Annotated in this window: 191 protein-coding genes, 2 tRNA genes, 3 pseudogenes and 2 riboswitches (2 of these 198 only partly in view); of the genes and pseudogenes, 85 read left to right on the forward strand and 111 right to left on the reverse strand. The window is 74.0% G+C overall.

Features of this window, described 5'->3' with window-relative positions; genetic code table 11:
* Positions 1-266, forward strand: the end of a protein-coding gene (locus ACIQUR_RS02915; RefSeq protein WP_403657197.1) for a B12-binding domain-containing radical SAM protein. Its footprint begins 1981 nt before the window's first position; the window shows 266 of its 2247 coding nt (coding positions 1982-2247); its start codon lies beyond the left edge, outside the window; it ends in the stop codon at positions 264-266.
* 15 nt (positions 267-281) lie between these two features.
* Here the strand turns inward: ACIQUR_RS02915 and ACIQUR_RS02920 are convergent, their stop codons facing one another.
* Complete coding sequence (locus ACIQUR_RS02920; protein ID WP_403657995.1) at positions 282-1226, reverse strand: sigma-70 family RNA polymerase sigma factor; 945 nt, start codon at positions 1224-1226, stop codon at positions 282-284.
* A gap of 41 nt (positions 1227-1267) precedes the next feature.
* A complete protein-coding gene (locus ACIQUR_RS02925) occupies positions 1268-2488 on the reverse strand; it encodes an NAD(P)/FAD-dependent oxidoreductase (protein ID WP_403657200.1) in 1221 nt (406 codons plus the stop codon).
* 408 nt (positions 2489-2896) lie between these two features.
* On the opposite strand from ACIQUR_RS02925, the pseudogene ACIQUR_RS02930 reads away from it, so the two are divergent.
* A pseudogene (locus ACIQUR_RS02930) lies at positions 2897-3652 on the forward strand (collagenase); the annotation flags it as partial.
* Positions 3653-3793: 141 nt separating this feature from the next.
* Complete coding sequence (locus tag ACIQUR_RS02935) at positions 3794-6340, forward strand: discoidin domain-containing protein (protein WP_403657203.1); 2547 nt, start codon at positions 3794-3796, stop codon at positions 6338-6340.
* Positions 6341-6485: 145 nt separating this feature from the next.
* Here ACIQUR_RS02935 and ACIQUR_RS02940 read toward each other — a convergent pair whose 3' ends face one another.
* Complete coding sequence (locus ACIQUR_RS02940) at positions 6486-6947, reverse strand: hypothetical protein (RefSeq protein ID WP_403657206.1); 462 nt, start codon at positions 6945-6947, stop codon at positions 6486-6488.
* A gap of 351 nt (positions 6948-7298) precedes the next feature.
* Positions 7299-7375, reverse strand: a tRNA-Pro gene (locus tag ACIQUR_RS02945).
* 167 nt (positions 7376-7542) lie between these two features.
* On the opposite strand from ACIQUR_RS02945, the gene ACIQUR_RS02950 reads away from it, so the two are divergent.
* Both ACIQUR_RS02950 and ACIQUR_RS02955 read left to right on the forward strand, forming a co-directional pair.
* Positions 7543-8244 (forward strand): transketolase, encoded by a 702-nt coding sequence (locus ACIQUR_RS02950; RefSeq protein WP_403657209.1) that lies wholly within the window; start codon positions 7543-7545, stop codon positions 8242-8244.
* A gap of 29 nt (positions 8245-8273) precedes the next feature.
* Positions 8274-9191 (forward strand): transketolase family protein, encoded by a 918-nt coding sequence (locus tag ACIQUR_RS02955; RefSeq protein ID WP_403657212.1) that lies wholly within the window; start codon positions 8274-8276, stop codon positions 9189-9191.
* Here ACIQUR_RS02955 and ACIQUR_RS02960 read toward each other — a convergent pair.
* The 5 genes from ACIQUR_RS02960 to ACIQUR_RS02980 form a co-directional block, all read right to left on the reverse strand.
* Positions 9188-9865, reverse strand: coding sequence for a GAF domain-containing protein (locus ACIQUR_RS02960; RefSeq protein WP_403657215.1), 678 nt, complete (start codon positions 9863-9865; stop codon positions 9188-9190). The two genes, ACIQUR_RS02955 and ACIQUR_RS02960, sit on opposite strands and share 4 nt — an antisense overlap.
* A complete protein-coding gene (locus tag ACIQUR_RS02965) occupies positions 9862-10464 on the reverse strand; it encodes a GTP-binding protein (RefSeq protein WP_403657218.1) in 603 nt (200 codons plus the stop codon). Before ACIQUR_RS02965 ends, ACIQUR_RS02960 begins: the two co-directional genes overlap by 4 nt.
* Positions 10442-10810: a DUF742 domain-containing protein gene (locus ACIQUR_RS02970; RefSeq protein WP_403657998.1), complete on the reverse strand. Its 369-nt coding sequence runs from the start codon at positions 10808-10810 to the stop codon at positions 10442-10444. Before ACIQUR_RS02970 ends, ACIQUR_RS02965 begins: the two co-directional genes overlap by 23 nt.
* A 32-nt stretch (positions 10811-10842) precedes the next feature.
* Entirely contained in the window at positions 10843-11283 is a 441-nt protein-coding gene (locus tag ACIQUR_RS02975) for a roadblock/LC7 domain-containing protein (RefSeq protein ID WP_403657221.1), read from the reverse strand.
* 85 nt (positions 11284-11368) lie between these two features.
* Entirely contained in the window at positions 11369-14362 is a 2994-nt protein-coding gene (locus ACIQUR_RS02980; protein WP_403657224.1) for an ATP-binding protein, read from the reverse strand.
* 488 nt (positions 14363-14850) lie between these two features.
* On the opposite strand from ACIQUR_RS02980, the gene ACIQUR_RS02985 reads away from it, so the two are divergent.
* The 6 genes from ACIQUR_RS02985 to ACIQUR_RS03010 all read left to right on the forward strand — a co-directional run bounded on the left by ACIQUR_RS02985 (position 14851) and on the right by ACIQUR_RS03010 (position 20064).
* Entirely contained in the window at positions 14851-16020 is a 1170-nt protein-coding gene (locus ACIQUR_RS02985) for an ATP-binding protein (RefSeq protein WP_403657227.1), read from the forward strand.
* On the forward strand, positions 16017-16418 hold the full coding sequence (locus tag ACIQUR_RS02990) for a roadblock/LC7 domain-containing protein (RefSeq protein ID WP_399941395.1): 402 nt from the start codon (positions 16017-16019) through the stop codon (positions 16416-16418). The genes ACIQUR_RS02985 and ACIQUR_RS02990 overlap by 4 nt, the downstream gene beginning before the upstream one ends.
* Positions 16415-16792 carry a DUF742 domain-containing protein gene (locus ACIQUR_RS02995; RefSeq protein WP_399941392.1) on the forward strand — a complete coding sequence of 126 codons (378 nt, stop codon included), beginning with the start codon at positions 16415-16417 and terminating at the stop codon, positions 16790-16792. The genes ACIQUR_RS02990 and ACIQUR_RS02995 overlap by 4 nt, the downstream gene beginning before the upstream one ends.
* Positions 16767-17369, forward strand: coding sequence for a GTP-binding protein (locus ACIQUR_RS03000; RefSeq protein WP_399941390.1), 603 nt, complete (start codon positions 16767-16769; stop codon positions 17367-17369). Before ACIQUR_RS02995 ends, ACIQUR_RS03000 begins: the two co-directional genes overlap by 26 nt.
* 7 nt (positions 17370-17376) lie before the next feature.
* Positions 17377-18723 carry a cytochrome P450 gene (locus ACIQUR_RS03005; RefSeq protein ID WP_403657232.1) on the forward strand — a complete coding sequence of 449 codons (1347 nt, stop codon included), beginning with the start codon at positions 17377-17379 and terminating at the stop codon, positions 18721-18723.
* Positions 18724-18828: 105 nt separating this feature from the next.
* Positions 18829-20064: a tryptophan dimethylallyltransferase family protein gene (locus tag ACIQUR_RS03010; RefSeq protein ID WP_403657235.1), complete on the forward strand. Its 1236-nt coding sequence runs from the start codon at positions 18829-18831 to the stop codon at positions 20062-20064.
* A 318-nt stretch (positions 20065-20382) separates the two neighbouring features.
* Here the strand turns inward: ACIQUR_RS03010 and ACIQUR_RS03015 are convergent, their stop codons facing one another.
* From ACIQUR_RS03015 to ACIQUR_RS03025, 3 genes are all read right to left on the reverse strand, one after another.
* On the reverse strand, positions 20383-20949 hold the full coding sequence (locus ACIQUR_RS03015) for a DUF4291 domain-containing protein (RefSeq protein WP_403657238.1): 567 nt from the start codon (positions 20947-20949) through the stop codon (positions 20383-20385).
* A gap of 135 nt (positions 20950-21084) precedes the next feature.
* Entirely contained in the window at positions 21085-22383 is a 1299-nt protein-coding gene (locus ACIQUR_RS03020; RefSeq protein WP_403658001.1) for a flavin-containing monooxygenase, read from the reverse strand.
* A 121-nt stretch (positions 22384-22504) separates the two neighbouring features.
* Positions 22505-24268, reverse strand: coding sequence for an ABC-F family ATP-binding cassette domain-containing protein (locus tag ACIQUR_RS03025; RefSeq protein WP_403657241.1), 1764 nt, complete (start codon positions 24266-24268; stop codon positions 22505-22507).
* 365 nt (positions 24269-24633) lie between these two features.
* Here ACIQUR_RS03025 and ACIQUR_RS03030 point away from each other — a divergent pair, with 365 nt between their 5' ends.
* The 3 genes from ACIQUR_RS03030 (at position 24634) to ACIQUR_RS03040 (ending at position 26849) form a co-directional block, all read left to right on the forward strand.
* Positions 24634-25068 (forward strand): YciI family protein, encoded by a 435-nt coding sequence (locus ACIQUR_RS03030; protein WP_403657244.1) that lies wholly within the window; start codon positions 24634-24636, stop codon positions 25066-25068.
* A complete protein-coding gene (locus ACIQUR_RS03035; protein ID WP_403657247.1) occupies positions 25065-26303 on the forward strand; it encodes an RNA polymerase sigma factor in 1239 nt (412 codons plus the stop codon). Before ACIQUR_RS03030 ends, ACIQUR_RS03035 begins: the two co-directional genes overlap by 4 nt.
* Positions 26304-26429: 126 nt before the next feature.
* Positions 26430-26849 (forward strand): VOC family protein, encoded by a 420-nt coding sequence (locus ACIQUR_RS03040; RefSeq protein WP_403657250.1) that lies wholly within the window; start codon positions 26430-26432, stop codon positions 26847-26849.
* Between the two features lie 57 nt (positions 26850-26906).
* Here ACIQUR_RS03040 and ACIQUR_RS03045 read toward each other — a convergent pair whose 3' ends face one another.
* The 3 genes from ACIQUR_RS03045 to ACIQUR_RS03055 form a co-directional block, all read right to left on the reverse strand.
* Positions 26907-28118 carry an MBL fold metallo-hydrolase gene (locus ACIQUR_RS03045; protein WP_403657253.1) on the reverse strand — a complete coding sequence of 404 codons (1212 nt, stop codon included), beginning with the start codon at positions 28116-28118 and terminating at the stop codon, positions 26907-26909.
* Positions 28119-28317: 199 nt separating this feature from the next.
* On the reverse strand, positions 28318-29127 hold the full coding sequence (locus tag ACIQUR_RS03050; RefSeq protein ID WP_403657256.1) for an SGNH/GDSL hydrolase family protein: 810 nt from the start codon (positions 29125-29127) through the stop codon (positions 28318-28320).
* A 186-nt stretch (positions 29128-29313) separates the two neighbouring features.
* On the reverse strand, positions 29314-30297 hold the full coding sequence (locus ACIQUR_RS03055; protein ID WP_403657259.1) for a peptidoglycan DD-metalloendopeptidase family protein: 984 nt from the start codon (positions 30295-30297) through the stop codon (positions 29314-29316).
* A 4-nt stretch (positions 30298-30301) separates the two neighbouring features.
* Positions 30302-30491: riboswitch (cyclic di-AMP (ydaO/yuaA leader) on the reverse strand.
* Positions 30492-30771: 280 nt separating this feature from the next.
* Between ACIQUR_RS03055 and ACIQUR_RS03060 the strand changes: the two genes are divergently transcribed.
* A complete protein-coding gene (locus ACIQUR_RS03060; RefSeq protein WP_403657262.1) occupies positions 30772-31578 on the forward strand; it encodes a tyrosine-protein phosphatase in 807 nt (268 codons plus the stop codon).
* A 59-nt stretch (positions 31579-31637) separates the two neighbouring features.
* Here ACIQUR_RS03060 and ACIQUR_RS03065 read toward each other — a convergent pair whose 3' ends face one another.
* The 16 genes and pseudogenes from ACIQUR_RS03065 to ACIQUR_RS03140 all read right to left on the reverse strand — a co-directional run bounded on the left by ACIQUR_RS03065 (position 31638) and on the right by ACIQUR_RS03140 (position 51118).
* The gene (locus tag ACIQUR_RS03065) at positions 31638-33044 is read right to left on the reverse strand and encodes an aspartate aminotransferase family protein (protein WP_403657265.1); all 1407 of its coding nucleotides are present in this window, start codon (positions 33042-33044) and stop codon (positions 31638-31640) included.
* Positions 33041-34978: a 1-deoxy-D-xylulose-5-phosphate synthase gene (dxs, locus tag ACIQUR_RS03070; protein ID WP_403657269.1), complete on the reverse strand. Its 1938-nt coding sequence runs from the start codon at positions 34976-34978 to the stop codon at positions 33041-33043. The genes ACIQUR_RS03065 and dxs overlap by 4 nt, the downstream gene beginning before the upstream one ends.
* A 31-nt stretch (positions 34979-35009) precedes the next feature.
* On the reverse strand, positions 35010-36032 hold the full coding sequence (gene hpnH, locus ACIQUR_RS03075) for an adenosyl-hopene transferase HpnH (RefSeq protein WP_403657272.1): 1023 nt from the start codon (positions 36030-36032) through the stop codon (positions 35010-35012).
* 5 nt (positions 36033-36037) lie between these two features.
* Positions 36038-36769 (reverse strand): 1-hydroxy-2-methyl-2-butenyl 4-diphosphate reductase, encoded by a 732-nt coding sequence (locus ACIQUR_RS03080; protein ID WP_403657275.1) that lies wholly within the window; start codon positions 36767-36769, stop codon positions 36038-36040.
* Positions 36769-39024: a squalene--hopene cyclase gene (shc, locus tag ACIQUR_RS03085; protein WP_403657278.1), complete on the reverse strand. Its 2256-nt coding sequence runs from the start codon at positions 39022-39024 to the stop codon at positions 36769-36771. The genes ACIQUR_RS03080 and shc overlap by 1 nt, the downstream gene beginning before the upstream one ends.
* A 112-nt stretch (positions 39025-39136) precedes the next feature.
* On the reverse strand, positions 39137-40219 hold the full coding sequence (locus tag ACIQUR_RS03090) for a polyprenyl synthetase family protein (RefSeq protein WP_403657281.1): 1083 nt from the start codon (positions 40217-40219) through the stop codon (positions 39137-39139).
* Positions 40220-40266: 47 nt separating this feature from the next.
* Positions 40267-41748, reverse strand: a pseudogene (hpnE, locus tag ACIQUR_RS03095) (hydroxysqualene dehydroxylase HpnE); the annotation flags it as partial.
* A 148-nt stretch (positions 41749-41896) separates the two neighbouring features.
* On the reverse strand, positions 41897-42847 hold the full coding sequence (gene hpnD / locus ACIQUR_RS03100) for a presqualene diphosphate synthase HpnD (protein WP_403657284.1): 951 nt from the start codon (positions 42845-42847) through the stop codon (positions 41897-41899).
* Positions 42844-43764, reverse strand: coding sequence for a squalene synthase HpnC (gene hpnC / locus ACIQUR_RS03105; protein ID WP_403657287.1), 921 nt, complete (start codon positions 43762-43764; stop codon positions 42844-42846). Before hpnC ends, hpnD begins: the two co-directional genes overlap by 4 nt.
* 338 nt (positions 43765-44102) lie before the next feature.
* The gene (locus ACIQUR_RS03110) at positions 44103-44888 is read right to left on the reverse strand and encodes an ABC transporter ATP-binding protein (protein WP_403657290.1); all 786 of its coding nucleotides are present in this window, start codon (positions 44886-44888) and stop codon (positions 44103-44105) included.
* On the reverse strand, positions 44881-45810 hold the full coding sequence (locus ACIQUR_RS03115; protein WP_403657294.1) for an ABC transporter permease: 930 nt from the start codon (positions 45808-45810) through the stop codon (positions 44881-44883). Before ACIQUR_RS03115 ends, ACIQUR_RS03110 begins: the two co-directional genes overlap by 8 nt.
* Before the next feature lie 99 nt (positions 45811-45909).
* Positions 45910-46758, reverse strand: a complete 849-nt coding sequence (locus ACIQUR_RS03120) for a glycosyltransferase family 2 protein (protein ID WP_403658004.1) — start codon at positions 46756-46758, stop codon at positions 45910-45912.
* Between the two features lie 35 nt (positions 46759-46793).
* Positions 46794-47573, reverse strand: a complete 780-nt coding sequence (locus ACIQUR_RS03125; protein ID WP_403657297.1) for a CDP-alcohol phosphatidyltransferase family protein — start codon at positions 47571-47573, stop codon at positions 46794-46796.
* Positions 47551-48612, reverse strand: a complete 1062-nt coding sequence (locus tag ACIQUR_RS03130; protein WP_403657300.1) for an iron-containing alcohol dehydrogenase family protein — start codon at positions 48610-48612, stop codon at positions 47551-47553. The genes ACIQUR_RS03125 and ACIQUR_RS03130 overlap by 23 nt, the downstream gene beginning before the upstream one ends.
* A complete protein-coding gene (locus ACIQUR_RS03135; protein ID WP_399941298.1) occupies positions 48600-49352 on the reverse strand; it encodes a sugar phosphate nucleotidyltransferase in 753 nt (250 codons plus the stop codon). The genes ACIQUR_RS03130 and ACIQUR_RS03135 overlap by 13 nt, the downstream gene beginning before the upstream one ends.
* Positions 49349-51118 (reverse strand): DUF5941 domain-containing protein, encoded by a 1770-nt coding sequence (locus ACIQUR_RS03140; RefSeq protein ID WP_403658007.1) that lies wholly within the window; start codon positions 51116-51118, stop codon positions 49349-49351. Before ACIQUR_RS03140 ends, ACIQUR_RS03135 begins: the two co-directional genes overlap by 4 nt.
* A gap of 513 nt (positions 51119-51631) precedes the next feature.
* On the opposite strand from ACIQUR_RS03140, the gene ACIQUR_RS03145 reads away from it, so the two are divergent.
* Both ACIQUR_RS03145 and idi read left to right on the forward strand, forming a co-directional pair.
* Positions 51632-52840 carry a methyltransferase domain-containing protein gene (locus ACIQUR_RS03145; protein ID WP_403658010.1) on the forward strand — a complete coding sequence of 403 codons (1209 nt, stop codon included), beginning with the start codon at positions 51632-51634 and terminating at the stop codon, positions 52838-52840.
* Between the two features lie 185 nt (positions 52841-53025).
* A complete protein-coding gene (gene idi / locus ACIQUR_RS03150) occupies positions 53026-53622 on the forward strand; it encodes an isopentenyl-diphosphate Delta-isomerase (RefSeq protein ID WP_403657304.1) in 597 nt (198 codons plus the stop codon).
* Positions 53623-53723: 101 nt separating this feature from the next.
* Here idi and ACIQUR_RS03155 read toward each other — a convergent pair whose 3' ends face one another.
* Both ACIQUR_RS03155 and ACIQUR_RS03160 read right to left on the reverse strand, forming a co-directional pair.
* On the reverse strand, positions 53724-54173 hold the full coding sequence (locus tag ACIQUR_RS03155; RefSeq protein ID WP_403658013.1) for an ATP-binding protein: 450 nt from the start codon (positions 54171-54173) through the stop codon (positions 53724-53726).
* 130 nt (positions 54174-54303) lie between these two features.
* Entirely contained in the window at positions 54304-55032 is a 729-nt protein-coding gene (locus tag ACIQUR_RS03160) for an HdeD family acid-resistance protein (RefSeq protein ID WP_403657307.1), read from the reverse strand.
* 75 nt (positions 55033-55107) lie between these two features.
* On the opposite strand from ACIQUR_RS03160, the gene ACIQUR_RS03165 reads away from it, so the two are divergent.
* Positions 55108-55902: an enoyl-CoA hydratase/isomerase family protein gene (locus ACIQUR_RS03165; protein ID WP_403657310.1), complete on the forward strand. Its 795-nt coding sequence runs from the start codon at positions 55108-55110 to the stop codon at positions 55900-55902.
* A gap of 106 nt (positions 55903-56008) precedes the next feature.
* Here ACIQUR_RS03165 and ACIQUR_RS03170 read toward each other — a convergent pair whose 3' ends face one another.
* From ACIQUR_RS03170 to ACIQUR_RS03185, 4 genes are all read right to left on the reverse strand, one after another.
* Positions 56009-56644: a DJ-1/PfpI family protein gene (locus tag ACIQUR_RS03170; protein WP_403657313.1), complete on the reverse strand. Its 636-nt coding sequence runs from the start codon at positions 56642-56644 to the stop codon at positions 56009-56011.
* Positions 56645-56679: 35 nt separating this feature from the next.
* Positions 56680-57639: a GlxA family transcriptional regulator gene (locus ACIQUR_RS03175; protein ID WP_403657316.1), complete on the reverse strand. Its 960-nt coding sequence runs from the start codon at positions 57637-57639 to the stop codon at positions 56680-56682.
* 544 nt (positions 57640-58183) lie between these two features.
* Complete coding sequence (locus ACIQUR_RS03180; RefSeq protein WP_403657319.1) at positions 58184-58774, reverse strand: DinB family protein; 591 nt, start codon at positions 58772-58774, stop codon at positions 58184-58186.
* 87 nt (positions 58775-58861) lie between these two features.
* The gene (locus ACIQUR_RS03185; RefSeq protein ID WP_403657322.1) at positions 58862-60013 is read right to left on the reverse strand and encodes a HEAT repeat domain-containing protein; all 1152 of its coding nucleotides are present in this window, start codon (positions 60011-60013) and stop codon (positions 58862-58864) included.
* 705 nt (positions 60014-60718) lie between these two features.
* Here ACIQUR_RS03185 and ACIQUR_RS03190 point away from each other — a divergent pair.
* From ACIQUR_RS03190 to ACIQUR_RS03210, 5 genes are all read left to right on the forward strand, one after another.
* A complete protein-coding gene (locus ACIQUR_RS03190; RefSeq protein WP_403657324.1) occupies positions 60719-61606 on the forward strand; it encodes a hypothetical protein in 888 nt (295 codons plus the stop codon).
* Positions 61607-61751: 145 nt separating this feature from the next.
* The gene (locus tag ACIQUR_RS03195; protein WP_403657327.1) at positions 61752-64217 is read left to right on the forward strand and encodes a Tex family protein; all 2466 of its coding nucleotides are present in this window, start codon (positions 61752-61754) and stop codon (positions 64215-64217) included.
* 576 nt (positions 64218-64793) lie between these two features.
* A complete protein-coding gene (locus ACIQUR_RS03200) occupies positions 64794-65324 on the forward strand; it encodes a hypothetical protein (RefSeq protein ID WP_403657329.1) in 531 nt (176 codons plus the stop codon).
* Positions 65314-66483, forward strand: coding sequence for an MAB_1171c family putative transporter (locus tag ACIQUR_RS03205; RefSeq protein ID WP_403657332.1), 1170 nt, complete (start codon positions 65314-65316; stop codon positions 66481-66483). Before ACIQUR_RS03200 ends, ACIQUR_RS03205 begins: the two co-directional genes overlap by 11 nt.
* A complete protein-coding gene (locus ACIQUR_RS03210) occupies positions 66480-67253 on the forward strand; it encodes an SDR family NAD(P)-dependent oxidoreductase (protein ID WP_403657335.1) in 774 nt (257 codons plus the stop codon). Before ACIQUR_RS03205 ends, ACIQUR_RS03210 begins: the two co-directional genes overlap by 4 nt.
* Positions 67254-67369: 116 nt before the next feature.
* On the opposite strand, the gene ACIQUR_RS03215 is transcribed toward ACIQUR_RS03210, so the two are convergent.
* Positions 67370-69007 carry an ABC-F family ATP-binding cassette domain-containing protein gene (locus ACIQUR_RS03215; RefSeq protein ID WP_403657338.1) on the reverse strand — a complete coding sequence of 546 codons (1638 nt, stop codon included), beginning with the start codon at positions 69005-69007 and terminating at the stop codon, positions 67370-67372.
* A 252-nt stretch (positions 69008-69259) separates the two neighbouring features.
* Between ACIQUR_RS03215 and ACIQUR_RS03220 the strand changes: the two genes are divergently transcribed.
* On the forward strand, positions 69260-70798 hold the full coding sequence (locus tag ACIQUR_RS03220; protein WP_403657341.1) for a M1 family metallopeptidase: 1539 nt from the start codon (positions 69260-69262) through the stop codon (positions 70796-70798).
* Between the two features lie 39 nt (positions 70799-70837).
* Here ACIQUR_RS03220 and ACIQUR_RS03225 read toward each other — a convergent pair whose 3' ends face one another.
* Positions 70838-71695, reverse strand: coding sequence for an oxygenase MpaB family protein (locus ACIQUR_RS03225; protein ID WP_403657344.1), 858 nt, complete (start codon positions 71693-71695; stop codon positions 70838-70840).
* Between the two features lie 130 nt (positions 71696-71825).
* On the opposite strand from ACIQUR_RS03225, the gene sph reads away from it, so the two are divergent.
* Positions 71826-72821 carry a sphingomyelin phosphodiesterase gene (gene sph / locus ACIQUR_RS03230; RefSeq protein ID WP_403657347.1) on the forward strand — a complete coding sequence of 332 codons (996 nt, stop codon included), beginning with the start codon at positions 71826-71828 and terminating at the stop codon, positions 72819-72821.
* Positions 72822-72897: 76 nt separating this feature from the next.
* On the opposite strand, the gene ACIQUR_RS03235 is transcribed toward sph, so the two are convergent.
* A complete protein-coding gene (locus ACIQUR_RS03235; protein ID WP_403657350.1) occupies positions 72898-74715 on the reverse strand; it encodes an AMP-dependent synthetase/ligase in 1818 nt (605 codons plus the stop codon).
* A gap of 84 nt (positions 74716-74799) precedes the next feature.
* Here ACIQUR_RS03235 and ACIQUR_RS03240 point away from each other — a divergent pair, with 84 nt between their 5' ends.
* The gene (locus ACIQUR_RS03240) at positions 74800-75534 is read left to right on the forward strand and encodes a MerR family transcriptional regulator (RefSeq protein ID WP_399941261.1); all 735 of its coding nucleotides are present in this window, start codon (positions 74800-74802) and stop codon (positions 75532-75534) included.
* Between the two features lie 21 nt (positions 75535-75555).
* On the opposite strand, the gene ACIQUR_RS03245 is transcribed toward ACIQUR_RS03240, so the two are convergent.
* The 6 genes from ACIQUR_RS03245 to ACIQUR_RS03270 all read right to left on the reverse strand — a co-directional run bounded on the left by ACIQUR_RS03245 (position 75556) and on the right by ACIQUR_RS03270 (position 82982).
* Positions 75556-77724 carry a 3-hydroxyacyl-CoA dehydrogenase NAD-binding domain-containing protein gene (locus tag ACIQUR_RS03245; RefSeq protein ID WP_403657353.1) on the reverse strand — a complete coding sequence of 723 codons (2169 nt, stop codon included), beginning with the start codon at positions 77722-77724 and terminating at the stop codon, positions 75556-75558.
* Positions 77725-77775: 51 nt separating this feature from the next.
* Complete coding sequence (locus ACIQUR_RS03250; protein ID WP_403657356.1) at positions 77776-78990, reverse strand: acetyl-CoA C-acetyltransferase; 1215 nt, start codon at positions 78988-78990, stop codon at positions 77776-77778.
* 118 nt (positions 78991-79108) lie between these two features.
* Entirely contained in the window at positions 79109-80251 is a 1143-nt protein-coding gene (locus ACIQUR_RS03255; protein WP_403657359.1) for an acyl-CoA dehydrogenase family protein, read from the reverse strand.
* A 9-nt stretch (positions 80252-80260) separates the two neighbouring features.
* A complete protein-coding gene (locus ACIQUR_RS03260; RefSeq protein WP_403657362.1) occupies positions 80261-81286 on the reverse strand; it encodes an LLM class F420-dependent oxidoreductase in 1026 nt (341 codons plus the stop codon).
* A 3-nt stretch (positions 81287-81289) separates the two neighbouring features.
* On the reverse strand, positions 81290-82450 hold the full coding sequence (locus ACIQUR_RS03265) for a CaiB/BaiF CoA transferase family protein (RefSeq protein ID WP_403657364.1): 1161 nt from the start codon (positions 82448-82450) through the stop codon (positions 81290-81292).
* A gap of 151 nt (positions 82451-82601) precedes the next feature.
* Positions 82602-82982 carry an MmcQ/YjbR family DNA-binding protein gene (locus ACIQUR_RS03270; RefSeq protein WP_403657367.1) on the reverse strand — a complete coding sequence of 127 codons (381 nt, stop codon included), beginning with the start codon at positions 82980-82982 and terminating at the stop codon, positions 82602-82604.
* A 78-nt stretch (positions 82983-83060) separates the two neighbouring features.
* On the opposite strand from ACIQUR_RS03270, the gene ACIQUR_RS03275 reads away from it, so the two are divergent.
* The gene (locus ACIQUR_RS03275) at positions 83061-84260 is read left to right on the forward strand and encodes a saccharopine dehydrogenase family protein (RefSeq protein ID WP_403657369.1); all 1200 of its coding nucleotides are present in this window, start codon (positions 83061-83063) and stop codon (positions 84258-84260) included.
* A gap of 54 nt (positions 84261-84314) precedes the next feature.
* Here the strand turns inward: ACIQUR_RS03275 and mmpA are convergent, their stop codons facing one another.
* Together mmpA and ACIQUR_RS03285 are read right to left on the reverse strand one after the other, a co-directional pair.
* Complete coding sequence (gene mmpA, locus ACIQUR_RS03280; protein ID WP_403657372.1) at positions 84315-84461, reverse strand: morphogenic membrane protein MmpA; 147 nt, start codon at positions 84459-84461, stop codon at positions 84315-84317.
* A 97-nt stretch (positions 84462-84558) separates the two neighbouring features.
* Positions 84559-85245 (reverse strand): endonuclease V, encoded by a 687-nt coding sequence (locus ACIQUR_RS03285; protein ID WP_403657375.1) that lies wholly within the window; start codon positions 85243-85245, stop codon positions 84559-84561.
* 25 nt (positions 85246-85270) lie between these two features.
* On the opposite strand from ACIQUR_RS03285, the gene ACIQUR_RS03290 reads away from it, so the two are divergent.
* Entirely contained in the window at positions 85271-85570 is a 300-nt protein-coding gene (locus ACIQUR_RS03290; RefSeq protein WP_403657378.1) for a YciI family protein, read from the forward strand.
* Positions 85571-85678: 108 nt separating this feature from the next.
* Here ACIQUR_RS03290 and ACIQUR_RS03295 read toward each other — a convergent pair whose 3' ends face one another.
* The gene (locus ACIQUR_RS03295) at positions 85679-86767 is read right to left on the reverse strand and encodes a WD40/YVTN/BNR-like repeat-containing protein (RefSeq protein ID WP_403657381.1); all 1089 of its coding nucleotides are present in this window, start codon (positions 86765-86767) and stop codon (positions 85679-85681) included.
* Between the two features lie 225 nt (positions 86768-86992).
* Here ACIQUR_RS03295 and ACIQUR_RS03300 point away from each other — a divergent pair, with 225 nt between their 5' ends.
* Positions 86993-87409 carry an SsgA family sporulation/cell division regulator gene (locus ACIQUR_RS03300; RefSeq protein WP_403657384.1) on the forward strand — a complete coding sequence of 139 codons (417 nt, stop codon included), beginning with the start codon at positions 86993-86995 and terminating at the stop codon, positions 87407-87409.
* A 47-nt stretch (positions 87410-87456) separates the two neighbouring features.
* On the opposite strand, the gene ACIQUR_RS03305 is transcribed toward ACIQUR_RS03300, so the two are convergent.
* Positions 87457-87927, reverse strand: coding sequence for an ATP-binding protein (locus ACIQUR_RS03305; protein WP_403657387.1), 471 nt, complete (start codon positions 87925-87927; stop codon positions 87457-87459).
* A 327-nt stretch (positions 87928-88254) separates the two neighbouring features.
* Between ACIQUR_RS03305 and ddaH the strand changes: the two genes are divergently transcribed.
* Positions 88255-89031, forward strand: coding sequence for a dimethylargininase (gene ddaH, locus ACIQUR_RS03310; RefSeq protein ID WP_403657390.1), 777 nt, complete (start codon positions 88255-88257; stop codon positions 89029-89031).
* Positions 89032-89147: 116 nt separating this feature from the next.
* A complete protein-coding gene (locus ACIQUR_RS03315; protein WP_403657393.1) occupies positions 89148-90122 on the forward strand; it encodes an acyl-ACP desaturase in 975 nt (324 codons plus the stop codon).
* A 45-nt stretch (positions 90123-90167) separates the two neighbouring features.
* Here the strand turns inward: ACIQUR_RS03315 and ACIQUR_RS03320 are convergent, their stop codons facing one another.
* Positions 90168-90416, reverse strand: a complete 249-nt coding sequence (locus ACIQUR_RS03320) for a WhiB family transcriptional regulator (RefSeq protein WP_403657395.1) — start codon at positions 90414-90416, stop codon at positions 90168-90170.
* A 250-nt stretch (positions 90417-90666) separates the two neighbouring features.
* On the opposite strand from ACIQUR_RS03320, the gene ACIQUR_RS03325 reads away from it, so the two are divergent.
* Positions 90667-91317, forward strand: a complete 651-nt coding sequence (locus ACIQUR_RS03325; RefSeq protein ID WP_403657398.1) for a TetR/AcrR family transcriptional regulator — start codon at positions 90667-90669, stop codon at positions 91315-91317.
* Positions 91318-91355: 38 nt separating this feature from the next.
* On the opposite strand, the gene ACIQUR_RS03330 is transcribed toward ACIQUR_RS03325, so the two are convergent.
* On the reverse strand, positions 91356-92228 hold the full coding sequence (locus tag ACIQUR_RS03330) for an alpha/beta hydrolase (RefSeq protein ID WP_403657401.1): 873 nt from the start codon (positions 92226-92228) through the stop codon (positions 91356-91358).
* 157 nt (positions 92229-92385) lie between these two features.
* On the opposite strand from ACIQUR_RS03330, the gene ACIQUR_RS03335 reads away from it, so the two are divergent.
* Positions 92386-92772: a DUF6193 family natural product biosynthesis protein gene (locus ACIQUR_RS03335; protein ID WP_403657404.1), complete on the forward strand. Its 387-nt coding sequence runs from the start codon at positions 92386-92388 to the stop codon at positions 92770-92772.
* On the opposite strand, the gene ligD is transcribed toward ACIQUR_RS03335, so the two are convergent.
* Positions 92767-93795 (reverse strand): non-homologous end-joining DNA ligase, encoded by a 1029-nt coding sequence (gene ligD, locus ACIQUR_RS03340; RefSeq protein ID WP_403657406.1) that lies wholly within the window; start codon positions 93793-93795, stop codon positions 92767-92769. The two genes, ACIQUR_RS03335 and ligD, sit on opposite strands and share 6 nt — an antisense overlap.
* 74 nt (positions 93796-93869) lie before the next feature.
* Between ligD and ACIQUR_RS03345 the strand changes: the two genes are divergently transcribed.
* Positions 93870-94934: an ATP-dependent DNA ligase gene (locus ACIQUR_RS03345; RefSeq protein WP_403657409.1), complete on the forward strand. Its 1065-nt coding sequence runs from the start codon at positions 93870-93872 to the stop codon at positions 94932-94934.
* A 41-nt stretch (positions 94935-94975) separates the two neighbouring features.
* Here ACIQUR_RS03345 and ACIQUR_RS03350 read toward each other — a convergent pair whose 3' ends face one another.
* Entirely contained in the window at positions 94976-96373 is a 1398-nt protein-coding gene (locus ACIQUR_RS03350; protein ID WP_403657412.1) for an FAD-dependent oxidoreductase, read from the reverse strand.
* A 281-nt stretch (positions 96374-96654) separates the two neighbouring features.
* Here ACIQUR_RS03350 and ACIQUR_RS03355 point away from each other — a divergent pair, with 281 nt between their 5' ends.
* Positions 96655-97140 carry an NUDIX hydrolase gene (locus ACIQUR_RS03355; RefSeq protein WP_403657415.1) on the forward strand — a complete coding sequence of 162 codons (486 nt, stop codon included), beginning with the start codon at positions 96655-96657 and terminating at the stop codon, positions 97138-97140.
* A 422-nt stretch (positions 97141-97562) separates the two neighbouring features.
* Here the strand turns inward: ACIQUR_RS03355 and ACIQUR_RS03360 are convergent, their stop codons facing one another.
* From ACIQUR_RS03360 to ACIQUR_RS03370, 3 genes are all read right to left on the reverse strand, one after another.
* Positions 97563-99668 carry an MDR family MFS transporter gene (locus tag ACIQUR_RS03360; protein WP_403657418.1) on the reverse strand — a complete coding sequence of 702 codons (2106 nt, stop codon included), beginning with the start codon at positions 99666-99668 and terminating at the stop codon, positions 97563-97565.
* Positions 99669-99727: 59 nt separating this feature from the next.
* Entirely contained in the window at positions 99728-101080 is a 1353-nt protein-coding gene (locus tag ACIQUR_RS03365) for a 6-phospho-beta-glucosidase (protein ID WP_403657421.1), read from the reverse strand.
* Between the two features lie 153 nt (positions 101081-101233).
* Complete coding sequence (locus ACIQUR_RS03370; protein WP_403657424.1) at positions 101234-102256, reverse strand: helix-turn-helix domain-containing protein; 1023 nt, start codon at positions 102254-102256, stop codon at positions 101234-101236.
* Between the two features lie 183 nt (positions 102257-102439).
* On the opposite strand from ACIQUR_RS03370, the gene ACIQUR_RS03375 reads away from it, so the two are divergent.
* From ACIQUR_RS03375 to ACIQUR_RS03385, 3 genes are read left to right on the forward strand one after another with little or no spacing between them, the layout of a single operon-like run.
* Positions 102440-103108, forward strand: a complete 669-nt coding sequence (locus tag ACIQUR_RS03375; RefSeq protein WP_403657427.1) for a helix-turn-helix domain-containing protein — start codon at positions 102440-102442, stop codon at positions 103106-103108.
* 35 nt (positions 103109-103143) lie between these two features.
* Positions 103144-103698 (forward strand): toxin-antitoxin system, toxin component, encoded by a 555-nt coding sequence (locus ACIQUR_RS03380; RefSeq protein WP_399941184.1) that lies wholly within the window; start codon positions 103144-103146, stop codon positions 103696-103698.
* Between the two features lie 3 nt (positions 103699-103701).
* On the forward strand, positions 103702-104946 hold the full coding sequence (locus ACIQUR_RS03385; RefSeq protein WP_403657430.1) for an MAB_1171c family putative transporter: 1245 nt from the start codon (positions 103702-103704) through the stop codon (positions 104944-104946).
* Positions 104947-105060: 114 nt separating this feature from the next.
* On the opposite strand, the gene ACIQUR_RS03390 is transcribed toward ACIQUR_RS03385, so the two are convergent.
* Both ACIQUR_RS03390 and ACIQUR_RS03395 read right to left on the reverse strand, forming a co-directional pair.
* Complete coding sequence (locus ACIQUR_RS03390) at positions 105061-105837, reverse strand: hypothetical protein (protein ID WP_403657433.1); 777 nt, start codon at positions 105835-105837, stop codon at positions 105061-105063.
* 88 nt (positions 105838-105925) lie between these two features.
* Positions 105926-106561, reverse strand: a complete 636-nt coding sequence (locus ACIQUR_RS03395) for a hypothetical protein (RefSeq protein ID WP_403657436.1) — start codon at positions 106559-106561, stop codon at positions 105926-105928.
* Between the two features lie 317 nt (positions 106562-106878).
* Here ACIQUR_RS03395 and ACIQUR_RS03400 point away from each other — a divergent pair, with 317 nt between their 5' ends.
* From ACIQUR_RS03400 to narI, 6 genes are all read left to right on the forward strand, one after another.
* Positions 106879-107088, forward strand: a complete 210-nt coding sequence (locus ACIQUR_RS03400; RefSeq protein ID WP_403657439.1) for a hypothetical protein — start codon at positions 106879-106881, stop codon at positions 107086-107088.
* Positions 107085-108620, forward strand: coding sequence for a YfcC family protein (locus ACIQUR_RS03405; RefSeq protein ID WP_403657442.1), 1536 nt, complete (start codon positions 107085-107087; stop codon positions 108618-108620). Before ACIQUR_RS03400 ends, ACIQUR_RS03405 begins: the two co-directional genes overlap by 4 nt.
* Positions 108621-108710: 90 nt before the next feature.
* Entirely contained in the window at positions 108711-112430 is a 3720-nt protein-coding gene (locus ACIQUR_RS03410; RefSeq protein WP_403657445.1) for a nitrate reductase subunit alpha, read from the forward strand.
* 1 nt (position 112431) lies between these two features.
* Positions 112432-114066 carry a nitrate reductase subunit beta gene (narH, locus tag ACIQUR_RS03415; protein WP_403657449.1) on the forward strand — a complete coding sequence of 545 codons (1635 nt, stop codon included), beginning with the start codon at positions 112432-112434 and terminating at the stop codon, positions 114064-114066.
* Positions 114063-114701 (forward strand): nitrate reductase molybdenum cofactor assembly chaperone, encoded by a 639-nt coding sequence (narJ, locus tag ACIQUR_RS03420; RefSeq protein WP_403657452.1) that lies wholly within the window; start codon positions 114063-114065, stop codon positions 114699-114701. Before narH ends, narJ begins: the two co-directional genes overlap by 4 nt.
* The gene (narI, locus tag ACIQUR_RS03425) at positions 114701-115426 is read left to right on the forward strand and encodes a respiratory nitrate reductase subunit gamma (RefSeq protein WP_403657455.1); all 726 of its coding nucleotides are present in this window, start codon (positions 114701-114703) and stop codon (positions 115424-115426) included. The genes narJ and narI overlap by 1 nt, the downstream gene beginning before the upstream one ends.
* Positions 115427-115451: 25 nt before the next feature.
* Here the strand turns inward: narI and ACIQUR_RS03430 are convergent, their stop codons facing one another.
* Together ACIQUR_RS03430 and ACIQUR_RS03435 are read right to left on the reverse strand one after the other, a co-directional pair.
* Positions 115452-116249 (reverse strand): trypsin-like serine peptidase, encoded by a 798-nt coding sequence (locus ACIQUR_RS03430; RefSeq protein ID WP_403657458.1) that lies wholly within the window; start codon positions 116247-116249, stop codon positions 115452-115454.
* Positions 116250-116475: 226 nt separating this feature from the next.
* Entirely contained in the window at positions 116476-117345 is an 870-nt protein-coding gene (locus ACIQUR_RS03435) for a LysR substrate-binding domain-containing protein (protein ID WP_403658016.1), read from the reverse strand.
* A 290-nt stretch (positions 117346-117635) separates the two neighbouring features.
* On the opposite strand from ACIQUR_RS03435, the gene ACIQUR_RS03440 reads away from it, so the two are divergent.
* Both ACIQUR_RS03440 and ACIQUR_RS03445 read left to right on the forward strand, forming a co-directional pair.
* Positions 117636-118694, forward strand: coding sequence for a bile acid:sodium symporter family protein (locus tag ACIQUR_RS03440; RefSeq protein WP_403657462.1), 1059 nt, complete (start codon positions 117636-117638; stop codon positions 118692-118694).
* Positions 118695-118728: 34 nt separating this feature from the next.
* Entirely contained in the window at positions 118729-119190 is a 462-nt protein-coding gene (locus tag ACIQUR_RS03445) for a (2Fe-2S) ferredoxin domain-containing protein (protein WP_403658019.1), read from the forward strand.
* 24 nt (positions 119191-119214) lie between these two features.
* Here ACIQUR_RS03445 and fdhD read toward each other — a convergent pair whose 3' ends face one another.
* Complete coding sequence (gene fdhD / locus ACIQUR_RS03450) at positions 119215-120054, reverse strand: formate dehydrogenase accessory sulfurtransferase FdhD (protein WP_403657465.1); 840 nt, start codon at positions 120052-120054, stop codon at positions 119215-119217.
* 224 nt (positions 120055-120278) lie between these two features.
* Here fdhD and ACIQUR_RS03455 point away from each other — a divergent pair, with 224 nt between their 5' ends.
* From ACIQUR_RS03455 to ACIQUR_RS03465, 3 genes are all read left to right on the forward strand, one after another.
* Complete coding sequence (locus ACIQUR_RS03455) at positions 120279-121226, forward strand: beta-ketoacyl-ACP synthase III (RefSeq protein WP_403657468.1); 948 nt, start codon at positions 120279-120281, stop codon at positions 121224-121226.
* A gap of 110 nt (positions 121227-121336) precedes the next feature.
* A complete protein-coding gene (locus tag ACIQUR_RS03460; RefSeq protein WP_403657471.1) occupies positions 121337-121801 on the forward strand; it encodes a hypothetical protein in 465 nt (154 codons plus the stop codon).
* A gap of 82 nt (positions 121802-121883) precedes the next feature.
* Positions 121884-121968: transfer RNA gene (locus tag ACIQUR_RS03465), tRNA-Leu, on the forward strand.
* A gap of 69 nt (positions 121969-122037) precedes the next feature.
* Here the strand turns inward: ACIQUR_RS03465 and ACIQUR_RS03470 are convergent.
* A complete protein-coding gene (locus ACIQUR_RS03470) occupies positions 122038-122718 on the reverse strand; it encodes a DUF4352 domain-containing protein (RefSeq protein ID WP_403657474.1) in 681 nt (226 codons plus the stop codon).
* Positions 122719-123074: 356 nt separating this feature from the next.
* On the opposite strand from ACIQUR_RS03470, the gene ACIQUR_RS03475 reads away from it, so the two are divergent.
* From ACIQUR_RS03475 to ACIQUR_RS03495, 5 genes are all read left to right on the forward strand, one after another.
* Positions 123075-124898 carry an AMP-dependent synthetase/ligase gene (locus tag ACIQUR_RS03475; protein WP_403657477.1) on the forward strand — a complete coding sequence of 608 codons (1824 nt, stop codon included), beginning with the start codon at positions 123075-123077 and terminating at the stop codon, positions 124896-124898.
* 133 nt (positions 124899-125031) lie between these two features.
* On the forward strand, positions 125032-126300 hold the full coding sequence (locus tag ACIQUR_RS03480) for an ABC transporter substrate-binding protein (protein WP_403657480.1): 1269 nt from the start codon (positions 125032-125034) through the stop codon (positions 126298-126300).
* Positions 126301-126310: 10 nt separating this feature from the next.
* The gene (locus ACIQUR_RS03485; protein WP_403657483.1) at positions 126311-129493 is read left to right on the forward strand and encodes an ATP-binding cassette domain-containing protein; all 3183 of its coding nucleotides are present in this window, start codon (positions 126311-126313) and stop codon (positions 129491-129493) included.
* Entirely contained in the window at positions 129490-130221 is a 732-nt protein-coding gene (locus ACIQUR_RS03490; RefSeq protein ID WP_403657486.1) for an ABC transporter ATP-binding protein, read from the forward strand. The genes ACIQUR_RS03485 and ACIQUR_RS03490 overlap by 4 nt, the downstream gene beginning before the upstream one ends.
* A gap of 163 nt (positions 130222-130384) precedes the next feature.
* On the forward strand, positions 130385-131224 hold the full coding sequence (locus tag ACIQUR_RS03495) for an aldo/keto reductase (RefSeq protein WP_403657489.1): 840 nt from the start codon (positions 130385-130387) through the stop codon (positions 131222-131224).
* 125 nt (positions 131225-131349) lie between these two features.
* Here ACIQUR_RS03495 and ACIQUR_RS03500 read toward each other — a convergent pair whose 3' ends face one another.
* The 3 genes from ACIQUR_RS03500 to ACIQUR_RS03510 all read right to left on the reverse strand — a co-directional run bounded on the left by ACIQUR_RS03500 (position 131350) and on the right by ACIQUR_RS03510 (position 132903).
* Entirely contained in the window at positions 131350-131733 is a 384-nt protein-coding gene (locus tag ACIQUR_RS03500) for a VOC family protein (protein ID WP_403657492.1), read from the reverse strand.
* A gap of 94 nt (positions 131734-131827) precedes the next feature.
* Positions 131828-132598: a class I SAM-dependent methyltransferase gene (locus ACIQUR_RS03505; protein WP_403657495.1), complete on the reverse strand. Its 771-nt coding sequence runs from the start codon at positions 132596-132598 to the stop codon at positions 131828-131830.
* The gene (locus ACIQUR_RS03510) at positions 132598-132903 is read right to left on the reverse strand and encodes a 4a-hydroxytetrahydrobiopterin dehydratase (RefSeq protein ID WP_403657498.1); all 306 of its coding nucleotides are present in this window, start codon (positions 132901-132903) and stop codon (positions 132598-132600) included. Before ACIQUR_RS03510 ends, ACIQUR_RS03505 begins: the two co-directional genes overlap by 1 nt.
* A gap of 213 nt (positions 132904-133116) precedes the next feature.
* Here ACIQUR_RS03510 and ACIQUR_RS03515 point away from each other — a divergent pair, with 213 nt between their 5' ends.
* Both ACIQUR_RS03515 and ACIQUR_RS03520 read left to right on the forward strand, forming a co-directional pair.
* The gene (locus tag ACIQUR_RS03515; protein WP_403657501.1) at positions 133117-134961 is read left to right on the forward strand and encodes an FAD-dependent oxidoreductase; all 1845 of its coding nucleotides are present in this window, start codon (positions 133117-133119) and stop codon (positions 134959-134961) included.
* Between the two features lie 24 nt (positions 134962-134985).
* On the forward strand, positions 134986-135792 hold the full coding sequence (locus ACIQUR_RS03520; protein WP_403657503.1) for a helix-turn-helix domain-containing protein: 807 nt from the start codon (positions 134986-134988) through the stop codon (positions 135790-135792).
* On the opposite strand, the gene ACIQUR_RS03525 is transcribed toward ACIQUR_RS03520, so the two are convergent.
* The 3 genes from ACIQUR_RS03525 to ACIQUR_RS03535 form a co-directional block, all read right to left on the reverse strand.
* Positions 135778-136194, reverse strand: coding sequence for a hypothetical protein (locus ACIQUR_RS03525; protein ID WP_403657506.1), 417 nt, complete (start codon positions 136192-136194; stop codon positions 135778-135780). The genes ACIQUR_RS03520 and ACIQUR_RS03525 overlap by 15 nt on opposite strands.
* Positions 136195-136387: 193 nt before the next feature.
* Positions 136388-137905 (reverse strand): peptide MFS transporter, encoded by a 1518-nt coding sequence (locus ACIQUR_RS03530; protein ID WP_403657509.1) that lies wholly within the window; start codon positions 137903-137905, stop codon positions 136388-136390.
* A gap of 131 nt (positions 137906-138036) precedes the next feature.
* Positions 138037-138903 (reverse strand): bifunctional 5,10-methylenetetrahydrofolate dehydrogenase/5,10-methenyltetrahydrofolate cyclohydrolase, encoded by an 867-nt coding sequence (locus ACIQUR_RS03535; RefSeq protein ID WP_403657512.1) that lies wholly within the window; start codon positions 138901-138903, stop codon positions 138037-138039.
* A gap of 27 nt (positions 138904-138930) precedes the next feature.
* A riboswitch (ZMP/ZTP riboswitch) is annotated at positions 138931-139034 on the reverse strand.
* A 104-nt stretch (positions 139035-139138) separates the two neighbouring features.
* Between ACIQUR_RS03535 and ACIQUR_RS03540 the strand changes: the two genes are divergently transcribed.
* The gene (locus ACIQUR_RS03540) at positions 139139-139900 is read left to right on the forward strand and encodes a class I SAM-dependent methyltransferase (RefSeq protein ID WP_403657515.1); all 762 of its coding nucleotides are present in this window, start codon (positions 139139-139141) and stop codon (positions 139898-139900) included.
* A 203-nt stretch (positions 139901-140103) separates the two neighbouring features.
* Complete coding sequence (locus tag ACIQUR_RS03545; RefSeq protein WP_403657518.1) at positions 140104-141687, forward strand: RNA polymerase sigma factor; 1584 nt, start codon at positions 140104-140106, stop codon at positions 141685-141687.
* Between the two features lie 94 nt (positions 141688-141781).
* Here ACIQUR_RS03545 and ACIQUR_RS03550 read toward each other — a convergent pair whose 3' ends face one another.
* The 5 genes from ACIQUR_RS03550 to ACIQUR_RS03570 all read right to left on the reverse strand — a co-directional run bounded on the left by ACIQUR_RS03550 (position 141782) and on the right by ACIQUR_RS03570 (position 149323).
* A complete protein-coding gene (locus ACIQUR_RS03550; RefSeq protein WP_403657521.1) occupies positions 141782-143590 on the reverse strand; it encodes a hypothetical protein in 1809 nt (602 codons plus the stop codon).
* Complete coding sequence (locus ACIQUR_RS03555; protein WP_403657524.1) at positions 143587-144648, reverse strand: ATP-binding protein; 1062 nt, start codon at positions 144646-144648, stop codon at positions 143587-143589. The genes ACIQUR_RS03550 and ACIQUR_RS03555 overlap by 4 nt, the downstream gene beginning before the upstream one ends.
* A 93-nt stretch (positions 144649-144741) precedes the next feature.
* Positions 144742-146235, reverse strand: coding sequence for an amino acid permease (locus tag ACIQUR_RS03560; protein WP_403657527.1), 1494 nt, complete (start codon positions 146233-146235; stop codon positions 144742-144744).
* A 77-nt stretch (positions 146236-146312) separates the two neighbouring features.
* Positions 146313-148475, reverse strand: a complete 2163-nt coding sequence (locus ACIQUR_RS03565; RefSeq protein WP_403657530.1) for a phage holin family protein — start codon at positions 148473-148475, stop codon at positions 146313-146315.
* Between the two features lie 443 nt (positions 148476-148918).
* On the reverse strand, positions 148919-149323 hold the full coding sequence (locus ACIQUR_RS03570; RefSeq protein ID WP_403657533.1) for a hypothetical protein: 405 nt from the start codon (positions 149321-149323) through the stop codon (positions 148919-148921).
* Between the two features lie 153 nt (positions 149324-149476).
* On the opposite strand from ACIQUR_RS03570, the gene ACIQUR_RS03575 reads away from it, so the two are divergent.
* From ACIQUR_RS03575 to ACIQUR_RS03585, 3 genes are all read left to right on the forward strand, one after another.
* A complete protein-coding gene (locus ACIQUR_RS03575; RefSeq protein WP_403657537.1) occupies positions 149477-151102 on the forward strand; it encodes a glycosyltransferase in 1626 nt (541 codons plus the stop codon).
* 85 nt (positions 151103-151187) lie between these two features.
* Positions 151188-151961 (forward strand): MBL fold metallo-hydrolase, encoded by a 774-nt coding sequence (locus ACIQUR_RS03580; protein WP_403657540.1) that lies wholly within the window; start codon positions 151188-151190, stop codon positions 151959-151961.
* Positions 151961-152581 carry a DedA family protein gene (locus ACIQUR_RS03585; RefSeq protein WP_403658021.1) on the forward strand — a complete coding sequence of 207 codons (621 nt, stop codon included), beginning with the start codon at positions 151961-151963 and terminating at the stop codon, positions 152579-152581. The genes ACIQUR_RS03580 and ACIQUR_RS03585 overlap by 1 nt, the downstream gene beginning before the upstream one ends.
* A gap of 169 nt (positions 152582-152750) precedes the next feature.
* Here ACIQUR_RS03585 and ACIQUR_RS03590 read toward each other — a convergent pair whose 3' ends face one another.
* Positions 152751-154301, reverse strand: coding sequence for an alpha/beta hydrolase (locus ACIQUR_RS03590; protein WP_403657543.1), 1551 nt, complete (start codon positions 154299-154301; stop codon positions 152751-152753).
* 104 nt (positions 154302-154405) lie between these two features.
* Between ACIQUR_RS03590 and ACIQUR_RS03595 the strand changes: the two genes are divergently transcribed.
* Positions 154406-155458 (forward strand): MerR family transcriptional regulator, encoded by a 1053-nt coding sequence (locus ACIQUR_RS03595; protein WP_403657546.1) that lies wholly within the window; start codon positions 154406-154408, stop codon positions 155456-155458.
* Between the two features lie 128 nt (positions 155459-155586).
* On the opposite strand, the gene ACIQUR_RS03600 is transcribed toward ACIQUR_RS03595, so the two are convergent.
* The 3 genes from ACIQUR_RS03600 to ACIQUR_RS03610 form a co-directional block, all read right to left on the reverse strand.
* Entirely contained in the window at positions 155587-156624 is a 1038-nt protein-coding gene (locus ACIQUR_RS03600; RefSeq protein ID WP_403657549.1) for an MBL fold metallo-hydrolase, read from the reverse strand.
* A 66-nt stretch (positions 156625-156690) separates the two neighbouring features.
* Positions 156691-157908: an aminotransferase class I/II-fold pyridoxal phosphate-dependent enzyme gene (locus tag ACIQUR_RS03605; protein WP_403658024.1), complete on the reverse strand. Its 1218-nt coding sequence runs from the start codon at positions 157906-157908 to the stop codon at positions 156691-156693.
* Between the two features lie 177 nt (positions 157909-158085).
* Positions 158086-158658 (reverse strand): TIGR03086 family metal-binding protein, encoded by a 573-nt coding sequence (locus ACIQUR_RS03610; protein WP_403657552.1) that lies wholly within the window; start codon positions 158656-158658, stop codon positions 158086-158088.
* Between the two features lie 351 nt (positions 158659-159009).
* Between ACIQUR_RS03610 and ACIQUR_RS03615 the strand changes: the two genes are divergently transcribed.
* Positions 159010-159780, forward strand: a complete 771-nt coding sequence (locus tag ACIQUR_RS03615; RefSeq protein WP_403657555.1) for a methyltransferase domain-containing protein — start codon at positions 159010-159012, stop codon at positions 159778-159780.
* 48 nt (positions 159781-159828) lie between these two features.
* On the opposite strand, the gene ACIQUR_RS03620 is transcribed toward ACIQUR_RS03615, so the two are convergent.
* From ACIQUR_RS03620 to ACIQUR_RS03645, 6 genes are all read right to left on the reverse strand, one after another.
* Complete coding sequence (locus ACIQUR_RS03620; protein WP_403657558.1) at positions 159829-161799, reverse strand: DUF5107 domain-containing protein; 1971 nt, start codon at positions 161797-161799, stop codon at positions 159829-159831.
* A gap of 213 nt (positions 161800-162012) precedes the next feature.
* Positions 162013-162654, reverse strand: coding sequence for a GNAT family N-acetyltransferase (locus ACIQUR_RS03625; protein ID WP_403657561.1), 642 nt, complete (start codon positions 162652-162654; stop codon positions 162013-162015).
* The gene (locus ACIQUR_RS03630; RefSeq protein ID WP_403657564.1) at positions 162651-164663 is read right to left on the reverse strand and encodes a prolyl oligopeptidase family serine peptidase; all 2013 of its coding nucleotides are present in this window, start codon (positions 164661-164663) and stop codon (positions 162651-162653) included. The genes ACIQUR_RS03625 and ACIQUR_RS03630 overlap by 4 nt, the downstream gene beginning before the upstream one ends.
* Before the next feature lie 32 nt (positions 164664-164695).
* Positions 164696-166060 (reverse strand): M20/M25/M40 family metallo-hydrolase, encoded by a 1365-nt coding sequence (locus ACIQUR_RS03635; RefSeq protein WP_403658027.1) that lies wholly within the window; start codon positions 166058-166060, stop codon positions 164696-164698.
* A 1-nt stretch (position 166061) separates the two neighbouring features.
* Positions 166062-166895: a M55 family metallopeptidase gene (locus tag ACIQUR_RS03640; protein WP_403657567.1), complete on the reverse strand. Its 834-nt coding sequence runs from the start codon at positions 166893-166895 to the stop codon at positions 166062-166064.
* Between the two features lie 285 nt (positions 166896-167180).
* Complete coding sequence (locus ACIQUR_RS03645; protein WP_403657570.1) at positions 167181-167627, reverse strand: SRPBCC family protein; 447 nt, start codon at positions 167625-167627, stop codon at positions 167181-167183.
* 236 nt (positions 167628-167863) lie between these two features.
* On the opposite strand from ACIQUR_RS03645, the gene ACIQUR_RS03650 reads away from it, so the two are divergent.
* The 4 genes from ACIQUR_RS03650 to ACIQUR_RS03665 all read left to right on the forward strand — a co-directional run bounded on the left by ACIQUR_RS03650 (position 167864) and on the right by ACIQUR_RS03665 (position 173829).
* Positions 167864-169135, forward strand: a complete 1272-nt coding sequence (locus tag ACIQUR_RS03650; RefSeq protein WP_403657573.1) for an Rv2578c family radical SAM protein — start codon at positions 167864-167866, stop codon at positions 169133-169135.
* Positions 169136-169271: 136 nt separating this feature from the next.
* Positions 169272-170891, forward strand: a complete 1620-nt coding sequence (locus tag ACIQUR_RS03655; RefSeq protein ID WP_403657576.1) for an alpha/beta hydrolase — start codon at positions 169272-169274, stop codon at positions 170889-170891.
* 75 nt (positions 170892-170966) lie between these two features.
* Positions 170967-171401, forward strand: coding sequence for a RidA family protein (locus tag ACIQUR_RS03660; RefSeq protein WP_403657579.1), 435 nt, complete (start codon positions 170967-170969; stop codon positions 171399-171401).
* A 385-nt stretch (positions 171402-171786) separates the two neighbouring features.
* Positions 171787-173829: an IPT/TIG domain-containing protein gene (locus tag ACIQUR_RS03665; protein ID WP_403657582.1), complete on the forward strand. Its 2043-nt coding sequence runs from the start codon at positions 171787-171789 to the stop codon at positions 173827-173829.
* Between the two features lie 63 nt (positions 173830-173892).
* Here the strand turns inward: ACIQUR_RS03665 and ACIQUR_RS03670 are convergent, their stop codons facing one another.
* Positions 173893-174417 (reverse strand): HEAT repeat domain-containing protein, encoded by a 525-nt coding sequence (locus tag ACIQUR_RS03670; protein WP_403658030.1) that lies wholly within the window; start codon positions 174415-174417, stop codon positions 173893-173895.
* Positions 174418-175145: 728 nt separating this feature from the next.
* On the opposite strand from ACIQUR_RS03670, the gene ACIQUR_RS03675 reads away from it, so the two are divergent.
* The 9 genes from ACIQUR_RS03675 (at position 175146) to pssA (ending at position 186137) form a co-directional block, all read left to right on the forward strand.
* Positions 175146-176972, forward strand: coding sequence for a 3-hydroxyacyl-CoA dehydrogenase family protein (locus tag ACIQUR_RS03675; RefSeq protein ID WP_403657585.1), 1827 nt, complete (start codon positions 175146-175148; stop codon positions 176970-176972).
* Between the two features lie 121 nt (positions 176973-177093).
* Positions 177094-177909 carry a TetR family transcriptional regulator gene (locus ACIQUR_RS03680; protein ID WP_403657588.1) on the forward strand — a complete coding sequence of 272 codons (816 nt, stop codon included), beginning with the start codon at positions 177094-177096 and terminating at the stop codon, positions 177907-177909.
* Between the two features lie 406 nt (positions 177910-178315).
* On the forward strand, positions 178316-179653 hold the full coding sequence (gene ccrA, locus ACIQUR_RS03685; protein WP_403657591.1) for a crotonyl-CoA carboxylase/reductase: 1338 nt from the start codon (positions 178316-178318) through the stop codon (positions 179651-179653).
* A 30-nt stretch (positions 179654-179683) separates the two neighbouring features.
* Positions 179684-181744, forward strand: a complete 2061-nt coding sequence (locus ACIQUR_RS03690; protein WP_403657594.1) for a protein meaA — start codon at positions 179684-179686, stop codon at positions 181742-181744.
* Positions 181741-182715 carry an HpcH/HpaI aldolase/citrate lyase family protein gene (locus tag ACIQUR_RS03695; RefSeq protein WP_399941055.1) on the forward strand — a complete coding sequence of 325 codons (975 nt, stop codon included), beginning with the start codon at positions 181741-181743 and terminating at the stop codon, positions 182713-182715. Before ACIQUR_RS03690 ends, ACIQUR_RS03695 begins: the two co-directional genes overlap by 4 nt.
* Before the next feature lie 3 nt (positions 182716-182718).
* Positions 182719-183231, forward strand: coding sequence for a MaoC family dehydratase (locus ACIQUR_RS03700; protein WP_226738650.1), 513 nt, complete (start codon positions 182719-182721; stop codon positions 183229-183231).
* A gap of 2 nt (positions 183232-183233) precedes the next feature.
* On the forward strand, positions 183234-184439 hold the full coding sequence (locus ACIQUR_RS03705; protein ID WP_399941052.1) for an acyl-CoA dehydrogenase family protein: 1206 nt from the start codon (positions 183234-183236) through the stop codon (positions 184437-184439).
* 176 nt (positions 184440-184615) lie between these two features.
* Positions 184616-185272: a phosphatidylserine decarboxylase gene (locus ACIQUR_RS03710; RefSeq protein WP_399941050.1), complete on the forward strand. Its 657-nt coding sequence runs from the start codon at positions 184616-184618 to the stop codon at positions 185270-185272.
* 55 nt (positions 185273-185327) lie between these two features.
* A complete protein-coding gene (pssA, locus tag ACIQUR_RS03715; protein ID WP_399942128.1) occupies positions 185328-186137 on the forward strand; it encodes a CDP-diacylglycerol--serine O-phosphatidyltransferase in 810 nt (269 codons plus the stop codon).
* A gap of 416 nt (positions 186138-186553) precedes the next feature.
* Here pssA and ACIQUR_RS03720 read toward each other — a convergent pair whose 3' ends face one another.
* Positions 186554-187702: a glycerate kinase gene (locus tag ACIQUR_RS03720; protein ID WP_403657600.1), complete on the reverse strand. Its 1149-nt coding sequence runs from the start codon at positions 187700-187702 to the stop codon at positions 186554-186556.
* 142 nt (positions 187703-187844) lie between these two features.
* Between ACIQUR_RS03720 and ACIQUR_RS03725 the strand changes: the two genes are divergently transcribed.
* On the forward strand, positions 187845-189533 hold the full coding sequence (locus ACIQUR_RS03725) for a BCCT family transporter (RefSeq protein WP_403657603.1): 1689 nt from the start codon (positions 187845-187847) through the stop codon (positions 189531-189533).
* A gap of 191 nt (positions 189534-189724) precedes the next feature.
* Here the strand turns inward: ACIQUR_RS03725 and ACIQUR_RS03730 are convergent, their stop codons facing one another.
* Positions 189725-190585 (reverse strand): haloalkane dehalogenase, encoded by an 861-nt coding sequence (locus ACIQUR_RS03730; protein WP_403657606.1) that lies wholly within the window; start codon positions 190583-190585, stop codon positions 189725-189727.
* 120 nt (positions 190586-190705) lie between these two features.
* Between ACIQUR_RS03730 and ACIQUR_RS03735 the strand changes: the two genes are divergently transcribed.
* Entirely contained in the window at positions 190706-191164 is a 459-nt protein-coding gene (locus tag ACIQUR_RS03735) for a MarR family winged helix-turn-helix transcriptional regulator (RefSeq protein WP_403657609.1), read from the forward strand.
* Positions 191165-191276: 112 nt separating this feature from the next.
* Positions 191277-191768 (forward strand): NUDIX domain-containing protein, encoded by a 492-nt coding sequence (locus ACIQUR_RS03740; RefSeq protein WP_403657612.1) that lies wholly within the window; start codon positions 191277-191279, stop codon positions 191766-191768.
* 112 nt (positions 191769-191880) lie between these two features.
* Here the strand turns inward: ACIQUR_RS03740 and ACIQUR_RS03745 are convergent, their stop codons facing one another.
* The 7 genes and pseudogenes from ACIQUR_RS03745 to ACIQUR_RS03775 all read right to left on the reverse strand — a co-directional run bounded on the left by ACIQUR_RS03745 (position 191881) and on the right by ACIQUR_RS03775 (position 200591).
* A complete protein-coding gene (locus ACIQUR_RS03745; protein WP_403657616.1) occupies positions 191881-192381 on the reverse strand; it encodes a methylated-DNA--[protein]-cysteine S-methyltransferase in 501 nt (166 codons plus the stop codon).
* A 64-nt stretch (positions 192382-192445) separates the two neighbouring features.
* The gene (locus ACIQUR_RS03750; protein WP_403657619.1) at positions 192446-193939 is read right to left on the reverse strand and encodes an AlkA N-terminal domain-containing protein; all 1494 of its coding nucleotides are present in this window, start codon (positions 193937-193939) and stop codon (positions 192446-192448) included.
* A 1206-nt stretch (positions 193940-195145) separates the two neighbouring features.
* The gene (locus ACIQUR_RS03755; protein ID WP_403657622.1) at positions 195146-196534 is read right to left on the reverse strand and encodes a rhodanese-like domain-containing protein; all 1389 of its coding nucleotides are present in this window, start codon (positions 196532-196534) and stop codon (positions 195146-195148) included.
* A 15-nt stretch (positions 196535-196549) separates the two neighbouring features.
* On the reverse strand, positions 196550-197644 hold the full coding sequence (locus ACIQUR_RS03760) for a sulfite oxidase (protein WP_403657625.1): 1095 nt from the start codon (positions 197642-197644) through the stop codon (positions 196550-196552).
* 519 nt (positions 197645-198163) lie between these two features.
* Positions 198164-198301, reverse strand: a pseudogene (locus tag ACIQUR_RS03765) (TetR family transcriptional regulator); the annotation flags it as partial.
* A gap of 18 nt (positions 198302-198319) precedes the next feature.
* The gene (locus ACIQUR_RS03770) at positions 198320-199501 is read right to left on the reverse strand and encodes an aromatic amino acid transaminase (RefSeq protein WP_403657628.1); all 1182 of its coding nucleotides are present in this window, start codon (positions 199499-199501) and stop codon (positions 198320-198322) included.
* Positions 199494-200591: a DMT family transporter gene (locus ACIQUR_RS03775; RefSeq protein WP_403657631.1), complete on the reverse strand. Its 1098-nt coding sequence runs from the start codon at positions 200589-200591 to the stop codon at positions 199494-199496. The genes ACIQUR_RS03770 and ACIQUR_RS03775 overlap by 8 nt, the downstream gene beginning before the upstream one ends.
* 246 nt (positions 200592-200837) lie before the next feature.
* On the opposite strand from ACIQUR_RS03775, the gene ACIQUR_RS03780 reads away from it, so the two are divergent.
* The 4 genes from ACIQUR_RS03780 to ACIQUR_RS03795 all read left to right on the forward strand — a co-directional run bounded on the left by ACIQUR_RS03780 (position 200838) and on the right by ACIQUR_RS03795 (position 203007).
* Positions 200838-201323 (forward strand): Lrp/AsnC family transcriptional regulator, encoded by a 486-nt coding sequence (locus ACIQUR_RS03780; RefSeq protein WP_403657634.1) that lies wholly within the window; start codon positions 200838-200840, stop codon positions 201321-201323.
* An 84-nt stretch (positions 201324-201407) separates the two neighbouring features.
* The gene (locus tag ACIQUR_RS03785; RefSeq protein WP_403657638.1) at positions 201408-202022 is read left to right on the forward strand and encodes a hypothetical protein; all 615 of its coding nucleotides are present in this window, start codon (positions 201408-201410) and stop codon (positions 202020-202022) included.
* Positions 202019-202285 (forward strand): BON domain-containing protein, encoded by a 267-nt coding sequence (locus ACIQUR_RS03790; RefSeq protein WP_403657641.1) that lies wholly within the window; start codon positions 202019-202021, stop codon positions 202283-202285. The genes ACIQUR_RS03785 and ACIQUR_RS03790 overlap by 4 nt, the downstream gene beginning before the upstream one ends.
* On the forward strand, positions 202282-203007 hold the full coding sequence (locus ACIQUR_RS03795; RefSeq protein ID WP_403657644.1) for a metallophosphoesterase: 726 nt from the start codon (positions 202282-202284) through the stop codon (positions 203005-203007). The genes ACIQUR_RS03790 and ACIQUR_RS03795 overlap by 4 nt, the downstream gene beginning before the upstream one ends.
* A 139-nt stretch (positions 203008-203146) precedes the next feature.
* Here ACIQUR_RS03795 and ACIQUR_RS03800 read toward each other — a convergent pair whose 3' ends face one another.
* From ACIQUR_RS03800 to ggt, 11 genes are all read right to left on the reverse strand, one after another.
* Positions 203147-203341, reverse strand: a complete 195-nt coding sequence (locus ACIQUR_RS03800) for a CsbD family protein (protein WP_403657647.1) — start codon at positions 203339-203341, stop codon at positions 203147-203149.
* An 87-nt stretch (positions 203342-203428) separates the two neighbouring features.
* Positions 203429-204847 (reverse strand): phytoene desaturase family protein, encoded by a 1419-nt coding sequence (locus ACIQUR_RS03805; protein WP_403657650.1) that lies wholly within the window; start codon positions 204845-204847, stop codon positions 203429-203431.
* Positions 204848-204912: 65 nt separating this feature from the next.
* A complete protein-coding gene (locus ACIQUR_RS03810; protein ID WP_403657653.1) occupies positions 204913-205740 on the reverse strand; it encodes an inositol monophosphatase family protein in 828 nt (275 codons plus the stop codon).
* 101 nt (positions 205741-205841) lie between these two features.
* Positions 205842-207386, reverse strand: a complete 1545-nt coding sequence (locus tag ACIQUR_RS03815) for an NCS1 family nucleobase:cation symporter-1 (RefSeq protein WP_403657656.1) — start codon at positions 207384-207386, stop codon at positions 205842-205844.
* Positions 207387-207418: 32 nt separating this feature from the next.
* Positions 207419-208435 carry a TIGR03842 family LLM class F420-dependent oxidoreductase gene (locus ACIQUR_RS03820; RefSeq protein WP_403657659.1) on the reverse strand — a complete coding sequence of 339 codons (1017 nt, stop codon included), beginning with the start codon at positions 208433-208435 and terminating at the stop codon, positions 207419-207421.
* A gap of 61 nt (positions 208436-208496) precedes the next feature.
* The gene (hydA, locus tag ACIQUR_RS03825; protein WP_403657662.1) at positions 208497-209897 is read right to left on the reverse strand and encodes a dihydropyrimidinase; all 1401 of its coding nucleotides are present in this window, start codon (positions 209895-209897) and stop codon (positions 208497-208499) included.
* Between the two features lie 88 nt (positions 209898-209985).
* Positions 209986-211236 (reverse strand): aspartate aminotransferase family protein, encoded by a 1251-nt coding sequence (locus ACIQUR_RS03830; protein ID WP_403658034.1) that lies wholly within the window; start codon positions 211234-211236, stop codon positions 209986-209988.
* 38 nt (positions 211237-211274) lie between these two features.
* On the reverse strand, positions 211275-212117 hold the full coding sequence (locus ACIQUR_RS03835) for a nitrilase-related carbon-nitrogen hydrolase (RefSeq protein WP_403657665.1): 843 nt from the start codon (positions 212115-212117) through the stop codon (positions 211275-211277).
* Positions 212118-212331: 214 nt separating this feature from the next.
* Positions 212332-213792: a hypothetical protein gene (locus ACIQUR_RS03840; RefSeq protein ID WP_403657668.1), complete on the reverse strand. Its 1461-nt coding sequence runs from the start codon at positions 213790-213792 to the stop codon at positions 212332-212334.
* A gap of 171 nt (positions 213793-213963) precedes the next feature.
* Positions 213964-215226, reverse strand: a complete 1263-nt coding sequence (locus tag ACIQUR_RS03845; protein ID WP_403657671.1) for an alginate lyase family protein — start codon at positions 215224-215226, stop codon at positions 213964-213966.
* 153 nt (positions 215227-215379) lie between these two features.
* Positions 215380-217272 carry a gamma-glutamyltransferase gene (gene ggt / locus ACIQUR_RS03850; protein ID WP_403657674.1) on the reverse strand — a complete coding sequence of 631 codons (1893 nt, stop codon included), beginning with the start codon at positions 217270-217272 and terminating at the stop codon, positions 215380-215382.
* 111 nt (positions 217273-217383) lie between these two features.
* On the opposite strand from ggt, the gene ACIQUR_RS03855 reads away from it, so the two are divergent.
* The gene (locus ACIQUR_RS03855; RefSeq protein ID WP_403657677.1) at positions 217384-218109 is read left to right on the forward strand and encodes a hypothetical protein; all 726 of its coding nucleotides are present in this window, start codon (positions 217384-217386) and stop codon (positions 218107-218109) included.
* Here ACIQUR_RS03855 and ACIQUR_RS03860 read toward each other — a convergent pair.
* The 6 genes from ACIQUR_RS03860 to ACIQUR_RS03885 form a co-directional block, all read right to left on the reverse strand.
* A complete protein-coding gene (locus ACIQUR_RS03860) occupies positions 218069-219334 on the reverse strand; it encodes a cytochrome P450 (RefSeq protein ID WP_403657680.1) in 1266 nt (421 codons plus the stop codon). The two genes, ACIQUR_RS03855 and ACIQUR_RS03860, sit on opposite strands and share 41 nt — an antisense overlap.
* 94 nt (positions 219335-219428) lie before the next feature.
* Entirely contained in the window at positions 219429-219986 is a 558-nt protein-coding gene (locus ACIQUR_RS03865) for a hypothetical protein (protein WP_403657683.1), read from the reverse strand.
* A 77-nt stretch (positions 219987-220063) separates the two neighbouring features.
* Positions 220064-221512, reverse strand: a complete 1449-nt coding sequence (locus ACIQUR_RS03870) for an ATP-binding protein (protein ID WP_403657686.1) — start codon at positions 221510-221512, stop codon at positions 220064-220066.
* Positions 221509-222189 carry a response regulator gene (locus ACIQUR_RS03875; protein WP_399940932.1) on the reverse strand — a complete coding sequence of 227 codons (681 nt, stop codon included), beginning with the start codon at positions 222187-222189 and terminating at the stop codon, positions 221509-221511. Before ACIQUR_RS03875 ends, ACIQUR_RS03870 begins: the two co-directional genes overlap by 4 nt.
* 39 nt (positions 222190-222228) lie before the next feature.
* Positions 222229-223875, reverse strand: a complete 1647-nt coding sequence (murJ, locus tag ACIQUR_RS03880; RefSeq protein WP_403657689.1) for a murein biosynthesis integral membrane protein MurJ — start codon at positions 223873-223875, stop codon at positions 222229-222231.
* Positions 223872-225038, reverse strand: a complete 1167-nt coding sequence (locus ACIQUR_RS03885; protein WP_403657692.1) for a lipid II:glycine glycyltransferase FemX — start codon at positions 225036-225038, stop codon at positions 223872-223874. The genes murJ and ACIQUR_RS03885 overlap by 4 nt, the downstream gene beginning before the upstream one ends.
* A gap of 213 nt (positions 225039-225251) precedes the next feature.
* On the opposite strand from ACIQUR_RS03885, the gene ACIQUR_RS03890 reads away from it, so the two are divergent.
* On the forward strand, positions 225252-225721 hold the 5' portion of the coding sequence (locus tag ACIQUR_RS03890) for an Ig-like domain-containing protein (protein WP_403657695.1). It continues 754 nt past the right edge of the window; the window shows 470 of its 1224 coding nt (coding positions 1-470); the start codon lies at positions 225252-225254; its stop codon lies beyond the right edge, outside the window.

The raw sequence follows: 225721 nt of genomic DNA on the forward strand, positions 1-225721 counted from the left end.
TGCCGTTCGACTCGGTGGAGGCGCTCACGGGGGTCGGCGACCTGATGGCCGAGGTGGGGCGCCGGAGCCGGGCGCACCTGGACACGACGTCCGGCGCGTACGGCGACTGGCTGGCCGGCCCCGGCACCGGCCGCCCGGGTTCCTGCGGCGTCCTGGTGCTGGCGCACGGCGAACTGGTCGAGGTCCCGGCCGGCGTGGACTTCACCGAGGACACCCCCCTGACCCGCGCCCTCCGCCTGATGCTGTCGACCCAGGCCCGCACCTGACCGGCGACGGCCGGATCACCACTCCGGGATCAGCGGCGTCCCCCGCCCCGGGCCGTGCCGCCGCCAGGCATCGGCGAGGCGGACCAGGCGGGCCGGGGCCGCGATGCCGCGGACCGTCGCGATCCGGCCGTCGGCGATGTCGAACGTGACGGCCCCGACGACCCGGTCACCGACCACGAAGAGGGCGGCGGGCGCGCCGTTGACCAGCGCGTAGTGGACGGCGGGGGTGCCGCCGGCCAGCCGACGCTTCGCGGGCGTGGGCCTGAAGCCCGCCCGCGCGACGGCGGCGACGCCCTGCGCGGTGTCGAACCGGAGCAGCTTCCGGCTCAGGCCCGCACCGTCGGAGACGGCGGTGGCGTCGTCGGTGAGCAGCGCCACCAGCCGGTCGGTGCGGCCCGAGGCGGCCGCGGCGAGGAACTCCGCCACGATCCTGCGGGCGGCCGCCCGGTCGGCCCCGGCGCCGCGCGTGCGCCCGGCGGCGATCCGGGTCCGGGCCCGGTGCAGGTGCTGCTGGCTGGCGGACTCGCTGATGCCCAGGATCTCCGCGGTCTCGGCATGGCTGTAGGAGAACGCCTCGCGCAGGACGTAGACGCCCCGCTCGACGGGCGACAGGCTCTCCATCAGCGTCAGCACGGCCAGGGACACCGATTCGCGCTGCTCGGCGGTGTCGGCGGGGCCGAGCATCGGGTCGCCGTCGAGGAGCGGTTCGGGGAGCCAGGCGCCCGCGGCGCGTTCGCGGCGGACGCGTGCCGAGCGCAGCCGGTCGAGGCACAGGTTGGTGACGACCTTCGTCAGCCAGGCCTCGGGCACCTCGATCCGCCGCCGGTCGGCGGCCTGCCAGTGCAGGAACGCGTCCTGTACGGCGTCCTCCGCGTCGGCGGCGGAGCCGAGCAGCCGGTACGCCAGCGAGGCCAGCCGGGCACGGCCGGCCTCGAAGCGCGCGGTGTCGGATCCGTCCATGGGGGCCCTGTCCACGGCGGCCACCCTAACGCCGTCTGCCGTCACGTGAGTTCGGGGCGGGCGGTGCCGGCCTCGCGGGCCGGCGGCCCGGCCGGGGCGGCGGCCAGGCGGTGCGTGCGCCGGGGCAGGCCGAAGGTGGGGTGGGCGTTGGCCCACAGGGACATCGCGACGATCCCGGACTTGATCCGTGCGGCCTTCCTGCCGCCCGTGTACCGCGGCTTCGCCCGCCCGTCGGCGTCGACCATCTGCAGGATGCCGTCACGCCGTCCGAGGCTGATGTGGTTGCCCACGTACTCCAGCTTCCGGTCCGGGACCGTGCCCCCGGTCAGGCGGGCCACGATGGCTGCCGCGGCCTGGGCGCCGGTGTAGCCGGCCGAGGCGCAGGACATCGGCAGGGGGCGGCCGTTGTCGCCGACGGCGTGGGCGCAGTCGCCGGCGGCGTACACGTCCGGGTGCGAGACGGACCGCATGGTGCGGTCGACGACGACCCGGCCGTCGCCGGTGACCGCGAGCCCCGCGGCGGCGGCGACCGGGCCGACGGCGAAGCCGGCGGTCCAGACGGTCGCGTCCGAGGCCAGGACGGTGCCGTCCGCGCACCGCACCCGGGCCGCCTCGACCGTCCGGACGGTGGTGTGCTCCAGGACGGTGACGCCGAGCCGTTCGCAGGCCCGGCGGAGGTGGCCGCGGGCTCCGGCGGAGAGCGGGGCGGCCAGTTCGCCGCGGGCGGCCAGCGTCACCGAGAGGCCGGGCCGGGACTCGGCGATCTCGGTGGCGGTCTCGATGCCGGTGAGGCCGTCGCCGACGACCAGCACCGTCCCGCCTCCGGGGCGTGCCTCCAGGCCGTCCAGGCGGTCGCGCAGGCGCAGTGCGGAGGGGCGTCCGGCGACGTCGAAGGCGTGCTCGGTCACGCCGGGGACGCCGTGGTCGGCGGCGTTGCTGCCGAGGGCGAGGAGCAGGGTGTCGTAGCCGAGTTCGGCCGGGCCGTCGGCGCCGGTCACGGCGACGGTGTGGCGGTCGGGGTCGACCGCCGTGACCCGGGCCAGGCACAGCCGGATGCCCGTGCCCGCGAACACCTCGGTGAGCGGCGGTGCCCCGATCTCCTGGCCGGCCGCGAGCTGGTGCAGCCGCAGCCGCTGGACGAAGTCCGGTTCGGCGTTGACGACGGTGATCGCGACGTCCGCCGGGGACAGCCGGCGGGCCAGGGTCCCGGCGACGTGGTTCCCGGCGTAGCCGGCGCCGAGGACGACGATGCGGTGCTTCATGTGACGCTCCTGTCGGTGGGCTGGCTCTCGCCACCTGAGCGGAACAGCCCTCCGGTTCCTGACAGGAACGGCATGTGAGCCGCGCCACAGCCGGCCGGCTTTCCGCGTCCTTGTCAGAAGCATTGAAAAGCCATGTGACATGTGCAATTTTACAGCGCAACCCGTCAGTCGACGGGGTCCCTCCTCCTTCCCCAGAGGTGACCTTTGCGCGCCATGGCCGTCGCCACAGCCCTGCTCGCAGCCGCGTTCGCGGCCTCCCCCACCCAGTCCGCCGCCCACGCCGCCGCCCCGGCCGCCCCGGCCGCCCCGGCCGGACCCAAGCCGGACCACGCCTTCGCCGACCCGGCACAGCGCCCGGCCCACGGCACCGCGAAGGGCGCCCCCGGCGCCGTCGCGGCCGGCGGCGGGAAGCTGGAGGCCCGCATCCTGCCGATCGTCCACACCTGCAGCCCCACGCTGCGCATCCGCGCCCAGGAGATGACCGCCGCCCAGCTGGCGGCGACCTGCACGAGCCTGGCCAACCAGGACGCGTTCTTCCACAACGTGGTCAAGGACCCCGGCCCGGTCGCCGGTGACCTCAACACCACCCTGGAGGTCGACGTCTTCAACTCCAGCGCCGACTACAAGGCCTACGCGGGCCGGATCTACGGCATCGACACCAACAACGGCGGCATGTACCTGGAGGGGGACCCGTCCCGGACGGGCAACCAGCCGCGGTTCATCTGCTACGAGCGGACCGACGTCAGCCCGGGCTGGCAGATATGGAACCTCAACCACGAGTACACCCACTACCTCGACGGCCGCTTCGACCTGCACGGCGACTTCGGCGCGAGCCAGACCACGCCGACCGTCTGGTGGGGCGAGGGGATCGCCGAGTACATCTCCTACTCCTACCGCGGCGTCCCCTACACCAACGCCCTGGCCGAGGCCGGCAAGCACACGCACTCCCTGCGCACGCTGTTCGACACCACGTACGCCAACAGCGACGTCAACCGCACCTACAACTGGGGCTACCTCGCCGCCCGTTACATGGTCGAGCGGCACCCCGCCGACGTCGCCACCGTGCTCGGCCACTACCGCACCGGCAACTGGAGCGCCGCCCGCGCCTTCCTCACCTCGCTCGACTACGAGAGCGACTGGAACGCCTGGCTGACGTCCGTGGCGACGGCCGCCTGACCCGCGGCCCAACCCCCACCAACCGGTCCGCCGTACGCAATTTCAGGACAACTCACCTGCTGTGCAGGTGAGTTGTCCTGCCCCTGACCTACCTTCCGGAGAAAAGTCCCTTCGCCCCAGGAGGTCAGATTGCGGTCCCGGCCCTTCTCCACCCGCCACCACCGGTTACGCCGCTCGTACCTGCTCGTCGTCCTCGGCCTCGGCTCCGTGCTCGTCGGCCTGATCCCCTGGCTCGGGGTGGTGGGCCCGGCAGTCGCCGCGCGGGCGCCCGCGCCCCGTCCCGTGCCCGCCGGCCAGCGGCCGGCCGGCCAGTCGCCGCACCACGGCGTGGCGCCGGCCAACGCGATGGAACCCACGGCACCGGTCCTCGACCGCACCGGCTGGACGGCCACGGCCGGCGACGAGGAGACCGTCGGAGAGAACGGCCGCGCGGCCAACGTGCTCGACGGCGACGCGGCCACCCTCTGGCACAGCAAGTGGACCGGCACCCCCGCACCCCTGCCGCACACGATCACCCTGGACCTGAAGAGCACGACCGTCGTCTCCGCGCTCGTCTACCAGCCCCGCTCCGGCGGAGCCAACGGCCGCATCGGCGAGTACGCCATCAGCCTCGGCACCGACGGCACCGCCTTCGGCGCGCCCGTCGCCACCGGAACGCTCGCCGACGACGCCGGCACCAAGACCCTCGGCTTCGCCCCGCAGGGGGCCAGGTTCGTCCGCCTGACGGCGTTCACCGAGGCCGGCGGCCGCGGACCCTGGACCTCGGCCGCCGAGATCAACCTGCTCGGCGACCCCGGCACGCCGGCCGCCACCGTCGACCTGCCCCGTACGGGCTGGACGGCGACCGCCGGGGACGAGGAGACCGCAGCCGAGAACGGCCGGGCGGCCAACGTGCTCGACGGCGACGACGGCACGATCTGGCACAGCAGGTGGTCCGGCACGGCCGCACCCCTGCCGCACACGCTCACCCTCGACCTGAAGAACACGACCACCGTCTCCGCCCTCGTCTACCAGCCGCGCCCCAACGGGCCCAACGGCCGCGTCGGCCGGTACTCCGTCAGCCTCAGCACGGACGGCACGACCTTCGGCGCCCCGGTGGCGTCCGGCACCTGGCGGGACGACGACACCGTCAAGACCGCCACGTTCACCCGGCCGCAGAGCACCCGGTACGTCCGCCTGACGGCCCTCACCGAGGCCGGCGGCCGCGGACCCTGGAGCTCGGCCGCCGAGATACGCCTGAGTGGACCGGCCGACCCGGCCGTCCACGGCTCCTGGGGCCGCGTCACCGGCTTCCCGCTCGTGCCGGTGGCGACCGCCGTCCTGCCGGGCGACAAGCTGCTGGCCTGGTCCGCGTACGCGGTCGACCGCTTCGGCGGCAGCAACGGCTACACCCAGACCGCGATCCTCGACCTGAAGACCGGGAAGGTGACGCAGCGCCGCGTGGACAACACCGGCCACGACATGTTCTGCCCCGGCATGGCCCTGCTGGCCGACGGCCGCGTCCTGGTCACCGGGGGCAGCAACGCGGAGAAGGCCAGCATCTACGACCCCGCGACGGACCGGTGGTCCGCCACCACGAACATGAACACCGCCCGCGGCTACCAGGCGATGACGCTGCTCTCCACCGGCGAGGCCTTCGTCCTCGGCGGCTCCTGGAGCGGCGGCTCGGGCGACAAGGGCGGCGAGGTCTGGGACCCGGCCGCCCGCACCTGGCGCACGCTCCCCGGCGTGCCCGCCGCCCCGGCGCTGACGGCCGACCCGGCCGGCGCCTACCGCGCCGACAACCACATGTGGCTGCACGCCACTTCGGGCGGCCGGGTGCTCCAGCTGGGCCCCAGCCGGCAGATGAACTGGATCTCGACCTCGGGCACCGGCAGCATCACCCCCGCCGGCACCCGGGCCGACAGCCAGGACGCCATGACCGGCAACGCCGTCGCCTACGACATCGGCAAGCTGCTCACCCTGGGCGGCTCACCCGCGTACGAGAAGACCCCGGCCACCCGGCGCGCGTACACGGTCGGCATCTCGGGCAGCCAGGTCCAGGCCGCCCGCACCGGAGACATGGGCTTCGCCCGCGCCTTCGCCAACAGCGTCGTCCTGCCCGACGGCAAGGTGGCCGTGTTCGGCGGCCAGTCGTACCCCGTGCCCTTCAGCGACGCCACGTCCGTGCTCACCCCCGAACTGTGGGACCCGGCGACCGGACGCTTCACCCCGCTCGCAAGCATGGCGATCCCGCGGAACTACCACAGCGTGGCCAACCTGCTGCCGGACGGCCGGATCTTCTCCGGCGGCGGCGGTCTGTGCGGCGACTGCGCGACCAACCACGCCGACGGGGCCGTCTTCACCCCGCCCTACCTGCTCAACGCGGACGGATCACCGAAGCCGCGTCCGGTCGTCACCGGCGGCGTGCCGCCCCGGGCCGCCCCCGGCGCGCAGCTCACGGTGACCACGGCGGGCCCGGTGGCGTCGTTCGTCCTCATGCGGGCCGCGGCCGCCACCCACTCCACCGACAACGACCAGCGGCGGGTCCCCCTCGCCTCCACCGCCACGGGCGCCGGCACGTACACGGTGTCCCTGCCCTCCGACCCCGGCGTGGTCCTGCCGGGCAACTGGATGCTCTTCGCCCTCGACGCCCAGGGCGTACCGAGCCTCGCCACCTTCCTGACCGTCGCCTGACCCGGGCCGGGGCAGGTGCCGTCCGGTGCCCGCCCCGGGCTCCGGGCCTCTCCCGCCCCGGTGTCCGCATGCGACGGATCGCGGTCACCGCCGCCCTCGCGGGCGACACGATCGGGTCGTGCTCCCCCGCGCCCACCGCACCGGGTCACGCGGGGCCGGCAACGGCCCGGCCTCCCCTGGAGACGAGGGTGGTGACGTTCATGCGCCTGCTGTAGCGGTACGTCATCAGCGGGCTGCCGCTGACCAGTTCCTTGTACCGGGCGGCGGCGCGGCCGGTGAGCCGCAGGCCGAAGGGGGTGAAGTCGGACCTGGTGAACTGGATCACCGCGTCCTTGCGGCCGAGGCTGACCGGCTGGTGGAAGTAGCCGAAGCGGAACGGCTTCACGGCCTTGCCGCGGACCAGTCGCGCGATGGTGTCGGCGGTGTACGGGGCGGTGGGCAGCCCGCTCTGGCAGGACCCGTGGAGCCGTCCGAAGTCCATCTGGACGGCGGCGGCGTCGCCGACGGCGTGGATCTGCGGGTGGGAGACCGACCGCAGCGTGGCGTCGGTCAGGACCAGGCCGTGCCCGTCGGTCGCGATCCCGGAGGCGGCGGCGAGCGGCGACACCCTGACGGCGGCGGTCCACAGGCAGGCGTCGGACGGCGGTGGAGCTGCCCAGGGCGTAGACGAGCGTGTCGTACCCGAGGGGCGTCGAGCCGTCGACGGTGACGATCCGGGCCTCGGGGTCGATCGCGGTGAACATCCCGGTGTAGCCGGCGCCGAGGACGATGACGCGGTGGGGCTTGGTCATGGCGGACTCCCAGGTCGGGCACCGGCCTCGGTCGCCGATGACGCCCATGGGACAGCCGGCCCCGGCCCCGCGTGCCAGGGCGCGGGCATGACCCGCGTCACACCGCGGACATGCGAAAGGCCGCTCCCTCACGAATGAGAGAACGGCCTCCGACCTGCGTTTCCGCGTGGTCGGGACGACAGGATTTGAACCTGCGACCCCTTGACCCCCAGTCAAGTGCGCTACCAAGCTGCGCCACGTCCCGATGCTCGCTGACCTGCGGGTTTCCCCTGGCCGAACGCGCACGAGAACAATACCGCACTTCCCGGGGTGGTCGCGCGCACCTTTCCGCGCCGCGGGACGGGCGGGGGTGGGTGGGACCTCCGGACGGGGTTTGACCTCAAGCGAACTTGAGGTTGCAAGGTGTGTGTCATGACGCAGACGACAGCGGACATCGCATTCCGTTACGAGGACCTCCCCGCCCTGATGGCGCGGATGACCGGGGCCGAGAAGCACGGGCCGGCCGCCACCTCCACCCTCGACGCCCTGTGGGTGCTGTACGACCGGGTGCTGCGGGTCGGGCCGGAGACGGCCGGGGACCCGGGGCGCGACCGGTTCCTGCTCTCCAAGGGGCACGGGCCCATGGCGTACTACGCGATCCTCGCCGCCAAGGGCTTCTTCCCGGTGGAGTGGCTGGACGGCTTCGGCTCGTACGACTCCCCGCTCGGCCACCACCCGGACCGGCTGCTCGTGCCCGGCGCCGAGATCGGCAGCGGTTCCCTGGGCCACGGGCTGCCGCTGGCCGTGGGCACGGCGCTGGGGCTGCGCGCCCAGGGGCTGACCGACCCGGCCGTGTGGGTGCTGATCGGCGACGCGGAGCTGGACGAGGGCAGCAACCACGAGGCCCTCGCCTACGCGGGAGCCGCCGGCCTGGACCGGCTGCACACCCTGGTGATCGACAACCAGTCCGCCACGCACGGCTGGTCCGGCGGTATCGCCTCCCGCTTCGAGGCGGCCGGCTGGTCGGCCGTCACGGTCGACGGCCGCGACCACGCGGCCCTGGAGGCCGCCTACACCCTGGCCCACCCGGGCCGCCCGCACGCGGTGGTCGCCCGCGTCGAGCCCAAGAACTGACCCACCGAACCGGAACGAGGAAGACACCCATGGACACCATGCGCGAGCGGTTCGTCTCCACCACCTCCCGCCTCCTGGACGAGGACCCGCGGCTCGCCCTGGTCCTGGCCGAGATCACCATGGACGGCTTCCGGCCCGCCCAGCAGCAGCACCCGGACCGCGTGGTCAACGTCGGCATCCGCGAGCAGCTGCTGGTCGGGGCGGGGGCCGGGATGGCCCTGACGGGGCTGCGACCGATCATGCACACCTTCGCGAGCTTCCTGGTGGAGCGGCCCTTCGAGCAGGTCAAGCTCGACTTCGGGCACCAGGGCGTGGGCGGGATCCTGGTCAGCGCGAACGCCTCGTACGACTGGGCCGCCGGCGGCGTGACCCACATGGCGCCGGGCGACGTGCAGCTGATGGACACCCTGGACGGCTGGACGGTCCACGTCCCGGGCCACCCGGACGAGGCGGAGGCGCTGCTGCGGCACGCGGCGGCCGCCGGGGACGACAAGGTGTACGTCCGGCTGTCGAACCTGTCGAACGCGGCCGCCCGGCCGGTCGACGGCGCCCGCTTCCTGACCGTGCGGGAGGGTTCCGCCGGGGTGGTCGTGGCGGTCGGGCCGGTGCTGGACGACGTCCTGGCGGCGGTGGCCGGCCTCGACGTGACCGTGCTGTACGCGACCACCGTCCGGCCCTTCGACGGTGCGGCGCTGCGCGCGGCCGCGGGCCGCCAGGACCGGGCGGACGTGGTCCTGGTCGAGCCCTACCTGGCCGGTACGTCGACGGCCGCGGCCAACGACGCGCTGGCCGACCTGCCCCACCGGGTGCTGGGGCTGGGCGTGGGCCGGGCCGAGCTGCGGAAGTACGGGACGCCGGAGGAGCACACCGCGGCGCACGGGCTCGACGCCCGGGGCCTGCGCGAGCGGATCACCGCCTTCCTGGCCCCCGCCGGCTCCTCCCGCTAGACCGGGTCCCGGTCCGGGCCCCGGCCCGGACCCCGGCCCCGGCCCGGAGCTCCGCCCCGGCCCTGGCTCCCGCCCTGGGCCCGACTCCCGCCCCGGCCCGGATCCCCGCCCCGGCCCGGCTCCGCCGCCAGGGCCGCCGCGTCCTCCCGGGCGTGCAGGACCTTCACCAGCTCGGCCGCCAGCCCCTTGATGGTCTCCAGGCCCTCCCGGCCCCAGCGCCGCGGCACCAGGTCCACCGCGCACACCGTGCCCAGCACGAATCCCTGACGGTCCGTCAACGGGGCCCCGAGGTAGGAGCGTACGCCGTCCTCCTCGACCACCGCGTTCGGCGCGAAGCGCGCGAAGTCCCGTACGTCCTCCAGGACGAGGGCCCGGCGGCGCACCACCACGTGCGGGCAGTAGCCGTGGTCGCGGGCCAGCACCCGGCCCGTGTAGGCGCCGGCCGGGGCGTCGGCCCGGTGGTGCAGGCCGGCGAAGAACTGGCGTTCCTCGTCGATGAAGTTGACCGCCGCGTACGGGGTCCCGGTGATCCCGGCGACCTCCCGTGCGAAGGCGTCGAGCTCGGGGTCGGCCCGCTCCCCCAGGCCGAGTTCGCGCAGCCGGGCCACCCGGGCCGGTGCTTCCCGGTCCACGGGCGTGAGCAGCAGGTGGCCGGTGGACTCGTAGTACGTCATGGCGGTTCCCCCTCCATCGTGGTGCTGGTCTCGTGCGTCGCGGCGAGCAGGTGCCCGACCAGGGCCGCGAGGGTGCGGATGCCGGAGTCCGCGCGGCGCGCGTCGCACCGTACGACCGGGACGTCCGGGGCCAGGCCGACGGCGTCCCGCACCTCCTCCGCGGTGTAGCGGTGGCCGCCGTCGAACTCGTTGACGGCCACGACGAACGCGATGCCGCGGCGCTCGAAGAAGTCGACCGCCGGGAAGCAGTCGTCCAGCCTGCGGGTGTCGGCGAGCACGACCGCGCCGAGCGCGCCGGCGCACAGCTCCTCCCACAGGAACCAGAAGCGTTCCTGGCCGGGCGTGCCGAAGAGGTACAGCACGTGGCCGGTGTCGAGGGTGATCCGGCCGAAGTCGAGCGCCACGGTGGTGGCCGTCTTGCCCTCCACGCCGGTGAGCGGGTCGGTGGACTCCCCGAAGCCGGTGAGGAGTTCCTCCGTGCTGAGGGGCTCGATCTCGCTGACCGCGCCCACGAAGGTGGTCTTGCCCGCGCCGAAGCCCCCCGCGACCAGGATCTTCAGCGTGGCGGGCAGCGTCTCAGAGTCGTCGTCGCAGGCCATCGAGCACCGCCAGCAGCAGGTTCTGGTCGTCGGCCGCGCCGCCGCCCGGGAAGCGCGGGGACCGTGCCGTGACGGCCCCGCACTCCAGCAGGTCGGACAGCAGGACCTTGGTCACCACGGCGGGCAGCCGTAGCTGTGCCGCGACCTCCGCCACGGACACCGGCCCGGCGGGCGCGGTGCAGAGCCGGAGCGCGAGGGCGTGGTCCGCGCCGAGCCGTTCGCCGGGGCGGACCCCGGTGGCGGTCAGCAGGGACAGCAGGTCCAGCGGGGTGCTGGGCCGGGTCCGTCCGCCGCTCGCCGTGTACGGGCGCATCACCCGGCCCGCCGAGTCGTCGAGCCAGGGCATGTCGTGCGGGAGGGGGCGCGTGGCGGGAGCGCTCACTGCTCGGGGCGGGCGCGCTCGGGGGTCCCCGCGGGCTGCCGGGGCGGGGCGGCGAGGTACGGCCGTACGCTCTTGACCAGCATCGCCATCTCGTAGCCGAGGACGCCGGCGTCGGCCTCCCGGTCGGCGAGCACGGCCAGGCAGGTGCCGGAGCCCGCGGCCGAGACGAAGACCAGGGCGGAGTCGAGCTCGACGACCACCTGCCGGACCTCGGCGCCGTCGGCGAAGCGGGCGCCGGCGCTGCGGCCGAGGGAGTAGAGGCCGGAGGCGAGGGCGGCCATGTGGTCGGCGCTGTCGGCGTCGAGGCCGTGGACGCAGGTGACCAGCCCGTCGGCGGTGAGCAGGACGGCGCTGCGGGTGTAGGGGACGCGCTGCACGAGTCCGCCGAGCAGCCAGTCGAGTTCGGACAGCTGGGGGGTCTTCACGTCGCTGGGCATGGGGGGTGTGCTCCTCGCTGGTCTCGGCGGTTCTCTGCGGTCGTGCGGCGCTCCGGGCCCGCGGGGGCTCCGGCGCGGGGGGCGGTCAGGCGTCCGGGTCCTCGTCGGCGGCGGCCTGCGCGAGCCCGAAGCCGCGCCGGAACGCGGCCATGAGCTGGGGATCGTGTACGGGCTGCTCGCCGCCGCCCCCGGGCCGTACGGCCGGCCCGGGCGCGTCGCGCAGCTGCGGCGCGAGGTGCTCCTGCGCCCGCCGCCGCGGCAGGGGTGGCCGGCCGGGCCCGGACGGTTCGGGGCTGGCGCCGGCCCCGGCCGGCCGGGCCGCGGCAGCGCCGGGCTCCGACCCCACCGAGCCGGCTCCGCCGGGGCCCACGGGGTTGGTGCCGTCCGGAGCCTCGGGCGCGGCCCCGGCGAGGTCCGGGGAACCCGGCGTCGAGGCGGCGCTGCCGCCGGGCACCTCGGTGGCGGCCGGCCGCGCAACGCCGCCACCGAAGTACGGGGAGCCCGGGGTCCAGGGCTCGCTGCCTGCCGGGGCCCCAGTCACGGCCGGCTGCGGAACGGCGCCGGTGAGGCTCGGGGCGTCCGGGGCCCAGGGCTCGCTGCCGCCGGGGGTCTGGGGGGCAGTCGGCCGCGCGACGGCGCGGGTGAGGTCCGGGATCCGGTCTGAGCCGGAGGCCGGTGCCGTGGGCGGGCGGGCTTCGGTGGCGGCTCCCCAGGGTGCGCCGGGTGCGACCGCGGCGTCCGCAGGACGTGCGGTGGCCGGCCCCGGAGCGGTGGCGGCTGCGCCCGGCTCCGGGTGCGAGGAGTACCGGGGTGCCGGCCCGGCACCGGAGCCCGTCCGCTCCCCCGGGTGGTGCGGCGCGTGTCCCGGCACGGGAGGGGGCCCGTCCTCGTACACGGGCCCGGCTCCGGCGTCGCCGTCGTGCCCTTCGCCCGCCGGCCCGGGCCCGTCGCTGTCCATGCCGGACGGGGGCGCCGTGCGGCCTGCCACTCCCCCGGCCTCCGGCATCTCCGGGCGGCTGTCGGGGTCCGGCGGGGCCGGGTCGCAGAGGGGCTCCGGCATGGCCCGGTGGCGGGCGGGGCCGGAGGGCTCCGCGGCAGGACCGGCCGCCGACCCCGCACCCTTGGCCGACGCCGGATCCGGCCTGGCGTCCCTGGCCGGGGCCGGTGCCGGGGGCTCCGGCTCGTACCAGCCGCTGCCCGGTGCGGGGACCGTGCCGGTGCCGGGCCAGGAAGCGCGGGACTCCGGCGCCGGGAGGGGCGCGGCGCCCCCCGTCGGCCGGGAGCCGCCCGGAGCCGGGTGGGGCAGGCTGCGGGCCTGCTGCGGGATGGCGGCCTGTTCCACCGCCGAGGCCCGGACGCGGCGGGGCAGTGAGGTGCGCCCGCCCGGTTCCCCGCCGGGGGCCGTCCCCGTGGCCGTGGACCTGGCCGGGGACATGGCCGTGGCTGCGTCCTCCCGGCCCGCGCCGGTCCCGCTCACCGCTCCCGGGCCCCCGGCCCGCGAGGTCCCCCCGTCCCCTAAGATCCCGGCACCGGATACCCCGGTAGCGGAGACCCCGGCACCGGACACCCGAGAGCCGGACACCTCGACACCGGACACGCCGAAGCCGGACACCCCGACGCCCGCCGCGCCCCCGACGCCCCCCGCCCCCGTGGCGGCCGTCGCGGGGGCCGGGGCACGGGTCGGTTCCAGGGGCGGGAGGGTGAGGCCCGGGCCGGTGCCCGTGCCCGTGACGGTGGGGCGCGTCGCGTCGGCCGCGTCGGCGCCGAGCAGGTCCCGCGGGAGCACCAGCACCGCGAGGACTCCCCCGTAGATGTTGGACTTCAGCTCGACCGCGATGCCGTGCCGCCGGGCCAGCGCGGAGACGACGAAGAGCCCGATCCGGCCGTCGGCCAGCAGGTGCCGGACGCTGACCTGGTCCGGGTCGTCCAGCAGCGCGTTCATCCGGTGCTGTTCCTCCGGCGGCATGCCCAGGCCCCGGTCCTCCACCTCGATGGCGATGCCGGCGGTGACCCGCTCGGCGCGCAGGACGACGTCCGTGTCCGGCGGCGAGAACACCGTGGCGTTCTCGACGAGTTCGGCCAGCAGGTGCACCACGTCCGCCACCGCGTGACCGCGTACGCTGCCGGCCGCCGGGGGCACCACCTTCACCCGCGTGTACTGCTCCACCTCCGCCACCGAGGACCGCAGCACCTCGCTGACGTCGATCGGCCGGGTCCACTGGCGCCGGGAGGCCGCGCCGCCCAGCACCGCGAGGTTCTCGGCGTGGCGGCGGATCCGGGTGGCCAGGTGGTCGACGTGGAACAGCTCCTTCAGCAGGTCGGGGTCCTCGACCGTGTCCTCCAGCCCGTCCAGCAGCTGGATCTCCCGGTGGACCAGCGACTGCAGGCGGCGGGCGAGGTTCACGAACACCTCGACCTTCTGGTCGCTGTCCGAGCGCCCGGCCAGGTCCGCCGCCCGCACCAGCGCGGCGTGCGCCTGCTCGCGGGCCTCCCGCAACTCGCCCGAGAGCGCGGCGAACTCGTCCGGCCCCGGCGGCTCGGGGGCCCGGCCCGGCTCCCGGGTCCGGCCCGGTTCCCCGGCCGGGGCCCCGCCCGCCCGGCGTTCCGGCACGGTCTCGCCCCGCTCCAGCCGGTCCAGTACGGTCCGCAGCTCCTGCTGCCCGCGCGCGCTGGACCGGCGCAGGGCCTCGCAGCGGTCGCGTACGGCGCGGCCGGCCCGGTGGGCCCCGAGCAGGGCGGCGGCGAGCGCGCCCGCGAAGAGGAGCCCGCAACCGCTCAGAACCAGCCAGAGACGGCCGTCCGGCCGGGCGCCCAGCCGGAGGGTGAAGAGCACCGCGGCGGCGCCGCTCGACCCGGCGGCCAGGGTGGGCAGCACGGCCGCGCGGACCAGCAGCGGCGTGATCCGCCGGGGGGCTCCGGGTGAGACGGTCCTCGGCGCGGTGGTGTGACGGGCTGGGGTGCGGGTACGGCGGCCGCCGTCCCGGCGGTCGGCCCGTCCCGGGCCGCGGTCGGGCCGCGCCGCGTGGTCGGGTCGTGCCGCGCGATCGGGGCGGGCCGCGCTGTCGCGGAGTCCGGACATCGTCGTCCTCGGTGCGTTCGGTACGTGGAGGCCGGGCCGCGGGGGCCCGGCGTTGATCACCGGGAATCCACGCTAGACCGCACGCTCGGCCCGCGGACGGCCAGTTGGGGAACTTCACCGGGGTGCTTCCCGCTGGCGAAGGAGCGCTCGTACGCGAGCCCGAATGCGCCGGGGGTGCGCACCACCGGCACCCGACCGGCGCACGTCCGCCGGCGGCGGCGCCCCCGCACCCGACGTGAAATGGGCCACTTCCGGGGCCCGGAACCGGGTCCGGAACGACCGAATCATTTACGCCTTCCTACCTATTGACGGATTGTCACGTAAGCGCTCGGTGATACGATCACCGCGCAAAACAGGGCAGGCGGCTGAGCGCAAGGCGACACGCCGACTCAGGGGCGGCCCGGGCGGCATCCCCGTGCGGGCGGTCGCCGGCCCACCCGCGTAGTCGGGAATCAGCCACTGGCCGCCGGTCGCCTGAAGAGAGTCTTATGACGGAATACGTGCAGAACCCTGTGCTCTGGGCTCTGTTGGTCCTCGTTCTCGCCGCCATCGCCGTCATCGTCCGCCAGCGCAGGTCCGCGCGGGGCCTGCGGCACGAGATCGACGGGCTCAGGACCCACTACTCCGCCCTGGAGAACCGCTACACGCAGTCCGTCGCGGCCGCGCAGGACGAGGCCGAGGAGGGGACCAAGACCGTCCTCAAGTCCGCGATGCGGACGCTCCAGGGCCTCGCCGCCGAGCAGCAGCTGATCATCTCGCGGCTGCAGAGCAAGTACGGCGAGTCGGCCATGCTCCAGGACCTGCTGGAGATCGACCACGCCAACTCCCAGTTCGGCCGCCGGGCCCAGTCCATCGCCGTCCTGTGCGACGGCTGGCTGGGCCGCCACCGCGACATCGCGTCCGTGTACGACGTGGTCCGCAGCGCCCAGGGCAGGATCCGGCACTTCCGGCGCGTGGAGATCCTCTCCCGGGTCGACTTCGGCATCACCAGCCGCGCCGTGGAACCGGTGGCGCTGGCGCTGGCCGAGCTGCTCGACAACGCCACCAGCTACTCCAGCCCGGACACCGTGGTCGAGATCAACACCCGCACCGTCCCCAAGGGCGTCTGCATCGTCGTCGACGACGCCGGCGTCGGCATGAACGACGAGGAGCGGGCCCGCGCCGAGAAGCTGCTGACCAGCAACCGCGTCTCGGGCGTCTCCGGGCTGGGCAACCCGCCGCAGTTCGGCTTCGCGGTGATCGGCGTGCTGTGCGAGCGCTTCGGCTTCGAGGTGTCGGTGGACTCCTCCTCCCCGTACGGCGGTGTGCGCGCCGTGCTCCTGCTGCCGCACGAACTGCTCACCGGCATGCCGGAGCAGAAGGCGCCCGCACCCGCCGTGGCCGCCGGCTCCCTGCCGCCGCAGGGCGGCCCCGAGCCCGCCCCCGCGGTCTCCGCGACCGCGGACGGCCTGCCGAAGCGCCGCCGCAAGCGGCCCATGTCCATCGTGCCGAGCAGCACGCCCACCGCACCCGCCCCCGGCCGCAGCGGTGCGGAGACCGCCGCCATCATGAGCGCCTTCCAGCGGGGGACGAGGTCCGGCCGGGCCACGGACCCGGACGCCCTGGACCCGACCAGCACCACACACGGCCCAAGCAGCGAAGGACATGAGGTTTCGTGAACGACGATCTGTCATGGATGCTCGACAGCGCCCTGGAGATACCCGGGGCGCTGCACGCGGTCCTGATCTCCGCGGACGGGCTGCTGATGGCCCGTACGAAGGACTACGACAAGGACAACGCCGACCGGGTCGCCGCGGCGATGAGCGGGGTGCAGTCGCTGAGCCGCTCGCTCGGGTTCTTCTGTGAGGACCCCCGGGCGCAGTGGCGGCAGACGCTGGTCGAGTTCGACGGCGGCTGGGTCTTCCTCATCTCCGCCGGGGAGGGCGCCTACCTGGGCGTCTCCGCCACCCAGGACGTCGACATGGCGGACATCACCTTCCGTATGCAGCAGCTCGTCGGCCAGCTCGGCAAGGCGCTGACCACGCCGCCGCGCGAGAACCTCGGCACGTACTCATGACCGGCCGCGAGGAGTGGGGTCCCGAGGCCGCGGATTTAGTGCGTCCGTACGTCATCACCAAGGGACGCGGCCTGCCCGACGAGGAGCAGCTGTCCCTGATCACCCTGGTGACGGCGGCGCCCGAGGGCGGGCAGCGGCCGACCCGGCTGTCCCCCGAGGAGCAGCGGCTGCTGGACATCTGCTCCGCCGGCTACCTGTCGGTGGCCGAGATCGCGGGGCACACGCGGCTGCCGCTGGGTGTGGTGAAGATCGTCCTCGCCTCGCTGGCCGAGGGCGGCTACCTCGTCACCCGTCCGCCGGTGGAGCGCGCCGCCCTCGCCGACAAGGAGATCCTCCAGGAGGTGCTCAATGGGCTCCGCGCCAAGTTTGGCTGAACAGGTCTACGTCCGCGGGGGTGCGACGCAGATCCCGGTGAAGATCCTGGTCGTCGGGCACTTCGCGGTGGGCAAGACCACGTTCATCGGTGCGATCTCCGAGATCGAGCCGCTGTCCACCGAGGAGACGATGACCCGCGCCGCGGAGCACATCGACGACCTCAAGGGGGTCCGAAGCAAGACCACCACCACGGTGGCCATGGACTTCGGGCGCCTGACCATCAGCGACCGCATCGTGCTGTACCTGTTCGGGACACCCGGTCAGGTGCGGTTCGTCCAGATGTGGGAGGACCTCGCGCGCGGTGCCCTCGGCGCGCTGGTCCTCGTCGACCCCGAGCGCCTCGCGGACTCGTTCGCGGTCGTCGACCTGATCGAGCAGTACGGACTGGACTACGCCGTGGCCGTCAACCACTTCGACGGTACGCCGGTCCGGGACGAGGCGGCGCTGCGCGAGGCGCTGGACCTGCTCGACGACACCCCCGTCGTCACCTGTGACGCGCGCGACGAGCGGTCGTCCGCCGCCGCACTGACCACCCTCGTCCGCTACCTGCTCGACCGTGCCCAACAGGAGCATTGATCCCCCCATGGACGCTCAGACCCCCACTCCGGTCCCGCCGCCCGGCTGCCCCGCCCACACTCCGGGCGGCCGGGTTCCGCTGTACGGACCGGAGTTCGCGGCGGACCCGCAGGCGTACTACGACTACCTGCGCCACTACGGGCCGACCGCGCCCGTGGAGCTGGCCCCGGGCGTCGAGGCCACCCTGGTGACCGACTACCCGACCGCGCTCCACCTGCTCCAGGACAACGGCTCCTTCCGCAAGGACGCGCGCCGCTGGCGGGCCTTCAACGAGGGCCTCGTCCCGCCGGACAGCCCCGTCGCCCCGCTCCTGGCGTACCGGCCCAACTGCATGTTCAGCGACGGGGCGGAGCACCTGAGGCTCCGTCAGGCGATCACCGACAGCATGGCGCGCGTCGACATGAACCGGCTGAGCAGGAGCACCGAGCAGATCTCGGACTACCTGATCTCGCAGTTCGGTGCGCGCGGCTCGGCCGACCTGCTCGGCGACTACGCGCGGCAGCTGCCGCTGTTCGTGTTCAACCAGCTCTTCGGCTGCCCCGCGGACGTGGGCGACCGGGTGCTGTTCGGCATCTCCGGGATGTTCGACGGGGTCAACGCCGAGAAGGCGACCGAGGTGCTGTTCCAGGCCGTGCACGAGCTGGTCGCGCTGAAGCGCGCCCGGCCCGGCGAGGACGTCACCTCGTGGCTGATGCAGCACCAGGCCCGGCTGACGGACGAGGAGATGGTGCACCAGCTCGCGCTGCTCCTGGGCGCGGGCGCGGAGCCGCTGCGCAACCTCATCGGCAACACCCTGCACCGGCTGCTGACCGACGACCGGTACGCGGACGGGGGCGGCCTGATCGGCGAGGCCCTCGACGACACGCTGTGGGACAACCCGCCCATGGCCAACTACGCACCGCACTACCCGGCCGCCGACATGGAGTTCGGGGGCCGGCAGGTGCGCGCGGGCGACCTGATGCTGGTGAGCTTCGCGGCGGCCAACACCGGTCCGGCGCTGGCGGCTTCGCGTCAGGCCGGGAGCAACCGCTCCCACCTGGCGTGGAGTGCGGGCCCGCACGGCTGCCCGTCGAAGGACCCGGCCCGGCACATCACCGTCACGGCCGTGGAGCACCTGTTCAACCGGCTGCCGGACGTCCAGCTGGCCGTCCCGGAGGACAGCCTGGTGTGGCGTCCGGGCCCGTTCAACCGTGCCCTGGCCGCCCTGCCGGCCCGTTTCACGCCCGTCTCGGCCGCCGCGCGCACCGCCGGGCCCGGGTCCGGCGGGAGCGCGGCGCAGGAGGGGCAGGGTGCGGCCGCGAAGGCCGAACGCACCGGCCGCTGGAGCCAGTTCCTGAAGTGGCTGGTGAAGTGAGGCTGGGGTGAACCGCGGCCTCCGGATGGCGGCATGACGGTTCGAGCACGGGGTAATGATCACCGCGTTGTTGTCCGTGATGCCGCCGAGGCCGAGGAGTCACCCGTGGACCACAGATCCACCGACGTCGTTTGGATACCCGCCCACCGTGGCGGTCAGCGCCCCGACACCCGCCCCCGCCGGCGGGTGTCGTCCTGTGGTCCCCGTTCCCTGACGGGGGCCGCCGGCGGGGCGCTGCCGGGGGCGGGGACGCTCGGTGGGTTCACGGCGGACCAGCTGCTGCGGCTGTGCGAGGTCGCGGGGCTGGGTGCGGACGACGCGGAGACGTACGCGCACACGCTGGTGGCGGCGCTGGGCGCGGCGGCCGAGCGGCCGCTGGACCTGCCGCCGCCGAACCGCACGTACCTCTCCGACGACCACACGCCGGTCGAGTTCTCCCTGTCGTTCACGCGGGGCGGCACGCCGGCGCTGCGGGTGCTCCTGGAGCCGGGCTGCGGTGTGGGCAGCCTGGCGGGGAACGGGCGGGCCGGGCTGCGGGCCGTCCGGGAGATGGCCCGGCGCTGGAACTTCTCCACGGACCGGCTGGACGACCTGGCCGACCTGTTCTTCCCGGCCGACCCCGAGGGGCCGTTCGCGCTCTGGTGCGCGCTGGAGCTGGTGCCGGGCGGCGTGCCCCGGGTGAAGGTGTACCTGAACCCCTCGGCCTCCGGGCAGGAACGTTCCGCCGGGACGGTGCGGGAGGCGCTGCGGCGGCTGGGCCACGGGCGGGCGTACGCGGCCCTGCCGGAGGCCGACGGGTACCCGTTCCTCGCCCTGGACCTGGGCGACTGGGCCGCGCCCCGGGTGAAGGTGTACCTCAGGCACCTGGGGCTGTCGGCGGCCGACGCGGGCGGCCTGTGCCGGATGGCCCCGGGCCCCGGCACCGCGGAGGTCGAGGAGTTCTTCGGCGTCTCCGCGGGCGCGGCGGAGGCCGGCGGGCAGGGCTGGAGCCTGCCGCTGGACCGGCGGCCGGGCCTGTCCTGCCACGCCTTCACCGAGGCGGGCTCCGGCCTGCCCAGCGGCTTCACCCTGCACATCCCGGTCCGCGACCACGTACGGGACGACGCCGAGGCGCTCGCCCGCGCCGAGGCCCTGCTGGGCCGGTACGGCATCGACCCGGCCCCCCTCGCCCGGGCCCTCTCCGCCCTCACCGCCCGCCGGCTCACCGACGGCACCGGCCTGATCGCCTACCTGGCGCTGGCCCACCAGCGCGGCTGCCCGCCGAGGATCACGGCGTACGTCTCGTCGGAGGCCTACGCGGTCCGTTCCCCGTCCCCCTCCCTGCACGCCGGGGCGCGGTAGCCCTGTCCCGGGAAGGAGGTGCCGCGGACGTGATCGGACGCGAGGACGCGGTGCGCATCCGGAAGGTCTGCGTCCAGTCCGAGGCGTACGTGCGGACCGGCGCCCGCAGGTCGATGCTGGTGGGGCACGGCCCCTGCCTCGTCGACCGCGCCGACGGCGGCCTCCACTCGATCGGTGCCGTCTCCGAGGTGACGGGGGCGTGGGAGGACGACTACCGCGTCCGGATCCGGGGGCTGCCCGCCCGTGCCCCGGCACGGCCCGTCAGCCGGGTCGACGCGGTGCGCAGCCGCGGCGTCGACCCGGACTTCCGAGCACCCGTCACCTGGTGGGGACCACGGCGCCGTTCAGGCTCCGGGGCAACGGGTAGGCGCGCTCCGCGGGGAACAGCCGCTGCGCCTTCGCCGCGTGCCCGGTCTGCATCAGCGTGGCGGCCCTGCGGACCTGGGGGGTGAGGTCGGTGAGGCCGACGGTCCATTCGTCCGCGAACGTGCGGATCAGGTGGCGGCCGATGCCGACCTGGATGCTGTAGTGGTTCAGTGCCGCCCCGCGCGGCGAGCGTTCCGGGTCCCACTGGACGTGGACGGCCGCCCGGGCGACGGCCGCCGGGTCGGCGGTCGTCAGGACGGCCCGGGACAGGGCCTCCTCCCAGCCCTCCCGGGTGATCCGCACCGCGAGCACACGCTCCTGCCCCGGCTTGCGGGCCCAGTTGCTGCGGTGCATCAGCCAGGCGAACGACGGCTTGATCCAGGTCATCCGGTGGAAGGAGAACGGCGCGACGAAGCGGCCCGCCCGCAGGGCCGCGTCGGCGATGGCAGGGGGGTACGCCTGGTAGACCACGATCGTGTGGGCGTCGTAGTCGGCACGGATCTGGTACGGGGGCGTCATGCACCGCACCCTGCCACCCGCTCCGCCGGCGCGGCGAGCCGATTTCCCCCCGCCCGCCGGCAGTTCACCCCGGCCGCAGGCCGGCCGGTGCCCGCCCGCGGGGGCCCGCTCCGGCCCCGGTCCGCCGTACGGGCCCTATGCGAGCAGGGAGCCCATGTCCCGCAGGTACGGGCCCACGTCGACCTGGATCGAGGTGCCGCCCCGCGCCGTGCCGTAGCGGGCGGCCGTACCGGCCAGGTACGCGGCGATCTCCTCCCCCATCACCGCGGCCGGCGGCAGCGCGGCCGTGCCCGCGACCAGGCGGGCGACCCAGCGCGACTGGGCCTCGACAAGACGGGTGATCGCCCCCACCGGGCGGACCAGGCCGATGAAGTACAGGCCGGGACGGTCGGGGGCGACGACCCGCCGGTACAGCTCGACCGCCCCGGACGGCCCGACCGGGCAGCCGGGGTCCAGGAAGGGGAAGTCCATCCGGTAGCCCGTGCAGTAGACGATCGCGTCGGCCTCCTCCGCGCTGCCGTCGGTGAAGACGACCCGCTGCCCGTCGAGGTGGTCGATGGCCGGCCGGGGCGTCACCGCGCCGTGCCGGATCCGGCTGAGCAGCTCGTCGGAGATGGTGACCGGGGAGGAGAAGATCGGGTGGTCGGGCTCGGGCAGCCCGTAGTCCGAGAGCCGGCCCCTGGCGCAGAGCAGGGCCCGCTCGACGAAGGCGATCTGCTCGGCCAGCGACATCGCGGTGAACCAGGGCTCCTCGGCCATCTTGTCCACCGAGATGCCGTAGAGCTGCTTGGGGACGATGTGCAGGCCCCGGCGCACCGAGAGCACGGTCCGCGCGGCGTGCCGGGACAGGTCGGCGGCGATGTCGACGGCGGAGGCGCCCAGGCCCACCACGACGACGCGCTGCCCGCGGTAGTCCGCGCCGTCGTGGTAGTCCAGGGCGTGCAGGATCGTTCCGGCGAAGGAGTCCGCGCCCGGCGGCGCGGGCTTCGGCAGGCTCGGCACGTCGTTGTGCCCCGAGGCGACGACCACGTGCCGGAAGCTCCGGGAGTCCTGCGCGCCGGACGCGTCCCGGCTGACCACCGTCCAGGTCGCGTCCGGCTCCTGGCGTACGGAGAGCACCTCGGTCCCGAACTCGATGCGGTCCACCAGCCCGGCCCACTCGGCGAACGACCGCAGGTAGGCGGCGACATCGGCGTGCCCGGGGTAGAGCGGGAGCGTGTCCGGCATCGGGAAGTCGGTGTAACCGGTCAGCTCCCGGGCGGTGTTCAGGTGCAGCGACGCGTACCCGGGACCGGTCTCGCCGGCGCCGGGACGGCGCCAGATGCCGCCGACGTCCGGATCCTTCTCCAGGCACACGAACGCGGTCCCGTCGGCCGCCAGCGCGTGCGCGGCCGCCAGTCCCGACAGGCCCGCACCGATCACGCACACGCCCAGGGTCTCTCCCACGGGTGCTCCCTTCCGGTCTCCAGCTCGTGATCATGCCATCGCCCCGGAGCCCGCAACAGGGCTTGTGGAGGCGGTTGTTCCGCCGCCGTGGCGTGTTTGCGTCCCCGGGTCAGAGCGCCACCGGGCGGCCGGCGACCAAGTGGAGGCGGTCGCCCCGGAAGGCATCCCGCAGCACCGGGTCGTGGGTCACGAGGACGACCGCGCCCGGGTAGCGGGCCAGCGCCTCCTGGAACTCGTCGGTCAGCGCCGGGGCGATGTGGTTGGTCGGCTCGTCTAGCACGAGCAGCCCGGCCGGCCGGGACACGAGGCGGGCCAGCTCGATCCGGCGGCGCTGGCCCGCCGACAGGCCCCCGGCCGGCAGCAGCAGGTCCTCGGCCCGGAACAGGCCCATGGCCAGGAGCTCCGCCGCGTACTCCGCCGCCGGGCCGGGACGCCCGGCCGCGTAACCGGAGAGCAGGGTGGCGCCGGGGTCCGCGGGCAGCGGCGCCGGCTCCTGCGGGAGGTAGCCGACCCGGGTCCTGACCGTGACCCGTCCGGCGTCCGCCCGCCGTACGCCGGCCAGCAGCCGCAGCAGGGTCGTCTTGCCGGCCCCGTTGGCGCCGGACACCAGCAGCCTGCCGCCGGGCGGCACGTACAGCGCCGGTACGCGCAGCAGGTCCCCGACCACCACCCCTTCCACCTCGGCCACGGGCGGTACGGGCCCCTCGGCCGGCGCTCCGGCGGGTCCCGTGCGCAGCTCGGCGGTGAACCGGAGCGGCACCGGGGGCGGCGGCACGGGGTGGGCCCGCAGTTCGTCCAGGCGGGCCCGGGCGGCCCGCACCCGGCCGGACAGCTTGGCCTCCGAGGACCTGCGGTGCTTGCCGAAGCCCTGCCGGGGGTCCTTGCCGGTGCGCGCGAGCCGGGTGCCGGACGCGTCGACGAGCGCCTCGGCCCGGGCGGTCTCCTCCCGCCACTCGCGGTGCTCCTGCGCCAGCCGGCGCCGCTCGGCCTCCCGGGCGGCCCGGTAGCCGTCCCAGCCGTCGCCGTGGCGGCGCACGCCACGGGTGTCGGCGTCGACCTCCAGGACGGCGGTGGCGTACTCCCGCAGGAAGGCCCGGTCGTGGGTGACGACCAGGGCGGTGCCGCGATGGGCGGCCAGGCGCCGGTGCAGCCAGTGGACGGCGTCGCCGTCGAGGTGGTTCGTGGGCTCGTCCAGGAGGAGCAGCCCGGCGCCCGAGCAGAGCGCCCCGGCGAGGTCCAGCCGCGCGCGTTCGCCGCCGGACAGGGTGCCCAGGGGGCGGTCCCGGCCGATGGCCCCGACGCCGAGGCGGTCGAGGGCGGCGGCGACGCGCGCGTCCGCCTCGTACCCGCCGCGGCGCGCGAAGTCCTCCACCAGCTCGCCGTAGCGTGCGAGTTCGGCGGGGCCGGCGTCCGCGAGGGTCTCCTCGGCGCGGCGCAGGGCGCGTTCCAGGGCGCGCAGGTCGCCGAGGGCCGCGTCGACGGCGTCCTGGACGGTGGCCGTGGCCGGCAGGGCGGAGGTCTGGGCGAGGTGGGCGACCCCGTCGGGGGCACGGACGGTGATCTCCCCCTCGGCGGGGGCGTCGAGACCGGCGAGGAGCCGGATCAGCGTGGACTTGCCCGACCCGTTCTCGCCGACGACGGCGACCCGCTCGCCGGGGCGGACGGTGAAGGAGACCCGGTCGAGGACGCGGCGGGGTCCGAAGTCCTTCGACAGCCCGCGGACGGCGAGCCGGGACCGCTCCCCGGAGCCGCCGGCGGTCCCAGGGGCGGGGACGGGAGCGGAGGGCTGGACGGGAGCGGAGGGCTGGACGGGAGGGGAGGCCGGGACGGCATCGGAGGGCTGGGCGGTCGGGCGGGCGGCGCGTTCGCGCATGGTTCTTCCCTGACGTGGGGGCGGCCTGCCCCTTCGAGGAGCGCGGCGGCGATGGGCACGGGACGTGGTGCGGGAGCGCCGAGGGCCCGCGCTCGCGCCTGCGGAGGCGCGGCCGGACGGTCAGGCGTCCCCGGTCCCGGGAATCAGAGGAAGAAGTGGAAGCTGCCCATGCGCCCACCGTAGCCGGGCCGCCCGGACCACGGCACGCCCTTTTCGCCCCGCTGCCGTACGCCCGTACCGGTGAGGCCCGGCGCGGTGTCGAGGATCGCGGCCCGGCTCCGACGTCTCCTGTGCACCGGCCCCGCGGCACGCGGCGCGGCGGCGGAGCGGACCGACGGAGCAGAGGAACGACACGGAGGAACGTCATGAAGTACCTGGTGATGGTGCAGGGCGCGCAGGCCGACTACGACGCCATGAACGGCCGGGCCTCGGCGCACAGCCCGGCCTGGAGCGAGTCCGAGCTGAAGGCGATGTTCGCCCACATGAACGCGATCAACGACGACCTGGCGGAGTCCGGCGAGCTGGTCGACGCGCAGGGGCTCACCGAGCCCGCGCGGACCCGGCACGTGACCGCGGACGCGGAGGGCCGGCCGGTGGTGACCGACGGGCCGTACGGGGAGACGAAGGAGGTGCTCGCCGGGTACTGGGTGCTCGACTGCGCGAGCCTGGAGCGGGTGACGGAGATCGCGGCGCGGGTGGCGCGCTGCCCGGCGCCGTCCGGCGCCCCCGTCTTCCCGGTCGTGATCCGGGAGATCGACGAGGCCGGTGGCGGCGACCTGGGCGGAGGCGAGACCGGTTGACCGGACCCGGGCCCGGCCCGCGGGACGTCGAGGACCTGCTGCGGCTGCACGCGCCGCAGGTCCTCGGCGCGCTCGTGCGCCGGTACGGGCACTTCGACGCCGCCGAGGACGCCGTACAGGAGGCGCTGCTCGCGGCGGCCGGCCAGTGGCCCCGGGACGGGGTGCCGGCCAATCCGCGCGGCTGGCTGATCCGGGTGGCCGCCCGGCGCCTGACGGACGCGCTGCGGGCGGAGACGGCGCGGGCCCGGCGGGAGGAGCGGGCGGTGCGCCTCGAACCCCGCGAGGTGCGGGCCGCGCCGGCCGACGACGACGCGCTCACCCTGCTCTTCCTGTGCTGCGACCCGGTGCTGCCGCCGGCCGGGCGGGTCGCGCTGACGCTGCGGGCGGTGGGCGGGCTGACCACGGCGGAGATCGCCCGCGCCCACCTCGTCCCCGAGGCGACGATGGCCCAGCGGATCAGCCGGGCGAAGGCCCGCCTGAAGGAGGCGGGCGCCGACCGGGCCTTCCGCCCGCCCGGTCCCGAGGACCGCGACGCCCGCCTGGCCTCCGTGCTCCAGGTGCTCTACCTGATCTTCAACGAGGGGTACACCGCCACCTCGGGGCCCGACCTGCACCGCGCCGACCTGGCCCGGGAGGCCATCCGCCTGACCCGCACCGTCCGCCGGCTGCTGCCGCGCGAGGGCGCGGTGACGGGCCTCCTCGCGCTGATGCTGCTCACCGAGGCCCGCAGCGCGGCCCGCACCGGTCCGCACGGCGAGCTGGTGCCGCTCGACGAGCAGGACCGCGGCCGGTGGGACCGGGCGGCGATCACCGAGGGGACCGCCCTGGTCGAGGAGGCGCTGGCGGAGGGCCCGCCCGGCCCGTACCAGCTCCAGGCGGCGATCGCCGCCCTGCACGACGAGGCACCGGACGCCGGTACGACGGACTGGCCCCAGATCCTCGCCCTGTACGACGTGCTGGTGGCCCGGTCGCCCGGCCCCGACCCGATGGCGGAGCTCGGCCGGGCGGTCGCCCTGGCGATGGTCGAGGGCCCGGAGGCGGGGCTGGCCGCGCTGACCGCCCTGGAACCCCGCCTCGCCCGCTCCCACCGCCTGGCGGCCGTCCGCGGCCACCTCCTCGAACGCGCCGGCGACCCGAAGGGCGCCGCCGAGGCCTACCGCGCGGCCGCCCGCGCCACCCTCAGCCTCCCGGAGCGCCGCTACCTCCAGACCCGGGCCGCCCGCCTCGACCCGTGACCGGCACCACCGCGCCCGCCCAGGGGCCGCGCGACGCGGAACCGGCCGCACCGTTGCGGTCCCGCGCCCACGCCCGGCCGGCGCATAACCTTCCGGAACCGACCATCCGTCACATCGGGAGCGAACGTGCCCTCTCGCCTCAACCCGTACATCAGCTTCGACGGCGACGCGAAGTCCGCCATGGAGTTCTACAAGGAGGTCTTCGGCGGCGAGCTGGCCGTCCACACCTACGGCGGCTTCGGGGGCGAGGCGCCCCCGGGATACGAGGACAAGATCATGCACGGCATGCTGGAGACGCCCGGCGGCTTCACCCTGATGGGCGCCGACAACCCGCCCGGCATGCCGCTGAACGCCGGCAACAACATCGCCGTGAGCCTGAGCGGCGACGACGCGGACGAACTCCGCGGCTACTGGGACAAGCTGTCCGCCGCCGGCACCGTGTCCGTCCCCCTGGAGAAGCAGATGTGGGGAGACGTCTTCGGCATGTGCACCGACCGCTTCGGCATCACGTGGATGGTCAACATCGCCGGCGGACAACAGCCCTGACCCGAAGCACGCGAGCGGGCCGCCCGGGCGTGCCGGGCGGCCCGCTCGCGCACGCCGCTACCGGTCGCCCGCGAGGTCCAGGTCTTCCCTGAGCCCCTCGTGGGCCCGGCCGGCCGGCTGGTCCGGTCCGGCGGCCGGCTCGCGGCGCGTCCAGGTGCGCGGGGCCTCGTGGGAGACCGGGGACCACCAGCGTTCGACCGGGAGCGGGCCGGCGGGCTCGAAGGGTTCGCCCGGGCGCGGGGTCGCGACCGGCTGGCCCGCCCCCTCGCCCTCGTCGGCCGTCCACTCGCCGGGTTCCGACCACGCGTGCGGGGCCAGGTTGAAGGTGCCCCAGTGGATCGGCAGCAGCACACCGTGCGGCCGGCCGCCCTGGAGGTCCAGGTGGGCCCGCATGCCCTCCTCGGGGGTCATGTGGATGTCCGGCCAGAACTCGCTGTACGCACCGATCTGGATCATGGTGGCGTCGAAGGGGCCGTGGGCGGCGCCGATTTCGGCGAAGCCGGGGAAGTAGCCGGTGTCACCGCTGTGGTAGATCCGGTGCGCGTCGCCCGCCACCACCCAGGAGGCCCACAGGGTGTGCTGGGTGTTGCGCAGGCCCCGGCCGCAGAAGTGCCGGGCCGGGGTCGCGGTGAGCGTCAGGCCGCCGACCTTCGTGCTCTCGTGCCAGTCCAGCTCGCGCAGCCGGTCGGCCGGCACGCCCCAGCGTTCCAGGTGGGCGCCGACGCCCAGCGGGACGGCGAAGACGGTGTCGGTGGCGGCCAGCGCCTTGATCGTCGGCAGGTCGAGGTGGTCGTAGTGGTCGTGGGAGATCACCACCGCGTCCACCGGGCCGAGGGCCGCCAGCGGCACCGGTGCCGCGTGCAGCCGCTTGGGGCCGGCGAAGGGGAAGGGGGAGCAGCGGTCGCCCCAGACGGGGTCGAAGAGCACCCGGTGGCCGTCGATCTCCGCGAGCACGCTGGAGTGGCCCATCCAGGTCAGCCGCAGGCCGGTGGCCGGGGGTCCGGCGATGTCGGCCAGGGTGGTGGGGTGCACCGGGATCGGTGCGCGGGGCGTGCGCCGGATCCGTTCCTCCTTGCGGAAGTAGATCTTGGCGAAGGCGAGCGCCGAGCCGCTCGGCCGCTCCCGGGTGCCCACCGGGTTCTGGAAGACGCCGTCGGCGAAGTTCGGCGAGCGGCGGATCCGCTCCATCCGCTCTCCGGACGGGTCCGCGCCGAAGGCCTCGGGCCGCAGCGCGCGCAGCCCTGCGCGCAGGGGACGGGAGCCGGTCAAGGCGCCTCCTGTGACGATGGGACGTGAGTGTGCTCTGCCCTTCCCAACGTGCGCGCCCGCCGAAGGATTCCGGCCGCGCCACGCGAAACGGAGGCCTCCGCTCCCCCGCCTGCGTCCCGCGCTTCCCCCGCCGGGCCGTTCCCGGGCCGGGCGCGCCCCTCTCCCGTACGGGCGCGCCCTCCCGGTGCCGGCCGTCCCGCTAGAGCGGCAGCAGGTCGGGCCGCTTGGGCTCGACGTGGTCGCCCGAGGACTCGCCGCGCAGCCGCCGGCCGATCCACGGTACGAGGTGCTCGCGGGCCCACTGGATGTTGTCGCGGGTGACCTCGGCGGAGCCGCGGGGCACCATCGGCGGCCAGGGCTGGTCCGGGTCGGCCGGCACCTCAAGGCCGAGGACCTGCGCGGCGCGCAGCGCGACCCGCGTGTGGCCCTCCGGGGACAGGTGGAGCCGGTCGTCGTCCCAGGCCCGCCGGTCCTGCACGGACTTCAGCGACCAGAGGTCGAGGACGGGGCAGCCGTACCGGTCGGCGATCGAGCGGACGTGCGCGGTGTACGTGGCGACCTTGCCGCGCAGGTGGCGCAGGACCGGTACGCCCCGGGTGTCGAAGCCCGTGGTGATCATGACGGTGGGCACGACGCCGGTGAGGTCGGCGACGGCCGCCTCGAAGCGTTCGGCGACCGCGTCCGGGTCGCTGCCGGGCCGGATGATGTCGTTGCCGCCGGCACAGAAGGTGACCAGGTCGGGCGCGAGCTCCTTGGCCCGGGGCACCTGCTCGGCCACGATCTGGTCCAGCAGCCTGCCGCGTACGGCGAGGTTGGCGTACCGGAAGTCGTGCTCGTCGCGGCGGTCGGCGAGCAGGACCGCCAGCCGGTCGGCCCAGCCGAGGAAGGCGCCGTCGGGGCCGGGGTCTCCGACGCCCTCGGTGAAGCTGTCCCCGATGGCGGCGTACGAGCCGATGGGGAGGGTGGATACGGGTGCTGTTGCTGTTGAAGGTGTCGATTCTCCTGCCACGGGAGCACATCCTTCACCGAAGGATGTGACCTACGCGACCGTAGGAAGGGGTTGACGCGGGGTGATCTGGACCACCCGGTCAGTTTGGCCGAAAACAGCCGTACAGCCGGGACCCCCCTCGGGTCCCGGCCGTACGGCTGCCTCGGTGTGCGCGTCGGACGCCGCGGGGGCGCCCGCCGGCGTGGCTCAGACGCTGACGCCCTTGTCCCGCAGGTAGGCCAGCGGGTCGATGTCGTCGCCGTAGCTCGGACCCGTACGGATCTCGAAGTGCAGGTGCGGGCCGGTGGAGTTGCCCGTGGAACCGGAGAGGCCGATGCTGTCGCCGGCGCCGACCGACTGGCCCGCGGAGACGTTGAGCGAGGAGAGGTGGGCGTACTGGGAGTAGCGGCCGTCCTCGTGCCGGATGATCACCTCGTTGCCGTACGCGCCGCCCCAGCCGGCGGAGACCACGGTGCCGGCGCCGACCGCGCGGACCGTGGTGCCGGAGCCGACCGAGAAGTCGACGCCCGTGTGGTAGCCGCTGGCCCACATGCCGCCGCCGGCCCGGTAGGAGGTGCTGATGCCGCCGCTGACCGGGGCGACGAAGCCGGCGGCGCTCACCGCGGCGGCGGAGCGCTGGGTGGAGCGGCTGGCGGTGGCCGCGGACCGGTCGGCACCGGAGTCCTGGGCGGCGGCCTTCGGCTCGCTCTTGCGGACGGCCTTCTGGCGGGTCTTCTCCGGGGTCTTCTTCACCGGCTTGGGCGCGGCGGCGGGCTTCGCCGGAGCCTCGGCGGCCTTCGGCGCGGCCGCGGCACCCAGGGTGAGCTCCAGGCCGGGGTGGATCAGGGAGGGGTTGCCGCCGACGGCCTCGCGGTTGTCGGCGTAGAGCTTCTGCCAGCCGCCGCTCAGGTGGTGCTCGTACGCGATCTTGGAGAGGTGGTCGCCGGCCACCACGGTGTACGTGGCGGGGGCGGCCTGCGGGGCCGCGGCGAGGACGGCGGCCGGAGCGGCCAGCGGAGCCTGGGCGGCCTGCGCGGGCAGCGCCTGCGGGGCGGCGGCCGGCCCGGCGGCGTGGGCGCCGGCGGCCCCCATCAGCGGCAGCGCGAGGGCGGCGCCTCCGGTACCGGCGGCGACGAAACCGCGGGTTATCGGGCTGGACTTGGGGCGGCGGTGCTTACCCTTTCCGGGCATGGCGCATTCCTCTCCGGCGCCTGCGAGGTGAGCTGTCGGGTTCGGGCTGGAGATGCCCGGCCGCACGCGTGCGGCTTCACCCCGAGCCGGCGCGAGAAGATCGCGTCCGGCGGCTTACCTGGTTCCCCCGCTCCTGCCGCACGAGTGGTCGGGTGCGGTTTCCGGGAGGCGGCAGGATTCGGCGTTCCACCCGGATCGACGGCGACGGTAATCCAGCGCCCTCAGACGGAACAAGCCGCGAATTCCCGTGGGGAATCACCCGGATGAATGATCGACGGAATTCCCGTCACACTCCGTCTATTGCGGACGTGTAACAGCCAGCACCACAGCGGAATTCGGGATTCCATCGCAGCCACGGACGGTCACCGTATGATCTGCCTCACGAGGAGGTCGCACATCTGCCGCCTCATTGCGGTAACTTGACGCCAAGTAGTGCAATTCGGACATGTCCCCCGAGCCGCCAGGAGCCCCCACGTGACCCAGCAGATACCCCAGGCGCCGTCGACCGAGCCGGAGCTGACCGGCGTGCGCAACTTCCGCGATGTGGGCGGACTTCCGACCACGGATGGACGGAGGGTGCGAACGGGGCGTCTGTTCCGAAGCGGACATCTGGCACATGCCACCGATACCGATGCGCACTACCTCGCATCGCTCGGACTGCACACCGTCTTCGACTTCCGCAACGCCGCCGACAAGGCGCTGGAGGGCCCCGACGTCGAGCTGCCGGGCGTGCGCAACGTCAACATCCCGCTCTCCGACCCCGCCGACGGCGCGGAGTTCTGGAAGATGGTCCGCGACGGCGACCTCGCCCAGCTGGAGGAGGTCCTGGGCGACGGCCGGGCCGCGGCGCGCATGTCCGCCTCGTACCGCAAAATGATCAAGGAGCGGACGGCCGAGCACAGCCGGGTGGTGCACGCCCTCGCCGAGGACAGCGTCCCCGCGCTGATGCACTGCGCGGCCGGCAAGGACCGGGCCGGCCTGTCCATCGCGGTCACCCTGCTCGCGCTCGGCGTGGAGCGCGGGGCCATCGTCACGGACTACCTGGAGTCGAACGCCCCGCACCGCCGCTACCGCGTCCGCCGCGGCAGCGACGCCCCCGAGGCCCGCTCCGCCGAGGTGATGGCGCTGCTCGGCCCGCTCTTCGACGCGCGGGCCGAGTACCTGGAGGCGGCCTTCGCCACCATCGACGAGGTCTGGGGCGGGGTCGACGGCTACCTGGCCGAGGGGCTGGCGCTGGGCCCCGACACCCTGGACCGGCTGCGCGAGCGCCTGCTGGACTGACGCCCCGCCAGAACGCGACGGACCCGCACGCGGACACGCGTGCGGGTCCGTGCCGCCGCTCAGCGCCCCGCGACCGCCTGCTTCACCAGCGTCCGCCCGAAGTCCCACATCAGCGAGCCGCCGCCGTGGGCCTCGTCCATCACGTCCCGGAAGGCGGCGACGAACCGCTCCACGTCCGCCTCGTCGATCACCAGCGGCGGAATGAGCTTGATCACTTCCAGGTGGTCGCCGGAGACCTGCGTCAGGATCCGGTGCTTCTGCAGCAGCGGGACGACCACCATCTGAGCGAAGAGTCCCTTGCGGGCCGCCTGGAGCATCGTCCACCGGCTGCGCAGCCCCAGCGACGAGGGCCGGCCGAACTCGATGCCGATCATCAGCCCGCGGCCGCGGACCTCGTGCAGCAGCTCGTACTCGCCCACCATGGCCGCGAGCCGGCCGCGCAGCAGGTCGCCCGTCGCCCGCGCGTGCGCCACCAGCCCCTCGTCGTCCATCACCGAGAGCACCGCGAGCCCGGCCGCCATCGCCTGCGCGTTGGACCCGAAGCTGGCCGAGTGCACCAGCACCCGGTCCATGGACGAGTAGACCTTCTTGAAGATCCAGTCCTTGCCGAGGGTGGCGCCCACCGGCACGTACCCGCCGGAGAGCGCCTTGGCCACGCACACCAGGTCGGGCTCGACGCCCGCCTCGTGCTGGTACGCGTAGAAGTCGCCGGTCCGGCCGAGGCCGGTCTGCACCTCGTCGGCGATCAGCAGGGCCTTGTGCCGGTGCAGCAGCTCCTGCGCGGCCCGCAGGTAGCCGGGCGGCGCCGGGTACACCCCCTTGCCCTGGACCGGCTCGACGATCAGGGCGGCCACGTCCCCGTGGCGCAGCTCCCGCTCCAGGGCGCCGAGGTCCCCGAGCGGCACCGCGGTGTCGGGCAGCAGCGGGGCGAACCCGTCGCGGAAGCCGTTCTCGCCGTTGACCGAGAGGGAGCCGGCGGTCAGGCCGTGGAAGGCGTGGGCGCAGTACAGCACCCTGGGCCGGCCGGTGGCGTAGCGGGCGAACTTCAGCGCCGTCTCCACGGCCTCGGTGCCGCTGTTGCCGAAGAAGACCCGGTCCAGGTGGGGGCTGTACGAGAGCAGCCGCTCGGCCAGCAGCCCGGGCAGCGGCTGGCAGTCGAAGCGGGTGAGGTCGGCGAGCGAGGCGTCGAGCACGTCGTGCAGCGCCTTGCGGACCACCGGGTGGTGCCGGCCCAGGCCCATCACGCCGAAGCCGGCCAGCATGTCGAGGTGGTCGTGGCCTTCGGCGTCCCAGAAGTGGGCGCCCTCGGCCCGCTCGTAGACCTTGTCGAAGCCGATGGTGTGCAGCATCCGGGGCAGCTGGTGGTTGAGGTGGCGGGCGTGCAGTTCGTACCGCTCCCCGCCGCGTTCGGCCAGCAGCCGGCCGAGGTCGAAGCCCTTCCCCGCGGCCGTGGGGTCCTCTGTCATGCGGTGTTCTCCTCCTCGGGCGCGCCGGCCTGGCCGCGGAGCGCCGCCGCGGTCCCGTCGCGCTGTTCCTGGCCCCCCAGGGCGCGGGCGATGCCCCCGGCGATCTCGACCGGGGTCAGCCCGATGTCGGCGAGCACCTCGCCGCGTTTGGCGTGCGCGAGGAACCGCTCGGGGATCCCGAAGGACCGCAGCGGTACGTCGGTCCCCGCGTCGCGCAGCTGCTGGGCGACGGCCCAGCCCACGCCCCCGGTGCGGCTGTTGTCCTCGACCACGGCGACCAGCCGGTGCCGGGCGGCCAGCGGTACGAGGGCCTCGTCGAGCGGCTTGACCCAGCGCGGGTCCACCACGGTGCAGGAGATGCCCCGGGCGGCGAGCAGCTCGGCGGCGCCGAGGCAGACCGGGGCCATCACGCCCGCGGAGACGATCAGCACGTCCTCCCGGCCGGGTCCGGCGCGCAGCAGCAGGTCCATGCCGCCGACCCGGCCGGCCGCGGGCACCGGGGCTCCGACGGCCTCCTTGGGGAAGCGGAGCACGGTCGGCGCGTCGGAGACTTCGAGGGCCTCGCGCAGCTGGGCGCGGAGCTGGTCGGCGTCGCGCGGGGCGGCGATGCGCAGGCCGGGGACGACCTGGAGGACCGACAGGTCCCACATGCCGTTGTGGGAGGGGCCGTCGGTGCCGGTGACGCCGGCCCGGTCCAGGACGAAGGTGACGCCGCACCGGTGGAGGGCCACGTCCATCAGGACCTGGTCGAAGGCCCGGTTGAGGAAGGTGGCGTAGACGGCGACGACCGGGTGGAGTCCGCCGGCGGCGAGGCCGGCGGCCGAGGTGGCGGCGTGCTGCTCGGCGATGCCGACGTCCCAGACGCGGTCGGGGAAGCGGGCGGCGAACTCGGTGAAGCCGACGGGGTGGAGCATCGCCGCGGTGACGGCGACCACGTCGGGGCGTTCGGCCCCGATCCGGGCCAGTTCGTCGCCGAAGACGGAGGTCCAGGAGGGTGCCGGGGTCTCCAGCGGCAGGCCGGTGCCGGGGTCGATGACGCCGACGGTGTGGAAGCGGTCGGCCTCGTCGGCCAGGGCGGGGGGACAGCCGCGGCCCTTCTCGGTGATGCAGTGCACGAGGACCGGGCCGCGGAATCGTTTGGCCCGGTGCAGCGCGGCCTCCAGCGCCCCGGTGTCGTGCCCGTCGACCGGGCCGATGTACTTCAGGCCCAGGTCCTCGAACAGGCCCTGGGGCGCGAAGGCGTCCTTGAAGCCCTTCTTCGCGCCGTGCAGGCTCCCGTAGAGCGGCTTGCCGACGACGGGCGTGCGCTCCAGCAGGTCCCGGCCCCGGGCCAGGAGCCGCTCGTAGCCGTCGGCGGTGCGCAGGGCGGCCAGGTGGCCGGCGAGGCCGCCGATGGTGGGGCCGTAGCTGCGCTCGTTGTCGTTGACGACGATCACGAGGGGGCGGTCGGCGGCCGCGATGTTGTTGAGCGCCTCCCAGGCCATGCCCCCGGTGAGGGCGCCGTCGCCGGTGACGGCGACGACGTGGCCGGGGCCGCCGCGCAGCTGCCGGGCCTTGGCGAGGCCGTCGGCCCAGCCGAGGACGGTGGAGGCGTGCGAGTTCTCGATGACGTCGTGCTCGGATTCCTCGCGGGACGGATATCCGGAGAGGCCGCCCTTTCCGCGGAGTTTCGAGAAGTCCTGACGGCCGGTGAGCAGTTTGTGCACGTAACTCTGGTGGCCGGTGTCCCAGAGAATGCGGTCCACCGGCGAATCGAACACGCGGTGCAGGGCCATGGTCAGTTCGACCACGCCGAGATTGGGTCCGAGGTGGCCGCCGGTCCTGGCGACCGCGTGGATCAGGAATTCCCGGATTTCACCGGCGAGTTCGGCCAGGAGTTCGCCGGGAACCGCTTTCAGATCGTGCGGTCCCCGGATCCCTTCGAGAATCGACATGCTGGTCCCCCTGGTGATCGTGTGCCGCTCCTCAGTCGCGGTTGCCCGAGACGGTCTCGCGGGCGGCGCGCAGGGACTCCTTGAGGGAGCCCATGGTGGCCAGGACGGCGGTCGGCTCGTAGCCGCAGTGCGCCATGCAGTTGGCGCACCGGGGGTCCTTGCCCCGGCCGTACTTGTCCCAGTCGGTGTCCTCGATGAGCTCGCGGTACGTGGGCACGTAGCCGTCGCTCATCAGGTAGCAGGGCCGCTGCCAGCCGAAGAGGGAGTAGTTGGGGATGGCCCAGGCCGTGCAGGGGAAGTCCGCCTTGCCCTCCAGGAAGTCGAGGAAGAGCGGCGAGTGGTTGAGCCGCCAGCGGCGCCGGTTGCCGCCCGCGAAGGCCTTCCGGAACAGCTCGCGGGTCTGCTCGACGCCGAGGAAGTGCTCCTGGTCGGGCGCCTTCTCGTAGGCGTAGGCGGGCGAGATCATCATCTCGTCGACCCGGAGGTCGTCGTTGAGGAAGTTGAGGACCTCGATGACGGTCTGGGGGGTGTCCGTGTTGAAGAAGGTCGAGTTGGTGGTGACGCGGAAGCCCCGGCGCTTGGCCTCCTTGATGGCCGCCACGGCCTCGTCGAAGACGCCTTCCTTGGCGACGGACTCGTCGTGCCGCTCGCGGAGGCCGTCGATGTGCACGGCGAAGGCGAAGTACGGCGAGGGGCGGAAGTTCTCGATCTTCTTGCGCAGCAGCAGCGCGTTGGTGCACAGGAAGACGTACTTCCGCTTGGCCACCAGCTGCCGGACGATCTCGTGGATCTGGGGGTGCATCAGCGGCTCGCCGCCCGCGATGGAGACCATCGGGGCGCCCGACTCCAGCACGGCGCCGACCGCCTGGGCCACCGGCATCCGCTGCTTGAGCACACCCGCCGGGTGCTGGATCTTGCCGCAGCCCTCGCATTTCAGGTTGCAGGCGTAGAGCGGCTCCAGCTCGACGATGAGCGGGAACTTCTCACGCTTGCGGAGCTTCTGTTCGAAGAGATAGGTCCCGACCCTGATGGACTGTCGCAGCGGCATGGCCATCTGGCTCACCTCCTGGGGAGCAGCGAAGAACGGTGCCAGTCATGGAAAACGGGAAGGACGGCACGAAGGACACGGAAGGCCGATATTCCACCGCGTACCGTGCCGATTCGGACGAGCTCATGCTCCGGAGCGTCCACGATCACCCGGACGGCCGCAACCGGGCGCCGTCCGGGGGTGTACGGGGCCGGGTGCGCCGGATGCCCGGCCGGGGCATCCGGGCCGGGCGGTGCGTGGACCGCCGTCCACAGCGTGGCGGCGGACTCCATGTCCACCGCGATGGCCCCGGCGGCCTGCAGTTCGGCGCGCTCGGGGCCGCGCACGACGTGGTCGGAGCCGGTCAGCACTCCGGTGTGGACCGTGCGGCCGGGCACGGCCCCGGCCAGGGCCTCGGCGAGTGCGGCGGTGCCGTCGCAGACGACGTCGCCTCTGGGGTCGCGGGTGCGTTCCGCGACCACCAGGTCGCCGGGGTGCATGCCGGGCAGCAGCCCGGCGCAGAACCCGGTGGCCACCACGGCCGCCCCCGCCATGCCGGGCCGGGCGAGGGCACGGCCCACCGCCCGCTCGGCCGCCAGGGGGCCCATGCCGGTCCGGAGGACGGTGAGCGGGCCGTCCGCCCCGCGGCGCGCGCCGCCGCGCAGCGCGAGGCGCTCGATGCCGAGCGCACAGGCGACCAGCAGCGGGGGCACCGGACCGGGGTCCGCCGCGTGGGGTCCCGGGCCGGACCTGCCGCCGGCCATCAGGCCCCGCCGTCCACGACCGGTGCGGCGCGCGGCGGCACGCCCTCGCCCGGCACGGGGGCCGCCGCCCCCGCCGGCCGCTCCCCGCCGGAGGCGGTCCCGCTCGCGGTCCCGTCGGCCCGCACCGCGGTGCGGGCGCCCGGACCGCCGGGGGCGAACGGTTCTCCGTACAGGTAGCGGCCGAGCGCGGTGAGCGGGAAGACCTGCCGGTACAGGTGGTAGTTGATGGAGAAGTCCCAGGGGAAGCCGGTGCCGGTGAAGTGCGGCTCGTCCCAGGAGCCGTCCGGACGCTGCGTACCGGTCAGGAAGGCGACGCCGCGCTCGACGGCCCTGCCGTCCCGCTCCCCCGCCGCCAGCAGCGCGAGCAGCGCCCAGGCCGTCTGCGAGGCGGTGGACTCGCCGCGGCCGGCCCAGCTCCTGTCGTGGTACGAGCGCTGGTCCTCGCCCCAGCCGCCGTCCTCGTTCTGTACGGACTCCAGCCAGCCGACCGCCCGGCGCACCGCCGGATGGCCGGGCGCGATCCCGGCGGCGACGAGCGCGGGGACCACGGAGCCGGTCCCGTACACGTAGTTGGTGCCCCAGCGGCCGAACCAGGAGCCGTCCGGCTCCTGCTCCGCGAGCAGCCACTCGACCCCGCGCCGGGTGCGCGGGTGCTGGCCCCGGCCCTCGACGGCCAGCATCTCCACCACGTGGGCGGTGACGTCGGCCGAGGGCGGGTCCACGACCTCGCCGAAGTCGCAGAAGGGCAGCCGGTTGGGGAAGGGGCTGGTGTTGTCGGCGTCGAAGGCGCCCCAGCCGCCGTTCTTCGACTGCATGCCGAGGTTCCAGCTGACGCCCCGCCGGATGGCGCCCTCGACGCGGGCGGGCTGCGGGTGCCGGATCCGGCGCAGCGCCAGGACCACCTCGGCGGTGTCGTCGATGTCGGGGTAGTTGTCGTTGTGGAACTCGAAGGCCCAGCCGCCGGGGGCGAGGCCGGGGCGGCGCACGGTCCAGTCGCCGGGCCGCGCGATCTCCTCGTCCAGCATCCAGTCGGCGGCCTTGACCAGCGCCGGGTGGTCCGGGGGCAGGCCGGCGTCGGCGAGCGCGATGGCGGCCAGGCAGGTGTCCCAGACGGGCGACTGGCAGGCCTCGATCATGCGGGCGCCGTCCTCGCGCCAGACGGCGAACCGGTCCAGGGACTCCAGTCCGGCCTTCATGACCGGGTGCTCCAGGTCGTAGCCGAGGAGGTGGAGGGCGATGACGGAGTAGACGGCGGGGGGCTGGATGCCGCCCCAGCAGCCGTCGTTCTCCTGGCGTTCGATGATCCAGCGGGCGGCGGTGTTCATGGCCGCCCGGCGCAGTCTGCGGGGCGCGAGGCGGTGGTAGACGTGGAGGGCCTTGTCCATCCGCTGGAAGAAGCCGTCCCAGGTGGTGACCGGGTCGAGGGGCCGCGGCGGGTTGGGGTTCCGGGCGTCGGCGTGCAGCTCGTCGAGCGTGAAGGGGGCGGGGCGCACCGGCCGCTTGGCGGAGACCACGGTGAGCGGGACGATCGTCTGCCGGGCCCAGCAGCCGAAGTCGTAGATGTTGAGCGGGAACCAGGGCGGCAGGTAGATCAGCTCGGGGGGCAGCTCGGGCAGGTCCTCCCAGCGCCACCAGCCGAACAGGGCGAGCCAGATCCTGGTGAACACGCGGGCCCGGGCGATGCCGCCGTTGGCGCGGATCCAGGCGGAGGCGCGGGCCATGTGCGGCGCGTCGGGGGCGTCTCCGGCCAACCGGAGGGCGACGTACGCCTCGACGGTGGCGGACAGCTCGGACGGGCCGCCGTGGAAGGTGGCCCAGGTGCCGTCCGGGCGCTGTTCGCCCCGGATGAAGAGCGCGGCGGCCCGGGTGGTGGGCTCGTCCCTGATGCCGAGGAACTGGCGCAGCAGCAGGTCCTCGGCGTCCATGGTGACGTTGGTCTCCAGGTCGCCCTTCCACCAGCCGGCCGGGTCCTGCCGGGCGAGCAGGTGCCCGGTGGCCCGCTCGACGGCCTCGCGCACCACCGCCGGTGCGGCCCGGTCCGCAGGCCCGACCGCGGACCCTCCCGCGGCCCCGTCCGGATGCCCGTCCGCCGGCCGGTCCGGATGCCCGTCCGGATGCCCGTCCGCCGGCCCGTCCGGACCGGGTCCGGCGCCCGCGGCGGGGGCGGGCGCGCCGACCCGTGCCGCGTCGCTCGTGCTGGCCGCTTCGGCGCCCCGCCCCGCCGGGCCGGCGCCTCCGTCGGTCGTCGCTGTCATGGCTTCCCCTTCGTGCAGTGTCCTCTGCTGTGCTGGGGTGCGCCGTCGGCCGGCACCGGGTCAAGAGCAGGTGGCGCCGGCCGGCGACTCGCGATTCATCTCCCGGAGGTGATCATCTCTTGCGTACGACGACGAAGTCCGCCAGCGCCACGAGCTGATCGCGGACCTTCTGCTCCATCTGCACCTCGTCGAGGGCGGCGACGGCGATCGCGTGCTGGCGCCGGGCCTCCTCCTCGGTCCAGCGGCGGCCGCCGGCCTCCTCGATGAGGGCGGCGCGGGCGGCGAACTCCTCCTCGGAGAAGCTGTCGAGGTCGCTGCTCTTGGCGTCGGCGGCGAGCAGCTCGCCGAGCCGCTCGGAGGCCGGGCCGCCGGCGGCGAGGGCCGCGACCACGGGCAGGGACTTCTTGCGCTGGCGCAGGTCGCTCCAGGTCTGCTTGCCGGTGGACTCGGGGTCGCCCCAGATGCCGAGCAGGTCGTCCACGGCCTGGAAGGCGAGGCCCAGGTGGTAGCCGTACTCCTCCAGCTTGTCGGCGGTGCGGTCGTCGGCGCCGCCGAGCACCGCGCCGATCGAGACCGCGCAGGCCAGCAGGGCGCCGGTCTTGTTGCCCTCCATCTCCAGGCACTCCGCGACGCTGACGCGCTCGCGGTGCTCGTAGGAGATGTCCTGGGCCTGGCCGTCGATGAGCTTGCGGGTGGCGGTGGTCAGGCGGCGGGTGGCGCGGCCGGCCTCGACCGTGCCGATCTCCAGCAGGATCTCGTTGGCCAGCGCGAAGAGGGCGTCGCCGACGAGGATGGCCTGGGCCGGGCCGTGCACCTTCCAGACGGTGTCGCGGTGGCGTCGCTGCTCGTCGCCGTCCATCAGGTCGTCGTGCAGCAGCGAGAAGTTGTGGACGAGCTCCACGGCCACGGCGCCGGGGATGCCGACCTCGGCCGCGGCGCCCGCGGCCTCCGCGGAGATGAGCGCGAGCGCGGGGCGCACCGCCTTGCCGCCGTCGCCGGCCGACGGGCGGCCCTCGGCGTCGATCCACCCGAAGTGGTAGGCCGCGACGGTGTCCATGGGCGGTGCGAGCCGGTCGACGGCCGCGCGCAGTACGGGCGTGGACAGCTCGCGTCCGCGCTCCAGCAGCGCGATCACGTCCGTCCGCTCCGCGTTCCCTGCGCGGGCGTTCTCGACAGCCGGGTTCCCCGGGTTCACTGGCTCTCCTCTTGTTCCTGTACGTGACGTGCTCGTCGTGCTGATCGTCATGCCGCGCTCCTGCCGGAGGTGCCTCCGGCGCTGCCGGAAGGGGGGGTCCCCCCGGCGCAGCCAGGGGGAAGTTCATGGTGGCGGCCCAGCTCGGTGAGCGCCGTGTGCGCCGCGCCGACGCCGCTGCGCACGGCGCCCTCCATCGTCGCGGGCCACCCGGTGGCGGTCCACGCGCCGGCCAGGTGGATGCCGGGGGCCTTGGTGCGGGGGCCGGGGCGCAGCCGTCCGACGCCGGGGGTGGGGGCGAAGGTCGCGGTGCGCTCCCGGGTGACGAAGAAGTCCCGTACCTTCGCGCCGCGCGCGGCCGGCAGCAGGCGCTCCAGTTCGGGGAGGTACTTGCGGCGCAGGACGGAGACGGGTTCGTCGATGTCGTCCTGGGCGGCGGACTGGGACAGGGCCAGGTACTGGCCGCCGTCGGTGAGCCCGGAGGCGTCGGTGCGGTCGAAGACCCACTGGACGGGGGTGCCGAGGGCCGCGAAGAAGGGCTGCCGGAGGACCTTGCGGTCGTATACGACGTGCACGTTGAGGATGGGCGCGGTGCCGATGTCGAGGAGGGTGTCGGCGTCGTCGAGTGCGCCGTGCGGCAGCAGGGCGTGCGCCTCTCGCTGCGGTACGGCGAGCACGACGGTGCCGGCCTCCAGGGCGCCGGCCTCGGTGACGACCCGCCAGTTCCCGTCCTGGGTACGGGAGATGCCGCCGACGCGGGAGCGCAGCTCGGTGGTGACCCCGGCGGAGTCGAGGGCCTTGCGGGCCAGGGTGTCGTGGAGCTCGCCGAGCGGCACGTGGGCCCAGCCGATGTCGGCGGCGCCCGGTTCGGTGAGCAGCGCGGTCTTGAAGACCATCGCGGCCAGGCCCAGGGAGGAGCGGTCGGCGGTGGCGTTGAGGGTGGCGATGCCGATGAGGTCCCACAGGGCCTCGACGCTGCGCGCGGACTGCCCGTACCGGCCGAGCCAGGTGGCGAAGTCCACGCCGTCCAGGGCCGGGTCGTCCGGGTCGAGGGAGCGCAGGGCGAGGGCGGCGCGGCCGACCGCGGCGCGCTCGCGCAGGCTGAGGTGCGGATACGTGGCCAGGGAGCGGCCGAGGTGCAGGGGGACGGGGAGAGCGGTGCGGCGCAGCCGGCCGAGCCGGGGGCCCTTGGGGTGGGCGACGTCGAGGACGGGCACGTCGAGCCGGTCCTGGAGGGGGGCGAGGTGGGCGCCGCCGACGCGGTCGAGGAACCACCGGTAGGCGGTGCAGCAGCGCAGGTAGACGTGCTGGCCGTTGTCGACGGTCAGTTCGCCGCGCTTGAAGGAGAAGGCGAGGCCGCCGAGGCGCGGGCGGCCTTCGAGGAGGGTGACCTCCAGCCCGGCGTCGGCGAGTTCGAGCGCGGCGGTGACGCCGGCGAGGCCGCCGCCGACGACGACGGCACGGTTGTCGCTCACGCGTCCTCCCCTCCCGCCGTGGGCGGTACGGTCCGGCCGGTGCGCGGCGTGGCCGCGGTCGTGCCGGACGTACGCGAAGACGCCGCGGCCGGGCGGCCGGTTGCCCGGGCGGCCGCACGGCCGGCCCGCACGTGTGCGCGAACCGGGGCGGCGGGCCCGTGGGCGGCGCCCCGGGGCGGGGACTGCACGGTGGGGTACGTCACGGTCAGGCCCGCCTCCTCGTGCGCTGGCGTGAGATGGTCCGCGCGTCGAGGCCGGAGAGGCCGCGCACGGCGACGTAGGCCTTCTCGCGGCCGGGCAGCGAGACGCGGCCGCGCAGGACGGCCGCCGGGTCGCGCTCGATGCGGTCGAGGAGACGGCGGTAGATGCCGGCCATGGCCGCCACGCAGGCGCCGCTGCGCCGGTCGAGCATGGGCAGCAGCCGGTAGCCCTCGGCGAACAGGGCGCGGGCGCGCCGCACTTCGTGGTGGACCAGGCCCGGGAAGTCGGAGCCGGCGGGGGCGCGGTCCGAGCCGAAGCCCTCCGCGCAGCCGAACTTGGCGAGGTCCTCGGCGGGCAGGTAGGTGCGGCCGTTGCCGGCGTCCTCGCGAACGTCCCGGAGGATGTTGGTGAGTTGGAGCGCGAGGCCGAGGGTGTCGGCGTACTCGGCGGCGCGTGCGGCGTCGGGCGCGCCGGGCTGGGTGCCGAACACGCCCAGCGAGAGGCGGCCGATGGCTCCGGCGACGCACCGGCAGTAGGCCTTGAGGTCGTCCCAGGTCTCGTACGTCTCGCCGCGGACGTCCATGAGCACGCCGTCGATCAGCTCGTCGAGGCCGCCCAGCGGGATGGGGAAGCGGCGGGCGGCGTGGGCGAGGGCGACGGCGACCGGGTCGGTGTCGTCCTCGTCGACCGCGCCGTCGCGGATCCGGCCGAGCAGCGCCCGGGTGTCCTCCAGGCGCGCGAGCTTCGCCTCGGGCGCGAGCGTGCCGTCGCCGATGTCGTCGACCCGCCGGGAGAAGGCGTACAGGGCCGACATGGCCTGGCGCTTCTCGGTGGGCAGCAGCCGGATGCCGTAGGCGAAGTTGCGCGCCTGGGTACCGGTCACGGCCTCGCAGTAGCTGTACGCGGCGAGTACCGCTCCGGACGCGTGCGAGGTTCCCTCCACGGTCGGGCTCACCCCTCTCTCGGCGCAGTGCGCAGGACGGCGCCCACCTCGCGCACCAGGCGGAGCTTGGCGGGCTTGGGCGAACTGGACAGCACATCGAACCCCGCGTCGGCCACGGCGCACAGCGCGGCGCGTCCCCCGGCGACGAACCCGGCGAGCAGCAGCCGGAGCCTGCCGTGGACGCTGGCCACCAGCGGGGTGCCTTCGTCCAGCAGCCGGCGGGCGCGCTCGGCCTCGAAGGCGACGAGCGAGCGCACGGAGGCGCCGGCGGTGGGGCGGGCCAGGTCGGCCTCGGTGACGCGGAAGCGTTCCATGTCCTCGGCGGGGAGGTAGATGCGGTCGCGGCCGAGGTCCTCGGCGACGTCCTGGAGGTGCTCGACGATCTGGAGCGCGGTGCAGATCTCGTCGGAGCGGCGGATCCGCTCGGGGGTGCTGGTGCCGGTGAGGGACAGCACGAGCCGGCCCACGGGGTTGGCGGACAGCTCGCAGTAGGCGGCGAGCTCCTCGTACGTGGCGTAGCGGGTCACCCGCTGGTCCTGCCGGTTGGCCTCGATCAGCCCGAGGAACGGCTCGGGGGTCAGCCGGTGGCGGTCCACCACGGGCTGGAGGGCCCTGAGGAGCGGGTGCCGGGGGGTGCCGTCGAAGACGCGTCGCAGGTCCGCCTCGAAGGCGTCGAGCACGGCGAGGCGGTCGTCGGCGCGGTCGGGGGCGACGCCGAGGAGCGCGGCGTCGCGGCCGCCGGGGGCGAGGTCGCCGTCGCCGATGTCGTCGACGAGGCGGGCGTACCCGTAGACGGCCATGAGTCCCTCGCGCCAGGCGGCGGGGACGAAGAACGGGGCGACGGGGAAGTTCTCCTCCGTGGCCTTGCCGAGGGTGGCGCGGGTGTGAGCCGTGTCGGACGGGGGCCGGATGCCGGGCCCCGCGGTCACCGCCCGCCGCCCGGGGCGGGGACGGCTCGCGCGCCTGGGGGCCGGAGAATTCCCGTAGCCATTGCCGTCACATCTCCCGTTCTACACTGCCGATCCAAAACATCCTATTTCGGACACGCCGCCGGTCCGCCCGGCGAGGGCCACCGCTTACATGCGGGGAAACCGCCCCACTTGCCACGAATCAGCACCGGTACAGCTTACGTTGTACAACGCTTTTCGGCCCTGCCGGGTGTCCGTCCGGTGACCGAATGTCGCACGGCGGCCCCCGCCGCGGGCCGCGGCGGGGGCCGGTGGTGGTGCCGGAGTGACCGGTGGGGGCGGTGTCGTCAGGACACGGCCTAGCGGCCGGTCTCCTTCTCGTACGCCTTGACGACCTCGTCCGTGGGGCCGTCCATCAGCAGCTCGCCCTTCTCCAGCCAGAGCACGCGGTCGCAGGTGTCCCTGATCGACTTGTTGCTGTGGCTGACGAGGAAGACGGTGCCCGCCTCCTTGCGCAGTTCGCGGATCCGCTCCTCGGAGCGGATCTGGAAGCGGCGGTCACCGGTCGCCAGCGCCTCGTCGATCATCAGCACGTCGTGGTTCTTCGCCGCGGCGATCGAGAACCGCAGGCGCGCCGCCATGCCGGAGGAGTAGGTGCGCATCGGCAGGGTGATGAAGTCGCCCTTCTCGTTGATGCCCGAGAAGTCGACGATCCCCTGGTAGCGCTCCTTGATCTCCTCGCGGGACATGCCCATCGCGAGGCCGCCGAGCATCACGTTCCGCTCGCCGGTCAGGTCGTTCATCAGCGCCGCGTTCACGCCCAGCAGCGAGGGCTGGCCGTCGGTGTACACCTTGCCCGACTCGCACGGCAGCAGGCCGGCGATGGCGCGCAGCAGCGTCGACTTGCCGGAGCCGTTGGTGCCGATGAGGCCGATGGCCTCGCCCTTGTACGCGGTGAAGGAGACGCCGCGTACGGCGTGCACCTTGCGCACGCCCGGGGCGTCGCCCTGCTTCTTGCGGCGGAGTATCTTGCTCATCGCCGCCGTGGCGCTGCCCTTGCCGCCGCCGCCCGCGTTGACGCGGTAGACGACGTGGACGTTGTCCGCGATGACCGTGGGGACGGCCGCCCGGTTGTTCTCAGCCACGGCCGTAACGCTCCTCAGCCTTCCAGAAGTACACGAAGCCGCCGAGGCCGATCAGCACGGCCCAGCCGACCGCGAAGGCCCACACGTGCGGGGGCAGGTAGCTGGAGTCGTACCCGTCGATCAGGGCGAAGCGGATCAGGTCCATGTAGATGGCCGCGGGGTTCCACTGCAGGACGTCGGCGATCCAGGCCGGCTTGTCCTTCAGGTACACGCTGATGGAGAACATCACGCCGGACGCGTACATCCAGGTGCGCATGACGAACGGCATCAGCTGCGCCAGGTCCGGGGTCTTCGCGCCCGCCCGCGCCATGACCATCGCGAGCCCGGTGTTGAACACGAACTGCAGGAACAGCGCGGGGATCACCAGCAGCCAGGACAGCTGCGGGTAGTTGCCGAACGCCACGGCGACCGCGAAGACCACGATCATCGAGTACAGCAGCTGCTGGAGCTGCTGCAGCGAGAAGGAGATCGGCAGCGAGGCGCGCGGGAAGTGCAGCGCCCGCACCAGGCCCAGGTTGCCCGAGATCGCCCGGACGCCGGCCATCACCGAGCTCTGGGTGAACGTGAAGACGAAGATGCCCATCACCAGGAACGGGATGTACACGTCCTTGGGCATGTCCTTGCCCGCGTTCAGGATGAGCCCGAAGATCAGGTAGTAGACCAGCGCGTTGAGCAGCGGGGTCGCGACCTGCCAGATCTGGCCGAGCTTGGCCTGGCTGTACTGCGCCATCAGCTTCGCCCGCGAGAACGCGACGATGAAGTGGCGCCGGCCCCACAGCTGCCGGACGTACTCGACGAGCCCCGGTCGGGCACCGCTCACCGACAGGCCGTACTTCGCCGCGAGTTCCGCGGCGCTCAGCCCGGCGTCGGGAGACGGCGGCTTGCTCGTGGCGAGGGCGCCGTCATGGGTTGTGTCACTCACAAGTTGAAACTTTCGTCTTCAAGATGCGCGGCCGGTCGGGCGTGTGGCGGTCGGACGCCTGGTCCCGGGAGTACGCCCATGCTCCCAGAACCGAGCTTGTCAGATGACGGGAGGTCGGCCCAGCCGGGTCAGCCGCCACACGGTCCGCCACTTCATGGGACGGCGCGGGCCGCACGGCGTGGACCATCCCTCGCGGAAGCCGCCGAACCAGGCCTTGAGGGCCGCGGCCGAGGGCCTGCGCAGCAGCGTCAGGAGCAGCCAGACGCCCACGTACACGGGGACCAGCGGCGCGGGCAGGTTCCGGCGGGCCAGCCAGACCCGGTTGCGGGCCACCATCCGGTGGTACACCGCGTGCCGGGAGGGCGCGGTCGTCGGGTGGAACAGGACCATGTCGGCGCGGTAGTCGATCAGCCAGCCGGCGTCGAGCGCCCGCCACGCCAGGTCCGTCTCCTCGTGCGCGTAGAAGAACTCGCCGGGCAGCGGCCCGACCTCCTGGAACACCTTCGTGCGGACCGCGTTCGCGCCGCCCAGGAAGGTGGTCACCCGCGAGGAGCGCATCGGGTCCGAGGCCCGCAGCCGCGGCACGTGGCGGCGCTGCGTGACACCGGTGTCGGGGTCGGCGATCCGGAAGCTGACGATGCCCAGCTCCGGGTCCTCCGCGAAGGCCCGCCGGCACAGCTCGGCGGTGTCGGTGCGGGGCAGCAGCCCGTCGTCGTCCAGGAACAGCAGCAGGTCCACGTCGGAGCCGCCCGGGCCGAAGGCCTCGATGCCCACGTTCCGGCCGCCGGGGATGCCGAGGTTCTCCGGCAGGTCCACGGCGCGCACGCCCGCGGGCACCAGCTCGGAGGCCTTCACGCCCTGGCCGACCACGACCACCTCGACCGGGTCGCCCTCCTGGCGGGCGACCGAGTCGAGCAGCGCCTTCAGCTCGTCGGGGCGGTTGCCCATGGTGATGACCACCGCGCCGACGCGCAGGCCGGCGCTCACCGGAGCCTGCTGGAGGCGAGGACGGACACCAGGTGCAGCACCGTCTGGAGGAGCGCGATGCCGGCCAGTACGGCGACCCCGAGCCGGGTGTAGAACAGGTCGCCGCGCATCTGGTCCAGCACCGCCAGCACCAGGATGAGCAGCGACGCCTCGATGCCGAGGATCAGCCGGTGGAACTTCAGCGCCGCGGCGGCCCGGCGGGCCAGCGCCACCCCGGAGGAACGCGGCTCCGCCGCCGCCTCCTTGACGGGCTCCATGCCCGCCTGGTGGCGGGCGACCCCGACCAGGTCCGTCTCGGCCTTGATCAGGATGGCGCCGAGCGCCGCGAGGGTGCCCAGGAAGGCCCACAGCCAGTCGATCCGGCCGCCGCCCCACAGGTCGGCGGCGCGCAGGCCCATGCCCACCAGGACCGCCGCGTCGCACAGGTACGCGCCGACCCGGTCCAGGTACACCCCGGACAGGCTGTACTGCTTCTTCCAGCGGGCCACCTCGCCGTCGACGCAGTCGAGCAGCAGGTACAGCTGGACCGCGACCACGCCGAGCACCGCGCCCCAGATGCCCGGCACCAGCAGGGCGGGCAGGGCGAGGACGCCCGCGAGCGTCATCAGGTAGGTCAGCTGGTTCGGGGTGACCTTCGTGCCCACCAGGACACGGGTGATGCGCAGGGAGACCTCGCGCATGTACAGGCGGCCGCCCCAGTGCTCACCGCTGCGCCGGTCCTTCACACCCGGGGGGTGCACGACCGGGCGGAGTTCAGCTACCGATGGTCTTGGCATAGTCGGAGTAGGCGTCCCTGATCTCGGCGACGGACAGGTTGAGGTGCTCCAGGATCGTGAAGCGTCCCGGACGGGTCTGGGGGGCGTACTCGACGGCCGCGACGAACTCGTCCACGCTGAACCCGATCTCCTCGGGCAGCACGGGCAGGCCGTGGTTGCGCAGCACCTCGGTGAAGAGGCCGGCCTGCTCGCGGGAGCCCCTCAGGTGCATCGCGAACGCGGCGCCCAGGCCCACCTGCTCGCCGTGGAGCGCGGAGCGCCCCGGGTAGAGCAGGTCGAAGGCGTGGCTGATCTCGTGGCAGGCCCCGGAGGAGGGGCGGCTGTCGCCGCTGATCGACATGGCGATGCCGGAGAGCACCAGCGCCTCGGAGAGCACGGTGAGGAACTCGTCGTCCCCGCAGCCGCCCGGGTGCCGCAGCACGGACTCGCCGGCGGTACGGGCCATGGCGGCCGCCAGGCCGTCCACCGCCTCGCCGGTGATCTCGTGCGACAGCTCCCAGTCCGCGATGGCGGAGATGTTCGAGATCGCGTCGCCGATCCCGGCCCGGATGAACCGGGCCGGCGCGTCCCGGATCACGTCGAGGTCGATGACCATCGCGATCGGGGTGGGCACGCCGTAGGAGCCGCGCCCGTTGTCGTTGTCCAGGATGGACACCGGCGAGCAGATGCCGTCGTGCGAGAGGTTGGTGGCCACGGCCACCATCGGCAGGCCGACCCGCGCCGCGGCGTACTTCGCCACGTCGATGATCTTGCCGCCGCCCAGGCCGACCACGGCGTCGTACCGGCGGCCCTTTATGTCGTCGGCGAGCTTGACCGCGGAGTCGATCGTGCCGTCGACGACCGGGTACCAGTCGGCGTGCGGGAGTACGGGCCCCAGCTTGGCGCGGAGCGCCTGGCCGGACCCGCCGCTGATCGCGATCGCCAGCTTCCCCGACGCCGAGATCCGCTGGTCGGCCAGGAGGCCGGCCAGGTCGTCCATGGCGCCGCGGGAGATGTCGACGACGACCGGCGACGGGATCAGCCGCGTCAGTACTGGCATGCGATCTTCCGGCCCTTGGCGAGGTCGTCGTGGTTGTCGATCTCGACCCACTGGACGTCGCCGATCGGAGCCACGTCGATCGTGAAGCCGTCGTTGACGAGGTGCTGGTAGCCGTCCTCGTAGTACAGGTCGGGGTCGCGCTCGAAGGTGGCCTTCAGCGCGTCGGCCAGGGCCTCGGCGGCCTCGGGCTCGATCAGGGTGACGCCGATGTACTCGCCGGTCGCGGTGGCCGGGTCCATCAGCTTGGTGATCTTCTGGACGCCCTTGCCGTCGGCCGTGATGACCTTCATCTCCTCGTCGGCCAGGTTCTTGACCGTGTCGAGGGCGAGGATGATCTTCTGGCCGTTGCCGCGGGCGGCGAGCAGGGTCTGCTCGACGGAGACCGGGTGGACGGTGTCGCCGTTGGCGAGGATCACGCCCTGCTTGAGGACCTCACGCGCGCACCACAGGGAGTAGGCGTTGTTCCACTCCTCGGCCTTGTCGTTGTCGATCAGCGTGATGTTCAGGCCGTACTTGGCCTCCAGCGCGGCCTTGCGCTCGTACACGGCCTCCTTGCGGTAGCCGACGACGATGGCGACGTCGGTCAGCCCGACCTCGGCGAAGTTGCCCAGGGTCAGGTCGAGGACCGTGAGGCTCTCCTCCTGGCCCTCGGGGCCGACGGGCACGAGGGCCTTGGGGAGGGTGTCGGTGTAGGGACGCAGACGGCGTCCGGCACCGGCGGCGAGTACAAGGCCGATCATGCTGGTTCTCCTTCGTCATGTACGGCGGGTGCTCCGGAAGAGACCCAGAAGCGGATGCTCTCCACGAGCACCACGAGTGCCACGAACACGGCCAGGGCCGTGAGCGCGACGGGGAAGTCCGTGTGCGCGAGGACTGCGGCGAGGACCACGGTCACCAGGACCCGGCCCTCGTGGCCGCCGGTCGTCCGCACCAGCCAGTGCGGGGGCGCGCCGGTGCCACCGCGGATGCGGTACACCGTGTCGTAGTGATGGTAGGCGACCGCCGCCACCAGCCCGAAAGCCGCGGGAAGGGCACCGTTCACCCCGGCCTTGGCGGCCAGCACCAGGACGGTGCCGTACTCGGCGGCCCGGAACACGGGCGGGACCAGCCAGTCCAGCGGGCCGGCGAGGGGGCGGGAGACCGCGAGGCCGGCGAGCACCGCGTAACCGGCGGCGAAGGCGACGAGCGTGCCGCTGCCGAAGGGCAGCCACAGCGCGGCACCGGTGATCAGCACGGCGGCCAGCAGCGCCGGGGCGACCGCGGGGCCGGGGAGCCGCACCGGGCGGGCGGCCAGCTCGGCGAGCGGCCCGGAGTCGGTCAGGTCGTACAGGGCCCGCGCGGCGCGCTCGGTGCGCTTCGCCCGGCGGGTGAGCGAGCGCAGGACACGGCCGGCCGTGGTGTAGAGGGCGCCGAAGGCGCAGCCCGCCAGCAGGGCGTAGAAGGTGATCCGGGGGGTGGTGAACGCGGTCAGGACCGCGATCATCGCCCAGCGCTCGCCGATCGGCAGGATGATCATCCGCCGGGCCCAGACCGTCCAGCCGACGCTGTCGAGCCGGTCGGAGAGCGCCGCGGTGGGGCTGGTGTTCGCCGTGGCGTCGTGGTTGGCCTCGTTGAAGGCGAAGTCGACCACGTGCCGGCAGGTCATGAGGATCATCGCGCCGAGCGCCAGGGCCCAGACGTCGTCGCCGTTGCGGGCCGCGCCGAGCGCCAGGCCGGCGTAGAAGGAGTACTCCTTGGCCCGGTCGAAGGTGGCGTCGAGCCAGGCGCCCAGCGTCGAGTACTGGAGCGAGTAGCGGGCCAGCTGGCCGTCGGTGCAGTCGAGCACGAACGAGACCAGCAGCAGCACGCCCGCGGTGACGTAGCCCCAGCGCTCGCCGGTGGCGGCGCAGCCGGCCGCGATCAGCGCGGTGACCAGCGAGGCGGTGGTGACCTGGTTCGGGGTCAGACCGCGGCGCGCGCACCAGCGGGCGATGTAGCGCGAGTACGGGCTGATGAAGAAGGTGGTGAAGAAGCCGTCGCGGGACTTCACCGCGGTGCGCAGCCGCACGGCCTCGTCGTCCACGGCCGCGACCGCGGCGTCCGCGACCTCCCGCTCCGCGCGGGACTCGGGCACGGCGGCCACGAGGGTGCCCAGCTCGGGGCGCTGCACGGCGGTGCCGCCGGCCTCGATGACCTCGGCCAGCTCGTCGGGCAGGCTGTGCGCGGGCGCGGTGGCCCGGGCCAGCGCCCGGTCGAGACCGGGGCGGGCGGCGGGCTGGACGCCCAGGGCGCCCGGGACCGCGGCGGCCGCGAAGCGGGGGTCGGTCAGGGCGAGGCGCAGCGCGTGCCGGTGGCCGGTGAAGCGGCTGTCCACCACCGCGACGCGCTCCCCCGCGGGGACCGCGGCGAGCAGGGCTCCGGTGTCTGCGGGGCCGGCGGCGATCCGTACGTCGAAGCCGAGGGCACGCAGATCGCCTTCGAGCGGCGATCCGGGTACCGGCGGGCCGGTGAGGATGGCGGTCGACAGACGGACTCACTCCTTGGGACGGGCGCCCCAGGGGGCGGGCTGCACGTCGGCAGAGGCTATCGGATGAGAGGAAGCGGACGTTCACCGCCCGTTTACGCCCCGACAATCCGATGATCTCCGGCTCGGCGGCCCTCGTGATCATCATGGTCGATACGCCGTCCCGGGGACAAACGCCGGGGATGTTAGGCTCGGTACCCGGACGCCCCCGTCACACGGGTGCGTCGCGCCGAAACCGTGAACGTGATGAAGGAGGTGGGTTGATGACCGTCGTGATGTGCGCCACCACGCGTGGTGCCGACCGGTTCATCCCCATCCTCCGGGTGTCCGGCCGGGCCTGATCCGACCGCGGTACGTCGCTTCCCGGCGACCCGCGCGGACAGCCGTCGGCCGGAGCCCCCTTTCCAAGGGTTCACGTTGACCGACCACACCCAGGACGCCTCCGCGTCCGCGTCCTCTTCCTCTTCTTCTTCCGGCTCTGCCTCCTCCCCCGCCTTCTGGGAGGCGTTCTTCGCGCTGCACCACGGGCTGCCCCGGCAGGGCCCCGGCTCCGACGCCACCACCCGCCGGCTGCTCTCCCTGGCCGGACCGCTGCCCGAGCGGCCGCGGATCCTGGACCTGGGCTGCGGCCCCGGCCGCTCCGCGCTCCTCCTCGCCGCCGAGGCCGGCGCCGAGGTGACCGCCGTCGACCTGCACGAGCCGTTCCTGGCCGAGCTGCGGGCCGAGGCCCGCGCCCGCGGCCTCGACGGACGGATCCACACCGTCAAGGCGGACATGGCGGACGTCCCCTTTCCGGATGGTTCCTTCGACCTCGTCTGGGCCGAGAGCTCCGCGTACATCGTCGGCTTCGACACCGCGCTGGCCACGTGGCGCCGGCTGCTCGCGCCCGGCGGCACCCTCGTGCTGACCGAGTGCGAGTGGACCGTCGACGAGCCGTCCGCGGCGGCTCGCGCCTTCTGGGACCCGCACTGCCCGCTGCGCACCGGGGACCGGAACCGGGCGGCCGCGGCCGCCGCCGGCTACCAGGTGGTGGGGGTGGTCCCGCAGCCGGAGTCCGACTGGGACGAGTACTACGGGCCGCTCGCCGCACGCGCCGACGCGGCCGACCCCTCCGGGCCCGGGATGGCGGCGGCACTCGCCGCCACCCGCGAGGAGATCGCCCTGCGGCGCGAGCACGGCGGCGACTACGGCTACACCGGGTACGTGCTGCGGCCGTGGGGCACGCGGTGGCGGGTGCGGCCCGAGCGGGCGGAGGACCGGGCCGCCGTACACGCCGTGCACGCGGCCGCCTTCGAGACGCCGATGGAGGCCGACCTGGTGGACGCGCTGCGGGAGGACGGCGCCTGGCTGCCCGGGCTGTCGTACGTCGCCGAGGCGCCGGACGGGTCGGTGGCCGCGCACGCGCTGCTGACCCGCTGCCACGTCGACGGGGTCCCGGCCCTCGCGCTGGCGCCGGTGGCGAGCCTGCCGGGCTCGCAGCGGCAGGGTGCCGGGAGCGCCGTGGTCACGGCGCTGCTCGACGCGGCACGGGCGGCGGGCGAGCCGCTGGTGCTGGTGCTCGGGCACCCCGGGTACTACCCGCGGTTCGGGTTCGTCCGGGCCTCGCGGTACGGCATCCGGGCGCCGTTCGACGTACCGGACGAGTACCTGATGGCGCTCGTGCTGGACGGCTCCGCGGCCGTGCCGGCGGGGACGCTGGCGTATGCGGGTCCGTTCGGGGTCTGAGGCGTGACGGCCGGTCCGGGGCTGCGGTCCCGGACCGGCCGAGGGCCGCGGCCGGCCTCCGGCCGGGGGTCCGCCCCCCGTCGCATAGCACGCGACGGGGGGCAGACATGCGCGGATCACCGAAGTGCGGACAAGACGCTCGGGTACGGCAGACTGAAGGCCGAAGACCGAAGCGAAGGATGGTTATGCCGATCACCTCAGCCACCGCCGCGAGCAGCGCGTCCAACGGCACCGCCCCCGAGCCGATCATGCTCGAACTGGTCGACGAGTCGGGCAACACCATCGGCACCGCGGAGAAGCTCTCCGCGCACCAGGCGCCCGGCCGGCTGCACCGGGCCTTCTCCGTGTTCCTCTTCGACGAGAAGGGGCGGCTGCTGCTCCAGCAGCGGGCCCTCGGGAAGTACCACTCCCCCGGCGTCTGGTCGAACACCTGCTGCGGCCACCCCTACCCGGGTGAGTCGCCGTTCGCCGCGGCGGCCCGGCGCACGTACGAGGAGCTGGGGCTGTCGCCCTCGCTGCTCGCGGAGGCCGGCACGGTCCGCTACAACCACCCCGACCCGGCGTCGGGTCTGGTGGAGCAGGAGTACAACCACCTGTTCGTGGGACTCGCGCAGGCGGCGGTGCGACCGGATCCGGAGGAGATCGCCGACACCGCGTTCGTCACCGCGGACGAACTGGTCAAGCGGCACGCCGAGGACCCGTTCTCCGCGTGGTTCATGACCGTGCTCGACGCGGCGCGTCCCGCGATCCGCGAGCTGACGGGGGACGCGGCGGGCTGGTGAGGCCGGGGCCGGGTGGGCTGTGAGGCCCGGGCCGGGTGGGCTGTGAGGCCGGGGCGCGGTGGGCTCGGCCCGGCGGACGTGTGCCTCGGCACACCGTGCCCTCACAGCATCGCGGTCAGCGGCAGGGCCGCCCAGATGACCTTGCCGCCCCCGGCCGTGTGCTCGACGTCGCAGGTGCCGCCGGAGAGCGCGGTGATCTCCCGGACGAGCAGCAGGCCCCGGCCGCCGGTCTGGCCGAAATCCGCCTCCAGGGCCTTGGGCCGGTACGGGTGGTTGTCCTCGACGGCCACCCGTACCCAGGCCGCGCCGATGGCCACCTCGACGGCCACCTCGGGCGAGAGCAGGGCCGCGTGCCGCACCGAGTTCGTGACCAGTTCGGACACGATCAGCAGCAGCGAGTAGACCAGGTCCTCCGAGGCCGCGACGGCCTGTCGGGCGAGCAGGTCACGTACGGCGCGGCGGGCCTGCGGAACGGATTCTTCAGTGGCGGGTGCGGTGAACCGCCAGACTCCCTCAAATGTGGGGGGCACGGTCGGGGGTGGTGCGTCCATGTCCCGGCCCCCGTCTTCACGCTCGATCGTCTCCACAGCTCAAGGGTGGGGAAGGAGAGGGACCGGGCCGGGAGCCTGACCAGAAGTCAGCGCCATTCGGACACCTTTTGACCGCTGGCTTATGACAGCGTCAGTTGTTCGACCGCTCCTGATCTTCCGCGCCACCCTTACCGGCCACCGCGCCGGGGCTGTCCGCCAGGCTCAGCGCCTTGCGCGCGCCCAGGCTCACGGCGAGCAGGCTCAGCCCGTCGAAGAGCAGGGCGATCGAGAAGAACGTACCGATCACGTACAGGCTGTCGCCCGGCCAGCGGCTGAGTACGAGGAAGCCGAGCAGGATCCCGAAGGCGCCCTGCACCAGCGCCAGCCCGAACTGCGGCCCCCGCACCACCAGGGCGCCCACCAGCCGGAACACCCCGCCGACGAGGAACAGCAGGGCGGCGAACATGGTCAGGGCCTCGGCGGTCGCCTCGGGGCGGCGCAGGATCACGAAGCCGGCGGCCAGGTTCACCGCGGCCACCACCACGGCGAGCCAGAAGAAGTTGCTCTTGCGCGACTGGAGCGCCTGGACCAGCCCGACCACGCCGCCGAGCAGCAGCAGCCAGCCGAACAGGAACATCGAGGTCAGCGTCGCCACGCCGGTGTAGACGAGGCCGACCAGACCGGCCACGACCAGCACCGCCCCGAGCGCGGCGAGCAGCCCGAAGCTGCGCCGCAGCCGCCGGCCCTGCGCGCGGGCCTCGTCCTGGGTGGGGGGGGTGAGGGTGCCTGGCGTTCCCGGGGTTCCTGGCGTTCCCGGCGTGGTGCCGCCATCGACGGGGTGGTTGCCGTTCGCGGGGCGGTCGACTCGGTCAGGGGCCATCGGCACGTCTCCTCCCAGACCCCCCGCCGGACTCCCTTGATCATAGGAGCGGCCGGCCGGGATAGCATCCGGCGCATGGACCGCCAGGAAGAGCGTCAGGACGAGCGCCGGGACACGCCGCCGCCCCGCCCGGAGGCCGAGCTCAGGCACTCGGTGACCGACGGGGTGGCCACCGTCGTCATCGCGCACCCCGCGAAGCGGAACGCCATGACCGCGGCGATGTGGGCCCGGCTGCCCGGACTCCTCGACGAGCTGGCCGCCGACCCGGCGGTACGTGCCCTGGTGCTGACCGGCGCCGGCGAGACCTTCTGCGCCGGGGCGGACATCTCCGGCCTGCGCGACGACGACGCCCCGCAGCGGCTGGCACTGGCCGCCGAGGAGGCCCTGGCCGCGTTCCCCAAGCCGACGATCGCCGCGATCCGTGGCTACTGCGTCGGCGGCGGCTGCCAGCTGGCGGTGGCCTGCGACCTCAGGTTCGCCGAGGAGGGCGCGGCCTTCGGGATCACCCCGGCGAAGCTCGGCATCGTCTACCCGTCCGCCTCCACGCGCCGGCTGGCGGACCTCGTCGGTCCGTCCACCGCCAAGTACCTGCTGTTCTCGGGTGAGTTGATCGACACGCCGCGGGCCCTGCGGACGGGGCTCGTGGACGAGGTGCTGCCGGGCGGCGAACTGGCCAAGCGGGTCGGCGAGTTCACCCGTACCCTCGCGTCCCGCTCGCAGCTCACGCAGGCCGCGGCGAAGGAGTTCGCCAACGGCCGCACCGACCGCGACGCGTACTGGGCGGAGCAGGCGCGCGGAAGCGACGACACCGCGGAGGGTGTCGCCGCCTTCCTGGAGCGCAGGGCGCCCCGCTTCACCTGGACCGTCTGACCCCCGTCCGGACGGTCGGTGCTGGTGGGGAGCTGTGCTGCTGGGGTGCTGTGCTGCTGCGGTGCTGTGCTGTGCTGCTGATGTGCTGTGCTGCCGGGGGTCCGTCCTACTGGAGCACGAAACGGGACTTGGCGCGCCACTCCTCGACCAGGTCGGCAGGCGCCTTGTCGGGCGAGCCCGCGTCGTACGGGGGCTGGGGGTCGTACTCCGTGAGCAGCTGGACGGCCTGGGCGGTGCGGTCGCCCGCCATGCGGCCGAGCAGCGTCAGGCCCATGTCGATGCCGGAGGAGACGCCGGCGGCGGTGACGTACTTGCCGTCGGTCACGACGCGTTCGCCGGTCGGCTCGGCGCCGTAGCCGCGGAGCGTCTCCAGGGCCAGCCAGTGCGAAGCCGCGCGGCGCCCCTTCAGCAGCCCGGCCGCGGCGAGCAGCAGCGATCCGGTGCACACGGAGGTGGTCCAGGTGCTGGTGGCATCGACGGCGCGCAGCCAGTCCAGCAGCACGGTGTTCTCCATCTGCGGGGTCTGACCCGGTCCGCCGGGCACGATGACGATGTCGGGGCTCGGGACGTCGGCGAGGGTGCGGTCGGCGATCAGGGCGAGGGAGCTGTTGTCGTTGCGCACCGGGCCGGCCTCCTCGGCGACGAACACCGTCTCGGAGCCCGGGAGACGGCTGAGGATCTCGTAGGGGCCGACTGCGTCGAGGGCGGTGAAGCGGTCGAAGAGCACGATCGCGATCTGCACGGTGGGTCCTCCTGGTGGGTGAGTTGGTGTCGTCGCTACCGCGACGTGGGGCTGAAGCGGCGGCGGTATTCCGCCGGCGACTGGCCCAGGGTCTTCACGAAGGCGCGGCGCAGCGCCTCGGGGGTGCCGTAGCCGCAGGTACGCGAGATCTGCGCGATCCCGTCGGTGCTGTCCTCCAGCAGCCGCCGGGCGTGCTCGATCCGGATCCGTTCCACGTACCGGCCGGGGGTCACCCCCGTCTCGGCCTGGAAGGCGCGGGCGAAGTGGCGCGGTGACAGCCGTGCGCGGGCGGCGAGCGCCTCGACGGACAGATCGGCGCCCGGGTGCTCGCCGATCCACCGCTGGACGTCGCGCAGCGGTTCCCGCTGTGCGGTCTGCGCGGCGAGCTGGGCGCTGAACTGCGCCTGGTTGCCGGGTCGGCGCAGGTAGACGACCAGGTGGCGGGCGATGCTCAGCGCGAGGTCCCGCCCGTGGTCCTCCTCGACCAGGGCGAGGGCCAGGTCGATGCCCGCCGTGACCCCGGCCGAGGTGGCGACGTTGCCGTCGCGCACGAAGATCGGGTCCGGGTCCACCTCGACGTCCGGGTGCTCGCGGGCCAGCTGCTCGCAGACCGTCCAGTGCGAGGTGGCGCGGCGCCCGTCGAGCAGCCCGGCCGCCGCCAGCAGCAGGGCGCCGCTGCACACGGACATCAGGCGCGGGGTGCCCGGGCCCCGCTCGCGCAGCCAGTCGGTCAGGCGCGGGTCGAAGTTCCGCGTGCCGGGACCGCCGGGCACGAGGAGCGTGTGCGGGCGGGGCGCGTCGGCGAGGTCGAGGTCGGGCACCAGGGTGAGACCGCTGGAGGTGCGTACGGGTGCTCCGCCGAGGGAGGCGGTACGGATCTCGTAACCGGCACCGGGGCGCCCGACGGAGGCCCCGGCGAACACCTCCACGGGCCCGCTGACATCAAGACTCTGCACGTCGTCGAAGAGCACGACCAGCACGGTTCGCTTCGCCATGTCTTCATCGTGGGGTGGTCACGAGATGGCCGCAACGACGGGCTTCCCACCTTTCCTGCCATGGGTTCCCGGGGGGTGGTGGATGGGGCGGGCGGCAGTACGGGAGGCGGCATCCAGCGGGCCGGTGTCGGGGAGGTGGCGGTATTCGGGGCCGTCCGCCGACCGAGGGTTTCCGGGCCGGGGCACCCTGTCAAGGGCGCTCCTTCGTCGCGTCGCCTGCGGCGATTCCACTTCGTTCCACCCTTGACAGGCCACCCCGGCCCGGAAGACAAAGACCTCGGCGGACAACCCCAGGAAAACGGCCTTGGGGACACCTCATGCACTCCGGTACCAGGCGCGTGCACCCGGCACCGGGGTCCGGCCCCGCCCCACGGGGCGGACGCACCACCGTCCGTAGGCCCCCCGCCCGTCTCAGCGACCTCCGGGCCGGCCGTGCCCCTTCATAAGCCGCCCACGATCGCTACGCGCTCCTGCCGTCACGCGACAACCGGGCCCGTTGCGGCTGGACATAAGCCGCCCACGACCACTACGCGCTTCTCTCGTCTCAGCGGCTGTCGGCCGGCTCGTGGGACTTGGGCATCAGGCCCCGGAGGGTGCCGATCTGGCCCAGGTGGGCGAAGGAGTCCGCGATCTGGCCCTGAATACGGACCTCGACGGTATCGGCGGTGCCGAGTGTCGGGCTGGGCGCGATGCGGTGCAGGTCTTCCGCCGGGGCGGACGACAAGTAGTTCTCCGCCCGTTCATGCACGGAATCGAGATAGGAGAGCAGGAGAGGGCCACCCGGGCTGAGGAAGGCGTGGGCTTCCTCCGTCGAGTGACCAAATCCTGTGTCGGACGGGTCCGCGGGCCGGTCGAACCGGTCAGCCCACCCCTCAGCCAACCAGAGTTGGGGCTTTCCGATGACCTCGGAGAGGTTGCGGTCTTGACCTCGCGCGATGTGCCAGACGAGCCAAGCCGTGCTGTTGCCGTCGGACGACGGCCGCCAGTTGAGTTCGTCCTCTGCCAAGCCCTCAACCGACTCCGTTAGTTCAACCCGAACTCGTCGGAAGAGGCCCAGGGCCAACCCCTGCCACCCACCGCCTGCCACGCTCATCGCCCTCCTCAGTTCACACCATTCGACTCCCGACTCTGCCATCCCATCACCGCGTATTTCCCACCGGTCGAAGCGATGGCCGACCTCGCCCGGTGCCAGGCCTCGTCGTGACAGATCAGCCCTGAGCGGTCAGGTCGATGCGGTGCGTGCGCGAAGGCGGTGCGCAGTCCGCAGTCCCTGCTTGGCGGCGGTTGCCACGAGGCCGCCGAGGGTGGTTCTGGCCAGGTCGTGGGAGGCGAGGCGTTCCAGCGCCGGCAGGGCCCGGTCGTCGGCAGTGGCGCCGAGAGCGCGGCAGGCAAGTGCTCGAAGATCCGGGTCGGGATTGGTGGTGAGGACGATGAGGTCTTCCACCACATTCGAACGGAAACTGGCAATCGCTGAGGCGAGATGATGGGCCTTTGGGTCTCGGCGTTCCATCATGGCCTGCCAGAGCGCAGCAAGTGCCAGGTCGCCGCCGATTTGGCCGAGCGCCAGGGCGGCCCTGCTGCGGACCCAGTTGGTCTCGTCGTTCAGTCGGGACGTCAGAGCGGGCACCGCAGCATGATCCTCCAGGAGGCCGAGCGCCTCGCAGGCACCCTCGCGGACCATCGGATCCGGATGCTCCAGCAGGGGGATGATCAGCGGAACGGCCCGGTGGAAGCCGAGTTCGGCACAGGCGAGCGCCGACCACCGCACTCCACGGTGTCCCGTGTCGGCGAGCGCGCGCAGTAGGCCTGGTTCGACGCTCGCATCGCCGAACAGGGCAATTCGGTTGAGTGCCTTGGTCCAGACGGCGACGTCCTGCGCACGGTGGTCGGAAGCGACCTCGGACAGGGCGGCCCGGGCCTGCGGATGGCCGAGCTCGGCCCACTCCAGCAGGGCGTCGACCGCCCGCAGCCGGATCGCGCGGTTCCCGCTCAACCCGGCGGCGTGGACCGCAACGAGGGATGTCGGCCCGTCCGGCGGCGGACCGAGTGCGTCCCCGAGCGGGCCGGAGATCGCTGGTTCGAGCTCGCCCAACCACAAGGCCAGTGGGCCGATTCGGGTGCCGACGTCCGCGTCGTAGCGGCCGTCGCCCCGCAGGTTCGCGGCCAACTTGGCAACCGTGCGGAACAGCAGCCATGCGCACTCCGATGGGGCATCAGCAAGGGCGTCGAGCCGGCCGGACATCGCTGCGGTGACGGCGGCCGGAGGGCGACCGGTGGCCTCCAGGACCGCCTTCGCCCAGGCGAGTGGCTCGCCTTGACGCTCGTAGAGCTGGCGCCCCCACAGGTGGAGGACTGCGTCACGGTAGTCGGTCATCAGGGGATTGTTTCAGCAGGAGTTGGAGTGCGAAGTCGCTGCCCCGATCCAGCCCGGCAGCCTGGCCCCGTTCAAGACAGGGGCCAAAAGCTTGGCACTGCCTTCCTCCACGGCGGTGACCGGGCACCCTAGGCGGCCCTCCGGCCCAAGACGGCCCGTCCGCCGCCACGAGGCAGGAGCGCGTAGCGATCGTGGGCGGCTTATGAAGGGGCACAGGCGGCCCGGGGGCCGCTATGCCGACTGGTGGGCCTACGGACGGTGGTGCGTCCGCCCCGTGGGGCGGGCCTCCGCCCCGGCACTGGAGATCGGGAGCCGATGCCGGGCTCCCGCCCGTCCGCCGGGGGGCGGAGCCGCCGGGCACGCTCCCATGGCCGCCGGCCGGCTCTCGGCTTTGCCCCCTGACCGTCCCTCCTGGAGCCTCCCGCCACTCGTCGTACCCCCGGGGCGGGGTGGGCGGTCAAGGGTGGAACGAAGTGGAATCGCCGAAGGCGACGCGGAGCGCAGCGGAGCGCCCTTGACGGGCCGCCCCGCCCCGGAAACACCCTCAAGTGGCGGGTGGCTCCAGGAACCCATCCAAGACAGGGCCGCTGTGGATGCCCCCGGCCCACCCCGGCGCCGGGCGCGGGTGTGGGATGCCCCGGCCCGCCCCCGGTGCCGCTCCGCGCGCCCTTCCCCCCATACCAACCAGTCGGTAACGTGCCCCCCATGACCACGACCCCCACCACGACCCCCACCCCCTCCGCCCGCGACGCGCGGCGGTGTCATCACTCCGCCGTCAACCCGTTCCACTCGGCGCACTACTTCTCGCCCGAGTACGCCAAGGAGTTCGCGGCGCTCGGGTTCGAGGACCACAACGCGGCCTATCTCGTGGGCCGGGCCGCCGCGATGGGGGCCGTGGGAGCGGGGGCCGTGGCCGCCGCCTTCTACAACTTCAGCCACGACATGATCAGCCGGCACCTGCCCGCCGCCTGGGCCGTGGCCTCCCCCGAGGAGGTGCTGGCCACGCGGCTGCGGGTCGCCGACGCGTCGTTGCGGCGGCTGCTCGGCGACGAGGTGATCGGCTCCCCGGAGCTGGCCGAGGCCGCCGGGCTGGCGCTGCGCGCCGCCGAAGGCTGCACCCGGCCCGCCCGCACCCTGTACGCGGCGCACGCCGACCTCCCGGTCCCCGAGGAGCCGCACCTCGCGTACTGGCACGCCGCGACCCTGCTGCGCGAGCACCGCGGCGACGGGCACCTCGCGGCCCTGCTGGCCGCGGGCCTGGACCCGGTCGAGGCCCTGGTCAGCCACACCGCGACCGGCAAGGGCATGTCGACGCGCTGGCTGCTCAGCACGCGCGGCTGGAGCCAGGACGACCTGGACGCGGCCGCCGAGCGGCTGCGCGGGCGCGGACTCCTCGGCCCCGAGGGGGAGTTGACGGAGGCGGGCGTCCGGCTGCGTGCGGAGCTGGAGGACCGTACCGACGCGCTCGACCTCGCCCCGTACGCACACCTCGGCGCCGAGGGCGTGGCCCGCCTCACGGAGCTGGGCCAGGGCTTCGTCATGGGGCTGGTGACGGCCGGGGCCTTCCCCGCCGGTCTCCTCGGCAAGGGCTGACCCCACCACCGGCCCGCCCGACCCCACCAACCCACCCACCGGCCCGCCCGACCCCACCAACCCGCTCCCGCCCGCCTTACCCCTCCCCTGCACCGCACCTGCCACAATGCTGACCTCAAGTTCAGCGAGAAGGCGGTAACGGAACGTGACGGCAGCCACCCAGTCCATCGAAGGCCGGATCGCCGAGGAGCTCGGCGTACGGGAGCGGCAGGTGAAGGCCGCCGTCGAGCTGCTCGACGGCGGCTCGACGGTGCCGTTCATCGCTCGCTACCGCAAGGAAGCGACCGAGATGCTCGACGACGCCCAGCTGCGCACGCTGGAGGAGCGGCTGCGGTACCTGCGGGAGCTGGAGGACCGGCGCAGGGCGATCCTCGACTCGGTACGGGAGCAGGGCAAGCTCGACGCCGAGCTGGAGGCCCGCATCCTGGCGGCCGACACCAAGGCCCGTCTGGAGGACATCTACCTGCCCTTCAAGCCCAAGCGGCGCACCAAGGCGCAGATCGCGCGCGAGGCCGGGCTGGAGCCGCTCGCCGAGGGCCTTCTGGCCGACCCGTCGGTGGAACCGGCGGTGGCGGCGGCCGCGTTCGTGGACGCGGACAAGGGAGTGGCCGACCCGGCCGCCGCCCTCGATGGGGCGCGGGCGATCCTGACCGAGCGCTTCGGCGAGGACGCCGACCTGATCGGCGAGCTGCGCGAGCGGATGTGGACGCGGGGGCGGCTCGCGGCGAAGGTGCGGGACGGCAAGGAGGAGGCGGGCGCGAAGTTCGCCGACTACTTCGACTTCGCGGAGCCGTTCACGGCGCTGCCCTCGCACCGGGTGCTCGCCATGCTGCGGGGCGAGAAGGAGGAGGTCCTCGACCTCACGCTGGAGCCGGAGGAGCCGTCCGAGACGCCGGGCCCGTCCTCGTACGAGGGCATGGTCGCGCACCGCTTCGGGATCGCGGACCGGGGCCGTCCCGGCGACAAGTGGCTGGCGGACACGGTGCGGTGGGCCTGGCGCACCAAGATCCTGGTGCACCTCGGCATCGACCTGCGGCTCCGGCTGCGGCAGGCGGCGGAGGACGAGGCGGTGCGGGTCTTCGCGGCGAACCTGCGCGACCTGCTGCTGGCCGCCCCGGCCGGTACGCGCGCCACGCTCGGTCTGGACCCGGGCTACCGCACCGGCGTGAAGGTGGCCGTGGTCGACGCCACCGGCAAGGTGGTGGCGACGGACACCGTCTACCCGCACGTCCCGGCCAACAAGTGGGACGAGTCCCTCGCGAAGCTGGCGCGGCTGGCGAAGGAGCACGCGGTCGAGCTGGTCGCGATCGGCAACGGCACGGCCTCGCGCGAGACCGACAAGCTGGCCGCCGACCTGATCGCCCGGCACCCGGAGCTGAAGCTGACGAAGGTGATGGTCTCGGAGGCGGGCGCGTCGGTGTACTCGGCCTCCGCCTTCGCCTCCCAGGAGCTGCCCGGCCTGGACGTCTCGCTGCGCGGCGCGGTGTCCATCGCCCGCCGCCTGCAGGACCCGCTCGCCGAACTGGTCAAGATCGACCCGAAGTCGATCGGCGTCGGCCAGTACCAGCACGACCTGTCCGAGGTGAAGCTGTCGCGCTCGCTCGACGCGGTGGTCGAGGACTGCGTGAACGGCGTGGGCGTGGACGTGAACACCGCCTCCGCCCCGCTGCTCGCCCGGGTGTCCGGCATCAGCGGCGGCCTGGCGGAGAACATCGTGGCCCACCGCGACGCGAACGGGCCGTTCCGCAGCCGGAGGTCGCTGAAGGACGTGGCGCGGCTGGGCCCGAAGGCGTACGAGCAGTGCGCGGGCTTCCTGCGGATCCGCGACGGCGAGGACCCTCTGGACGCCTCCAGCGTGCACCCGGAGGCGTACCCGGTGGTGCGGGCGATGGGGAAGAAGGCGGGCGGCGAGGTGGCCTCGCTGATCGGGAACACGTCGGTGCTGCGGTCGCTGCGGCCGGACGAGTTCGTGACGGAGGCCTTCGGCCTGCCGACGGTGACGGACATCCTGCGGGAGCTGGAGAAGCCGGGGCGCGACCCGCGTCCGGCCTTCAAGACGGCCACCTTCAAGGAGGGCGTGGAGAAGATCGGCGACCTGGCGGCGGGGATGGTGCTGGAGGGCGTGGTGACGAACGTGGCGGCCTTCGGCGCGTTCGTGGACATCGGCGTCCACCAGGACGGTCTGGTGCACGTCTCGGCGATGTCGAAGACGTTCGTGAAGGACCCGCGGGACGTGGTGAAGCCGGGCGACATCGTGCGGGTGAAGGTCATGGACGTGGACATCCCGCGCAAGCGGATCTCGCTGACGCTGCGCCTGGACGACGAGGTGGGCGCGGACCAGTCCGGGGGCGCGCCGGGCCGCGGCGAGCGGGGCGACCGGGGTGGGCGCGGTGGCGACCGCGCCGGTGACCGGGGTGGTGACCGCGGCGGGCGTGGCGGTGACCGGGGTGGCCAGGGCGGCCGCCCGCCGCAGCAGCGCGGCGGGGGCGGGGCCGGCGGCCGGGGCGGTGCGCGCCGGGACTCCGCTCCCGCGCCGGCGAACAGCGCGATGGCGGACGCCCTGCGCCGTGCCGGCCTGACGGGCGACCAGGAGGGCCGCGGCCGGCGCTGAGCGGGGCCGGGCACGCGGGCGCGGGCCGGGCGCGCGGCGGGAGCCGGGCACACGGGCGCGGGCCGGGCACACAGCGGGAGCCGGGCACGCGGGCCGGCTCCGGCCCCGCCCGTACGCGCCCGAGCGCCCCGTGCCGCGTACGGGCGGACGTACGGATGACGTACGGGCGGCCGACGCACCGGCCGGCGTACGCGCCGACGCACCGACGCACCGGCCGGCGTACGCACCGACGCACCGGCCGGCGCACGACCCTTCTCCGGGCCGGGGTGCGGGACCTGCGGGTTCCGCGCCCCGGCCCGCGTGTTTTGCCTCCCGGGCAACGCGTCGCGCCCGTACTCCGGTTCCCCACGGGAACAGGTGGCTTGAACGGATCCGTCGGCTTCGGGTGGGTCTTGCCAACTGGGCAGCAAGATCTGTAGGGATGACGGTGAGACCGTCCGCAATGGTCGGGGGACGGCACCCCGTACTCCCCTGAGGACCACACTCCCAGAGGCCGCCTTGAAGGCTCAGGACGTCATGACACTCTCCCCACATGCCTATCGACGCTGCCCGAGGAAGGGTTCGAAGAGGGAACACATGCCATACGGGCAACTCAAACTGCGCAAACGATGCGAGGCGATTCTCGGCCAGCTCGACCTCTCGCACCCGTTCTCCCTCGACGGGCTGTGCGCCCGCGTGGCCGACCGGCGTGGCCGTCCCATCAAGCTGCACCCGCTGCCCAAGGAGGCGGCCGAGTCAGGGGTGTGTGGCCTCTGGGTCGGCACGGCCACCGTGGACTACGTCTTCTACGAGGCCCAGACCTCGCGGCTGCACCAGGAGCACATCGTGCTCCACGAGCTGGGCCACATCCTGTTCGGCCACAACTCGCTGGAGGGCGAGGACGTCGCCGGCGACACCCCGGTGATCCTGGGCCGGACCAACTACACGACGCGGCAGGAGCAGGAGGCGGAGATGCTCGCGAGCATGATCCGCATCCAGTCCGGGCTCGCCCCGGCGGCCGCGCCCCAGGGGACGCTGGAGAAGCTGGAGTCGGCGATGGGGGTGCGGGCGCCCCAGAGCGGCATGCGGCTGGCCCCCGTCGCGGTGAGGCTGTCCCATGGCGGATGAGCTGATGGCGATCGGCGACTGGCTCGCCGTGCCGAGTGTGGTGGTGCTGTGGGCGGCCGTGCTGCTGCGGGCGCCCTCGGCGGTGCGCGACCCGCTGCAGCGCGGGCTGTGGCTGGCGGTGGCCACGGCGGCCGCCGCGATGACGCTGAACCTGCCGGCCGTGCTCGAAGCGGCGGCGCAGTATCCGGACTACGCCCACGCGGTGGGCCTCACGCGGAACCTGACGGGCGTGCTGTCGGCGGGCGCGGTGCTGTACTTCGTGGCCACGACCACCCGGGGGCGCAACCTCCAGCTCGCCTCGTGCGTGATGACGGTGGTGCTGCTGGGCGCGATGGCGGCCCTCGACCTGCTGGCCCCGCCGCACACGGTGCACGGGATGCCGCCCGGCGGGGATCCGGTGCCCTCGCTGGCGTACTGGCTGACGCTGATGTTCGCGCACCTGCTGGCGAACACGGTCTGCGTGTTCGTGTGCTGGCGGTACGGGCGGCGCACGAACAGCCCCGGACTGGCGGCGGGGCTGCGGCTGTTCGGGCTGGGCACGGCGCTGGCGGGGCTGTTCTGGTTCGTCTACCTCCTGAAGGCCACGCTCGGGTCCACCTGGGCGCTGCCGGCGCTGCCGCTGCTGATGAACGTGCACGGCCTGCTGCGGGCCGCGGCCATCCTCGTACCGACGCTGTACGTGCTGCGCCGCACCGCGGGTGACGTGTCCACGGCGTGGCAGCTGTGGCCGCTGTGGCGGGACCTGGTGGAGGCGGTGCCGCACGTGGCGCTGCACAAGCCGCGGGCGTCCCGGCTGCTGGAGCTGGTGTGGCCGCCGGTCGCCCGCGACCTGCTGGTCTACCGCAAGGTGATCGAGACGCGGGACGCGATCCTGATGCTGAACGAGTACGTGGCTCCGGGCGTCCCGGAGCTGGCCCGCGAGCACGTCGCGGCGGCGGGCGTGCCGCATCCGCGCTGCGAGGCGGCCGTGCTGGCCTGCGTGATCAAGGAGGCGCGGCGGGCGAAGGCCGAGGGGCTGCAGCCGGGCGCGTCCACCTTCACCGCGGCGGCGATCGACGGCAGCGACCTTGAGAGCGAGAAACGTTTCCTCGTCGACGTGGCCGACGCCTACGCCGGCCCGGCCACCCTGTCCTTCGCACCGGAAGTGGAACTGTCGTGACCACCGTTCTGATCACCGGGGCCAGCGCCGGCCTCGGCGCGGCCTTCGCGCGCGGATTCGCCGCCAAGGGCTGCGACCTGGTGCTGGTCGCCCGGGACAAGGCGCGCCTGGAGGCCGTGGCCGGGGAGCTGCGGGACGGCTTCGGGGTGTTCGTGGAGGTGCTGCCGGCGGATCTGCTGGACCCGGTGGCGCGGGGGGCCGTCGAGGCGCGGCTGGCGGATGCCGGGCGGCCGGTGGACGTACTGGTCAACAACGCGGGCTTCGGGCTGTCGGCGCCGTTCCCGTACAGCCCGGTCGAGGACGAGGAGCGGATGCTGGACCTGCTGGTCCGGGTGCCGCTGCGGCTGACCCACGCGGTGGTGCCGGGGCTGCGGGAGCGGCGCCGCGGTGCGGTGCTGAACGTGGCCTCGGTGGCGGGGCTGCTGCCGACGGGGACGTACGGCGCGGCCAAGGCCTGGGTGACGGCCTTCAGCGAATCGCTGCGGGTGGACCTGGAGCCGTACGGGGTGCGGGTGCTGGCCGTGGTGCCGGGCTTCACCCGGACCGAGTTCCAGGAGCGTGCCGGGATGGACGTGAGCGCGCTGCGGGACGCGGTGTGGCTGGAGGCGGACGCGGTGGTGGCCCGGGCGCTGCGCGACCTGGCCCTGCGGCGGCCGCTGAGCATCACCGGCTGGCGGTACCGGGTGTACGCGCAGGCGGTGCGGCATCTGCCGCGGAACCTGGTGGCGCGCCGGATGGCCCGTACGCGCAGGCCCCCGGCGGGGGTCTGACGGGCGGACGCGCCCGCTCCGCCCGGGCCTGCGACGGCCCGGGCGGGGGCTCGGGGTCCGCGGGCCCCGGAGCCCCGGATCCGCGGGCCCCGGGTCCGCGGCGTACCCCGCGGGGCCTACAGCTCGGTCACCTTGCCGTCCGCGACCTCCAGGCGGCGGGTGGTGTGGACGGCGTCCAGCATCCGGCGGTCGTGGGTGACCAGCAGCAGCGTGCCCTCGTACGCCTCCAGGGCGGACTCCAGCTGTTCGATGGCCGGCAGGTCGAGGTGGTTGGTCGGCTCGTCCAGCACCAGCAGGTTCACCCCGCGGCCCTGGAGGAGGGCGAGGGCGGCGCGGGTGCGCTCGCCCGGCGAGAGGGTGGCGGCGGGGCGCAGGACGTGGGCCGCCTTCAGGCCGAACTTGGCGAGCAGGGTCCGTACGTCGGCCGGCTCCATGTCGGGCACGGCCGCGCAGAAGGCGTCCAGGAGCGAGTCGTCGCCGAGGAAGAGCCCGCGGGCCTGGTCGACCTCGCCGACGAGCACGCCGGAGCCGAGGGTGGCCGTGCCGGAGTCGAGCGGCAGGCGGCCGAGGAGTGCGCCGAGGAGGGTGGACTTGCCGGCGCCGTTGGCTCCGGTGATCGCGACGCGGTCGGCCCAGTCGAGCTGGAGGTTCACCGGTCCGAAGGTGAAGTCGCCGCGGCGCACCTCGGCTTCGCGGAGGACGGCGACGACGGAGCCGGAGCGCGGGGCGGAGGCGATCTCCATGCGCAGCTCCCACTCCTTGCGGGGCTCGTCCACGACTTCCAGGCGCTCGATGGCGCGCTGGGTCTGGCGGGCCTTGGCGGCCTGCTTCTCGGTGGACTCGGCGCGGTGCTTGCGGCCGATCTTGTCGTTGTCGGTGGCCTTGCGGCGGGCGTTGCGGACGCCCTTGTCCATCCAGTTGCGCTGCATCTGGGCGCGGCCTTCGAGGGCGGAGCGCTTGTCGGCGTACTCCTCGTACTCCTCGCGGGCGTGGCGGCGGGCGGTGGCCCGCTCCTCCAGGTACGCCTCGTAGCCGCCGCCGTAGAGGTTGACCTGCTGCTGGGCGAGGTCGAGCTCCAGCACCTTGGTGACGGTGCGGGCGAGGAACTCGCGGTCGTGGCTGATCACGACCGTGCCGGCGCGCAGCCCGGTGACGAAGGCCTCCAGCCGCTCCAGTCCGTCGAGGTCGAGGTCGTTGGTGGGCTCGTCGAGGAGGAAGACGTCGTAGCGGGAGAGGAGGAGGGAGGCGAGGCCGGCGCGGGCGGCCTGGCCGCCGGAGAGCGCGGTCATGGGCAGGTCGAGGCCGACGGCGAGGCCGAGGGAGCCGGCCACCTCCTCGGCGCGCTCGTCGAGGTCGGCGCCGCCGAGGTTGAGCCAGCGGTCGAGGGCTTCGGCGTACGCGTCGTCCGCGCCCGGCGCGCCCTCGACGAGGGCCTCGGTGGCCGCGTCGAGGGCGGTCTGGGCGGCGGCGACGCCGGTGCGGCGGGCCAGGAAGCCGCGTACGGACTCGCCGGGGCGGCGCTCGGGCTCCTGGGGCAGGTGGCCGACGGTGGCGGCGGGCGGCGAGAGGCTGAGCTGTCCGTCCTCGGGGGTGTCGAGCCCGGCGAGGAGGCGGAGCAGGGTGGACTTGCCCGCGCCGTTCACGCCGACGAGGCCGATGACGTCCCCGGGGGCGACGACGAGGTCGAGCCCGGAGAACAGGGAGCGCTCACCGTGCCCGGCGGCGAGGTCTTTGGCGACGAGGGTTGCAGTCATGAGGGGGCCGATTCTATCGCCCGGTGCTTTCCGGACTTTCTCGGTTTTGCGAGCGGGCAGGTCAGGGCCTTGATCACGTCGGGGCGGGCGGGGGCGGGGCGTTCCCCGGCGAGCGTGACGGCCGAATGGCGATCGTGTGACAGATGGGGGCGTGGACATGACTTGTGGCGTCGGGGATGAATACGTTCGAACGGCCGGTCGACAAGATCACGACGGGCAACCCACGGCCCCTACCACCCCTTTGGAGCATCCGTGCACCGCAAAGTCATCGTTCCCGGCGTGCTCGCCGCCTCGGTCCTGCTGGCGATCCCGGCGTCGGCCGCGAGCTTCGCCCCGGGCGCGCCGGGCATCGGCGACACCTATTACCCGGCCAGCGGCAACGGCGGCTACGACGTCTCCCATTACGACCTGAGGCTGAAGTACCAGCCCGTCACCGACCTCCTGGAGGGCACCGCGACCATCCTCGCCACCACGAAGCAGGACCTGTCCCGCTTCAACCTCGACTTCGGCCTCAAGGTCAGCGAGGTCCGCGTGAACGGCGCCAAGGCGAAGTTCGCCCCCTCGGGCACGCAGGAGCTGGAGGTCACGCCGGCCACCCCGCTGCCGAAGGGCAAGTCCGTCACGGTGGTCGTGAAGTACGCGGGCAAGCCCTCGGAGCTGAAGGTCGACGGCTGGACGGCCTGGCACCGCACGCCGGACGGCGGCGTGGCCGCGCAGGAGCCGGACTCGGCGATCTGGTGGTTCCCCTCGAACGACCACCCGCTGGACAAGGCGACCTTCGACGTGTCGGTCAGCGTCCCGGACGGCACGCAGGCCATCAGCAACGGCGTGCTCCAGTCGACCAGCTCGCGCCTGGGCTGGACGCGCTACAACTGGCGCTCGAACAAGCCGCAGGCCACGTACCTGGCCACGCTGGCCATCGGAAAGTTCGACATCACGCAGGACACCACCGCCAACGGACTGCCGGTCCTCAACGCGTACAGCAAGGACCTGGGCGACAACGCGGGCGCGGCGCGCGCCAGCATCGAGCGGACCGGGGAGGTCGCCGACTGGCTGTCCGAGGTCTTCGGCCCGTACCCCTTCAACGCGCTGGGCGGCTACGTGCCGAACGTGACCAGCGGCTACGCCCTGGAGACCCAGACCCGCCCGTTCTACAGCCCGCGGCAGTTCGCGAACGGCGCGAACGTCTCGGTGGTCGTCCACGAGCTGGCGCACCAGTGGTACGGCGACTCGGTGTCGGTGAACAACTGGAAGGACATCTGGGTCAACGAGGGCTTCGCCCGCTACAGCCAGTGGCTGTGGTCGGAGAAGGAGGGCGAGGGCACGGCGCAGGAGCTGGCGCAGTGGGCGTACGACTCGCGCCCCGCGGAGGACCCGTTCTGGCAGGTCAAGCCGGGTGACCCGGGCCCGGACAACCAGTTCCACGGCGCGGTGTACGACCGGGGCGCGATCGCCCTCCAGGCGCTGCGGAACCAGGTGGGCGACCAGGCCTTCTTCGCGATCCTGAAGGGCTGGCCGACCGAGTTCGCGTACGGCAACGCCAAGGTCGGCGACTTCGTGAAGTACGCGGAGAAGGTCTCGGGCAAGCCGCTCGCGGCGCTCTTCGACACCTGGCTGTACACGCCGGGCAAGCCGTCCTTCGGCACGGCCGCCAAGGCGCTGGGCAGCGGCCCGAAGAACGCCAAGGGCCCGCAGGACGCCGCGTCCGCCGGCCGCCTGACCCCGCCGAACCGCACCGCCCCGAAGTCCTGGAAGAAGATCGCCGCCACCAACACGGTCCACGACCACTGAGGCGTCGTCCCGACTCCCACCGTGCCGCCGCCGCGGGTGTCAGCGGCCGGCGGTGCGGTGGGCCTTCCTGGCCCGGGCCGCGAGGGGGAGGTAGCGGAGGCGTTCCGGGAGGAGGGGGACGAGGGTGCGGACGGTGCGGCCGAGGAGGCGCAGGCGGCGTTCCTGGGCCGGCGTCCAGTCGAGTCCGATGGCCGCGCGGGCGTCGGGCGGCATCAGGCCGACCGTGACGAAGGCGCGGAAGCGGAGGAAGGCCCGGCCGAGTACGGGCCAGGCGGCGCGGACCGCGAGGCGCACCGGCAGCGGTCCGCCCGTCGGGGCCGGCAGGGCGACGTCGGTGGCGACGAGTTCGCGGGCCACGGCGGTGGAGCGGATCTCCTGGGCCAGCATCGTGCGGTAGTACGGCCAGAACTCCTCGACGGTGGCCGGCATGTCCCGGTCGCGGATGCCGAGCACCCGGCCGACCATCAGCCACTCCGCGTACAGCTGCCGCTCCTCGGCGCCGGTCAGCGGGCGGAAGACGTAGGCGAGGCCGTAGCGGTAGACGGGGAAGCCGGTGGCGTGGATCCACGAGTAGTACGCGGGGTCCAGGGCGTGGTAGCGGCGGCCGTCCTCGTCGGTGCCGCTGATGTCCCGGTGCAGGCGGCGCACCCGGCGCCCCTCCTCGGTGGCGGCCTCGCCGCCGTAGACCCAGAGCTGGACGGAGCGCAGCGAGCGTTCTCCGCGTCCCCACGGGTCGGTGCGGAAGACGGAGTACGCGTCGACGCCCGCGGCGACCACCGGGTGGGCCACCTGCATGGTGAAGGCGGCGGGCAGCAGGAGCAGGGCCCTGATGTCGCCGGCGATGGTCCAGAGGATGCCGCCGGGCGGGGGTGGCTGGGGTGCTGGGGTCCGGCTCATGCCTCCAGTATCCGCTCGTCGCGGGCCGTCAAGATTCCCGGTGCATGGGTGTTACCTGAGGGTAACTCCGGCTGCTTTGATGGCGGGGCCGATCTTTCCCCCACCGATTCACCGGGAATCAGGAGACTCCATGGCGCTCTCTCGCATCCGCCGCGGCCGGGCCGCCGGCGCGGCCGTCGCCGCCCTGGCCGCCGCGGCCCTCACGGCCACCGCGACCCCCGCCGCCTCGGCCGCCGAGGACGGCACGACCGCGGTGCCCCGGCTGTCCGTGCTGTCGTACAACGTGTTCCTGATGAGCAAGAACCTGTACCCGAACTGGGGCCAGGACCACCGCGCCGCCGAGATACCGAAGACCTCCTTCTTCCAGGGCAGGGACGTCGTCGTCCTCCAGGAGGCCTTCGACAACTCCTCGTCGGACGCGCTCAAGTCCAACGCGGCCGCCCAGTACCCGTACCAGACCCCGGTGATGGGCCGTTCGAAGACCGGCTGGGACGCCACGAGCGGCGCGTACTCCGCGACCACGCCCGAGGACGGAGGCGTGACGATCCTGAGCAAGTGGCCGATCGTCCGCAAGGAGCAGTACGTCTACAAGGACGCCTGCGGCGCCGACTGGTGGTCCAACAAGGGCTTCGTGTACGCGGTGCTGAACGTCAACGGCACCAGGGTGCACGTGGTGGGCACCCACGCGCAGTCCACCGACCCGGGCTGCGGCGCGGGCGAGGCGGCGCAGATGCGCAGCCGGCAGTTCCGCAACATCGACGCCTTCCTGGACGCCAAGGCCATCCCGGCCGGCGAACAGGTCATCGTGGCGGGCGACTTCAACGTGGACTCGCGCACCCCGGAGTACGCGACCATGCTCGCCGACGCGGGCCTGGTGGGCGCCGACGCGCGCACCGGCCACCCGTACTCGTTCGACACGGCGGAGAACTCGATCGCCCGCTACCGCTACCCGTCCGACCCGCGGGAGGACCTGGACTACGTCCTGCACCGCGCGGGCCACGCGCGTCCGGCGGGCTGGAACAACAACGTGGTCAAGGAGCAGAGCGCGCCCTGGACCGTGAGCAGCTGGGGCACCAGCTACACGTACGACAACCTGTCGGACCACTACCCGGTGACCGCCGGCTAGCGGGCCGCCGGACGGGCCGCCCACTGCGCCCCGGCGGGGGTTCCCGCCGGGGCGCAGTGGCGTGTGCCGGGTGCGGTCAGTCCTCGTACAGGCCGTCGATGACCTGCGCGTACTTCTCGCGCACCACGCGCCGGCGGAGCTTCAGCGAGGGGGTGAGCTCGCCGGTGTCGGGGCCCCATTCGCGGGTGAGGAGGCGGTGGCGCTTGATCTGCTCGGTGCGGTTGAGGCGGGCGTTGGCGGCCCGGACGGCCCGCTCGACCTCCTCGCGTACGGCCGGGTGGGCGGCCAGTTCCTCGGGGCCGGCGGCCTCGATGCCGCGGGCGGCGGCCCAGGCCGGGGCGAGTTCGGGGTCGAGGACGAGCAGCGCGACGAGGTAGGAGCGGCCGTCGCCGTGGGCGTACGCCTGGCCGATCAGGGGGTGTTCCTTGAGGGTGTTCTCCACCAGCGCGGGCGAGACGTTCTTGCCGTTGGAGGTGATGATGAGTTCCTTCTTGCGGTCGGTGATCCAGAGGAACCCGTCCTCGTCGAGCCGGCCGACGTCCCCGGTGGGGAACCAGCCGTCGGCGTCGCAGGCGCTCTCCAGCGAGCCGTCCGGCCTCATGTAGCCGCCGAAGACGGTCTCGGCGCGGGTGAGGATCTCCCCGTCCTCCGCGATCCGCAGTTCGAGGCCCTCGATGGGGCGCCCGACCGAGCCGAGCCGGAAGTCGTCCACCCGGTTGACCGTGCAGACGCCCGAGGTCTCGGTGAGCCCCCACGCGTCCATGATCGTGATGCCGAAGCCGGCCCAGAAGCGCACCACGTCCAGCGGCATGGGCGCGGTGGCGCTGGCCGTCCAGACCAGGCGGTCCATGCCGGCCAGGGAGAGCAGCGGGACGAGGACCTCCGTCCTGGCCTTCTCGTACGCGGCGGCCAGCTCGGCCGGCACCTCCTCGCCGCGCTCGCGGTGGCCGGCGTGGGCGCGGCCCAGCTCGGTGGCGGCCTCGATGACGGCCCGCCGGTCCTCGGGCAGCTGGGCGAGGGCGGCGCGCACGGAGGCGGCGAGCTTCTCCCAGACCCGGGGGACGCCGAAGAACTGCACGGGGTGGAGTTCCCGGACGGCCGCGGCGACGGCGGTCGGGTCGGCGCACAGCCGGACGTGGGCGGCGCGGAGCAGCGGCAGGTAGATGCCGAGGATCCGCTCGGCGATGTGGGCGAAGGGGAGGTAGCAGATGTGCTCGGCGTGCTCGGGGAGTTCGGTCATCCGGTCCAGCCGGACGGACTGGAGGGCGATGTTGCGGTGGGTGAGGCGGACGCCCTTGGGGTCGCCGGTGGTGCCCGAGGTGTAGACGACGGTGAGCGGGTCCTCGGGGAGGATGTCCCGCCAGCCCTTCTCGAAGGCGTCGGCGCGGTGGGTGCGGGCGCCTGCGGCGTGCACGGCGCCGTACGCGGTGTGGCCGGCGGCGTCGGCCGGCTCGGCGACGACCAGCCGCTCCAGGGGGGTGCCGGGGTCGGCCAGGAGGGGTTCCCAGCGCGGGAGTTCGCGGGCGCCCTCCACGACGGCGAGGCGGGCCCGGCTGTGGCGGGCGATGTGCGCGACCTGTTCGGGGGCGGAGGTGCCGTACACGGTGACGGGCACGGCGCCGAGGTGGACGAGGGCCAGGTCGGTGAGCCAGTGCTCGGGCCGGTTGCCCATCATGATCAGGACGTGGTCGCCGCGGGCGACGCCGAGCGCCGCGTAGCCGGAGGCGAGCACCGCCACCTTGCGGCGTACGTCGGCCCAGCCGAGGGTCGTCCAGCCGGGGCCGTCCCGCCAGGAGAGGGCGGGGAGGTCGCCGAGTTCCTCGGCGTTGCGGGCGAGCAGGGCGGGGATGGTCAGCGCGTGCGGGTCGGCGGGCAGTCGCAGGTTCGTGGTCATGGCAGCTCCTGGCCGTTTCACATCGTTGGTGCGACAGCAATACTGTTGAACCCAAGCTGTGGAGCAGAGAGCGAGGCGGAGACGATGAACACCCAGGCCCCGGAGTCCACGCTCACCGTCGACGAGCTGGCGGCCCGGGCGGGCGTCACCGTCCGCACCGTACGTTTCTACAGCACGCGCGGTCTTTTGCCCCCTCCCGTGATCGGACCCCGTCGGGTGGGCCACTACGGGCCGGAGCACCTGTACCGGCTGGCGCTGATCGAGGAGCTCCAGCTCCAGGGGATGACCCTGTCGGCGATCGAGCGGTACCTGGACGCGCTGCCGGACGACCTGAGCGCGCACGACCTGGCGATCCACCGGGCCCTGGTGGCCACCTGGGCGCCGGACTCGGCGGAGCAGATCTCGCGGGAGGAGTTGGAGCGGCGCGCGGGGCGGTCCCTGGCGGACGCCGACGTGCGGCGGCTGGCGGCGATGAACGTGCTGTCGGCCGCGGGCGAGGGCTACCGGGTGGACCTGGGGCTGCTGCGGCTCGGGGTGGCGCTGCTCGACGTGCCGATCTCGCACGAGACGATCCTGGCCGCCCGGCAGGTGCTGCTGGAGCACACCCGGTCGGCGGCGCACGAGCTGACCCGGCTGTTCCGGGACGAGGTGTGGGGGCCCTTCACCGAGGGCGAGGACGACCCGGACCGGGTGGAGGCGATGAAGTCGCTGTCGGCGCACATGCAGCCGATGGTGGTGCAGGCGCTGGTGACCGCGTTCCAGCGGTCGCTGAAGGAGGAGCTGCGGGCGGCGTTCGTCCCGGAGCCGGAGGACTCCTGACGAACGCCGCCCGTGCGGGCGCTAGTCGGCGAACACTTCGCCGCGCTCGGCCTTCTCGACCAGCAGGGCGGGCGGCGTGAACCGGTCGCCGTACCGCTCGGCCAGCTCGCGGGCGCGCGCCACGAAGCCGGGCAGGCCGCCCTCGTAGCCGTTGATGTACTGGATCGCGCCGCCGGTCCAGGCCGGGAAGCCGATGCCCATGATGGAACCGATGTTGGCGTCGGCCACGGAGGTGAGCACGCCCTCCTCGATGCAGCGGACGGTGTCCAGCGCCTCCGAGAAGAGCATCCGCTCCTTCATGTCCTCGAACGGGATCCGGTACCCGGCCTTGGTGAAGTGCTCCCGCAGGCCCGGCCACAGCCGGGTGCGCTTGCCGTCGGCGTACTCGTAGAAGCCCGCCCCGCCGCTGCGGCCGGGGCGCTCGAACTCGTCCACCATGCGGTCGATGACCTGGTCGGCGGGGTGCGCGGTCCAGGCGCGGCCCTCGGCCTCGAAGGCCTTGCGCGTCTCGTTGCGGATCTTGCGCGGGAGGGTCAGGGTCAGCTCGTCCATCAGGGACAGCACCTTGGCCGGGTAGCCGGCCTGGCCGGCGGCCTGCTCGATGGAGGCCGGCTCGACGCCCTCGCCGATCATGGCGACGCCCTCGTTGATGAACTGGCCGATCACGCGGGAGGTGAAGAAGCCGCGGGAGTCGTTCACCACGATCGGGGTCTTGTTGATCTGGCGGACCAGGTCGAAGGCGCGGGCCAGCGCCTCGTCGCCGGTCGCCTCGCCCTTGATGATCTCGACGAGCGGCATCTTGTCGACGGGCGAGAAGAAGTGCAGGCCGATGAAGTCCGCCGGGCGGGAGACGCCCTCGGCGAGGGAGGTGATGGGCAGCGTGGAGGTGTTGGAGCAGAGCAGCGCGTCGGGGGCGACGACGTCCTGGACCTCCTGGAACACCTTGTGCTTGAGCGTGGTGTCCTCGAAGACGGCCTCGATGACGGCGTCGCAGCCCGCGAGGTCGGCCGGGTCCGCGGTCGGGGTGATGCGGGCCAGCAGCTCGGCGCGCTTGGCCTCGGTGGTGCGGCCGCGCGAGAGGGCCTTGTCGAGGAGCTTCTCGGAGTAGGCCTTGCCCTTGGCGGCGGCCGCGGCGGTGACGTCCTTGAGGACCACGTCGATACCGGCCCGGGCGCAGGAGTACGCGATGCCGGCGCCCATCATGCCGGCGCCGAGGACGGCGACCTTGGTCACCTTGCGGGGCGCGACGCCCTGGGGGCGGGACTGGCCGGAGTTGACGGCCTGGAGGTCGAAGAAGAAGGCCTGGATCATGTTCTTCGCCGTCTGGCCGGTGACCAGCTCGGTGAAGTAGCGGGCCTCGATGGTCAGGGCGGTCTCGAAGTCCACCTGGGAGCCCTCGACGGCGCAGGCCAGGATGTTGCGCGGGGCCGGGTACGGGGCGCCGTTGAGCTGCTTCTTGAGGCTGGCCGGGAAGGCCGGGAGGTTCGCGGCGAACCGCGGGTTGGACGGCGTGCCGCCGGGGATCCGGTAGCCGGGGACGTCCCAGGGCTGCTTCGACTCCGGGTTGGCGTCGATGAAGGCGCGGGCCTTGGCCAGCATCTCCTCGGGGGTGGCGGCCAGTTCGTGGACCAGGCCGTTCTCCAGCGCGCGCTGCGGGTTGTACTGGGTGCCCTGGAGCAGCACCTTGAGGAGGGCGTCGGCGATGCCCATGAGGCGCACGGTGCGGGTGACGCCGCCGCCGGCCGGGAGGAGGCCGAGGGTGACCTCGGGGAGGCCGATCTTGGAGCCGGGGGCGTCCAGGGCCACCCGGTGGTGGGAGGCCAGGCAGATCTCGTAACCGCCGCCGAGCGCGGTGCCGTTGACCGCGGCGACCACCGGCACGCCGAGGGTCTCGATGCGGCGCAGGGAGGCCTTGATCTCGGTGCCGGTGTCGAAGGCGAGCTGCGCGTGCTCGGGGCGCAGCCGGATCATGTCCTTGAGGTCGCCGCCGGCGAAGAAGGTCTTCTTCGCGGAGGTGTAGATGATGCCGCGGATGGAGTCCTTCTCGGCCTCGGCGCGGTCGGCGACGGCCGCGATGGAGTCCTTGAAGGCCTGGTTCATCGTGTTGGCGGACTGGTTCGGGTCGTCGAGGACCAGGGTGACGACGCCGGTCTCGTCCTGTTCCCAGCGGATCGTGGTGGACTCGCTCATGTTCTCAACTTCCGTGTGGGTGGCGTGCCGTGGGCGGGATACAGGACGGGTTCAGAGGCGTTCGACGATGGTGGCGATGCCCATGCCGCCGCCGACGCAGAGGGTGGCGAGGCCGTAGCGCTTGTCCTGGCGCTCCAGCTCGTCGACGAGGGTGCCGAGGATCATCGCGCCGGTGGCGCCCAGCGGGTGGCCCAGCGCGATGGCGCCGCCGTTGACGTTGACCTTGTCGAGGGTGGTGCCCATGTCCTTGACGAAGCGCAGCACGACGCCGGCGAAGGCCTCGTTGATCTCGATCAGGTCGATGTCGTCGATGGTCAGGCCGGCCTTGGCGAGGGCCTTGCGGGTGGCCGGGGCCGGGCCGGTGAGCATGATGGTCGGCTCGGAGCCGGAGACGGCGGCGGCGACGATGCGGGCGCGCGGGGCGAGGCCGTTGCGCTCGCCGGCCTCGCGGGAGCCGATGGCGACGAGGGAGGCGCCGTCGACGATGCCGGAGGAGTTGCCGGCGTGGTGCACGTGGTCGATCTTCTCGACCCAGTGGTACTTCTGGAGGGCGACGGCGTCGAAGCCGCCGAGCTCGCCGATGTCCGCGAAGGACGGCTTGAGCTTCGCGAGGGAGTCGGCGGTGGTGCCGGGGCGCATGAACTCGTCGTGGTCGAGGACGGTCAGGCCGTTGCGGTCGAGGACCGGGACGACGGACTTGGCGAAGCGGCCCTCCTTCCAGGCGGCGGCCGCGCGCTCCTGCGAGAGGGCGGCGTACTCGTCGACGTCGCGGCGGCTGAAGCCCTCCAGGGTGGCGATCAGGTCGGCGCCGATGCCCTGGGGGACGAAGTTGACGTTGAAGTTGGTCATCGGGTCGGCGAACCACGCGCCGCCGTCGGAGGCCATCGGCACGCGGGACATCGATTCGACGCCGCCCGCGAGGACCAGGTCCTCCCAGCCGGAGCGGACCTTGGCGGCGGCCATGTTGACGGCTTCCAGGCCGGAGGCGCAGAAGCGGTTCTCCTGGACGCCGGCGACGGTGTCGGGCAGGCCGGCCGCGATGGCGGCGATGCGCGCGATGTCGGAGCCCTGGTCGCCGACCGGGCCGACGACGCCGAGCACGATGTCGTCGATGGTGGCCGGGTCGAGCCCGGGGTTGCGCTCGCGCAGGGCGTCGATGAGGCCCACGACCAGGTCGATGGGCTTGGTGCCGTGCAGAGCGCCGTTGGCCTTCCCGCGCCCGCGCGGGGTGCGGATCGCGTCGTACACGTAAGCTTCGCTGCTCACTGGTCAAGCCTTTCCTGAGGGTCCTGCGGGGTGCGGGAGGTGTCCTGCGGCCGGACGGGGGTCCTGCCGCCGGGGGTGCGGAGGGCGCGGCGGGCCGGCCGGGCGGCCGGCCGGCCGGTCAGCCCAGCAGGGAGCGGCCGATGATCTCCTTCATGATCTCGGTCGTCCCGCCGTAGATGGTCTGGATGCGGCTGTCGGTGAAGGCGCGGGCCACCCGGTACTCGGTCATGTAGCCGTAGCCGCCGTGGAGCTGGAGGCAGCGGTCGGCCACGCGCTTCTGGAGTTCGGTGGCCCACCACTTGGCCATGGAGGCGTGGGTGGCGTCGAGGGTGCCGGCCGCGTGCTCGGTGATGCAGCGGTCGAGGAAGGCGCGGGTGACGGCGCACTCGGTGGCCATCTCGGCGATCTCGAAGCGGATGTGCTGGAGCCTGGCGAGCGGCCGGCCGAAGGCCTCGCGCTCCTTGACGTACGCGGTGGTGATCTCCACCAGGTGCTCGGCCGCGGTGATCGCGGCCATGGCGATGGCCATCCGCTCCTGGGGGAGGTTGGTCATCAGGTGCACGAAGGCGCCGTTGAGCTCGCCGAGGAGGTTGTCCTTGGGGACGCGTACGTCGTTGAAGAACAGCTCGGCGGTGTCCTGGGACTTCTGGCCGATCTTGTCGAGGTTGCGGCCGCGTTCGAAGCCGGGCGTGCCGCGCTCGACGACCAGCAGCGACAGGCCGTGCGCGCCGCCCTCGGGGGTGGTGCGGGCGACCACGATGACCAGGTCGGACAGGATGCCGTTGGAGATGAAGGTCTTGGAGCCGTTGAGCAGCCAGTGGTCGCCCCGGTCCTCCGCGGTGGTCCTGATGCCCTGGAGGTCGGAGCCGGCGCCGGGCTCGGTCATCGCGATGGCGGTGATCGTCCGGCCGCTGCAGAAGCCGGGCAGCCAGCGGCGCTTCTGCTCCTCGGTGGCCAGGGAGGTCAGGTAGGGGCCGATGATGTCGTTGTGCAGGCCGATGGCGAGGCCGGCCGCGCCGGCCCGGGTGAACTCCTCGGCGAGGACGGCGGCGTAGCGGAAGTCGGGGTTGCCGCCGCCCCCGTACTCCTCCGGCACGGCGAGGCCGAGCAGGCCCTGGCGGCCGGCCGCGAGCCAGGCCTCGCGGGAGACGATGCCGTCCTTCTCCCACTGGTCGTAGTGCGGCAGCACCTCCTTGGCGAGGAAGGTGCGGACCGTCTCGCGGAAGGCCTCGTGGTCCTCGGTGTAGATCTGTCGCTGCATCCGCTCCCCCTAGAGCCAGTTCCTGACGGTTTCGACGAGCCGTGCCGGCTCGGGACCCACGGGCGTGACGTTGAGCATGGTGACCCCCGCCTCGCGGAAGGCCTCGACGCGCTCGCGTACGTACCCCTCGGGCCCGCACAGGGTCATCAGCTCGCAGAACTCGTCCGGCACGGCGGCCGCCGCGTCGCGCTTGCGGCCGGAGAGGTACAGCTCCTGGATGCGGCGGGCCTCCGCCTCGTAGCCGTAGGCCACGGCGAGGTCGTTGTAGAAGTTCTTGCCCGGCGCGCCCATGCCGCCGACGTACAGCGCGATCTGGGGGCGGGCGAGGTCCCGGGCGCGGGCGGCGTCCTCGCCGATGGCGAGCAGGCCGCCGGCCACGGTCTGGAGCGGGCCGAGGGCGGGGTCGCGCTTGGCGGTGCCCTCGTCGAGGGCGGTCCCCCACACCTGGCGGGCCTTCTCGGGGATGAAGAGGGTGGGCAGCCAGCCGTCGGCGACCTCGGCGGTGAGGCGGACGTTGGCGGGTCCGAGCGAGGCGACGTAGACCGGGATGTCCGGGCGGACCGGGCGGGTGAGGATCTTCAGCGGCTTGCCGTGGCGGCCGCCCTTCTCGGGCGGCAGGGGCATGTCGGTGATGCCTTGGTGGTCGATGGTCTCGCGGCGCCAGATGCGGCGGCACAGCTCGACGGTCTCGCGGGTGCGGCCGAGCGGGCGGTCGTACGGCTTGCCGTGCCAGCCCTCGACGACCTGCGGGCCGGAGGCGCCCAGGCCCAGCATGGCCCGGCCGCCGGAGAGGGCGTCGAGGCCGGCGGCGGTCTGGGCGATGAGGGCGGGGGTGCGGGAGTAGACGTTGACGATGGCCGAGCCGATCTTCATGCGCTCGGTGCGGGCGGCGAGGTAGCCCATGATCGTCGGGGAGTCGAAGCCCCAGGCCTCGGCGACCCAGACCGCGTCCAGGCCGGCCGCCTCCAGGGCCGCGGCCTCGTCCGCGGCGCGGCGGGGATCGCCGGCGTAGTCCAGCAGCATGGAGAGTTCCACGGCTCAGGCTTCCTTCGTGACGGCGTCGGTCAGGTCCGGGAGGTCCCAGTCGCGGGCGACCTCGGCGGTGTGCGCGCCGGGCAGGGCCGGGCCGCTGTGCACGGTGCCGGGCGTGGCGGAGAACCGGGGCGCGGGCGCGGGCTGGGTGATGCCGCCGAACTCCGTGAAGGTGGCGCGGGCGGCGAGGTGGGGGTGGTGCGGGGCCTCGCGCAGGGAGAGGACGGGGGCGACGCAGGCGTCGCTGTCCTGGAAGACCTCCGTCCACTGTGCCCGGGTACGGGTGCGGAAGCGGGCGGCGACGGCCTCGCGCAGCTCGCCCCAGCGGGCCAGGTCCTTGCGGGCGGGGGCCTCGTCCGCGATCCCGAGGAGCGTGGTGAACTCGTCGTAGAACTGCTGCTCCAGCGCGCCGACGGCCATGTACCCGCCGTCCGCGGTCTCGTACGTGCCGTAGAAGGGGCAGCCGCCGTCGAGCAGGTTCGCGCCGCGCCGGTCCTGCCAGCCGCCGGCCGCGACCATGCCGTGGATCATCGCGGTGAGGTGGGAGGTGCCGTCCACGATGGCCGCGTCGACGACCTGGCCGGTGCCGGTGGCGCGGGCGTGGTGGAGGGCGGCGAGCACGCCGACGACCAGGTAGAGCGAGCCGCCGGCGTAGTCGCCGACCAGGTTCGCGGGGACGGCGGGCGGCTCGTCCGGGTTGCCGATCATGCCGAGGGCGCCGGTGACCGCGATGTACGCGATGTCGTGGCCGGCGCGCTGGGCGAGGGGACCGTCCTGGCCCCAGCCGGTCATCCGGCCGTAGACCAGGCGCGGGTTGCGGGCGTGGCACGCGTCGGGGCCGACGCCGAGGCGTTCGGCGACGCCGGGGCGGTAGCCCTCGATGAGGACGTCGGCGCGCTCGACGAGGCCGAGCACCGCGGCGGGGCCGTCCTCGGCCTTGAGGTCGATCACCACCGAGCGCTTGTTGCGGTTGGTGACGTCGTACGCGGGGTTGACGGCGAGGCCCGCGCCGCCGGGGCGGTCCACGCGCACCACGTCCGCGCCGAGGTCGGCGAGGAGCATGGCGGCGAACGGGCCGGGGCCGATGCCCGCCAGCTCGACGACGCGCACCCCCGCGAGCGGGCCGTTCCCTGTCGTGTTCCCCGCCTCGTGCCCTGCCACTGCCATCGAGCCCCCAGGTACTCAGGTATGTGACACAACTGATGTAACACCAGCGATGCTAGGAACGTGTTCCACTCAGCACAAGCCCCGGGCGAGCAAGCGCTTAGCGAATCGGGGGGCGGCCCGGGAAAGAAGCCCGGGCGGGCGGCGCCGGCGGTCAGGCGTACCGCTCGTCCAGCTCCTTGACGTGGCGCTTGAGGGCGACCGTGCGGTAGCTCTCCTCGACCCACTCGCACAGCACCTCGGGCGCCGGCGACCCCTCCCCCAGCGGGAGGGACACCCAGCCCGCCCGGCCGAGCCCGTAGCCGGTGGGCTCGGCGCCGGGCGCGGTCATGGCGTGGCCGTGCAGCGCCTCGTCCTTGAGCTTGACCGACAGGCCGGGGTCGGAGGGGCCGTCGGTGTTGCCGAGGAACACGAAGATCTTCTTGTTCACCTTGACCACGCAGTCCTCGGGACCCCAGGGGAACTCCTCCACCGCCTCGGGCAGCGAGAGGGCGAATGCCCGTACTTCCTCCCACTTGCGCACCGCGTTCCGCATCGGCGGACCTCCCTGATCGCACGGCCGGTTCCGGCTCACGCTAGCCTTCGCCACCGACACCAGCCGGGAGGAGCGGGGATGAACAGACAGGACGGGCCCGAGCGGGCGAACCGCGCCTACGACGTGGTGCTCTTCGGGGCCACCGGGTTCGTGGGCGCCCTCACCGCGGAGTACCTCGCCGCGCACGCCCCGGCGGACTGCCGGTGGGCCATCGCGGGCCGCGACCGGGCCCGGCTGGAGCGGCTGCGGGAGCGGCTGGCCGCGCTCCGGCCCGAGTGCGCGCAGCTGCCCCTCGTCGTGGCGGACGCCGGCGACCCGGCCGCGCTGCGCGAGCTGGCCGCGTCCACCCGGGTGCTGGCCACGACCGTCGGCCCGTACGTCTGGTACGGCGAGGGGCTCGTCGCCGCCTGCGCCGAGGCCGGTACCGACTACTGCGACCTCACGGGCGAGCCGGAGTTCGTGGACCGGATGTTCGTGGAGCACGACGCCCGGGCCCGCGAGACGGGCGCCCGGATCGTGCACGCCTGCGGCTTCGACTCGGTGCCGCACGACCTCGGCGCGTACTTCACCGTGCGGCAGCTCCCCGAGGGCGTGCCGCTGACGGTGGACGGGTACGTCCGCTCCAACGCCCTGTTCTCCGGCGGCACGCTGGCCTCCGCGCTGACGGCGATGGGGCGCGGGCCGGAGACCCTGCGCGCCGCCCGGGAGCGGCGGCTGCACGAGCCGCGGCTGCTGGGGCGGCGGGCCCGGGCGCCGCTGGGCGCGCCGCGGCTGAGCCGGGAGACGGGCACCTGGGCACTCCCGCTGCCCACGCTGGACCCGCGGATCGTGGCGCGGTCGGCCGCCGCCCTCGACCGGTACGGGCCGGACTTCCGGTACCGGCACTACGCGTCGGTCGCCTGGCTGCCGGTGGCGCTGGGCGGTACGGCGGCGCTGGGTGCGACCGTGGCGCTGGCCCAAGTGCCGGCCGCGCGGCGCTGGCTGATGAACCGTTGGGAGCCGGGGCGCGGGCCGGACGCGGAGCGGCGGGCGCGCAGCTGGTTCACGGTGCGGTTCGTGGGCGAGGGCGGCGGCCGCCGGGTGTTCACGGAGGTGTCGGGCGGCGATCCCGGCTACGGCGAGACGGCGAAGATGCTGGCGGAGTCGGCGCTGTGCCTGGCGTACGACGAACTCCCGGCGCGTTCCGGCCAGTTGACCACGGCCGTGGCGATGGGCGACGCGCTGACGGCGCGGCTCACGGCGGCGGGCATCCGCTTCCGGGTGGTCGCGAGGCGCTGAGCCGGGCGTACGGGGGCGGGCTCCCCGCCGGTGTCAGCGGGGGCGGGGCCCTCGTCAGCCGGTGGACCAGCTGACGAGGGTGTAGATCATCGAGCCGAGCCAGCCCGCCCCGGCGAGTCCGGCCACGACCAGCCCGGCCAGTACGGTCCGTTCGACGGCGGGCAGGGCCTCGGGCTTCGGTGCGCGGTGTCGTGTCGTCATGTGCCCAGCCTCGCGCGGCCGGCCGGGGCCCGGCATCCGTACGGGTACTCAGCCGGGTACTCAGCCGGGTCCGGGCACCCGCACGGCCCGGTGGCGGTCAGGCCGTGGGCGTGAGGCCGGCCAGGACCCGGCGGCAGAGGGAGTCCGCGTGGCGGGTGGTCTCGGGGAGGCGGTATCGGGGGCTGAGGGCCAGGCCGTGGGCGCAGGCCGTGTCCAGGGTGATCCGGTGGCCGACGGAGACGAAGACCGGCTTCACCCCGTCGCGGGTGCGCAGGGCCCGGCCCACCTCGGTGCCGTCGGCGGCGCACAGGGGCGAGCCGTCGCCGCGCCGGCCCCCCGGTTCCTCGTAGGTGAAGGTGAACGGGTTCTTCGCGACGCCCATCGTCGGCAGGCCGGTGACGACGCCGAGGTGGCAGGCCAGGCCGAAGCGGCGCGGGTGGGCCAGGCCGTAGCCGTCGCAGACGACCAGGCCGGGGGTGGCGGAGAGGGCGTCGAGCGCGGCCAGGACGGTGGGCAGTTCGCGGAAGGCGAGGAGCCCCGGGACGTAGGGGAACGTCACCTGTCCCACCGCGGTGGCCTCTTCGACCACCTCCAGCGTGCGGGCGTCCAGGACCACCGCGGCCGCGGCCACCAGGTCCCGCTCGTCGTCGTAGGCCACGTCCACCCCGGCGACCAGCCCGGTGCCGGGCGCCGGCCCGGTCTCGTCCAGCACCACGCGGGCCCGCAGTTCGTCCTGTACGGCCCGGGCCTCGGCCTCGTCGGCGGGGGTCTTCACGCTCGTCATGAGGCCCGAGCGTAGTCTTCGGACCATGTTCGTCATGGAGTTGGCCTACACCGCCCCGCTCGAAGCAGTCGAACGCGAGATGGCCGCACACCTCGCGTGGCTCGACACCCACTACGCGAGCGGCGTCTTCCTCGCCTCGGGCCGCAAGGTCCCGCGCGAGGGCGGCGTGATCCTGGCCGCCGGCGTCTCCCGGGAGGAGGCGGAGCGCATCGCGGCCGGGGACCCCTTCGTGCTGGCCGGTGTGTGCGCGTACCGGATCACCGAGTTCGTCGCCACGAAGACCGCCCCGTCCCTCGCCGCCGTCCGCGAGACCCTCCCTTCGTAGGTCCCGCGGCCCGGCGGCCGCCGGCCGGGCCGCCCCCGCGGCGGCGACCCGGCGTGCCCCGTGCGGCGGCGGCCAGGCCTGCCCGTGCGGCGGCGGCCCGCGGCCCCGCTATTCCAGGCGGGCGGCGCGGCCCTTCTCGCCCGCGGCCCAGCAGGCCCCGGACCGGGAGCAGTCCACGGTGTCGAAGGAACCGGCGTCCAGCGGCTGCCAGGTGCGGCCCGCGTCCCGGGTGATGTCGGTGCCGGTCGGCCCCACGGCGAGCGCGGCGGCGCGGGTGTACGGCAGCCAGGCGACGCCCGACCGGTACGCGGCCGGCGGCACGGCGGAGGCCCGCCAGCTGCGGCCGCCGTCCCCGGTCACCGCCGAGGCCAGCGGCGAGGCCTGGTCCTTGCGGTAGTCGCCGCCCACCGCCAGGCCCTGACCGCGGTCGCGGAAGGCGAGCGCGAAGACGCCCTTCGCCCCCTCGCCGGCCGGGATGGTGGTCGCGGCGACCTCCCAGTTCAGGCCGCGGTCGCGGGAGTGCAGCACGCGCGCCTGCGCGCCGCCGCCGGTGGCCAGCCAGACGTCCTTCGGCCCCGCGCTGACCAGGCACTGGCCGCTGGCCGCGAAGCCCGCCTCGCCGGGCAGCGCCGCCGGCATCCCGGTGTCCGGCAGCACCCGCCAGCTGCGGCCCCCGTCGGCGGTGGACAGGATGCGGAACCTGCCGTCCACGGGGTCGCTCATCGCCAGGCCGTGCCGCGGGTCGAAGAAGGTGAGGCAGTCGTAGAAGGCGCGCGCGTCGGTGTTGCGGAAGCTCTCCGTCCAGGTCGCTCCGCCGTCCTCGGTGCGCAGCACGCGGGAGGCCTCGCCCTCGCCGATGGCGAGCACCACCGCGCGCCGGCCGTCGAAGGCCTCGACGTCCCGGAACTCCAGGGCCTCCGCCGCGGCGCCCGGGGGCGACACGTCGCGCCAGGTGCGGCCGCCGTCGGCGGTGCGCAGCACGGTGCCCTTGGACCCGGCGAGCCAGGCGGTGGTACGGCTGACCGCGGCCAGTCCCCGGAAGCGGGCGTCGCTGCCGGTGGCCTTCAGCGCCCAGCCGGGGCGCGCGTCCGCGGCCGGTGCGCCGGCGGTGGCGGCGGCGGGCCCTTCCGGGGCGGGGGCGGCCGAGGCGGGTAACACGGTGGCGGACACGGCCGCGGCCAAGGCTGCCGCAGACATGCCAAGTCCCAGTAGTCTCATGGCGCCGGAAGCTAACGCACCCGGTGATCTCCGTCCAGGGCGCCTCCCGTTCGATCACACCGTGCGATCACACCGCACCGGCGGCCGTGCTCGGTGACGTAGCTCACGCACCCCGCGCATGCACGGAATGGCCGGTTCCAGCGTCTACCCCTGTGCCGGACCGACCCATCGTTCCGCCACTGATCCGCCACAAGGGAGCAGGCCTTGATCACCGTCATCGAGCAAGCCGTACAGGCCCGCCTGGTCGCCACCGCACCCAAGGTGGAGACCGTGCCCGTCACGCTCTGCTACGACCGCTCCGACCCGTTCGCCGTCCGGATGGCCTTCCCGGCCCCGGCGACGCTGGAGGGCATCGAGGTCTCGTGGACCTTCGCGCGGGAGCTGCTGGAGGCGGGCGTCGAGCGGGCCACCGGACTCGGTGACGTGCGCGTCCGCCCGTACGGCGCCGGCCGGACGGTCGTCGAGTTCCACGCCCCCGAGGGCATCGCCATCGTCCTCATCGGCACCGACGAGCTGCGCCGCTTCCTGGACCGGGCCGCCGAGGTCGTGCCGCTGGGCCTCGAACACCTCTACCTGAACATGGACCGGAGCCTGGCGGAGCTGCTGCGCGACGTGCCGTAGACCCCCTCCGGGTCCCGCGCCCCGCCCCCCGCGCCCCGGTCGCGCGGTCAACGGGGCAGCAGGGCCCAGGACTTGGTGCCACCCAGGGGTGTCATCACCGGCGTCAGCCCCCAGTCCCCGCCACAGGACTCCACCGCCGCGGCCAGCAGCCACATCCCCCGGCTGCGCCGGCGCCGGCACTCCTCACTCTCGGCCGGCGAGGCGTGGGCTGGATGCCGGTCGTACACCACGATCCGCAGCGCCCCGAACTGCCAGCGGATCTTCAGCACCAGCTCCTGGTCCGGGGTGAACCGGTAGGCGCCCGCGACCAGTTCGGACGCGGCCAGGGCCGCCGTGTCGCACAGGTCGGCCAGTCCGTGCCGCGTGAGCAGGGACCGTACGGCCGACCGCGCGCTGCCCGCGCAGTACGCGCCACCCGGCAGGCCTATGGAGTAACCCAGCTTCCCCACACCCGGCGTACCCGACCCGGAAGGCCCGGGCTCGTGGATCGACCGCAGGCCGTGGAGGGTGCCCGTCATCGCGCTGCTCCCAGTTCTGAGGTGCGTGGTGCGTGGTCGTGCGGGGGCGCGGGGTCGCGCCGGGTGAGACGTGCACTACCGACCGTAGCGCCACGGGGTGCACAGTGCTACCACTCCTGTGACCACGTGGCGCCTTCCCATGCCGTTTCCGGACCGGTCCGGGTCCCGCACGCCCGGTCCCTGCCCAGGAGAGGGAATCCGGCGGACCACCTGCCGCCCGATGCGGCCGGCGGCGGCGCGCCGGACCGGTCACGAGGGCTGACGCGGCGGGCGGGGCGGGGCGATGATGGGCGCCCCGCCCACTCCCGGACCCAGGAGCCTCGTACGGTGCCCAGCCGCAAAGCCCTCATCCGCCGCCCAGGACCGCGCCTCGCCGAGGGGCTCGTGACCCACATCGAGCGGGAGCCGGTCGACGCCGGCCTCGCGCTGGAGCAGTGGGGCGCGTACGCCGACGCGCTGCGCGCCCACGGCTGGGAGACGGTGGAGGTCGATCCGGCGGACGACTGCCCGGACGCGGTGTTCGTCGAGGACGCGGTGGTGATGTTCCGCAACGTCGCCCTCGTCACCCGGCCCGGCGCCGACTCCCGGCGCCCGGAGACCGCCGCCGTCGAGGAGGCGGTCACGCGCCTGGGCTGCTCGGTGAACCGGATCAGGGAGCCCGGCACCCTCGACGGCGGCGACGTACTGAAGATCGGTGACACCGTGTACGTCGGCCGGGGCGGCCGGACCAACCCGGAGGGCGTACGCCAGTTGCGCGCGGCCTTCGAACCGGTCGGCGCACGCGTGGTCGCCGTACCGGTGACGAAGGTGCTGCACCTGAAGTCCGCGGTCACCGCACTGCCGGACGGGACGGTTGTCGGCCACCCGCCGCTGGTGGACACCCCGAGCGCGTTCGGCCGGTTCCTTCCGGTGCCTGAGGAAGCGGGGTCCCACGTGGTGCTGCTCGGTGGCCGGAAACTGCTCATGGCGGCGAGTGCGCCGCGGAGCGCGGAGCTGTTCGAGGACCTCGGATATGAACCGGTTCGAGTGGACATCAGCGAGTTCGAGAAGCTCGAAGGCTGCGTGACGTGCCTCTCTGTTCGCCTGCGCGACCTCTACTCATAACGCAGCGTAACCGGACAATTCAATAGGTGGGGGTTGGCGACCCCTCACGGCGGCTTTAACCTACGGTTTCGTAACCTACGAAGCCGTAAGTATTCGGCCTGCCCCCTGGAGTACCCGTGACCATCACCTCTCCCCACCTCGGCAGCTCTGCGGCCTGGACGGACGCCAAGCTGCTGTACGCGCTGGAAGAGGTGGTCGAGAAGGAGCTCAACCGCCACCTGAAGGTCACGAAGGACTGGATGCCCCACGAGTACGTGCCGTGGGGTGACGGGCGGAACTTCCCGGCCTTCTTCGAGGACGGCGAGGCCTGGGACCCGGAGCAGTCCAAGGTCACGGAGATCGGCAAGATCGCGCTGGTCGTCAACCTGCTGACCGAGGACAACCTCCCCAGCTACCACCACGAGATCGCGACCCTCTTCGGCCGCAACGGCGCCTGGGGCACCTGGGTGCACCGCTGGACGGCCGAGGAGGGCCGCCACGGCATCGTGATGCGCGACTACCTGCTGGCCTCGCGCGCCGTGGACCCGGACAAGCTCGAGGCGTTCCGCATGCAGCACATGTCGGAGGGCTTCGAGTCCGACAACCGCCACTCGATGCTGCACTCGGTGGCCTACGTGTCCTTCCAGGAGCTGGCCACCCGCATCTCGCACCGCAACACGGGCCACCAGTCCGGCGACCCGGTGTGCGACCGGATGCTGGCGCGCATCGCGCAGGACGAGAACCTGCACATGATCTTCTACCGCAACCTGCTCTCCGCGGCCTTCGAACTCGCCCCGGACCTGACCATGCAGGCCGTGCGGGACGTGGTGGTCAACTTCCGGATGCCCGGACACGGCATGCCCGGCTTCGAGCGCATGGCCGCGCAGATGGCCATCGGCGGCGTCTACAACCTGCGCATCCACCACGACGACGTCCTCGCGCCGGTGCTCCGCTTCCTCAAGGTCATGGACATCGACGGTCTCGGCCCCGACGGGCAGCAGGCGCAGGACGAGCTCGGCCTGTTCATGAACGGCCTGGACGCCGAGGCGAAGAAGTTCGACGAGCGCCTGGCCGCGCGCGCGGCGCGGATGGCCGCGCGCGGCAAGGCGTAGCACCTTCCGGGCCGCGGGCCCGTCGTCCGGACCGGGCCGAGGCCGTCAGGCCTGGGAGCGGGCCCGGCGGAGGGCGAGGCGCTCCTGCTCGGAGAGCCCGCCCCACACGCCGAAGCGCTCGTCGTTGGCCAGGGCGTACTCCAGGCAGGCCGCGCGCCCCGTGCAGGCCCCGCACAGCCGCTTCGCGTCGCGCACCGACGTGCCCGGCTCCGGGAAGAAGAAGTCGGGGCCCGTCTGGGCGCAGAGCGCGTCGGTCGTCCAGTCCAGCGGCGAGAGAGTCTTGGTGATCGGCATGAACGGCATCGTGCCGGGGGCCGATAAACGGCTGATCAACGACCGTTCAACGCGGTCGCCCCGGCGGCCGTACGCGGCCGCTGCGGCGGGGCCGGGGTTGTACCGACACCTCCGAGCATGGCACCCGGCACCGACGATCCGCCGGGTTCGGGTCCCCGCGCGCGTCGGCCGGCCGGGCCGCGGTCCGGGGCCGCTTTCCCGCGCCCCCGGACACAGACCGCACGACCGTGCGTTCAGTAAGCTGGGGGGCATGACTGACGGTCGCGTGGAACGCGGAAACCAGACCCGCAGGCTCGTCCTGGACCGGACGATGCGGATCGCCTCCGTGGACGGCCTCGAAGGGCTCTCCCTGGGCAAGCTGGCCACCGAGCTGGGCCTGAGCAAGAGCGGCGTGTTCGCCCTGTTCGGCTCGAAGGAGGACCTCCAGCTCGCGACGGTCCGCGCGGCGGTGGAGCTCTTCACCGACCAGGTCGTCCGCCCGTTGCGGGACGAGCCGCAGGGCGTGGCGCGCGCGTGGCGGCTGTGCGAGCTGTGGCTGGAGTACTCGGACCGTCGGGTGTTCCCCGGCGGCTGCTTCTTCTCCGCCGTGTCGGCCGAGTTCGACGCCCGTCCCGGCGCCGTGCACGACGAGGTCGCGAAGACGCGCGAGGACTGGCGGCGGTACGTGGAGGGCACCCTGGAGCGGGCTCGGCTGGCCGGCGGGTTCGACGCGGACCTCGACGTACCCCAGCTCGCCTTCGAGATCATCGCGCTGATGGAGATGGCGAACGCCGAGTCGGTGCTGCACGGCGACCCGTCGGCGTACGGGCGGGCCGCGCGCGGCATCCTGTCCCGGCTGCGCGCGGCGGCGGCCGCCCCGGAGGAACTCCCGGAGCGGCCGCCGGTGTTCGGCACCGCCTGATTCCACTCTGCCGGCGCCGTCCGCGGTCCCGTGGCGCGTCAGGCGACGGCCGACGGGAGGTTCTCGTCGGTGACGGCGAACGCGACGGCGCTCTCGATCACCCGGGGGTCGTGCAGGATGCGGCGGTGGCCGAGGCCGCGGGTCTCGACGAGCCGGGCGCGGTCGCCGTACGCGGCGGCGATGGCGCGGGCCTGGGCGGGGGCGGCGACCTCGTCGTCGGCATCGTGGAGGAGCAGGACGCGTACGCCGGTCTCGTCGGGCCGGTGGGTGGCGGCGAGCCGGTCCCAGATCCCGGGCTCGCCGGGGAAGAGCTTCTCCTCGACGTGGGCGCGCAGGGCGCGCTGCACCCGCGGGCCGAGGCCGAGCCGGGCCGAGAACCGCTCCAGCAGGTAGTCGAAGTCGGCGACGCCGCCGAGGGCGACGACCCGGTCGGCCCGGACCCCGCCGCGGAGGGCGAAGAAGGTCGCGAGGACGCCGAACGAGTGGGCGACGACGGCCGTGAACTCGCCGTTCTCCTCCTGTAGTTGCCGGATGGCGTCGCGCATCTGGCGGATGTTGGTGGCGCGGCCGGCGGAGGCCCCGTGGCCGGGGGCGTCGAAGGCGACGACGGTGTGGCCGCGCTCGCGGAGGGCCCGTACGAATCCGGCGAACTTCGCGGCCCGGGAGGACCACCCGTGCACCAGCAGGACGGGCCGGCCGCCGCTCCCCCACCGGTAGGTGGCGACCGCGAGTCCGTCGACCCGGAGCTGCCCTACGACGGCCTCGCGCATCAGGGCGGCCTCCTCGGGCCGCGCGGTGCTGCGCCCGGCGGGCCGCACGAAGAGGTGGAACGCGGCCCGGCCGGTGAGGGCCGGGGCGACGTACGAGCCGGCCCCGAGGGCGGCGCCGAGCAGTGAAGCCATGGGTTGCATGCCCGTTTCTCCGGATCTCGCTCAGGACGGCGGATGCGAAGATATTAGCACGATCGTTCGTGTTGTTTTGAGGGCGCGTGTTTGTCCGGTCACACGAAGTTCGATCGTTGTGGACGCACACCTTCCGCACGGGCCGGCGGGACGGCACACTCCGACGGTGAATTCGAACGCATCCATGCCGTCCCGGGCGGTCGAGGCGAGATGGCAGCAGTTGATCCTGACCTGGCAGCGCCAGCGTGACGATCACGAAGACCGCGCACCGGGGAGCCCGTTCCCCGACATCGTCGCCCTGCTGGAGGCGGCCCGTGCGGAACCGAGGCTGCGGGAGCTCTTCCCGTTCACCTCCGACCACACCCTGCGCCTCAGCACCTCCACGGCCTTCCCGTACGACGTCCAGGCGCCCGCCGTCGACCCCCTGCCGGACGGACGGTTCCGCGTCTGCGAGGCCCGCAGTTCCCGGGTGATCGGCTACGCCGCCAGTGCCGACGAGGCCGTCCGCCTCGTCACCGCCCACCTGCCCGACGGGCTGGGTCCCGCGTCATGATTCCGGGCCGGGAGGGTCCTCGTGCCTGGCCCGGCTGGGCTGGACGCGCTTGGGCTCCCCCGGCATCTTCGGGTAGTCCGGCGGGTACGGCATGTCGCCCAGGCCGTGGTCGTGTTCGTGGCGCTCGGCCAGCTCCAGGGCCGCGTCGAGCGTGAAGGCGTGGTCCTCCATGTCCGCGTGCACGTCGCCCAGTTCCGCGTACCGGGCCGGCATCGTCACGATGTCGAAGTCACGCGGCTCGGCGCTGCCGACCTCGTCCCAGCGCAGTGGCGCCGAGACCGGGGCGTGCGGGCGCGGGCGGACCGAGTAGGCGCAGGCGATCGTGCGGTCCCGGGCCGTCTGGTTGTAGTCCACGAAGATCCGCTCGCCGCGCTCCTCCTTCCACCAGGCCGTGGTCACCCGGCCCGGCATCCGCTCCTCCAGCTCCCGTCCGATCGCGATCGCACACCGCCTGACCTCGGTGAACGTCCACCGCGGCGCGATCGGCACGAACACGTGCAGCCCGCGGCCGCCCGAGGTCTTCGGCCAGCCGCGCAGCCCGAGCCCGTCGAGCACGTCCCGCAACTCGTGCGCGGCCTCCACCGCGTCGCCGTAGTCCGTGCCCGGCTGCGGGTCCAGGTCGATGCGGAGCTCGTCGGGGCGGTCGGTGTCGTCCCGGCGCACCGGCCACGGGTGGAAGGTGATGCAGCCCAGCTGCGCCGCCCACAGCACCGCCGCCACCTCGGTGGGGCAGATCTCGTCCGCCGTCCGGCCGCTGGGGAAGGAGATGTGCGCGGTCGGGATCCAGTCGGGCAGGTTCTTCGGCGCCCGCTTCTGGAAGAAGGACTCGCCCTCCACCCCGTCGGGGTAGCGCTCCAGGGTCGTCGGGCGGTTGCGCAGGGCGCGCAGGATGCCGTCCCCCACCGCCAGGTAGTAGTTCGCCACGTCCAGCTTGGTCAGCCCGCGCTCCGGGAAGTACACCTTGTCCGGATTGGACAGCCGGACCGTGCGTCCGCCCGCGTCCAGCTCCACCGCAGATCCCATGCCCGCCACGGTAAGCGCGCCCGCCGGGCGCCGCACACCGGGCGGCCGTCGCGGCCCCGGCGCAGAATCGACCCATGGACCTGCCGGTGATGCCGCCCGTGAAGCCGATGCTCGCCAGATCCGTGGCCCGGATCCCGGCGGGCATGCAGTACGAGGCCAAGTGGGACGGCTTCCGGGCGATCGTGTTCCGCGACGGCGACGAGCTGGAGATCGGCAGCCGCACCGGCAAGCCCCTCACCCGGTACTTCCCCGAACTCGCGGACGCCCTGCGGGCCAACCTGCCCGACCGCTGCGTGGTCGACGGCGAGATCGTGATCGTCCACGACGACCGGCTGGACTTCGACCGGCTGACCGAGCGCATCCACCCCGCCGCGTCCCGGGTGGCCCTGCTCGCCGAGCGCACCCCCGCCAGCTTCATCGCCTTCGACCTGCTCGCCCTCGGCGACGAGGACCTCACGCCCGCACCGCTCGCCGACCGGCGCGCCCGGCTGGCCGGGGCCCTCGCCCCCGCCCGGCCCCCGGTGCACCTGGCCCCCGCCACCACCGACCCCGAGCTGGCGCGGGACTGGTTCGACCGCTTCGAGGGCGCGGGCCTCGACGGAGTCGTCGCCAAGCCCCTCGACCTGCCCTACCGGCCCGACGCTCGCGTCATGTACAAGATCAAACACGAGCGGACGGCCGACGTGGTGGTCGCCGGCTACCGCTTCCACAAGAGCGGCCCCGTCGTCGGCTCCCTGCTCCTCGGCCTGTACGACGACCGGGGCGCCCTCCAGCACGTCGGGGTCTGCGCCGCCTTCCCCATGAAGCGGCGCGCCGAACTCGTCGAGGAGCTGGAGCCCCTGCGGCTCGCCGACGCCTCCGGCCACCCCTGGGCCGCCTGGTCGGACGAGACCGCGCACGAGGCCGCCCGGCTGCCCGGCGCGCCCAGCCGCTGGTCGGGCAAGAAGGACCTCACCTGGGTGCCGCTGCGGCCGGAACGGGTGGTGGAGGTCGCGTACGACCACATGGAGGGCGACCGGTTCCGGCACACCACGCAGTTCCGCCGCTGGCGGCCCGACCGGACGCCGGACGGCTGCACGTACGCCCAGCTGGAGGAAGTGGTCCGCTACGACCTGGCCGAGGTCCTCGGCACCGGCTGACCCCGCCGCGGAGGAGACCGGCACCGGCTCCCCTCGCCGCCTCAGCGCCCGGTGATCTTCTCCCACTCCTCCCGGCCGGGACCGGCCTGGTTGGGCACGTACCCGGGCCGCGCGGCCAGCCAGTCCGCGACCCGCCGCCGCACCTCCGGGTCGGCGTACGCGCGCTCCGGCGACTCCGCCAGGTGACGGACCCGGGCCCGTACCCGCATCACCTCCGGGTCGTCGAGCGCGCAGTCGAACAGGGCAGCGGATTCCCGGGCGGCACCGGTGCGCGCGGCGCGGCTCGCCAGCCGGTCGCCGGTGGAGTCGTCGGCCGCCACCTGGAGGTCGAACCAGGGCCGCAGCGTACGGGACGCCCAGGCGTGGTACCCGGCGGCGAAGCGGGCGCCGCCGGGGTCCCCGTCCGCGGTGGCGGCGACCCGGTGGGCCGCCCACAGGGCGAGCGACATGCCCTGGGCCAGGGTCGGGTTGGTGTGGGTGAGGGCGTCCCCGACCGGCACCAGGCCGGTGACCACCGGCCCCCGCTCGTCGGCGGGCGCGCTCCAGCGGTTGTCCAGCCCCGCCATGGCCAGGACGCCGGACAGCGGCTCCGCGCCCAGGTCCAGCCACGCCGCGCCGGGCGCGAACGTGCGGGCCGCCGCCTCGAAGACGGCCGGGTCGCGCAGCGCGGCGCGGGTGGGGTCCGAGGTGTGGACGAACAGGGTCACGGCGAAGATCCCGTTGTCGGACGGGAAGACGGCGCAGCCCGCGAAGCTGCCGCCGGCCACCGACCAGGGCCGGGCGGGGCCGTCGAGCGCGCCGCCGGGCAGCCGGTACCAGCGGCCGAAGTAGGCGAGGCCGGTGCGGTGCTCCTCGGTCGTGCCGGGCCGGCAGCCGGCGTCCGCGAGCCAGCGGTCCACCGCGCCGCGGCGCCCTGCGGTGTCGACGACGAGGTCTCCCTCGGAGCGGCCGTCCCCGGTCCGTACGCCCGTCACGCGCGGCGGCTGCGCGCCCGTCGCCGGCCGGGTGAGGAGCCCGGTGACGGGGGTGCCGTAGCGGCGGGTGACCCGGGGTTCGGCGCGCAGGGCGGAGGCGAGGGCGCTCTCCAGGACGATCCTGCGGGCCTGCACCATCACCAGGTCGTCGTCACCGGGCCGGGCGGGCGGGCGGTCCTCGAACCAGTCCAGCTCGTGCCGCTCGCGGGCCCCCAGGCGCAGCATCTCGGCGTACACGTCGGGGAGTTCGGTACGGAGCAGGGTGCGGGCGGCGCCGAGCAGCACGTGCGGCTGGTTGGCCTGGGGGACGCCGGGCCGGTGCCAGCCGAAGAAGTCGCCGTCGAGGTCGGTGCCGGGGGCGCGCTCGGCCCGTTCGAAGACCTCGGCGGTGTGCCCGTGCCGCGCGGCGAGCAGGGCGGTGGCCATGCCGCCGATGCCTCCGCCGATGACCAGGAAATGCGCCATTGCCCCTCCCGCCGCCCGCGCGCGGGGCCGGTGCACCGCGTCGCCCAAGAGACTGCGCGGGCCGGGGCACGGTGAAACCCGGGGGGCGGCGCGGGGGCGGGCAGCGGCGCCGCGCGCGGGCGTGGCGGTGGCCGGGAGTGCGGGGGTGGGCGTGCCGGGCGGGAGTGCCGGGGGCGGGCGTGCCGGGGGGGGCGGGCGTGCCGGGGGCGGTGCGCCCGTATCCTCGGCGGGGCGCCGCGACCGTGGCGGCGCCGTGGCACGGACCTGCGGAGGGATGCGCGATGGCGGACGGGAAGCCCGGCGAGGAGCGGCCCGACCGGGCGCTGCCGGCCACGAACGCGGTGGCGGGCGTGGGGATGGTGGTCGTGGACCCGGCCGGACGGGTGCTGCTCGGGCTCGCGCACGACGGGCGCTGGGAGCTGCCGGGCGGCAAGACCGAGCCGGAGGAGAGCTTCGAGACCGCGGGGGCGCGGGAGCTGGCGGAGGAGACGGGGCTGCGGGTGGACCCGGCCCGGGTACGGGTGCTGGCGGTGCTCAAGGACGCGAAGGGCGGCGTGAGCCGGGTGACGGCGGCCGCGGTGGCCGAGGGCGTCGGCGGCGAGCCCCGCGTCACCGAGCCGGACAAGATCGTGCGGTGGGAGTGGTTCGCGCCGGAGCGGCTGCCGGCGGAGATGTTCGCACCGTCGGCGGCGGTACTGCGGGTCTGGCGCCCCGACCTGGCCGTCCCGGCGGTCCCGGCACACTGCTACCCGGTGGCGGGGGCGTAGCCGGGCGCGGGGCGGTAGGCGCCGGGCACGGGGCCGCAACGGCGTACGGCCTGGGAACCGACGGACGGGCCGGCGCGGCGGTGCGGGGGGCCAGACGCCGGCGGCGGCAGGCAGCCGGCGCGGCGGCGCGGCCAGGCGCCGGGCACGGGGGCCCCACGGCGTACGGCCTGGGGACCGGTGGACGGGCCGGGGCGGCGCTCGGTCAGCGGACCGGCCGGCCGGGCGCAGGGGCAGCGGACCCGTCGGCGCGGCGCACGGGCAGCGGGCCCGGCGGTCCGGCGGACGGCAGGGGCCCGCCAGCCCGGCGCACGGTCAGCGGACCGGCCGGCCGGGCGCGGGGGGCAGAGGGCCCGGCGGTCCGGTGGACGGGCAGGGGGCCCGGCGGTCCGGTGGGGGGGGTACGGCGGCCGGGGTCGTGGGGGTCAGCCCGGGAGGGCCGGGACGCGGGCGAAGCCGCCCTCGGCGAGGTCTTCGGCCAGCAGCCGCTTGGCGATCGCGTCGGCGGCGGCGCGGAGTTCGGCGCTGCGCGGGCGTCCGCGGTCCTTCTCCAGTTCGGCGCCGAGCCAGTCGGCCCACGCGGCGGAGATGACCGCGGCCTCGCGGCGGCCGGCCTCGGTGTGCGAGAAGAAGCTGCCGTCGCGTGCGAGGAAGCCCTCCTCGGTCATCCGGTCGAAGACCGGCAGGAGCACCTCGGGCGGCAGGTGGCGGCGGGCGGCGATCAGGCCGAGGCTGGCGTGGCCGACGGTGCGGGTGAGGAGGTCGACCTGCATGACGGCCCAGGCCCCGGCGATGTCGAGGCGGGTGTCGGACTCCTCAACGATGCGGCGGGCCTGGGCCGGGCCCATGCCGCGGATCAGCCGGCCGACGGCCAGTTCGAGGAGCTTGGCGGAGTCGCCGGTGGTGGCCGGCGAGGCGAAGCCCTCGCCCATGTCGGTGGAGGTGGCGCGGGCGCTGTCGCGGAGCCTGACCTCCTTGAGGAACAGGGCGACGACGAAGCCGACGGCGGCGACCGGCACGGTCCACAGGAACACGGTGTGGAGGGTGTCGGCGTAGGCCTGGACGATGGGCGCGGCCTCGGCGGGGCGGAGGGAGTGGACGCCCTGGGGGCTCTGGGCGGCGCGCGCCAGTTCGGCCGCCGGGGTGCCGGTGGTACGGGCGGCCTCGGCGACGCCGGCGGCCAGGTTGGGTCCCAGGTTGTTGGCGTAGAGGGTGCCGAAGACGGCGGTGCCGAAGGAGCTGCCGAGGGTGCGGAAGAACGTCACGCCCGAGGTCGCGGTGCCGAGGTCGGCGTAGTCGACGGTGTTCTGCACGGCGATGGTCAGGACCTGCATGCACAGGCCGATGCCGACGCCGAGCACGAACATGTAGAGGGATTCCAGCCAGGTGCCGGTGCCGGGGCCCATGCGGGAGAGCAGGTAGAGGCCGATGCCCATGACCAGGCAGCCGACGATGGGGAAGACCCGGTAGCGGCCGGTCTTGCTGACGACGTTGCCGCTGAAGACGGACGCGATGAGCAGGCCGATGACCAGCGGCAGGGTGCGCACGCCGCTGACGGTGGCCGAGTCCCCGTCGACGTACTGGAGGTAGGTGGGCAGGAACGTCATCGCGCCGAGCATGGCGAAGCCGACGACGAAGCTGAGCACCGAGCAGACGGTGAAGACCGGGTTGCGGAACAGCCGCATCGGCAGCATGGGTTCGGCGGCGCGGGTCTCCGCCACGCAGAACAGGGCGAGGGCCACGGCGCCGCCGGCGAAGAGGCCGATGATGACGGGCGAGCCCCAGGCGTACTCGTTGCCGCCCCAGCTGGTGGCGAGGATGAGGGCGCTGGAGCCGACGGCGACGAGGGCGATGCCGAGGTAGTCGATGGCGGGGCGGGTGGCGGAGCGCACGGACGGGATGCTGCGGGCGGCGGCCGCGACGACCATGACGGCGAGGGGGACGTTGACGTAGAACGCCCAGCGCCAGCTGAGGTGGTCGGTGAACAGGCCGCCGAGGAGGGGGCCGATGACGGTGGCCACGCCGAAGACGGCGCCGATGGCGCCCTGGTACTTGCCGCGTTCGCGGAGCGGGATCACGTCGGCGATGAGCGCCATGGAGGTGACCATCAGGCCGCCGGCGCCGACGCCTTGGAGGCCGCGCCACACGATGAGCAGCGACATGTTGGGGGCGAGGCCGCAGAGGAAGGAACCGACGATGAAGATGACGGCGGAGATCTGGAAGATGACCTTGCGGCCGAAGAGGTCGCCGAACTTGCCGACGAGCACGGTGGCGACGGTCTCCGCGAGCAGGTACGAGGTGACCACCCAGGACATGTGGGCGGCGCCGCCGAGGTCCGCCACGATCGTGGGCAGGGCGGTGCCCACGATGGTCTGGTCGAGCGCCGCGAGCAGCACGCCGAGCATGATCGTGCCGAAGACGACGTTGCGCCGCCGCCGGTCCAGCACGGGCGGCGGCGCGGCGGCCGCGGGGGCGGGCTCTCGGAGGGTGGTCACATCTCGCACTCTCACACCGGGGTGGGGGTGTCGCATGTGACGTTACGCCGTACGGGGAGTGCCTGCGCGGGCGGTGCCGGCCGGCCCCGGTCCGGCTATCCGCGCAGGTAGGAGAGGCCGGGGTGGGCTTCGACGTAGCCGTCGAGCAGGGTCCTGGCGACCGCGGCCGAGTCGACCAGGGGGTGCAGGGCGAAGGCCTTGACGGCGGCGGCCCGCGATCCGCTCTCGGCCGCGGCGAGGACCTCGCGCTCGACGGCCTTGACGGCGGTGACCAGGCCCACCGCGTGGTACGGCAGGGGTGCGGCGGCCAGGGGGTGGGCGCCGCTCGCGTCGACGAGGCAGGGCACCTCGATGACGGCGTCCGCGTCGAGCACGGACAGGGTGGTGCGGTTGGGGACGTTGAGGATGAGGGTGGTGCGCTCGTCGCGGGCGATGGCCCGCATCAGGGCGAGGGCGACCTTCTCGTAGCCGCCGGACTCGAGGTCGTCCTCGTCGCGTGCGCCGACGCCGGCCGCCTCGCGGTTCTCGGCCATGTAGGTGGCCTCGCGCTCGGCCAGGGTGCGTTCCCAGGCGGCCCGGGCGGAGGTGCCCTCGCGGGCGGCCTCGGCGTAGAAGCCGGCCTGCTGGTCGCGGAGGAAGGCGCCGCGGGTGCGGCCGTCCCGCTGGGCCTGCCGGTAGGCGGCGACGGCCTCCCGGTTGAAGTAGTAGTAGTGCAGGTACTCGTTGGGGACGGCGCCGAGTGACCGGATCCACTCGGCGCCGAAGAGCCGGCCCTCCTCGAACGATTCCAGGGCCTTGGTGTCGGCGAGCAGCCTGGGCAGTTCGTCGCGGCCGTCGACGTGCAGGCCGCGGACCCAGCCGAGGTGGTTGAGGCCGACGTAGTCGACGAAGGCCCGGCCGGGGCGGGCGCCGGCGAGCCGGGCGAGGCGGCGGCCGAGGCCTACGGGTGAGTCGCAGATGCCGATGACGCGCCGGCCGAGGTCGCGGGCCATGGCCTCGGTGACGAGGCCCGCCGGGTTGGTGAAGTTGATGGTCCAGGCGTCGGGGGCGAGTTCGGCGATCCGGCGGGCGATCCGGCGGGCCACGGGCACGGTGCGCAGTCCGTAGGCGATGCCGCCGGCGCCGACGGTCTCCTGGCCGAGGACGCCCTGTTCGAGGGCGACGCGTTCGTCGTCGGCGCGGCCCTGGAGTCCGCCGACGCGGATGGCGGAGAAGACGAAGTCGGCGCCGCGCAGGGCCTCGTCGAGGTCGCGGGTGGCGGTGACGGCGGGGGCGTCGGGGACGCCGCGGGCCTGTTCGGCGAGGACGCGGCTGATGGCGGTGAGCCGGGCCGGGTCCTCGTCGTGGAGGGTGACGTGGTCGATGCGGCCCTCGGCGTGGTCGTCGAGGAGCGCGCCGTAGACGAGCGGGACCCGGAACCCGCCGCCGCCGAGGATCGTCAGTTTCACGTGACATACCACCCTTCACACTGCACGGTCACAGGTGACCGTGTACCGCACAGTGTGGCCTCCGTGCGGTCCGTCCGGGGAGCGGCGCCCCGGCCGGCCGCGGGTTCCGGCCGGCCCACGGGCGGGCCCGGCGGGCTCCGCGGTCCCGGCCGCTCAGTCGTTGAGCGGGGGGACGGCGCGGAGCCTGGGGGCCTGCTGCGCGGGCGCCGGGGGCGTGCCGACGGGCGGTCCGTACCCGCCCTGCGGGGCGGAGAGGACCAGGGTGATCCGGGTGAAGCCCATGCCGTCCAGCATGGGGCCGTTTTCGGCCACCAGGCGGCACCGGGCCCGTCCCCAGCGGGGGTCGGGGTGCCGCACGGCGCGTACGCTGCCGTCACGCTCGGCCGCCTGGGGCCCGTACGTGCCGAGCCAGTGCGGGACGCCGTAGCGGTACGCGGCCTCCATGAACGGGTCGCGGGCGATGTCCTGCCGGATGCTCTTCAGGCCGGCGTCCTCCGGGGCCGCGGCCAGGGCGGTGGAGAACTGCGCCAGCAGGGGCACGCACCAGGCGGGTTCATGGTCCTCCAGGACCGCGGCGGCGTCCGGGTGGAAGAGCACGAAGCGCAGGAAGTTGTCGTCCGGGAGGGCCGTCGGGTGCGGTCGTACGGACTGGAAGAGCTGGTCGAAGGCGGAGTTGGTGAGCGCCACGTCCCAGCGGTGGTCGACGAGGAAGGAGGGGTAGGGAACGGCCTCCATGAGTGCCGCGTAGTCGCGGAGGTAGTCGCGCTGTGCGGGGTCGTCGGGCAGGCGGCTCTCCTCGGAGGGGCGCCAGGACTGCGGCGGGTCGCGGTCGGCCATGACGCGGAACAGCCAGAAGCACTGCCGCTCGCTCATTTCCAGGGCCTGGGCGAGTGCCAGCAGCTTCCGGTCGGTCCACTCCTTGACCAGGCCGCGTTCCCAGTTCCCGTACGCGCGCACGCTGATGCGCAGGCGTGCGGCCACGTCCTCCTGGCTGAGGCCGAGTTCCTCGCGGCGCTGCCGCAGGAGTTCCTTGCGCCGCTCCGACCGAACCGTTCCGCGTACGGGCTCTTCGCCCGCCAGGGCTTCCTGGCCGGACCGCGCGAGGGCATCGGACGGGCCCACCGCTGCGAGATGTGACACCGAGAGCTCCCCCTTCTCACGGTCTGCGATCTTCATTTCCGTGTGGCGATCCTGCTACCAGCGTCAATGGAGTGTCAACTATTGTGGCAATTCCAGCCGGGGGACGCCTCATTCACGCCACAGCTGTGGCAAGTTCTAGCCGTCGGGCGGCATCCGGGTTAGCCTCCTCAGGCCAACCGCGTGTCCGAACCAATCTCGCGTGATCTAGGAGAACCACTGGTGACAGACGGCTTCCCGGCTCCCGTCCCAGTGGCCACCGCGCCTCTGACGGCCACCGTGGCGCGCGTCGCCGAACTCGCCGACAAGCTCGGGCGCGCCCACGCGGAGGTCTTCGACCTCCGCCGCCTCTCGGAGGCCTCCGGTGTGCCCGCGGACGTGGTCAGGGCCCTCCTCGACGGCCGTCCGGCCGGCGAACCCGACGTACAGGCGCGCTTCCTCCAGCGGCTGGCCCTGCTCCGCCGCACCCGGGTGAAGCCCAACGGCCGCCGCTACACCCAGCAGGAGATCGCGGACGGGGCCGGCATGTCCCGCCAGCAGGCGGGCGCGCTGATCAACGGCGACCGGCGGCCCACCATGGAGCACTGCGACGCGCTCCAGCGGTTCTTCGGCGTGCACGCCGGCTTCCTCACCGCCCACGACGCCGACGCGCTCACCGACGCCCTCCTGCGGACGGAGCAGCAGCTGCTCCAGGACTTCGCGGGACGCGAGCGGGAGACCGTGCCGGCCCAGGTCCCCGCGGGAGCCGACCCGCTGGCCAGACTGCTCCAGGACCACGGGGTCCGCGGCATCGCCTGGCGGGCCGCCCAACTGCCCACGGACAAACACCGGGACAAGGTCACCGAGTGGCTGGACATGCTGCTCGAGAGCGTCAAACCGACAGATTCCTGAAGTCCTGATCCGGATCCGCGCCGACGGGGAGAACGGTGAGCATAGGCAGAGAGCAGCGGCGGCTGTGCGGAGAGCTGGTGGCCGGCCTCCGGCTCCCGGCGCCCGCGGAACCCGTGGACCTCTACGCCGCCCTGTGCGAGGGCATGAGCCGCCACCGCGGCCGGCCGGTGCAGTTCCGCATGGCCTCGTTCCCGCCGGGGACGGCCAGTGGCCTGTGGCTCGACATGGCGGACCGGGACCTCGTGGTGGTCGAGGAACGCACGGCCCCCGACCACCAGTTGGTGATCCTGGGTCACGAACTGTGGCACATGAAGGCCGGCCACTGCAGCCACCACGTCGACGGCGCGGCCGTGGCGGCCCGGCTGCTGTCGGAGGAGGCCGACCTCAGCGAGACGGTCCGCCGGGTGGCCGCCCGGACCCGGGCGGACGTCTCGGAGGAGACGGAGGCCGAGACGTTCGGGCTGCTGCTGGGCAGCAAGTGCCGTCCCTGGCTGGCGCGGAGCGGTGGCATCGGCCGCGCCCCGGCCCGCCGCGACGGGCTGGCGGGCCGCATCGAGGCCTCGCTGGGCTACCGAGGACCGCAGGCCTGACCGTTGACTGGTGGGGACTACTACATTCCCGCGGCCGCCCTGTGGATCTCGCTGGCCTTCAAGCTGCCGGCGCTGCGACACAACTGGCGTGACCCGCTGCTGCGTTCCGTCTGCTCGCTGCTGATCCTCTCGGGAGCGGTCTTCGTCTTCGCCGCGCCGCCCACGATCTCCGTGGTCAACCGGCTGACCGGCACCCCGAACTTCTCGGCCCCGCTGGTGTACGCACTGATCAGCGCGTTCAGCGCGTCCTGTCTGATCCTGATCGTGAACTGGCGGGGCGGCCCGCCCGAGGACACCCGGCGCTTCTCGCGCCGCTGGATGACGTTCTACGGGATCGTGATCGTGGCGGTGGTGGCGCTGTTCGTCCTCGGGGAAGCCCCCGTGGAGCGGCTGCGCGACTTCGACACGTACTACGCCAACACCCCGTACATCCGCGAGATGATCGCGCTGTACCTGGTGACGCACCACATCGCCGCCGTGGTGATGACCGTGCTCTGCTGGCGCTGGTCGCTCCAGGTCCGCGGCTGGCTGCGCACCGGACTCGTGATCATCGTCGTGGGCTACGGCTTCACGATCGCCTACGACATGACGAAGTTCGCCGCCGTCGGGGCGCGCTGGGCCGGGCGGGACTGGGACGGGCTGAGCACCTACCTCGCTCCCCCGCTGGCGTCGATGGGCGCGCTGGTCAGCGCGATCGGGTTCATCCTGCCGCTGATGTGCCAGCGGGCCGCGGACAACTGGCACACCTGGGCGACGTACCGGCAGCTGGGGGCGCTCTGGCGCGAGCTGCGCGGCGCGGTGCCGGCGGGCACGCCGAGCGTGCGGATCGCCTGGTGGTCGCCGGCCGAGCTGCGGGTCCTCCAGCGGGAGTCGGACATCCACGACGGCTTCCTGACGCTGGGCCCGTACTTCGACTTCGCGCTGCACGCGCGGGTGTACGAGCGGAGCCTGGCGGCCGGCGAGGGGCCGGAGGGCGCCAAGGCCGTGGCCGACGCGGCGATGGTCGCGGCCGCGGTACGGGCCCGCTCGGCGGCCGCCGGGGAGCCCGACGGCCCTGACGACGGCCCCGACGGCCCTGACGACGGCCCCGACGGCCCAGACGGCCTCGGCGAGGGCCCCGGCGGGGACGGGGGCCCGCTGCGGGTGCCCGGGCCGGCCGAGGGTCCGAGGGACCTGGTCCGCATCTCCCACGCGCTGCGGCATTCCCGCGAGGTGGCGGCGGCCCGGCGCGCCACGGGCACCGGCTGAGGCCGGGCGGCATTGCGGCCGCCCGGCATGCCGCCACCCGGCGGGCGGGCCGGCGGGGTCCGGCGGGGCCGGCCGGGCCGATCCGGCGGAGCCGGGTCCGGCGACCGGGCCGGGTCAGCCGGCCGCCTGCGCGACGGCGGCCGGGAACAGGTCCAGGAAGGGCGCCGCGGCATCGGTGCCCTCCCGGCCGAACGGTGCGTCGAGGCTCCAGACCAGGAACAGCAGGAACACGATCAGGGCGCTGAACAGGCCGGCGAGCAGCAGTTCCCGGCCCGAGCGGCGGATCTGCAGGGTGAAGATCAGGCCGATGGTGACGACGGCACCGGTCAGCAGGCCGAACCACACCATCCCGGGGAGCGTGGAGCCCGCGCCCTGGTTGCGGGCGTGCCGGGCGTCGTCGGCGGTCGCGATGTGGTCGAGCAGCGGCTGGTAGGCCTGGGCCTGGAGCTCGGTGGCCGGGCTCTGGTGGGTGATGTCCGTGCGCAGCTTGCCGAGGAGCGCGGTGCCCTCGGCGGAGGGGGCCTTGTCGTCGGTGAGGAGCGGCCAGTCGACGGCGACGGTGTGGGAGACGTAGTCGCTCACCTCGTCGCGGATGCGGTCGCGGACGGGCCCGGGGTAGACGTCCACGCGCTGGCTGACCTCGTAGAGGGCCTGGGCCTCGCGGCGGACGTTGTCCTCGGCGGCGCCGCGGGCCTCCCAGACGCCGGCGATGGCGAGGCCGAGGACGATGGCGTAGACGACGCCGACCATCATCGTCATGTACTCGATGACGTCGGGGGTTTCGTTGGTGTCCTCGTCCTCGGCGACCCTGCGGTGGCGCAGGTTGGTGAAGGCGAGGACGGCGGCGCAGACGAGCACCATGGAGACGGCCAGGATCAGCCACTCGTACACGGGGGTCTCCGGTTGTCGGATCGGGGCGGTTCGGGGTCGGGGGTGGCCGCGGCCGGGCGGGGCCGCGGCGGGGGGCCGGGCGGGCGGGTCAGGAGCCGGAGCGCGACCTGCCGCGGGGGCGCAGGGCCGCGGCGGCGAGGACCGCCGGGGTGGTCACGACGACCATCAGGGTCATGGTGGACATGCCCTGCGGTCCGGGGCGCTGGAGGAGCGCCGAGCGGTGGTAGGGGCGGACGTGGAAGGCCCGCGCGGGAGGTGCCGGTGCGGCGGCCGGGCGCTCGGGCACGGCCGCGGGCGCCGCGGGTGCGGGGGCCGGGTACGGGGCTTCGGCGGGGCGGTAGGCGGGCTCGGGAGCCGGGTCCGGTGCCACGGCGGCCGGTGCTGCTCCAGGGGCGTGCCGCGCGGGTGGCGGTGCGGCCGGGGGCAGGTGCCGGGGCGCCGGCCGCGGGGGTGCCGGGGCCGGCGCGGGCGGCGGGGCCGGACGGGCCGGGGGTGCCGGGGGTCCGGGTGCCGGTTCGGCCGGGGGGACGGTGACCGGGGGCGGGGGCGCGGGGGTGGCCGGGGGCGGGGTGGCCGGGGGCTCCTCCGGGCAGGCGTCGGGCCGTACGGCGGCCGGGAACGCGCCGGGGTCCGGCGGGGGTTCCGCGGCCTGGGCCGGCTGGGCGTGCAGCGGGCTGAGGGCGGCCAGGATCCCTGCGCCGGCCAGGTACTGCCAAGCGGTCACCGCGTGTCCTCCCGGTCCGGTCGGGCGCACCACGGCGTGGTGGCTCCGGGAGGAGAAACGATCACGGGCCGGGATCGATACGCGCCCGCGCGCGCCGGGCGCCCGCCGGGTCGCGCTGCGGCCGGTCGGGGGGACGGGGTCCGGCCGGTCGGGGGACGGGGACCCGCCGGTCGGGGGACGGGGTCCGGCCGGTCGGGGGACGGGTCCGGCCGGTGCCGGTTCACACCGATGGCCCTGCCGGGCGCGGCGCCGGAGGGGCCGCGGTCCAAGACTGGAGGCGGAAACCGCAGGACGCGTGGTCGAGGGCGGTGAGCGGCGTGGAACTCGAAGCCAGGGCACGGGTGCTCGTGGCGGGGCTCCGGACGGACCCCGCGGTCCTGCGGGTGGCGCCGCGGGCGGGACGCGGGCGGGCCGGGCCGGCTCCGGTACGGGCCGCGCCCTCCGGCCCCCCGGGCGCGTCCGCCGTGGCCCGTACGGCGCTGGCCCGTACGGCGCTGGCCCGTCCCGCCGTGGGCGGTGGCGGGTGACGGCGCCGGGCGGGCCCGCGGTCGGGACGGAGGAGCCCCGCGACGAGGGGCCGCCGCGCCGGTTCACGTTCCCGAGCGCCCTCACGGTGCTCGCGGTGGTGACGGTCGGGGTGTGGCTGCTGGCCTTCCTGATCCCGGCCGGCGAGTACCGGCGGGACGAGGACGGGGCGCCGGTCGAGGGCACGTACCACCGGGTGGACGGGACGCAGTCGTTCACGGACCGGCTGAACGACCTCTTCCTCGCCCCGGTGAACGGCCTGTACGGCATCCGGGACGAGCGGACGGGCGCCGTCGGCCCGGATCTGACCGGCGAACTGTACGGCAGTGCCGGGGTGTTCCTCTTCGTGCTGGCGATCGGCGCCTTCATCACGGTGGTCTTCGCGACGGGTGCGCTGGACCGGGGCATCGCGCGCCTCGCGCACCGGCTGCGGGACCGCGGGGCGCTGCTGATCGCGGGTGTGATGGTGGTGTTCTCGCTGCTCGGCACGGTGGAGGGGTTCGCCGAGGAGACGCTGGGGTTCTACGGGCTGCTGGTGCCGATGATGCTGGCGCTCGGGTACGACCGGATGGTGGCCGTCGGGACCGCGATCCTGGGCGCGGGGATCGGCGTACTGTGCTCGACGGTCAACCCCTTCGCGACCGGCGTGGCGTCCTCGGCCGCCGGGATCTCGCTCGGCGACGGCATCGCGCTGCGGTTCCTGATGTGGATCGTGCTGACGGCGGTGACGGTGGGGTACGTGGTCCGGTACGCGCGGCGGGTGCAGCGGGACCCGGCGCGGTCGGTGTGCGGTTTCCTGCCGGGCGACCGGGAGCAGGCGGCGGTGCGGACGGCGGAGGAGCCGGAACTCACCCGGCTGCACCGGACGGTGCTGGTGGTCCTGGTGCTGGTCTTCGCCTTCATGATCTTCTCGGTGGTGCCGTGGGCGAGCGCGCTGTCGGGTGACGCGGACGCGACTCCGTACTCCTTCGAACTGGGCTGGTCGTTCCCCCAGTTGGCGGCCCTCTTCCTGTGCGCGGCGGTGCTGGTGGGGCTGGTGGCGCGGCTCGGGGAGCAGCGGCTCAGCGCGACGATCGTGCAGGGTGCCGCGGACTTCATCTCGCCGGCGCTGGTCATCATGCTGGCCCGGGGCGTGACGGTCATCATGAACAACGCCAAGGTGACGGACACCGTGCTGCACGCCATCGAGGGCGTGGTCAGGGGGACTTCGTCGGGGGTGTTCGCGGTGATCGTGTTCGTGGTGAACCTGCCGCTGGCGTTCCTGATCCCGTCGACGTCGGGCCACGCGACGCTGGCGATGCCGATCCTGGCGCCGCTGGCGGACTTCGCGGGCGTCTCGCGGTCGCTGGTGGTGACGGCCTGGCAGGCGGCGAGCGGCTGGATGAACCTGTGGGTGCCGACGACCGCGGTCACGATCGGCGGTGTGGCGCTGGCGAAGGTCGGTTACGACAAGTACCTGCGGTTCGTGTGGCCGTTGCTGGCCGTCCTGTTCGTACTGATCTGCGGCTTCCTGGTGCTCGGCGCGGCGTGGTAGCCGCGCGGGCGGGTGCGGGGGTGCCGGTGCGTCCCCCGGTCGACCTCCCCGCCGCGCGGAATCCGGTGAATGCCACTTCTATGGTGAATCATGGCTGATCCTTTCGGGGAGGTACGGGTGCGGGACACCACATCGGAGCCGGGCGCGGTGCTGCTGAAGGCCGGGCGGTTCTTCCGGCGCGGCGAGGACGCGCCCGACCTCCACAGCGTGCGGCTGACCGGCGGCCGGGAGGCCGACGCCTTCTACCGGGACCGCTGGAGCCACGACAAGGTCGTGTATTCCACGCACGGGGTGAACTGCACGGGTTCCTGCCGGTGGAAGGTGTACGTCAAGGACGGGATCATCACCTGGGAGACCCAGGCCACCGACTACCCCTCGGTGGGCCCCGACCGGCCCGAGTACGAGCCGCGCGGCTGCCCCCGCGGCGCCGCGTTCTCCTGGTACACGTACTCCCCGACCCGGGTGCGCCACCCGTACGTGCGGGGCGTCCTGCTGGAGATGTACCGCGAGGCGAAGGCCCGTCTGAAGGACCCGGTGCTGGCGTGGGCGGACATCCAGGCCGACCCCGAGCGGCGGCGCCGGTACCAGCGGGCCCGCGGCAAGGGCGGCCTGGTGCGGGCGAACTGGGACGAGGCCGTCGAGATCATCGCGGCCGCGCACGTCCACACGATCAGGGAGTACGGGCCCGACCGGGTGGCCGGCTTCTCCCCGATCCCGGCCATGTCGATGGTCTCGCACGCCGCGGGCGCCCGGTTCATGAGCCTGATCGGCGCGCCGATGCTGAGCTTCTACGACTGGTACGCGGACCTGCCGGTCGCCTCGCCGCAGGTGTTCGGCGACCAGACCGACGTACCGGAGTCCGGGGACTGGTGGGACGCGGCCTACCTGATGATGTGGGGCTCCAACGTCCCCGTCACCCGCACCCCCGACGCCCACTGGATGACCGAGGCCCGCTACCGCGGCCAGAAGGTGGTCGTGGTCGCGCCGGACTACGCGGACAACGCGAAGTTCGCCGACGAGTGGCTCCACCCGCACCCGGGCACGGACGGGGCGCTGGCCCTGGCGATGGGGCACGTCATCCTGAAGGAGTTCTTCGTCGACCGGCAGACGCCGTTCTTCACCGACTACGTGAAGCGGTTCACCGACCTGCCGTTCCTGGTGACGCTGGACGAGCGCGACGGCGCGTACGTGCCGGCGAAGTTCCTGCGCGCCGCCGACCTGGGCGACACCTCCGAGGGTGCGGAGTGGAAGACCGCCGTGCTGGACGAGGCCACCGGGCAGCCGGTGGTGCCGGGCGGGTCCCTGGGCTTCCGCTGGACGGAGTCCGGCAAGGGCCGGTGGAACCTCGACCTGGGCGGCATCCGGCCGGCCCTCACGCTCCAGGGCGGCGACAGCGCCGCGGGCACGGCGGAGGTGCTGCTGCCGCGCTTCGACACCGAGGGCGGCACGCACGGCCAGGGGCGGGGCGAGGTGATGCGCCGCGGCGTGCCGGTACGCCGGATCGCCGGGCGGCTGGTGACCACGGTGTACGACCTGCTGCTGGCCCAGTACGGCGTGGGGCGTCCGGGCCTGCCGGGCGAGTGGCCGTCCTCGTACGAGGACGCGAGCCAGCCCGGCACCCCCGCCTGGCAGGAGACCCACACCTCGGTGCCGGCGGCGCGGGCGGTGCGCATCGCGCGGGAGTTCGCCGCGACGGCGGAGGAGTCCCAGGGCCGCTGCATGATCCTGATGGGCGCCGGCACCAACCACTGGTTCCACTCCGAGACCATCTACCGGTCCTTCCTGGCCCTGCTCCAGCTCACCGGCTGCCAGGGCCGCAACGGCGGCGGCTGGGCGCACTACGTGGGCCAGGAGAAGTGCCGTCCGGTGACGGGGTGGGCCACGCTGGCCGCCGCCTCGGACTGGTCGCGGCCGCCCCGGCAGATGATCGGTGCCGCGTACTGGTTCCTGAACACCGACCAGTGGCGGTACGACCGGTTCACTGCCGACGTGCTGGCCTCGCCGCTGGGCGAGGGCCGGTTCGCGGGGATGACCGGTGCCGACTGCCTGGCGCAGTCGGCACGTTCGGGCTGGATGCCCTCGTACCCGACCTTCGACCGGAACCCCCTGGACCTCACCGAGCAGGCGCGGGCGGCGGGCCGGGAGCCGGCGGCGTACGTGGTGGACGAGCTGAAGGCCGGGCGGCTGGGCTTCGCCTGCGAGGACCCGGACGCGCCGGAGAACTGGCCGCGGGTGCTGACGCTGTGGCGGGCGAACCTGCTGGGCTCGTCCGCGAAGGGTGCCGAGTACTTCACCAAGCACCTGCTGGGCACGCACTCCTCGCTGAACGCGCAGGAGGCGGAGCCCGAGGTGCGGCCGCGCGATGTGACGTGGCACGAGCAGGCGCCCGAGGGCAAGCTCGACCTGCTGCTGTCGCTCGACTTCCGGATGACCTCCTCGACCCTGCTGTCCGACATCACGCTGCCGGCGGCCACCTGGTACGAGAAGCACGACCTGTCGACCACCGACATGCACCCCTACGTACACGCCTTCACCCCGGCCGTGGACCCGCCCTGGCAGGCGCGGACGGACTTCGAGACCTTCAAGGCCGTGGCCGAGCGGTTCAGCGAGCTGGCCCGGGAGCACCTCGGCACCCGCCAGGACCTGGTCGCCTCGCCGCTCCAGCACGACACCCCGGGCGAGATCGCCCAGCCGGGCGGGGTGGCGCTGGACTGGCGCAAGGGCGAGTGCGAGCCGGTGCCCGGCCGGACCATGCCGCAGCTGACCGTCGTGGAGCGCGACTACACCGCCATCGGCGCCAAGTTCAGCGCGCTCGGCCCGCTGGTCGAGGAGCTGGGCCTGCCGGCCAAGGGCATCGTGCTCCGCCCCGACGTGGAGGTCGAGGCGCTCGGCGCGCTGAACGGCACCGTCCGCGGCGGCCCGGCCGACGGCCGCCCGCTGCTGGACACGGCGGTGAAGGCGGCCAACACCATCCTGCGGCTGTCCGGGACCACCAACGGCCGGCTGGCCACACAGGGCTTCCACACCCTGGAGGAGCGCACCGGGCGGGAGATGGCGCACCTGGCGTCCGAGCACGAGGGCAAGCACATCACGTACGCCGACACGCAGGCGGCCCCCGTGCCCGTGATCACCTCCCCGGAGTGGTCGGGCAGCGAGTCCGGCGGCCGCCGGTACACGGCGTTCACGCTGAACACCGAGCACCTCAAGCCCTGGCACACGCTCACCGGCCGCCAGCAGTTCTTCCTCGACCACGACTGGATGCACGAGCTGGGCGAGGGCCTGCCGGTGTACCGGCCGCCGCTGGACATGCACCGGCTGTTCGGCGAGCCGGTGCTCGGGCCGGACGGGAACCGTGAGGTGACGGTCCGTTACCTCACTCCGCACAACAAGTGGTCCATCCACTCCGAGTACCAGGACAACCTGTTCATGCTGTCCCTGTCCCGCGGCGGCCAGGCCATCTGGATGTCGCCGCAGGACGCGGAGGCGATCGGCGTCGCCGACAACGACTGGATCGAGGCGGTCAACCGCAACGGCGTGGTCGTGGCGCGGGCGATCGTCTCGCACCGCATGCCCGAGGGCACGGTCTACATGCACCACGCGCAGGAGCGCACGGTCAACGTGCCCAAGGCGGAGCACAACGGCCGCCGCGGCGGCATCCACAACTCGCTGACCCGGCTCATCCTGAAGCCGAGCCATCTGATCGGCGGGTACGCCCAGCTCTCCTGGGCCTTCAACTACCTGGGGCCGACCGGCAACCAGCGCGACGAGGTGACGGTGATCCGACGCCGGTCGCAGAAGGTGGAGTACTGACATGGCCCGTGACGGAGCCCCCATCGGGCGTGTCATGGCACAGCTCGCGATGGTGATGAACCTCGACAAGTGCATCGGCTGCCACACGTGTTCGGTGACCTGCAAACAGACGTGGACCAACCGCACGGGCATGGAGTACGTGTGGTTCAACAACGTCGAGACGCGGCCCGGCCAGGGCTATCCGCGGCGCTACGAGGACCAGGAGCGGTGGCGCGGCGGCTGGGAGCTGAACAAACGGGGCCGGCTGAAACTCAAGGCCGGCGGCCGCTTCCAGAAGCTCGTGTCGATCTTCTCCAACCCCGTGCTGCCGGAGATCAAGGACTACTACGAGCCCTGGACGTACGACTACCGCAACCTGACCGACGCGCCGCTCGGCGAGGACTTCCCGGTGGCGGAGCCGCGCTCGCTGCTCGACGGCAAGCCCATGAAGGTGGAGTGGAGTTCCAACTGGGACGACAACCTGGGCGGCGCCCCCGAGCACGGCGGCGCCGACCCGATGGTGGTGAAGACCCGGGAGAAGGCCGCGGAGAAGGTGCGGTTCGCCTTCGAGCAGACCTTCATGTTCTACCTGCCGCGGATCTGCGAGCACTGCCTGAACCCGGCGTGCGTGGCGTCCTGCCCGTCCGGCGCGATGTACAAGCGCGAGGAGGACGGCATCGTCCTGGTGGACCAGGACCGCTGCCGCGGCTGGCGGATGTGCGTCACCGGTTGCCCGTACAAGAAGGTCTACTTCAACCACGCCACCGGCAAGGCCGAGAAGTGCACGCTGTGCTACCCGCGCCTGGAGGTGGGGCTGCCCACCGTCTGCTCGGAGACGTGCGTGGGCCGGCTGCGCTACCTCGGCGTGGTGCTGTACGACGCCGACCGGGTCACCGAGGCGGCGTCCGCCGCCGACGAGCAGGACCTGTACGAGGCGCAGCTGGGCGTGTTCCTGGACCCGGAGGACCCCGAGGTCCGGCGGGCCGCCGAGCGCGACGGGATCGCGCACGACTGGATCGAGGCCGCCCGGCGCTCGCCGGTGCACGCCCTGATCAGCACGTACCGGGTGGCGCTGCCCCTGCACCCGGAGTACCGGACCATGCCGATGGTCTGGTACATCCCGCCGCTCTCGCCGGTGGTGGACGCCCTCGCCGAGACGGGCTTCGACGGCGAGGACGCCGGGAACCTGTTCGGCGCCATCGACACGCTGCGCATCCCGCTGGAGTACCTGGCGGAGCTGTTCACGGCCGGCGACACCGAGCCCGTACGGGCCTCGCTGGACCGGCTGGCGGCGATGCGCTCGTACATGCGGGACGTCAACCTCGGCCGCCGGCCCGACAGTTCGGTGACGGAGCGGGTCGGCATGAAGGGCCAGGACATCGAGGACATGTACCGGCTGCTGGCCGTGGCCAAGTACGAGGAGCGGTACGTGATCCCGACGGCCGCGGTCGGTGACGCCCGGCGGCTGGAGGAGTCCGCGGTGCCCGACGCGTGCAGCCTGGACCACGCCGACGGGCCCGGCATGGGCGGCACCGGCCCGACCGACGACGGGGCGTTCGGCGGCGACTCGGGGCGCAAGGCCCTGCCGCTGGTCACCCTGGAGAACTTCCATGCCCTGCGCAGGCGGCAGACCGCCGACAAGGAGGAGGAGAAGTGAGCACCGGAACCCGTATCCGGCCCGGTTCCCCGGCCGCCGACCCCGCGGTCCTGCACCAGGCCGCCGCGCTGTGCCTGACGTACCCCGACGCGGCCTTCGAGGAGCGGCTGCCGCTGCTGCGGGCCGCCGCGCCCCAGCTGCACGGCTTCCTCGAACACGCCGAGTCCGTGCCGCTGGACGCGCTGGCCGCGCACTACGTGCGGGTCTTCGACTTCAAGAACAAACACTGTCTGTACCTGAGCTGGTGGACGGACGGGGACACCCGGCGGCGCGGCGAGTCGCTGGTGCGGTTCAAGGAGGCGTACCGGGCGCACGGGCTGGAGTTCAGCAACGAGGAGCTGCCCGACTTCCTGCCGGCGGTGCTGGAGTTCACGGCGCAGACCGGTGACGATTCGCTGCTGCGCGAGCACCGGGCGGGCCTGGAGCTGCTGCGGCTGGCGCTGACGGAGACCGGTACGCCGTACGCACACGTGGTGGCGGCCGTCTGCGCGGCGCTGCCCGGCCCCTCCCCCAGGGACCGGGCCGAGGCACGGGCGCTGGCCCGGTCGGGCCCGCCGCGCGAGGACGTGGGGCTGGACGGCCTCCCGCCGTACGGGCACCTGGGGCTGCTGCCGGTGCTGAGCGGGGAGGGCTGATGGGCACGCTGCTGTGGGGCGTGCTGCCGTACGTGGCGTTCGTGCTGCTGGTGTCCGGGCTGCTCTGGCGGCACCGCTACGACAAGTTCGGCTGGACCACGCGGTCTTCGCAGGTGTACGAGTCGCGGTTGCTGAACATCGCCTCGCCGGTGTTCCACTACGGCATCCTCTTCGTGCTCGTCGGGCACCTGATGGGGCTGTTCGTGCCGGAGTCGTGGACGGACGCGGTGGGCATGTCGGAGCACACGTACCACCTGTTCTCGCTGTTCGGCGGTACGGCCGCGGGCGTGCTGGCGGTCGTGGGCATCGGGATGCTGGTGTACCGGCGGCGCACCAACGCCCCGGTGTTCAAGGCGACCACGCGCAACGACAAGACGATGTACGTGATGCTGCTGGCCGCGATCGTGATGGGCCTGTGGGCGAAGCTGGCGAACTCGTCGGTCGGCTCGGGCTACGACTACCGCGCGACGATCGCGCCCTGGGCGCGGAGCCTGTTCACGCTGCAGCCGAAGGTGTCGCTGATGGAGGGCGTGCCGGTCACGTTCCAGGTCCACATCGTGATCGGGATGGTGCTGATCGCGCTGGTGCCGTTCACCCGGCTGGTGCACATGTTCAGCGCGCCGGTGCAGTACCTGTTCCGCCCGTACGTGGTCTACCGGTCGAAGGACCAGGGCCAGTTGGGGCAGCGTCCGCCGCGGCGGGGCTGGGAGCGGGTGGACCGGTAGCGGCCCGGACGCCGGTGACGCGTCGTCAACGGGCCGCGGTGGCCCTGTCGTACAGCGCGCGGGCGTAGCCGCCGAGCAGGGTGCTGGTGGACTCGTCGTCGGTGTCCCCGCCCGTGAGCACGCCGATGATCCTGCCGTCGGCGGCGATCCAGGCGCTGCCGCTGGTGCCGGTGGGGAAGTCGGCGCAGGCGAAGCGCTGGAGTGAGTCGCCGTCCCGGGTGGCGGGGGCGGTGCAGGTGCGGGGCACGTCCCGGTCGCTGGGGTAGCCGCGTACGGTCACCGGCTCGTCGGAGCGTGCGCCGGTGTCGAGTTCGGCGCCGCCGACCACGTCCTCGACGCGGCGGCCCTGCGCGTCGGGGGCGAGGCGGGCGAAGGCGAGGTCGTAGGCGTCGTCCCCGTCGTCGGACCAGCGGGGGTCCTCGAAGACCTCCTCGACGCGCCAGGCGCCGTGGGGGGCCTTCCCCTGGTTCCAGCCGGGGGCGAAGACCGTGTCCTGGCCCGCGGGCCCCGCGGCCAGGCAGTGCCCGGCGGTGACGATCAGGTTCCGGCCGGGGCTGCGGACCACGGTGGCGGTGCAGTGGTGGCCGCCGTCGAGGCCGTGCTCGAAGAGGGCGCCGGCGAGGGCGGCCGGGTCGGCGGCGGGCGTGGCCGGCGCCTTGAGCGGGGTGGGGGCCTGGGCGCCCGCGGTCCCGTCGGGCAGGCCGGCGCGGGCGTTGCGCGGGTGGGCGGTCGTCTGCGGGGGCACCAGCACCGTCATGGCGGCCGACGCCGCGAGCGCCGCCGCGGCACAGAGCGCCCCGGTCACCACCGACCGCCGGTCCATCACCCGTCACCCTCCCACCACACGCGCCCCTCGCGCGCCCTGCCCTTACCACCTCAGACGGTACAGAGTGCCGCGTACGAACAGGAAGCCGACGGCGGGGTGGCCGCGCGGAACCGGGGGTGTGGGAGCGCCGTCGTTCGTCGTACCGTCTGCGGGACCATGCGGACGGGGCAGTGCGCGGCGGCGAACCGGGAGGGCATCCACGGGACGGGCGACGGGCACGGCGCTAGCCCGTCACCCGGCCCGGCCCCAGGCGGTCCGCGCTCGACAGGATCGCCGCCGCCAGGGCTTCGGCGGCCGGGGCGGGGTCGGGGGTGCCCAGCAGGGCGAACTCCACGCCGCCCAGCTCGGGGAGGCCGGCGCGGTCCGGGACGCGGACCAGGCCCGGCGGGATCAGGCCCCGGGTGTGGGCCATCACGCCCAGACCGGCACGGGCCGCCGCGACCAGGCCGCTCAGCGAGCCGCTCGTACACGCGATGCGCCAGGACCGGCCCTCGCGCTCCAGGGCCTCCAGCGCCCGCGCCCGGGTGATGCCCGGCGGCGGGAAGACGATCAGCGGCACCGGGCGGTCCGGGTCGAGGTGCACGCCCTCGGCGCCGATCCACACCATCCGGTCGCGCCACACCAGCCGGCCGCGTTCGTCGCCGGGGCCGCGCCGCTTGGCCAGCACCAGGTCGAGCCGGCCCGCGTCCAGCCGCTCGTGCAGGGTGCCGGACAGTTCCACGGAGAGCTCCAGGTCCACCTCGGGGTGCTCGTGGCGGAAGGCCTCGAGGATCTCCGGCAGCCGGGTCAGCACGAAGTCCTCCGAGGCGCCGAACCGCAGCCGGCCGCGCAGCCGGGGCCCCGCGAAGAAGGCCGCGGCCCGCTCGTGGGCCTGGAGGATGGTGCGGGCGAAGCCCAGCAGCGCCTCGCCGTCCTCGGTGACCCGCACGCTGTGGGTGTCCCGGCTGAACAGCTGCCGGCCGGTGGCGTCCTCCAGCCGCCGCACGTGCTGGCTCACGGTCGACTGCCGCAGCCCGAGCCGCCGTGCGGCCTGGGTGAAGCTCAGCGTCTGGGCGACCGTGAGGAAGGTGCGCAGCTGGACGGGGTCGTACACCGCGTCGGTCATGGGGCCAGGATAGGCCGGTCATCGTGAATCGCGATGACAGTCAGAGGGGTGTACGGGTTTCCCGATGACCCGGCGCCGGGGGACGATGGGGGTGCCGTACGCGGACCGGCCCCGTACGCGGACCGGCCCCGCACGCGGACCGGCCGTACGCGGACCGGCCCCGTACGCGGACCCGCCGTGCGCGGTGCGCGGCCGGCCTCGCACCGAGCGGCCGTGGCCAGGCCGCCCGCCCGCCCCCTCCCCCGTCCCCCGTCCCGCCGTCCCCCGTGAGAGCGCCCATGCCCCGCCCCCGGATACCCGCCCGGCTCCCGCTGGACCCGTACGTCCTCGCCCTCGTCGGCACCGTGGGGCTCGCCGCCCTGCTGCCCGCCCGCGGCGTCGCCGCCGGGGTCGCGGAGGGTGCCGCGACCGGCGCGGTGGCGCTGCTGTTCTTCCTCTACGGGGCCCGGCTGTCCACTCGCGAGGCCCTCGACGGGCTGCGCCACTGGCGGCTGCACCTCGCCGTCCTGCTCTGCACCTTCGCCCTGTTCCCGCTGCTCGGCCTCGCCGCCCGCGGGCTCGTCCCGCACGTGCTCACCCCGCAGCTCTACGACGGGTTCCTCTTCCTCTGCCTGGTCCCGTCCACCATCCAGTCGTCGATCGCGTTCACCTCGATCGCCCGCGGCAACGTCCCCGCCGCGATCTGCGCGGGCTCCTTCTCCAGCCTCGCGGGCATCTTCGTCACCCCGCTGCTGGCCGCCGCGCTGCTCGGCTCGGCCGGGGGCGGGTTCTCCCCGGACGCCCTGCTGAAGATCGTCGTCCAGCTGCTGCTGCCCTTCCTGGCGGGCCAGTTGCTGCGCCCCTGGGTGGGCGGGTTCCTCACCCGCCACAAGAAGGTGCTGGGGTACGTCGACCGCGGCTCGATCCTGCTCGTCGTCTACGCCGCGTTCAGCGCCGGCATGGCCGCCGGCATCTGGCACCAGGTCGGCGTCGGCCGCCTGGGCGCCCTGCTGCTCGCCGAGGCGGTGCTGCTCGCCGTGATGCTGACGGTCACCTGGTACGGGGCCCGGCGCCTCGGCTTCGGCCGGGCGGACCGGATCGCCATCCAGTTCGCCGGGTCGAAGAAGAGCCTGGCCGCCGGACTCCCCATGGCCAGCGTGCTGTTCGGGGCCCACGCGAGCCTCGCGGTGCTGCCGCTGATGCTGTTCCACCAGATGCAGCTGATGGTCTGTGCCGTGCTGGCCCGGCGCCGCGCCGGGGACCCCGTGACGGATGCGCCGGAAGCGCCGGGCGGGCCGGTGGAGCAACTCCCGGGCGGGCGTGTGGCGGAGGTCTCAGCCGGCTCCCAACAGCCCTGACCCGCGGGCGGATACCGTTGCCGTGGTGACCTCGATACGACCCACCGCGTCCGGTGTCCGGCCCGCCACCCCAGGGTTCCGCCCCCTCGCGTCGTCCCGCCCCTGCACCCTCGTCGTCTGCCGCGGCTGCTGCTGCGGGGACCCCCGCAAGAACCCGGGCTCCGACCACGAGGGACAACTGGCCCGGCTGCGGGCGGCCGCCGACGCCTCGGGCGGCGCGCTGGCCGTCCGTACCAGCGACTGCCTCGGGCCCTGCGCGCAGGCGAACGTGATCGTGGTCCAGCCCTCGTCGGAGGCGCGGCGCCGGGGCGCCAAGGCCGCCTGGATCGGCTTCGCGCTGGACGACGACGTCACCGACGACGTACTGGCCTGGGCCGCGGCCGGGGGCCCGGGGCGCGCGCCGGTACCGCCCGCGCTGGAACTCCAGATGATCGAGCCGCCGGCCCCGGAGCCGGCGCCCGCCCGCGAGACCCGGGGCCGGCGCCGCCGGCGCTGACGGGGGGGGCCGGAGCCCCGGCGGCTACGCGTCCGCCTCCGTGCGGATGCGCTGCTCGCCCGCGTAGACGTTCATCGAGGCGCCCCGCAGGAAGCCGACCAGGGTCAGGCCCGACTCGGCCGCCAGGTCCACCGCCAGCGAGGACGGTGCGGAGACGGCCGCGAGGACCGGTATGCCGGCCATCACGGCCTTCTGCGCCAGCTCGAACGACGCCCGCCCGGAGACCAGCAGCACCGTCCCGGCCAGCGGCAGCAGCCCCTCGCGCAGCGCCCGGCCGACGATCTTGTCGACGGCGTTGTGCCGGCCGACGTCCTCGCGCAGGTCCAGCAGTTCCCCGTCCGGCGAGAAGAGGCCCGCCGCGTGCAGTCCGCCGGTGGTGTCGAAGACCTTCTGGGCCCCGCGCAGCCGGTCGGGCAGCTCGCTGAGCAGCCCGGCGCCGATCCGTACGGGGTCACCGGCCAGGCCCGGGAAGCGGGTCGCCGTACGCACCGCGTCCAGGCTCGCCTTGCCGCACAGGCCGCACGAGGACGAGGTGTAGACGTTGCGCTCCAGGGACACGTCCGGCACCGGCACGCCGGGGGCGAGCTGCACGTCCACGACGTTGTACGTGTTGGAGCCGTCCTCGGTGGCCCCGGCGCAGTACACGATCGACCGGACCTCGTCGGCCGCGCCGAGCACGCCCTCGCTGACCAGGAAGCCGGCGGCGAGCGCGAAGTCGTCGCCCGGCGTGCGCATGGTCACGGCGAGCGGCCGGCCGTTGAGCCGGATCTCCAGCGGCTCCTCGGCGACCAGGGTGTCCGGGCGGACACCCGCCACCCCGTTCCGGATCCTGATGACGCGACGGCGTTCGGTGACCCGTCCCATGGCGATCAGCCCACTCCCTCGGCACACGGCGGGGCGGCCCCCGTCGGCCGTCCCGACCCCATTGTCCTGCACGTCAGAGGGGCCCGGGCCCGGGCGGGTCTTGTGGGACCTCCACAAGGCTGGGGTCGAATCCTGAGAGGTCACGTGCCCCCATACCCAGCAGTAGCAGGCAAAGCTGGGTAATTCCTGTACGAGGCACGAGGGGGAACCCGCCCATGACGCCCATGACCGGTTCACGAGTGGTAGCGCTGGGGCACTACCAGCCCGCCCGGATCCTCACCAACGAGGACCTGGCCGCCATGGTCGACACGAGCGACGAGTGGATCAGGTCCCGGGTGGGCATCAGGACCCGCCGGATCGCCGGCGACGACGAGCCCGTGGACGCGCTGGCCGCCGAGGCGGGCGCGAAGGCGCTGGCCCAGGCCGGGCTGACGCCGGCCGACGTCGACATGGTCCTGGTCGCCACCTCGACCGCGATCGACCGCTCGCCCAACACGGCCGCCCGGGTCGCCGCCCGGCTCGGCATGGGCTCCCCCGCGGTGATGGACCTCAACGTGGTCTGCGCTGGCTTCACCCACGCCCTGGCCACCGCGGACCACGCCGTCCGCGCCGGGTCGGCGACGCGCGTGCTCGTGATCGGCGCCGACAAGATGACCGGGATCACCGACTGGAACGACCGCACCACGTGCGTGCTGACCGGCGACGGCGCGGGCGCGGCCGTGGTGGAGGCCGTGCCGGAGGGCGAGGCGCCGGGGATCGGCCCGGTGCTGTGGGGCTCGGTGCCCGAGATGGGGCACGCGGTGCGGATCGAGGGCACCCCGCCGGTGTTCGCGCAGGAGGGCCAGTCCGTCTACCGCTGGGCGACCACGCAGCTGCCGCCGCTCGCCCGCAAGGCGTGCGAGAAGGCCGGGACCTCTCCCGAGGAGCTGGCCGCGGTCGTGCTGCACCAGGCCAACCTGCGGATCATCGAGCCGCTCGCGGAGCGGATCGGCGCGGTCAACGCGGTGGTGGCCAAGGACGTGGTCGAGTCGGGCAACACCTCGGCCGGCAGCATCCCGATGGCGCTGTCGAAACTGGTGGAGCGCGGGGAGGTCGCCGCCGGCGCCCCGGTGCTGCTGTTCGGCTTCGGCGGCAACCTGAGTTACGCGGGCCAGGTCATCCGCTGTCCGTAGGCGGCCTGGCACCTGGGTCGTACCCGGGTTGGTCCCCCGGTCTGACGTGGCGGGGCGGCCGGGCACGGAGCATGGAGGGGCACGTACGCCCGAGCCGGAAGGCCCCTCCCATGAACCGCAGGTCCCTCGCCCTCACCCTCGTGACGACCGTCGCCGGCGTGGGCTTCGGCGCCGCCGTCGCCGTCCCGGCGGCGGCCGACTGGTACCAGAACCGGCACGAGGAGTCCGCGGCCTACGCCAGCGGCGCCGAGGCGAAGCGTGAGCGCGGCACGGTGCCGGGCTGGCTGCCGGACGGGGCGCGCGAGGTCCGGTACGCGATGCGGACCACCGGCGGCGACCGGCTGATCAGGGCCACCCTGCCGGGCGGCGCGCTGCCGGAGGGGTGCCGGGCCGTCCCGGACGCCACGACCGGCGCCGCGCCCTCGCTGAAGGCGGGCTGGTTCCCGGAGGACGCCCGCGGCCGGGCGACCGTCCGCTGCGGCGCGTACTACGCGTACCTGGACGGCGACACCCTGTACGGCTGGCAGCACCACGCCGACTGGGTCACCGAGAACAGGACCCGCGCAGCGGGCTGACCTCCGGATATGCGGGTGAAGAGCACTCCGAACCCCTGCTATTGTTGTCCATGTCGCCGCGGGAAACCGGGGCGCTCACCCGGTCCGGGTGGCGGAATGGCAGACGCGCTAGCTTGAGGTGCTAGTGCCCTTTATCGGGCGTGGGGGTTCAAGTCCCCCCTCGGACACAGAGGTCGACCGACCAGAAGGAGCCGGTCACAGTGACACAGTCACTGTGACCGGCTCCTTTCGTTCCGCTACCGGACGGGGGCGCTGTACGTGGTGCCGAAGCCGTCCTTCCGGAAGTACACCTTGGCCGGGGTGACCTTGCCCTTGATCGTGATGGTGCCGGTGGCCTTTTCGCCCTTGTAGAGCTCGACGGCCTGGAGGTTGTCCTCGGCTCCGAAGACCTCGGCGGAGTGCTTGGCCCCGCTCGTGTCCGTGACCTCGAAGTAGAGCGGGTTGACGGAGACCTTGTCGTCGGTGTTGTTGACCACGGTGACCCGGATCGCCGTGTAGTCGGCGTCCTCGTGCAGCGCCGTGGGCTTGAACCGGACCTTCTTCGCCGTCAGCGTGACCGGCAGCGACTCCTCCTTCTGCTGCACCTTCGCCGGAGCGCTCCCGGCCTGTGACGGCGCTGACGGTGCGGCGGAGGCCGTGGCCCGGGACTGCCGGACGCGGTCCGCGTCCTCGTCGCCCAAGACGCCGAGGACCGCCCCGCAGCCGGCCATGAGGACGAGGGCGCCGGCGGCGGCGCCGCAGCCGATGCCGACCTTCGCCCCGGTGCTCATCCCGGGCTTCGGCGGCGGAGCCGGCCAGCCACCCTGCGGGCCGGGCGGCATCCCGGGCTGCTGCGGCGGGTAGGGCTGCTGATGGCCGTAGGGCCCCTGGTACGGGTGGTGCGGGGGCTGTCCCTGTGGCGGGGGTGGAGTGGCCATGCGGATGCTCCTGTCCGTGGGCTCGCCCTGAGCCCTGTTTCGCCCGGTGACCACACAGGTGCCGGCTGGCGGCACCCTGGTCGGGCCGATCTCTTGGGGCCAGGGTGATTACACAGCACTGCGCGTGCGTTCGCCGCCGCTATGCGTAAACAGGGCCGGGGCCCGTGCGGCGGGTCGCACGCGCCGTCGCCTGGGGGGATGGAGGGGGCGTACAGGTTCCGTGGAGGTTTGGGGGCGGTGGGGGCGGGGCGCTGACCAGTGGTGATGGGTTCGCACGGGGGATCTTCCAGCAGGGTCCCGCCCGGGCTTCGGGTGGGGTACCGTCACCGGCGCTGTGCGGAAAGGAGTGTGGTCCCTTGCGCGAGTTCAGCGTCCCGCCCGTGGTCACGGCACCGCCCGTCGGCGGGCTGGCCGATGCCGTGTTCGAGCACGCCCTCGACGACCCCGGCCGGGTGGTGCTCGGCCGCAAGGTGGACGGCGAGTGGCGGGACGTCACCTCCGCCACGTTCCGGGACGAGGTGCTGGCGCTCGCGAAGGGGCTTCTGGCACAGGGCGTACGGTTCGGCGACCGCGTCGCGATCATGTCGCGGACCCGGTACGAGTGGACGCTGTTCGACTTCGCGCTGTGGGCGGTCGGCGCCCAGCCGGTGCCGGTGTACCCGACCTCGTCCGCGGAACAGGTCTACTGGATGCTGTTCGACGCCGGCGTCAGCGCCTGCGTGGTCGAGCACGAGGACCAGGCCATGACGGTCGGCTCGGTGGTGGACCGGCTGCCGATGCTGGCGCGGCTGTGGCAGCTGGACGCCGGCGCGCTGGAGGAGCTGTACGCGGCCGGGGCGGCGGTTCCGGAGGACGTGGTGCACCGGCACCGGCGGGCGGTGACCCCCGATTCGGTGGCCACGGTGATCTACACCTCGGGGACCACCGGCCGGCCGAAGGGCTGCGTGCTGACGCACGCCAACTTCATGTACGAGACGGACACGATGGTCGCCCGCTGGGAGCCGGTGTTCCGCTCCCGGCCGGAGGACGAGCCGTGCACGCTCCTCTTCCTGCCGCTGGCCCACGTCTTCGGGCGGATGGTGGAGGTGGCGGCGGTCCGGGCCCGGGTGAAGCTGGGGCACCAGCCGGTGCTGGCGGCCGAGCAGCTGCTGCCGGACCTGGCCGCGTTCCGGCCGACGTTCGTCCTCGCGGTGCCCAACGTGTTCGAGCGGGTCTTCGCCGCCGCCCGGCGCAAGGCGGAGACCGAGGGCCGGCTGGGGCCGTTCGACCGGGCGGTGGAGACGGCGGTGCGCTACGCGGAGGCGAGGGAGCTGCGCGCGTTCGGTGCCGGCCCGGGCCCTTCGGCCTCGCTGCGGGTGCAGCACCAGGTGTTCGAGAAGCTGGTGTACGGGAAGGTCCGCGAGGCGCTGGGCGGCCGGGTGCGGCACGCGATGTCGGGCGGTTCCGCGATGTCCCGGCGGCTGGGCCTGTTCTTCGAGGGGGCGGGGGTGACCGTCTTCGAGGGGTACGGGCTGACGGAGTCCTGCGCGGCGGCGACCGCGAACCCGCCGGGCGCGACCAAGTACGGCACGGTGGGGCCGCCGATCCCGGGCACCGCCGTGCACATCGCGCAGGACGGGGAGGTGTGGCTGTACGGGCGGCACGTGTTCGCCGGCTACCTCAACGACGCGCGGTCCACGGACGCGGTGCTGCGGGACGGCTGGCTGGCCACGGGTGACCTGGGGCGGCTGGACGAGGACGGGTACCTGACGATCACCGGGCGGAAGAAGGAGATCCTGGTGACCTCCAACGGCAAGTCCGTCTCCCCCGCGGCGCTGGAGGAGCGGGTGCGGTCGCACCCGCTGGTGTCGCAGTGCATCGTGCTGGGCAACGACCGCCCGTACGTCGCCGCGCTGCTGACCCTCGACCCGGAGGGGGTCGCGCACTGGCTGGCGATGCGGGGCCGGCCGGCGATGGGGCCGGCGGAGCTGGTGCGGGACGAGGCGCTGACGGCCGAGGTGCGGCGGGCGGTGGTGGCGGCGAACACGCTGGTGTCGCGGGCGGAGGGGATCCGTACGTTCCGGGTGCTGGCGGAGCCGTTCACGGAGGAGGGCGGGCTGCTGACGCCCTCGCTGAAGCTGAAGCGGCGGGCGATCGAGAAGGCGTACGCGTCGGAGGTGGCCGCGCTCTACCAGGAGTGAGGGAGCACCGCCGGAGCTCGCCGTCCGCCCCCGGATCACAATCTGATGGATCGTCAATTCAGGCCCGCGCATTTATTGACGGTTCATCAGGTCGCACCCAGAATGCGGGGATTCCGAAGGAGGGACCTCATTCATGTTGCGACCGATCCGCACCCTCGCCGTGGCCGCGGCGGCCCTCGCGCTCGCTTCCGTGTCCGCCTGCAACTCCGCCTCCAACGCGCCCTCCGGGGACGACGGGAAGAAGACCGGCGCCGTCCGCGGGGTCACCGCGGACACCATCACCGTGGGCGGCATCGTCTCGATGACCACCGCGAGCGGCTACAGCAAGAAGGACACCGACCTCGGCGCCCGCGCCCGCTACCTGCGCGCCAACGAGGAGGGCGGCGTCAACGGCCGCAGGATCGACTACCTGGGCGCCGAGGACGACGGCCAGGACCCGGGCAAGAACACCGCCGCCGCGCGCAAACTCGTCCAGCAGGACAAGGTCTTCGCGGTCGCCCCGATGAGCTCGGTCACCTTCTCCGGCGCGGACTTCCTCCAGCAGTCGAAGGTCCCGGTCTTCGGCTGGGGCACCACTCCCGCCTTCTGCGGCCCCTCCTACATCTACGGCTTCAACGGCTGCCTCGTCCCCATGCCCGGCGGCACCCTCAACCAGACCTGGCCCGAGGGCATCAAGCAGGTCCTCGGCGGCGCCGCCGGCAAGTCCGTGGCGATCATCGCCAACGACAGCGACGCCGGGAAGTTCGGCATCCGCACCTTCGGCCGCGGCTTCGCGGCCGCCGGCTTCAAGGTCGCGTACGCAAAGCCGTCGGTGCCCGCCGCCTCCGTGCCGACGGACTGGTCGGCGTACACCAAGGAGATCCTGCGCAGCAACGACGGCAAGGCGCCGGACGCGGTGGTCTCGGTGATGCAGACGCCCAACAACATCGGCCTGTTCACCGCCCTCAAGCGCAGCGGCTACCGCGGGGTGCTCACCGACCCCACGGACTACGACCCGGGCCTGCTGGCCAAGGACGCGACCCGGATGGCGCTGGACGGCGTGCACGTGCTGCTGCAGTTCCAGCCCTTCGAGGCCGACGACCCGAACATGGCGCAGTTCAAGGCCGACATCAGGAAGGCGTCCGGCGGCAAGGACGTACCGCTCAACATGCACATGCTCACCGGCTACATGAGCGCCGACCTCTTCCTGGCCATCGCGGAGAAGGCCGGCAAGGACCTGACGCCGGAGTCCTTCCAGGCCGCGGCCCGGGGCTTCTCCGACACCGGGACGCTGGTGGGCGACCGGGCCGAGCCCAAGGGCCAGAAGGAGAGCTTCGGGTGCGGGGCGCTCGTACAGCTGAAGGACGGCAGGTACCAGGTGTCCGTCCCCTTCAGGTGCCACCCGCCGATCCCCTTCTCGTAGGCCCGCCGCCATGGGGGATCTGCTGGGCTTCGTCCTGAGCGGTCTGGTCTCCGGCGCGCTGTACGCCCTGCTGGCCACCGGCCTGGTGCTGTCGTACTCCGCGTCCGGGCTGTTCAACTTCGCGCACGGCGCCACCGCCTACCTGTGCGCGCTGGTCTTCCACGAGCTCCACTCGGGCCTGGGCTGGCCCGCCGTCCCCGCCGCCCTGCTGGTGGTGGGGGTACTGGCCCCCGGCCTCGGGTGGGCGCTGGACCGGCTGATGTTCCGCAAGCTCGCGCGGGTGGGCGAGACCGCGCAGCTGGTGGCCACCATCGGTCTGCTGGTGGCGCTGCCGGCCGCCGGGCTGTGGGCGGTGGAGCTGCTGGCGGAGGCGGGGGCGGACGTGGTGCCCGCGGAGAACCAGTTCGGGCTGCCGGGCGTGGGGCCGAGCCCCGCGGTGTCCTGGCAGCTGACGGACGGGGTCGGGGTGGACTCCGACCAGCTGATCACCTGGGTGGTGACCGCGCTGGTCGCGGTGGGGCTGTGGCTGCTGCTGCGGCACACCCGGCTGGGGCTGCTGCTGCGGGCGGCCGTGGACAACCGCACCCTCACCGAGCTGCGCGGGATCAGCGCCGACCGGCTCTCCTCGGTCGCGTGGATGCTGGCCTCGGGGCTCGCGGGGCTGGCCGGCGTGCTGGCGACCCCGCTGCTGGGCCTGTCGGCCCACGACTACACCCTCTTCCTGTTCGTCTCCGCGACGGCCGCGGTGCTGGGGCGGTTCGCCTCGGTGCCGGTGGCCTTCGCGGGCGGGCTCGGGCTGGGGGTGCTGCAGAACCTGGTCGCCGGGTACGCGTCCTTCGCCGAGGGGATCACCGGCTTCCGCACCGCGGTGCCGTTCCTGATCCTGTTCGCCGGACTGCTGGTACTGACCCGGCGGCAGCGGACCGCCGGCACCGCGGCCGCCGCCGACGCGCCGCCGCCGGACCACCTGGCGGGTGCCACCTGGGCGCGGCGCTGGGGACCCTGGACGGGGGCCGCGGTGCTGGTGGCCGTCGCGCTGTACACGGTCACCACGCCGTTCTGGAGCGGGCTGCTGGCCCAGGGGCTGGCCCTGGCGCTGGTGTTCATGTCGTTCACGGTGGTGACCGGCCTGGGGGCGATGGTGTCCCTCGCGCAGGCCACGTTCGTCACCGGGGCGGCGCTGGTGGCGGGGCTGCTGATGAGCCACGGGTGGCCGTTCGTGGCCGCGGCGCTGGTGGGGACCTGTGCGGCCGCGGTGCTGGGGGCGCTGGTGGCGCTGCCCGCGCTGCGGCTGGGCGGGCGGTCGCTGGCGCTGGCCACCCTGGCGCTGGCCTTCCTGGCCGACCAGGTGCTGTTCCAGCTGCGCTGGCTGCGGAACGGGGACGCCGGCTGGTCGGTGCCGCGCCCCGTGGCCGGGCCGGTGGACCTGGCCGACGACCGCGCGTTCGGCGTCGCGATGCTGGTGCTGGTGGTGCTGGTGGCCTGGGGGCTGACCGCGCTGCGGAGTTCGCCGTGGGGACGGGCGATGCTGGCGGTCCGGTCCGCGCCGGCGGCAGCGATGGCCTCGGGGGTGTCGGTGCTGCGGACGAAACTGCTGCTGTTCACGGTGTCCGCGGGGCTCGCCGGGTTCGGGGGCGTGCTGTACGCCTCGTACAACACCCGTATCACCGCCACCGACTTCACCGCCCTGACGGGCCTGGTGTGGCTGGCCGTCGTGGTGGCCGCGGGGGTGCGGAGGCCGCAGTACGCGGTGGTGGCCGGGCTGGTCTTCGCCCTGGCCCCGCACGTGCTGGGGCAGTGGGTCACCTCGTCCGCGCACCTGCCGGTGATCCTCTTCGGCCTGGCGGGCCTGGCACTCGCCAACGACCCGGACGGGTACTGCGCGGCCGTTCCGCTGCGCTTGGCCCGGAGAAGGGGGTCGGGCGCCGGTCCCGTGCCGGGCGCTGCGGTGCCGGTTCCCGTGCCGGGCGCTGCGGTGCCTGGGCAGGTGCAGGCCCAGGGGCCCGGCGCCGAAGCGGAGGTCTCCCCCACCCGCCCCTTCCCGAAACCGGGGGCGAGCCCCCGGACCCCCGTGCCGGGCGCGGCCGTGGCCGGCACGGCGCCGCTCCGCGCCTCGGCACAGGTCCGCCCGGGCGCGGGGAGCGCCGAGTCAGGCGCAGAGAACGCAGGGAGCACCGGGGAAAGGGGCAGCGGGACCGCCGCGCCCGCACGGGCAGACGCCGAAGACGGCGCGGCGACCGCGGCCAGGCGGACCGCCACCGGAGTCAGCACGGAGGCAACCACCGAACAAGCCACCACCGGAGGCAACACGCAGGCCACGCAAGCCACCACCGGACAGAGAACCACCGAACACGGCACCGCGACCCCGCCCGCACGAGTGGGGGCCGCGAGCGGTGCGGAGGGCGCCTCCGGGTGGGCGGGATCCGGGGCCACCGCACGGGCCGCGGGCACCGGCACCGCGCGGGCGCTCGACGGAGGCCCGCAGCCGGGCGACGGAGCGGTCGCCGCGCTGGAGTTGCGGGGGGTACGGGCGGGGTACGACGGCGGGGAGGTGTTGCGCGGGGTGGACCTCGCGGTGCGGCCCGGGGAGATCGTCGCCGTGCTGGGTCCCAACGGGGCCGGGAAGAGCACCGCCTGCCGGGTGGCGGCCGGCCTGCTTCGCGTCACCGCCGGCTCCGTACACGCCGCCGGGCGCGAGGTCACCGCGTACGGTCCGGTGCGCCGCGCCCGCGACGGGGTGCTGCTGGCACCGGAGGGCCGCGGGGTGTTCCCCGCCCTCACGGTCGAGGAGAACCTGGCCCTGCGCCTGGCAGCCCCGGCCGAACGCGACGCGGTGTACGCCCGGTTCCCGCGCCTGCGCGAGCGGCGCCGCACCCCCGCGGGCTCCCTCTCGGGCGGCGAACAGCAACTGCTGGCCCTGGCCCCGCTGCTCCAGCGCCCACCCGGAGTCCTGGTCGCCGACGAGCCGTCGCTCGGCCTGGCGCCCCGCGTGGTCGACGAGGTGTACGCCCTGCTCGGCGAGCTGCGGGCGGCGGGCACGGCGCTCCTGCTGGTCGAGGAGAAGGCGGCCGAGATCCTCGGCATCGCCGACACCGTCGCGTACCTGGCCGACGGCCGGGTGGCCTGGTGCGGGCCGCGCACCGAGGTCGAGGCGGACCGGCTCACCGAGGCCTACCTGGGGGTGCGCGGATGACCGGGTACGTGCTGACCGCTGAGGCCGTGGGGGTCCGCTTCGGCGGGGTCCGCGCCCTCGACGGGGTCTCCCTGGGCCTGCGTGCCGGAGAGGTGTGCGGGCTGATCGGGCCGAACGGGGCGGGCAAGACCACCCTGTTCGACGTGCTGTCCGGGATACGCCGGCCCGACGCCGGCTCGGTACGCCTGGACGGCGCCGACATCACCCGCCGCTCCCCGGTCTGGCGGGCCCGCCACGGGATGCGCCGCACGTTCCAGCGCCAGCAGCTGTTCGGGCAGCTCAGCGTCACCGACAACCTGCTGGTAGCCCAGGAGTGGCGCGGCGGCCGGGGCCGGGCGCTCACCCGGAAGCGCCGGGAACGGGCCGCGACGGTACTGGCCGACTGCGGGATCGAGGCGCTCGCCCACACCTACGCCGGGGCGCTGCCCGTGGGGCGGGCCCGCATGGCGGAGCTGGCCCGTGCGGCGGCGGACCCGCCCCGGGTACTGCTGCTCGACGAACCGGCCTCCGGCATGTCCGCACCGGAGCGGGCTCAGCTGGCCACCGTCGTAAGGAACCTGGCAGTACGTGAGGGGTGCGCGGTGCTCCTGGTCGAGCACAACGTGGCCTTCGTCATGGAGCTGTGCACCCGAGTGGTCGTACTGGACCTGGGCACGGTACTGGCAGAGGGCACCCCGGCCCAGGTACGGGCGAACAGCGCGGTGCGGGAGGCGTACCTGGGCAGGTGACGGGGGCCAGCACGGCAATGCCGGCGCCTGACCCGGCATGCCCGCACCCCACCCACTCACCCACCCAACCCTCACCCACCCACTCCCCCTGGCGGGAATACCCCGCCCCCATGGCCGGTTGTCGCTGGCCGTACCGTCCGACGACGCGAGGGAAGCCCCCACCGTGAACCAGGTCCCCACCATCCGCCTCAACAACGGCACGCTCATGCCCCAGCTCGGCTACGGCGTCTGGCAGGTGCCGGACGCGGAGGCGGCGCAGGCCGTCGGAACCGCGCTGGAGGCGGGCTACCGCAGCATCGACACCGCGTCGATCTACGGCAACGAGGCGGGCACCGGCAAGGCGATCGCCGCGTCCGGGCTGCCGCGCGAGGAGCTGTTCGTCACCACGAAGCTGTGGAACGGACCGGAGGAGCGCTGGGGCCGGGACAACGTGCTGCGCGAGTTCGACGCGTCCCTGTCGAAGCTGAACCTCGACCACGTCGACCTGTACCTCATCCACTGGCCGCGCCCGGCGCGCGAGGACTACCTCGCCATCTGGAAGGTCTTCGAGGAGATCGCGGAGAGCGGGCGGGCGAAGGCCGTGGGCGTGTCGAACTTCCTGCCGGCCCAGCTGGAGCGGCTGCGGGCCGAGAGCCCGCTGGTCCCGGCGGTGAACCAGGTGGAGCTGCACCCGCTCTTCGCCCAGGCCGAGCTGCGCGCGCTGCACGCCTCGATGGGCATCGCGACCGAGGCCTGGTCCCCGCTGGGCCAGGGCAAGGAGCTGCTGACCCGGCCGGCCGTGACCGCGGTGGCGGAGAAGCACGGGCGGAGCGCCGCGCAGGTGGTGCTGCGCTGGCACCTCCAGCACGGCACGATCGCGATCCCGAAGTCGGTCACGCCCGCCCGCATCCGGGAGAACCTGGACGTGTTCGGCTTCGAGCTGGACGCGGCGGACATGGCCGCGCTGGACGCGCTGGAGTCGGGCCGCCGGATCGGCCCGGACCCGGCCGTCTTCGACGTCTGAAGGGGCGGTCGCCGCGCGGCAACCGGCCTGGCGGCCGGCCGAGCCCGCCTGGCGCAGGCGGTACGACGGCTCCGTCGACGCGGCCTCTGACCGACGCAGCTTCGGTGCACGACCCGCGCCCCCCGTCAGACCGCCCGCAGCCGGGTTCGCAGGAGGCAGAACTCGTTCCCCTCGGGGTCGGCCAGGACGTGCCAGCTCTCGCTGCCGGTCTGGCCGACGTCGACCGGCCTGGCGCCGAGGGCGAGCAGGCGTTCCAGCTCGGCGTCCTGGTCGCGGTCGGTGGGGTTGACGTCGATGTGCAGGCGCAGCTTCCCCGTCCGCGGGTCGTCGCTCGGGCTGAGGAGGAGGGTGGGCTGCGGGCCGCCGTGGCCGACGTCGGGCGGCCCGATCTGGATGGCGCCGTCGTCCTCGCGGCCGAGTTCGGTGAAACCGAGGACCTCGCTCCAGAAGGCGGCGAGCGCCTCGGGGTCGGCGCAGTCGATGACCAGCTCACTGATGCGGCATGCCATGCCGGTGAGTGTAGGAGGGCACCGATCGGCGCCGTCGAGGGGCCTTGCGGCGCGCCCCGGCCGCCCGCCCGAAAGCCGAAAGACGGTAGCAGGGTCAGCGGCAGGGCCCGTCCGGATCGGGCAGCCGCCCGAAGGCCAGCAGGCGGTAGCGGGGGTCGGGGCGGGGCCGGTCCGGGTCGGGCAGCGCCAGCAGCCGGTCGGCGAGTTCCCCGGCGGCCGGGCCGGTGGCGGCGATCCGGGCGGCGTACCGGCCCTTGAGCAGGGCCTCGGCGGCCCGGCGGGGGCTGCGGCCCTGGCCGTGGCCGGTGAAGTGCGCCTCGCCGACGGGCCGCAGGCCCGCGGCGGCCGCGTACGCGGTGACCCGCACCGCCCCGTCGGCCGGATCGGCGGTCAGGTGCGGGGCCAGTACGTCGTCGACGTCGCAGCCCACGTCGTGCGCGGCGTCCTTGTCCACGGTGGTCACGAAGACTCCCCCGGGCGCCAGCACGCGGGCGGCCTCCGTCACGACGGCCTGGGCCAGGCCGGGGGCGCGCAGCAGGTGGAGCAGCCAGACGGCGCCGACCGCGTCCACGGTGCCGTCCGGCAGCGGCAGCCGGGTGGCGTCCGCGCGTACCACCGGTACGCCGCGGCGGACCGCGGTGGCGGCCATCCCGTGCGAGGCATCGGCGCCCAGCACCCGCAGGCCGGGGCGGGCCAGGCGGGCGGTGACGATGCCGGTGCCGCAGCCGAGGTCGAGGAGGGTGCGGGTGGCGGGCGGGAGGAGGCCGAGGACGGCGCGGGCGGCCGCCTCGGCACGGGGGACGCCGCCGCGGGTGGCGTCGTACTCCGCGGCTTCGGCGTCGTAGTCCACGAGCGGACGGTGCATCAGGAGGCGCCGTGGGCGGGGGCAAGGGTGTGGACGCGTTCGGCGAGGGCGAAGTCCCGGTCGGTGAGGGCGCCGCCGGCCGCGTGGGTGTTCACGGCGAGGCGGACGGTGTTGTAGCCGAGGGTCAGGTCGGAGTGGTGGTCCAACTGGTCCTGGACGGCGGCGATCCCGAGGACGAGCGCGGCGGCGGCGAAGTGCGAGTCCAGGCGGAAGGTGCGGGCGAGGCGGTCGCCTTCCACCGCCCAGCCGGGCAGTTCGCGCAGCCGGTCCTCGATCTCCTTCTGCGACAGCGGCTCCATGGCCATGGGTGCTCCCTTCGGGCCTGCGCGGCCGGGACCGCGGCGGGCCCTTCCGCGCGACATGACATGTGAAATTCCAATGTCCCACAGCACATCGTGTGGGGAAGGTTTCGCGCCATAGTGCGGACGGGTCCGCTTCTGCCTTCCGTGCCGCGGGCGGCCCTCCTATGCTCCTGCGCCGAACGCGACCTGTTACCGGCGGTAAGGCAGGGGGACGGGATGAGTTCCAGGCGTACCTTCTTGGCGGGCGCGGCAGGCGCCGCGGGCGCGGCCGGCGCTGCCGGCGTGACAGGCGCGTCCCCGGCATCGGCGGCGGCCAGGGCGACCGCGGCCGGCGCGGCGGCGACCACAGGGGCGGCAGCCGCTGCCCCCGCCCTCCGGGACGGGGCCGCCCCCTCCGCCTCCCGGGGCACGGTCGCGGTGCTCGGCGGCGGTGTCGCCGGGCTGACCGCCGCCCACGAACTGGCCGAACGCGGCTTCGCCGTGACGGTCTACGAGCGCCGCGCGCTCGGCGGCAAGGCCCGCAGCATGGACGTGCCCGGCAGCGCCCGCGGCACGCGCCGGCCGCTCCCGGCCGAGCACGGCTTCCGCTTCATCCCGGGCATCTACCACAACCTCCCCGACACGATGCGCCGCATCCCCTTCCCCGGGAACGCCCACGGCGTCTGGGACAACCTGGTGGCCCCGCCCGAGATGATGTTCGCCCGGGCCGGCGGCCGCGAGGACCTGCGCGGCCCGATCCCCTGGGCCGGCGACCGGCCCGCCGCCCTCACCCCCGACGAGCTGCGGCGCGCCCTGACCGGGATGCTGGAGACGTTCGTCCGGCTGCCCGCCCACGAGGTGGCGTACTTTGTCAACCGCGTCCTGGTCTTCCTGACCAGCTGCGACGAGCGCCGCACCGAGGTCTGGGAGCGGACGCCCTGGTGGGAGTTCACCCGGGCGGCCCGGATGTCGTACGAGTACCAGCGCATCCTCGCGGTCGGCATCACCCGCAACATCGTGGCCACGAAGGCCGAGGAGGCCTCCACCCGCACCGTCGGCACGCTCGGCGAGGCCTTCGTCTTCAACGCCCTGGGCCGCGGCGCCGACGGCCCGCCGGACCGGATCCTCAACGCCCCCACCAACGAGGCGTGGATCGACCCGTGGACCGGCCATCTGCGGTCGCTGGGCGTGGAGTTCAAGGTGGGCTGGACGCTGCGCGAGCTGGCGTACGAGGACGGCCGGATCGGGCACGCGGCGGTCGAGGACCCCGACGGCACGGTCCACCGCGTCGTCGCCGACCACTACGTCAGCGCACTGCCCGTGGAGCACGCGCGGCGCACCTGGCCGGCCGCGCTGCGGGCCGCCGACCCGATGCTGGGCCGGTGCGACCGGCTGCGGACGGACTGGATGACCGGCATCCAGTTCTACCTGACACAGCGCGCGCCGATGGTGCACGGGCACGTCAACTGCGTCGACTCGCCCTGGTCCCTGACGGCCATACAGCAGGCGGAGCACTGGCCCCGGGAGGACTTCGCCGCCCGGTACGGGGACGGCACGGTGGTGGACTGCCTCTCGGTGGACATCTCCGAGTGGGACGCGCCGGGGATCCTGTACGGGAAGACGGCCAAGGAGTGCACGCGCGAGGAGGTGGCGCGGGAGGTGTGGGCGCAGCTGAAGGCGTCCCTGAACGACACGGGGAAGACCGTGCTGAGCGACGGCCGGCTGCACTCCTGGTTCCTCGACCCGGGCGTGGACGGCCTGGGCACCCCGCACCCGACGAACCAGGACGAGCTGCTGATCCACCCCGCCGGCACGCTGTACGACCGGCCGAGCGCGGCGACCCGGGTGCCGAACCTGTTCCTGTGCGGGGACTACGTGGCCGTGGACATCGACCTGGCGACGATGGAGGGGGCGAACGCCTCGGCCCGGGCCGCCGTCAACGCCCTCCTGGACCGGGCCGGTTCGGCGGCAGCGCGGTGTGCGGTGTTCCCGATGTTCCGGCCGCCGGAGCTGGAGGACGCCAAGCGGCACGACCGGTGGCGGTACCGTCTCGGCCTGCGGAACGTCTTCGACCTGGGCTGACGTACGTCGGTTACGGTCGTGCCCATGACGACGACTTCGGCCGGCCCGGGCGTGGGCCCGCTCCTGCGCACCTGGCGGGAGCGGCGCCGGGTCAGCCAGCTGGACCTCGCGATCCGGGCCGACTCCTCCGCCCGCCACATCAGCTTCATCGAGAACGGGCGGTCCCGCCCCAGCGAGGAGATGGTGCTGCGGCTGGCGGAGCACCTGGAGGTGCCGGTGCGGGAGCGCAACGCGCTGCTGCTGGCGGCCGGTTACGCGCCGCGGTACACCGAGACCCCGCTGGACGCGCCGTCGATGGGGGCGCTGCGGGAGGGGCTGGAGACGCTGCTGACCGGCTACGAGCCGTATCCGGCGCTGGTGGTGGACGCGACGTACAACGTGGTCGCCGCGAACCGCGGGATCGCGATGATGCTGGACGGGCTGCCGGAGCACCTGCTGGTCCCGCCGCTGAACGCGATGCGGATCACCCTGCACCCCGAGGGCTTGGCGCCGCGGATCCTCAACCTGCGCGAGTGGCGTGGGCATCTGCTGGCGCAGATGGAGCGGCAGATCGCGCTGGCCCGGTCGGAGCCGCTGCGGGTGCTGTACGAGGAGGTGTCGGCGTACCCGCTGCCGGCGCCGCACCCGGAGGACCCGGGCGAGGACACGGTGCCGGTGCCGTACTTCGCGCTGCCGCTGCGGATCGAACTCGGTGGCAGGGCGCTGTCGTTCGTCTCGTCCATCTCGACGTTCAACACGCCGATGGACGTGACCGTCGCCGAGCTGGCCATCGAGACGATGCTCCCGGCCGACCCGGCGACGGTGAAGTTCCTGCGCTCACTGGGTCCTTGAGCGGAGGGCCAGCTGCTGGAGCACGGCGAACCCGGCCACGGTGAGGGCCTGCGCGGGGATCCAGACGGCGCCCGCGGTCGTCGGGTCGAACCACACGAGCAGGGCGACGACGCTGAGCGCGGCCCACGCCAGGTTGATCTCGACGACCGCCTTGACGGCGAGGGCCGGGGGCTCGCGGCGGCTCGCGAGCCGGCCGACGGCCGCGCCGTAGAGGGCGAGCAGGATGCCGAGCTCCAGCACCAGCCCCTCCCCCACCCCGAGCAGCCGCCCGACGGGCTCGGAGAAGGCGGCGTAGACGAGCCCGTTGGCCCCGGTGACGACGGCGTCGAGCGCGAGGAAGCGCCGGAGCATGCGCTGCGGCTCGGCGGTCCGGGCAATGCTGGAGATCAGGGTCGCGGACATGGCGGATCACCCTCCATCGGGGTCGAAGACACAACCGGAAGCACCGGGCCCCGGAACCGAGTGCGCGCCCCCGGGGCCCGATGTCCCCACTGTGCCGCCGCCCCCGGAAGGGGTCGATTACGTCGGAGGTAATGCCGGTGTCCGCCCCGGGTCCCCGGGGCCGGCGGGGCTGCCGAGCAGCAGGTCGACGCCGTCAGGCGGCGGTCGGAAGGCCGGTGCGGGTCGGGGTGGCGGGCGCGGATTCGCCGGTGAGGCGTTGCAGGCGACGGGTCAGGAGGACCATGGCCGCGCCCGCCGCGATGACGGCGGCGCCCTGCCAGAGGAAGTTCAGGCTCTGCCCCAGGACCGGGTCCAGGCGCGGGAGCTGGCCGCCGATGGCGTCGCCGGTGGCGGCGGCGAGGAACCAGACGCCCATCATCTGGTTGGTGAACGCGCGCGGTGCGAGCTTCGTGGTGACCGAGAGGCCGACCGGGCTCAGGCACATCTCGCCCATGACCTGGATGACGTACACGCCCACCAGCCACATCAGCGAGACCTTCACGCCCCTGGAGGCGATGGCGGCCGCGCCGGACATGACCACGAACGAGGCGCCGACGAGCAGCAGGGCCAGGCCGAACTTCAGCGGGGTGCTCATGCGGCGGCCGCGCCGTACCCAGAACGAGGCGAAGACGGGGGCCAGGGCGATCACGAAGAGGGCGGGCAGGGACTGGGTCCAGCTGGCCGGGATGTGCCATCCGAGGAGGCTGAGGTCGGTCTTCCGGGCGGCGAACATGTTCAGCTCGTTGCCCATCTGGTCGTAGACCAGCCAGAACAGCGTGGCCGCCAGGAAGAGCCACACGTACGCGCGCAGCCGGGTCCGTTCCACCGGTGTCACCTTGGGGCTGCGGTACATCGAGACCAGCACGCCGCCGGGGACGACGACCGCGACCAGGGTCAGCGCGAAGGTGACGCCGTCGACGGAGAGTGCGTGCGCGGCCGCCAGCAGGGCGATCAGCGCGCCGGAGAAGACCAGGGAGTACGCGCCGGAGCGCAGCACCTTGGAGCGCTCGGCCGGGGTGAGCCGGACCACCGGCTCCTCGCGGAGCTGGGCGGCGAGCCGGCGGCCGCCCAGGACGTACTGGAGCAGGCCGAGGGCCATGCCGACGGCGGCGGCGCCGAAGCCGAGGTGCCAGTCGACCTCCTCGCCGAGGTAGCCGACGACGAGCGGGGCGAGCACGGCGCCCAGGTTGATGCCCATGTAGAAGAGCGAGTAGCCGGCGTCGCGGCGCTGGTCGTCCTCGGGGGCGTAGAGGCGGCCGACGAGCGCGGAGATGTTCGGCTTGAGGAGGCCCGTGCCGATCACGATGAGGACCAGGCCGCCCCAGACGCAGGCGCTGCTGCCGGGTACGGCGAGGGCCAGGTGCCCCAGCATGATCACCAAGCCGCCCCAGAGGACGGCGCGCCGGGCGCCGAGGAACCGGTCCGCGATCCAGCCGCCGGGCAGGGCCAGCAGGGAGATCATCGCCATGTAGACGCCCTCGACCGCCTCCGCGGTGCCCTCGTGGAGGCCGAGGCCGCCGTGGCGGAGGGGCGCGGCGAGGAAGTGGACGAGGATGGCGACCATGCCGTAGAGGCTGAAGCGCTCCCACAGCTCGGCGAGGACGAGGGTGGCGAGCCCGCGCGGATGACGCCTGCGGGCCCCGGGCTGCTGTGTGTCCGTGTCGCTCTTCACCTGACCATTGCAGCGCGCGGGGGTGGCCCCGGGGATCGTCCATTGGGTCCGGTTTGCCCCGTATAAAGACGGGGCGCCCCGGGCCGTCCGGCCCGGGGCGCAGGTCCCTGCGCCGACCTCGGCGCGGTACGTCAGCCCAGCTCGACGCCCAGCTGCGCGGCGGCGGCCAGGACGGTCTGCTCCAGCAGCACCGCGATGGTCATCGGCCCGACACCGCCGGGCACCGGGGTGATCAGGGAGGCGACGGCGGCCGCGGACTCGAAGTGGACGTCGCCCACGTTGCCCTCGTTGTAGCCGGCGTCCAGCACGACGGCGCCGGGCTTGATGTCCTCGCCCTTGATGAACTCGGCGCGGCCGACCGCGGCCACCAGCACGTCGGCCTCGCGGACGATGGACGGCAGGTCCACGGTGCGGGAGTGGCAGTAGGTGACGGTGGCGTCCTGGGCGAGCAGCAGCATGCCGGCCGGCTTGCCGAGGATGGCGCTGCGGCCGACGACCACGGCGCGCTTGCCGGTCAGCTCCACGTCGTACTCGGCGAGGAGGCGCATGATGCCGCCGGGCGTGCAGGAGCCGAAGCCGGGCTCGCCGAAGCTCATCGCGGCGAAGGAGTGCATGGTGACGCCGTCGACGTCCTTGGCCGGGGCGATGGCCTCGAAGGCGGCGCGCTCGTCGATGTGGTGCGGCACCGGGTGCTGGAGCAGGATGCCGTGCACCTCGGGGTCCTCGGAGAGGGCGGTGATGGCGGCCACCAGCTCCTCGGTGGTGGTCTCCGCGGGCAGGGCGACGTGGCGCGAGGTGATGCCGGCCTTGGCGCAACGGTTCTGCTTCATGCGTACGTAGGTGACGGACGCGGGGTCCTCGCCCACCAGCACGGTCGCGAGGCAGGGGGTGGTGCCGGTGGCCTCGGTGATCTTCGCCGCGTTCGCGGCGGTGGCCTCGGTGATGCGGCGGGCGACGGCGGTGCCGTCCATCAGGCGGGCAGTCTGGGCAGTCGTCACGGGGTCTCCTGAACGTCGCTGCGGATCGCGGTTCGCCCAGGCGCGCGGCAACGGCGTACCGCGGCGGCCGCCGTGTACGCCGGGCCGCTCCCCGGTGGTGATCCACCCAAGCGCCAGTCACGGCCCGCCGCCCACTGTAGTCGACCGGCCGGGACGGCCCGGCGGGCACCCGCCACCGGGGCCCCGCACCCATATCGGGTGGCAGAACCGGCACCCCGGCTGGGACGATCAAGACATGTCACCTACTTTCGACCGTCTCGTCGCCGAGGCCGAGACCGTCTCCGTCGACGGCTGGGACTTCTCCTGGCTGGACGGCCGGGCCAGCGAACAGCGCCCCTCCTGGGGCTACCAGCGGATGCTCGGCGAGAAGCTCGCCGGGGTGCAGGCGGCCCTGGACGTCCAGACCGGCGGCGGCGAGGTGCTGGCCGGCGCGGGGAAGCTGCCGCCGCTGATGGCCGCCACCGAGTCCTGGCCCCCGAACGTCGCCAAGGCCACCCGACTGCTGCACCCGCTCGGCGCGGTCGTGGTCGCCAACGAGGACGAGCCCCCGCTGCCCTTCGGGGACGCCGCCTTCGACCTGGTGACCAGCAGGCACCCGGTGACCATCTGGTGGGACGAGATCGCGCGGGTGCTGCGCCCCGGCGGCACCTACTTCTCGCAGCAGGTCGGGCCGGCCAGCGTCTTCGAGCTGGTGGAGTTCTTCCTCGGCCCGCAGCCCGAGGAGGTGCGCAACGCCCGGCACCCCGACGACGCCGCCCGGGACGCGGCAGCGGCCGGCCTGGAGGTGACCGATCTCCGCTCGGAACGGCTGCGCACCGAGTTCAACGACATCGGGGCCGTGATCTACTTCCTGCGGAAGGTGATCTGGATGGTTCCCGGCTTCACCGTCGGCCACCACCGCGAGCGGCTGCGCGAGCTCCACGAACGGATCGAGCGCGAGGGCCCGTTCGTCGCGCACACCGCCCGCTTCCTGATCGAGGCCCGCAAACCGGGCTGATCCCGGACGGTCCGCCGCCACGGCGTGGCGCAGGTCACTCAATTCCGCGCGTAACGAATCGACTCGGGCACGCGATGAACCGACAGGTGTCGTCGCGCGGCACGTTGGAGGGGACGGGAATACCGACCCGGATTGGCCCGTTTCCCCGCAGTCGCGCGATGATGTCCCGCCGTCCTTAATCTGTTCGCAACGAGAGGCTCCTTGTGTCGCTCAGCCCGTCCCGTACGTTCCCTCCGGAGATCGCCGAATCCGAGGCCCTCGTCGCGCTCGTCGAGCGCGGCCGCGAGCAGGGTCACATCAACGGTGACGACGTGCGCCAGGCCTTCGAGGCCGGCCGCATCCCGGTGGACCAGTGGAAGCGGGTCCTGCGCAGCCTGAACCAGGTCCTGGACGAGGAGGGGGTGGCCCTGCACGTCAGCGCCGCGCCCGCCGCCAAGACCGCCGCGAAGAAGCCGCGCAAGGCCGCGGCGGCCCCGGCCCGCGCCGTGGCCAAGAAGGCGGCGGCTGCGCCGCGCCCCATCGGCGCCCGCAAGACCGCGGCCGCCCCGGCCGCCGCCCCCGCGGCGGCGATATCCGCTCAGCCGACCGCCTCTCCCGCCGAGGCGGAGACCGCCGCCGCGGCCGCCGAGCCGAAGAAGCGCGCGGTCAAGAAGGCCACCGCGAAGAAGGCGGCGACCAAGAAGACCGCCGCGAAGAAGACCACGGCCAAGGACGCCGACGCGGGCGAGAACGTCGAGCTCGTCGAGGGCGAGGAGTGGGCGGAGGAGCTCGCCGACGAGCCGGAGGAGGACACGCAGAAGGCCGGCGCGGGCCAGGGATTCGTGCTGTCGGACGAGGACGACGACGACGCCCCGGCGCAGACGGTCATGGTGGCCGGTGCCACCGCCGACCCGGTCAAGGACTACCTCAAGCTGATCGGCAAGGTCCCGCTGCTCAACGCCGAGCAGGAGGTCGAGCTGGCCAAGCGCATCGAGGCCGGTCTCTTCTCCGAGTACAAGCTGGAGGAGGAGGACGACCACGAGGCGACCTTCAAGCGCGAGCTGGAGATCCTGGTCGAGGACGGCCGCCGGGCGAAGAACCACCTGCTGGAGGCCAACCTCCGTCTCGTGGTCTCCCTCGCCAAGCGCTACACGGGCCGCGGCATGCTCTTCCTGGACCTGATCCAGGAGGGCAACGTCGGTCTGATCCGTGCGGTCGAGAAGTTCGACTACACCAAGGGCTTCAAGTTCTCCACCTACGCGACCTGGTGGATCCGGCAGGCGATCACGCGCGCCATGGCCGACCAGTCGCGCACCATCCGCATCCCGGTGCACATGGTGGAGATCATCAACAAGCTCGCCCGTGTGCAGCGCCAGATGCTCCAGGACCTGGGCCGCGAGCCCACCCCGGAGGAGCTGGGCAAGGAGCTCGACATGACCCCGGAGAAGGTCATCGAGGTCCAGAAGTACGGCCGCGAGCCGATCTCCCTGCACACCCCCCTGGGTGAGGAGGGAGACAGCGAGTTCGGTGACCTCATCGAGGACTCCGAGGCCGTGGTCCCGGCCGACGCGGTCTCCTTCACCTTCCTCCAGGAGCAGCTGCAGTCGATCCTGGGCACGCTCTCCGAGCGTGAGGCGGGTGTCGTGTCCATGCGGTACGGGCTGAACGACGGCCAGCCGAAGACGCTGGACGAGATCGGCCGCGTGTACGGCGTCACGCGCGAGCGGATCCGGCAGATCGAGTCGAAGACGATGTCGAAGCTGCGCCACCCGTCCCGCTCCCAGGTGCTGCGCGACTACCTCGACTAGTCGCACCGGCGGTACGCGCCAAGGCCCGCGGCCCCCTCGGGGACCGCGGGCCTTCGCCGTGCGGGGACCTTCGCCGTGCGGGGGCCTCCCCCGCTCAGGCCAGCCGGAAGACCGGCCCGCGCGGCGTGAACGGCAGCGACGCCCCCTGCGGTACGAGGAAGGCGTGCTCGCGGCGGATCCGCAGCACGTCGCACCACCCGTCGGTGATCACCAGCACCGGCGCGGCCGCCGGGAAGTCCGGGGCCCGGGCCAGCAGGTCGATGCCGGGCTGCAGGGCCGTGCCGCCGCGCCCCCGTACCCGTACCCGGCCGGCGATGTCGGCGGGCTGGAGGTACCCGGCGTCGTGGGCGGCGGCGTCGCAGAACACCACCCGCGCCGCCGGCACGTCCCGGGCCGCCGCGTACGAGGCGATGGCCCCGAGCGCCTTCCCGAGCAGCACCCGGTCCATGGAGCCGGAGGTGTCCAGCACCACCCCGAAGGTGCACCGGGGGCTCTCCTCGGGCGGGAGGTACCGGCCGGCCCGCGGGATGTCCGGGGTCGCGGCCTGGCGGCGGGCGGGGCGGGCGTAGCTGCGCACCGGCTCGGGCCGCGGCACGTACGCGTCGAACCAGCGGGCCAGCCGCGCGTCCCAGGGCACCGGCGGGTGGGCCAGCGCCCGGATCTCCTCGACCAGTCCGGCGGGCAGCATCCCGCGCTCCTGGTGGCGGTGCAGGTCCAGGCCCTGGACCAGGCCGCGCCGGTAGAAGGCGTCGAGGTCGGTGTACGGGCGGCCGGCCGCGTGCGCGAGCGGCTCGCCCAGCATGTCGCCGCGGCCCTTGCCGCGCAGGGTGGCGAGCCGGCGGCGGCGCCGCAGCTCGCCGGCGATGCGGTCGTACACCTCCTCCACGGACAGGTCCCGCAGGTCCGGGTCGTACAGCAGGCCCTCGGGCATGTCGCCCACCGCCATCTCCACCAGCCAGCCGTTGACGACGTAGTCGGCGGCGACGTTGAAGAGGTACGGGTCGCGCGCCCCGCAGCGCTCGCCGTGCCGCAGCGCGGCGTGCAGCATCTCGTGGGCCAGGACGAACCGCCACTCGGGATCGGTGTGGCGGCGCAGCGGATTGACGTAGATCTCGCCCGCGGCCGCGCTGACGGCGGCCACGGCGATGTCGTGGGTGCGGGCCAGCTCGGCGTCCGCGACCACGGTCAGGCCCGCCGCGAGGCCGCCGAGCAGCGGATACGAGGAGACGAACCAGTTCAGGGCGCGGTCCCAGGGGCGCTGCGGCACCAGCTCGCCGGTGCTGCGGTCGCGGCGCCCGCCGGCCGTGTCCATGGCCTCCGAGATGCTGCGGGTGAGGGCCTGCGCGAAGGCGGCCTCCCAGTCCGTGGGGGCGAGGCCCCCGTAGGGCCACGTCCGCAGGATCTGGTCGGGCTCGCCGGGTGCGGAGCCGCAGTCCCGGTACCCGGCCGGGATGCCGTCGCGGCGCCAGCGGGCGGCCAGCTCCTCCTCGTCGCCGCCGGGGTACGCCCCGGGCAGGCCGTCGGGCGCGCGGCCGGCGGGGAAGGTGAGCAGGAAGCGGTTGACCACGGCGCAGCGGGCCGCGAGGAGGGGGCCGTCCGGCTCGGGGCGGTCGGCCTCGCGGCTCGCCGGGAGGTGGCCGAAACCGAGGTGGAGCAGGCTGTGGGCGATCGACCAGGCCCATGCGGCGGGCTCGGCGAGGCGGCTGGGGTGGACGTGCACGGAGCCGTTGGAGTCCACCCGGGTCAGGCCGCGGCGGGGGGCGAGGCCGCAGTCGGGGCTCCGGCAGAACTCGGCCTCCACGGCGGCGGAGGCGGGATTCCGCTTGATCAGCGCGAGGCCGGCCGCGAAGGCCTGGGCCGCCGGGTCGGGGCGGTCGGCCGCCTTGCGCGCCGGGCGGCTCACCGGCGGGCCTCCACCAGGCGCGGCATGTCGCGGGCCGCCTCGATGAGGAACCAGGCGGGCAGCACGGGCTGTCCGTCGGCGTCGTCGGCGATGACCGTCTGGGCGACCTCCACCGAGATCTCGGCCAGCTGGACGAGCAGGGACTTGGCCCGGTGCGCGGTCTGCCGGAGGGCGGGCGAGGCGTGCTCCCTGCGGGCGGGCAGCTCCTTGACCAGGCGGCCCCGGAAGGCCTCCGCCAGGTAGTAGAGCAGGTCCCGGTCCTGCGGCCGGCCCGGCCAGGACGCGTCGCCCTTGATGATCGCCTCGATGCCGAAGGTGTGGCGGACGATCTTCGCGTACCCGCAGAAGGAGACGGCGTGCGCGGGCGTGAGGGTGCCGTGCGCGACGACCTTGAGGGTCTCCTCGTCGAGGCCGTCGCCGAAGGAGTGCAGGGCGTCGGAGAGCATGTGCCAGGAGCGGGGCGTGGAGAAGGGCTCCTCGGTCTTGGGCGGGGCGGACCACAGGTGGTCGGGGCGGTCGGTCAGGTAGTCGGTCACCCAGGGGTGGATGCCGTGCTCGCCCGCCCACACCAGCCAGTCGCCGGCCGAGGCGGTCAGGTGCACGTGGGTGAGGCGGTTGACCAGTGCCGAGGCGATGGGCCGGGCCAGGGCGTTGTCGGTGGCGCGGTTGCCCGCGCCGATCACGATGGAGCCGGCGGGCAGCTCGTAGGAACCGATGCGGCGGTCGAGGATCAGCGAGTAGAACGCCTTCTGGACGTCCGGGGTGGCCGCGTTCAGCTCGTCCAGGAAGAGGCAGTACGGCTCGTCGCGGGCGATCGCCTCGGGCGGGCAGAACACCGACCGGCCGTCCCGGATCTGGGGGACGCCGATCAGGTCCTCGGGGGCAAGCTGGGTGCCGAGCAGGCTCACGCACTCCAGGCCCAGCGATTCGGCGAACTTCCTGACCAGCGACGACTTCCCGATGCCGGGCGCACCCCACAGGAACACCGGCCGCACGGTCGCGAGGCCGAGGAGGAGTTCGGGAACCTGGGCGGGGGTGACGGCGACGGCGGCCTGCACGGCGGGGGTCCCTCCGGGGGGTCTGGGTGCCCGGTCCGGGCGGATCCGGTGCGCCCACAGTCTGGGGCGCGCCGGATCCGCGGCGCAGCCGAATTACCGGCCGGCGGGCGCGCGTACGGGCCCGGAGGCCGGTACGGGGGCGGAGGCGGGTACGGGGGCGGAGGCCGGTACGGGCCCGGAGGCGGGTACGGGGGCGGAGGCCGGCACGGGCCCGGCCCCCGGTACGGGTTCGGCCGCCTGCTCCCCCGTCGCCGTACGCCGCCTCCGCGCGGCCAGCACGGCGTACACCGGCACGCCCGCGAAGAGGAACAGCACGCCCTGGTAGACGGCCGCGTACCCGGAGCCGGCGACCAGCCACATCGAGAAGGCGAAGGCCGCTCCGGCGAGCAGCGCGTCGCGGACCAGCCGGCCGCGGCTCACCCGCTCGTGCTGCCCGGAGGCCAGGAAGTACAGCTGGGCGGCGGTGGACAGCAGGTAGGGCACGGTGGCCGTGAAGGTGGTGACCAGCACCAGCACCTCGAAGACCCCGGCCGGCCCGGCGGTGAAGTTGTAGACGGTGAGGGCCGAGGCCAGGACCACGGTGACCAGCACGCCGGCCACGGGCACCCCGCGCCGCTTCACCGTGAACACCTGCGGGAACAGCCCGTCGCGGGCCGCCGCGTACGGGGTCTGCGCGCTCAGCAGGGTCCAGCCGTTCAGCGCGCCGGTCATCGACACCAGGGCCGCGCAGGCCACGGCCGCCCCGCCCCAGGTGCCGCCGAACATGGCGTCGACCGCGGCGGAGAACGGCGCCTGGGAGGTGACCAGTTCGTCGTGGGCGACCAGGCCGAAGACGGCGAGGGTGCCCAGCAGGTAGACCACGGCCGCGCCCAGGGTGCCGAGGACGGTGGCCCGGCCGACGGTGCGCCCCGGGTCGCGGACCTCGCCGGCGCTGACCGCGGCGGACTCGACGCCCAGGTAGCTGAAGAGCAGGATCGCGGCCGCGGCCGAGACCGCGCCGAGCGGGGTCTCGCCCTCGGCCAGGAAGGGCCCGAGGTTGTCCGGGTCGAAGAAGAACAGGCCGCCGACGGCCACCAGCAGCAGCGGTGCGAACTTCAGCACGGTGGCGACCAGTTGTACGGCGCCCACGTACCGGGTGCCGGCCAGGTTGGCGAGCGCGGGCAGCCACTGGATCAGCAGGGCGGCCAGGCACGCGGACCAGGCGGACCCCAGCGGGAGGAGGACGTCGAGGTAGCCGACGGCGGCCACGGCGAGGGCCGCGTTGGAGACCCAGGTGGTGATCCAGTAGCTCCAGGCGGCCAGGAACCCGGCGAAGTCGCCGAAGGCGGCGCGCGCGTACACGTAGGGGCCGCCGGTCTGCGGGTGGCGCCCGGCCAGCCGGCCGAAGACCAGCGCGAGGGCGATCGCGCCGAGGGTGAGGACCCCGAAGGCGGCCAGGCTGACGGTGCCGAAGGGGGCCACGGAGGCGGGCAGCAGGAAGATGCCGCCTCCGATGATGTTGCCCATGACCAGTGCGGTCGCGACGGGCAGTCCGAATCGCCGGGAGTGGCGGCTTGTGGCCCCGTCCGCGGCTATGGGGGTGGTCATGTGCGGTTGTACAGCCTTCGACTCGGTGCGTTGCCAAAAACGCGACCATGGTCGGGTACGGCCGGGGCGCGGCAAAATCAGCGTGTTTCGTCCCGTACGACGGCCCCGCCGGGCGGAAGTGTTGCGTCCGGAACGGCTCCGGGCCGGTGATCCTCCACCGCGTCCGGCGCCGGTTTCTCCGCCCCCACCGGGACCTCCGCCTCCACCGGCACCTCCGGTCCCGCGCCCTCGCGCAGCCAGCGGCGCAGCACCCGGTGCACCCGCTCCGCGCCGACCGGCTCCCCGGGCGCCGACAGCTCGACCGGCCAGAGCAGGAAGGGCCGGCTCTGCTCGCCGCCGAGCCCGCCGTGGGAGCCGATCTGCTCCTCGAAGGCGTGCACCTCCCCGGTGTCCGGGTGGTAGGCGGAGTTGACCATGACGTCCGCGACGTGCGGGAAGGTATCGGTGCGCCGTACGGCCTCTGCCGCGCCCGGCCCGAAGTCCGCGAGCAGGGTCTCCAGCGCGCCCGGTTCGTCCAGCCGGGCCTCGGCCCCGCCGCCGGCCAGCACCACCGAGCCGCCGCTCCCGTCGCGCACCAGCAGGAAGCCGATGCCGGGATGGGCGGCGAGGGTGGCCAGCAGAGCCGGGTGCCGGCGCTCGATGCGCTGCCGGGTCACCCGGCCGGGCAGGTCGGGGAAGGAGATCAGGCCCAGGTTGCCCGAGGCGAGCACCACCGGCTCCGAGCGGCGGGCCGGGGGCGCCTCCTCCCCCTCCTCCTCCTCGACCGGCCGGTGCAGGGCCGCGCGTACGGCGGCCCGCGCCTCGGCGCCGCTGCGGGTGCGGCCGGCCCGGCGGGAGACCGGCAGCCCGCAGCCGGCCCGGACCAGGTCCTTCAGCGTGAGCCCGTACCGGCCGAGGAAGGTCTCGCCCGGGCTCTGGCCGTGGTCGGAGAGCAGCACGATCCGGTAGGGGCGCGGAGCGTGTTCGGCCGCCTTGGCGATCAGGGCGATGCTGCGGTCCAGGCGTTCGAGGACCTTGCCGGCGTCCCGGCTGCGGGGGCCGGAGTGGTGGGCCACCTCGTCGTACGCGACCAGGTCGGCGTAGACGGCGGCGCGCCCGGCGAGCAGGTCGCCCATCACGGCGGCCACCACCACGTCGCGTTCGACGACCGTCGCGAAGGCCCGGATGAAGGGGTAGGCGCCGCCGCGGGAGACGCGCGGGCGGTCGCCCCGCAGCCGGGCCGAGAGCGACTGGGCGATCTCGCGCACCACCTCGGCCGCCAGGGAGAGGGCGGTCCGCACGGCGTTGGCGGGGTCGGAGAAGTACGCGAAGTAGCCGGCCCGGGACCGGTTGGCGCGGCCCCGGCGGGCGGACAGGGACAGCACCAGGGCGAGCTGGTCGGCACCGCCGCTGAAGAGGTTGCCGCGGCTGGCGCCGTCGAGGGTGAGCAGGCCGCCGTCCTTGGTGCGGGCGATGGCGCGGCGCTGCAGTTCGGCGGCGCTGGTGGGCCGGTTGCAGACGACGATCTCGCCGGTGTCCTTCTCGTACCAGCGGAAGGCGGGCACGTCGAAGTTGGTGCCGTGGAGGATGCCGAGCTGGCTGGCGCCGGTCTGGCTGGACCAGTCGGTGTGCCAGGGCGTCAGCCGGTGGCCGCCGGCGTCGAGCCAGCCGGCGACGGTGGGCATCAGGCCCTCGGCCAGCGCCTGCCGCAGCACGTCGTGGCCGACGCCGTCGAGCTGGAGGAAGAGCAGGCCGGGGACGCGGTCCGGGGCGCCGGGTGCGGGGCCGCGGCCGCGGCGCCGGCGTTTGCGGTCGGCGAGCCGGGAGAGGCGGCGGCGGTAGGCGTCGTCGTCGCGGACGGCGAGGGCGGTGGCGGTGGCCGAGGCGACGGCCGACATCACGGCGGCGACCACGACGGCGGTCTCCGGGTCCGCCTCGCCGCGGCCGTCGGGGATCAGGTCGAGGGCGATCAGGAGCAGCGAGCCGTTGAGGAAGAACACCAGCAGGCCGAGGACGAGGGCCGGGACGAGCAGCAGGGCGCGCACCAGGACCGGCCAGACCAGGGCGTTGAGGACGCCGAAGGCGCCGGCGCCCCAGGCGGCGGTGAGCGCGATCCGGGTGATGCTGTCGCCGTCGTCGGACTGGAGCTGGAACTCGGGCAGCAGGCCGGCCAGGGCGAGCATCGTGAGGGTGGAGACCGCCCAGACCACCAGGACGCGCAGCAGCGCCCCGCCCGCGGTCCGCCATCGCCCTCGCAGCACCCCGCCACCCGCCTTCGGCTCCCGGCCCGCGGCTCGCGGGTCCCCCGCCCCAGCGTCGCACGAATGGTGCGCTTTACGACGTATTCGGGCGCGGGGTACCGCCGGGGGCGGGGCGGGCGGGGCGGCCGGGGCACGCGCCGCAGGCGGGGTACGCGGGGCGCGGTCACGTCCCGTGGGGCCACGTGCGGCGCGTGCCGGGCGCGGAGGGTGCGCGACGGACGCCGACCCGGCCGTACGCGCCGCGGGCGGGGTACGTGCCGGAACCGCCGGGGCGCCGGCGGTCGGCGGCTCGGCCCGGCGGCGCCCCCGACTCCGGACCGGCCCCCGGCCGGCGCCCGGCCGGCGCCCGGCCGGCGCCCGGTCGGCATCCGGTCGGCACCCCGCCGGCACCCACGCGGCACCCGGCCAGTGCGCACCCCGCCCGGCCCGCGGCCGGCGTCGGCTCAGGTCCCGTCGTAGCCCGCGGTCGGCATGGAGAGCCTGCGGTGGACCTCGGCCTTCATGGCGGCGGTGTACGTGGGTTCGTCGGCGCCCACCGTCTCCAGCCGCACCCCGCGCCGCGCGCACTCGGCGGTGAACTCGGCCACGGAACTCAGCGCGCGTTCCAGGACGCGCTGGTTGGGGGCGACGAACAGGTCCACCTGCCCGGCGTCGATGTCGGACCAGAGCCCGATGTGGTCCGCGCGCAGCCCGTAGAAGAAGAGCTGCCGCGTCACCACGTACCCCTGGTCGGCGGCCCAGCGCGCGCACATGGCGTGCTGGCTGCGGGTGTCGACGACGAACGGGTCGGCGTCGAGCTGTTCGAGCGGGGCCAGACTGGCGATCGCGGCCACGCGCACCTCATCCATGGCGCCCGACCATACTCCGATCGGCGGTCCGCGAGGAGGGGGTGGCGGGAGGCGAAAACCTCGGGCGGGACCCCGGCCGCCCCGGGTGCCGAAGAGGTTTCGTACGCTCCTCCAACGCCCTGGCCAGCCGCGCAGAAACGGGAAAATCCGGCAATGAGCACGTACCTTCCCAGCCCACCCCCGCAGCCCGAGCGCGAACCGGACATTTCCGTGGTGATCGCGGTCTACAACGCGATGCCGTACCTCACCGAGTGCCTGGACTCGGTGGTCGGCCAGTCGCTGGGGGTCGAGCGGATCGAGGTGATCGCGGTCGACGACGGCTCGACGGACGGCAGCGGGGCCGAGCTGGACCGCTACGCCGCCCGCTACCCGCAGGTGCGGGTGGTGCACCAGGCCAACTCCGGCGGCCCGAGCCGGCCGCGCAACCGGGCGCTGGACCTGGCCAGGGGCCGGTACGTGTACGTCGTCGACGCCGACGACCTGCTGGGTCCCGAGACCCTGGAGCGGCTGATGCGGATGGCCGACACGCAGGGCAGCGACGTGGTGCTGGGCCGGCTGGTGGGCCTGGGGCGGACGGTGTCGGACAAGGCGCACCGGCACGCCGAGCAGGCCGACCTGTACACCTCGGAGGTGTACCGGGCCCTGCACAGCGCGAAGCTGATCCGGCGGCGGATCCTGGAGCGGGACCGCATCCGCTACCCCGAGGACCTGTGGTTCGGCGAGGACCAGCTGTTCGTGACGGAGGCGTACCTGGCCGCCGGGAAGATCTCCGTGGTCGGCGACTACGACTGCTACTACCTGCGGCGCCGCGAGGACGGCCAGAACATCACGCAGCGCAGCCGCACCGCGCACGAGACGGTGGAGCACATCGAGCGCGTGATGGCCATGGTGGCCGAGCGCGTGCAGGACCCGGTCGGGCGGCGCCGGATGCTGGGCCGGCACTTCCGGGCGCTGCTGGCCAAGGCGCTGCGGCCGGCGGCGTGGGCGCGGCGGGACTACCCGGAGTTCTCGGCGGAGGTCTTCCGGCGCGGCCGGCTGCTGTGCGACGCGTACTGGTCGCCGGAGATGGCGAGCGAGCTGACGCAGCTCGACGCGATCCGCCTGTACTGCTTCCTGGGCGGGGGGATGGACGCCTTCGAGGTGCTGGCCGGGTACGACCAGGCGAAGAACCCGCCGGAGCTGGTGGCCGACGGCGGGCGGCTGTACAAGGCGTTCCCGGGCTTCCGGGACCCGGCCGCGGGGCTGCCGGACGAGCTCTTCGACGTCACGGACACGGTGAAGGCGCAGCACCACCTGCGGTCGGTGGGCTGGAAGGAGAGCCTGGTCCGGCTGACCGGGCACGCGTACCTGGAGGCGTACGGCACCGGCCCCGAGCCGTCCGAGCTGGTGCTGCGCGAGCGGGCGACCGGCCGCGAGCTGACGGTGCCGGTGACACCGCGGCCGACGCCGGAGCTGGCCGAGGAGGGCACCCGGCGCGGCGTGGACCTGGGCACGGCCGGCTTCCGGGTGGACCTGGAGCTGTCCACGGTGGACGGCGGCGGGCCGATCGGCCCGGGCGTGTGGGACTGCTTCCTGACGGTACGGGCGGACGCCGTGGCCCGCACGGTCCGGCTGGGCCGCGCCCACGCGGCGGACCTGGACAAGACGGCGCGCCGGTCGCGCGTGGTGGCCCGGGACGCGGCCTCGGGCACGGAGCTGGCGGTGTCGCCGTTCTTCACCGCCAACTACGACAACCTGAGCTTCGAGGTGGTCCGCCGCTTCACGCTGCCGACCGGGTGAACCGGGCGTTCCGCGCGCGGGCGGCCTAGGCTCGGGGCAGTGGTCGGTTTTTCGGGCGGGGCGTGGTGGTCGAGGAGGGGTGCGCGTGCCGGTGGAGATCACCTGGTGGGGTCATGCCACCTGTACGGTCGAGGACTCCGGGGTGCGGCTGCTGACCGATCCGCTGTTCGCCGGGCGGCTGGCCCATCTGCGGCGGCGCCGCGGGGCTCCGCCGCCGGCCGCGGCGGCCGTGGCCGAGGCGGTGCTGGTCTCGCACCTGCACGCCGACCACCTGCACGTGCCCTCCCTGGCCCGGCTGGCGCCGGGCACCCGGGTGCTGGTGCCGCGCGGGGCGGTGCGGGCGGTGCCGTCGCTGGCCCGGCTGCCCGGGCTGTCGCTGACGGAGGTGGCGCCCGGTGACGAGGTGCGGGTGGCGGACCTGACGGTACGGGTGGTCAGCGCCCGGCACGACGGGCGGCGGCTGCCGTTCGGGCCCCGGGTCGCGCCCGCGCTGGGGTACGTGGTGGAGGGCGAGGACCGGACGTACTTCGCCGGCGACACCGGGCTGTTCGACTCGATGGCCGAGGAAGTGGGGCCGGTGGACGTGGCGCTGCTGCCGGTCGGCGGCTGGGGTCCGTTCCTGGGTCCCGGCCACCTGGACGCGCGCCGGGCGGCGCGGGCGCTGGCCGAGCTGGTGCGGGTGGGCCGGCCGCGGCGGGCGGTGCCGGTGCACTACGGCACGTACTGGCCGATCGGGATGGACGCGGTGCGGCCGCACGAGTTCCACGCTCCCGGGGACGAGTTCGTCCGGCACGCGGCCGCGCTGGCGCCGGGGGTGGCGGCGGAGCCGCTGGGGCACGGCGAGAGCGTGGTGGCGTGATGCTGCTGGAGGTGGCACGGGAGGTGCCACCGGAGTCGGCGCAGCAGGCGGTGGGCTACCCGGCGCTGTTCCTGCTGGTGGCCCTGGGGGCGCTGATGCCGGTGATTCCCACGGGGGCGCTGGTGAGTTCGGCTGCCGTGGTCGCGCTGCACCACGCGACGCTGCCGTGGGGGCTGGCGCTGGTCTTCGTGGTGGCGGCGCTGGGTGCCTTCACCGGGGACCTGGCGCTGTACTGGCTCGGGCAGCGCGGGGTGCGGTCGCGCAACGGCTCGCGGTGGCTGGGCGCGCTGCGGGGCCGGGCGGCGCCGGAGACGCTGGCGGCCGCGCAGGACCGGCTGACCGAGCACGGGGTGGCGGTGCTGGTGGTCTCGCGGCTGGTGCCGGCCGGGCGGATCCCGGTGATGCTGGCGTGCCTGCTGGCGGAGATGCCGCTGCGCACGTTCGCCCGCGGGGACCTGCCGGCCTGCCTGGCGTGGGCGGCCACGTACCAGCTGATCGGGATCCTGGGCGGCTCGCTGTTCGACGAGCCGTGGAAGGGCCTGGTCCTGGCGGTGGCCCTGGCCCTCCTGCTCAGTGCGGCCCCGACGCTCTGGCGCCGCCTGCGCCACCGTCCCGCGTAGCCGCTCCCGGGAGCGCCGCCGCGCCGTGGAGCGCCGCAGCGCCCGTCCGACCGGCCCGTTCGTGAGACCGGCCCGTTCAAGGGCCCGGCCGGGTCCCCGCCGAGTGCGCGGTGGGGACCCGGCCGGGCCGGTTTCGGGGCGGCCGGGCCGGTTTCGGGCGGGCTGGTCGTCAGGCCTTCAGGTGGGCCAGTACGGCGGCCATCGAGCGGCGGATCGCGGCGCGGGACTCGTCGGTCGGGTCGAGGGTCTCGAAACCGTGGTGGCCGTTCGGCACCTCGACCACCTCCACACGGGCCCGGCACTCCTTCGCGACGGCCAGGAACGCGTCGACCGTCTCCAGGATCGCCGGCTGTTCGAGGCCCGCCCGGGTGAGCACCACCGGCAGGCCGCCCGCGGCGGGCAGGGCGCGCGCCGGGTGGAACCGGCTGTCCGCGAGGCCCCAGTTGGGCAGCGGGTCCATCACCGGGTACGTGGCGGCCAGGCAGCGCAGCCAGGCAGGCGGCGCCCCGAGCCAGTCGGCGCTCATCGGCGAGCCGCCGGAGAAGAACCACAGGGCGATGCGGTCGCCGTCGATCCGCGGGTCGGCCCGTACGCGTTCCACCGCCGCGGCGACGTCCCCGGCGGCGCGGTCGAAGTCGGCGAGGTCGTGGAGCCGGTGGTCCAGGGTCACGCCGACGACCCCGCCCTCGGCGGCGAGGCGGGCGTACCCGCCGATCGCCGGCCAGTCGCGCGGCGTCGGCCGCGCCTCGGCGGGGACCGGTCCGCCGTGGATGATCACGACGGCGGGGAGCGGGGCGGCCCGGCCGCCGGCCGCGTCGGGCAGGTACAGGTCGACGTTGTCGTGCCGCTCGCGCGGCCGCTCCGGCACGTCCAGGGCGAAGGGCCGCAGGTGTCCGGGGACTTCGGCGGTCGCCGGGTCGAGCCGGTGGCCCTCGTCGGCGGCCGCCGCCAGCAGGACGCCGGCCACCTCGTCGGGGCAGGACAGCATCGGCCAGTGGCCGGTGGGCAGCTCGAAGAACGTCACCCGCGGGTCGACGAGCGCCTTCAGGGCGGGGTCGCCGAAGCCCACCAGGGCCTCCAGCAGGGCGATGCCCGGTCCGTTGAGCGTGCACAGGACGCCGGTGGTCGGCACCGCCCCGACCGCGCCGGTCAGGGCCAGCGGCTGGAGGAGGGTGCCCGCGGGCTGCGGCGCGGCGAGGGCGGTCAGCCGGTCGAGTGCCGCGGCGGGGACACCCGCGGTGCTGCCCCAGCGCTGCCACTCCTCGGGGCCCGCGGGGGGCGCCAGTGGTCCGGCGGTCCCCGCTGCGGCCCGGCGTACGAGGTCGTCGCGCACGCCCTGGTCCGGGACGGCCGCCAGGGCGGGGACCCCGTCCATCGGCATGCCGGAGTCGAGGTACACGACCCGGCGGACGCGGTCGGCGCGCCGGTCGGCGGCGCCGACCGCCGGGTGGATGCCGTAGTCGTGGCCGACCAGCACGATCCCCTCACCGGCCGCGTCCACGGGGACCGCGTCGACGGCCCGGACCACGTCCGCGATGTGCGCCTCCAGGTCGGCGTCCCGCACGTCCCGGGCCGGAGCCACCCCCGTGGGCTCCGGTCCGGTCATGCCGGTGAGGGTCACGGCGTGGGCCGTCGCACCCGCCGCGGTGAGCCGCTCGGCGGTCCGCTCCCAGACGTGCCCGCCGGTGAACACGCCGGACACCAGGATGAATACGGTCATGGCCCTCTCCTCACGTACGTCTCGGCCGCGCGGACCGGATCGGTCGTCGGTTCGCCCGTCCGCGCTCGCCGGTACGGTAGGAACTCCCCCAGCGGGAGGTTCAAGTGTTCTCGTCGCATGACGGCCTGTGCAGCATCGGAGAGCTCGCCGAACGGGCCGGCGCCACGGTGAAGTCGGTCCGCTTCTACTCCGACAACGGCCTGCTCCCCGAGGCCGCCCGCAGCGCGGGAGGGCACCGCAGGTACGGCCCCGAGGCACTCGACCGGCTGCGCCTGATCCGCTCGCTGCGCGCGCTGGACCTGCCCGTGCCCGAGGTGCGCCGGGTGCTGGAGGAGGAGGACGAGGGCGCGGCGGGCGCCCCCGGCGGCGCCCTGGAGGACGCGGTCGCCGGCCACCTGCGGGAACTCGGTTCGCAGCTGCGGGCGTTGCGCTGGCGCGAGGCGGCCCTGCGGCTGGTGCACGAGAGCCCGCCGGCGGAGCGGGCCGAGCGGCTGCGGCTGGTCGGCGCGGTGGGTGCCCCGCCGAGCACGGCGCCACTGGCCCGGTTCTGGCGCGCCTGGCTGCCGCCTCGCATGGCGGCACCGGCGGCCTCCGCGTTCCTCGAACGCGCCGTGCCCCAGCCCCCGGACGACCCGGCGCCGGCCCAGGTGCTGGCCTTCGCCCGGCTGTACGCGTTCGCCTCGGACCCGTGCACCGGCGGCGCGGCCTGCCAGCCGGAGGCGCACCGGTCCGCCGGCGCGCGCGAGGCCGCGGTGCTGTACGGGGGGCTGGCCGAGGCGTACGACCTCGCGGGCGCCCAGCTGCTCGGGGACCGGGAGCCGGGGCCCGGCGAGGCGCTGGACTGCTTCGTGGATGCGTACGCGAGTGCGTACGGCGTCCGGGACACGCCGGGCTTCCGGCGGCTGCTGGCAGGCTGGTTGGCCGCCGACCCGCGGCTGGACGGCTACTGGGAGCTGGTGTCCGGGGTGCTCACCCCGCCCGGCACCCGCCCGGCCCCCACGCCCGGCGGGTGCCACGACTGGCTGCTGGGGGCCCTCGCCGCGGAACGGGACCCCGGAACCGACCCCGAGCGGGGGGACCCGGCGGATGCGGAGCCCGCCGCGGGGACCGCTCCGGCACGGGCGGGAGCCCGCCGCAGGGCGCCGGCCGCCGCCTGACCCGGACGCGCCCCGGCAGGGGTCCGCGGGCCGGGCCAGGCGGGCGGGATCAGGCGGGCAGGGCCAAGCGGGCCAGGCGGGCCGGGCCAGGCGGACGGGATCAGGCGGACGGGATCAGGCGGACGGGATCAGGCGGGCAGCGCCCGGGACGCGCCGATCGGGAGGTCCCAGAGGGCGTCCCGGGGCAGCTCCGCGCGGGCCCAGGCGGCGCGGAGCCGGGTGAGGGGTTCGAGTACGGGCTCCGCGGACAGCACGAAGGTGGCCCAGTGCATGGGCGCCATCCGGGCCGCGCCCAGGTCGAGGTGGGCCCGTACGGCCTCCTCCGGGTCGGCGTGCACGTCGCGCAGCCACCAGCGCGGGGCGTACGCGCCGATCGGCAGCAGGGCCAGGTCGATGCCGGGGAAGCGGCGGCCGATCTCCGCGAACCAGTGGCCGTACCCGGTGTCCCCGGCGAAGTGGATCCGGTGACCGGTGCGCGTGTCGGTGAGCACCCAGCCGCCCCACAGGCTGCGGCAGGTGTCGAACAGGGTGCGCTTGGACCAGTGGTGGGCCGGTACGAAGTCGAAGCGCACGCCGCCGAGTTCGGCGGCCTCCCACCAGTCCAGCTCGGTCACCCGGGTGAATCCGCGGCGCCGGCACCAGCGGGCGAGGCCGGCCGGGACGAACAGGTGGGTGCGGCGAGGCAGCCGGCGCAGGGTGGGCACGTCGAGGTGGTCGTAGTGGTTGTGGCTGATCACCACGGCGTCGACCGGCGGCAGGTCCTCCCAGCGGACGCCGACGGGGGTCATCCGGGCGGGGGTGCCGAGGATGCGGCGGGACCACACCGGGTCGGTGAGCACGGTCAGGCCGCCGGTCCTGATCACCCAGCTGGCGTGGCCGGCCCAGGTGACGGTGACCGTGCCGGGGCCGGCGGGGGGCAGCCGCTCGGGGGCGAAGGGCAGGTCGGGGATGCCGCTCAGCGCCTCGGCGGTGGGCCGGAACGCGCCCTCGCGGGCCAGCCGGGCGAAGCCCAGCACGCCGGGCAGGGGTGCGGTGAGGCGGTCGGCGAAGGACCGGGGCCAGGTGCGGAGTTCGCCGAGCGGGCGGACTCCGGGCGCGGGGCGGACGGGCTGTTCCGGGCGCGCGGGCGGGGTGGCGCGCACGGTCCGTTCCGTCTGTTCCGTCATCGGTGCGACTCCATTCGCGGGCGGTTCCTGGCGAGTCACGGGGCGCTGCCCCGCCGGTCCGTGCCGTCACTCCAGTTCGGCGAGCACCGCTCCGAAGGTGCTCAGTGCGCGTGCCACGTGGGGCAGGGTCAGCGGGTCGGCGGCGGCGAGGGCGGCGAGCCGCTCCTCCTCGGTGGCGCCGAGCAGCGGGCCGGTGGCCAGCCGGACGCGGGGGGCGCCGAGGTCGTCGCCGAAGCGCTGCCCGCCGGGGGTGGGGGTGCCGAGCCGGGTGCCGAGGTGGTCCTCCAGTTCCATGGCGTCGCCGATGCCGTGCCGGGCGAGTCCGGGCCGCAGCGGGGTGAGGTCGGCGTAGAGGTGGCGGCCCGCCTGCGGGGGCCGGGCGAGGGCGCCGGCCCGCAGGAGGGTGGCGTGCAGGGCGGTGGCGACGTGGCCGTGCAGGGTGGCGGCCCGGCGGGCGCGGGTGGCGACGGCCTCGGGTTCGGTGAGGGCGTGGGCGGCGGCCGCGGCGACGGGGGCGGCGAGGAAGGCGCCGGTGGCGGTGAGCCGGTCGAGGGTGCGGGCCCGCAGCCGGGCGCCCTGCGGGGTGCCGGGGAAGCGGGCCAGGGCGGCGGGCCAGCCGGGCGGCAGGAGGGATCCGCCGAGGTCGGTCAGCACGGTGGCCTGCTCGGGGCACATCTCGGCGGGGCTGAACAGCACGGTCTCCTGCGGGCGGTGCAGCGTGTCGCGCCAGGTCTCGTCGCTGAGCAGGTGGAGCCCCTCGGAGACGGCGGCCTCGCAGGCCTCGCGGAGCACCTCGGGCGGGGCGACGGTGGCGGTGGGGTCGTCGGCCACGGACAGCATCACCAGCCGGGGGTCGCCGCCCTCGGCGCGGACCCGGCGTACGGTCTCCAGCAGCGCGTACGGGTCGGGGACTCCGCCGCATTCGGCGGGGGTGGGCACGTGGTACGCCCGCCGGCCCAGCAGCCGGACCTGCGGGGTCCACCAGGCGGGACAGGGGCGGGGCATCAGCACGTCGCCGCCGTACGCCCCGAGCAGCGCGACCAGCAGTGCGGGAGCCCCGGGCGCGGCGGCCACCTGGTCGGGGCCCGCGAGGAGGCCGCGTCGCTCCCAGTAGCCGCGCGCGGCCTCCCGTACGGGCTCGCCGCCGCCCGGGGGTTCGGGGGCGGAGCGGTCCGCGGCTGCGGCCAGGACCGCGGTGAGTTCGGGGAGGGCGGGCAGCCCGGGTTCGGGGGCGGGCGGCCCGTACCGGACGGGGCCTCGGCCTTCCGCCGCCGTCCGCCGCATGACCGTCACCGCCCCTTCCGCGTCGTCGCGCCTGGTCTCCACGCCCTGGTCCTCGCGCCTCGTCCTCCGCCCACCTTTATACGGATGTTTGCCCGGTTCCGCCCCTTTATTCGGGAAACCGGGTCGGGCTCGGCGGCACGGGGCGCCGGGCACGGGCACGCCGGGGGCCGGGGCGCCTCAGGCCGTGCGCCCCAGCAGCGCCAGCAGCCGGGTCTGGGCGTCGGCGCCCGGGGGGATGTCCACGGGCGGGGCGTACATCCCGCTGTCGGCGAGGGTGCCGGCGTACGGCATGACCTCCTTGAGGGAGAACTCGACCAGGTCGGCCGGGAGCCGGTCGTCGGCGCCGATGCCGCGGGCGAGGTCCCAGGCGTGCACCACGGTGTCGGCGGTCAGCTCGGAGCAGTACGCGGCTCCCTTGGCCGGGCCGTACGACAGCTGCACGGTGCGCTCCAGGGCGCCGGGCTCGGCCAGGGCCGCGGAGGCGCCTTCGGCGGCGCGGTCCCAGGCGGCGGCCGGGTCGTCGCCCAGCAGGTCACCGGAGAGGGCGTCGCCGACGTCGGCGACCGTCCGGCCCTCGGAGACCAGCGGGGGGATCCACAGCTGTTCGCCGGTGACGTGGTTGACCAGGTCGCGCACGGTCCACTCGGTGCAGGGCGTGGACGCGTCCCACTGATCGGGGCGCACGGCGTGGACGAGTCCGCCGAAGAGCTTCAGGGCATCCGCGTGCCGGTCCAGCAGGGGTTCGGCCATCACTGCCACCGTCCTCTCCCGTCCCTCCCCCGCGTTCCCCCTCCTCCGCCCACTGTCCTCGGCCCACCCGCAGGCTGCCACCGGTCCGGCCGAACCCCTTGCCCCGCAGGCATTGCGTCCACATGTCGAAACGCATATCTCAGAGTGCGACATGATCGCCTACGGTGATGAGCGACCGGGAATGCACGGAGGAACAAGGGAGTCGCCGCCATGTCCGCCAGTACGCCGCCTCGGGGCGCCGCAGGGTCCGCAGAGTCCGCAGAGTCCACGGGGTCGGGAGGGTTCACGGGGTCGGGAGGGTCCGCAGCGTCCACCGGGTCCGCCACCTACACGCACGGCCACCACGAGTCGGTGCTGCGCTCGCACCGCTGGCGCACCGCCGCCAACTCGGCCGCCTACCTGACCGGGGAGCTGCGGCCGGGCCTGGCCCTGCTGGACGTGGGCTGCGGGCCGGGGACGATCACCGCGGACCTGGCGGAGCTGGTGGCGCCGGGGCGGGTCACGGCGGTGGACGCCGCCGAGGGCGTACTGGACTCGGCGCGGGCGTTCGCCGCCGGACGCGGCCTGACGAACGTGGAGTTCGCGACGGCCGACGTGCACGCGCTGGACTTCCCCGACGACAGCTTCGACGTGGTCCACGCCCACCAGGTGCTGCAGCACGTGTCCGACCCGGTCGGGGCGCTGCGGGAGATGCGCCGGGTCTGCCGCCCGGGCGGGGTCGTCGCGGCGCGGGACGCGGACTACGCGGCCATGACCTGGTTCCCCGAGGTGCCGGGGCTGGTGCGGTGGCAGCGGCTGTACGACCGGGTGGCGCGGGCCAACGGGGGCGAGCCGGACGCCGGGCGGCGGCTGCTGTCGTGGGCGCGGGCGGCCGGGTTCGCGGACGCGGACATCAGGGCGTCGGCCACCGCGTGGTGCTACGCCACGCCGGAGGAGCGGGCCTGGTGGAGCGGGCTGTGGGCGGACCGGACGACCGCCTCGTCGTACGCGGACCTGGCGGTCGCCGGAGGACACGCCACCCGGGAGGGCCTGGCGGAGGTCGCCGCCGCATGGCACGAGTGGGCGGCCGCACCCGACGCCTGGTTCTCGGTCCTGAACGGGGAGATCCTCTGCCGGGTGTGACGCGGGGGCCCGGCCGCGATGCCGGCCGGGCCGCGGCCCGCCGCCCCCTCAGGGGCGCATCCGGAAGTCGTAGCGGGCCGGGACGGGGGCGTCGGTGAGGCGGGACCACTGGTCGGACACGGCGGTGTCGCCCTCGCGCAGGTCCGCCACCTCGAAGCCGGCGTCGAAGACGGCGCGGGCGCCCTCGATGTCGCCCTCCGCCAGCAGCAGCCGCGACTCCAGCAGCCGGAACCGCCCGCGGGCGCGGACCGCGGCCGGCAGCCGGTCCCACACCGCCCGCGCCCCCTCCGGCCGCGCGGCGGCGAGCAGGGCCGACAGCGCCTCCCGGCCCAGTGCCGTCACCGCCGCGGTCCACGCCTCGCCGCCCCGGCACTCCTCGCACAGGTCCTCGAAGGCCTCGGCGTACCGGTCGGCGGCCCGCTCCGCGTCCCCGGCCAGCTCGTCGGCGACGGCCAGGCAGCGCAGCAGCGGCCAGCGGGAGGGCGCCAGTTCCAGCCCGCGCTCCCAGCTGCGCACCGCCTGCGCCACGTCCCCGGCGTGCCACTGGGCCACCCCGAGGTGGTACTCGGTGAGCGGGTCGGCCGGGGCGGTCTCCAGCATGTCCCGCCAGTGCGGGGCGACCAGGCTCGGGCCGGGCGGCACCACCCGGCGCGGCACCGGGAAGGCCCCGGTGCGCAGCAGTTCCAGCCAGGGCGTCTGCTGCTCGCCCAGGCCGTCCTCCTCGAAGGGCGTGCCGGGCAGTTTCAGACCGCCGCGCACCACTTCCAGCGCACCCCAGCCGGAGCCGGTCACCCAGCGCTCCTCCGGCTCGCGGTCGGCGTACGGGCGCCAGGCCTCGTACGCCGCGTCCACCTGGGCCGGGGGCAGTGCCGCGGCCAGCCGGGCGCCGGCCTCCTCGCGGGCCCCGGCCCAGTCGTCGCCGTGCACCGCGTCCGGATCGGCGGCGAGCGGACCGTACGCCTCAAGCCAGCTGAACTCGCCCCCGGCCGCCAGTTTCACGTGCTCCAGCTGGGTGCGGGCCAGGCCGGCCTGGATCTCGGCGTAGCCGCCGGTGCCGGGCTCGGTGAGCCACTCCTGCCAGCGCCGGCCGCCGGCGCCGGAGCCCCAGACGAAGAGCTTGCGGCCGCGGAGCGCCGCGGTGGACGTCTGCACCAGGCCCCGGCCGTCCGCGCCGAGCGCCGCGATCCAGGGGCGGGTGCCGTCGGGCAGCTCGTAGAAGTAGTCGGCGGGGTACTCGCCGCGCAGCGGGTACGTGCGGTCCGCGCCGTCCCACTCGGGAACCGGGATGCGGCTCAGGGTGCGCTCGTAGCCGAACCGCCAGGCCTCGTCGGCGGGGACGAGGACGCGGGTGCCCTCGTGCTCGGGCACGGCGATGTTGGACCACCAGTACACCGGGGCCGGCCGCTCGTGCGGGTTGCGCACGCGGACCCCGACGTAGAGGAAGGCGGAGTCCTCGGGGAGCCAGAGGTCCACCTGGAAGGGCAGGTCGCGCAGCCGCTCCCACTCCCACATGCGGAGCATCGTGCCGCCGTCGGGGGCCGGGACCAGGGCGGTGTGCAGGGTCGCGCAGGACAGTGTGGTGTGGCCGGTGGCACCGATGTTCCACTCGATGCCGCCGGAGAACCAGGCCCCGTTGAGCGCGAAGGCGGCGGGCTGGAACACCGGGTTGCGGTAGAGGAGCTCCCGCTCGGCCCCGTCGGGGGTCTTCTCGGTGAGGGAGTGGACGCGCCCGCCGAGCTCGGGCAGCACGGTCGCCCGCAGCCGGGCGTTCTCGATGACCACCGCCTCGAACTCCCGCTCCGAGCGCTCGCGTCCGTACCCGTCGAGGATGCGCGCCGGCAGGACGCCGCGCAGCGGCGCGTACCCGATTTGGCGGGCCATCTCGCGCGGCAGCCCGTCGCGGGCCCGCTCGTCGAGGACGTGCGCTTCGTCGAGGGTGCGCAGCGCGGGCAGCGGGTTCTCCGGCCCCAGCGGGGCCGCGGGCAGCGTCAGTACGGCGCGTCGGACGGTCGTGGCCAAGGAAACCCCACCTTCGTGTGCGGCACGCCACACGCCGGCGCACCCCCCGGAGTTCATCGAACACGCCCCGTGGCGACGCCACCAGGGGATCATCACGCAAGGATTGGGCAAAACCGGGCACAGGTACGGACCAGCGGCCGCGGGCGCGCGCCCACGGGGGTGGCGGCCGGGGCCGGCCGGGTGGGCGCCCGGGGCCTGCCGGGCGCCGGCCGTTCACCCCGCGCCGGTCATCTCCCGGGTGAGGGCCCAGCGTTCGTGGTCGCGCCACTCGCCGTCGATGCGCAGGAATTTGGGCGAGAACCCCTCCAGCCGGAAGCCGCGGCCGCGCACCAGGGCGATCGAAGGGGCGTTGCCGGGCTGGATGTTGGCCTCCAGCCGGTGCAGTCCGAGCGGTCCGAAGGCGTAGCCGACGACCAGGTCCACGGCCTCGGCGAACAGCCCCCGGCCGGCGGCGTGCGCGAAGGCCCCGTAGCCGAGCGCACCGCACTGGAAGCCGCCGCGCACGATGTTGTTGACGTTGACGAAGCCGGCGATGGGGCCGGCGGCCACGGCGCCGTCCGTCCCGGTCACCCGGTCGCACACGAGGAACCCGGCCCGGGTGTCGTCCTCGATCATCCGGGTGGCGTACGGCACGTACGCCTCCGGGGTCTCCGGCGGGAAGAGCCACGGGCGGTGCAGGTCCCGGCTCTCGCGCACCCGCGCGGTGAACTCGGGCCCGTCGTCGAGCCGGTAGGGGCGGAGCACCACACGCGGCCCTTCGGCGAGGACCTTGGCGCCGTCGTTCCCGCCGGCGCCCCCGCGGTCGTTCCCGCGGTCGCCCCCGGGGCCGCCCCCGCGGTCGTTCTCGTCGTTCACGTGCCGAGCTCCAGCGGGGGTACGTCGTCCCGGTCGATGCCGAAGACCTGGACGTACAGGGACAGTTCGGCCTCCAGGGCGCGCACCATGGTCTCGGCCCGCCGGAAGCCGTGGCCCTCCCCCTCGAAGGCGAGGTAGGCGTGCGGCACCCGCCGGCCGCGCATCCGGGCGAGGAAGCGCTCGGCCTGTACGGGCGGGCAGACCGCGTCGTCGAGGCCCTGGAGCAGCAGGAAGGGCACCCGGATGCGGTCGGCGCGGGCCAGCGGGGAGCGTTCCCGGCAGCGTACGGCCAGGGTCTCCGGGGGCCCGGCGAGCCCGGTGAGGTACTGGGACTCCAGGTCGTGGGTCTCGTCGGCGATGCCGACGAGGTCGAGCACCGGGTACTTGATCGTCCCGCAGGCGTACACGTCGGTGGCGGCCAGCGAGGCGGCCGCGGTCCAGCCGCCGGCACTGCCGCCGCGGATGGCCACCCGGGCCGGGTCGGCGGTGCCCTCGGCGGCCAGCGCGCGGGCGACGGCGGCGCAGTCCTCCACGTCGACCACGCCCCACTGCTCGCGCAGCCGCTCGCGGTAGGCCCGCCCGTAGCCGGTGGAGCCGCCGTAGTTGACCTCGGCCACGCCGATGCCGCGCGAGGTGAAGTAGGCGATGTGCAGGTCGAGTACGGGTTCGACGTGGTCGGTCGGGCCGCCGTGCGCCCACACCACGTACGGCGGAAGTTCGTCGGCGGGCGCGGCCCGGCCCGGGTTGTGCGGCGGGTAGACGTGGGCGTGGATCTCGCGGCTGTCGGGGCCGGTGAAGGTGCGGCTCTGGGGTTCCGGGTAGTAGGCGGGGTCGACGGGGTCGGTGGCGCGGGCGCCGATGACGCGGGTGCGGCCGGTGGAGGCGTCGAGCTCCACCACCTCGTAGCCGCTGCGCGGGCTGGCGGCGACGCCGACGACCCGGGTGCCGTGCGCGGCGAGGGTGGGGCACCAGGAGGTCCAGGGGCCGGCCGCGTCGACGAGGTCCCCGGTCTCGGGGTCGAGGAGGCCGAGCACGGAGGAGCCCTGGCCGTGCAGGACGGCGATCAGCCCGCCGTCGAGGGGGGCGAACCAGCGCAGCCCGGTCTTCCACAGCGCCCCGCCGAACTCCTCGTCCCGCGGGCAGAGGTTGACGGCCTTGCCGCCGGATCCTTCGGGTGCGTCGGGGTCCACCCGGTAGGGGTTCCACCAGCCGCCGCGGTCGCTGACGGCGAGGAGGGTGCCGTCGGCGGCCCAGTCGGCCTGCGCCACGGACTCCTGGGGGCCGCCGAGGACGGTGCGCACGCGGGTCAGTCCGCCGGTGCCGGTGATCTCGGCGACCTTCAGCTCGCTGCCGTCCCAGGGCATCCGGGGGTGGTCCCAGACCAGCCAGGCGGCCCGCCGCCCGTCCGGCGCGATCCGGGGGCCGGTGGTGAACCGGTTCCGGCCGTCGGTGAGTTCGCGTACGGCGGCCCGGTCGGCCGCGGCCGAGCCGTCCAGCGGTACGGCCGCGAGCACCCGGCGCACCTCGGTGGGCCCGGGGCCGGTGAACTCCTCCAGCACGCACCAGACCTCGCCGTGCCCGGGCCGGAGCACCGGGTCGGCCCAGCGCAGCCCGCCGCCGACCGGCGAGAGGGGGGTGAGGGGGCGGGGCGGGACGCCGCCGGGGGCGTCGGGCTCGTACGCGTACAGCCGCTGGTCGGCGAAGTGGACGAAGACCACGAGTGGGCCGCCGGCCGGGCGGGGCACGGCGGCCCAGGGTGACCCGCCGTACTCGACGACCCGGCTGCGGACGTTCCACGGCGGCGGGAGCACCGACTCCTCGACGGCGGTGCCGGGCGGGCCGACGCGGCGGCGCACCAGGGCGCGGCGGCCCTGCTCGGCGGGCCTGGGCGCCGTCCACCACACCTCGTCGCCGACCGTCCCGAGGTATTCGGGACGGCCGTCGTGGGAGGCGGCGAGTGCGGCGTCGATGGGCGAGGGCCAGCCGCCGTACGGTCCGGTGGGCACCATGTCGTGTACGTCTCTCTCCTGCCGGCGGGGCGTTACAGCGAGCGCAGCGCGTGGTCGAGGACCCGGACGCCGAAGTGGAGCGCCTCCACGGGGACGCGCTCGTCGACGCCGTGGAAGAGCGACCAGTAGTCGAAGCCGGGCGGCAGCTTGAGCGGGGAGAAGCCGTAGCCGGTGATGCCCAGGCGGGAGAACTGCTTGGCGTCGGTGCCGCCGGCCATGCAGAAGGGCACGACGCGCGCGTCCGGGTCGAAGCGCTCGACGGCGGCGCGCAGGGCGGCGTACGTGGGCGAGCCGACGGGTGCTTCGAGGGCTACCTCGCGGTGGTGGAACTCCCAGTCCACGTCGGGTCCGGTGAGCCGGTCGAGGGTGGCGCGGAACTCGTCCTCGCCGCCGGGCAGGACGCGGCCGTCGACGTAGGCGGTGGCGGTGCCGGGGATGACGTTGAGCTTGTAGCCGGCCTGGAGCATGGTCGGGTTGGCGCTGTTGCGGAGGGTGGCGGAGACCAGGGCGGCGGCCTCGGGGCCGAGCTTGCCGAGGAGGGTCTCGGGGTCGAAGCCCGGGGCGTGCGGGTCGGCGTCCACGCCGTACAGCGCGGCGAGTTCGGCGAGGGCGGCGCGTACGGTGGCGGTCGGCCGGACCGGCCACTCGTGGTCCCCGATGCGGGTGACGGCGGCGGCGAGGCGGCTGACGGCGTTGGCGCGGTTGGGCTTCGAGCCGTGGCCCGCGGTGCCGTGCGCGGTGAGCTTCAGCCAGGCGGTGCCGCGCTCTCCGGCGGCGATCGGGTAGAGGGACAGGCCGTCGCCGGTGTGCAGGGTGAAGGCGCCCGACTCGCTGATCCCCTCCGTACAGCCCTCGAAGAGGCCGGGGTGGCGGTCGGCGAGGAAGCCGGAGCCGTCGACGGCGCTGTCCTCCTCGTCGGCGGTGAAGGCGATGACGATGTCGCGGCGGGGCCGGACCCCGGCCCGCGCCCAGGCCCGGACGACGGCCAGGACCATCGCGTCCATGTTCTTCATGTCGACGGCGCCGCGGCCCCACACGACCCCGTCCCTGACCTCGCCGGAGAAGGGGTCCACGGTCCAGTCGGCGGCCTCGGCGGGGACGACGTCCAGGTGGCCGTGGACGAGCAGGGCGGGGGCGTCCGGGTCGGTGCCGGCGAGGCGGGCGACCACGTTGGTGCGGCCCGGGGTGCGCTCCAGCAGGACCGGTTCGAGGCCGGCGCCGGCGAGGCGCTCGGCGGCGTACTCGGCGGCCGGGCGCTCGCGGCAGTCGCCGCCGCCGCGGTTGGTGGTGTCGATGCGGATGAGGCCGGAGGTGAACTCGACGGCCTCGGCCAGGGCACGCTCGTCGACGGGACCGGGTTCACCGGCGGGCCCGCCGGGCTGCTGTGCGGGGTTCATGTCAGCCATACTGCTCCTCCACCGCGGCCGACACGATCGTCGTGACGGCCTTGAACGTGCGAATCCCCTCGTACATCGTCCCGCTGGTGTACGCGATCCGGCGCTCGCCGGCCCGCGCCACGCCGGGGACGACGGTCGCGGCGGCGGACAGGTGCTCGGCGTCGAACTCGACCTCGACGGTGAAGGGGCCGTCGGCGCGCGGCGCGTGGCGCACGGCCAGGGCGGTGGCCTCCTTGGCGGCGGCGCGGATGTCGGCGGCGGTGCGGGCGGGGGTGCGGCAGACGGCGGCGTACCGGGAGACGTGGTCCTTGACGGCGACGGTACGGGCGCCGGGCGCGTAGTGGAGGGCGTCGGCGCAGGTGAGGTCGTCGCCGGTGACCAGCACGACGGGAACCCCGTACTCGGCGACGACCAGCGAGTTGAGCCGGCCCTCGCTCGCGCGGACGCCGTCGACCCAGACGCCGGTGATGGAGTTGGCGAGGTAGGTGTGGGCGAGGACGCCCTCGGTGCCGGCGCCGGTGTGGTAGCCGACGAAGGCGATGCCGTCGACGTCGCCGTGCTGGACGCCCTCGACCATCGAGAGGGACTTGTGGCGGCCGGTGAGCATCTGGATCCGCTCGTCGAGCCGTTCGAGGAGCAGGTTGCGCATGGTCCAGTGGGCCTCGTTGACGAGGACCTCGTCGGCACCGCCGTCGAAGAAGCCGAGGGCGGCGGCGTTCACGTCCGAGGTGAAGAGGGCCCGGCAGCGTTCCCACTGGGGGGTGCCGGGCAGCACGTCGGCGGGCCAGGTGACGCCGGTGGCGCCTTCCATGTCGGCGGAGATGAGGATCTTCATCGTGCCCCCGGTGGGTCGCGGCTGGTGGCGCGGGCGGGTCGCTGCCCGGGCGCCCGCCGCGGCGGGTGACCGCGCGGAGCGCCGGTCCCCCAGCCTATCCAGGGGGTTTGCGGTGGCCCAGGGAACGACGGCGGCCCGTCGGGACGAAAGGTCCCGACGGGCCGCGCGGACCACCCGATCCGGTGAGCCGGGGCGGCGTCAACGCGCCGGCGCACGGTCACACGGCGGGGCCGGGCGGCGCGGTCGTGGTCACGCGGCGGGCCCGGGCCCCGGGAGGGGCGGGGTTCAGGCCTTCTCGGTCTCCTGGGCGAGGTTGGCGAGCACGGCGTCGTAGATGCGGGCCAGGCCCTTGGGGGCGAAGGTCCGCTCGAAGAAGCCGCCGATGCCGCCGGCGCCGTTCCAGACGGTGGTGACCACGGCGCGGGAGCTGCCCTCGCCGGCCGGGGTGACGGTCCAGGTGGTGACCATCGAGGAGTTCCGGTCCTTCTCGACGAGCTGGCCGTCGGTGGGCTCGGTGACCTCCAGCAGGCAGTCGCGCACGCGCTTGCTGGTGGCCTGGAGCTTCCAGTGGACCAGGGTGCCCTCGCCGTCGCCGCCCTCGCGCACCTCGTACTCGCTGAAGTGCTCCGGGAGGAGCTTGGAGCGGGTGCCGGTGTAGTCGGCCAGCGCGTCGAACACGGTGTCCGCGTCGGCCTGGATGATCCGCTCCGTGGTGGCCTCGACCTGCGCCATACCTGTTCCTCCAGCAGTCGTGCAGCAGTGGTGATCGATCGACTTCGCGTCGGCGGCAAGCCAACCACCTCGGCTGGGGGCGGCCAAATCGGCGGTCGGCGGTGCCCGGGCGGGCCGGGTCGCGGTGCGCGGCCGGCGGGCCCGGGGCCTGGCCGGATGCCCGCCGGGGTGCGGACGCGCACGATCATGGGAACACTTGTTCTATTGTCGGCCCCGAGCTACCCGAGGGAGGCGCCATGCGCTGGGACCATCTCGCGCACTCGCGCGACACGGCGGACGACCGCACCGCGCAGCCGGCGGCCCGGCCGGCCGCGCACCCGCCGGCCGGAGCCGGAACCTCCGGGCCCGGGCCGGGGCCCGCTGCCGTGCCCGGGCCCGTCCCCGTACCCGCGGCCGCTCCCGCCGGGGGGCCGGCCGGGGGCCCGGGACCGGGTCCGGCGGGCGGCCCGGCCGCAGGACCGCCCTCCGCACCGCCCGCCGCTCCGTCCGCCACCCGGCCGCCGGCAGGCCCGCCGGCCGCGCTCTTCGGGACCGCCGAGGTGGTCACCCGCACCTTCGACACCCCCGAGTTCCGCGGGATCACCTTCCACGAGGTGCGGGCCCGGTCGGTCGTCAACCGGGTGCCGGGCGCCTCGCGGATGCCGTTCGAATGGACGGTCAACCCGTACCGCGGCTGCTCGCACGCCTGCGTGTACTGCTTCGCGCGCAAGACCCACGCCTACCTCGACCTCGACACCGGCCTCGGCTTCGACTCCCAGATCGTCGTCAAGACCAACGCCCCCGAGGTGCTGCGCCGGGAGCTCGGCGCGCGCCGCTGGACCGGCGCCCACATCGCCATGGGCACCAACGTCGACTGCTACCAGCGGGCCGAGGGCCGCTACCGCCTGATGCCGGGCATCATCGAGGCCCTGCGGGACTACGCGAACCCCTTCTCGATCCTCACCAAGGGCACCCTGATCCTGCGCGACCTCCCGTTGCTGCGGCAGGCCGCCGAGGTCACGGACGTCGGCGTGTCCGTCTCGGTCGGCTTCACCGACGCGGGCCTGTGGCGCACCGTGGAGCCGGGCACGCCCTCGCCGGAGGCCCGGCTGGCCGCCGTACGCACCCTGACCGCGCACGGGATCGGGGTCGGGGTGCTGATGGCGCCGGTGATCCCCTTCCTCGGCGACTCCCCCGAGCAGCTGCGCCGCACCGTGCGGTCGATCGCCGAGTCGGGCGCCGAGTCCGTGACACCCCTGGTACTCCATCTGCGGCCGGGGGCGCGGGAGTGGTTCATGTCCTGGCTCGCCGCCCACCACCCGGGCCTGGTCCGCCCGTACGAACAGCTGTACGCGGGCGGCGCCTACGCACCCACCTGGTACCAGCGCCGGATCACCCGCCAAGTGCACGAGCTGGCCGCCGAATTCGGCATCGGTCCGGCCCGGCGGGGCGCCGCCCGCCGGATCGCCCCGCCGGCCCCCGCACCCGTCCGCGAGGCGGCCGGACCCACCCAGCTCACGCTCCTCTAAGAGCCGTGATGTCCATACGAATGCCCTGAAGCATCATCAAATCGGGCCAATAGTCAGCACAGTCACGCCTTCCGGCCGGAATATCAGGGACGATTCCGCGACGATTCCGCCCAGACCCAGCGGCTCGGGAGGCCCCATGAAGAAGCGCGCAGCAGTCCTGATGTCCCTCGCCACCGTGCTGAGCGCCACGGTGGCGGCGGCCGTCCCGCCGGCCGGCGCCAGTCCCGTGCCCAAGGCGGAGGCCCTGGCCTGGAAGAGCTGCGCGACCGCCCGCTACCCGACCCTCCAGTGCGCCACCCTGGGCGTGCCGCTGGACCACGCGCAGCCCGCGGGCCGCCTGATCACCCTCGCCCTGACCCGGGTCCCGCACACCGGCAAGACCTTCCGGGGCCCCCTCCTGGTCAACCCGGGCGGACCGGGCGGAAGCGGCCGGACCCTGGCCGGTTTCGTCGCGTCGGCCCTGCCCAAGGCCGTGGCCGAGAGCTACGACGTGATCGGCTTCGACCCGCGGGGCGTGGGCCAGAGCCAGCCCGCGCTCAACTGCGGGCAGGGTCACTTCGCGCCGGTCCGCCCGGACTCCGTACCCCTCACGGCGGCGGACGAGCAGGCCAACCTGGACCGGGCCGCCGCCTTCGCCCGCGGGTGCCAGGAGAAGCACGGTGACGTGCTGCCGTACATCGGGACGGTGAGCGCCGCCCGCGACATGGACCTGGTGCGCCGCGCGCTGGGCGCGGAGCGCATCTCGTACTTCGGCTACTCGTACGGCACCTTCCTCGGCGCGGTCTACGCCCGGCTGTACCCGGAGCGGGTGCAGCGACTGGTGCTGGACTCGGTGGTGGACCCGGGCGGGGTCTGGTACGAGGACAACCTGGCGCAGGACCTGGCCTTCGACGCCCGGCACAAGTCCTTCCTGGCCTGGGTGGCGAAGTACGACGACCGGTACGGCCTCGGCACCGACCCGGCGGCGGTCGAGCGGGCCTGGTACCGGATGCGCACCGCGCTGCGCGGCGAGCCGGCCGGGGGCAAGGTGGGCCCGTCGGAGCTGGAGGACACCTACCTGCCGGGCGGCTACTTCAACGGCTACTGGCCGAACCTGGCGGAGGCCTTCTCCGCGTACGTACGGGACCGGGACAGCAAGCCGCTGGTGGCCGCGTACGAGCGCTTCGGCGCGGTGGACCCGGCCGCGGGCAACAGCTACAGCGTGTACAGCGCCGTGCAGTGCCGTGACTCGGCCTGGCCCCGGAAGTGGAGCGAGTGGCGGCGGGACATGTGGCGTACGCACGCCAAGGCGCCCTTCATGACCTGGAACAACGCCTGGTACAACGCCCCCTGCGCGTTCTGGCACACCGCGTCGCTGGAGCTGCCGGACGTCACGAACACGGAGCTGCCGCCGGCACTGCTGCTCCAGGCCACCGAGGACGCGGCGACCCCCTACTCGGGCGCGGTGGCGATGCGCCAGCGGCTGGCGGGCTCGGCACTGGTGGTGGAGGAGGGCGGCGGCAACCACGGCATCTCCCTCAGCGGCAACGCCTGCCTGGACCGCCACCTGGTCGCGTACCTGACGGACGGCACCGTGCCGCGCGCCGCGGCGGCCGCCACCCGCGAGGCGGACGCGCACTACGGTGCCCGCGAGGCGGCGCCGGTGGACGCCACGTGCCCGGCCCAGCCCGAACCGAAGCCGGCCCCGGCCACCCGCGCCGCCACCCCCGCCTCCCACGGCACCGCGCTCCACGGCCTGCTGGGCTTCCGCGGCTGACGGTCCGCTGCGCGGCGCGTACGGACGGGGGCGGCCCCTGGGCCTCCCCCGCAGCCGGATGATGGGATGTCACCCATGACCACGACGAGCCACACATCCGGCGACAGCCACAGCCACATCACCCGCGTACCGGCCCCCGAGGGCATGGCCCCCGGCACCGGCTACAGCCACACGGTCTGGGGCACCGGCCGCTTCGTCGCGGTCTCGGGCCAGTGCGCGCTGGACGAGAAGGGCGAGGTGGTGGGCGCGGGCGACGCCGGCGCCCAGACCCGCCAGGTCTTCGAGAACCTCCGCCGCTGCCTCGCGGCGGCGGGGGCGACCTTCGACGACGTGGTGAAGCTGACGTACTTCGTGACGGACATCGCCCACCTCCCGGCCGTCCGCGCGGCCCGCGACGGGTTCATCGCCCCCGACCGCTACCCGGCCAGCTCGGCGGTCCAGGTCAGCGCCCTCTTCCGCCCGGAACTCCTGGTCGAAATAGAGGCCTTCGCGGTGGTCCGCGAAGTCTGACCCCCCGGTCCCGGCCCCAGGCGCGGAATATCCCGACGCCCCCGACGGAACGGCGTGCGATCATGCCTCGCACTCACCGCGGCCGCGCACCACCACCTTCTCGCGCCGCGGGCACCACTCGTACGCCGCTCCGGGGGGATCGGAAATGCCGCACTCCGCGCGCCCACGCGCGCACTCCACGCCACACCGCGGGCTGCCCGCCACGCTCCTGCTGGTCCTGTCCGTCCTGCTCTCGCTGTTCGCGCAGTCGGGAGCACCGGCCCACGCCGTGCAGTCAGCTGTGGCGGAAGACTGTCAGGCGGTCGAGCTCGGCCGTTACCAAGGAGCCTTCACCGACACGGACCGGAGGGACTGCCTGGTCCTGCCCCTGCCCGCGGGGGCCCGAATGGCCGCTCTGCGACCGTTCCAGGGCACGGGCTCAGGCGCAGAGGTCATCGTCGTCGACGCCTCCGGAACCCAGTTCTGCGACTTCAGCAAGCTCAACAACGGGACCTGCTTGCTTTCCGGCACTGGCCCGTTCCGTGCGCTCGTCAGCCCGACGCACGCGGAAGCCCGGGCGTACCTCATCGACTTCTACCGCACGGACGGACCCGACTGCCCCGCGATCCCCGCCGGCGACTTCACCTCGGGCACGGCCTCAGCTCACTTCAGCACCGGCTCCGGCGTCTTCAGCCACTGCTTCACCATCCCGGCCGGTGACCACACCCGCGCCGAGCACGTGCAGTTGCGGGCATTGGCAGGCGATGAGCGCGCCATGTTCTCCGTCGTCGGTCCGGACGGAAAGGAGGTCTGTGCGGCGGGCGGTTACCTGCCCTCGGGTGTCGGCTGCACGCTCACCCCGGGCAGCACGTACGTCGTCCTCGCGTACGGGAGCGACATCAGCGCGACGTACAGCCTGACGCGTCGCGATGTGACGGCGAGCGCCAAGGGGTGTACCTCGACGGCCGCCGGCCCGGTGGGCGGAGCCTCCAAGGGCGGCACCCTCGCGGCGCCGGGACTCTACAAGTGCCGCCAGGTCACCACCACCGACGCGCGGGACGTGGTCCACATAAACGTCCGCGACCCCCTCGGCAACGCGAACATGTACGTGATCAGCGAGGACGGCACCTACCTGCCGTGCCACCGCAACAGGTCCTGCGCGGTGACCGGCTCCACCCGCTACCAGGTGGTGATCTACGTCCCGTACTGGCTGAAGGCGGCCGCCACGTACCGCTTCGACGCCCAGCGGATCGCCACGGCCGCCGGGCCGGCTCCGGAATGCCCCGAGGTGAACGTCGCCTACGGCTACGGACCCCTCGCCGGGACCCTGGACGAGCAGCACACGGCCGTGTGCCGGGCGTTGATCGCCAAGAGCAGCGACGGCTTCGAACTCAGGGTCGACAAGGACGCCGCGGGCGCCCGGACCGCCCTGGCCGCCCTCTACGGCCAGGGCTTGGAAGACCGCTGCATGCACTACGGCGACGGCACGTCCCAGTGCTCCGCCGGCAGCGCATTCCCAGCCGTGCCGGTGACCGGCCTGCTCGTGCTCGGGCTGCCGGACGGCAAAGCCTCGTCCGCGTTCCGCGCGGAGCTCGCGTGCACGTTCGCCCCCTGCGGCACGGACGAGTTCGACATCTCCTCCATCACGCCGGCCACGGGCGTGACCGGCACGAAGGCCACCGTCACCGTGAAGGGCACTGCTCTGCACGAGGACGACAAGGTCCGTCTCACGCACGACGGCAAGGAGATCACCTCCACCGCCGTCTCGGTCTCCGCAGACCGCAGGACGCTGAAGGCCGTCCTGGACCTCACCGGCGCGAAGACGGGCGCCTGGGGGATGACCTTCGAGGCGCACCGCGGCACCGACTACCTGATGGGCCACTACACCGTCACGTCCTCCCCCCTCAAGAACACCACCGCCCCCACGATCTCCGGGACCGCGCGGGTCGGGGCGAAGCTGACGGCTTCGCGCGGGAGCTGGACGCCGGTGCCCGACTCGTACACGTACCAGTGGAAGGCCGACGGGGTCGCCATCGAGGGGGCCACCGGGGCGAGCCTGGTCGTGCCGGCGGCCGCGCTCGGCAAGAAGGTCACCGTCACCGTGCGGGCGCACAGCGCGAAGTACGGGAGCCGGTCGGCGACCTCCGCGGCCACCGCCGCCGTGGGCAAGGGCGTTGCGCCGAAGGCCACGACCGCGCCGTCGGTCGGCGGCACCGCGAAGGTGGGCCGTACGCTCACCGCCGCGCGCGGGACGTGGACGCCCGCGCCGACCTCCTACCGCTACCAGTGGTACGCCGACGGCACGGCCATCGACGGCGCGACCGGCACCACCCTGGTGCTGCGCAGCGCGCAGCGCGGCAAGCGGATCACCGTCAAGGTGACCGCCCTCCGCACCGGGCACCACAGCGGGACGGCGGTCAGCGCGCCGACCGCCGTCGTCGTCGCCTGACGGACCGGGAGCCGGGCCCGGACCGGGATCCGGGCCCGGGCCCGTCGCCTCCGCGGCCGACGGTCAGGGAAGGCGGCGGAGGGCCGTCGTGGCCGCCACGGCCAGGCGGGGGTGGGACTGGGCCGCCGTCAGGGAGGGGCGGGCGCGAGGGTCGGCCAGGGTGCCGAGGCCCTCCACGCAGGCCAGGGCCACCCGCCAGTACGGGTCGTGCGGCGAGAGCAGGCGGTCCAGGGTGGCGATCAGGGCCGGCGCCGACTCGGGGGCCCGCAACTCGGCGAGGAGCCGTACCGCGTGGGTGGCGTAGGCGGTGCGCAGCGGGTTGGTGGCCAGGGCCGCGGCGGCGCGGGCGGTGCGCGGGTCGCCCAGCCGGGCCAGCGCGTGGGCGGCGGAGGCGCAGCGCGGCGGGTCGCGGTGGTTGAGCAGCAGGACGAGCGACTCGAAGGCCCGCCGGTCCCCCGCACAGCCCAGCCGGAACGCGGCCACCTCCCGGGCCCACAGGGGCTGCTCCAGCTCGGTCAGTACGGGAGCCAGGTCCTCCGGCGCCGCGGTCAGCAGCGGCTCGCACGCCGCCCCCGCCTCGGCCCGGATCCGCTCGGCGAAGCGACGCTCCTCCACGGCGTCCGTCCCTGTGCCGTCCCGGCCCGCCCCCACGCCGTCCGCCCCGGGCCCCGTCCCCTGCGCCGCCCCGGGCGCGGTGCCATGCCTCGTACCGGGCGCGGTCCGCCGCGTCGCGCCGGCCTCCGAACCGTCCGTGCGGGCCGCCGCGCCCGCCGCCCCCGGTTCCGCGCCCTTCACGCCCGTTTCCGCGCCCGCCCCGTGTGGTTCCGCGTCTGCCTCGGCCATGGGCAGCAGGGTAGGGGTGGCGCGGCGCAGATCACACCGGATCCGGCGGACCGTCCCTCTGGCGCTCAAGCTACCCGCGGGTTAATCTCCCCTCAGCACCTCCGAAAGAGGTGCGCCGACTTGGATCGCGGCCTGGTGACGCAGCCGCCCCAAGTGTTCGGTCGGTTCGGCCGGTCCGGGGACTTCCGTGAAGTGCCCCCGCGACCGCCGGTTCACGGCAGGGCTCCGGGACAGGGTCCGCGCCGTTCTCGCACCGCCTCCCGGGCAGCACGTACGCCCGGACACCTCTTCGAGCTCAGGCAGCAGCACCGCCCCGCACGCCGCACCGCGCGTGCCGTGCGGCCGTTCCCCTCAGCCCCGCAACGCACCGCAGCCGCACCCGCAGCCGCACCGCCGCACGCCGCGTGCCCTCATCCACCCGCGCGCCGCGCCGCACTTCCAGTCGTCACCTTCCACTTCACTGGAGTCCCGCGATGGACCGTCAGTCCACTCCGCCCAGTCAGTCCGCCTCCCCGAGTTCCGCGAACTCCCTCCAGACCGTGGCCGTCGTCGGCCTCGGCACCATGGGCACCGGCATCGCCGAGGTGCTCACCCGCGCCGGCCACGAGGTCATCGGCATCGACATCAGCGAGGCCGCCGCCCGTGGCGCCGTCGCCGCGCTGGAGGCCGCCACGGCCCGTTCGGTGGCCCGTGAGCGCATGACCGAGCAGGAGCGGACGGACGTCCTGGCCCGCTTCCGCACCTTCGGCGACCTCCAGGCCGCCGCCCACGCCGACCTGGTGATCGAGGTCGTGCCGGAGGACTACGCGCTCAAGCAGCAGGTGTTCGCCTCGCTGGACGCCATCGTCCGCCCGGACACCATCCTGGCCACGGGCACCAACGCCCTCTCGGTGACCCGGCTGGCCGCCGAGTCGCAGCGTCCCGAGCGGGTCCTGGGCCTGCACTTCTTCAACCCCGCGCCGGCCATGAAGCTGGTCGAGGTGGTCTCCTCGGTCCTCACCGCGCCGCCCGCCGTCGAGGCGGTCACCGCCCTCGCCCGCGCGCTGGGCAAGGAGCCGGTCACGGCGGGCGACCGCCCGGGGTTCGTGGCCGACGGCCTGCTCTTCGGCTACCTCAACCAGGCCGCCGCCATGTACGAGGCGAAGTACGCCTCCCGCGAGGACATCGACGCCGCGATGCGGCTGGGCTGCGGCCTGCCGATGGGCCCGCTCGCGCTGCTCGACCTGATCGGCGTGGACACCGCGCGCACCGTCCTGGAGGCCATGTACGCCGCCTCCGGCGACCGGCTGCACGCCCCGGCGCCGGTCCTGGGCCACCTCGCCGAGGCGGGCCTGACCGGCCGCAAGGCGGGCCGCGGGTTCTACACGTACGACGCGCCCGGCAGCGCCACCGCGGTCCGCGACGCCCAGACCCCCCTGGACGGGGCGCACCTGGGCGGGGGCCGCCCGGTCTCCTCGGTCGGTGTGGCCGGCTCGGGCACCATGGCCTGCGGCATCGCCCAGGTCTTCGCGCAGGCCGGCTTCGACGTCGTGCTGGCCGCCCGCAGCCCGGAGAAGGCGGTGGCGGCGAAGGCCGCGATCGGCAAGTCCCTGTCCCGCATGGTGGACCGCGGCCGGATGACCGCGGAAACCCGCGAGGAGATCCTGGCCCGGGTGACCGCGGCGGACTCCCTGGAGGACTTCGCCGGGGTCGACCTGGCGGTCGAGGCGGTGGCCGAGGACCTGGCGGTCAAGCAGAGCCTGTTCGAGCGCCTGGACAAGATCTGCAAGCCGGGCGCGGTGCTGGCCACCACGACCTCCTCGCTGCCGGTCATCGCCTGTGCGAAGGCGACGTCCCGCCCCCAGGACGTGATCGGCATGCACTTCTTCAACCCGGCGCCGGCGATGAAGCTGGTCGAGGTGGTCCGTACGGTCCTGACGGCCGACGACGTGCACGCCACGGTCCGCGAGGTGTGCACGCGGATCCGCAAGCACCCGGTGGACTGCGGCGACCGTGCGGGCTTCATCGTGAACGCGCTGCTGTTCCCGTACCTGAACAACGCCATCAAGATGGTCGAGGAGCACTACGCCTCCCTCGACGAGATCGACGCCGCCATGAAGCTGGGCGGCGGCTACCCGATGGGTCCGTTCGAGCTGCTGGACGTGGTCGGCCTCGACGTCTCGCTGGCGATCGAGAAGGTGCTCCACAAGGAGTTCCGGGACCCCGGCCTGGCTCCCTCACCGCTGCTGGAGCACCTGGTGGCGGCGGGCTGCTTGGGCCGCAAGACCGGCCGCGGCTTCCGTGAGTACGCCCGGAAGTAGCGGGCCGGACGCGTGGGGAGGTCTCCTCGGGCCCTCAGGGCGGGCCGTACCCTCCGGGAGCCCTCCCCCGCATCCACCCCCTCGGGCGCCCTCGGCTGCGCACATGCAGTACGTTCGCCTTATGTCCCAGCCCCCCAAGACCACACGGACCGCCCCGACCGATGCTCCGGAGAGCACGGCGGGGGCGCGCGCGGCCGCCCAGCGGCTGAAGATGCGCCGCGAGCTCGCCGCCGCGGCGATGGAGCTGTTCGCGTCCAAGGGGTACGAGGCCACCACGGTCGACGAGATCGCCGCGACCGCGGGGGTGGCCCGGCGGACCTTCTTCCGGCACTTCCGGTCCAAGGAAGAGGCGATCTTCCCCGACCACGACGACACGCTGATCCGGGCGGAGGCGGTGCTCGACGCGGCTCCGGCCCACGAGCACCCGCTCGACACGGTGTGCCGGGGGATCAAGGAGGTCATGAAGATGTACGCGGCCTCCCCCGCGGTGTCCGTGGAGCGCTACCGCCTGACCCGTGAGGTGCCGACCCTGCGCGAGCGGGAGATCGCCTCGGTGGCGCGGTACGAGCGGCTGTTCACCCGCTACCTGCTGGCCCACTTCGACGAGACCGACCACCACGACGGCAACGACGACCCGCTGCTGGCCGAGGTGGCCGCGTCGGCGGTCGTGACGGCCCACAACCACGTGCTGCGGCGCTGGCTGCGGGCCGGGGGTCAGGGGGACGTGGAGGCGCAGCTGGACCACGCCTTCGGGATCGTACGGAAGACCTTCGGCACCGGCATCGGTGCCGGGCGCTCGCTCGACGGGGCGTCCGCCCCGGCCGCCGCGCCGGCCGCGGTCGGTGCGGAGGGCGAGGTGCTGGTGGCGGTGGCCCGTACCGACGCTCCGCTGGACGAGGTCATGCGGACGATCGAGGAAGCACTCAAGAACAAGTAGGACGGCAGGGGCGCCGCGGGGCGCCCGCCGCCCCCGGCGCGCCTGATGTGACGGCCGTCTCCCGGTACCCGGGAGGCGGCCGTTCCTGTTGTCCGGGTTGCCCCTACTCGCGAGTAACTCTGATCGATCATCGCTCATCTGCGCAGGTCAATCGGCAATTGAGAGAAACTTTTGGCACGCAGTGCCTTGCCGAGTGACACGGGGTGCCATACGTTGAAGTCAGTCCGGACGTCCCCGCGGCCCGTGCCACCACTCGCACGGAACGCGCCCCGGACCGCCTGCGTCACCAGGCCGCACGCGCCCACCACAGCGCCACTCACGCACCACAGCACCGCCGAACCGACGGCACACCTCCAACGGACCACCCTCAGCGTTCCCTCGACGCACCCTCGCCGGAGGCACCACCGTGAAGAACATCCTGGACGCGATCCAGTCGCAGGCCGCGACGGCCGAAGACTTCGCGGCCCTGCCGCTCCCCGACTCGTACCGCGCGATCACCGTGCACAAGGACGAGACGGAGATGTTCGAAGGGCTCACCACGCGCGAGAAGGACCCGCGCAAGTCCCTCCACCTCGACCAGGTCCCGGTGCCCGAACTCGGCCCGGGCGAGGCCCTGGTGGCCGTCATGGCCTCCTCGGTCAACTACAACTCGGTCTGGACCTCGATCTTCGAGCCGCTCTCGACCTTCGGCTTCCTGGAGCGCTACGGCCGCGTCAGCGAGCTCACCAAGCGCCACGACCTGCCGTACCACATCATCGGCTCCGACCTGGCCGGCGTCGTCCTGCGCACCGGCCCGGGCGTCAACGCCTGGAAGCCGGGCGACGAGGTCGTCGCGCACTGCCTCTCCGTCGAGCTGGAGTCCTCGGACGGCCACAACGACACGATGCTCGACCCCGAGCAGCGCATCTGGGGCTTCGAGACCAACTTCGGCGGCCTCGCCGAGATCGCCCTGGTCAAGTCCAACCAGCTGATGCCCAAGCCCGCCCACCTCAGCTGGGAGGAGGCGGCGAGCCCCGGCCTGGTCAACTCCACCGCGTACCGCCAGCTGGTCTCCCGCAACGGCGCCGGCATGAAGCAGGGCGACAACGTCCTGATCTGGGGCGCCAGCGGCGGCCTCGGCTCGTACGCCACCCAGTTCGCCCTGGCCGGCGGCGCCAACCCGATCTGCGTCGTCTCCTCCCCGGAGAAGGCCGAGATCTGCCACAGGATGGGCGCCGAGGCGGTCATCGACCGCAACGCCGAGGGCTACAGGTTCTGGAAGGACGAGGAGACCCAGGACCCGCGCGAGTGGAAGCGCTTCGGGTCCAAGATCCGCGAGCTGACCGGCGGCGAGGACATCGACATCGTCTTCGAGCACCCGGGCCGCGAGACCTTCGGCGCCTCGGTCTACGTCACCCGCAAGGGCGGCACGATCACCACCTGCGCCTCCACCTCCGGCTACATGCACCAGTACGACAACCGCTACCTGTGGATGTCCCTGAAGCGCATCATCGGCTCGCACTTCGCGAACTACCGCGAGGCCTGGGAGGCCAACCGCCTCATCGCCAAGGGCAAGATCCACCCCACCCTCTCGAAGGTCTACTCCCTGGAGGAGACCGGCCAGGCGGCCCACGACGTCCACCGCAACGCCCACCAGGGCAAGGTCGGCGTCCTCTGCCTCGCCCCCGAGGAGGGCCTGGGCGTGCGCAACCACGAACTGCGCGCCAAGCACCTCGACGCCATCAACCGCTTCCGCAACGTCTGAGACGCCCAAAGGCCAAAGGGACAGCCTGAGATGACAGAGCGCCAGAAGGACCGTCCGTGGCTCATGCGGACGTACGCCGGCCACTCCACGGCCGAGGCGTCCAACGAGCTGTACCGCCGCAACCTCGCCAAGGGGCAGACCGGCCTGTCGGTCGCGTTCGACCTGCCCACCCAGACCGGGTACGACCCCGACCACATCCTCGCCCGCGGCGAGGTCGGCCGGGTCGGCGTGCCGGTCTCCCACCTGGGCGACATGCGCCGGCTGTTCCAGGACATCCCCCTGGAGCAGATGAACACCTCGATGACGATCAACGCCACGGCCATGTGGCTGCTGGCGCTCTACCAGGTGGTGGCCGAGGAGCAGGGCGCGGACATCACCCAGCTCCAGGGCACCACCCAGAACGACATCGTCAAGGAGTACCTCTCCCGGGGGACGCACGTCTTCCCGCCCGGGCCGAGCCTCCGCCTGACGACGGACATGATCGCGTACACGGTCAACAACATCCCGAAGTGGAACCCGATCAACATCTGCAGCTACCACCTGCAGGAGGCGGGGGCCACTCCGGTCCAGGAGATCTCGTACGCGATGTGCACGGCCATCGCCGTGCTCGACTCGGTGCGCGACTCGGGCCAGGTGCCCGAGGAGCGCTTCGGCGAGGTGGTCGCCCGCATCTCGTTCTTCGTGAACGCGGGCGTCCGCTTCATCGAGGAGATGTGCAAGATGCGCGCCTTCGGCCGCATCTGGGACCAGATCACCCGCGAGCGCTACGGCATCGAGAACGCCAAGCAGCGCCGCTTCCGGTACGGCGTCCAGGTCAACTCCCTGGGCCTGACCGAGGCGCAGCCGGAGAACAACGTCCAGCGCATCGTCCTGGAGATGCTGGCCGTCACCCTGTCCAAGGACGCCCGCGCCCGCGCGGTCCAGCTGCCGGCCTGGAACGAGGCGCTGGGCCTGCCGCGCCCCTGGGACCAGCAGTGGTCCCTGCGCATCCAGCAGGTCCTGGCCCACGAGAGCGACCTGCTGGAGTACGAGGACATCTTCGCCGGCTCCCACGTCATCGAGGCCAAGGTCGAGGCCCTGGTCGCCGAGTGCCTGGCCGAGATCGACCGGATCCAGGAGATGGGCGGGGCCATGGCCGCCGTCGAGTCCGGCTACCTGAAGTCCCAGCTGGTCTCCTCGCACGCCGAGCGGCGGGCCCGGATCGAGGCCGGCCAGGAGAAGATCGTCGGCGTCAACATCTTCGAGACCACCGAGCCCAACCCGCTGACCGCCGACCTGGACACCGCGATCATGACGGTGGACGGGAAGGTCGAGGCCAAGGTGCGTGCGGACATCGGCCGCTGGAAGGCCGAGCGCCAGGAGTCCACCGACCGCCAGGGCGGGGGCGACCCCTTCGTCTTCCCGACCACCCAGCAGGCGCTGGAGCGCCTGAAGGAGGCGGCGGCCGGTGACGAGAACCTGATGGAGGCCACCCTGGAGTGCGCCCGCGCGGGCGTCACCACCGGCGAGTGGGCGGAGGCGCTGCGCGAGGTCTTCGGCGAGTTCCGCGCCCCGACCGGCGTCTCCTCGGCCCCCGTGGCGGTCACCGCCGAGCCGGGCACCCCGCTGGCCGAGGTCCGGGAGAAGGTCGCCCGTACCGCGGAGGAGCTGGGCTCCGGCCGGCTGCGCCTGCTGGTGGGCAAGCCCGGCCTCGACGGCCACTCCAACGGCGCCGAGCAGATCGCCGTCCGCGCCCGCGACGCCGGCTTCGAGGTGGTCTACCAGGGCATCCGGCTGACGCCGGAGCAGATCGTCAGTGCCGCCCTGGCCGAGGACGTGCACTGCGTGGGACTGTCGATCCTGTCCGGCTCGCACGGCGAGCTGGTCCCCGACGTGCTCGCGCGGCTGCGCGCGGCGGGGGCGCCCGACATCCCCGTCATCGTCGGCGGCATCATTCCGAATGCCGACGCGGACGAACTGCGCGCGGCCGGTGTGGCCGCCGTCTTCACCCCGAAGGACTTCGGTATCACGGAGATCATCGGCCGTATCGTCGACGAGATCCGCACAGCGAACAAGCTCAGCCCCCTCGAAATCTCGGAGGTCCCCGCATGACCACGCCTCTCTCCCCCGTGAACCGGCTGCGTCCGCGCCGTTCCTGCCTCGCGGTGCCGGGCTCCAACCCCCGGTTCCTGGAGAAGGCCCAGGGACTGCCGGCCGACCAGGTCTTCCTCGACCTCGAGGACGCCTGCGCGCCGCTCGCCAAGGAGGGCGCCCGCCACACCATCGTGGACGCGCTGAACAACGGCGACTGGTCGGGCAAGACCCGGGTCGTGCGGGTGAACGACTGGACCACCCACTGGACGTACCGCGACGTGATCACGGTCGTCGAGGGCGCGGGCCAGAACCTCGACTGCATCATGCTGCCGAAGGTCCAGGACGCCCAGCAGGTCGTGGCGCTGGACCTGCTGCTCACGCAGATCGAGAAGACCATGGGCTTCGAGGTCGGCAAGATCGGCATCGAGGCGCAGATCGAGAACGCCAAGGGCCTGGTGAACGTCGACGAGATCGCCGCCGCCTCCCCGCGCCTGGAGACGATCATCTTCGGCCCGGCCGACTTCATGGCCTCGATCAACATGAAGTCGCTGGTCGTGGGCATGCAGCCGCCCGGCTACCCGGCGGACGCCTACCACTACATCCTGATGCGCATCCTGATGGCGGCCCGCACCCACAACCTCCAGGCCATCGACGGCCCCTTCCTCCAGATCCGCGACGTGGACGCGTACCGCGAGGTGGCCGGCCGCGCGGCCGCCCTCGGCTTCGACGGCAAGTGGGTCCTGCACCCCGGCCAGGTCGAGGCGGCCAACGAGGTCTTCTCCCCCTCCCAGGAGGACTACGACCACGCCGAGCTGATCCTCGACGCGTACGACTGGTGCACCTCCGAGGCGGGCGGCAAGAAGGGCTCCGCGATGCTCGGCGACGAGATGATCGACGAGGCCAGCCGCAAGATGGCCCTGGTCATCGCGGGCAAGGGCCGCGCCGCCGGCATGACGCGCACCACCAAGTTCGAGATCCCGGAGGCCTGACCCATGCAGTTCGGACGCACCTACGAGGAGTTCGAGGTCGGGGCGGTCTACAAGCACTGGCCCGGGAAGACGGTCACCGAGTACGACGACCACCTCTTCTGTCTGCTCACCATGAACCACCACCCGCTCCACATGGACGTGAACTACGCGGAGAACACCACCGACTTCGGCAAGAACGTGGTGGTGGGCAACTACATCTACTCGCTGCTCCTCGGCATGTCCGTGCCGGACGTCTCCGGCAAGGCCATCGCCAACCTGGAGATCGAGTCGCTGCGGCACGTGGCGCCGACCTTCCACGGCGACACGATCTACGGCGAGACCACGGTCCTGGACAAGACCCCGTCGAAGTCGAAGAACGACCGCGGGATCGTCTACGTGGAGACCAAGGGCTACAAGCAGGACGGCACCCTCGTCTGCGTCTTCCGGCGCAAGGTGATGGTCCCGACCGAGACGTACATCAAGGAGCGCGGCGGCGAGCAGCCCGGCCGGCCCCAGCTGAAGGAACAGGGGAAGTAGCCATGGCACGACTCGCCCAGACCGCCGGGCTGACCGACGTCCAGCAGGAGATCCTCAAGACCGTCCGCGAGTTCGTGGACAAGGAGATCATCCCGGTCGCGACCGAGCTGGAGCACCGCGACGAGTACCCGCAGCAGATCGTCGACGGGCTCAAGGAGCTCGGCCTCTTCGGTCTCATGATCCCCGAGGAGTACGGCGGTCTCGGTGAGTCGCTGCTCACCTACGCGCTGTGCGTCGAGGAGATAGCCCGCGGCTGGATGTCCGTCTCGGGCATCATCAACACCCACTTCATCGTGGCGTACATGCTCAAGCAGCACGGCACGCAGGAGCAGAAGGACCACTTCCTGCCCCGCATGGCGCTGGGCGAGGTCCGCGGCGCGTTCTCGATGTCGGAGCCGGGCCTGGGCTCGGACGTGTCGGCGATCACGTCGAAGGCGGTCAAGGACGGCGACGAGTACGTCCTGAACGGCCAGAAGATGTGGCTGACGAACGGCGGCTCGTCCACTCTGGTCGCCGTTCTCGTCCGAAGTGACGAAGGACACCCCGAGGGCACCGCGCCCCACAAGTCGATGACCACCTTCCTCGTGGAGAAGGAGGCCGGCTTCGGTGAGGTCCGTCCCGGCCTGACCATCCCGGGCAAGATCGACAAGATGGGTTACAAGGGCGTCGACACGACCGAACTCATCATGGACGGACTGCGCATTCCGGCCAATCGGGTCCTTGGCGGCACCACCGGCCGAGGGTTTTACCAAATGATGGACGGAGTCGAGGTCGGCCGCGTCAACGTGGCGGCCCGTGGCTGCGGTGTCGCGCAGCGTGCCTTCGAGCTGGGTGTCGGGTATGCCCAGCAGCGTCACACTTTCGGCAAGCCGATCGCCCAGCACCAGGCCATTCAGTTCAAGCTGGCCGAGATGGCTACCAAGGTCGAGGCCGCTCATGCCATGATGGTGAACGCAGCACGCAAAAAGGACTCCGGGGAACGAAACGACCTCGAAGCAGGGATGGCGAAGTACCTCGCCTCCGAATACTGCAAGGAAGTCGTGGAGGACGCCTTCCGCATCCACGGCGGCTACGGGTTCTCGAAGGAGTACGAGATCGAGCGCCTCTACCGGGAGGCCCCGATGCTGCTGATCGGTGAAGGAACCGCCGAGATCCAGAAAATGATCATCGGGCGACGCCTGCTCGAGGAGTACAAGCTCCAGGGCTGAAAGTCCCTTTTGTAGCGGAAGGTCCGCGAAAAGGGTCACACCCTGTCACTGGCTTCCGGCCATCGACTCGGCTTCTGGCTTGCCCAGTTGTTGCGCGCAACCGATAGCATTCCAGTAAAGCCGCCGTCCCGTCCCCCCGTTTGCGGCGCGGCAATCACCCGCTACGAAGGTCATCCATGCCCCACAGCCAAACCTCTGCACCTCGCGACAGCCGACTCGGCGTACGCCTCGCGCGCGGAGCATCGCCGTGGCTTCTGCCGACCGTTGCCACCGCGGCACTCAGCCTCACCCGGGCCCGCAAGTCCGGACGCTGGGCCGCGGTGGCCGTGCCCACCACCGCTCTCGCGGCGGGCATGCTGTGGTTCTTCCGCGACCCCGAGCGCGAGATCGCGCCGGGCCGCGTGATCTCGCCCGCCGACGGTGTGGTGCAGAGCATCATGCCGTGGAAGGACGGCCGGACCCGGGTCGCGATCTTCATGAGCCCGCTGAACGTCCACGTCAACCGTGCGCCCCTCGCGGGCACGGTGACGTCGGTCGAGCACGTCCCCGGCGGATTCGTCCCGGCGTTCAACAAGGAGAGCGAGAACAACGAGCGCGTTGTCTGGCACTTCGACACCGAGCTCGGCGACATCGAGATGGTGCAGATCGCGGGAGCGGTCGCGCGCCGCATCGTCCCGTACATCCCGCAGGGCACCAAGGTGGAGCAGGGCGAGCGCATCGGCCTGATCCGCTTCGGCTCCCGTGTCGACATCTACCTCCCCGAGGGCGTCGAGGTCGGGGTCGAGGTCGGCCAGGCCACCACGGCAGGGGTGACTCGAATTGACCGTGACTGATCACGAGACCCCGGCCGGCTGGGTTCCGGAGGCCGAGGAGGAGGACAGCGAGGAGATGCCCCTCTCGCTGCGTCTGTCGATAGCGGACACCCTCACCCTCGGCAACGCGACCTGCGGCTTCATGGCGGTGTACTTCACCACCACGGGCATCCTGATCCCGCACCTGACCGGCAGCGACGAGTCCGGCATGGCCCGTCACAGCGCCGCCACCGCGGTGATACTGATGCTGCTGGCCGCGATCTTCGACCTGTGTGACGGGCTGGTGGCGCGCAAGCTCCGCAGCTCGCCCATGGGCGCGGAGCTGGACAACCTGTCGGACCTGATCAGCTTCGGCCTGGCCCCCGCGTACTTCGTGCTCGTCTACGGCATGGTCGCCGACGACGCGCACCAGCGGGTGTCGGCGCTCGCGGCGATCGTGGTGCTCCTCGCCGTGGTCCTCAGGCTGGCCAGATTCAGCTGCGTCACCATGAAGGACGGCATGTTCCAGGGCATGCCGAGCCCCTTCGGCGCGCTCACGGTGGTCTCCATCGTGCTGCTGGAGCTGCCGTTCGTCCCGACCCTCCTCGCGATCATCGGGGTGGCCTGGCTGATGGTGAGCCGGGTCGAGTACCCCAAGCCGCGGGGTGTCCTCGCGGTGGCGATGCTCAGCTGGATCGTCGGCGCGATGGGCATGCTGGCGGCCTGGGCGTTCGACGCCCCGGGCGGCCAGATGCTGCTCCAGACCGGCTGTGCGCTGCAGATCGTGATGGCGGCGACCATCCCGCTGTTCGCCACCACCCGCCGGGTGAACACCTTCCGGCACAACCGCCGCGAGGCCCGCGCCGGCGCGGGTGCGGCGGAGCCTGTGAAGGTCCCGCAGCCGTAGCGCTGCGCTCGCTCGCAGTACCGGGAAGGGCCCGGACGCCGTTCAGGCGTCCGGGCCCTTCGCCGTGCGGGCTCCCCTGCTACGGGCGGCCGCGCTTCTGCCGGGTGCGGCCGTAGGCGTACAGGGCGGCCGCCAGCACCGACAGCACACACCACACGGCCGCCCCGACGCCGACCCAGGCCCAGGCGTTCATCCGCGGCTCCCGTCGTGCACGAAACGGACCGATGCCGCGCCGGGTGGCCGCGACATCAAGTGACCGTCAGTTTACTGTCCGTCATCCCGCCGGAAATCCAGGGAGTCGAGCTGCGCGTACCCCAGGAGGGGGCCGAAGCTGCCCGGGACGCGCCAGGGCCCCGTACCGGATCCGGTACGGGGCCCTGGCGCGTGCGGGTGCCCAACCCGGCGCGTACCGCTGCCTAGAGGACGTCGCCCGCGATGTTGGACGCGACCTGCTCCAGCAGCGGGCCCGCGTTCGCGATGCACTTCGCCGTGTCCGGCTCGACCTCGGTGAGCGGGTACGCGCGGCGGATGCCGGCGGCCTGGAGGGCGTCCTGGGTGAGCAGCAGGCGGCCGCAGACCGCGACGACCTCCTTGCCGGCGGCGCGGGCCGCGGCGGCCACGCCGGCCGGGGCCTTGCCGTGCAGGGTCTGCTCGTCGAGGGAGCCCTCGCCGGTGATGACCAGGGTGGCGCGCTCCAGGGCGGGGGCGAAGCCCAGCACCTCCAGCATCAGCTCGATGCCGGGCCGGAAGCTCGCGCCGAGCAGCAGCGCGCCGTAGCCGATGCCGCCGGCGCCGCCCGCGCCCGGGGAGGCGGCCAGCTCGGTGGCCTTCGGGCCGATCGCCTTCTCCAGCACCTGGGCGTAGTGGCCGAGGGCCGCGTCGAGCGTCGCGACGTCCGCCGGCGAGGCGCCCTTCTGCGGGCCGTACACGGCGGCGCAGCCCTTGGGGCCGGTCAGCGGGTTGTCGACGTCGCTGGCCAGGACGAAGTCCACGTCCGCGAAGCGCGGGTCGACGCCCGACAGGTCCGCCGAGGCGAGGTCCGCGAGGGCGCCGCCGCCGGGGCCGACCGGCTTGCCGTCCGCGTCGAGGAAGACGGCGCCCAGGGCGGCGAGCATGCCCGCGCCGCCGTCGGTGGTGGCGCTGCCGCCGACTCCGAAGACGATCGTGCGGGCGCCCGCGTCGAGGGCGGCCTTGAGCACCTCGCCGGAGCCGTAGGTGGTGGCGGTGAGCGGGGCGAAGACGCCCTTGGGGAGCAGCTGGAGGCCCGAGGCCTCGGCCATCTCGACCACCGCGGTGCCCTCGCGCAGGGCGAAGGCGGCCGTGACCTGCTCGCCGAGGGGGCCGGTGACCCGTACCTCCCGGCGTTCGAAACCGGCCGCCACCGCGGCCGCGACCGTGCCGTCGCCGCCGTCCGCGACGGGGAGGGTCTCGACCTCCACGCCGGGTACGGCCTTGCGAAGGCCCGCCGTCACCCGCTCCGCGACCTGCACGGCCGTGAGCGAGCCCTTGAATTTGTCCGCGGCGATGAGCACGCGCGCGGCCTCAGTTACTGCCCCGTCCGTCACCTTGCTTATCCCTTGCTATCGAACGTGCAGTCGCGCCACCCCGAGGGTATCCGGAGGATCCTCCTATGCCCATGGGTGGCCTGGGCCACACACGGCGTGCCACGCCAAAAAATGGTGATATTCACCCCCATAGTGGGGCCGCATGAGCACGGATTCACTGGAACAGGCACCTCCGGACACGCCGCCCGGGGACCCCGGAGGGGACTCCCCCGACCGTACCGTCGTGACGGTCGGGGTGATCGCGGTGCTGGCGGTGGTCGCCTGGGCGGCGCTGGCCAAGGGGTCCTTCGACACCGCGTCGGGCACGGCGCTGAACTGGGTGCTCTCCAATTTCGCGTGGCTGTTCGTGATCGCCGCGGACGTCTTCCTCGTGATGTGCGTGGTGCTGGCGGTCAGCCGGTTCGGCCGGGTCCGGCTCGGCGCGGACGGCTCGGAGCCGGAGTTCGGCAACCTCGCCTGGATCGCGATGATGTTCAGCGCGGGCATGGGCATCGGCCTGATGTTCTACGGCGTCGGCGAGCCGCTCACGCACTACCTGGCCCCGCCGCCTGCCTCCGGAGCGGCGCCGCGCACCGGCGGGGCGGCCCTGGCCTCCCTGGAGTACTCCTTCTTCCACTGGACGCTCACCCCCTGGGCGATCTACGGCATCGCGGGCCTGGCCCTGGCGTACGCGACCTTCCGCAAGGGCCGCGGCAACCGGCTCAGCTCGGCGTTCGTCCCGCTGATGGGCGAGCGGCGGGCGAACGGCGCGCCTGGCAAGGCCGTGGACCTGCTCGCGGTCTTCGCCACCGTCTTCGGCACCGCGACCAGCCTGGGCCTGGGCGCGCTCCAGGTGGCCGAGGGGCTGAACATCACCACCGGGGTCGAGGCCTCCACCGGCCTCGAACTGGTCATCATCGTGTCGCTGTCGGCCGCGTTCGTGCTCTCGGCCTTCTCCGGCCTGCACAAGGGCGTGAAGTGGCTGAGCACCATCAACATCGTGCTGGCCGCCGCGCTGATGCTGTTCGTGTTCCTGCTGGGGCCGACGGTGTACGTCCTGGACGTGATCCCGGCGAGCGTCGGTGGCTACCTGCACGAGCTGCTGCCGATGGCCACGCGGACCGGGGCCTTCACGGACAGCGAGTGGCTGGGCGCGTGGACGATCTTCTACTGGGCGTGGTGGCTGTCGTGGGCGCCGTTCGTCGGCACCTTCATCGCCCGCATCTCCAAGGGCCGGACCATCAGGGAGTTCCTGGTGGGGGTGCTGCTGGTGCCGAGCGGGGCGACGGTGATCTGGTTCTGCGTGATGGGCGGCACCGCGATCCGGCTGGACTCGACGGGCGCCGCCGACCTGGGCGCCAAGGTCGCGGACGGGGCGGAGGCCTCGCTGTTCGCGATGCTGGACGCGCTGCCGCTCGGCACGCTGACCTCGTGGGTCGCGATGCTGCTGGTCATGACGTACTTCGTGACCAGCGCGGACTCGGCCTCGCTGGTGATGGGCTCGCTGACCAGCCGGGGTTCGCTGCACCCGCCGACCTGGCTGGTGGTGACCTGGGGCGTGCTGATGGCGGCGGTCGCGGCGGTGCTGCTGGTCGCGGGCGGGCTGAAGTCCCTCCAGACGGCCACGATCCTGGTGGCGCTGCCGTTCGTGGTGGTGATGCTGCTGCTGTGCTGGGCGCTGGTGAAGGAGCTGCGGGCGGACCCGGGCGCCGGACCGGCCAGGCACCACGCGCTGCACGGGCTGCGGGACGCGGTACGGGCCATGGTGGGCGACGCGATCACGGAGCAGGGCCAGGCCCGGCACCCCCGGCTGCGGCGGGTGGCGGAGTCGCGCCGGGACCGGGAGGAGTAGGGGCGGCCCGGGCGCCGTGGACTACGCGCTGCCAGGGCTTCCCGGCGATCCCCGGCGGGCCGCGGCGGGCCGCGGCGCCGGGCCCGCCGGGACGCGGCGCCGGCCCGCCGGGATGCGGTGCCGTCGCCCACCGGGAACGGGGTGTACGGGGCGATGTGGGCGGTGGCGGCGACCGCGTCGGCCTTCACCGCTCAGCCGCCCAGGCCGTGCCGGGCCGACCAGGCCGCGAGGGCCGCCGCGATCTCCTCCGGGCGGTCCTCCGGGGCCTGGTGCGAGGCGGCGCCGCACGGCACGACCTCCAGGGCGGCGACGTTCTCGCGGCACCAGTCGGTCAGCTCGGGGCCGATCATGAGGGCCTTGGATCCGTCGAAGGTCAGCAGCAGCTTCGGCACCTCGGTGCTGGCCGCGAGCCATTCGTCGTACGCCTCGACGCGGGCGATCACGTCCGCCGGGTCGCCGCCCACGGGCATCGAGCGCGGCCACTGGAGCAGCGGGCGGCGGCTCTCGGGGGTCGGGTAGGGGGCGCGGTAGACGTCCCAGTCCTCCTCCGCCAGGCCGGTGAGGACGGTCTGGGCGAAGGAGTCGAGGAAGACGTTGCGGTGGAGGACCAGCTCCTCCCCCTCCCCCGGCCGCTTGAAGGCCTGGAAGCGGTCGCGGGCCGCCGCGGGGTACTCGTCCCAGGTCATCGGCCGGAGGATCGTCTCCATGAACGCGACGCCCCGGACCCGCCCGGGGTGGCGGGCGGCGAAGTCGAAGGCGAGCGCCCCGCCCCAGTCGAGCCCGACGAGGACCACGTCCGTCAGCCCGAGGGCGTCGAACCAGGCGTCGAGGTACCGGGAGTGGTCGTCGAAGGTGTAGCCGATGTCGGGCTTGCCGGATCGGCCCATGCCGATCAGGTCGGGGGCGAGGAGGCGGCCGTGGCCGGTGAGGCCGGGCAGGACGTTGCGCCAGACGTGGGAGGAGGTGGGGTTGCCGTGCAGGAAGACGAACGGGACTCCGGTCCCGCGGTCCTCGTAGTGGAGGGTCGAGTCGAGCACCTGGATCTCGGGCATGGCGGCCGTCCTTCACGGAGTCGGGTCCAGCGGGAGCAATATCGGTAGCGCGACTAACGTTCGTCGCACTAATGAAAGTAGATGGTTAGTGGCACTAACGCAAGGGCTAGGATGGCGCGCATGACCGGTACCCGTGGGACCCCCGCCCGGCTGCGGGCCCTGCCCAGCAGGCTGCTCTCCCTCGCCACCGGCCACGCCGACCGGCTGGTGGGCGAGGCCCTGGCCGGCGAGGAGGCCCGCAAGTGGCACTACGCCGTCCTCGCCGCACTCAACGAGGGCGGCCCGGCCAGCCAGGCGGAACTGAGCCGCCGCACCCGCGTCTACCGCAGCGACCTGGTCGCGGTGATCAACGAACTGAGCGCCCGCGGACTGGTGGAACGCGCCCCCGACCCCGCCGACCGCCGGCGCAACGTCATCAGCGTCACGGCCGCGGGCACCGAGCGGCTGCACCGGCTCGACACACTGCTGGCCGCGGCCCAGGACGAACTGCTGGCCCCGCTCGCACCGGCGGAGCGCGCCGAACTCGTACGGCTGCTCACGGTCCTGGCGGACCATCACGGCCAGGAGGACATGCCGTAGCGGGGCGCGGCGGGGCCGTGACGGGGGCGCGGCGGGGGCGCGGCGGCAGACCTCCGGACATGGGCCGGCCGGACGGCGGGAGCCGGAGCCGGCAGACCCTAGGCTGTCGCCCGTGACCACGACTGACTACGCCGCGTACATCGCCTCGCTCCCCCGCGTGCTGGCCGGGGCCGCCGCGCTCTTCCGCGACGCCGAGGGGCGCGTCCTCCTCGTCGAGCCCAACTACCGGGAGGGCTGGGCGCTGCCGGGCGGCACCATCGAGTCCGACCGCGGCGAGTCCCCTCGGCAGGCGGCCCGCCGTGAGACCGCCGAGGAGATCGGCCTCGACCTCCCGCTCGGGCGGCTGCTCGCGGTGGACTGGGTGCCGGGACCGGGCCGGCCGCCGCTGGTGGCGTACGTGTACGACGGCGGGGTGCTGGACCGCGAGCAGCTGGCCGCGGTCCGGCTCCAGGAGGAGGAGCTGGTCTCCTGGAAGCTGGTGCCGCCGACCGAGCTGACCACGTACCTGCCCGGCTCCCTCGGCCTGCGCATCGAGGCGGCGTACGAGGCCGCGGAGCGGGGCACGGGCCCGGTCGAGCTGGAGTACGGGCGGGCGGTGGGCTGAGGAGGGGCGGCGGGCTGAGGAGAGGGCGGTGGGCTGAGGAGGGAGCGGCGGGCTGAGGAGAGGGCGGCCCGCGCCGAACCGGCACGGCACCGGCCCCGACCCTCGGTCCCGCTCAGAACAGGGCGGCCTCCGCACCGCTCTCGAAGGCGAGCAGCCGCTGCTTGCGGTCGATGCCGCCGCCGTAGCCGGTCATGCCGCCCGACGCCCCGATCACCCGGTGGCAGGGCACGATGATGCCGATCGGGTTCTTCCCGTTGGCCAGGCCCACCGCACGCGAGGCGTTCGGCTTCCCGAGGCGCGCGGCCAGCTCGCCGTACGACCAGGTCTCCCCGTACGGGATCTCCTTCAGCTGGTCCCAGACGCTGCGCTGGAACTCCGTGCCCTCCATGCGCAGCGCGAGGTCGAAGGAGGTCAGCTCGCCGGCGAAGTACCCGGCCAGCTGGCGCACCACCTCGGGGAACGGCTCCTCGTCGTCGGCGGCCCGCGCCCCGAAGGACTCCTCCGGCGGGCGGTGCCGCTGCCCGGTCATGTAGAGGCCGCTGAGCGTGCCCTCGGTGGCGACCAGGGTGAGCGGCCCGTAGGGGCTGTCGATGACGGTGTGCATGCGGTCCATGGGTGTCTTTCCTCGTTCTTCGTCCAGCGTCTCACGGGCGGCGGGGGCCTCCGGGGCCCCGGGCTCAGCCCGGCAGGCGGTTGATGGCGTGGTCGTCGGTGGCCCACAGGTACTGCACGGCGTACGCCCGCCAGGGCCGCCAGCCCGCGGCGCGGGCCGTCAGCACGGCCGGGGTCGCGGGCAGGCCCAGGCCCTTGGCCGCGCGGCGGACGCCGAGGTCGGTGGGGAGGAAGGCGTCGGGGTCGCCCAGCGCGCGCATCGCGATCACCTCGACCGTCCAGGGCCCGAAGCCGGGCAGGGCGGCCAGCCGGGCGCGGGCGCTCTCCCAGTCGCTGTCGATGCCGAGGGGCAGCGAGCCGTCGGCGAGCGCGCCGACCAGGGTCGTGAGCGTGGTGCGGCGGCTCTTCGGCAGCGCCAGGGCCTCGGGGTCCAGCGCGGCCAGCGCCTCCGGGGAGGGGAAGAGGTGGGTCAGGCCGCCGTGCGGGTCCGCGACGCGCTCGCCGTGCGCGGTGACCAGCCGGGCCGCGTGGGTACGGGCCGCGGCCGTGGACACCTGCTGGCCGAGGACCGCCCGTACCGCGAACTCCGCCGCGTCGACCGTACGCGGCACCCGGCGCCCGGGGGCCTTGTCGACCACCGGGGCGAGCAGCGGGTCGGTGCGCAGCTGCGCGTCGACCGCCTCGGGGTCGGCGTCGAGGTCGAGCATCCAGCGGCAGCGGCTGATGGCGATCGTCAGGTCGCGCAGGTCAGTCAGTGCCAGCCGGCAGGCGATGTGGTCGGGGCGGGGCGACAGCGCCACGACCCCCGTGCCGTACGGGAGGCGCAGGGTGCGGCGGTACGCGCCGTCGCGCCACTCCTCGACGCCGGGGACGGCGGTGGCGGCCAGGTGCCCGAAGAGGTTGTCGGGGTTGAGTGGCGCACGGAACGGCAGCCGCAGCGAGAGCACGCCGGGGGCCGGCGGGTCACCAGCGGCGCGCCCGCCGCGGGCGGGCCGCCGGGCGGCGCGGGCGCGCAGCTCGCTCGGGGAGAGGGCGAAGACCTCGCGGACGGTGTCGTTGAAGGTGCGGATGGAGGAGAAGCCGGCCGCGAAGGCCACGTCCGCCATCGGGAGCTCCGACGTCTCGATGAGCAGCCGCGCCGTCTGGGCCCGCTGGGCCCTGGCCAGGGCCAGGGGCCCCGCGCCCAGCTCGGCGTTGAGCTGGCGCTCGATCTGCCGGGTCGAGTACCCGAGCCGGGCCGCCAGGCCCGGTACGCCCTCCCGGTCGACGACACCGTCCCGGATCAGCCGCATGGCGCGTGCCACGGCGTCGGCGCGGGCGTTCCACTCGGGCGAGCCGGGGCTGGTGTCGGGCCGGCACCGCTTGCAGGCCCGGAAACCGGCCTGCTGGCAGGCCGCGGCGCTGGGCAGGAAGGTCATGTTCTCGACCTTGGGGGGCACGGCCGGGCAGCTGGGGCGGCAGTAGATGCGGGTCGTCAGGACGGCGGTGAAGAACCATCCGTCGAACCGCGCGTCCTTCGACTGCACGGCGCGCACGCAGCGCTCGGTATCGGTGTGCATGCCTCAAGCTTCGGTCACGGGACGCGGGCGGGCTGGCGATTTTCCGACATCAAGATTGCGGGGGCGCGCCGCGGGCTTCGGGGGGTGGGGGTGTCGGGGGGGCCGGGGCGGGGGCGTACCGGGGAGGGGGGCGGCTCGGGGGTGGGCCGGGGGCATCCGCAGCGGCCCTGTCTTGGATGGGTTCCTGGAGCCACCCGCCACTTGAGGGTGTTTCCGGGGCGGGGCGGCCCGTCAAGGGCGCTCCGCTGCGCTGCGCGTCGCCTTCGGCGATTCCACTTCGTTCCACCCTTGACCGCCCACCCCGCCCCGGGGGTACGACGAGTGGCGGGAGGCTCCAGGAGGGACGGTCAGGGGGCAAGGCCGAGAGCCGGCCGGTGGCCATGGGAGCGTGCCCGGCGGCGGGATGGACCCCCGCCCCACGGGGCGGACGCACCACCGTCCGTAGGCCCTCCACTCGGCATAGCGGCCTCCGGGCCGCCTGTGCCCCTTCATAAGCCGCCCACGATCGCTACGCGCTCCTGCCTCATGGCGGCGGACGGGCCGTCTTGGGCCGGACATAGGCCGCCAACGACCACTACGCGCTTCTCTCGTGTCAGCGGCCGACGGGGCGGTCGTGGTGAGACACAAGCCGCCCACGACGGCCGCGTGCTGCTCTCGTCTCGGCGGCCTACGGGCCGTCCTCGCCCGCCAGTTGCGGCACATGGACACTGGATCCGGATCATCTCTGACTCCTATCTCTTCCCGGCCCGAGACGGCCGTCTGTCGCCGAGACGAGAGGAGCGCGTAGCGATCGTGGGCGGCTTATGAAGGGGCACGACCGGCCCGGAGGCCGCTGAGACGGGCAGGGGGCCTACGGACGGTGGTGCGTCCGCCCCTTGGGGCGGGGCCGGACCCCGGTGCCGGGGGCACGCACCCGGTACCGGAGTGCATGAGGTGTCCCCCTGGGCGTCTTTCCTGGGGTTGTCCGCCGAGGTCTTTGCCTTCCGGGCCGGGGTGCCCTGTCAAGGGTGGAACGAAGTGGAATCGCCGCAGGCGACGCGGAGCGCAGCGGAGCGCCCTTGACAGGGTGCCCCGGCCCGGAAACCCTCGGTCGGCGGACGGCCCCAGATACCTCCACCTCCCATGAGACCGGACCCGGTGATGCCGCCCTCCGTCCACCTCCCCGACACCGCCTCAGGTCTCCGCAGATGGCGCGATGCGCCAAGATCATCGGGGTAGGTCCCGTACGCCGCCGCGCGTCACGGCCGTGACGGGGATGCCCGCCCGGTCCAGCAGGCTGGCGGCGATGGTCGCCCGGCGGCCGCTGCCGCAGACCGTCCAGATCTCCCGGTCGCGCGGCAGGTCGCCGAGCCGCCGCGGCAGGTCGGCCAGGCGGATGGCGCGGGTGCCGGGGATGCCGCCCTCGGGGCGTTCGGGGCGTACGTCGAGCACGCGCAGTTCCGTGAGCCGGCCGGCCAGTTCCGAGGCGTCGGCAGTGCGGAAGGAGCGGAGCGGGCGGCCGGCCGCGGCCCAGGCGTCGGTGCCGCCCGCGAGGTGGCCGGCGACGTTCTCGTAACCGATGCGCAGGAGTTGGCGTACCGCCTCGTACCAGGCTTCCTCGGCGGGCTCGGGCAGGACGAGCACCAGCCGGGCTCCGAAGGGGACGACCTCGGCGACCAGGCCGGCGAAACGGTCGTCCAGTTCGTCCCAGACGGATCCGGGCAGGTGGCCGGCGGCGAAGGCGGCCCGGTCGCGGGCGTCGACGACCTGCGCGCCGCCGCCGGCCAGGCCCTCGACCACGGTGGGGCTGAGCGGCCGGGGCGCGGGCGGGCCGCCGAGCACCGGGGGTCCCGACCGGTTCACGGGTGCCATGTAGTGGTAGTAGGCGGGGTACGGCGGGAGGCCGAGCCGGTCCCGTACGAAGTGCTCCTCGTCCCGGGCGGTCAGCGCCGGGTTGCCGTGGCGTTCGGCGCCGACGGTGGTGGTGCGTTCCGTCGCGGCGGGGCCGGCGGAGCAGGAGCTGCCGGCGCCGTGGGTGGGCAGGACGCGGGTGGTGTCGGGGAGCAGGGCGAGGCGGCGCAGGGAGCGGTACTGGGCGCGGGCGAGTTCCTCGGTGTGCGAGGCGCCGGAGAGGTCGGTGCGGCCGGCGGTGCCGACGAGCAGGCTGCCGCCGGTGAAGACGGCGCTGGGGGCCGGGCCCGCTCGGTCGCGGTAGCCGTCGCGGTCGCCGGCATTGCCCCCGTTTCCGTCTTCGTAGACGAGGTAGGCGGTGTGCTCGGCGGTGTGTCCCGGAGTCTCCATGGCGCGGAGGGTGACGTCGCCGACGCGGATCTCGTCGTCCTCGGCGAGGCCGAGGTGCTCGAAGGCGTACGGGGCGCGGGCGGGCCCGGCGATGGTGGCGCCGGTGGCGGCGCGGACCTCCAAGGCGCCGGAGAGGTAGTCGTTGTGCACGTGGGTTTCGAGGCTGTACCTGATCCGCACGCCGCGGGAGGCGCAGGCGGCGAGCATCTCCCAGCTGTCGCGCTGGGGGTCGACCACCGCGGCCTCGTCACCGCTGACGAGGAGGTAGCTGGTGTCGCCGAGGGAGGCGGTGGTCATGATCTCGATCTGGCTCATCGCGGCACCGGGCTCTCATACGACGACCACGTCCACGCCCGCCACCGGGTTGCAGCCGTAGCCGTGGGCGTTCCAGGGGGCATGCGGCGGCTGGGTGTGGCCGTCCGCGTCGGTGGCGCGGGACTGGAGCCGGTACGGGCCGGGACGTTCGGGCGTCCAGCGGTGGGTCCAGCCGGTCCAGGCGTAGGGGCCGGCGGGTGGTTCGAGGGCGGCCTCGTGCCAGGGGGCGAGCGGGGCGTCGGGGTCCTCCAGGGGGACGGCCCGTACCTCGACGCGGCGGACGGGGATGCCGCCGCCGGTCCAGGCGCGGCCCGTGACCAGTGCCTCGTGGGCGCGGCGGAGGGCGGTGTCCGGTTCCGGGGCGGTGATGAGGGACTTCACGCGGAGGGTGGTCACGGGGCCTTCGGGGGTGCCGCGGGAGGCGGTGTACACGTACTCCTCGGCCTGGAAGACGCCGGTGAACGGCTCGGTCACGGCGCGGGCGCCGGCCAGCCACTTGACGTCGGCGACGGCGTACCGGCCGGGGACGACGAGGCGTACGGGGGCGCCGTGCTCGGGGGTGAGGGGTTCGCCGTTCATGCGGGTGGCGAGGAGCGTGTCGGGGTGGAGGGCGGCGGCGAGCGGGAGGCTGCGCTCGAAGGCGGTGGGGCGGCCGTGGACGGTGCCGGAGTCGGCGCCGGTGAAGACGATCTCGACGGTGCGGGGGTGGATGCCGGCCCGGGCGGCGAGCGCGGCGAGGGGGACGCCGGCGAAGCGGGCGCAGCCGACGGCCCGCTGGCCCCAGGGGAGGCCGGGCGGGAGGGGGCTCATGAGGGTGCGGCCGTTCCCGGCGCACTCCAGGAGCACGTCGAGTTCGCGGTGCGGGAGGACGAGCAGGTCGGCGTGGCCGAGGGTGAGGGGGTGGGCCACGGCGCCGTCGAGGCGGAGCCGCCAGGTGGCGGGGTCGGTGCGGGGGACGCCGAAGTGTTCGCGGACGAAGAGGGCGCCGGCCGGTGTCAGCGGCTCGGCCAGGGCGGCCGCGGGGGTCTGCGCGTTGTACGGGGCGTCCGTGACCGTCTCCGGTGCCCAGGCGGTGGCACCGGACCCGGGGGGAACAGGGCGTGCCGTCATGGCGGCGCCTCCCGTAGGCCCGACTCGCGGGTGGGACGCGGATCCCTCCCAGTCTACGTCCGGGGGCGTACGGGGGCCGCCCGTGCTGCCGGCGCCCTCACGGGCACGCCCCGGTGCCGGTCAGGGGTGCGGGGGCATCCGGCGGGGTCCGGCCCCGCCGCTCCCCCAGCCCGCCGGGCACCCACCCCAAACCTGAATAAATCACTCCAAACCCCTTGACTGGGCCTGAATCAGGAGGACACTCGGCAGTACACCGGAATACCGGATAGAGCCACACCGCCTGCTGGAGACGTCCAGTGGCCCGCGTGACTTTCTTCCAGGCTCTGGCCAGGCCCCCGGCAGACGCTGCCGACCACGGGAGCCATCGGCGACGGCGGATGCCTCATGGTCCGGCAAACCTGCCGGGGACTGTCTTGTCCGCAGCCCGAGGGACGGCCGCCGCGGGCGCGCATTCCGTCGTTCGACGTCAGCCAACGACAAGCGGATCCCGACGAGTTGGCCGCGCGCGCCGGGGTGGGTGGCCAGGGGGCCGGCAGGCTGGAACAGGGCCCCGTCGTACACCGCCGGGTTGCGGGCGGCGTGGTCGAGGTAGGTGCGGGCCAGGGCGGTGGCCCGGGCGCGAGGACCGTCCGCGGCGGCGGTCGCGGCCCTCGTCTGACCCGCGCCGGCGGTGCCCTAGCCGGACACCGCCGCGATGCCCCGGGCCAGGCACGGGATGCGGTGGGCCGGCAGGCCCGCGATGTTCAGGCGGCCGCCCGTGGTGCCGTAGATGGCGAACTCGCCGCGCAGCCGCCGCATCTGCTCGGGGGTGAACGGCAGCATCGAGAACATGCCGCGCTGACGGCCGAGGGCGGCCGCCAGCGACTCGCGGCCCAGCGAGCCCAGCTGGGCGGCCAGGTCGGCCCGGTTGGCGGTGATCCGGCCGCGCATGGCGTCCAGTTCGGCCCGCCAGGCGACGCGCAGGCCCGGGTCCTCCAGGACCGTGGTCACCACGGCCGCACCGTGCTCGGGCGGCATCGAGTAGAGCGTGCGGGCGGCGTTCTGGAGTGCCGTCTCGGCGTGCCGGACCGCGGGGGCGGAGGCGCCGAGGACGATGGCGCAGCCGGTGCGGTCCGCGTAGAGGCCGAAGTTCTTGGAGCAGCTGACGGCGATCAGCATCTCCGGCACCCGCGAGGCCAGCAGCCGGGTGGCCCGCAGGTCCTCTTCCAGGCCGTCGCCGAGACCGTGGTACGCGAGGTCGACGAAGGGCACCCAGCCCTCCCGCACGGCCAGCGCGGCCAGTTCGTCCCAGGTCTCCGGGGCCGGGTCGACGCCGGTGGGGTTGTGGCAGCAGCCCTGGAGCAGTACGAGGTCGTCGCGGCGCGCCTCCGCGAGGTCGGCCAGCATGGCCGCCGTGTCGAAGCCGTCACCGGAGTCCTGCCAGCGGTACGTACGCACGTTCAGCCCGGCGGCCTCCAGGATCGGCCGGTGGTTGACGTACGCGGGGTCGCTGATCCACACGGTGCCGCCCGGGCGGCTCCGGCCGGCCAGGTCGGCCAGCAGCCGCAGGGCGCCGGTGCCGGCCACGGTCTGCACCGCGGCGGCCCGCTCCCGGGGGCCCTCGGCGCCGAGCACCATGGTCAGCAGGGCGCGGTTGAAGGCGAGGTTGCCGGAGAGGCCGCGGTACTCCTTGGAGTCCGACCGCTCGGCCAGCCGTATCTCGGCCTGGCGGACGGCGGCCATCACGGGCGTGGCGCCGGTCTGGTCGCGGTAGACGCCGAGGACCAGGTTGAGGCGCTCGGGCCGGGTGTCGGCGCCGAACTCGGCGGTGAGGTCCCACAGCGGGTCGACGGGCGGCGGCGGGAGGAGCTCAAGCATCTGCGGAAACCTTGCTTCGCTGGGGGCGGTTGGCGAGGATGACGCCGGCGGTGATCAGGGGCACGCCGGCCAGGACGGCGACGGTCGGGGCCTCGCCCAGCAGCGGGATGGCGAGCAGGACGACGGCCACCGGGCTGAGGCTGCCGACGACGGAGGCGCGCTCGGCGCCGAGCCGGCGGATGGCGTAGGCGTACGTGAGGCCCGCGCACAGGCCGACGCCGAGACCCTGCACCACCAGGAACAGCGCGATGTCGCCGCCGGTGGCACGGGCGATGCCGGTGGGCAGCACCCCGGTGAGGACCAGCAGGCCGATCACCGCGAAGGACGGCACGCAGAGCAGGCCGATCGAGCCGACGGGGTCGAGGTCCACGTCGCGCAGACCCACGGTGTACAGCGCCCACAGGCCGCTGGCCACGAGCAGTGTGCCCGCGCCCTCCAGCACCTCGGTGTCGACGGGGACGACGTACCGCCAGACCAGGGCCGCCACACCCGCCACGATCAGCGCCAGCCCGGCCGCCTGGGTGCCGCGGGGCAGGCCGCGGCCGCGGGCGGCCATCAGAGCGCTCACGAAGAGCGGGACCATGCCGGGTACGAGCGAGCCGACGAAGGCCGCCGAGGTCAGGGCGCCGCCGTGCATCGCGGCCAGGAAGAACGGCACTCCGGCACCGCACGCGATCTTCACGGCGGCCGCCGGCCGCACCGCGGCGATGCGGTGGCGGCGCCGCCACAGCGCGGGGGCGAGCAGCAGCGGCGGGAGGCCGAAGCGCAGCAGGGCGGCGTCGGCGGGGAGCAGGGACGAGGCGCTGAGGGCGCGGGCGCTGAGCGCGAAGGCGGCCCAGATCGCGACGGTGACCAGCAGCGCGGCCATGCCGCGGGCCTGCGGGGACAGCCGCGCGCGGCGGTCGGCGCCGGGGTGCGCCGGGGCGGCACCGCCCGGAGCGGCACCTGCCGACGCGGCACCGGCCGGAGCGGCACCGGCGGTGCCGGGGCCCGTACCCGGCGCCGGGGCGTCGGCATCGGCGCCGGCGGCCGGTCCGGGTGCCGGGACGGCGGCGCCGGCCGGTTCCCGCAGGGTGTTCGTCGCGACCAAGGAAGGCTGCTCCCGCCTCGTAGAGCCGTGGTTTTTCCGTACCCGGCAACGCTAGGGCGTGGAGCGGGGCAGGCGATTGCCAGTTCTGCCGCCCGGACGTACGTTTGGGGCAGGATCTGCCAAGGATCCGTCGGAAAGCGGCAGGGACCGTGCCGGAAACCTACCGGAACCACCGCAGACCACGCGCAGACCCTCCGCAGCCCCCGAGAACCCCCCAAATCCCCGAAGCCCTGCCGAGGAGCCACGATGGACGCGGTCGATCTCCAGATCATCCGGGAACTCCAGGCCGACGGCCGGCTCTCCAACCAGGACCTCGCCGACCGGGTCCGCCTCTCCCCCTCCCCGTGCCTGCGCCGGGTGCGCCGCCTGGAGGAGGCGGGCCTGATCCGCGGCTACACGGCCGTGGTCGACCAGGTCTCCTTCGGACTGCCGATCACCGTCTTCGTCCGCATCCGCCTGGAACGGCACACGGCGGACGCAGTCCGTACGTTCGAGGAGCACGTCTCGGTCATCGAGCACATCCAGGACTGCTACCTGATGGCCGGGAGCAGCGACTACCTGCTGCGCGTGGTGATCGAGGACCTGGAGGCGTACGAGTCCCTGGTGCGGCACCGGATCCACGCCATCCCCGGCATCGCCTCGATCGAGTCGAGCTTCGCGTACGGCAGCGTCAAGCGGTCCCTCACCTACCCCAAGCCCGCCCCGGGCCCGGCCGCCGCCCGGCCGCGCTGACGCCGCGTTTCAGGACCGGGCCGCCGGGCAGACGCGGCGTGTGATCTTCCAAATGTCGACTGCCCGGCGAGGAGGAGGCGGGGCATGAAGGAGCGAACCTCGTCCCCGGCCTCGGTCGGGAGGCCCCTGCCGCGTGACCACACCCAGGCGATCCTGGAGATCACCAAGCATGTGGCCGCCCTGCTGAAGGGCACCGGGAAGCCGTTCGCGCTGGCCGGCAGCGTCGCCGCCTTCGCGCACGGCGTCCCCGCGAACTTCCAGCACGACACCGACTTCTGCCTGCGCCGCGACGACGCCGACGCCGCGGTCGAGGCCCTGGAGTCCGGCGGCATCGAGATGCGCCGGGCGGCCGAGGACTGGCTGCTGAAGGGCCGGGCCGGCGGCGAGGAGATCGACCTGATCTTCGAGCTCGCGCGGCGGCCGGTGAGCACCGAGCTGCTGGAGCGGGCCGAGGTGCGCTCGGTGGACTCGGTGTGGATGCCGGTCCTGTCCCCCACCGACCTGATGGACAGCCGGCTCGCCGCGCTGACCGAGCACTACTGCGACTTCGGCGACCTGCTCCCGATGGCGCGCACCCTGCGCGAGCGCATCGACTGGCCGCTGCTCGACCGGGCGCACCGGGACTCGCCGCTCGCCGACGCCTTCCTCTACCTGCTGGAACGCCTGGACGTCATCGGACCGAGGAGCGCGACGACATGAACGGGTTCGACCGGGCGGGCCTCCTCGGGTACCGCATGGAGCACCTGCGGGAGCGGCTGGCCCACGAGGAGATCGCCGAACTCGGCGTGCGCGTCGAGCAGCACGGCGGCGGGGTGCTGCTGTCGGGCGTCGTGACGACGGAGGCGTGCCGGGAAGCCGTGCTCGGCCTCGCGGCGGAGGAGCTGGCCGGCCTGCCGTGGCGGCACGACCTGCGCACCGCCCGCGCCGACGGGCCCGCGCACCGGCCCGAGGAGCTGACGTGATCCGGGTGGCGGCGGTCGGCGACATCCACCTCGCGCCGGGGGCCGAGGGGCTGCTCCGGCCCGCCTTCGAGAGCCTGGGCACGCAGGCCGACGTACTGCTGCTGGCCGGTGACCTGACCCGGCACGGCACGGAGGAGGAGGCCCGGGTGGTGGCGGGCGAGGTCGCCGGGCTGCCGGTCCCGGTGGTCGCCGTGCTGGGCAACCACGACTACGAGAGCGACGCCCAGGACGCGGTGTCCCGGGTGCTGACGGAGGCGGGCGTACGCGTGCTGGAGGGCGACTGGGTACGCCTGGACGCCGACGGCACGACGGTCGGCATCGCCGGCACCAAGGGCTTCGGCGGCGGCTTCGCGGGCCGCTGCGCCAGCGACTTCGGGGAACCCGAGATGAAGTCCTTCATCCGGTACAGCCGGGACTGCGCCCGGTCCCTGCACCGCTCGCTGCGCGAACTGGACGAGGAGGGCTGCGGCGTACGGATCGCCCTGACCCACTACGCGCCGGTGCCGGACACACTGGCCGGCGAGCCCCCGGAGATCTTCCCGTTCCTCGGCAGCTACCTGCTCGCGGAGGCCATGGACGAGGCGGGCGCGGACCTCGCGGTCCACGGCCACGCCCACCTGGGCACCGAGCACGGGATGACGGAGGGCGGGGTGCGGGTGCGCAACGTGGCGATGCCGGTGATCGGCGGCGCCTTCGCGGTCTACCACCTGCACACACGCTGACCGGAACCGGGAACGGCGGCCGCGCGCCCCGGCCCGAGGCGGGCTCCCCCACCAGATCCGGGAACAGCAGCCGGCAGCGCACGAACGGGGACCCGCGCGCCTCACGGGCACGCGGGTCCCCGGCCCCCTGTCGGATGGATCAGTGGCCGGCCTTCCGGATCCGCTCCATGGCCTCCGCGGCCGACTCGTGCGTCTTGCGGGGCGTCTCCTGGGCCTTGCCGGCCACCTTCTCGGAGGCACCCTCCGCCTGCATCTTCTTGTCGTCCATGACGTTGCCGGCGGATTCCTTCAGCTGTCCCTTGGCCTGCTTGGCCTTCGCCTTCGCCTTGCCCATGGCCGCTCCTTCCGGTGCGGGTGTACCGTCCCCGCGCGCCTGCCCCGCGCGGGCCCCGGTATTCCTGCGCCGCTCAGACGGCGCCGCTCAGCCGGCGCCGCGCAGGTGGCGCCAGACGGCCTTGGCGGCGTTGTGGCCGGACATGCCGTGGACGCCGGGGCCCGGTGGGGTGGCGGAGGAGCAGAGGAAGACGGCCGGGTGCGGGGTGGCGTAGGGGCGGAGGGAGAGCTTCGGGCGGAGCAGGAGCTGGAGGCCCGAGGCGGCGCCGCAGGCGATGTCGCCGCCCACGTAGTTGGGGTTGCGGGCGGCCAGGACGGCCGGGCCGGCGGTGGCGCGGGCCAGCACGAGGTCGCGGAAGCCGGGCGCGAAGCGTTCGAGCTGCTTCTCGACGGCGTCGGTGAGGTCGCCGTCCCAGCCGTGCGGGACGTGCCCGTACGCCCAGAAGACGTGCTTGCCCTCCGGCGCCCTGGAGGGGTCGACCAGGCTGGGCTGGGCGGTGATCAGGAAGGGGGTGGCGGGCGCGGTGCCGGCGGTGGCCTGGCGCAGGGCCGTGGCGATCTCCCCGCTGGTCGGGCCGATCTGTACGGTGCCGGCGCGGCGCGGCGGCTCGGCGGTCCAGGGCACCGGACCGTCCAGCGCGTAGTCGATCTTGAACGCGGCGGCGCCGTAGCGGTAGTGCTCGTACACCCGCCCCAGTCGCGCGATCCGGGCCAGCGCCGTCGGCGACGTGTCGAAGACGTACGCGCGGGCCGGCGGCAGGTCGTCGAGGCGCTTGACGTCGTACCCGGTGTGGACGACCCCGCCCAGGTCCTTCAGGTAGGCGGTCAGCGCGTCCGGGATCGCCTGGGAGCCGCCGCGCGGCATCGGCCAGCCGCGCTCGTGCGCGGCCAGCGCGAAGACCAGGCCGACGGCGGAGGTGGCCAACCCGCCGAGCGGCGCGATGACATGGGCGACCAGACCCGCGATCAGCGCCCGCGCCCGCTCGTCCCGGAACCGCCGCAGCAGCCAGGTCGACGGCGGCAGGCCCTGCGCTCCGAAGCGCCCCAGCAGCAGCGGGTCGCGCGGCAGTGCCGTCGAGGGCAGCGACATGAAGTCCCGTACCAGCGTGTCCCAGTGGCCCAGGAACGGGGTGACCAGCCGCCGGTACGCCCCGGCGTCCCGCGGGCCGAGGGAGGCCGCGGTCTCGGCGACCGAGCGGGCCAGCACGGCCGCGGTGCCGTCGTCGAAGGGGTGCGCCATGGGCAGCTCGGGGTGCAGCCACTCCAGCCCGTACCGCTCCAGCGGCATCGTCCCGAACACCGGCGAACCGATGCCCAGGGGATGGACCGCGGAGCACGGGTCGTGGCGGAAGCCGGGCAGGGTGAGCTCCTCGGTGCGGGCCCCGCCGCCCACGGTCGTCCCGGCCTCGAACACGGCCACGGAGAAGCCCCGCCTGGCCAGTTCGACGGCGGCCGTCAGCCCGTTGGGCCCCGCTCCCACGACCACTGCATCGAGAATCGACGGCACCTCGGACTCCTCACGTCACGCGGCAGTGCCTTCCAGGATATTCCGGCGCACCAGGGCGCCCGGCGTCACTCCCCGCCGCGCAGCAGGTCGCGGATGCGGACCGCGGTGGCCTCGTCACGGGCGACGGCGAACGGCAGCTCGTTGTCCCGGTCCACCCGGAAGGGCTCACCACCGACGGTGTACTGCGCCCCGCCGGCCTCCCCGACCAGCAGCAGCCCGGCCGCGTGGTCCCACGCCGAGGGCCACGTGAAGGCGAGCGCGTCCACCTCCCCGCGGGCGACCCGCAGGTACTCCAGCCCCGCCGAACCGCACGGCCGGGGGCTCACCCCCTCGACGTCCAGCCGCCCCAGCACGGCCTTGGTCTCGGCATTGGTGTAGTCGGGATGCGCGGTGGCCACCCGCAAGGACGCCCCGGGCTCCGGCGAACCACACCGCAGCCGCTCGCCGTTGAGGAAAGCCCCCTCGCCCCGGACGGCCGTCGCGAGCTGCCCCAGCTCCGGCGCGTACGTCCAGGACGCGAGGATCTCCCCGTGCCGGGCCAGGGCGACGAGGGTGCAGAAGTGGGGGTCGCCGTGCACGAACTGGCGCGTCCCGTCGACCGGATCGACGATCCACACCGGTGCGTCGCCGCGCAGCGCCGCGTAGACGCCCGGATCCAGGTGCACGGCCTCCTCCCCCACCACGACCGAACCGGGGAGCAGCTTGGTCAGCGATGCGGTCAGGTGCTCCTCGGCCAGCCGGTCGGCGACGGTGACGAGGTCGTGGGGACCGGTCTTGGACTCCACCTCGTGGTCGGCGAGCTGCCGGAACCGCGGGGTGATCTCGGCCGCGGCGGCCTCACGCACCGCGTCCTCGACGGCGTCCAGGCCGTGGGTCAGGAAGTCTTCGATCATGCCCCCAGCAAAGCACGACCCACCGACATTCCCCACCACGGCGCATGGACGCCCGGTGAAGACCCGCCGCTCCGGAGCCCGCGGCGGCCGTCCTCGCGGTCCTACCCCTCGGCTCGTCGCCGCATGAGCAGGACGTACAGCAGCAGCGACGCCGCCAGGCCCACCGCCCAGCCGTAGTCCGCGAGCGGTTTGAGGAACGGGATCAGTCCCTGCTCGGGGAAGGGGCCCTTGCCCGGGGCGGAGTGGGAGCCGCCCACGGCGAGCACGCCGCCGAGGGCGAAGGCGGCCAGCGCCGCCGGGTTCCAGCCGCCCCGGTACCAGTAGCGGCCGTCGCGGCGGTACAGCTCGGCGAGCTCCAGCCGGGTGCGGCGCACCAGCCAGTAGTCGGCGATCAGGATGCCGGCGACGGTGCCCAGCAGGCCGCCCACCAGGCCGAGCCACGTGAAGATGTACAGCTCGGGGGTGGAGGTCAGCTTCCACGGCATGCACAGCACGCCGACCACCCCGGTGATCAGCGCCCCGCGGCGGAAGTCGATGTGCCGCGGGGCCAGGTTGGCCAGGTCGTAGGCGGGCGAGACGACGTTGGCCGCGATGTTCACCGAGATCGTCGCGACCAGCACGGTGACCAGCGCGAACAGCAGCCCGAAGACGCTGTCCGCCTTGGCGGCCAGCTGGACGGGGTCCCACACCGGCGCCCCGTACACGGCCTGCGAGCCGGAGGTGACCAGCACCGACAGCAGCGCGAAGAGCGTCATCGTCGTCGGCAGGCCGAGGCTCTGGCCGTAGACCTGCGCCCGCTGCCCGGCGCCGAAGCGGGTGAAGTCGGGGATGTTGAGGGAGAGGGTGGCCCAGAAGGCGATCATGCCCATCAGGGCGGGGAAGAAGACCTGCCAGAAGTCGGCGCCCCAGCCGAGCCGCGAGGGCTGGTCGAGCAGCGGTCCGAGGCCGCCCGCCTTGGCGGCGATCCAGCCCAGCAGCACCAGCGCGCCGACGATGACGAAGGGCGCTGCCCAGTTCTCGAAGCGCCGCAGGGTCTCCATGCCCCGGTGGATGATGGCGAGTTCCAGGGCCCAGAACAGCAGGAAGCAGACCCAGAGCGCCCAGGGCTGGCCGGCGATGTGCCTGCCGCCGGTCCAGCCGCCGAAGAGGGTGCCGAGCAGCACGAAGATGCCGGAGCCGCCGATCCAGGTCTGGATGCCGAACCAGGCGCAGGCCACCCCGGCCCGGATCAGCGCCGGGAGGTTGGCGCCGCGCAGTCCGAAGGACGCGCGGGCCAGGACGGGGAAGGGGATGCCGTACTTGGGTCCGGCGTGGCCGGTGAGCAGCATCGGGACCAGGACGATGAGGTTGGCGGCGGCGATGGTGAGCACCGCCTGCCGCCAGTCCATGCCGAGCGCGATGAGGCCCGAGGCGAGCATCCAGGAGGGGATGTTGTGGGCCATGCCGACCCAGAGGGCGGCGAAGTTGTACGTGGTCCAGCGGCGTCGGGCCACCGGCACCGGCAGCAGGTCGGCGTTGACGAACCGGCCGTCGGAGGGGGTTTCGCCGGGGCCGAGTTCGACCCGGTCCCCGCCTCCGTCGGGTATCCGGTCACGCAGGGGGCCGCTCCCCCCGGGTCTGTTGCCCTCGGCACTGGCTCCGTTCATGGCGACACCTGGCCCTTCGCTCGGATGACACGTCAGGAATTGACCGCCGGGATGACCTGCTGCCCGTAGGCGTCGATCGTGGCCTCCCGCGCGTCGTGCATGTCGTACACCGCGAACTGGTGGACCCCCAGGTCCTTCAGGTGGCGGAGCTTATCGATGTGGGCCTCGGCGGGGCCCAGGAGGCAGAAGCGGTCGACGATCTCGTCCGGCACGAAGTCCGTCGAGGGGTTCCCGGCGCGGCCGTGGTGGCTGTAGTCGTAGCCCTGCCGGGCCCTGATGTACTCGGTCAGCGCCTCGGGGACCAGGCCGGAGTGCTCGCCGTAGCGGGCGACGAGGTCGGCGACGTGGTTGCCGACCATGCCGCCGAACCAGCGGCACTGGTCGCGGGCGTGGGCGAGGGCTTCGGGGGAGCCGTCGGCCGTGACGTACGCGGGGGCGGCGACGCAGATGGAGACGGAGTCGGGGTCGCGGCCGGCCTTGGCGGCGGCCTCCTTGACGGCGTGCACCATCCATTCCGTCAGGAACGGGTCGGCGAGCTGGAGGATGAACCCGTCGGCCTTCTCCCCGGCGAGGGCGAGCGCCTTGGGCCCGTACGCGGCCATCCACACCGGCAGCCGGCCGTCCTTGATCCAGGGGATGCGGACCGGGTTGCCGTCCACGAGCGCCTCGCGGCCCTCGGCCAGGTCGCGGATGACGTCGATGGCCTCGCCGAGGCGGGCCAGGGTGTTGGGCCGGCGGCCGGCCACGCGCATGGCGGAGTCGCCGCGGCCGATGCCGCAGACGGTGCGGTTGCCGTACATGTCGTTGAGGGTGGCGAAGGTGGAGGCGGTGACCTCCCAGGTCCTGGTGCCCGGGTTGGTCACCATGGGCCCGACGTGCATCTTCCGGGTGTTGGCGAGGATCTGGCTGTAGATGACGAACGGTTCCTGCCACAGGACGGCCGAGTCGAAGGTCCAGCCGTAGCGGAAGCCGTGGCGCTCGGCGCGCTTCATGAGGCTGACCACCTGGGAGGCGGGCGGGTCGGTCTGCAGGACGAGCCCGAAGTCCATGCGTTGCTCCTTGCGGGGGCGGGGCGTGCGGGCGCCGGGGCGGTGCGGGCCCCGGGCGCCCTCAGAGGTACTGGCAGGTGGAGCGGGGGATGAAGGCGCCGTGGCCGGCCCGGCCGGTGAACTCCCGCCGGTCGATGACCGTTTCGCCGCGGGAGAGGACGGTCTCGACGCGTCCGGTGATCCGCTTGCCCTCGTACGCCGAGTAGTCCACGTTCATGTGGTGCGTCTCGGCGGAGATGACCTGCTCGGCGTGCGGATCGTAGAGGACGACGTCGGCGTCGGAGCCGGGCGCGAGGGTGCCCTTCTTCGGGTAGAGGCCGAACATCCGGGCCGGGGTCGCGCAGGCGATCTCGATCCAGCGGCGGCGGCTGATGTGCCCGTCGACGACGGCCTGGTGGAGGAGGTCCATCCGGTTCTCGACGCCGGGCAGGCCGTTGGGGATCTTCGAGAAGTCCCCGCGGCCCAGGTCCTTCTGGCCGGTGAAGCAGAAGGGGCAGTGGTCGGTGGAGACGACCTGGAGGTCGTTGGTCCGCAGGCCGCGCCAGAGGGCGGCCTGGTGCTCGCGGGGGCGCAGGGGGGTGGAGCAGACGTACTTGGCGCCCTCGAAGCCGGGCTCCGCGAGGTTGTCGGTGGAGAGGAAGAGGTACTGGGGGCAGGTCTCGCCGAAGACCGGCAGTCCCTTGTCGCGGGCGGCGGCGAGCTCCGCGACCGCTTCCTCCGCCGAGACGTGGACGACGTACAGCGGTGCTCCGGCGACGCGGGCGAGCTGGATGGCGCGGTGGGTGGCCTCCGCCTCCAGGAGGGCCTTGCGGACCTCTCCGTGGTAGCGGGGGTCGGTCTCGCCGCGGGCGAGGGCCTGTTCGACGAGGACGTCGATGGCGATGCCGTTCTCCGCGTGCATCATGATCAGTCCGCCGTTGGCGGACGAGCGCTGCATGGCGCGCAGGATCTTGCCGTCGTCGCTGTAGAAGACGCCGGGATAGGCCATGAAGAGCTTGAAGGAGGTGATGCCCTCCTCGACGAGGAGGTCCATCTCCTTCAGGGTGCCTTCGTTCACGTCCGAGAGGATCATGTGGAAGGCGTAGTCGACGGCGCAGTTGCCGTCGGCCTTGGCGTACCAGGTGTCGAGGCCCTCGCGGAGGGAGTGGCCGACGCTCTGGACGGCGAAGTCCACGATGGTGGTGGTGCCGCCCCAGGCCGCGGCGCGGGTGCCGGTCTCGAAGGTGTCGGAGGCGAAGGTGCCGCCGAAGGGCAGCTCCATGTGGGTGTGGCAGTCGACGCCGCCGGGGATGACGTACTTCCCGGTGGCGTCGATCGTACGGTCGGCGGTCCAGCTCTCGGCGGCCGCCGAGCCGTGGGCGGCCAGGGCGGCGATGCGGCCGTCCTCGATCAGGACGTCCGCGTGGACCTCGTCCGCGGCGGTGACGACCAGTCCGCCGCGGATCAGGGTGCGGGAACTCATCGGGGTCTCCTCCCCCAGCTGAAGGGTGCGCGGGGCCCGGTGCCGTAGCGGCCCGGGGCCCGGTGCCGGACCGGCGCGGGGCCCGCCGCTACAGGGTGCGCAGGGCCCGTTCGAGGATCTCGGCGCCTTCCTCGGCCTCGCCGACGGTGAGGCTGAGCGGCGGCGCGATGCGGATCACGCTGGTGTTGTGTCCGCCGCCCTTGCCGAGGAGGAGTCCTTCGGCGCGGGCGGCCTCCAGGACGGCGGCCGCTGCCTCGGGCCAGGCCTGGTCGGTGCCGGGGCGGGTGAGTTCGATGCCGGCCATGAGCCCGCGGCCGCGGACCTCGCGGACGGCGGGGATGCCGGCGCCGATGGCGCGCAGGCGTTCCAGCAGCAGGCCGCCGACGCGGCGGGCGTTGCCCTGGAGGTCGTGCTCCAGCAGGTAGCCCAGGTTGGCGAGGCCGGCGGCCATGGTGACCGGGGAACCGCCGAAGGTGGAGATGGAGTTGGCGTCGAGGCAGTTCATGACCTCGGCGCGGGCCACCACGCCGCCGATGGACATGCCGTTGCCGATGCCCTTGGCGAAGGTGAGGATGTCCGGCGGGCCGTTCTGCGCGTGGGCCTGCCAGCCCCAGAAGTGGTCGCCGGTACGGCCCCAGCCGGTCTGCACCTCGTCGCTGATCCAGAGGATGCCGTGGCGGTCGAGCACGCGGCGGAAGGCGGCGTACAGGCCGTCGGGCGGTGAGGTGAACCCGCCGACGCCCTGGATGGGTTCGGCGATCAGGGCGGCGACCGAGCCGCGGGCCTGGCCGAGGATGTCTTCCAGGTCGGCGAGCGCGGCCTCGGTGAAGGCCTGGTCGCCGAGTTCGGCGAAGGGGCCCCGGCCGCGGACGGCTCCGTGCACGTACAGGGTCTGCAGCGGGGAGAGGCTGGTGGGGGACCAGCCGCGGTTGCCGGTGACCGAGACGGTGGAGAAGGACCGGCCGTGGTAGCTGTTGCGCATCGCCAGGATCTGGTTGGAGCGGCGGTACGTGGTCGCGAGCAGCAGGGCGGTGTCGTTGGCCTCGGTGCCGGAGGTGGTGAAGAAGACCCGGGCGTCGGGGATGCCGGAGAGGGCGGCGATCCGTTCGGCCAGCTCCACCATGGGGCGGTTGAGGTAGAGGGTGGAGGAGTGGATGATCCGCCCGGCCTGGTCGGCGACGGCCTTGGTGACCTCGGGGAGGGCGTGGGCGGTCATGGTGGTGAGGATGCCGCCGAAGAAGTCGAGGTAGCGGTTGCCCTCGGCGTCCCAGACGTGCCGGCCCTCGCCGTGGGTGAGTTCGAGGGGGCGGTCGTAGTAGAGGGTGAGCCAGTCGGGCATGACGGTCCGGTGGCGCTGGTGCAGGCTGAGGGGGGAGATCACGGCTGTACCAGTCCTCCGTAGGCGTCGGGGCGCCGGTCGCGGTAGAAGGCCCACTGGGTGCGGACCTCGTCGATGACGTCGAAGTCGAGGTCGCGGACGAGGAGTTCCTCCTCCTTGTCGCCCGCCGTGTCGCCGACGAACTTGCCGCGGGGGTCCACGAAGTAGCTGGTGCCGTAGAAGTCGTTGTCGCCGTACTCCTCCTGGCCGACGCGGTTGATGGCGGCGACGAAGTACTCGTTGGCGACGGCGGCGGCGGGCTGTTCCAGCTGCCAGAGGTGGGCGGAGAGGCCGCGGTGGGTGGCGGAGGGGTTGTACACGAGCTGGGCGCCGGCGAGGCCGAGCTGGCGCCAGCCTTCGGGGAAGTGGCGGTCGTAGCAGATGTAGACGCCGACCTTGCCCACGGCGGTGTCGAAGACGGGCCAGCCGAGGTTGCCGGGGCGGAAGTAGTACTTCTCCCAGAAGCCCTTGACCTGGGGGATGTGGTGTTTGCGGTACTTGCCGAGGTAGCTGCCGTCGGCGTCGATCACGGCGGCGGTGTTGTAGTAGAAGCCCTGGCTCTCGATCTCGAAGACCGGTACGACGATCACCATGCCGGTCTCTCCGGCGAGCGCCTGCATCCGCCGGACGGTGGGGCCGTCCGGGACGGGCTCGGCCCAGCGGTAGTGCTCCGGCTCCTGGACCTGGCAGAAGTACGGGGCGTTGAACACCTCCTGGAACCCGATGATCTTCGCACCCTGCGCGGCTGCGGCGCGGGCGTGCTCCTCGTGTTTGGCGATCATGGATTCGGTGTCGCCGGTCCAGGTGGCCTGGACGAGTGCGGCGCGGACGACGTGAGCCATGAGCTGCTCCTTCGACAGGACGTCAGAGAGCCTCTACGCACGTAGACGGAATGCGTAGGTACGTGACCGTAAGCCCCGTCACACTCCGGGGCAAGACCATCTCCGTCAACCGGCAGAGTCGATCATGTTTCGCATTTCGCCGATCGCTTTCGAGCGCCGGACGAACAAGGCCGGGCGGGGGCGGCGCGGGGGCGCGGCACCGGGACGGGGGCGGTCAGCGGAGGGGGACGCCGGCCACGCGGAGGGCGTGGAGCAGGTCGCGGTGGCGGCTGTCGGAGACGGCCCGGGCCGCCGCCAGCAGCCGGGGCGCCAGGCGGGGCGGGTCGGTACGGGCCAGCCGGGCGGACTCCTCCGGGGCCCGGACCCGTACGAACGCCCCGAGCAGCGCGCCGGCCTCCTGCTCCCGGCCGTCGGAGGCCAGCGCCAGCGCCGCGTCGGCGATCTCGGCGGCCGGCCGGGAGACGCCCTGCCGCAGCAGCTGGACGCAGTCGGCTGCCCGGCCGGCTGCGCTCAGCGCGGCGGCGGCCGCGGCGAGCCGGGCCGGCGGCAGGGAGGCCGCCTCCCACAGCAGGGTGGCCCAGTCCGCGGCGAGCCCGGCGCGCTCCAGTTCCCCGGCGAGGGCGGGCAGCCGGTCCGGGGGCCAGCCCGCGGCCTCGCAGAGCAGCGCGTGCGCCTCGCCCGAGCGGCCCTGGGTACGCAGGCCGATCAGTTCCCCGACCAGCTCCGCCACGGCCTGCCGGGCGGGTACGGCGACGGCTCGGCCCGCCTCCGTGTCCGAGCCGTCCGGTGCCGGGAGCGGTTCGGGCGCCGGCTCCTCGGGAGCGCCGCCGAAGCGGGCGCCGCGCGGGGCCGGCACCGCGGCCAGGCCGGCCGGGAAGGGGGTGGGTGCCGGCCCGGCGTCCGCGTCCTCGGGGGCCCCGGCGAACCTGGCCCCGCGCTGCCGCGGCACCTTTCCGCCGGGTGTCCCGGCCGGCCGCCCGGACCGGAACCACCGGCCGAAGGCGGGACCGGCGGCCTCGGGCCGCTGTTCGGCGGGGTCACGGGGCTCCGGGTCCGGCGCGGCCGGGCCGCCGGTGCGGGCCGGGTCGCCCGACGGGCGCGCGGGTGTCCCGGCCGGGCGGGCGGGGTGGGGGTGCCGGGCCGGGGCGGCGTCCGGGGCCGACGGGCCGGCCGTGCGCGGTACCGCGGCCAGGCGGGTGGCGAAGTCCGTGCAGCGGGAGGCCGCGCGGGAGTGGTCGTCACGGGTCCAGGAGAGTTCGCGGGTCAGGCGCTCCGCCTCGGCCGGGGCCGGCGCCGCGCGCAGGCGGTCGGTGAGCGCGCCCAGCGCCGCCTCGGCCGCGGCGCGCTGTGCCTCCGCGTCCGCCAGCTGGTCGCGCAACTCCCCCGCGCCGCCCGGCCGCCGGTCGTACACGGCCACCGCGGCACTCCGCAGCCGGGCCGCCTCCGCCGTCCAGGCGCGGGCGAACTCCTCGCCCTGCACGGCCGCGAGATCGGCCAGCAGGGAGGCGAGCACGTCCCACGGCGGGACGGCCGCGCCGTCCAGACAGGCCCGCACCCCTTCGGGATCCCGCCGCAGGAACTCCGCGTACCACCCCGTTCCCGGATCGAGGAGGGCAACCAACTCGCGTATCAGGTCAGCGAGTTGACGTACAGCACCGATTCCGACCCTGTCCATGGCCCGCATTGCATCGCACCAGTGTTACGGGCGCGCTACGGGAGTCTCAAAGCTTGACGGCTTTCCCGCGGCCACCATCCGGGCACCGCGCGCCCCGCGCCCCCTGCGCCCGCCCCGCGCCACCCGCGCGCCGTCCCCGCGCCGTCCCCGCGCCGTCCCCCTCCGCCGCCCCTACGCCGGCCCGTGCCGCTCCGCGTGCGTGAGGGTCTCCCAGGCCACGAACAGCTCGTCCGTGCCCGCCGGCCGGGCGCGGTCCACCAGCCGCCGCGTGTACGGCAGCCGGGCTCCCGAGCGGCCCTCGTAGTGCGCCAGGGCCACCTCCAGGTCGGGCCCCATCGAGCGCTCGACCCGGCCTCCGCACAGCCAGGCCGGGGGCTTGTCGCCGAGCTGGTAGCGGGAGTGGAACTCCAGGGCGGCCTTGAGCCGTTCGGCCTCCTCGCCGTACAGGTCGACGCCCTGGTGCCAGGCGGTCTCGGCGATGTGCGCGGTGGCGGCCAGCGAGTACCCGACGTGCTTGAGGTTGCGGCAGGTCTCCTGGCCGAGCCCGTCCACGTACGTGCCCTGCCCGAACCAGTACGCCCTGACCTTCGCCCCCGTGTCCAGCGCGGTCCGGGCCGGGACCCGGGGCCGCTCCCCGTCGGACCTGAGGTAGAAGTACGCCGGCACGCGCGCCCGGAAGCGGTCCAGCGACTCCCCGAAGACCGTCTGGTCCTCCAGGAACACGGCGATCGCGATGGACGCGTCGGTCATCGCCAGCTCCCAGTTGCCGTTGAAGCCCGGCACCTGGTCGCGGACGGTCGTCAGGTACGCCTTGCGCAGCATCCACTTGAAGCGCTGCACCCGGGGGCCGGGCCAGCCCGGGTACCCCGCGTGCACGATGTCGGCGGCACGGGCCCAGGTGGAGCCGGCCCAGGCCGCCTGGAGGCCAGCGTTGTCGTCGGTGTGCCGCTTCATCACGGCCGACCAGGCGTCCATGATCTCGGCGGACTTCCGTGCGTACACGGCTTTGCCGGTGACGCCCCAGAGGAGGGCGTGCGTGTACGCGGCGATCGCGTCCTGCCGCTCCGCGACGCAGGCCGGGGGGCCGCCGTCGAAGGGGCACGCGACGGTCTCGGCGGGGTGCGGCACGTAGTCCAGGGAGGCGTACGGGCTCTTCAGCACCGCCTCGTACGCCGAGTTCCAGGGCTCCTCGCCCTGGGCGACCATGGCCTTGGCCCGGTCGAGCTGCGTGCGGCTGACGACCACCCCCGGATGGTGGAAGACCACGGCGGTGGGGGCGTCCGCGGCACGGTCCTCGGGGGCCGCGCAGGCGGCGAGCAGCAGGCCGGTCGCGAGCAGGCCGCCGAGCAGGCCGAGGCCCAGGGCCTGCCGTCCGGACCGGGCCGGGGCCGCGGGCGCCGGCGCCCGCCGTGTGGGTGCGTTCTGTGCAGACACGCTTTCACGGTTGCCCGGCGCCCGGCGTGCCGCACCGCTGGTTGCGCCGAACGGCCGCCGATCCCGCCCCCGCCCCCCTCACGGCGGGGGGCGGAAGCGGGACCTGGCGGGAGCGGGCCCCGGCGGGAGCGGGACCGGGAGGCCGGGCTCCCGCTACGGCGTGCCGGAGGGCCGTACGACCATGGCCGAGCCGCCGCCCCGCCGGGTGGTCTCGGCGGCGGCGAGCCAGCGGCCGTCGGGCAGCCGCTGCACACCGGTCGCCGCGCCGATCTCCGGGTTCTGCCGGAAGCCGTGGCCCAGCGCCTGGAGCTCGGCCCGCAGCGGGCTGTTCCACAGGCCGGGCTCCAGCTCGGTCGTGGTCTGGTTGCGCTGGCTGGCGCGCGGCGCCGCGATGGCGTCGACCAGCGGCAGGCCCCGGTCGAGGTGGCCGAGGAGGGTCTGGAGCACGGTGGTGATGATGGTGGCGCCACCCGGCGACCCGACGGCGAGCACCGGCCGGCCGTCGTCCAGCACGATGGTCGGGGACATGGACGAGCGCGGGCGCTTGCCCGGTCCGGGCAGGTTGGGGTCGGGCACGGACGGGCTGGCCGGCGCGAAGGAGAAGTCGGTCAGCTCGTTGTTGAGCAGGAAGCCGCGGCCCGGGACGGTGATGGCGCTGCCGCCGGTGGACTCGATGGTGAGGGTGTAGGAGACGACGTTGCCCCAGCGGTCGGCGACCGTCAGGTGCGTGGTGTTCTCGCCCTCGTAGGTGGTGGGCGCGGCCTGTCCCGAGGTGCCGCAGTCGGCGGGGTCCTCGGGGTCCCCGGGGGCGAGCGGGCTGGTGAGCACCGCGTCGTCCTCGATCAGGCAGCCCCGGGAGTCGGCGAACCGCTGGGAGAGCAGCCCGCGGGTGGGCACGTCCTCGAAGGCGGGGTCGCCGACCCAGCGGCCCCGGTCGGCGAAGGAGATCCGGGAGGCCTCGATGAAGCGGTGCAGGTACTGCGCCTCGCTCAGCTCGCCCACGTCGGAGCGCTCCAGGATGTTCAGCGCCTCGCCGACGGTGGTGCCGCCGGAGGAGGAGGGCGCCATGCTGTAGACGTCCAGGCCCCGGTAGCCGACCCGGGTGGGGGTCTGCGCCTTGGTGCGGTACGCGCGGAGGTCCCCGGCGGTCATGTCGCCGGCCCGGACCTTGCGGGTGGCGGCGGGGTCGACGGGGGGCCTGCGCACGGCCTCGACGATGTCGTCGGCGATCGGGCCGCGGTAGAGGGCGCCGGTGCCCTTGCGGGCGAGTTCGGCGTACGTGTCGGCGAGGTCGGGGTTCTTGAAGACGGTGCCGACCACGGGTGAGTCGCCGCCGGGCAGGAAGAGTTCGGCGGTGGCCGGGAAGTCCTTGAAACGGGCCTTGTTGGCCTCGGTCTGGGCGCGGAAGGTGGCGTCCACGGTGAAGCCGTCGCGGGCGAGCTTCTCGGCGGGGGCGAGGAGCCGGCCGAGGGAGCGGGTGCCCCAGTTGTCGAGGGCGGCCTTCCAGGTGGCGGGGGTGCCCGGGACGCCCACGCCGAGGCCGCTGGTCTGGCCCTCGGCGAACGGGATGGGGGTGCCGTTCTCCTGGAAGAGGTGCTCGTCCGCGGTCTGCGGGGCGGTCTCCCGGCCGTCGATGGTGTGCACCCTGCGGTGTCTGGCGTCGTAGTAGACGAAGTACCCGCCGCCGCCGATGCCGGCGGAGTAGGGCTCGGTGACGCCGAGGGCGGCCGCGGTGGCGACGGCGGCGTCGACGGCGTTGCCGCCGGACCTGAGCACGGCGATGCCGGCCGCGGAGGCGTCGGCGTCCACGCTGGCGACGGCGCCGCCGTACCCGGCGGCCACCGGTACCTTCTCCGGGGTGCCGGCGGCGGCCCGTACCGGGGTGGCGTCCGCGGAGCGGGCCGCGGTGCCGGCGGCGGCCCCGCCTCCCGGTGCGCGGTCGGGGCCCGCCGTGCCGGCCGCGACGACCGGGGCCGCGGCGGCCGCTCCGGTCAGGGCGGTGGCCAGGGCGAGCAGGGCTAACGTCCGTGCGGCGGACCGGGGCATCCGTACCTCCACTCAACGGGGTTTGGCGCAGCGTAACTTCACGATGTCCATCGCGTCAGGACAGCAACCCGCCAGGGTCGGGCCGGGTCGTCAGGCAATACCATCCCGCGCATGAACGATGACGTGCGCAACATCGTGCTCGGCGTGGCGGCGACCGCGCTGAGCGGTGGTCTCGGCTGGTTCGGGCGTACCTACCTGTGGCGGCGCAGGCTCCGCCGGAAGCAGGCCTTCTTCGGGCTGCCCACGGGGGCCGACTGCCTGTTCGTGGTCAACCGGCAGATGGGCGGTACCGACAGTTCGGTGCACCGGCACGACGCGTTCGCGCTGCTGGAGATATCGGCCCTGATCAAGGACTGCGGGGCGACGGTGCAGATCGTCACCCACGACGGTGCCCGGCAGGGCTTCGGCGAGCGCACCGAGTTCTGCGTGGGCGGGCCGGTGTCCAACGCCCGGACCACCGCGCACCTGGCGTCCATGCTGCCGGGGGTGGAGGTCGACCAGTCCACGGAGGAGGGCCCGGACCGGGGTGCGATCCGGGTCGGGGGCGAGACGTACCGGTGGGAGAAGAACACGTCGGAGTACGTGCTGCTCGCGCGGCTGACGACACCCGGGGGCATCCGTCCGGTGTTCCTGATCAGCGGTCAGACGGCGGTGAGCAACCAGGCGGCGGCCCGCTACCTGGCCCGGCACCACGAGGCGCTGGCCCGCAGGCACGGCAACCGCCCGTTCTGCCTGGTGCTGAAGGTGGTGAACTCCGCCGCGTACGGCCCGGACGTGACGGAGCTGGTCGCGGACGTCACGCAGGCGGCCCGGACACCCGCAGCGGCAGTCGCGTGATCCCGTTGATGAAGTTGGAGACCAGGCGGCGGGGCGGGCCGGTGAGTTCGGGCGCCGGCATGGCGGCGGCCCACTCCTCGTAGAGGACGCGCAGCTGGAGCCGGGCGAAGTGGGCGCCGAGGCAGACGTGCGGCCCGTCGCCGAAGGAGACGTGGGGGTTGGGCCGGCGGCCCAGGTCGAGCCGGTGGGGTGCGGTGAAGACCCGCTCGTCGTGGTTGGCGGAGGCGTGGAAGACCACCACCTTCTGGCCGGCCCGGATGGGGGTGCCGGCGAGTTCGGTGTCGGTGGCGGCGGTGCGGCGGAAGCTGAGCACCGGCGGGTGGGCGCGCAGCAGTTCGTCCACGGCGGTGGCCGGGTCGGCCGCGCCGGAGCGCAGCCGCTCGTACTCGGCGGGGTGGCCGGCGAGGGCGAGCAGTCCGCCGGGGGCGGCGCTGCGCACGGTGTCGTTGCCCGCGACGGTCAGCAGGAAGAAGAACATCTCCAGCTCGGGCCCGTCGAGGCCGGCCTCGGCGAGGGCGGTCATCAGGTCGTCGCCGGGGTGCTTTCGCTTGTGCGCGGCGAGCTCGCGGGCGTAGCCGAACATCTCGGCTAGGAGGGCGGGCGAGCGCGGGTTCAGGGGCTTGCCGTCGGGGCCGAGGCATGGGGCGGGGGCCTCGTCGGGGTCCTGGTAGCCGATGACGCGTACGGTCCACTCCAGCAGCAGGCCCCGGTCCGCGGCGGGTACGCCCATCAGGTCGGCCAGGTTGAGCAGGGCGTACTCGTCGGTGACGGTGCGGACCACGTCGGCGGTGCCGTCCTCGGCGTCCTCCTTGGCCCGGCGCAGCAGGCCGGCGGCGCGGGCGCGGACCCGGCCGGCGAAGGCGTCGACCCGGGCGGGGGTGAAGGCGCGGGAGACGACGCGGCGGAGCGTGCCGTGCCGGGGAGGGTCCTGGTTGAGCATGGTGCGGCGGATGAAGGGCAGGTCGGCCGGGTCGGGGTCGCGGATCTGGGTGGCGCCGAGGTACGAGGAGTAGGTGCGGGCGTCCTTGAGCACGCGGACCACGTCGGCGTGCCGGGTGACCGCCCAGAAGCCGGGCCCGGCGGGCCAGCCGAGGACCTCGGGCTCGGGCTGCCAGGCGACCGGGTGGTGGTCGCGGAGGGTCCGGTAGGCCGCGTGGGGCGGTCCGGCGGCGTAGACGCGCGGGTCGAACACGTCGGGCAGGTCGGCAGGGCCGGGCTGGTCCACGCGGGCTCCGTTCACGAGGCGGCTGGTGACCACCGTGGCCGGAGCGGGGGCCGGGGGCAAGGGTGCGGGGCGGGCCCGCCGTCCGGTCCCCCGGTCAGTACGAGGAGCGCCGTACCCGGCAGGTTTCCGCCTCCAGCGTGCCGTCGGTGCCGGTCAGGGTGACGGTGGCCTCGCGGCCCTGGGCCAGGTCCGTGGCGAGGGTGCACACCAGCTGCTGGCGGGCGGCCGCCGACAGCGGCCGGACCGGGATCCCGAGCGTCAGGCGGATGGCGGTGGACTCCGGCTCGCTCTCGCTGCCGGCCGCGCCGGCCCCGGTGCCGTCCTGGTCGATCCGCAGGCCCTCCAGGCGTTTGACGACCGGCAGCCCGGTGGTGAGGCCGGCCCCCTTCTCGCCGTCGGTGGGCCCGGCCATCAGCAGCCTGACCAGCGGGTCGGGCCCCAGCTTGTACTCCGCCGTGCCGGTCTCCATCCCGAACGGGTTGGAGCGGATGACCGGCGTCAGCTCCCCGTGCGGTCCGAGCAGGTACAGCAGGGGCCAGGTGCCGCGGGCGTCCGCGACGCCGATGCCGGCCGGGGCACCGGCCTCGATCACGTCCGTGCCCTGGATGCCGCAGCCCGCGGCCAGTACGGCGCAGGCCCCGGCGGCCAGCACGGCCCGGAGCCGCCGGACCGTCGGGAGCCGTCCGGCCCCGGGCCGTCCCGTGCGGGTCCTCGGTGTCCGGCGTTCCCTCACGCGCCCGCCTCCAGCGGCATCTCCACGGTGAACACGGCGCCGCCGGAGAGGGCGTTGGCCACCCGGACCGTCCCGCCGTGCAGCCGTACGTTCTCCATCGTGATGGCCAGTCCCAGACCGCTGCCCGCGGACCGGGTACGGGCCGAGTCGGCCTTGTAGAAGCGGTCGAAGATGTGCGGCAGCACCTCGGGGGCGATGCCGGGACCGCTGTCGGCGACCTCGGTGACCAGCCACATGCCGTCCTCGCGGGCCTCGGGGTACGCGCGGATGCGGACCGGTGCCCCGCCGTGCCGCAGGGCGTTGCCCACCAGGTTGGCGAGGACCACGTCGAAGCGGCGCGGGTCGAGCCGGGCCCGTACGCCGGGCGCCAGCTCGGTGTAGACCTGGGCGGGGTCGGTCCAGTGGCGGCGCCGGAGCGTGGCGTCGATGGCCTCGGCCACGTCGACGGTGTCGGGGTTGAGCTCGGCGGCGCGGGCGTCGAAGCGGGAGATCTCCATCAGGTCCTCGACGAGCACGGCCAGCTTGCCCGTCTCGGTGCTGACCAGGCGGACCGCGGCGGCGGTGTCGGGGTCGAGCTGTTCGGCGTCCTCGTCGAGCACCTCGGTGACGGCGAGCATGCCGGCCAGCGGGGTCCGCAGTTCGTGGGAGACGTCGGCGGCGAACCGGCGGGCCCGGGCCTCGGCCCGCTGGAGCTCCTCCACGGAGCGTTCGAGCTCCACGGCGGTCTCGTTGAAGGTGTGCGCGAGGTCGGCGAGTTCGTCGCTGCCCCTGACCTCGATGCGGGTGTCGAGCTTGCCGCGGCCCAGGTGGCGGGCCGCCTGGCGCAGGTCGCGGACCGGGCGCAGCACGCCGCGGGCGGCGAGCAGGGCCGGTACGAGCGCGATGGCGAGGGCGGGTACGGCGCCGTCGCGGGCGGCGCCGACCATCGCGGCGACCGTGCTCTCCTCGACGGAGAGCGGCATGGTGGCGTAGAAGACGAGGCCGCTGTCCTGCTGGACGCCGCTGTGGCCGAAGACGGCGGGCATGGCGACGGCCAGCATGGGGTGGCCGTCCTGGACGACCCGCTGGAAGGCGCCGTGCGGATGGGCCCTGACCTGGTCGCGGAGGGTGTCGGTGACGACCGTGGAGGTCTGTCCGTCGCCGTTGGAGGAGACGGTGAGGTCGCCGTACTCGGCGAAGACGGTCCAGGGGTGGGGCTTGCCCTTGCGGGCGATCTCCTGGACGACCGACTGGAGCGCGGGGAGCCTCGGCGGCAGCGTGGTGGTGAGGGCCTCCACCTGGTCGCGCAGGGTGGCGACGGCGGTGTCCTGGGTCTGCTTGAGCACGGCCGTGCGCGCCTGCCGGTAGGTGAGTGCGGCGGTGGTGCCGGCGCTGATCGCGGCCACCAGCAGGAACGCGGCGATGAGGCGGGTGCGCAGGCCCAGTCTGCCGGTCAGTCTCCTCACAGGGGGCCGAACCGGTATCCGAAGCCGCGCACGGTCTGTATGTAGCGGGGGCTGCCGGACTCGTCCTCGATCTTGTTGCGGAGGCGGCGTACGCAGGCGTCGACCAGCCGGGCGTCGGCGTGGTAGCTGTGCTCCCAGACGTACTCCAGGAGCTGCTGGCGGCTGAAGACCTGCTCGGGCGAGGCGGACAGGTGGAGCAGCAGCTTCAGTTCGCTGGGGGCGAGCGGGAGGCGTTCGCCGTTCTTGGCGACGGTCAGGCCGGCCCGGTCGATGGCCAGCTCGCCGTGGAAGTCGGTCTCGACGCGGGCGGCGGGGTCGTTGAGGCGGCGCAGCACGGCGCGGATGCGGGCCTCGATGACCTCGGTCCTGGCGGGCTTGACGATGTAGTCGTCCGCGCCGGCCTCCAGTCCGATGACGACGTCGAAGTCGTCGCCGCGGGCGGTGAGCATGATGATCGGCAGCTGGCTGGTCTCGCGGATCCGGCGGCAGACCTGGACCCCGTTCATGCCGGGCAGCATCAGGTCGAGGAGCACGAGGTCGGGGCGGAACTCGCCGAGGGCGGCGAGGCCGCCCTCGCCGGTCTCGGCGGCCCGGACCTCGTGGCCGCGGCGGCGCAGTCCGAGGCCGACCCCTTCCCGTACGGACGGGTCGTCCTCGATCAGCAGTACGCGTGGCATGGCGTCAGTATCCCAAGAGGTCGGGTGGCGGACGTCCGCCTATCGGCGGAGGCGCCCGCGGGCGGAGTCGAGCAGGTCGGTGATGGCGGTCACGCCCAGGGGGCGGGCGACCACGACGAGGGCGGCGCAGAAGGCGAGGGTTCCCGCGGCGAGGGCCGCGATGTCACCGAACCGGTCGGCGCCGCGGGCGGCCCAGGTGCCGGCGGCGGCGAGCACGCAGGCGGCGGTCAAACGCAGGTGTACGGCGAGGGTGGGCGACCGGAGCAGGCCGCGCCCGCCGAGCCGGCGGGAGAGCGTGTACGCGGTGACCGCGAAGCCGGCGAAGAGCGCGACGGAGTACGCCGCGGCCATGCCGGTGACGGCCCAGCGGGGCGGCAGCAGCAGGTAGGCGGCGGCGGACAGGCCGGCGTTCCCGGCGGCGATGACGAGGTTGAGGAAGAAGGGGGTGCGGGTGTCGGAGAGGGCGTAGAAGCCGCGGGAGAGCACGTACTGGCCGGAGAAGGCGATCAGGCCGGGCGCGAAGGCGGTCATGATGCCCGCCATCACGGCGATGTCGTCGGGTCCGGTGCGGCCGTACCCGAAGACGCTGCCCATGATCCACGGCGCGAGGGAGCCGAGCAGGAAGGCCGCGGGGACGATCACGGCCGCGCTGGAGCGCAGCGCGTACCCGACGTCGCGGCGGACGGCGGCGAGGTCGCCGTCGGCGGCGGCGGAGCTCATCCGCGGCATCAGGGCGGTGACCAGGGAGACGGTGACGATGCCCTGGGGGACCATCCAGATCAGGTAGGCGTTGCTGTACGCGGTGTAGCCCGCGCCGCCCGCGACGCCCTCGGCGACGGCGCGTACCCCGGTGGTGGTGGAGAGGCGGGTGACCACCCAGTAGGCGAGCTGGTTGGTGAGGACGAGGAGCACCAGCCAGCCGGCGTTGCGCAGGGGGCGGGCCAGCCCGCTGCCGCGCCAGTCGAACCGGGGGCGGAAGCGGAAGCCGGAGCGGCGCAGGGAGGGCAGCAGGGCGAGGGCCTGGACGACGATGCCGGCGGTGGTGCCCCAGCCCAGCAGGCGCAGCTCGGCGGCGGACAGGCCGGCGTCGGCGTCGTGGGCGACCGTGAGGTACAGCCCGAAGACGGCGATCACGACGATGTTGTTGAGGACCGGGGTCCACATCATGGCGCCGAACCGGCCGCGGGCGTTGAGCACCTGCCCGAGGAGGGTGAAGAGGCCGTAGAAGAGGATCTGCGGCAGGCAGTAGCGGGCGAGGGCGACGGTGAGGTCGGCCTGGGCGCCGGAGTAGTCGGCGTACGCCGCCACGAGCGCGGGCGCCGCGAGCACGGCGCCGGCGGTGAGGACGAGCAGTGCGGCGGTGCAGGCCGTCAGCAGCCGGTCGGTGTAGGCGGTCCCGCCGTCCTCGTGCTCCTTGGCGGCCCGGACCAGTTCCGGGACGAACACCGCGTTGAGGGCGCCGCCGATGAGGAGAATGTAGAGGATGTTGGGGACCGTGTTGGCCACCGCGTAGCCGTCGCCGAGCAGGCCGGTGCCGAGGGCGGCGACGACGACCGCGGAGCGGACGAAGCCCGTGGCGCGGGACACGACGGAGCCCGCGGCCATGAGCGCGCCGCTGCGCAGCACCGAGCCCTTGCGGGGTGCGGCGTGGGCGGGACCTCCCGGTCTGGTGACGGTGGCGCTCACCGGCGGGCCAGGTACGCCTGGAAGGCGCGGTACAGCGCGTGGTTGGCGGCTCCGGCCACGGGGATCTCCCACTCTCCGAGGGTTTCGACGACCTGCCCGCCGGTGCCGAGCTTCCAGCGCAGCAGCCCGTGGGAACGGTCTTCGGGGTCGAGGGTGGAGGGTACCCCGCGCATGTCGTATTCGTCCGCTCCGAGGGCATGTGCGTCGCACATCATGCGCCACTGCAGGGCGTTGCTGGGCCGTACCTCGCGCCGGTGGTCGGCGGAGGCGCCGGTCTGGTACCAGACCCGGCCGCCGGCCACGATCATGGTGTGGGCGGCGAGCACCTCGCCCTGGTGGACGGCGAGGTAGAGGCGCATGCGGCCGGATTCCTCGGCGTTCAGGACCTCGTACTGGCGCTGGTAGTAGGCGAGGGAGCGGCCGAGGCGGAAGCCGTCGCGGCGTTCGGTGATCTCCAGCAGCCGGTAGAACTCGGGCAGGTCGCCGGCGGTGCCGGTGACGGTCTGGACGCCCGCCTTGCCGGCCTTGCGGACGTTGCGGCGCCATTCCTGGTTGAGCCCGGACCACAGGTCGTCGAGGGAGCGGCCCTTGAGGGGGACGCGGAAGACGTGGCGGGGCTGGGCGTCGCCGTCGCTCTCGCCGCCGCAGCGCTGCCAGCCGCGGGAGCGGAGCCGGTCGGCGAGGGCGGCTCCGAGGGGGTCGACCTCGGTGGCGAGCACGTCGGATATCCGGCGGCCGGGTCCGGTGGCGGCTTTGAGCGTGGCGGCGTCCCAGCGGCGGTAGACCGGGGAAGGGCCCATGCGGACGGCGAACGCGCCCTGCCGGCGCAGGTGGCGCATCAGGGGGTCGAGCCAGCGGTCGATCGCGGGGTCGGACCAGTCGGCCACCGGCCCTTCCGGGAGGTAGGCGAAGTATTTGCGGGTGCCGGGGAATTGGCGATAGAGAACGAGAGCCGCGCCCACGATCTCGCCCGAGGGCAAGTGCCATCCGACCTTTTCCGAGCGCCACTGGTCCTTGACGTCCGCCCATGACGGGTACTGGAGGAAACTCGCGTCGCGGCGGGTGGCGAGGAACCACTGGTACTCGTCCGCGGTGAGGGTCCGGATCCGGAGCTCCCCGTTCTGCTGCCGCGGGTCGTCCGTGGTGACGAGCAGAGCGCACACGGCGGATTCCTTCCTCTGTGCCATCGGTGAACACTCAGGACTCTCACAGGAGTCCGTGACCGGACCGCGCGGCGAATGTGACCGGACGATGACCGTTCTGCTGCGGTCGACGTCACAACCGAAAGACCGATTTTTTCGGCGGAATCGGCAACCTAAAGTGCCTGGAGTCCGCTCTTCGTTTGCGGACATACACACCTGGGAGGGGTTTCCACCTTGAGCCGCACACGCCGTACCGCATCCCTGACGCGCCGCCACGTCCCGTTCGCGCGCGGCCGCCGGGCCGCGATCGCGGGGACCGCCGTCCTCGCCGCCGCGCTGACCGCCTGTTCGGGCGGCGCGGACGCCGGCGGCTCGGGCAAGGCCGCGATGAAGGACAAGGCCCCGATGGCCATCACGGTCAACCTGACCGGGGACAAGGCCAAGGCGGGCGAGCCGGTCACCGTGAAGGTGGCGGAGGGCCGGCTGACCTCCGTGAAGGTGACCGACGCCAAGGGCGGGGAGCTGACGGGGCAGATAGCCGCGGACGGCCGGAGCTGGACCTCGCAGCGGAACGCGTCGCCGGGCACCTCGTACAAGGTCGAGGCGAAGAACGACTCGAACGGCACGGCGGGCGCGCAGTTCACCACCGCGGCCGCGGACAAGGTCAACAAGATCACCATCTCGCCCCAGAAGGGCGGCACGTA

Source organism: Streptomyces sp. NPDC101132 (genome assembly GCF_044759225.1).
Lineage (GTDB): Bacteria > Actinomycetota > Actinomycetes > Streptomycetales > Streptomycetaceae > Streptomyces.

What these genes read in the sequence shown, in the direction of transcription:
- ACIQUR_RS03785 (WP_403657638.1), top strand. Translation starts at nt 201,408, where the DNA reads ATGAAGGAGCGAACCTCGTCCCCGGCCTCGGTCGGGAGGCCCCTGCCG.
- ACIQUR_RS03735 (WP_403657609.1), top strand. Translation starts at nt 190,706, where the DNA reads ATGACCGGTACCCGTGGGACCCCCGCCCGGCTGCGGGCCCTGCCCAGC.
- ACIQUR_RS03055 (WP_403657259.1), bottom strand. Translation starts at nt 30,297, where the DNA reads ATGCCCGGAAAGGGTAAGCACCGCCGCCCCAAGTCCAGCCCGATAACC.
- ACIQUR_RS03725 (WP_403657603.1), top strand. Translation starts at nt 187,845, where the DNA reads ATGAGCACGGATTCACTGGAACAGGCACCTCCGGACACGCCGCCCGGG.
- ACIQUR_RS03440 (WP_403657462.1), top strand. Translation starts at nt 117,636, where the DNA reads ATGCCCCGCCCCCGGATACCCGCCCGGCTCCCGCTGGACCCGTACGTC.
- ligD (WP_403657406.1), bottom strand. Translation starts at nt 93,795, where the DNA reads ATGGGATCTGCGGTGGAGCTGGACGCGGGCGGACGCACGGTCCGGCTG.
- ACIQUR_RS03575 (WP_403657537.1), top strand. Translation starts at nt 149,477, where the DNA reads ATGAGCACGTACCTTCCCAGCCCACCCCCGCAGCCCGAGCGCGAACCG.
- ACIQUR_RS02975 (WP_403657221.1), bottom strand. Translation starts at nt 11,283, where the DNA reads ATGCCCAGCGACGTGAAGACCCCCCAGCTGTCCGAACTCGACTGGCTG.
- ACIQUR_RS02920 (WP_403657995.1), bottom strand. Translation starts at nt 1,226, where the DNA reads ATGGACGGATCCGACACCGCGCGCTTCGAGGCCGGCCGTGCCCGGCTG.
- ACIQUR_RS02985 (WP_403657227.1), top strand. Translation starts at nt 14,851, where the DNA reads ATGACGGAATACGTGCAGAACCCTGTGCTCTGGGCTCTGTTGGTCCTC.
- ACIQUR_RS03180 (WP_403657319.1), bottom strand. Translation starts at nt 58,774, where the DNA reads ATGGCAGAGTCGGGAGTCGAATGGTGTGAACTGAGGAGGGCGATGAGC.
- ACIQUR_RS03830 (WP_403658034.1), bottom strand. Translation starts at nt 211,236, where the DNA reads ATGCCCGACTGGCTCACCCTCTACTACGACCGCCCCCTCGAACTCACC.
- ACIQUR_RS02980 (WP_403657224.1), bottom strand. Translation starts at nt 14,362, where the DNA reads ATGTCCGGACTCCGCGACAGCGCGGCCCGCCCCGATCGCGCGGCACGA.
- ACIQUR_RS03225 (WP_403657344.1), bottom strand. Translation starts at nt 71,695, where the DNA reads ATGAGCCGGACCCCAGCACCCCAGCCACCCCCGCCCGGCGGCATCCTC.
- ACIQUR_RS03585 (WP_403658021.1), top strand. Translation starts at nt 151,961, where the DNA reads ATGCTGCTGGAGGTGGCACGGGAGGTGCCACCGGAGTCGGCGCAGCAG.
- ACIQUR_RS03460 (WP_403657471.1), top strand. Translation starts at nt 121,337, where the DNA reads ATGAACCGCAGGTCCCTCGCCCTCACCCTCGTGACGACCGTCGCCGGC.
- ACIQUR_RS03325 (WP_403657398.1), top strand. Translation starts at nt 90,667, where the DNA reads ATGACTGACGGTCGCGTGGAACGCGGAAACCAGACCCGCAGGCTCGTC.
- ACIQUR_RS03360 (WP_403657418.1), bottom strand. Translation starts at nt 99,668, where the DNA reads ATGCGACACCCCCACCCCGGTGTGAGAGTGCGAGATGTGACCACCCTC.
- ACIQUR_RS03610 (WP_403657552.1), bottom strand. Translation starts at nt 158,658, where the DNA reads ATGGCCGAACCCCTGCTGGACCGGCACGCGGATGCCCTGAAGCTCTTC.
- ACIQUR_RS03240 (WP_399941261.1), top strand. Translation starts at nt 74,800, where the DNA reads ATGAACACCCAGGCCCCGGAGTCCACGCTCACCGTCGACGAGCTGGCG.
- ACIQUR_RS03160 (WP_403657307.1), bottom strand. Translation starts at nt 55,032, where the DNA reads ATGGCCCCTGACCGAGTCGACCGCCCCGCGAACGGCAACCACCCCGTC.
- ACIQUR_RS03700 (WP_226738650.1), top strand. Translation starts at nt 182,719, where the DNA reads ATGCAGTTCGGACGCACCTACGAGGAGTTCGAGGTCGGGGCGGTCTAC.
- ACIQUR_RS03605 (WP_403658024.1), bottom strand. Translation starts at nt 157,908, where the DNA reads ATGCGGCGGACGGCGGCGGAAGGCCGAGGCCCCGTCCGGTACGGGCCG.
- ACIQUR_RS03185 (WP_403657322.1), bottom strand. Translation starts at nt 60,013, where the DNA reads ATGACCGACTACCGTGACGCAGTCCTCCACCTGTGGGGGCGCCAGCTC.
- ACIQUR_RS03320 (WP_403657395.1), bottom strand. Translation starts at nt 90,416, where the DNA reads ATGCCGATCACCAAGACTCTCTCGCCGCTGGACTGGACGACCGACGCG.
- ACIQUR_RS02965 (WP_403657218.1), bottom strand. Translation starts at nt 10,464, where the DNA reads ATGGCCTGCGACGACGACTCTGAGACGCTGCCCGCCACGCTGAAGATC.
- ACIQUR_RS03490 (WP_403657486.1), top strand. Translation starts at nt 129,490, where the DNA reads ATGACCGGGTACGTGCTGACCGCTGAGGCCGTGGGGGTCCGCTTCGGC.
- shc (WP_403657278.1), bottom strand. Translation starts at nt 39,024, where the DNA reads ATGACAGCGACGACCGACGGAGGCGCCGGCCCGGCGGGGCGGGGCGCC.
- ACIQUR_RS03635 (WP_403658027.1), bottom strand. Translation starts at nt 166,060, where the DNA reads ATGAACCCCGCACAGCAGCCCGGCGGGCCCGCCGGTGAACCCGGTCCC.
- ACIQUR_RS03855 (WP_403657677.1), top strand. Translation starts at nt 217,384, where the DNA reads ATGAACGATGACGTGCGCAACATCGTGCTCGGCGTGGCGGCGACCGCG.
- ACIQUR_RS03205 (WP_403657332.1), top strand. Translation starts at nt 65,314, where the DNA reads ATGGCGGATGAGCTGATGGCGATCGGCGACTGGCTCGCCGTGCCGAGT.
- ACIQUR_RS03265 (WP_403657364.1), bottom strand. Translation starts at nt 82,450, where the DNA reads ATGGCAGTGGCAGGGCACGAGGCGGGGAACACGACAGGGAACGGCCCG.
- ACIQUR_RS03515 (WP_403657501.1), top strand. Translation starts at nt 133,117, where the DNA reads ATGAGTTCCAGGCGTACCTTCTTGGCGGGCGCGGCAGGCGCCGCGGGC.
- ACIQUR_RS03120 (WP_403658004.1), bottom strand. Translation starts at nt 46,758, where the DNA reads ATGGGCAACCGCCCCGACGAGCTGAAGGCGCTGCTCGACTCGGTCGCC.
- ACIQUR_RS03275 (WP_403657369.1), top strand. Translation starts at nt 83,061, where the DNA reads ATGAACAGACAGGACGGGCCCGAGCGGGCGAACCGCGCCTACGACGTG.
- ACIQUR_RS02970 (WP_403657998.1), bottom strand. Translation starts at nt 10,810, where the DNA reads ATGCCCTGGCTCGACGACTCGGCGGGCCGGGTGATGCGCCCGTACACG.
- ACIQUR_RS03125 (WP_403657297.1), bottom strand. Translation starts at nt 47,573, where the DNA reads ATGCCAAGACCATCGGTAGCTGAACTCCGCCCGGTCGTGCACCCCCCG.
- ggt (WP_403657674.1), bottom strand. Translation starts at nt 217,272, where the DNA reads ATGCCCCGGTCCGCCGCACGGACGTTAGCCCTGCTCGCCCTGGCCACC.
- ACIQUR_RS03705 (WP_399941052.1), top strand. Translation starts at nt 183,234, where the DNA reads ATGGCACGACTCGCCCAGACCGCCGGGCTGACCGACGTCCAGCAGGAG.
- ACIQUR_RS03295 (WP_403657381.1), bottom strand. Translation starts at nt 86,767, where the DNA reads ATGTCTGCGGCAGCCTTGGCCGCGGCCGTGTCCGCCACCGTGTTACCC.
- ACIQUR_RS03430 (WP_403657458.1), bottom strand. Translation starts at nt 116,249, where the DNA reads ATGGACCGGCGGTCGGTGGTGACCGGGGCGCTCTGTGCCGCGGCGGCG.
- ACIQUR_RS03350 (WP_403657412.1), bottom strand. Translation starts at nt 96,373, where the DNA reads ATGGCGCATTTCCTGGTCATCGGCGGAGGCATCGGCGGCATGGCCACC.
- narI (WP_403657455.1), top strand. Translation starts at nt 114,701, where the DNA reads ATGGGCACGCTGCTGTGGGGCGTGCTGCCGTACGTGGCGTTCGTGCTG.
- ACIQUR_RS03755 (WP_403657622.1), bottom strand. Translation starts at nt 196,534, where the DNA reads ATGAGCCAGATCGAGATCATGACCACCGCCTCCCTCGGCGACACCAGC.
- ACIQUR_RS03215 (WP_403657338.1), bottom strand. Translation starts at nt 69,007, where the DNA reads ATGACTGCAACCCTCGTCGCCAAAGACCTCGCCGCCGGGCACGGTGAG.
- ACIQUR_RS03815 (WP_403657656.1), bottom strand. Translation starts at nt 207,386, where the DNA reads ATGAACGGAGCCAGTGCCGAGGGCAACAGACCCGGGGGGAGCGGCCCC.
- ACIQUR_RS03270 (WP_403657367.1), bottom strand. Translation starts at nt 82,982, where the DNA reads ATGCGGAACGCGGTGCGCAAGTGGGAGGAAGTACGGGCATTCGCCCTC.
- ACIQUR_RS02950 (WP_403657209.1), top strand. Translation starts at nt 7,543, where the DNA reads ATGACGCAGACGACAGCGGACATCGCATTCCGTTACGAGGACCTCCCC.
- ACIQUR_RS03690 (WP_403657594.1), top strand. Translation starts at nt 179,684, where the DNA reads ATGACAGAGCGCCAGAAGGACCGTCCGTGGCTCATGCGGACGTACGCC.
- ACIQUR_RS03065 (WP_403657265.1), bottom strand. Translation starts at nt 33,044, where the DNA reads ATGACAGAGGACCCCACGGCCGCGGGGAAGGGCTTCGACCTCGGCCGG.
- ACIQUR_RS03835 (WP_403657665.1), bottom strand. Translation starts at nt 212,117, where the DNA reads ATGGCTCACGTCGTCCGCGCCGCACTCGTCCAGGCCACCTGGACCGGC.
- ACIQUR_RS03505 (WP_403657495.1), bottom strand. Translation starts at nt 132,598, where the DNA reads ATGCACCGTCCGCTCGTGGACTACGACGCCGAAGCCGCGGAGTACGAC.
- ACIQUR_RS03030 (WP_403657244.1), top strand. Translation starts at nt 24,634, where the DNA reads ATGAAGTACCTGGTGATGGTGCAGGGCGCGCAGGCCGACTACGACGCC.
- ACIQUR_RS03455 (WP_403657468.1), top strand. Translation starts at nt 120,279, where the DNA reads ATGACCGGTTCACGAGTGGTAGCGCTGGGGCACTACCAGCCCGCCCGG.
- ACIQUR_RS03485 (WP_403657483.1), top strand. Translation starts at nt 126,311, where the DNA reads ATGGGGGATCTGCTGGGCTTCGTCCTGAGCGGTCTGGTCTCCGGCGCG.
- ACIQUR_RS03355 (WP_403657415.1), top strand. Translation starts at nt 96,655, where the DNA reads ATGGCGGACGGGAAGCCCGGCGAGGAGCGGCCCGACCGGGCGCTGCCG.
- ACIQUR_RS03540 (WP_403657515.1), top strand. Translation starts at nt 139,139, where the DNA reads ATGTCACCTACTTTCGACCGTCTCGTCGCCGAGGCCGAGACCGTCTCC.
- ACIQUR_RS03245 (WP_403657353.1), bottom strand. Translation starts at nt 77,724, where the DNA reads ATGAGCGAGTCCACCACGATCCGCTGGGAACAGGACGAGACCGGCGTC.
- ACIQUR_RS03500 (WP_403657492.1), bottom strand. Translation starts at nt 131,733, where the DNA reads ATGGCATGCCGCATCAGTGAGCTGGTCATCGACTGCGCCGACCCCGAG.
- ACIQUR_RS03285 (WP_403657375.1), bottom strand. Translation starts at nt 85,245, where the DNA reads ATGACGAGCGTGAAGACCCCCGCCGACGAGGCCGAGGCCCGGGCCGTA.
- ACIQUR_RS03675 (WP_403657585.1), top strand. Translation starts at nt 175,146, where the DNA reads ATGGACCGTCAGTCCACTCCGCCCAGTCAGTCCGCCTCCCCGAGTTCC.
- hpnH (WP_403657272.1), bottom strand. Translation starts at nt 36,032, where the DNA reads ATGGCCATGCCGCTGCGACAGTCCATCAGGGTCGGGACCTATCTCTTC.
- ACIQUR_RS03745 (WP_403657616.1), bottom strand. Translation starts at nt 192,381, where the DNA reads ATGGACCGCATGCACACCGTCATCGACAGCCCCTACGGGCCGCTCACC.
- ACIQUR_RS03005 (WP_403657232.1), top strand. Translation starts at nt 17,377, where the DNA reads ATGGACGCTCAGACCCCCACTCCGGTCCCGCCGCCCGGCTGCCCCGCC.
- idi (WP_403657304.1), top strand. Translation starts at nt 53,026, where the DNA reads ATGCCGATCACCTCAGCCACCGCCGCGAGCAGCGCGTCCAACGGCACC.
- ACIQUR_RS03235 (WP_403657350.1), bottom strand. Translation starts at nt 74,715, where the DNA reads ATGACCACGAACCTGCGACTGCCCGCCGACCCGCACGCGCTGACCATC.
- ACIQUR_RS03680 (WP_403657588.1), top strand. Translation starts at nt 177,094, where the DNA reads ATGTCCCAGCCCCCCAAGACCACACGGACCGCCCCGACCGATGCTCCG.
- ACIQUR_RS03810 (WP_403657653.1), bottom strand. Translation starts at nt 205,740, where the DNA reads ATGATCGAAGACTTCCTGACCCACGGCCTGGACGCCGTCGAGGACGCG.
- ACIQUR_RS03790 (WP_403657641.1), top strand. Translation starts at nt 202,019, where the DNA reads ATGAACGGGTTCGACCGGGCGGGCCTCCTCGGGTACCGCATGGAGCAC.
- ACIQUR_RS03480 (WP_403657480.1), top strand. Translation starts at nt 125,032, where the DNA reads ATGTTGCGACCGATCCGCACCCTCGCCGTGGCCGCGGCGGCCCTCGCG.
- ACIQUR_RS03510 (WP_403657498.1), bottom strand. Translation starts at nt 132,903, where the DNA reads ATGGCCATGGAGCCGCTGTCGCAGAAGGAGATCGAGGACCGGCTGCGC.
- sph (WP_403657347.1), top strand. Translation starts at nt 71,826, where the DNA reads ATGGCGCTCTCTCGCATCCGCCGCGGCCGGGCCGCCGGCGCGGCCGTC.
- ACIQUR_RS03650 (WP_403657573.1), top strand. Translation starts at nt 167,864, where the DNA reads ATGCGCTGGGACCATCTCGCGCACTCGCGCGACACGGCGGACGACCGC.
- ACIQUR_RS03600 (WP_403657549.1), bottom strand. Translation starts at nt 156,624, where the DNA reads ATGACGGAACAGACGGAACGGACCGTGCGCGCCACCCCGCCCGCGCGC.
- ACIQUR_RS03820 (WP_403657659.1), bottom strand. Translation starts at nt 208,435, where the DNA reads ATGGACTTCGGGCTCGTCCTGCAGACCGACCCGCCCGCCTCCCAGGTG.
- ACIQUR_RS02925 (WP_403657200.1), bottom strand. Translation starts at nt 2,488, where the DNA reads ATGAAGCACCGCATCGTCGTCCTCGGCGCCGGCTACGCCGGGAACCAC.
- ACIQUR_RS03640 (WP_403657567.1), bottom strand. Translation starts at nt 166,895, where the DNA reads ATGAAGATCCTCATCTCCGCCGACATGGAAGGCGCCACCGGCGTCACC.
- ACIQUR_RS03570 (WP_403657533.1), bottom strand. Translation starts at nt 149,323, where the DNA reads ATGGATGAGGTGCGCGTGGCCGCGATCGCCAGTCTGGCCCCGCTCGAA.
- mmpA (WP_403657372.1), bottom strand. Translation starts at nt 84,461, where the DNA reads ATGACGACACGACACCGCGCACCGAAGCCCGAGGCCCTGCCCGCCGTC.
- ACIQUR_RS02960 (WP_403657215.1), bottom strand. Translation starts at nt 9,865, where the DNA reads ATGACGTACTACGAGTCCACCGGCCACCTGCTGCTCACGCCCGTGGAC.
- ACIQUR_RS03590 (WP_403657543.1), bottom strand. Translation starts at nt 154,301, where the DNA reads ATGACCGTATTCATCCTGGTGTCCGGCGTGTTCACCGGCGGGCACGTC.
- ACIQUR_RS02955 (WP_403657212.1), top strand. Translation starts at nt 8,274, where the DNA reads ATGGACACCATGCGCGAGCGGTTCGTCTCCACCACCTCCCGCCTCCTG.
- ACIQUR_RS03780 (WP_403657634.1), top strand. Translation starts at nt 200,838, where the DNA reads ATGGACGCGGTCGATCTCCAGATCATCCGGGAACTCCAGGCCGACGGC.
- ACIQUR_RS03165 (WP_403657310.1), top strand. Translation starts at nt 55,108, where the DNA reads ATGGACCGCCAGGAAGAGCGTCAGGACGAGCGCCGGGACACGCCGCCG.
- ACIQUR_RS03800 (WP_403657647.1), bottom strand. Translation starts at nt 203,341, where the DNA reads ATGGGCAAGGCGAAGGCGAAGGCCAAGCAGGCCAAGGGACAGCTGAAG.
- ACIQUR_RS03770 (WP_403657628.1), bottom strand. Translation starts at nt 199,501, where the DNA reads ATGCTTGAGCTCCTCCCGCCGCCGCCCGTCGACCCGCTGTGGGACCTC.
- ACIQUR_RS03630 (WP_403657564.1), bottom strand. Translation starts at nt 164,663, where the DNA reads ATGGTGCCCACCGGACCGTACGGCGGCTGGCCCTCGCCCATCGACGCC.
- ACIQUR_RS03200 (WP_403657329.1), top strand. Translation starts at nt 64,794, where the DNA reads ATGCCATACGGGCAACTCAAACTGCGCAAACGATGCGAGGCGATTCTC.
- ACIQUR_RS02995 (WP_399941392.1), top strand. Translation starts at nt 16,415, where the DNA reads ATGACCGGCCGCGAGGAGTGGGGTCCCGAGGCCGCGGATTTAGTGCGT.
- ACIQUR_RS03000 (WP_399941390.1), top strand. Translation starts at nt 16,767, where the DNA reads ATGGGCTCCGCGCCAAGTTTGGCTGAACAGGTCTACGTCCGCGGGGGT.
- dxs (WP_403657269.1), bottom strand. Translation starts at nt 34,978, where the DNA reads ATGTCGATTCTCGAAGGGATCCGGGGACCGCACGATCTGAAAGCGGTT.
- ACIQUR_RS03025 (WP_403657241.1), bottom strand. Translation starts at nt 24,268, where the DNA reads ATGCGCGAACGCGCCGCCCGCCCGACCGCCCAGCCCTCCGATGCCGTC.
- ACIQUR_RS03080 (WP_403657275.1), bottom strand. Translation starts at nt 36,769, where the DNA reads ATGGCCGGCGGCAGGTCCGGCCCGGGACCCCACGCGGCGGACCCCGGT.
- ACIQUR_RS03525 (WP_403657506.1), bottom strand. Translation starts at nt 136,194, where the DNA reads ATGTCCGCGACCCTGATCTCCAGCATTGCCCGGACCGCCGAGCCGCAG.
- fdhD (WP_403657465.1), bottom strand. Translation starts at nt 120,054, where the DNA reads ATGGGACGGGTCACCGAACGCCGTCGCGTCATCAGGATCCGGAACGGG.
- pssA (WP_399942128.1), top strand. Translation starts at nt 185,328, where the DNA reads ATGCCCCTCTCGCTGCGTCTGTCGATAGCGGACACCCTCACCCTCGGC.
- ACIQUR_RS03410 (WP_403657445.1), top strand. Translation starts at nt 108,711, where the DNA reads ATGGCTGATCCTTTCGGGGAGGTACGGGTGCGGGACACCACATCGGAG.
- ACIQUR_RS03655 (WP_403657576.1), top strand. Translation starts at nt 169,272, where the DNA reads ATGAAGAAGCGCGCAGCAGTCCTGATGTCCCTCGCCACCGTGCTGAGC.
- ACIQUR_RS03470 (WP_403657474.1), bottom strand. Translation starts at nt 122,718, where the DNA reads ATGGCCACTCCACCCCCGCCACAGGGACAGCCCCCGCACCACCCGTAC.
- ACIQUR_RS03695 (WP_399941055.1), top strand. Translation starts at nt 181,741, where the DNA reads ATGACCACGCCTCTCTCCCCCGTGAACCGGCTGCGTCCGCGCCGTTCC.
- ACIQUR_RS03665 (WP_403657582.1), top strand. Translation starts at nt 171,787, where the DNA reads ATGGCCGCTCTGCGACCGTTCCAGGGCACGGGCTCAGGCGCAGAGGTC.
- ACIQUR_RS03345 (WP_403657409.1), top strand. Translation starts at nt 93,870, where the DNA reads ATGGACCTGCCGGTGATGCCGCCCGTGAAGCCGATGCTCGCCAGATCC.
- ACIQUR_RS03875 (WP_399940932.1), bottom strand. Translation starts at nt 222,189, where the DNA reads ATGCCACGCGTACTGCTGATCGAGGACGACCCGTCCGTACGGGAAGGG.
- ACIQUR_RS03520 (WP_403657503.1), top strand. Translation starts at nt 134,986, where the DNA reads ATGACGACGACTTCGGCCGGCCCGGGCGTGGGCCCGCTCCTGCGCACC.
- ACIQUR_RS03560 (WP_403657527.1), bottom strand. Translation starts at nt 146,235, where the DNA reads ATGACCACCCCCATAGCCGCGGACGGGGCCACAAGCCGCCACTCCCGG.
- narH (WP_403657449.1), top strand. Translation starts at nt 112,432, where the DNA reads ATGGCCCGTGACGGAGCCCCCATCGGGCGTGTCATGGCACAGCTCGCG.
- ACIQUR_RS03155 (WP_403658013.1), bottom strand. Translation starts at nt 54,173, where the DNA reads ATGGACGCACCACCCCCGACCGTGCCCCCCACATTTGAGGGAGTCTGG.
- ACIQUR_RS03190 (WP_403657324.1), top strand. Translation starts at nt 60,719, where the DNA reads ATGACCACGACCCCCACCACGACCCCCACCCCCTCCGCCCGCGACGCG.
- ACIQUR_RS03305 (WP_403657387.1), bottom strand. Translation starts at nt 87,927, where the DNA reads ATGACGGGCACCCTCCACGGCCTGCGGTCGATCCACGAGCCCGGGCCT.
- ACIQUR_RS03130 (WP_403657300.1), bottom strand. Translation starts at nt 48,612, where the DNA reads ATGCCAGTACTGACGCGGCTGATCCCGTCGCCGGTCGTCGTCGACATC.
- hydA (WP_403657662.1), bottom strand. Translation starts at nt 209,897, where the DNA reads ATGAGTTCCCGCACCCTGATCCGCGGCGGACTGGTCGTCACCGCCGCG.
- ACIQUR_RS03175 (WP_403657316.1), bottom strand. Translation starts at nt 57,639, where the DNA reads ATGGCGAAGCGAACCGTGCTGGTCGTGCTCTTCGACGACGTGCAGAGT.
- ACIQUR_RS03015 (WP_403657238.1), bottom strand. Translation starts at nt 20,949, where the DNA reads ATGACGCCCCCGTACCAGATCCGTGCCGACTACGACGCCCACACGATC.
- ACIQUR_RS03255 (WP_403657359.1), bottom strand. Translation starts at nt 80,251, where the DNA reads ATGCAGCGACAGATCTACACCGAGGACCACGAGGCCTTCCGCGAGACG.
- ACIQUR_RS03730 (WP_403657606.1), bottom strand. Translation starts at nt 190,585, where the DNA reads ATGCCCGAGATCCAGGTGCTCGACTCGACCCTCCACTACGAGGACCGC.
- ACIQUR_RS03760 (WP_403657625.1), bottom strand. Translation starts at nt 197,644, where the DNA reads ATGACGGCACGCCCTGTTCCCCCCGGGTCCGGTGCCACCGCCTGGGCA.
- ACIQUR_RS03135 (WP_399941298.1), bottom strand. Translation starts at nt 49,352, where the DNA reads ATGATCGGCCTTGTACTCGCCGCCGGTGCCGGACGCCGTCTGCGTCCC.
- ACIQUR_RS03330 (WP_403657401.1), bottom strand. Translation starts at nt 92,228, where the DNA reads ATGCAACCCATGGCTTCACTGCTCGGCGCCGCCCTCGGGGCCGGCTCG.
- ACIQUR_RS03840 (WP_403657668.1), bottom strand. Translation starts at nt 213,792, where the DNA reads ATGGACAGGGTCGGAATCGGTGCTGTACGTCAACTCGCTGACCTGATA.
- ACIQUR_RS03710 (WP_399941050.1), top strand. Translation starts at nt 184,616, where the DNA reads ATGCCCCACAGCCAAACCTCTGCACCTCGCGACAGCCGACTCGGCGTA.
- ACIQUR_RS03750 (WP_403657619.1), bottom strand. Translation starts at nt 193,939, where the DNA reads ATGCACACCGATACCGAGCGCTGCGTGCGCGCCGTGCAGTCGAAGGAC.
- ACIQUR_RS03370 (WP_403657424.1), bottom strand. Translation starts at nt 102,256, where the DNA reads ATGAAGATCGCAGACCGTGAGAAGGGGGAGCTCTCGGTGTCACATCTC.
- ACIQUR_RS03290 (WP_403657378.1), top strand. Translation starts at nt 85,271, where the DNA reads ATGTTCGTCATGGAGTTGGCCTACACCGCCCCGCTCGAAGCAGTCGAA.
- ACIQUR_RS03645 (WP_403657570.1), bottom strand. Translation starts at nt 167,627, where the DNA reads ATGGCGCAGGTCGAGGCCACCACGGAGCGGATCATCCAGGCCGACGCG.
- ACIQUR_RS03660 (WP_403657579.1), top strand. Translation starts at nt 170,967, where the DNA reads ATGACCACGACGAGCCACACATCCGGCGACAGCCACAGCCACATCACC.